208 protein-coding genes, 1 tRNA gene, 3 pseudogenes and 1 riboswitch (2 of these 213 cut by a window edge) are annotated in these 230,686 nt (G+C 70.5%); of the genes and pseudogenes, 111 read left to right on the top strand and 101 right to left on the bottom strand.

Annotated features, from left to right (window positions below; all coding sequences use genetic code 11):
- The 3 genes in view from ngcE to O3597_RS06815 are tightly spaced (at most 23 nt apart) and all read left to right on the top strand, a layout consistent with a single transcriptional unit that may run on beyond the window.
- Positions 1-443: the end of an N-acetylglucosamine/diacetylchitobiose ABC transporter substrate-binding protein gene (gene ngcE / locus O3597_RS06805; RefSeq protein ID WP_164448200.1), read on the top strand. 961 nt of this gene lie to the left of the window's left edge; 443 of the gene's 1,404 nt are visible here — the last part of the coding sequence; its start codon lies beyond the left edge, outside the window; it ends in the stop codon at positions 441-443.
- 23 nt (positions 444-466) lie between these two features.
- A complete protein-coding gene (locus tag O3597_RS06810) occupies positions 467-1,408 on the top strand; it encodes a sugar ABC transporter permease (protein WP_281603544.1) in 942 nt (313 codons plus the stop codon).
- Between the two features lie 13 nt (positions 1,409-1,421).
- The gene (locus O3597_RS06815) at positions 1,422-2,384 is read left to right on the top strand and encodes a carbohydrate ABC transporter permease (RefSeq protein WP_281603545.1); all 963 of its coding nucleotides are present in this window, start codon (positions 1,422-1,424) and stop codon (positions 2,382-2,384) included.
- 70 nt (positions 2,385-2,454) lie between these two features.
- Here O3597_RS06815 and O3597_RS06820 read toward each other — a convergent pair whose 3' ends face one another.
- Together O3597_RS06820 and O3597_RS06825 are read right to left on the bottom strand one after the other, a co-directional pair.
- Positions 2,455-3,252 (bottom strand): methyltransferase domain-containing protein, encoded by a 798-nt coding sequence (locus O3597_RS06820; RefSeq protein ID WP_281603546.1) that lies wholly within the window; start codon positions 3,250-3,252, stop codon positions 2,455-2,457.
- A complete protein-coding gene (locus tag O3597_RS06825) occupies positions 3,249-3,797 on the bottom strand; it encodes a TetR/AcrR family transcriptional regulator (RefSeq protein ID WP_216592201.1) in 549 nt (182 codons plus the stop codon). Before O3597_RS06825 ends, O3597_RS06820 begins: the two co-directional genes overlap by 4 nt.
- 137 nt (positions 3,798-3,934) lie before the next feature.
- Between O3597_RS06825 and O3597_RS06830 the strand changes: the two genes are divergently transcribed.
- Positions 3,935-4,987, top strand: a complete 1,053-nt coding sequence (locus tag O3597_RS06830) for a CPBP family intramembrane glutamic endopeptidase (RefSeq protein WP_281603547.1) — start codon at positions 3,935-3,937, stop codon at positions 4,985-4,987.
- Positions 4,988-5,045: 58 nt separating this feature from the next.
- On the top strand, positions 5,046-5,438 hold the full coding sequence (locus tag O3597_RS06835; RefSeq protein ID WP_164448194.1) for a nuclear transport factor 2 family protein: 393 nt from the start codon (positions 5,046-5,048) through the stop codon (positions 5,436-5,438).
- Between the two features lie 74 nt (positions 5,439-5,512).
- On the opposite strand, the gene O3597_RS06840 is transcribed toward O3597_RS06835, so the two are convergent.
- From O3597_RS06840 to O3597_RS06850, 3 genes are all read right to left on the bottom strand, one after another.
- Positions 5,513-5,878: a GntR family transcriptional regulator gene (locus O3597_RS06840; protein ID WP_164448193.1), complete on the bottom strand. Its 366-nt coding sequence runs from the start codon at positions 5,876-5,878 to the stop codon at positions 5,513-5,515.
- 215 nt (positions 5,879-6,093) lie between these two features.
- On the bottom strand, positions 6,094-7,062 hold the full coding sequence (locus O3597_RS06845) for a GNAT family N-acetyltransferase (protein WP_164448192.1): 969 nt from the start codon (positions 7,060-7,062) through the stop codon (positions 6,094-6,096).
- Between the two features lie 31 nt (positions 7,063-7,093).
- Positions 7,094-7,735: a GyrI-like domain-containing protein gene (locus O3597_RS06850; protein WP_281603548.1), complete on the bottom strand. Its 642-nt coding sequence runs from the start codon at positions 7,733-7,735 to the stop codon at positions 7,094-7,096.
- A 222-nt stretch (positions 7,736-7,957) separates the two neighbouring features.
- Here O3597_RS06850 and rox point away from each other — a divergent pair, with 222 nt between their 5' ends.
- The 5 genes from rox to O3597_RS06875 all read left to right on the top strand — a co-directional run bounded on the left by rox (position 7,958) and on the right by O3597_RS06875 (position 13,731).
- Positions 7,958-9,391: a rifampin monooxygenase gene (rox, locus tag O3597_RS06855; RefSeq protein ID WP_281603549.1), complete on the top strand. Its 1,434-nt coding sequence runs from the start codon at positions 7,958-7,960 to the stop codon at positions 9,389-9,391.
- A 27-nt stretch (positions 9,392-9,418) separates the two neighbouring features.
- Entirely contained in the window at positions 9,419-9,793 is a 375-nt protein-coding gene (locus O3597_RS06860; RefSeq protein WP_281603550.1) for a nitroreductase family deazaflavin-dependent oxidoreductase, read from the top strand.
- Positions 9,794-9,818: 25 nt separating this feature from the next.
- Positions 9,819-11,525 (top strand): bifunctional 3'-5' exonuclease/DNA polymerase, encoded by a 1,707-nt coding sequence (locus O3597_RS06865; protein ID WP_281604494.1) that lies wholly within the window; start codon positions 9,819-9,821, stop codon positions 11,523-11,525.
- A gap of 203 nt (positions 11,526-11,728) precedes the next feature.
- Positions 11,729-12,835 carry a hypothetical protein gene (locus O3597_RS06870; RefSeq protein ID WP_164448188.1) on the top strand — a complete coding sequence of 369 codons (1,107 nt, stop codon included), beginning with the start codon at positions 11,729-11,731 and terminating at the stop codon, positions 12,833-12,835.
- Between the two features lie 302 nt (positions 12,836-13,137).
- Positions 13,138-13,731, top strand: coding sequence for an NTP transferase domain-containing protein (locus O3597_RS06875; protein WP_164448187.1), 594 nt, complete (start codon positions 13,138-13,140; stop codon positions 13,729-13,731).
- Between the two features lie 102 nt (positions 13,732-13,833).
- On the opposite strand, the gene O3597_RS06880 is transcribed toward O3597_RS06875, so the two are convergent.
- Together O3597_RS06880 and O3597_RS06885 are read right to left on the bottom strand one after the other, a co-directional pair.
- A complete protein-coding gene (locus O3597_RS06880) occupies positions 13,834-14,727 on the bottom strand; it encodes an amidohydrolase family protein (RefSeq protein WP_281604495.1) in 894 nt (297 codons plus the stop codon).
- A 20-nt stretch (positions 14,728-14,747) separates the two neighbouring features.
- Positions 14,748-15,557, bottom strand: coding sequence for a metal-dependent hydrolase (locus tag O3597_RS06885; RefSeq protein WP_164448186.1), 810 nt, complete (start codon positions 15,555-15,557; stop codon positions 14,748-14,750).
- Between the two features lie 182 nt (positions 15,558-15,739).
- Between O3597_RS06885 and O3597_RS06890 the strand changes: the two genes are divergently transcribed.
- Positions 15,740-16,009 (top strand): hypothetical protein, encoded by a 270-nt coding sequence (locus O3597_RS06890; protein WP_281603551.1) that lies wholly within the window; start codon positions 15,740-15,742, stop codon positions 16,007-16,009.
- A gap of 77 nt (positions 16,010-16,086) precedes the next feature.
- Positions 16,087-16,464, top strand: a complete 378-nt coding sequence (locus O3597_RS06895; RefSeq protein WP_281603552.1) for a VOC family protein — start codon at positions 16,087-16,089, stop codon at positions 16,462-16,464.
- A gap of 20 nt (positions 16,465-16,484) precedes the next feature.
- Here O3597_RS06895 and O3597_RS06900 read toward each other — a convergent pair whose 3' ends face one another.
- The 3 genes from O3597_RS06900 to O3597_RS06910 form a co-directional block, all read right to left on the bottom strand.
- Positions 16,485-18,392: a serine/threonine-protein kinase gene (locus O3597_RS06900; RefSeq protein ID WP_281603553.1), complete on the bottom strand. Its 1,908-nt coding sequence runs from the start codon at positions 18,390-18,392 to the stop codon at positions 16,485-16,487.
- Between the two features lie 133 nt (positions 18,393-18,525).
- The gene (locus O3597_RS06905; RefSeq protein ID WP_164448184.1) at positions 18,526-19,857 is read right to left on the bottom strand and encodes a glycosyltransferase family 4 protein; all 1,332 of its coding nucleotides are present in this window, start codon (positions 19,855-19,857) and stop codon (positions 18,526-18,528) included.
- A gap of 140 nt (positions 19,858-19,997) precedes the next feature.
- On the bottom strand, positions 19,998-21,929 hold the full coding sequence (locus O3597_RS06910; protein WP_281603554.1) for an amylo-alpha-1,6-glucosidase: 1,932 nt from the start codon (positions 21,927-21,929) through the stop codon (positions 19,998-20,000).
- 41 nt (positions 21,930-21,970) lie between these two features.
- On the opposite strand from O3597_RS06910, the gene O3597_RS06915 reads away from it, so the two are divergent.
- The 4 genes from O3597_RS06915 to O3597_RS06930 all read left to right on the top strand — a co-directional run bounded on the left by O3597_RS06915 (position 21,971) and on the right by O3597_RS06930 (position 27,356).
- Positions 21,971-24,667 (top strand): glucosidase, encoded by a 2,697-nt coding sequence (locus O3597_RS06915; protein ID WP_281603555.1) that lies wholly within the window; start codon positions 21,971-21,973, stop codon positions 24,665-24,667.
- A 74-nt stretch (positions 24,668-24,741) separates the two neighbouring features.
- The gene (locus O3597_RS06920; RefSeq protein WP_164448181.1) at positions 24,742-25,314 is read left to right on the top strand and encodes a TetR/AcrR family transcriptional regulator; all 573 of its coding nucleotides are present in this window, start codon (positions 24,742-24,744) and stop codon (positions 25,312-25,314) included.
- 264 nt (positions 25,315-25,578) lie between these two features.
- Positions 25,579-26,520, top strand: coding sequence for an acetyltransferase (locus O3597_RS06925; RefSeq protein ID WP_164448180.1), 942 nt, complete (start codon positions 25,579-25,581; stop codon positions 26,518-26,520).
- Positions 26,521-26,681: 161 nt separating this feature from the next.
- Complete coding sequence (locus tag O3597_RS06930) at positions 26,682-27,356, top strand: HAD family hydrolase (protein WP_281604496.1); 675 nt, start codon at positions 26,682-26,684, stop codon at positions 27,354-27,356.
- Between the two features lie 396 nt (positions 27,357-27,752).
- Here O3597_RS06930 and O3597_RS06935 read toward each other — a convergent pair whose 3' ends face one another.
- The 3 genes from O3597_RS06935 to O3597_RS06945 form a co-directional block, all read right to left on the bottom strand.
- Positions 27,753-28,022, bottom strand: coding sequence for a hypothetical protein (locus tag O3597_RS06935; RefSeq protein ID WP_093407224.1), 270 nt, complete (start codon positions 28,020-28,022; stop codon positions 27,753-27,755).
- 47 nt (positions 28,023-28,069) lie between these two features.
- A complete protein-coding gene (locus O3597_RS06940) occupies positions 28,070-28,501 on the bottom strand; it encodes a hypothetical protein (RefSeq protein WP_164448380.1) in 432 nt (143 codons plus the stop codon).
- A gap of 190 nt (positions 28,502-28,691) precedes the next feature.
- On the bottom strand, positions 28,692-29,387 hold the full coding sequence (locus O3597_RS06945) for a VOC family protein (RefSeq protein ID WP_281603556.1): 696 nt from the start codon (positions 29,385-29,387) through the stop codon (positions 28,692-28,694).
- A gap of 294 nt (positions 29,388-29,681) precedes the next feature.
- Here O3597_RS06945 and O3597_RS06950 point away from each other — a divergent pair, with 294 nt between their 5' ends.
- From O3597_RS06950 to ugpC, 4 genes are all read left to right on the top strand, one after another.
- Complete coding sequence (locus tag O3597_RS06950; RefSeq protein WP_281603557.1) at positions 29,682-30,971, top strand: ABC transporter substrate-binding protein; 1,290 nt, start codon at positions 29,682-29,684, stop codon at positions 30,969-30,971.
- A 76-nt stretch (positions 30,972-31,047) separates the two neighbouring features.
- Entirely contained in the window at positions 31,048-32,046 is a 999-nt protein-coding gene (locus O3597_RS06955; RefSeq protein ID WP_164448177.1) for a sugar ABC transporter permease, read from the top strand.
- A 1-nt stretch (position 32,047) separates the two neighbouring features.
- On the top strand, positions 32,048-32,881 hold the full coding sequence (locus O3597_RS06960; protein WP_164448176.1) for a carbohydrate ABC transporter permease: 834 nt from the start codon (positions 32,048-32,050) through the stop codon (positions 32,879-32,881).
- Between the two features lie 11 nt (positions 32,882-32,892).
- On the top strand, positions 32,893-34,101 hold the full coding sequence (ugpC, locus tag O3597_RS06965; protein ID WP_164448175.1) for a sn-glycerol-3-phosphate ABC transporter ATP-binding protein UgpC: 1,209 nt from the start codon (positions 32,893-32,895) through the stop codon (positions 34,099-34,101).
- Between the two features lie 55 nt (positions 34,102-34,156).
- On the opposite strand, the gene O3597_RS06970 is transcribed toward ugpC, so the two are convergent.
- From O3597_RS06970 to O3597_RS06980, 3 genes are read right to left on the bottom strand one after another with little or no spacing between them, the layout of a single operon-like run.
- The gene (locus O3597_RS06970; RefSeq protein ID WP_164448174.1) at positions 34,157-35,878 is read right to left on the bottom strand and encodes an IlvD/Edd family dehydratase; all 1,722 of its coding nucleotides are present in this window, start codon (positions 35,876-35,878) and stop codon (positions 34,157-34,159) included.
- Positions 35,878-37,410, bottom strand: coding sequence for an aldehyde dehydrogenase (NADP(+)) (locus O3597_RS06975; RefSeq protein ID WP_281603558.1), 1,533 nt, complete (start codon positions 37,408-37,410; stop codon positions 35,878-35,880). The genes O3597_RS06970 and O3597_RS06975 overlap by 1 nt, the downstream gene beginning before the upstream one ends.
- Positions 37,407-38,591 (bottom strand): fumarylacetoacetate hydrolase family protein, encoded by a 1,185-nt coding sequence (locus tag O3597_RS06980; protein ID WP_281603559.1) that lies wholly within the window; start codon positions 38,589-38,591, stop codon positions 37,407-37,409. The genes O3597_RS06975 and O3597_RS06980 overlap by 4 nt, the downstream gene beginning before the upstream one ends.
- Before the next feature lie 161 nt (positions 38,592-38,752).
- Here O3597_RS06980 and O3597_RS06985 point away from each other — a divergent pair, with 161 nt between their 5' ends.
- On the top strand, positions 38,753-39,514 hold the full coding sequence (locus O3597_RS06985) for an IclR family transcriptional regulator (protein ID WP_164448171.1): 762 nt from the start codon (positions 38,753-38,755) through the stop codon (positions 39,512-39,514).
- Between the two features lie 109 nt (positions 39,515-39,623).
- Here the strand turns inward: O3597_RS06985 and O3597_RS06990 are convergent, their stop codons facing one another.
- Complete coding sequence (locus tag O3597_RS06990; RefSeq protein ID WP_281603560.1) at positions 39,624-40,616, bottom strand: reductase; 993 nt, start codon at positions 40,614-40,616, stop codon at positions 39,624-39,626.
- Between the two features lie 100 nt (positions 40,617-40,716).
- Between O3597_RS06990 and O3597_RS06995 the strand changes: the two genes are divergently transcribed.
- The 5 genes from O3597_RS06995 to O3597_RS07015 all read left to right on the top strand — a co-directional run bounded on the left by O3597_RS06995 (position 40,717) and on the right by O3597_RS07015 (position 45,784).
- Positions 40,717-41,586 carry an alpha/beta fold hydrolase gene (locus O3597_RS06995; RefSeq protein WP_281603561.1) on the top strand — a complete coding sequence of 290 codons (870 nt, stop codon included), beginning with the start codon at positions 40,717-40,719 and terminating at the stop codon, positions 41,584-41,586.
- A 111-nt stretch (positions 41,587-41,697) separates the two neighbouring features.
- The gene (locus O3597_RS07000; RefSeq protein WP_281603562.1) at positions 41,698-42,498 is read left to right on the top strand and encodes an alpha/beta hydrolase; all 801 of its coding nucleotides are present in this window, start codon (positions 41,698-41,700) and stop codon (positions 42,496-42,498) included.
- Between the two features lies 1 nt (position 42,499).
- Complete coding sequence (locus O3597_RS07005; RefSeq protein WP_281603563.1) at positions 42,500-44,953, top strand: SpoIIE family protein phosphatase; 2,454 nt, start codon at positions 42,500-42,502, stop codon at positions 44,951-44,953.
- A complete protein-coding gene (locus tag O3597_RS07010; RefSeq protein WP_164448165.1) occupies positions 44,950-45,297 on the top strand; it encodes an STAS domain-containing protein in 348 nt (115 codons plus the stop codon). The genes O3597_RS07005 and O3597_RS07010 overlap by 4 nt, the downstream gene beginning before the upstream one ends.
- 73 nt (positions 45,298-45,370) lie before the next feature.
- Complete coding sequence (locus O3597_RS07015) at positions 45,371-45,784, top strand: hypothetical protein (RefSeq protein ID WP_164448164.1); 414 nt, start codon at positions 45,371-45,373, stop codon at positions 45,782-45,784.
- Here O3597_RS07015 and O3597_RS07020 read toward each other — a convergent pair.
- The 3 genes from O3597_RS07020 to O3597_RS07030 form a co-directional block, all read right to left on the bottom strand.
- Positions 45,768-46,928: a winged helix DNA-binding domain-containing protein gene (locus O3597_RS07020; protein ID WP_281603564.1), complete on the bottom strand. Its 1,161-nt coding sequence runs from the start codon at positions 46,926-46,928 to the stop codon at positions 45,768-45,770. The two genes, O3597_RS07015 and O3597_RS07020, sit on opposite strands and share 17 nt — an antisense overlap.
- A gap of 221 nt (positions 46,929-47,149) precedes the next feature.
- Positions 47,150-47,740 carry an HAD-IA family hydrolase gene (locus O3597_RS07025; protein WP_164448162.1) on the bottom strand — a complete coding sequence of 197 codons (591 nt, stop codon included), beginning with the start codon at positions 47,738-47,740 and terminating at the stop codon, positions 47,150-47,152.
- A 42-nt stretch (positions 47,741-47,782) separates the two neighbouring features.
- Positions 47,783-48,271 carry a GNAT family N-acetyltransferase gene (locus O3597_RS07030; protein ID WP_164448161.1) on the bottom strand — a complete coding sequence of 163 codons (489 nt, stop codon included), beginning with the start codon at positions 48,269-48,271 and terminating at the stop codon, positions 47,783-47,785.
- Between the two features lie 138 nt (positions 48,272-48,409).
- On the opposite strand from O3597_RS07030, the gene wrbA reads away from it, so the two are divergent.
- Complete coding sequence (wrbA, locus tag O3597_RS07035; RefSeq protein WP_164448160.1) at positions 48,410-49,027, top strand: NAD(P)H:quinone oxidoreductase; 618 nt, start codon at positions 48,410-48,412, stop codon at positions 49,025-49,027.
- A 91-nt stretch (positions 49,028-49,118) separates the two neighbouring features.
- Here wrbA and O3597_RS07040 read toward each other — a convergent pair whose 3' ends face one another.
- On the bottom strand, positions 49,119-51,029 hold the full coding sequence (locus O3597_RS07040) for an anthranilate synthase family protein (RefSeq protein WP_281603565.1): 1,911 nt from the start codon (positions 51,027-51,029) through the stop codon (positions 49,119-49,121).
- A gap of 257 nt (positions 51,030-51,286) precedes the next feature.
- On the opposite strand from O3597_RS07040, the gene O3597_RS07045 reads away from it, so the two are divergent.
- The 3 genes from O3597_RS07045 to O3597_RS07055 all read left to right on the top strand — a co-directional run bounded on the left by O3597_RS07045 (position 51,287) and on the right by O3597_RS07055 (position 55,735).
- A complete protein-coding gene (locus O3597_RS07045) occupies positions 51,287-52,669 on the top strand; it encodes an FGGY family carbohydrate kinase (protein ID WP_281603566.1) in 1,383 nt (460 codons plus the stop codon).
- Between the two features lie 124 nt (positions 52,670-52,793).
- Positions 52,794-55,316, top strand: a complete 2,523-nt coding sequence (locus O3597_RS07050; protein ID WP_281603567.1) for a nitrate- and nitrite sensing domain-containing protein — start codon at positions 52,794-52,796, stop codon at positions 55,314-55,316.
- 5 nt (positions 55,317-55,321) lie between these two features.
- Positions 55,322-55,735 carry a roadblock/LC7 domain-containing protein gene (locus O3597_RS07055; RefSeq protein WP_155218583.1) on the top strand — a complete coding sequence of 138 codons (414 nt, stop codon included), beginning with the start codon at positions 55,322-55,324 and terminating at the stop codon, positions 55,733-55,735.
- A gap of 23 nt (positions 55,736-55,758) precedes the next feature.
- Here the strand turns inward: O3597_RS07055 and O3597_RS07060 are convergent, their stop codons facing one another.
- Complete coding sequence (locus tag O3597_RS07060; protein ID WP_281603568.1) at positions 55,759-56,757, bottom strand: MFS transporter; 999 nt, start codon at positions 56,755-56,757, stop codon at positions 55,759-55,761.
- A gap of 61 nt (positions 56,758-56,818) precedes the next feature.
- A complete protein-coding gene (locus tag O3597_RS07065) occupies positions 56,819-58,312 on the bottom strand; it encodes a GH1 family beta-glucosidase (protein WP_281603569.1) in 1,494 nt (497 codons plus the stop codon).
- A gap of 965 nt (positions 58,313-59,277) precedes the next feature.
- Between O3597_RS07065 and O3597_RS07070 the strand changes: the two genes are divergently transcribed.
- The gene (locus O3597_RS07070; RefSeq protein ID WP_281603570.1) at positions 59,278-62,178 is read left to right on the top strand and encodes a glycoside hydrolase family 48 protein; all 2,901 of its coding nucleotides are present in this window, start codon (positions 59,278-59,280) and stop codon (positions 62,176-62,178) included.
- A gap of 279 nt (positions 62,179-62,457) precedes the next feature.
- On the opposite strand, the gene O3597_RS07075 is transcribed toward O3597_RS07070, so the two are convergent.
- Positions 62,458-63,183 (bottom strand): DUF3159 domain-containing protein, encoded by a 726-nt coding sequence (locus tag O3597_RS07075; RefSeq protein WP_164448155.1) that lies wholly within the window; start codon positions 63,181-63,183, stop codon positions 62,458-62,460.
- A gap of 82 nt (positions 63,184-63,265) precedes the next feature.
- Here O3597_RS07075 and O3597_RS07080 point away from each other — a divergent pair, with 82 nt between their 5' ends.
- Together O3597_RS07080 and O3597_RS07085 are read left to right on the top strand one after the other, a co-directional pair.
- On the top strand, positions 63,266-64,153 hold the full coding sequence (locus tag O3597_RS07080; RefSeq protein WP_164448154.1) for a phosphatase PAP2 family protein: 888 nt from the start codon (positions 63,266-63,268) through the stop codon (positions 64,151-64,153).
- A 4-nt stretch (positions 64,154-64,157) separates the two neighbouring features.
- Positions 64,158-64,850: a maleylpyruvate isomerase N-terminal domain-containing protein gene (locus O3597_RS07085; RefSeq protein ID WP_281603571.1), complete on the top strand. Its 693-nt coding sequence runs from the start codon at positions 64,158-64,160 to the stop codon at positions 64,848-64,850.
- A 24-nt stretch (positions 64,851-64,874) separates the two neighbouring features.
- On the opposite strand, the gene O3597_RS07090 is transcribed toward O3597_RS07085, so the two are convergent.
- Positions 64,875-65,738 (bottom strand): DUF1028 domain-containing protein, encoded by an 864-nt coding sequence (locus O3597_RS07090; RefSeq protein WP_281603572.1) that lies wholly within the window; start codon positions 65,736-65,738, stop codon positions 64,875-64,877.
- A 101-nt stretch (positions 65,739-65,839) separates the two neighbouring features.
- On the opposite strand from O3597_RS07090, the gene O3597_RS07095 reads away from it, so the two are divergent.
- Together O3597_RS07095 and O3597_RS07100 are read left to right on the top strand one after the other, a co-directional pair.
- A complete protein-coding gene (locus tag O3597_RS07095) occupies positions 65,840-66,820 on the top strand; it encodes an LLM class F420-dependent oxidoreductase (protein ID WP_281604497.1) in 981 nt (326 codons plus the stop codon).
- Positions 66,817-67,611: an SDR family oxidoreductase gene (locus tag O3597_RS07100; protein WP_281603573.1), complete on the top strand. Its 795-nt coding sequence runs from the start codon at positions 66,817-66,819 to the stop codon at positions 67,609-67,611. Before O3597_RS07095 ends, O3597_RS07100 begins: the two co-directional genes overlap by 4 nt.
- A 122-nt stretch (positions 67,612-67,733) precedes the next feature.
- On the opposite strand, the gene O3597_RS07105 is transcribed toward O3597_RS07100, so the two are convergent.
- From O3597_RS07105 to O3597_RS07125, 5 genes are all read right to left on the bottom strand, one after another.
- Complete coding sequence (locus O3597_RS07105) at positions 67,734-70,016, bottom strand: transglutaminaseTgpA domain-containing protein (RefSeq protein WP_281603574.1); 2,283 nt, start codon at positions 70,014-70,016, stop codon at positions 67,734-67,736.
- Positions 70,010-71,221, bottom strand: a complete 1,212-nt coding sequence (locus O3597_RS07110) for a DUF58 domain-containing protein (protein ID WP_281603575.1) — start codon at positions 71,219-71,221, stop codon at positions 70,010-70,012. Before O3597_RS07110 ends, O3597_RS07105 begins: the two co-directional genes overlap by 7 nt.
- A gap of 14 nt (positions 71,222-71,235) precedes the next feature.
- Positions 71,236-72,231, bottom strand: a complete 996-nt coding sequence (locus O3597_RS07115) for a MoxR family ATPase (RefSeq protein WP_164448153.1) — start codon at positions 72,229-72,231, stop codon at positions 71,236-71,238.
- A 25-nt stretch (positions 72,232-72,256) separates the two neighbouring features.
- The gene (locus O3597_RS07120) at positions 72,257-74,875 is read right to left on the bottom strand and encodes a fibronectin type III domain-containing protein (protein ID WP_281603576.1); all 2,619 of its coding nucleotides are present in this window, start codon (positions 74,873-74,875) and stop codon (positions 72,257-72,259) included.
- 197 nt (positions 74,876-75,072) lie between these two features.
- Positions 75,073-75,504, bottom strand: a complete 432-nt coding sequence (locus O3597_RS07125; RefSeq protein ID WP_164448378.1) for a fibronectin type III domain-containing protein — start codon at positions 75,502-75,504, stop codon at positions 75,073-75,075.
- A 706-nt stretch (positions 75,505-76,210) separates the two neighbouring features.
- Here O3597_RS07125 and O3597_RS07130 point away from each other — a divergent pair.
- Positions 76,211-76,552, top strand: coding sequence for a hypothetical protein (locus tag O3597_RS07130; protein ID WP_164447949.1), 342 nt, complete (start codon positions 76,211-76,213; stop codon positions 76,550-76,552).
- A 716-nt stretch (positions 76,553-77,268) separates the two neighbouring features.
- On the opposite strand, the pseudogene O3597_RS07135 reads toward O3597_RS07130, so the two are convergent.
- Positions 77,269-77,706: pseudogene (locus O3597_RS07135) on the bottom strand (tetratricopeptide repeat protein); the annotation flags it as partial.
- Positions 77,707-77,909: 203 nt separating this feature from the next.
- Here O3597_RS07135 and O3597_RS07140 point away from each other — a divergent pair.
- The 5 genes from O3597_RS07140 (at position 77,910) to O3597_RS07160 (ending at position 82,393) form a co-directional block, all read left to right on the top strand.
- Positions 77,910-77,996, top strand: a tRNA-Leu gene (locus O3597_RS07140).
- Between the two features lie 225 nt (positions 77,997-78,221).
- Entirely contained in the window at positions 78,222-78,707 is a 486-nt protein-coding gene (locus tag O3597_RS07145) for a hypothetical protein (RefSeq protein WP_281603577.1), read from the top strand.
- Complete coding sequence (locus O3597_RS07150) at positions 78,697-79,743, top strand: site-specific integrase (protein ID WP_281603578.1); 1,047 nt, start codon at positions 78,697-78,699, stop codon at positions 79,741-79,743. Before O3597_RS07145 ends, O3597_RS07150 begins: the two co-directional genes overlap by 11 nt.
- A 320-nt stretch (positions 79,744-80,063) precedes the next feature.
- Entirely contained in the window at positions 80,064-80,981 is a 918-nt protein-coding gene (locus O3597_RS07155; protein WP_281603579.1) for a hypothetical protein, read from the top strand.
- A complete protein-coding gene (locus tag O3597_RS07160; protein ID WP_281603580.1) occupies positions 80,978-82,393 on the top strand; it encodes an AAA domain-containing protein in 1,416 nt (471 codons plus the stop codon). The genes O3597_RS07155 and O3597_RS07160 overlap by 4 nt, the downstream gene beginning before the upstream one ends.
- Here the strand turns inward: O3597_RS07160 and O3597_RS07165 are convergent.
- Positions 82,390-82,797 (bottom strand): hypothetical protein, encoded by a 408-nt coding sequence (locus O3597_RS07165; RefSeq protein ID WP_164446304.1) that lies wholly within the window; start codon positions 82,795-82,797, stop codon positions 82,390-82,392. The two genes, O3597_RS07160 and O3597_RS07165, sit on opposite strands and share 4 nt — an antisense overlap.
- Positions 82,794-83,630 (bottom strand): IS5 family transposase, encoded by an 837-nt coding sequence (locus O3597_RS07170; protein ID WP_281603581.1) that lies wholly within the window; start codon positions 83,628-83,630, stop codon positions 82,794-82,796. Before O3597_RS07170 ends, O3597_RS07165 begins: the two co-directional genes overlap by 4 nt.
- A 324-nt stretch (positions 83,631-83,954) precedes the next feature.
- Between O3597_RS07170 and O3597_RS07175 the strand changes: the two genes are divergently transcribed.
- Together O3597_RS07175 and O3597_RS07180 are read left to right on the top strand one after the other, a co-directional pair.
- Entirely contained in the window at positions 83,955-85,871 is a 1,917-nt protein-coding gene (locus O3597_RS07175) for an AAA domain-containing protein (protein WP_281603582.1), read from the top strand.
- 9 nt (positions 85,872-85,880) lie between these two features.
- The gene (locus O3597_RS07180; protein WP_281603583.1) at positions 85,881-86,699 is read left to right on the top strand and encodes a hypothetical protein; all 819 of its coding nucleotides are present in this window, start codon (positions 85,881-85,883) and stop codon (positions 86,697-86,699) included.
- 54 nt (positions 86,700-86,753) lie between these two features.
- Here the strand turns inward: O3597_RS07180 and O3597_RS07185 are convergent, their stop codons facing one another.
- The 5 genes from O3597_RS07185 to O3597_RS07205 form a co-directional block, all read right to left on the bottom strand.
- Complete coding sequence (locus tag O3597_RS07185) at positions 86,754-88,046, bottom strand: IS256 family transposase (protein ID WP_281603584.1); 1,293 nt, start codon at positions 88,044-88,046, stop codon at positions 86,754-86,756.
- Positions 88,047-88,169: 123 nt separating this feature from the next.
- Positions 88,170-89,678 (bottom strand): phospholipase D-like domain-containing protein, encoded by a 1,509-nt coding sequence (locus tag O3597_RS07190; protein WP_281603585.1) that lies wholly within the window; start codon positions 89,676-89,678, stop codon positions 88,170-88,172.
- The gene (locus O3597_RS07195) at positions 89,671-90,846 is read right to left on the bottom strand and encodes a hypothetical protein (RefSeq protein ID WP_281603586.1); all 1,176 of its coding nucleotides are present in this window, start codon (positions 90,844-90,846) and stop codon (positions 89,671-89,673) included. The genes O3597_RS07190 and O3597_RS07195 overlap by 8 nt, the downstream gene beginning before the upstream one ends.
- Complete coding sequence (locus O3597_RS07200) at positions 90,843-94,682, bottom strand: AAA domain-containing protein (RefSeq protein WP_281603587.1); 3,840 nt, start codon at positions 94,680-94,682, stop codon at positions 90,843-90,845. Before O3597_RS07200 ends, O3597_RS07195 begins: the two co-directional genes overlap by 4 nt.
- 53 nt (positions 94,683-94,735) lie before the next feature.
- A complete protein-coding gene (locus O3597_RS07205) occupies positions 94,736-96,169 on the bottom strand; it encodes a TIGR02710 family CRISPR-associated CARF protein (protein WP_281603588.1) in 1,434 nt (477 codons plus the stop codon).
- A gap of 717 nt (positions 96,170-96,886) precedes the next feature.
- Here O3597_RS07205 and O3597_RS07210 point away from each other — a divergent pair.
- From O3597_RS07210 to O3597_RS07225, 4 genes are all read left to right on the top strand, one after another.
- Positions 96,887-97,213, top strand: coding sequence for an AbrB/MazE/SpoVT family DNA-binding domain-containing protein (locus O3597_RS07210; RefSeq protein WP_281603589.1), 327 nt, complete (start codon positions 96,887-96,889; stop codon positions 97,211-97,213).
- Positions 97,210-98,229, top strand: a complete 1,020-nt coding sequence (locus tag O3597_RS07215) for a site-specific integrase (protein WP_281603590.1) — start codon at positions 97,210-97,212, stop codon at positions 98,227-98,229. Before O3597_RS07210 ends, O3597_RS07215 begins: the two co-directional genes overlap by 4 nt.
- A 215-nt stretch (positions 98,230-98,444) precedes the next feature.
- A complete protein-coding gene (locus O3597_RS07220) occupies positions 98,445-98,960 on the top strand; it encodes an SMI1/KNR4 family protein (RefSeq protein WP_281603591.1) in 516 nt (171 codons plus the stop codon).
- A 175-nt stretch (positions 98,961-99,135) separates the two neighbouring features.
- On the top strand, positions 99,136-99,825 hold the full coding sequence (locus O3597_RS07225) for an alpha/beta hydrolase (protein ID WP_164449698.1): 690 nt from the start codon (positions 99,136-99,138) through the stop codon (positions 99,823-99,825).
- A gap of 228 nt (positions 99,826-100,053) precedes the next feature.
- On the opposite strand, the gene O3597_RS07230 is transcribed toward O3597_RS07225, so the two are convergent.
- The 5 genes from O3597_RS07230 to O3597_RS07250 form a co-directional block, all read right to left on the bottom strand.
- Positions 100,054-101,241 carry an ISAs1 family transposase gene (locus O3597_RS07230; protein ID WP_281601448.1) on the bottom strand — a complete coding sequence of 396 codons (1,188 nt, stop codon included), beginning with the start codon at positions 101,239-101,241 and terminating at the stop codon, positions 100,054-100,056.
- An 87-nt stretch (positions 101,242-101,328) separates the two neighbouring features.
- Positions 101,329-102,162 (bottom strand): hypothetical protein, encoded by an 834-nt coding sequence (locus O3597_RS07235; RefSeq protein WP_281603592.1) that lies wholly within the window; start codon positions 102,160-102,162, stop codon positions 101,329-101,331.
- 36 nt (positions 102,163-102,198) lie between these two features.
- Complete coding sequence (locus O3597_RS07240) at positions 102,199-102,981, bottom strand: transposase family protein (protein WP_164446258.1); 783 nt, start codon at positions 102,979-102,981, stop codon at positions 102,199-102,201.
- A 275-nt stretch (positions 102,982-103,256) separates the two neighbouring features.
- Positions 103,257-103,592 carry a hypothetical protein gene (locus O3597_RS07245; RefSeq protein WP_164448059.1) on the bottom strand — a complete coding sequence of 112 codons (336 nt, stop codon included), beginning with the start codon at positions 103,590-103,592 and terminating at the stop codon, positions 103,257-103,259.
- 319 nt (positions 103,593-103,911) lie between these two features.
- On the bottom strand, positions 103,912-104,949 hold the full coding sequence (locus tag O3597_RS07250) for a DUF2332 domain-containing protein (protein WP_208020928.1): 1,038 nt from the start codon (positions 104,947-104,949) through the stop codon (positions 103,912-103,914).
- Between the two features lie 407 nt (positions 104,950-105,356).
- Between O3597_RS07250 and O3597_RS07255 the strand changes: the two genes are divergently transcribed.
- Together O3597_RS07255 and O3597_RS07260 are read left to right on the top strand one after the other, a co-directional pair.
- Positions 105,357-105,626: a transposase family protein gene (locus tag O3597_RS07255; protein WP_281603593.1), complete on the top strand. Its 270-nt coding sequence runs from the start codon at positions 105,357-105,359 to the stop codon at positions 105,624-105,626.
- A 336-nt stretch (positions 105,627-105,962) separates the two neighbouring features.
- Positions 105,963-106,592, top strand: coding sequence for a winged helix-turn-helix domain-containing protein (locus O3597_RS07260; protein ID WP_281603594.1), 630 nt, complete (start codon positions 105,963-105,965; stop codon positions 106,590-106,592).
- A 16-nt stretch (positions 106,593-106,608) separates the two neighbouring features.
- Here O3597_RS07260 and O3597_RS07265 read toward each other — a convergent pair whose 3' ends face one another.
- The 4 genes from O3597_RS07265 to O3597_RS07280 all read right to left on the bottom strand — a co-directional run bounded on the left by O3597_RS07265 (position 106,609) and on the right by O3597_RS07280 (position 110,075).
- The gene (locus O3597_RS07265; protein WP_281603595.1) at positions 106,609-107,136 is read right to left on the bottom strand and encodes an LmbU family transcriptional regulator; all 528 of its coding nucleotides are present in this window, start codon (positions 107,134-107,136) and stop codon (positions 106,609-106,611) included.
- Positions 107,133-107,915 (bottom strand): transposase family protein, encoded by a 783-nt coding sequence (locus tag O3597_RS07270; RefSeq protein WP_281601705.1) that lies wholly within the window; start codon positions 107,913-107,915, stop codon positions 107,133-107,135. The genes O3597_RS07265 and O3597_RS07270 overlap by 4 nt, the downstream gene beginning before the upstream one ends.
- Positions 107,916-108,339: 424 nt before the next feature.
- Positions 108,340-109,164, bottom strand: a complete 825-nt coding sequence (locus tag O3597_RS07275) for an ABC transporter permease (RefSeq protein ID WP_164448056.1) — start codon at positions 109,162-109,164, stop codon at positions 108,340-108,342.
- Positions 109,164-110,075, bottom strand: coding sequence for an ATP-binding cassette domain-containing protein (locus O3597_RS07280; protein ID WP_281603596.1), 912 nt, complete (start codon positions 110,073-110,075; stop codon positions 109,164-109,166). Before O3597_RS07280 ends, O3597_RS07275 begins: the two co-directional genes overlap by 1 nt.
- Between O3597_RS07280 and O3597_RS07285 the strand changes: the two genes are divergently transcribed.
- A complete protein-coding gene (locus O3597_RS07285) occupies positions 110,066-110,899 on the top strand; it encodes an IS5 family transposase (RefSeq protein ID WP_281601639.1) in 834 nt (277 codons plus the stop codon). The two genes, O3597_RS07280 and O3597_RS07285, sit on opposite strands and share 10 nt — an antisense overlap.
- Positions 110,900-110,972: 73 nt before the next feature.
- Here O3597_RS07285 and O3597_RS07290 read toward each other — a convergent pair whose 3' ends face one another.
- The 6 genes and pseudogenes from O3597_RS07290 to O3597_RS07315 all read right to left on the bottom strand — a co-directional run bounded on the left by O3597_RS07290 (position 110,973) and on the right by O3597_RS07315 (position 118,050).
- Complete coding sequence (locus O3597_RS07290; RefSeq protein WP_281603597.1) at positions 110,973-112,052, bottom strand: hypothetical protein; 1,080 nt, start codon at positions 112,050-112,052, stop codon at positions 110,973-110,975.
- 397 nt (positions 112,053-112,449) lie between these two features.
- Positions 112,450-112,712 (bottom strand): annotated as a pseudogene (locus O3597_RS07295) (transposase); the annotation flags it as partial.
- 74 nt (positions 112,713-112,786) lie between these two features.
- Positions 112,787-113,548: an ABC transporter permease gene (locus tag O3597_RS07300; protein WP_164448031.1), complete on the bottom strand. Its 762-nt coding sequence runs from the start codon at positions 113,546-113,548 to the stop codon at positions 112,787-112,789.
- On the bottom strand, positions 113,532-114,539 hold the full coding sequence (locus O3597_RS07305; protein ID WP_281604498.1) for an ATP-binding cassette domain-containing protein: 1,008 nt from the start codon (positions 114,537-114,539) through the stop codon (positions 113,532-113,534). Before O3597_RS07305 ends, O3597_RS07300 begins: the two co-directional genes overlap by 17 nt.
- A 2-nt stretch (positions 114,540-114,541) precedes the next feature.
- Positions 114,542-116,281, bottom strand: coding sequence for a condensation domain-containing protein (locus O3597_RS07310; protein ID WP_281603598.1), 1,740 nt, complete (start codon positions 116,279-116,281; stop codon positions 114,542-114,544).
- A complete protein-coding gene (locus O3597_RS07315; protein WP_281603599.1) occupies positions 116,278-118,050 on the bottom strand; it encodes a condensation domain-containing protein in 1,773 nt (590 codons plus the stop codon). Before O3597_RS07315 ends, O3597_RS07310 begins: the two co-directional genes overlap by 4 nt.
- A gap of 328 nt (positions 118,051-118,378) precedes the next feature.
- On the opposite strand from O3597_RS07315, the gene O3597_RS07320 reads away from it, so the two are divergent.
- From O3597_RS07320 to O3597_RS07365, 10 genes are all read left to right on the top strand, one after another.
- Entirely contained in the window at positions 118,379-119,338 is a 960-nt protein-coding gene (locus O3597_RS07320) for a 3-oxoacyl-[acyl-carrier-protein] synthase III C-terminal domain-containing protein (protein ID WP_281603600.1), read from the top strand.
- A gap of 11 nt (positions 119,339-119,349) precedes the next feature.
- Positions 119,350-120,741, top strand: coding sequence for an ATP-grasp domain-containing protein (locus O3597_RS07325; protein WP_281603601.1), 1,392 nt, complete (start codon positions 119,350-119,352; stop codon positions 120,739-120,741).
- Entirely contained in the window at positions 120,734-122,122 is a 1,389-nt protein-coding gene (locus O3597_RS07330; protein WP_281603602.1) for an alanine racemase, read from the top strand. The genes O3597_RS07325 and O3597_RS07330 overlap by 8 nt, the downstream gene beginning before the upstream one ends.
- 91 nt (positions 122,123-122,213) lie before the next feature.
- Positions 122,214-122,471 (top strand): phosphopantetheine-binding protein, encoded by a 258-nt coding sequence (locus O3597_RS07335; protein ID WP_281603603.1) that lies wholly within the window; start codon positions 122,214-122,216, stop codon positions 122,469-122,471.
- A 37-nt stretch (positions 122,472-122,508) separates the two neighbouring features.
- A complete protein-coding gene (locus O3597_RS07340) occupies positions 122,509-123,357 on the top strand; it encodes a hypothetical protein (RefSeq protein WP_164448025.1) in 849 nt (282 codons plus the stop codon).
- Positions 123,354-123,956, top strand: coding sequence for a hypothetical protein (locus O3597_RS07345; RefSeq protein ID WP_281603604.1), 603 nt, complete (start codon positions 123,354-123,356; stop codon positions 123,954-123,956). The genes O3597_RS07340 and O3597_RS07345 overlap by 4 nt, the downstream gene beginning before the upstream one ends.
- On the top strand, positions 123,949-125,181 hold the full coding sequence (locus O3597_RS07350; protein WP_164448023.1) for an acyl-CoA dehydrogenase family protein: 1,233 nt from the start codon (positions 123,949-123,951) through the stop codon (positions 125,179-125,181). Before O3597_RS07345 ends, O3597_RS07350 begins: the two co-directional genes overlap by 8 nt.
- Positions 125,165-125,533: a 4'-phosphopantetheinyl transferase superfamily protein gene (locus O3597_RS07355; RefSeq protein ID WP_164448022.1), complete on the top strand. Its 369-nt coding sequence runs from the start codon at positions 125,165-125,167 to the stop codon at positions 125,531-125,533. Before O3597_RS07350 ends, O3597_RS07355 begins: the two co-directional genes overlap by 17 nt.
- A gap of 56 nt (positions 125,534-125,589) precedes the next feature.
- Complete coding sequence (locus O3597_RS07360; protein WP_281603605.1) at positions 125,590-128,586, top strand: AAA family ATPase; 2,997 nt, start codon at positions 125,590-125,592, stop codon at positions 128,584-128,586.
- Positions 128,587-128,874: 288 nt separating this feature from the next.
- Positions 128,875-129,519, top strand: a complete 645-nt coding sequence (locus O3597_RS07365) for an alpha/beta hydrolase (protein WP_164448019.1) — start codon at positions 128,875-128,877, stop codon at positions 129,517-129,519.
- A 205-nt stretch (positions 129,520-129,724) separates the two neighbouring features.
- On the opposite strand, the gene O3597_RS07370 is transcribed toward O3597_RS07365, so the two are convergent.
- Positions 129,725-131,185 (bottom strand): SDR family oxidoreductase, encoded by a 1,461-nt coding sequence (locus O3597_RS07370; RefSeq protein WP_281603606.1) that lies wholly within the window; start codon positions 131,183-131,185, stop codon positions 129,725-129,727.
- 246 nt (positions 131,186-131,431) lie between these two features.
- Positions 131,432-132,445 carry a LacI family DNA-binding transcriptional regulator gene (locus tag O3597_RS07375; protein WP_166458730.1) on the bottom strand — a complete coding sequence of 338 codons (1,014 nt, stop codon included), beginning with the start codon at positions 132,443-132,445 and terminating at the stop codon, positions 131,432-131,434.
- Positions 132,446-132,719: 274 nt separating this feature from the next.
- On the opposite strand from O3597_RS07375, the gene O3597_RS07380 reads away from it, so the two are divergent.
- The gene (locus O3597_RS07380; RefSeq protein ID WP_281603607.1) at positions 132,720-133,688 is read left to right on the top strand and encodes a glycoside hydrolase family 6 protein; all 969 of its coding nucleotides are present in this window, start codon (positions 132,720-132,722) and stop codon (positions 133,686-133,688) included.
- A gap of 266 nt (positions 133,689-133,954) precedes the next feature.
- On the opposite strand, the gene O3597_RS07385 is transcribed toward O3597_RS07380, so the two are convergent.
- From O3597_RS07385 to O3597_RS07405, 5 genes are all read right to left on the bottom strand, one after another.
- Positions 133,955-135,292: a phytase gene (locus O3597_RS07385; RefSeq protein ID WP_281603608.1), complete on the bottom strand. Its 1,338-nt coding sequence runs from the start codon at positions 135,290-135,292 to the stop codon at positions 133,955-133,957.
- A gap of 96 nt (positions 135,293-135,388) precedes the next feature.
- A complete protein-coding gene (locus O3597_RS07390; RefSeq protein ID WP_281603609.1) occupies positions 135,389-136,834 on the bottom strand; it encodes an Nramp family divalent metal transporter in 1,446 nt (481 codons plus the stop codon).
- Positions 136,835-137,110: 276 nt separating this feature from the next.
- Positions 137,111-137,494, bottom strand: a complete 384-nt coding sequence (locus tag O3597_RS07395) for a dienelactone hydrolase family protein (RefSeq protein WP_281603610.1) — start codon at positions 137,492-137,494, stop codon at positions 137,111-137,113.
- 226 nt (positions 137,495-137,720) lie between these two features.
- On the bottom strand, positions 137,721-138,539 hold the full coding sequence (locus O3597_RS07400; protein WP_281603611.1) for a VOC family protein: 819 nt from the start codon (positions 138,537-138,539) through the stop codon (positions 137,721-137,723).
- A gap of 29 nt (positions 138,540-138,568) precedes the next feature.
- Positions 138,569-139,327, bottom strand: coding sequence for an alpha/beta hydrolase (locus O3597_RS07405; protein ID WP_281603612.1), 759 nt, complete (start codon positions 139,325-139,327; stop codon positions 138,569-138,571).
- Positions 139,328-139,550: 223 nt separating this feature from the next.
- Between O3597_RS07405 and O3597_RS07410 the strand changes: the two genes are divergently transcribed.
- Genes O3597_RS07410 through O3597_RS07430 form a run of 5 tightly spaced genes read left to right on the top strand, consistent with a single transcriptional unit; the run spans position 139,551 to position 143,623 of the window.
- Entirely contained in the window at positions 139,551-140,090 is a 540-nt protein-coding gene (locus tag O3597_RS07410; RefSeq protein ID WP_164448011.1) for a sigma-70 family RNA polymerase sigma factor, read from the top strand.
- On the top strand, positions 140,087-140,893 hold the full coding sequence (locus O3597_RS07415; RefSeq protein ID WP_164448010.1) for a zf-HC2 domain-containing protein: 807 nt from the start codon (positions 140,087-140,089) through the stop codon (positions 140,891-140,893). The genes O3597_RS07410 and O3597_RS07415 overlap by 4 nt, the downstream gene beginning before the upstream one ends.
- Positions 140,894-140,907: 14 nt before the next feature.
- The gene (locus O3597_RS07420; RefSeq protein WP_164448009.1) at positions 140,908-141,714 is read left to right on the top strand and encodes an ABC transporter ATP-binding protein; all 807 of its coding nucleotides are present in this window, start codon (positions 140,908-140,910) and stop codon (positions 141,712-141,714) included.
- Positions 141,711-143,051: a hypothetical protein gene (locus O3597_RS07425; protein ID WP_281603613.1), complete on the top strand. Its 1,341-nt coding sequence runs from the start codon at positions 141,711-141,713 to the stop codon at positions 143,049-143,051. Before O3597_RS07420 ends, O3597_RS07425 begins: the two co-directional genes overlap by 4 nt.
- Entirely contained in the window at positions 143,048-143,623 is a 576-nt protein-coding gene (locus tag O3597_RS07430; protein WP_216592239.1) for a hypothetical protein, read from the top strand. The genes O3597_RS07425 and O3597_RS07430 overlap by 4 nt, the downstream gene beginning before the upstream one ends.
- A 103-nt stretch (positions 143,624-143,726) precedes the next feature.
- Here the strand turns inward: O3597_RS07430 and O3597_RS07435 are convergent, their stop codons facing one another.
- On the bottom strand, positions 143,727-144,239 hold the full coding sequence (locus O3597_RS07435; RefSeq protein WP_281603614.1) for an SRPBCC domain-containing protein: 513 nt from the start codon (positions 144,237-144,239) through the stop codon (positions 143,727-143,729).
- Positions 144,240-144,382: 143 nt separating this feature from the next.
- Here O3597_RS07435 and O3597_RS07440 point away from each other — a divergent pair, with 143 nt between their 5' ends.
- A complete protein-coding gene (locus tag O3597_RS07440; protein WP_164448004.1) occupies positions 144,383-144,808 on the top strand; it encodes a helix-turn-helix domain-containing protein in 426 nt (141 codons plus the stop codon).
- Positions 144,809-144,820: 12 nt separating this feature from the next.
- Here the strand turns inward: O3597_RS07440 and O3597_RS07445 are convergent, their stop codons facing one another.
- From O3597_RS07445 to O3597_RS07460, 4 genes and pseudogenes are all read right to left on the bottom strand, one after another.
- Positions 144,821-145,663, bottom strand: coding sequence for a LysR family transcriptional regulator substrate-binding protein (locus O3597_RS07445; RefSeq protein ID WP_281603615.1), 843 nt, complete (start codon positions 145,661-145,663; stop codon positions 144,821-144,823).
- 138 nt (positions 145,664-145,801) lie between these two features.
- A pseudogene (locus O3597_RS07450) lies at positions 145,802-145,969 on the bottom strand (methionine adenosyltransferase domain-containing protein); the annotation flags it as partial.
- Positions 145,970-146,144: 175 nt separating this feature from the next.
- Positions 146,145-146,585, bottom strand: a complete 441-nt coding sequence (locus O3597_RS07455) for a hypothetical protein (RefSeq protein WP_281603616.1) — start codon at positions 146,583-146,585, stop codon at positions 146,145-146,147.
- A 64-nt stretch (positions 146,586-146,649) separates the two neighbouring features.
- Positions 146,650-146,952: a hypothetical protein gene (locus O3597_RS07460; RefSeq protein ID WP_281603617.1), complete on the bottom strand. Its 303-nt coding sequence runs from the start codon at positions 146,950-146,952 to the stop codon at positions 146,650-146,652.
- Positions 146,953-147,361: 409 nt separating this feature from the next.
- On the opposite strand from O3597_RS07460, the gene O3597_RS07465 reads away from it, so the two are divergent.
- From O3597_RS07465 to O3597_RS07475, 3 genes are all read left to right on the top strand, one after another.
- Positions 147,362-147,745 (top strand): VOC family protein, encoded by a 384-nt coding sequence (locus O3597_RS07465; RefSeq protein WP_281603618.1) that lies wholly within the window; start codon positions 147,362-147,364, stop codon positions 147,743-147,745.
- A gap of 28 nt (positions 147,746-147,773) precedes the next feature.
- On the top strand, positions 147,774-148,433 hold the full coding sequence (locus O3597_RS07470) for a class I SAM-dependent methyltransferase (protein ID WP_164448000.1): 660 nt from the start codon (positions 147,774-147,776) through the stop codon (positions 148,431-148,433).
- 114 nt (positions 148,434-148,547) lie between these two features.
- Positions 148,548-149,012, top strand: a complete 465-nt coding sequence (locus tag O3597_RS07475; RefSeq protein WP_281603619.1) for a hypothetical protein — start codon at positions 148,548-148,550, stop codon at positions 149,010-149,012.
- Positions 149,013-149,219: 207 nt separating this feature from the next.
- Here the strand turns inward: O3597_RS07475 and O3597_RS07480 are convergent, their stop codons facing one another.
- Positions 149,220-150,167, bottom strand: a complete 948-nt coding sequence (locus O3597_RS07480; protein ID WP_164447998.1) for a WYL domain-containing protein — start codon at positions 150,165-150,167, stop codon at positions 149,220-149,222.
- On the opposite strand from O3597_RS07480, the gene O3597_RS07485 reads away from it, so the two are divergent.
- Complete coding sequence (locus O3597_RS07485) at positions 150,142-151,170, top strand: alpha/beta hydrolase (protein ID WP_281603620.1); 1,029 nt, start codon at positions 150,142-150,144, stop codon at positions 151,168-151,170. The two genes, O3597_RS07480 and O3597_RS07485, sit on opposite strands and share 26 nt — an antisense overlap.
- Before the next feature lie 80 nt (positions 151,171-151,250).
- Here the strand turns inward: O3597_RS07485 and O3597_RS07490 are convergent, their stop codons facing one another.
- Complete coding sequence (locus O3597_RS07490) at positions 151,251-151,658, bottom strand: hypothetical protein (protein WP_281603621.1); 408 nt, start codon at positions 151,656-151,658, stop codon at positions 151,251-151,253.
- A gap of 146 nt (positions 151,659-151,804) precedes the next feature.
- Between O3597_RS07490 and O3597_RS07495 the strand changes: the two genes are divergently transcribed.
- Positions 151,805-152,092: a DUF2277 domain-containing protein gene (locus O3597_RS07495; RefSeq protein ID WP_281603622.1), complete on the top strand. Its 288-nt coding sequence runs from the start codon at positions 151,805-151,807 to the stop codon at positions 152,090-152,092.
- Between the two features lie 53 nt (positions 152,093-152,145).
- On the opposite strand, the gene O3597_RS07500 is transcribed toward O3597_RS07495, so the two are convergent.
- Positions 152,146-153,093, bottom strand: a complete 948-nt coding sequence (locus O3597_RS07500) for a hypothetical protein (RefSeq protein ID WP_281603623.1) — start codon at positions 153,091-153,093, stop codon at positions 152,146-152,148.
- Between the two features lie 178 nt (positions 153,094-153,271).
- Here O3597_RS07500 and O3597_RS07505 point away from each other — a divergent pair, with 178 nt between their 5' ends.
- Both O3597_RS07505 and O3597_RS07510 read left to right on the top strand, forming a co-directional pair.
- Positions 153,272-153,880: a histidine phosphatase family protein gene (locus O3597_RS07505; protein WP_281604499.1), complete on the top strand. Its 609-nt coding sequence runs from the start codon at positions 153,272-153,274 to the stop codon at positions 153,878-153,880.
- Between the two features lie 180 nt (positions 153,881-154,060).
- Positions 154,061-154,255, top strand: coding sequence for a helix-hairpin-helix domain-containing protein (locus O3597_RS07510; protein WP_164447992.1), 195 nt, complete (start codon positions 154,061-154,063; stop codon positions 154,253-154,255).
- 29 nt (positions 154,256-154,284) lie between these two features.
- Here the strand turns inward: O3597_RS07510 and O3597_RS07515 are convergent, their stop codons facing one another.
- Entirely contained in the window at positions 154,285-154,842 is a 558-nt protein-coding gene (locus tag O3597_RS07515) for a helix-turn-helix transcriptional regulator (RefSeq protein ID WP_281603624.1), read from the bottom strand.
- A gap of 75 nt (positions 154,843-154,917) precedes the next feature.
- Between O3597_RS07515 and O3597_RS07520 the strand changes: the two genes are divergently transcribed.
- The 3 genes from O3597_RS07520 (at position 154,918) to O3597_RS07530 (ending at position 158,779) form a co-directional block, all read left to right on the top strand.
- Positions 154,918-156,540: a bifunctional NAD(P)/FAD-dependent oxidoreductase/class I SAM-dependent methyltransferase gene (locus O3597_RS07520; RefSeq protein ID WP_281603625.1), complete on the top strand. Its 1,623-nt coding sequence runs from the start codon at positions 154,918-154,920 to the stop codon at positions 156,538-156,540.
- 170 nt (positions 156,541-156,710) lie between these two features.
- On the top strand, positions 156,711-157,562 hold the full coding sequence (locus O3597_RS07525; RefSeq protein ID WP_164447989.1) for a glycosyltransferase family 2 protein: 852 nt from the start codon (positions 156,711-156,713) through the stop codon (positions 157,560-157,562).
- Positions 157,559-158,779 carry a CorA family divalent cation transporter gene (locus tag O3597_RS07530; RefSeq protein WP_281603626.1) on the top strand — a complete coding sequence of 407 codons (1,221 nt, stop codon included), beginning with the start codon at positions 157,559-157,561 and terminating at the stop codon, positions 158,777-158,779. Before O3597_RS07525 ends, O3597_RS07530 begins: the two co-directional genes overlap by 4 nt.
- 70 nt (positions 158,780-158,849) lie before the next feature.
- On the opposite strand, the gene O3597_RS07535 is transcribed toward O3597_RS07530, so the two are convergent.
- Positions 158,850-159,617 (bottom strand): NAD(P)H-binding protein, encoded by a 768-nt coding sequence (locus O3597_RS07535; RefSeq protein ID WP_164447987.1) that lies wholly within the window; start codon positions 159,615-159,617, stop codon positions 158,850-158,852.
- A 69-nt stretch (positions 159,618-159,686) separates the two neighbouring features.
- Here O3597_RS07535 and O3597_RS07540 point away from each other — a divergent pair, with 69 nt between their 5' ends.
- Positions 159,687-160,568 (top strand): sigma-70 family RNA polymerase sigma factor, encoded by an 882-nt coding sequence (locus O3597_RS07540; protein WP_281603627.1) that lies wholly within the window; start codon positions 159,687-159,689, stop codon positions 160,566-160,568.
- 219 nt (positions 160,569-160,787) lie between these two features.
- Here O3597_RS07540 and O3597_RS07545 read toward each other — a convergent pair whose 3' ends face one another.
- Positions 160,788-161,642 (bottom strand): DUF6745 domain-containing protein, encoded by an 855-nt coding sequence (locus O3597_RS07545; RefSeq protein ID WP_164447985.1) that lies wholly within the window; start codon positions 161,640-161,642, stop codon positions 160,788-160,790.
- Between the two features lie 211 nt (positions 161,643-161,853).
- On the opposite strand from O3597_RS07545, the gene O3597_RS07550 reads away from it, so the two are divergent.
- The gene (locus O3597_RS07550) at positions 161,854-163,044 is read left to right on the top strand and encodes a hypothetical protein (protein WP_281603628.1); all 1,191 of its coding nucleotides are present in this window, start codon (positions 161,854-161,856) and stop codon (positions 163,042-163,044) included.
- A gap of 24 nt (positions 163,045-163,068) precedes the next feature.
- Here O3597_RS07550 and O3597_RS07555 read toward each other — a convergent pair whose 3' ends face one another.
- The 7 genes from O3597_RS07555 to O3597_RS07585 form a co-directional block, all read right to left on the bottom strand.
- Positions 163,069-164,295 carry an iron-containing alcohol dehydrogenase gene (locus O3597_RS07555; protein ID WP_281603629.1) on the bottom strand — a complete coding sequence of 409 codons (1,227 nt, stop codon included), beginning with the start codon at positions 164,293-164,295 and terminating at the stop codon, positions 163,069-163,071.
- Between the two features lie 138 nt (positions 164,296-164,433).
- Positions 164,434-165,894, bottom strand: coding sequence for an NAD-dependent succinate-semialdehyde dehydrogenase (locus tag O3597_RS07560; protein WP_281603630.1), 1,461 nt, complete (start codon positions 165,892-165,894; stop codon positions 164,434-164,436).
- Between the two features lie 274 nt (positions 165,895-166,168).
- Positions 166,169-167,245, bottom strand: a complete 1,077-nt coding sequence (locus tag O3597_RS07565; RefSeq protein ID WP_164447980.1) for an ABC transporter ATP-binding protein — start codon at positions 167,243-167,245, stop codon at positions 166,169-166,171.
- Positions 167,245-168,312 carry an ATP-binding cassette domain-containing protein gene (locus O3597_RS07570; RefSeq protein WP_281603631.1) on the bottom strand — a complete coding sequence of 356 codons (1,068 nt, stop codon included), beginning with the start codon at positions 168,310-168,312 and terminating at the stop codon, positions 167,245-167,247. The genes O3597_RS07565 and O3597_RS07570 overlap by 1 nt, the downstream gene beginning before the upstream one ends.
- The gene (locus O3597_RS07575) at positions 168,312-169,223 is read right to left on the bottom strand and encodes a carbohydrate ABC transporter permease (RefSeq protein ID WP_164447978.1); all 912 of its coding nucleotides are present in this window, start codon (positions 169,221-169,223) and stop codon (positions 168,312-168,314) included. Before O3597_RS07575 ends, O3597_RS07570 begins: the two co-directional genes overlap by 1 nt.
- The gene (locus O3597_RS07580) at positions 169,223-170,122 is read right to left on the bottom strand and encodes a sugar ABC transporter permease (RefSeq protein ID WP_281603632.1); all 900 of its coding nucleotides are present in this window, start codon (positions 170,120-170,122) and stop codon (positions 169,223-169,225) included. Before O3597_RS07580 ends, O3597_RS07575 begins: the two co-directional genes overlap by 1 nt.
- 47 nt (positions 170,123-170,169) lie before the next feature.
- On the bottom strand, positions 170,170-171,726 hold the full coding sequence (locus tag O3597_RS07585) for an extracellular solute-binding protein (protein WP_281603633.1): 1,557 nt from the start codon (positions 171,724-171,726) through the stop codon (positions 170,170-170,172).
- 269 nt (positions 171,727-171,995) lie between these two features.
- Between O3597_RS07585 and O3597_RS07590 the strand changes: the two genes are divergently transcribed.
- The 3 genes from O3597_RS07590 (at position 171,996) to O3597_RS07600 (ending at position 174,232) form a co-directional block, all read left to right on the top strand.
- Positions 171,996-172,739 (top strand): GntR family transcriptional regulator, encoded by a 744-nt coding sequence (locus tag O3597_RS07590; protein ID WP_281603634.1) that lies wholly within the window; start codon positions 171,996-171,998, stop codon positions 172,737-172,739.
- 82 nt (positions 172,740-172,821) lie between these two features.
- A complete protein-coding gene (locus tag O3597_RS07595; protein WP_281603635.1) occupies positions 172,822-173,391 on the top strand; it encodes a DJ-1/PfpI family protein in 570 nt (189 codons plus the stop codon).
- Between the two features lie 67 nt (positions 173,392-173,458).
- Entirely contained in the window at positions 173,459-174,232 is a 774-nt protein-coding gene (locus O3597_RS07600; RefSeq protein ID WP_281603636.1) for an alpha/beta hydrolase, read from the top strand.
- A gap of 264 nt (positions 174,233-174,496) precedes the next feature.
- On the opposite strand, the gene O3597_RS07605 is transcribed toward O3597_RS07600, so the two are convergent.
- Positions 174,497-175,015 carry a helix-turn-helix domain-containing protein gene (locus tag O3597_RS07605; protein ID WP_281603637.1) on the bottom strand — a complete coding sequence of 173 codons (519 nt, stop codon included), beginning with the start codon at positions 175,013-175,015 and terminating at the stop codon, positions 174,497-174,499.
- Between the two features lie 104 nt (positions 175,016-175,119).
- Here O3597_RS07605 and O3597_RS07610 point away from each other — a divergent pair, with 104 nt between their 5' ends.
- Positions 175,120-176,028: an alpha/beta fold hydrolase gene (locus tag O3597_RS07610; RefSeq protein WP_281603638.1), complete on the top strand. Its 909-nt coding sequence runs from the start codon at positions 175,120-175,122 to the stop codon at positions 176,026-176,028.
- Between the two features lie 155 nt (positions 176,029-176,183).
- Here the strand turns inward: O3597_RS07610 and O3597_RS07615 are convergent, their stop codons facing one another.
- Entirely contained in the window at positions 176,184-176,612 is a 429-nt protein-coding gene (locus tag O3597_RS07615) for a helix-turn-helix domain-containing protein (protein ID WP_281603639.1), read from the bottom strand.
- 104 nt (positions 176,613-176,716) lie between these two features.
- Here O3597_RS07615 and O3597_RS07620 point away from each other — a divergent pair, with 104 nt between their 5' ends.
- The gene (locus O3597_RS07620) at positions 176,717-177,604 is read left to right on the top strand and encodes an alpha/beta hydrolase (protein WP_281603640.1); all 888 of its coding nucleotides are present in this window, start codon (positions 176,717-176,719) and stop codon (positions 177,602-177,604) included.
- Between the two features lie 164 nt (positions 177,605-177,768).
- Positions 177,769-178,125, top strand: coding sequence for a VOC family protein (locus O3597_RS07625; protein ID WP_164447970.1), 357 nt, complete (start codon positions 177,769-177,771; stop codon positions 178,123-178,125).
- A gap of 29 nt (positions 178,126-178,154) precedes the next feature.
- Here O3597_RS07625 and O3597_RS07630 read toward each other — a convergent pair whose 3' ends face one another.
- Positions 178,155-178,922: a helix-turn-helix transcriptional regulator gene (locus tag O3597_RS07630; protein WP_281603641.1), complete on the bottom strand. Its 768-nt coding sequence runs from the start codon at positions 178,920-178,922 to the stop codon at positions 178,155-178,157.
- 80 nt (positions 178,923-179,002) lie between these two features.
- Here O3597_RS07630 and O3597_RS07635 point away from each other — a divergent pair, with 80 nt between their 5' ends.
- From O3597_RS07635 to O3597_RS07645, 3 genes are all read left to right on the top strand, one after another.
- Positions 179,003-179,392, top strand: a complete 390-nt coding sequence (locus O3597_RS07635; RefSeq protein ID WP_164447969.1) for a nuclear transport factor 2 family protein — start codon at positions 179,003-179,005, stop codon at positions 179,390-179,392.
- Positions 179,393-179,554: 162 nt separating this feature from the next.
- Entirely contained in the window at positions 179,555-180,652 is a 1,098-nt protein-coding gene (locus tag O3597_RS07640; protein WP_281603642.1) for a hypothetical protein, read from the top strand.
- 4 nt (positions 180,653-180,656) lie between these two features.
- Positions 180,657-184,286: a CHAT domain-containing protein gene (locus O3597_RS07645; RefSeq protein WP_281603643.1), complete on the top strand. Its 3,630-nt coding sequence runs from the start codon at positions 180,657-180,659 to the stop codon at positions 184,284-184,286.
- Between the two features lie 64 nt (positions 184,287-184,350).
- Here the strand turns inward: O3597_RS07645 and O3597_RS07650 are convergent, their stop codons facing one another.
- The 5 genes from O3597_RS07650 to O3597_RS07670 all read right to left on the bottom strand — a co-directional run bounded on the left by O3597_RS07650 (position 184,351) and on the right by O3597_RS07670 (position 189,198).
- The gene (locus O3597_RS07650; protein WP_281603644.1) at positions 184,351-185,178 is read right to left on the bottom strand and encodes an SAM-dependent methyltransferase; all 828 of its coding nucleotides are present in this window, start codon (positions 185,176-185,178) and stop codon (positions 184,351-184,353) included.
- Between the two features lie 272 nt (positions 185,179-185,450).
- The gene (locus O3597_RS07655) at positions 185,451-185,633 is read right to left on the bottom strand and encodes an antitoxin (protein WP_164447963.1); all 183 of its coding nucleotides are present in this window, start codon (positions 185,631-185,633) and stop codon (positions 185,451-185,453) included.
- Positions 185,634-185,798: 165 nt separating this feature from the next.
- The gene (locus tag O3597_RS07660; protein WP_281603645.1) at positions 185,799-187,190 is read right to left on the bottom strand and encodes an endo-1,4-beta-xylanase; all 1,392 of its coding nucleotides are present in this window, start codon (positions 187,188-187,190) and stop codon (positions 185,799-185,801) included.
- A 185-nt stretch (positions 187,191-187,375) separates the two neighbouring features.
- Entirely contained in the window at positions 187,376-188,044 is a 669-nt protein-coding gene (locus O3597_RS07665) for a response regulator transcription factor (RefSeq protein ID WP_164447961.1), read from the bottom strand.
- Positions 188,041-189,198, bottom strand: coding sequence for a sensor histidine kinase (locus O3597_RS07670; protein WP_281603646.1), 1,158 nt, complete (start codon positions 189,196-189,198; stop codon positions 188,041-188,043). The genes O3597_RS07665 and O3597_RS07670 overlap by 4 nt, the downstream gene beginning before the upstream one ends.
- 169 nt (positions 189,199-189,367) lie before the next feature.
- On the opposite strand from O3597_RS07670, the gene O3597_RS07675 reads away from it, so the two are divergent.
- From O3597_RS07675 to O3597_RS07695, 5 genes are all read left to right on the top strand, one after another.
- Entirely contained in the window at positions 189,368-190,132 is a 765-nt protein-coding gene (locus tag O3597_RS07675; protein ID WP_281603647.1) for an ABC transporter ATP-binding protein, read from the top strand.
- Positions 190,126-192,555 (top strand): ABC transporter permease, encoded by a 2,430-nt coding sequence (locus tag O3597_RS07680; protein WP_281603648.1) that lies wholly within the window; start codon positions 190,126-190,128, stop codon positions 192,553-192,555. Before O3597_RS07675 ends, O3597_RS07680 begins: the two co-directional genes overlap by 7 nt.
- 392 nt (positions 192,556-192,947) lie before the next feature.
- Positions 192,948-193,445 (top strand): hypothetical protein, encoded by a 498-nt coding sequence (locus O3597_RS07685; RefSeq protein ID WP_281603649.1) that lies wholly within the window; start codon positions 192,948-192,950, stop codon positions 193,443-193,445.
- Positions 193,446-193,496: 51 nt separating this feature from the next.
- Positions 193,497-194,159 (top strand): hypothetical protein, encoded by a 663-nt coding sequence (locus O3597_RS07690; RefSeq protein ID WP_281603650.1) that lies wholly within the window; start codon positions 193,497-193,499, stop codon positions 194,157-194,159.
- A gap of 109 nt (positions 194,160-194,268) precedes the next feature.
- Complete coding sequence (locus tag O3597_RS07695; RefSeq protein ID WP_281603651.1) at positions 194,269-194,652, top strand: hypothetical protein; 384 nt, start codon at positions 194,269-194,271, stop codon at positions 194,650-194,652.
- A 62-nt stretch (positions 194,653-194,714) separates the two neighbouring features.
- On the opposite strand, the gene O3597_RS07700 is transcribed toward O3597_RS07695, so the two are convergent.
- Positions 194,715-195,596: a helix-turn-helix transcriptional regulator gene (locus O3597_RS07700; protein WP_281603652.1), complete on the bottom strand. Its 882-nt coding sequence runs from the start codon at positions 195,594-195,596 to the stop codon at positions 194,715-194,717.
- A 132-nt stretch (positions 195,597-195,728) separates the two neighbouring features.
- On the opposite strand from O3597_RS07700, the gene O3597_RS07705 reads away from it, so the two are divergent.
- Positions 195,729-196,634 carry an oxidoreductase gene (locus O3597_RS07705; RefSeq protein WP_164447956.1) on the top strand — a complete coding sequence of 302 codons (906 nt, stop codon included), beginning with the start codon at positions 195,729-195,731 and terminating at the stop codon, positions 196,632-196,634.
- A gap of 32 nt (positions 196,635-196,666) precedes the next feature.
- Positions 196,667-197,224, top strand: coding sequence for a dihydrofolate reductase family protein (locus tag O3597_RS07710; protein ID WP_281603653.1), 558 nt, complete (start codon positions 196,667-196,669; stop codon positions 197,222-197,224).
- A gap of 84 nt (positions 197,225-197,308) precedes the next feature.
- Here the strand turns inward: O3597_RS07710 and O3597_RS07715 are convergent, their stop codons facing one another.
- The 10 genes from O3597_RS07715 to O3597_RS07755 all read right to left on the bottom strand — a co-directional run bounded on the left by O3597_RS07715 (position 197,309) and on the right by O3597_RS07755 (position 209,181).
- Entirely contained in the window at positions 197,309-197,584 is a 276-nt protein-coding gene (locus O3597_RS07715) for an antibiotic biosynthesis monooxygenase (RefSeq protein WP_166458696.1), read from the bottom strand.
- 174 nt (positions 197,585-197,758) lie between these two features.
- Entirely contained in the window at positions 197,759-198,826 is a 1,068-nt protein-coding gene (locus tag O3597_RS07720) for a hypothetical protein (protein WP_281603654.1), read from the bottom strand.
- Positions 198,823-199,377 carry an RNA polymerase sigma factor gene (locus O3597_RS07725; protein WP_164447952.1) on the bottom strand — a complete coding sequence of 185 codons (555 nt, stop codon included), beginning with the start codon at positions 199,375-199,377 and terminating at the stop codon, positions 198,823-198,825. Before O3597_RS07725 ends, O3597_RS07720 begins: the two co-directional genes overlap by 4 nt.
- Before the next feature lie 137 nt (positions 199,378-199,514).
- Positions 199,515-201,572, bottom strand: a complete 2,058-nt coding sequence (locus O3597_RS07730; protein WP_208020914.1) for a SpoIIE family protein phosphatase — start codon at positions 201,570-201,572, stop codon at positions 199,515-199,517.
- Positions 201,569-202,966: an FtsX-like permease family protein gene (locus O3597_RS07735; RefSeq protein ID WP_281603655.1), complete on the bottom strand. Its 1,398-nt coding sequence runs from the start codon at positions 202,964-202,966 to the stop codon at positions 201,569-201,571. Before O3597_RS07735 ends, O3597_RS07730 begins: the two co-directional genes overlap by 4 nt.
- Positions 202,884-204,365, bottom strand: a complete 1,482-nt coding sequence (locus tag O3597_RS07740; protein ID WP_281603656.1) for a hypothetical protein — start codon at positions 204,363-204,365, stop codon at positions 202,884-202,886. Before O3597_RS07740 ends, O3597_RS07735 begins: the two co-directional genes overlap by 83 nt.
- A complete protein-coding gene (locus O3597_RS28525; protein ID WP_348650357.1) occupies positions 204,362-205,204 on the bottom strand; it encodes an FtsX-like permease family protein in 843 nt (280 codons plus the stop codon). Before O3597_RS28525 ends, O3597_RS07740 begins: the two co-directional genes overlap by 4 nt.
- A 578-nt stretch (positions 205,205-205,782) precedes the next feature.
- On the bottom strand, positions 205,783-207,522 hold the full coding sequence (locus O3597_RS28530; RefSeq protein ID WP_348650334.1) for a hypothetical protein: 1,740 nt from the start codon (positions 207,520-207,522) through the stop codon (positions 205,783-205,785).
- Positions 207,523-207,529: 7 nt separating this feature from the next.
- Positions 207,530-208,252 carry an ABC transporter ATP-binding protein gene (locus O3597_RS07750; RefSeq protein WP_281603658.1) on the bottom strand — a complete coding sequence of 241 codons (723 nt, stop codon included), beginning with the start codon at positions 208,250-208,252 and terminating at the stop codon, positions 207,530-207,532.
- Positions 208,249-209,181, bottom strand: coding sequence for an ABC transporter ATP-binding protein (locus O3597_RS07755; RefSeq protein WP_281603659.1), 933 nt, complete (start codon positions 209,179-209,181; stop codon positions 208,249-208,251). Before O3597_RS07755 ends, O3597_RS07750 begins: the two co-directional genes overlap by 4 nt.
- A 347-nt stretch (positions 209,182-209,528) precedes the next feature.
- Here O3597_RS07755 and O3597_RS07760 point away from each other — a divergent pair, with 347 nt between their 5' ends.
- The 6 genes from O3597_RS07760 (at position 209,529) to O3597_RS07785 (ending at position 217,487) form a co-directional block, all read left to right on the top strand.
- On the top strand, positions 209,529-210,887 hold the full coding sequence (locus tag O3597_RS07760; RefSeq protein WP_281603660.1) for a ferredoxin reductase family protein: 1,359 nt from the start codon (positions 209,529-209,531) through the stop codon (positions 210,885-210,887).
- 214 nt (positions 210,888-211,101) lie between these two features.
- Positions 211,102-211,836 (top strand): alpha/beta hydrolase, encoded by a 735-nt coding sequence (locus O3597_RS07765; protein ID WP_164449110.1) that lies wholly within the window; start codon positions 211,102-211,104, stop codon positions 211,834-211,836.
- Between the two features lie 67 nt (positions 211,837-211,903).
- Positions 211,904-212,115, top strand: a riboswitch (cobalamin riboswitch).
- 110 nt (positions 212,116-212,225) lie between these two features.
- Positions 212,226-214,463 carry a 5-methyltetrahydropteroyltriglutamate--homocysteine S-methyltransferase gene (metE, locus tag O3597_RS07770; protein ID WP_281603661.1) on the top strand — a complete coding sequence of 746 codons (2,238 nt, stop codon included), beginning with the start codon at positions 212,226-212,228 and terminating at the stop codon, positions 214,461-214,463.
- A gap of 230 nt (positions 214,464-214,693) precedes the next feature.
- Positions 214,694-215,467 (top strand): (Fe-S)-binding protein, encoded by a 774-nt coding sequence (locus O3597_RS07775; RefSeq protein WP_281603662.1) that lies wholly within the window; start codon positions 214,694-214,696, stop codon positions 215,465-215,467.
- 17 nt (positions 215,468-215,484) lie between these two features.
- Complete coding sequence (locus O3597_RS07780; protein WP_281604500.1) at positions 215,485-216,894, top strand: LutB/LldF family L-lactate oxidation iron-sulfur protein; 1,410 nt, start codon at positions 215,485-215,487, stop codon at positions 216,892-216,894.
- Positions 216,879-217,487 carry an LUD domain-containing protein gene (locus O3597_RS07785; RefSeq protein ID WP_348650335.1) on the top strand — a complete coding sequence of 203 codons (609 nt, stop codon included), beginning with the start codon at positions 216,879-216,881 and terminating at the stop codon, positions 217,485-217,487. Before O3597_RS07780 ends, O3597_RS07785 begins: the two co-directional genes overlap by 16 nt.
- Positions 217,488-217,515: 28 nt before the next feature.
- On the opposite strand, the gene O3597_RS07790 is transcribed toward O3597_RS07785, so the two are convergent.
- Positions 217,516-218,319, bottom strand: a complete 804-nt coding sequence (locus O3597_RS07790; protein WP_281603663.1) for a hypothetical protein — start codon at positions 218,317-218,319, stop codon at positions 217,516-217,518.
- Between the two features lie 190 nt (positions 218,320-218,509).
- Here O3597_RS07790 and O3597_RS07795 point away from each other — a divergent pair, with 190 nt between their 5' ends.
- From O3597_RS07795 to O3597_RS07815, 5 genes are all read left to right on the top strand, one after another.
- On the top strand, positions 218,510-219,376 hold the full coding sequence (locus O3597_RS07795; RefSeq protein ID WP_164449105.1) for a hypothetical protein: 867 nt from the start codon (positions 218,510-218,512) through the stop codon (positions 219,374-219,376).
- 185 nt (positions 219,377-219,561) lie between these two features.
- Positions 219,562-220,626 (top strand): hypothetical protein, encoded by a 1,065-nt coding sequence (locus O3597_RS07800; RefSeq protein WP_281603664.1) that lies wholly within the window; start codon positions 219,562-219,564, stop codon positions 220,624-220,626.
- Between the two features lie 437 nt (positions 220,627-221,063).
- Complete coding sequence (locus O3597_RS07805; protein WP_281603665.1) at positions 221,064-222,059, top strand: saccharopine dehydrogenase NADP-binding domain-containing protein; 996 nt, start codon at positions 221,064-221,066, stop codon at positions 222,057-222,059.
- A gap of 251 nt (positions 222,060-222,310) precedes the next feature.
- The gene (locus tag O3597_RS07810; protein WP_164449099.1) at positions 222,311-223,021 is read left to right on the top strand and encodes a ThuA domain-containing protein; all 711 of its coding nucleotides are present in this window, start codon (positions 222,311-222,313) and stop codon (positions 223,019-223,021) included.
- Complete coding sequence (locus O3597_RS07815) at positions 222,991-224,109, top strand: Gfo/Idh/MocA family oxidoreductase (protein WP_281603666.1); 1,119 nt, start codon at positions 222,991-222,993, stop codon at positions 224,107-224,109. Before O3597_RS07810 ends, O3597_RS07815 begins: the two co-directional genes overlap by 31 nt.
- A 120-nt stretch (positions 224,110-224,229) precedes the next feature.
- On the opposite strand, the gene O3597_RS07820 is transcribed toward O3597_RS07815, so the two are convergent.
- Positions 224,230-225,846 (bottom strand): SGNH/GDSL hydrolase family protein, encoded by a 1,617-nt coding sequence (locus O3597_RS07820; RefSeq protein ID WP_164449098.1) that lies wholly within the window; start codon positions 225,844-225,846, stop codon positions 224,230-224,232.
- Between the two features lie 183 nt (positions 225,847-226,029).
- On the opposite strand from O3597_RS07820, the gene O3597_RS07825 reads away from it, so the two are divergent.
- Together O3597_RS07825 and O3597_RS07830 are read left to right on the top strand one after the other, a co-directional pair.
- Entirely contained in the window at positions 226,030-226,473 is a 444-nt protein-coding gene (locus O3597_RS07825; RefSeq protein ID WP_281603667.1) for a hypothetical protein, read from the top strand.
- 105 nt (positions 226,474-226,578) lie between these two features.
- Positions 226,579-227,181 carry a disulfide bond formation protein DsbA gene (locus O3597_RS07830; protein WP_281603668.1) on the top strand — a complete coding sequence of 201 codons (603 nt, stop codon included), beginning with the start codon at positions 226,579-226,581 and terminating at the stop codon, positions 227,179-227,181.
- Between the two features lie 10 nt (positions 227,182-227,191).
- Here the strand turns inward: O3597_RS07830 and O3597_RS07835 are convergent, their stop codons facing one another.
- Positions 227,192-227,656, bottom strand: coding sequence for a MarR family transcriptional regulator (locus O3597_RS07835; protein ID WP_235945006.1), 465 nt, complete (start codon positions 227,654-227,656; stop codon positions 227,192-227,194).
- An 8-nt stretch (positions 227,657-227,664) separates the two neighbouring features.
- Entirely contained in the window at positions 227,665-228,132 is a 468-nt protein-coding gene (locus O3597_RS07840) for an FAD-dependent monooxygenase (protein ID WP_281603669.1), read from the bottom strand.
- A gap of 41 nt (positions 228,133-228,173) precedes the next feature.
- Between O3597_RS07840 and O3597_RS07845 the strand changes: the two genes are divergently transcribed.
- The 3 genes in view from O3597_RS07845 to O3597_RS07855 are tightly spaced (at most 34 nt apart) and all read left to right on the top strand, a layout consistent with a single transcriptional unit that may run on beyond the window.
- Complete coding sequence (locus tag O3597_RS07845; RefSeq protein ID WP_281603670.1) at positions 228,174-228,431, top strand: hypothetical protein; 258 nt, start codon at positions 228,174-228,176, stop codon at positions 228,429-228,431.
- A 34-nt stretch (positions 228,432-228,465) separates the two neighbouring features.
- Entirely contained in the window at positions 228,466-230,046 is a 1,581-nt protein-coding gene (locus O3597_RS07850; RefSeq protein WP_281603671.1) for an FAD-dependent oxidoreductase, read from the top strand.
- Positions 230,047-230,057: 11 nt separating this feature from the next.
- Positions 230,058-230,686, top strand: partial view of an alpha-hydroxy acid oxidase gene (locus O3597_RS07855; protein WP_281603672.1) — the 5' portion only. The gene runs 475 nt beyond the window's last position; only the first 629 of its 1,104 coding nucleotides appear in the window; it begins with the start codon at positions 230,058-230,060; its stop codon lies off the right edge, out of view.

The raw sequence follows: 230,686 nt of genomic DNA on the forward strand, positions 1-230,686 counted from the left end.
AGATCTCCGACTACTGGGGCCTGGGCGCCACCGACAAGGCGCCCAACGACGTCTACGCCGGTGCCGGCGAGGGCATCGTCGTCCCGGCCAAGGCGCCGAACAAGGCCGCCGCCAAGGAGTTCCTGCGCGCGGTGCTCTCCAAGGCCGGTTCGGCGAAGTTCGCCGAGCTGACCAAGTCGCTGGCCTCCACCAAGGGCTCCGGCGACAACGTCCAGGACGCCGCCCTGGCCAGTGCCAACGAGCTGATGAAGAACGCCAGCTCGGACCTGATCTCGATCAAGCTCTGGAACTTCTACGCCGACCTGGACAAGGAGAGCCAGAACCTGTCCGCCGAGCTGATGGCCGGCCGGCTGACCGCCGCGCAGTTCGTCGACAAGATGCAGGCCGCCGCCGACAAGGTCGCCAAGGACTCGTCGATCACCAAGCAGACCCGCGACGCCTGATCCGAACGGAAAGAGTGAGTCCCATGCGGCACGGTGTTGCGCGTTTCGTCACGGGTTTCCTGGCCCTGCCGGTCGGGCTGTACCTCTTCTACGTGGTGTGGCCCTTCCTGCAGGCCGCCGGGTACTCGCTGACCGACTGGGGAGGTTACTCCGACAGGCAGCAGTTCGTCGGGCTGGACAACTACCTCCGGCTCTTCTCCGACGAGCTGATCAGGAAGGCGTTCTGGCACAACGTGTTCTTCCTGATCACCGTGCCGCTGTTCACCATCGCGCTGGCCCTGTTCCTCGCGTTCCTGCTCAACGTGGGCGGACGCGAGGACAAGGCCGGCATCCGGGGAGTGTTCGGCTCCGGGCTCTACAAGGTGATCTTCTTCTTCCCGCAGGTGCTGTCCCTGGTCGTCATCGCGGTGATGTGGCAGCAGATCTACCGCGCCGACGGCCAGGGCCTCATCAACGGCATGCTGATGAAGATCGGGCTGGTCAGCGAGGACGAGCCGATCACCTTCATGTACGACCCGGAGCCCTTCCTCGGCGTACCCGCGGTGCTGTGGTGGCTGCTGCTGATCGCGGTCTGGAGCGGCGCCGGCTTCTACATGGTGCTCTTCTCCGCGGCCATGCAGTCCATCCCGAAGGACGTCTACGAGGCGGCCATCCTCGACGGCGCCGGCCGGTTCCACACCTTCTTCCGGATCACCCTGCCGCTGCTGCGGGACACCGTCTCGGTGGCGTGGGTCTACCTGGGCTTCATCGCCCTGGACATGTACGCCCTGGTGTTCGTCATGACGCCCAGCCAGGGGGGCCCGAACCATGCCAGTGAGATCTTCGCGTCGGTGCTGAACTTCACCGCCTTCCAGAAGGGCCAGTTCGGCTACGCCTGTGCGATGGGCGTGACACTGGCGATCTTCACGATCCTGCTGGCCGCTCTCCAGCTGAGGATCACCCGTCGTGAGCGGATCGAGTACTGAGGAGACCTGGACGATGAGCACGGTGACCCACACCCCGGGTGGCCTGGCCGGCCCCGACCAGACTCCACCACCCGGCCGTACGCCGGAACCGCGCGCCGCCGTCGGCGGCGGCCGCGCCGGGGCCCGGTTCTTCAACGGCTTCTCGCACCTGTTCCTCGCCGTCTGGGCGATCATGGTGGTCTACCCGCTGCTGTGGGTGGTGATGTCGGCGCTCAAGACCGACCCGGAGGTCATCCGCAAGCCGCTGTCGCTGATCCCCGAGCGGTTGCAGTGGGGCAACTTCGCCCGGGCCTGGACCGAGGGGCACATCGGCTCGTTCTTCCTCAACACCGTCCTGGTGCTGACCGGCAGCGTCTTCCTCACCATGCTGCTCGGCTCGATGGCCGCCTACGTGCTCGCCCGCTACGAGTTCCGGGGCAACCGGCTGATCTACTACATGTTCCTGTCCGGGCTGACCCTGCCGATCTACCTGGCCGCGGTGCCGCTGTTCAAGGGCGTCTACAACACCGGCGTGGTGCTGCCGTTCCTCGGGCCGAACAGCCACTTCATGCTGATCCTGGTCTACGTGGCCTGGTCGCTGTCGTTCACCGTCTTCTTCATGCACTCGTTCTTCCGTACCCTGCCGAACGCGATCGCCGAGGCGGGCATGGTCGACGGTGCCTCGCACAGCCGGTTGTTCTTCAGCGTGATGCTGCCGATGGCCAAGCCGGGCCTGATCAGCATCGGCATCTTCAACGTCCTCGGCCAGTGGAATCAGTGGTACCTGCCGACCCTGCTCATGCAGTCGGTGGCCGGGGAGCCGAAGAACCAGGTCATCTCCCAGGGCCTGATCGAGCTGTCGGTCAACCAGGGCTACCGTTCCGACTGGTCCGGCCTGTTCGCCGGGGTCACCATGGCGATGCTGCCGGTGCTCATCGTCTACATCGTCTTCCAACGCCAGGTGCAGTCCGGCCTCACCGCCGGCGTCAGCAAGTAACCGCAGGAGGTGCTCGGTCCGGGACACGACGGCCTTCACGCGAGGCCGACCGATCCCGGACCGAGCGCGGTCATGGCAGAGCGCGTCGCGCGGGACGTCCCCTGACGGCGCCGGTCCGCCGTCCGGCCCGGCCCAGCACCAGGGTGGTACGCAGGTTGAGCGTCACGGCGCCACCGAACTCGTCGACCAGTCGGCCGAGCGCGGCCAGCCCGCGTTGCTGCTGCTCCGGCGACCGGGTCAGGAACGGTCCGAAGGTCCGTACCAGGTCGAGGTAGCGTTCCTTGGCCAGCGGCAGTTCGTGACCGAAGACCTCCTTGCGGACGTCGAGAAACTGCCCGTGGTCGACGACGTCCTGATGGAACCAGTCCGCCGGCCGTTCCCGTACGGTCGGGTCGATCCCGTGCAGCGCGGCCCGGACCGCCGCCCGTTGATCGGGTTCGGCGTAGTCGTAGCGGTGCCCGAAGATCGCCAAGGTGCCGCCGGGCGCGAGTGCCTGGCGAGCGCGCGTGTTGCGGGTGGCCGGGTCCAGCCAGTGCCAGGCCATGGCGCAGGCCAGCACGTCGACCCCGCCGGCGGGCGGCGTCCACTGTTCGAAGATGTCGCCGTGGATGCGAACGTGCGGATGCCGGGTGGCCAGCAGTGTCGCCATTCGTGGGTCGGGTTCGAGGCAGATCAGGGGTGCGCCGACGCGGGCGAGCACGTCGGTCCCTTTGCCGGTGCCGGCACCGATCTCGACAACCGACGTCGGCGTGCCGCCGTGGTAGGCGACGATCTGGTCGGCGATCTCGGGCGGATAGCCCGGCCGGACGCTCTGGTACAGCTCGGCTGTCGACCCGAACACGTCCACCACCTCACTCCCTCCGGTCATGACGTCGCCTCCGCCTCGCGTAGCGAGTCGACCGCGGCCTGGCTGCCCTCGCTCAGGTCCATGCCCAACGCCTGGAGCATCACCACCAACGCGCCGAGCGCGAGGGTGCCCCGCAGCTCCTGCGGCCCGGCGCTGGACAACCGCCCGGCGTGCTGCAGAACCCGGCCGACCAGGGCCCGGCAGTGCGCCGCGACCACCTCGTCGGAGCGGGCCGCAGCGCAGGCCTGCAACCATAGGCCGGTCACGACGCCGTCCGCGATGAGCGTCCGGAAGCCGGCGCGCATCGCCGGCAACGGCTCGGCCGGATGCACGCCGGCCTCCTGCTGGAGCACCTGCCCGATCCGGGCCTCCAACTCGTCCAGACAGGCCAGGAACAGGTTGCGCTTACTGCCGAAGAGCCGGAAGACGTACGGCTGTGACACGCCCATCCGGTCGGCCACCTTCTGTATCGACGCTGTTGTCAGCCCGTGGTCGGCGAAGACCCGCATGCCGATGTCGATCGCGTCCGCACGCCGTCGTCGGGCCGTGCTCCGTTGTTCCACCACAGCCGGAGCCTGACACTAGTAACCACTTACAAACAAGACCGCACCCTCCGCCCTCGGATCCGTGAGCTGGTCGGCCCGGACAGCAGCAGCCGTAGCGAACCGCGCACCACGTCGGCGGAGGCGGGGGCGGCGCTGGTGTGCCGGGCGATGGGTTGTGTCGCACTGTCGGTGTCGGCCTCGTGGGCGCCAGTGACATCGCGTCACCTGTCTGGCTGCGGGAATGTCATGGTCAGGTGGTGACATCGCGGCCCTGTCCGGTGCGAGCGGCGCGCGCTGCAATGGATGAAATGCCCAGTACCCGGCTGACCCCCGCGCGGTCCCGACCAGCGGTCGACAGCTCCCGACCCTTCGGCGCCCACCTGCGGATGAACTGGTGGAAGCCGCTCCTGGTCATCGTCGTGCCGCCGCTGGTGATGCTGGTCCTGCAGGTTCTGCTCTATCTGGTGGTCGGTGTCGTCGAGGGTAGCGACGATCCGATGGCACCCACCTTCACTCCGCTGAAGTTCCTGGCTGTCAACATCAGCGTGGGCGTGGCGGGCGTGCTGGCGATCCTGCTCCTGGCGTGGACCGCCAGGGTGCCATGGCGCAGCCTGATCAGCTTCCCGCGAACGTTCGACGCAGGCCGCCTGGTGCGGTACCTGCTCGGCGCGGCGCTGCTGGTGGGCGCCGGGATCGGTGTGGTGGCGCTTGTCGCACCCGACGCGCCGGGCTGGACCGGCTTCGGCGTCACGGGCACGACGATCGCCATGCTGGTGATCGTTCTGCTGAGCACCCCGATCCAGGCCACCGGCGAGGAGTTGATGTTCCGAAGCGCCGTGCTGCCCGCCGCCGCGTCCTGGGTGCGTAAGGTCCGGCCGGCCCTGGCCCTCGGGCTGGTGATCTCCAGCCTGGGCTTCGCCGTGGTTCACGGGTCGACCGACCCCTGGCTGTTCGGCTACTACGCCGCGTTCGGCGTCTCCACCGGGCTGATGGCGATCATCAGCCGCGGCATCGAGGCCCCGGTTGCGTTCCACGTCGCCAACAACGTCCTGTTCACGACCGTCAACACGGTGATGGCCGGCGGTGAGGGCTTCGCGATCGACAGGTCCACCGACACCGGCGACGCGTCCCTGCTGATCCTCGCCGTCGTCAACATCGCCATGGTGCTGCTCGTGTGGCTGCGCGAGCGGTGCACTCGGACCGGCGAATAGCGTCGGAGGTGTCCACGATCCCGCCGCCGGCCGCCCGTCGGATGGCAGGGTGTTGTCCATGGACAGGAAGCAGGTCGCCGACTGGATCGCCGTCTACGAGCGGCTCTGGCGGACGCCGGGCACGCAGGAACTGGACACGCTCTTCACCGAGGACGCGAGCTACCAGCAGGGACCGTACTGGACGCCCGTGGTCGGCCTGCCGGCCATCGCCCGGATGTGGGAGCAGCAGCGCAAGGGCCCCGACGAGGTGTTCGAGATGACCACGGACATCGTCGCGGTCGACGGCGACACCGCGGTGTCGCGCCAGGAGGTCCGCTATGGCGACCCGGTCGACCAGGAGTACCGCGACCTCTGGATCATCCGCTTCGCTGACGACGGACGTTGCCGGTCGTTCGAGGAGTGGCCGTTCTGGCCGGGACAGCAGCCGGCCGACCCGCCGGACGGATCGTGACCGAGAAAACTCTCGCCCTGCACGACCGCTGCGACGAAGCTCAACGGCCGTGCAGGGGTGTCTGGCGGCGGCCGTCACGGTGCCGGAGCGTGGCCCAGTGCCGCCTTGACGATCCGGATGGCCTCGGTGGGGTCGATGCCGACGCTGGTGACGACCTCCGCGTAGTCGCGAGCGGCGCGGCGGGCCCGCTCACGGGCCTGCTCACCGGCGGCCGAGACGAACGAGCCGGCCCGACCGCGGGTCTCGATCAGCCCGGCCTCCTCCAGCTCCCGATATGCCCGTGCGACGGTGTTGATGGCGAGACCGAGGTCGCCCGCGAGGCGGCGGATCGTCGGCAGTCTGGTGCCGACGGCGAGCGAGCGGTCCTGGATCTGCCTCGCTAGCTGAGCCCGGAGCTGCTCGTACGGCGGCGTCGGCGAGGCCGTGTCGATGACGATCATCGGGCGGCTTCCGTGAGATCTGTCTGTCGCATGTCACGACCCCCGAATGTCGCAAGTTCTGTTTTCTCATAATGAGTCAAAGAATGCGGCAGTATCAACCTCGACGCCGGGAGCCTGGTGGTCGTCGAGATCAGCGACACCGGCGCAGTCCTGCGGATCGAACCCGTCGGGTGATCCGGCCGGGTATGCCGTCCCACGGCGGCCGGATGCGGTGGTCAGTAGCGGATCAGCCGGTGCAGCCGCAGGAACGTCTCGGTGAAGCCCAGCTTCGGCCAGGCTCGCGAGGAGAGCAGGTTGGTGACTCGCCAGTCGGTGACCACGCTGTCGAAGCCGGCGGACACCGCCCAGTCGACGACCGCGGTGCCGAGGGCCCGTCCGGCGCCGACGCCCCGGGCGTGCGGCACGACCGCCGCGAACCCGAGGAACCCGGCGTGTTCGGGGCGGGCCAGGCTCAGGTGCGAGCTCGACCTCTCCAGTGCGCAGCCGATGGCGGAGCCGATGACCTGGCCGTCCGCTTCGGCCACGAAGGTGGCGTACGCGGGGTTGTCGATGTCCGCCGCCCATTCGGCGGCGGCTTCCTCGAGCGTGCCCATCGGGCCGGCCGAGAACGTCGGCGACCGTCCCTGGTGCCGCGGCAACTCGAGATCGAGCTGGGCGAGTGCCGGGATGTCGGCCCGGGTCGCCCGACGCACCGACAGCCCGGCCGGCGTGACCGCCGCCGGTGGGGCGGCGGGTCGGATGGCGTGCGCGTGCTGCTGGCCGAAGCCCAGCCGGAACCAGGCTTGCACCAGCTCCGGGTCGTGCGCCGGCACGACGACGTAGTGTGCCGTGCGGCCCTCGTCGACCCAGCGGGTCGCGGCGAGCGCGTACAGGTCGCGCAGCACCTCGGGATCGGTGGCCGCCAGCCCGGCGGCCTCCACCCAGATGTTCGGCCCCCACAGCTGGGACGGCTTCGGCGCACCGAGGACGAAACCCACCGGTACGCCGCCGCGGTAGGCGACCGCCCCCGAGGCGTCCGGCGTCTCGTACCCGGTGGTCAGCTCGGCCAGCGTCGCGGCGGCGTCCTCGAACCGGGCGGACAGCAGCGGCTGGGCGACGCGGTGCCGGCGGTGTCGTTCGGCGAGCAATGTGGCGCAGGCAGCCAGGTCGGCGGCCGTGAACGGCCGCAGCTCGGTGCGGGGCATGGCCGGACCCTACGCGCCGCCGGTGTCGCGGTCATCCTGGTTTCGACGGCGCGGCCTCGGCGGTGACCGGCTGCCGCAGGATGGTGCGCCGTCTGTCGGGTGCGACCCTGCGGAAGTCACTGAGATAGATCTCGTGATGCCGTCCGGTCATGCGCAGCCCCTGGGCCGGGATGAACTCGTCATGCAGGTCGGCGAGCACGGCGGCTTCGTCGTCGAAGGAGCCCACGTGCAGTGTCTGTACGCATCGCCCCTCGGACAACGGTTCCAGGCGGATGTCGTCGAGGCGTACCGGCTTGTTCTTCGCTCCCGCCTGCCCGATGGCGGCGTCGAACATGGCCCGGTCGATCCAGTCCGGAACCATGAGCAGCAGGGTCCAGTTCCACAGTGACTTGTCCCGTGACGTGGTGAAGGCGGCCATGTCGTCGGCCCACCACAGGCACTCCAGTGGCGGAACGACGTAGTCGCGGCCGAGGTCGCGCTTGCTGGCGAACTTCAGCTTGTACGCCACCGGATAGAGCGCCTCGACGGCGGTGGTGAACGCGGGTGAGGTGTTCGGATCGCCGTGGCCGTCGATCATGAGGTACCGCAGGTCGGGTACGTCGACGATCCGGAACCGTCCCGGTGGTGCCCGGTAGGCGTCGATGGTCTTCCTGAAGTCGATCTTGTCTGTCATCGCGTGCCTGGACCTGTGCGCCCGGCGAAGAGGTCGACCGTCACGCGCCCAGGCTAACGACCCGGGCGACGGATTGGCGTGCTGGACCCGAAAAGCACAGTGGCAAGGAGAAGAACTCCTTGCCACTGTCAACATATACCGCACCCCGGGGATTGCGGCAAGACCCCGGTCGTGGCGCAACATCGTCCGCCGAGCGAAGGAATTGGCATACCTGGGGGATTCATGTTCGATGTGATAATCGTCGGTGGTGGGCCGACCGGCATGATGCTGGCGAGCGAATTGCGGCTACGGCACGCCAGCGTGCTCGTGCTGGACAAGGAGGCCGAGCCGCCACCGTTCGTACGGTCGCTCGGGCTGCACGTGCGCAGTATCGAGGTGATGGATCAGCGCGGGCTGTTGGAGCGGTTCCTGGAGAACGGTAAGCAGTTTCCGATCCGGGGATTCTTCGCGGGGATCGACAAACCAGCCCCCGACGGGCTGGACACCGCCCACGGATATGTGCTCGGCATTCCGCAGCCGCTCACCGACCGGCTGCTCGCCGCGCATGCGGCCGAGATGGGAGCTGAGATTTGGCGGGGCTGCGCGGCGGTCGGGTTGGCGCAGGACGACGACGGGGTGACCGTCCAGCTCGGTGACGGCAGCGCGTCGTCGGTGCGCGCGCGGTTCGTGGTCGGCTGTGACGGCGGACGCAGCACCGTTCGCAAGCTGCTCGGGGTCGGGTTTCCCGGCGAGCCGTCGCGGGTGGACACGCTGCTGGGCGAGATGGCGGCCACGGCGTCTCCGGAGGAGATCACCGAGGTGGTGACCGAGGTGCGCAGGACCGAGAAGCGGTTCGGCGTCGGGCCGTCTGGCACGCCGGGGGTGTTCCGGGTGGTCGTGCCGGCGCAGGGCGTGGTCGAGGACCGGTCGACGCCGCCGACGCTTGCCGAGTTCACGCAACAGCTACGGGCGTACGCGGGCACCGACTTCGGGGTGCATTCGCCCCGCTGGCTGTCGCGCTTCGGCGACGCCACCCGCCAGGCCGAGCGTTACCGGGTTGGACGGGTGTTCCTGGCCGGCGACGCGGCGCACGTGCACCCGCCGCTCGGCGGGCAGGGGCTGAACCTCGGGATCCAGGACGCGTTCAACCTGGGCTGGAAGTTGGCGGCGGCGATCAACGGCTGGGCGCCGGACGACCTGTTGGACACCTACGAGTCCGAGCGGCATCCGGTGGCGGCGGACGTGCTCGACAACACGCGTGCCCAGATGGAGTTGACCACCAACGAACCGGGGCCGCAGGCCGTCCGACGGTTGCTGACGCGGCTGATGGACTTCGACGACGTCAATCGGTACCTGATCGAGAAGATCACGGCGATCAGCGTCCGGTACGACCTCGGCGAGGACCATGCCCTGCTCGGGCGGCGGCTGCGTGACGTCCAGCTCACCCGCGGGCGACTGTTCGAGCTGCTGCGCTCCGGCGCCGGGCTACTGCTCGACCAGACCGGGCGGCTCTCGGTGGACGCCTGGCGTGACAGGGTGGACCACGTCGTCGACGCCAGCGAGGAACTGGACGCGCCGGCGGTCCTGCTTCGGCCCGACGGACACGTCGCGTGGGTCGGCGAGGACCAGCAGACCCTTGAGGTGGCGCTGGCCAGGTGGTTCGGTGGTGCTCACTGACGCGCACCGAGGAACGAGGAGGTCTGCATGCCGTTACCGCGCTGGCTCGCCCGGTTCAACAAGCGGGTCGTCAACCCCCGGGAGATCCGTCGGGGGGTCCGACCGGTCCTGACCCATGTCGGCAGGTCGTCCGGCAGGACGTACCAGACTCCGCTCGACGCCCATCCGCTGCCCGACGGATACCTCTTCGTGCCCCTGTACGGGCCGCGTACCGACTGGGTGCGAAACGTCCTGGCGGCGGGCACGGCGCGGCTGTCCGTCGGCGGCGAGCAGGTGCAGTTGGATGATCCCCGGTTGGTGCGCAAGCAGGAGGTCTGGTCGCTGCTCCCGGCGGGCACCAAGGCGCCACCGGGTGTCTCCGACGAGTCCGAACTGCTGCGGATGAACGTCCGGCCGGGCTGACGAGCGGACGGAGGTCGGCACCGGTCTGTCGCACGGGCCGGGCAGAATCACGTCCGTGCTGGTGGCGGTGGTCTCTGACGAGCGGGGTGGAGGAGTGCTGCACCCTCTCGACCCGGCCGGAGCGCCGCTGGGCGCGCCCGAACCGGTCGTCGACCTCGCCGCCGCGGTGGCCGCCCGCGAGCGCACCGATCGGCCGCGCTGGGTGTGGGCGTCGGGGGCCGCGCTCTACCCGACGCTGCTACGCGCCGGGGTCGCGGTGCAACGGTGCCACGACGTGGAGCTGACCGAGGCGCTGCTGCTCGGGTACGCCGGCCGGTGGGGTGAGCCGCGCGCGCTGGCGGCGGCCTGGGCGCGGCTGACCGGTGCGCCGGTGCCGGCCGATCCGCCGCCGCGCGCCGCCATCCCGCCCGGCGCGGGTCAGACCGCGCTCTTCGACGCCGTCCCGGGTCCGCCGGGTCCCGGCATCACCGCGCTGACCCGGGTGTACGCCGACCAGCTCACCCGGGTCGCGGCGACCGGTGATCCGGGACGGTTCCGGCTGCTGGTGGCGGCCGAGTCCGCCGGTGCGCTGATCGCGTCCGAGATGGGTGCGGCCGGGCTGCCCTGGCGGGCCGACGTGCACGACGCGGTGCTCGCCGAGTTGCTGGGCGAGCCCTCTCCGATGGGTGGGCCGCCGCGCCGGCTGGCGGAGCTGGCCGCGCGGATCGCCGACGCGTTCGGGGTCCGGCAGGTGCACGCGGACAGCCCGGCCGAGCTGCTGAAGGCGTTCGCCCGGGTCGGAGTGGAGCTGCCGAACACCCGCGCCTGGGTGCTGCGCGGGGTCGATCACCCGGCGGTGCCGCTGGTCCTGGAGTACAAGGAGCTGTACCGGATCTGGACGGCACACGGCCGGGCCTGGCGGGACGCCTGGGTCCGTGACGGGCGGTTCCGACCGGAGTACGTTCCGGGCGGCGTGGTGTCCGGGCGGTGGGCCACCCGGGGTGGCGGCGCGTTGCAGATCCCGAAGGTGATCCGCCGGGCGGTGGTGGCCGACCCGGGCTGGCGGTTCGTGGTGGCCGACGCCGGGCAACTGGAGCCACGGGTCCTGGCGGCCGTCTCCGGTGACGTCCGGCTCGCCGCCGCCGGGGCAACCGGTGATCTCTACGCCGCGCTGGCCCGGGACGCGTTCGACGGCGACCGGGCCCGGGCCAAGCTGGCGCTGCTCGGCGCCATGTACGGGCAGACCGGCGGGGCGGCGGTCCCGGCCCTGGCGGTGCTGCGACACAGCTACCCGACCGCGTTCGACCACGTCGAGACGGCGGCACGGACCGGGGAGGCCGGCGGGTTGGTGCGCTCCTGGCTGGGGCGGACCTGCCCGCCGGGTACGGGGGGATTCGGTGCCGACGACGCCCCGGTGGACCCGGACGATGCCGGTGGCGTCCAGTCGCCGCGCGCCCGGGCGGCCCGGTCCCGGGGCCGGTTCACCCGCAACTTCGTCATCCAGGCGACCGCGGCCGAGTGGGCGTCCACCCTGCTCGCGGTGCTCCGCGGCGAGTTGGCCGGCAGCCCGGCCGAGCTGGTCTTCTTTCAACACGACGAGGTGATCGTGCACTGCCCGGCGGAGCAGGCCGCGCAGGTCGCCGAGGCGGTCGACCGGGCCGGTCGGCGCGCCACCACGCTGCTGTTCGGGGACACACCGGTCCGCTTTCCGTTGGATCTGTCCATCGTCGAGTGTTACGCCGACGCGGCGTGATCGCTCTCGACCAACCGCCGACCGCGTACGCCGGCAAGAAATGTTCACCTTGATTTCGTGGTCCGTGCATCTTCGAACAACCGGGAATTAGCCCACTCGAAAAGGCGTCGCCCGCTGTTTTGGCGTACGCCCGCGGTATGTCACCCTGGCTCCGCAAAACGTGACCACGTCGATCGACGTGATGTCGATGCCAGGGAGGCGGCATGGCCAGACGCGTCTATCTGCACATCGGTGCGCCGAAAACGGGAAGCACCTATGTGCAGAACGTGCTCTGGAACAACAGTGCCGCCCTGGCGGACGCCGGCATTCTGTTGCCGGCCAGTGCGGCGGCGCACGACCACGCGATGGCGGATCTGCGCGCGGCGCCCTGGCGGGACAGTGACGCCTACTGGACGTGGGACCGGCTGGCCGAGAAGGTACGCGATTGGCCCGGTGACGCGATCATCAGCAACGAAGGGCTGGGCGCGGCGACCGATGCCCAGGCCGCCCGGGCGGTGCAGAGCCTGGAGGCCGCCGAGGTCCACGTCATCGCGGCCGGCCGTGACCTGTGGCGGACGTTCCCGTCCTTCTGGCAGCAGAGCGTCCGGGCGCGCAGCGGCTGGCGGTTCGGGGCCTTCCTGCGCGCCGTCGAGGAGGGCAGGGCCAACGCCTTCTGGCACAACCACACCGCACCGGCCATGCTGCGCCGCTGGGGCGACCTGGTCCCCGCGCAGCACCGGTACCTGGTGACGGTTCCGCCGCCCGGCGCACCGAGGGACCTGTTGTGGCAACGGTTCGCCGGCATCCTGGGCATTCCCGACGGGCTGTGCGAGCTGGCCGAACCCACCTCGAACCCGTCGCTCGGCGCGGCCGAGATCGAACTGCTCCGCCGGGTCAACCTGGCGTTGGGCGACAGGTATCCGCTGCGGACGCCGTACCAGAAGGTGGTCCACCGGCACCTGGTCGACGCCGTGCTCAAGCGGCGCGAGGGGGTGTCGTTCGGCGTCGGTCTGGACCGGGCCGACTGGGTGCGGGAGCTGGCCGAGCAACAGATCAAGGAGCTTCAGGACTATCCGTGTCGGATCGTCGGTGACCTCGACGAGCTGCGGCCCATCGCGATGCGGGAGAGCCTCAGCCCCGACGAACTGAGCGAGGACCAGTTGCTCCAGGTCGCCGTCGAGACCATCGTCGGCATGCTGGACAACGCCGACACCCTCAGTCAGCGGCTGGAGGACCAGCCCGACAACGTGAACGTCCTCGCCCGGCTGCGGACCCGCGCGGCCGGTGGCGTCAAGCGCCGGCTGCGGCTGGCCACCCGTCGCGAGCCGTGACCCGGCGTGCTCTCGGCATCTGTCCGACCCGCGCCACGCGACGGGCGGTGTCACCCATTGTGTGTCCCAGCCAGGTAGAGCTGAGCGGACAGCCGAGGATCTCCGTGCTGGTCGCGTGTGCGGACGTGGGCCGAGAGATGTCCGTGCAGTCCGGATAGATACCCAATTTACACCAAATGCCCCGCCACTCTCCTCCGACCGCTGTCGTTGCAAACGGTGTGCGTAGGACGGGAGGGTCGGGGTCACGTGGCCCCGACCGCTCCCACGCTGGAGGGAGCGCAGCTCTGAACCGGATCGCAGGAATGATCATCGCTGCGGGGGGTGGCCGTCGGATCGGCGGGCCGGAGGCCCTGCTGCACCAGGGCGGCAAGCCGCTGGTCGACCAGATGATCGACACGCTGACGGAGGCGGGCTGCGGGCAGATCGTGGTCGTCCTCGGTGCCGCGGCCGACCAGGTCCGCGAGACCGCCGACCTGAGTCGCGCCACGGTGGTGGTCAACCGCGCCTGGGGTACCGGCGTGGGTTCGTCCATCCGGGCCGGCCTGGCCGGCATCGACGACGACCGGGTCGAGGCGGCGGTGGTGGTGCCGGTGGACATGCCGGGGCTCACCGCCGCGGCGGTCCGTCGGGTAGCCGCGTTGCCCTTCCCCGACGTGCTGGTCTGTGCCACCTACAACGGCCTACGCGGTTACCCGATGCTGTTCGGCCGCCGACACTGGCCGGGCATCGCCACCCTGGCCAGTGCCGATGTCGGCGCCCGCCCGTACCTGTTGGCGCACAAGGACCAGATCGTCGACATCGCCTGCGACGCGGTCGCCGACGGCAGCCGCGTCGACACCCCCGAGCTGATGGCCCTGTACGGCCTAACCGTCCCCGAACAACGCGTCGGCGTCTGACCACCCACCCTTTCCGGTGGTTGATCATGAGGTTGGCGGCAGGTTGAAGATCAGAGAGTGCCGCCAACCTCATGATCAACAGGGCTGGGTGGGGGCGACCGGTCAGGGTGTGGGCAGGTCGAACAGGTCGGCGGCGGCCTGCCAGCAGACCGTCCGCAGCCAGTCGTCGCCCAGGTCGAGCCGGGCCAGGCCGGTCAACTGGTCGGCGTACGGGTAGGGGATGTTGGGGAAGTCGCTGCCCAGTAGCACCTTGCCGGCCAGCCCCAGCGCACGCAGTCGGGGCAGTTCGTCGGCGGGGAAGGGCACGAACCGGTCGAAGAAGGGCGTGAACGCCATCGTGGTGTCCAGGCGTACCCGCTCGTGCCGGTCGGCGAGATCCAGGAAGGCGGAATAGTCCGGAGCACCCAGGTGGGCGACGATCGCGGGCAGCCGGGGGTGCCGGGCGAGCAGTGCGGCGAACGGCTCCGGCCCGGTGTGCGCGGTGCCCACCGGCGCGTGCCCGGCGTGCACGACCACCGGCACGCCGGCCTCGGTGAGCAGGTCCCACACCGGCGCCAACGCCGCGTCGGTGGGGGCGAAACCGCCGACCTGGACGTGCACCTTGAACACCCGGGCACCGGCGTCGATCGCCTCGGCGACGTAGCGCGGCGCCGTCGGCTCGGGGAAGAAGGTGGCCGAGGGCAGGCATCCAGGGGTGTCGCGGGCGAAGTCCAGCGTCCACCGGTTCAGTTGCTCCGCCATGCCGGGCCGGTGGGCGTACGCGAGCGCGCTGAACGCCCGTACCCCCAGCCGACGGAGGTGGTCGACCCGTTCGGCGTCGCTCCACCGGTAGCGGATCGGCCACTCCAGCCCCACCAGCGGGCCGGCCGAGTCGAAGTACTCCCACACCCGGCGGCGCAGCCTCGGCGGCAGGAAGTGCACGTGCACGTCGGCCAGACCGGGCAGGCCGAGCCGTTGCCAGAACCGTGGCACCACCTCGTCGGCGGCCACGATCACCGGGTCGACGGCTTCGACACTCACAGGTCGAGGTTGAACTTCTGCAGCACCGAGGGAGCGACCAGCCCGACCGCGGCCAGCACCGACACGACGGTCAGCGCGGTGCGGACCACGACGATCTCGGTCTTGCCGCCGGCCCGCAGCGCGATGCTGTCGGGCAGGCTGATCGGTGTCCACATCCGGCGTTTGATCGGAATCGGCCACAGGATCGGTACGCCGGCCCGGGTGATCATGTCACCGATGATATGCACGAAACAGCCCACGCCGACGGCCAACCCGATCATCGGATAACCCCGGTCGCCGGGCAGGTTCGCGGCGGTGAACGAGGCCGCGCCGGCCGAGACCAGGGTGACGATGACCCAGCCCGCGCGCTCGGCCCACTCGTCGAACAGGCCCCGCAGGGCGAGACCGATCATGAAGAACAGGATGCCGATGACCGCCCACTTGCCGTACCGCGCGCAAAGTGTGGTGGTGCCCCAACCCACCAGCACCGTGAACGGGATGGTGTGGGTGAGCGTCCGGTGACCGTTGCTGCGCTTGGGATCGCGGCTGAGCTTGGTGGCGTAGTAGACGCCGAGCGAGACCTTCTCCACCACCTCGGCGATGAACAGCGAGAAGACGCCGAACGTGCGGGCCACGGTGGCGCCACCCTGGTTGCGGGTGACCTTGCCGGACAGGTCGAGATCGGGCAGCAGCGCCCCACCGGCGCAGACGGCGGTGCCGACGGCCAACGCCAACGGCGACTGCTCGTAGTCGTAGAAGTGCTGTAGCGCCCAGGACCCGCTCAGCCATACCGCCGCGCCAGACAGCGCGTGCGACGGTCCCATCATCTCGGCTCGCCCTCCCCAGGGATCTTGAGCGCCAAAACTACGCCACTGTAGTTCGCGGCGGCGCCGCAGGGGGACCATCCTCGTCGTCCACTTCGGACAGTTATCGGAGTCGGTCGGTGGGCCGCGCCGACCACCAGGGAGTATGGCAGCGCGTAGCGGTCGGTCGGCACGATCTGTCGGCCATGGGACGCGGTGTCGCCCGAGGCCCGCGTGGGTGTCGGTGGGGCGGGTTACCGTCCTGGCCGACGCAGTCGTGGCGGGAGGCGACCGCCTACCTCTATGTCTCCGACGTCGACGCGCTGCACGCCGAGTGGGCCGCGTCAGGTGTCGAGGGTCGGCTGACCGGTCCCCGCAACACCCCGTACGACCTGCGCGAGTTCGCTTTCGTCGATCCCGACGGCACGCTGCACCGGGTGGGCTCGCCGATTGCCCCTGCGGTGTCAGGCGGTTGACGTTGGTGGCGGTGTTGCCGCCTGTCGCTACGCTGAGTTGACCCATGCCGTTCGGCTCTCCGGCGCCAGGAGGTCTCATGGTTCTCTACCGGGACATCGAGATCGGTCGGCGGTTCCTCGTCGACGTCCTCGGCTTCGAGGAGAAGGCGGTCGAGACCGACGAGACCGGTGTCGTCCATCGGGTCGACCTCTCGCTGGGCTACTACGACCGGATCACGATCGGTCAGGCCGGCGCCGGTCCGAACGGACCGGCTGCCTCCGGTGGGGCGCACCACAGATTCACGATCGGTAACAATTGCTGGGAGGTGGAGACCCTCCTGGAACGGGTGCGAGCGGCCGGTGCCCCGGTCATGGACGTTCTCACCGACGAAATCTTCGGCGACTGTGCGTTCACCACCGAAGACGCGGAGGGTAACCGCTGGACCATCAGCGGCGTCGTGGCGCTCACCGGCTGACACCGGTTGCCGTGCTCCAGCTAGCGGCTGGGCCGGAAGCCGAGCCGGACAGTGGCCAGCTGGCTCGCCGCAGTCGGCCAATCCCGCTCGTGCGTGATCCAGCCCAACGTCCAGGATCGATCCCGCGCCGAACCGTCCGGCACGATCTGCGTGGCGCGCAGCCGGTCACCGTGCGGTGTCAGCCAACTGAACTCCCACTCGATCGCGTCGCCGACCCGACCGAGCCGGAACTCCTGGTAGCCCGGCAGGGTGCCGCCGGCCAGCTCCCGATCCCGCACCGCCCGCAGTCGAGCCGTCGGCTCGGTGGTGGCGTCCGCGCTGTCCGCCACGGTGAACGCGCGACCGGTGGCCGGATCCTGGAAGCAGGCCACGTCGTCCTCGCGGGAGTGCCGCCAGTTGGCCGGCAACGCCACCCGGAAGCCGTCGGCGTCGGCATGCCACACCCACCCGGCGGGCGGCCGGAATCCGTCGACCGGCCGGGGTGGGGCGGAGCGTAGCGAGGCACCGTCCACCCATGGCCGGACGCAGGGTAGCGGTGGAGGGACGAAGCCGCCGGGTGGCGGGCCGGGCGGGCGTCGCCCGTCGCGCGGGAACGGGTTGTCGGGTCCGGGCGCGCCCACGTCGTACGACTGAGGGCTGCCCGGCTCCGAGGACTGGTCCGCGCCCGTGCCGACCACCGTGAGGGCGGTGCCGATCCCGGCCGCCATGGCGACCAGCACCGCGACCGCCGCCAGGGCCCAGGGCCGGGCCCCGGCATCCCGGCGCGGCATGCCCGTCGAGTTGCCGGCGGACGACGTGGGTGACGGGGAGCCGCCGATCCGGTCCGAGTCGTGCCCGCTGGTCTGGTCCGGCTCGTCCCGGTGACTCCGGTCCGCGTCGTGCCGGTGGGCCCGGTCCGGCTCCTCCCGGTGGGTCTGGTCCGGATCGTGCGGGGTCTGGTTCTTCTGCCCGACCGGCGGTCGGGTCGCCTCGTCGGCAGTCGGGTGCCCGGCCGGCTCACGACGGGGCGAGGTGGCTGCCGTCGCCGGAGCGGCTGCGGCCCCGAGCGACGCGGCGGTGCCGGCGGGCGACGAGCCGGCCGTGGGCAGCGAAGTGGTCTGCTCACCCGGCCGGGCGGGCTCGTGGGCGGGCCCGGCCGCGGCCAGCAGCCGGCGGCGCGTCTCGGCGTGGTCGGTGCGGTGCGCGGGGTCGCGACGCAGCAGCCCGGCCAGCGCCGCCGACAGCGGCCCGGCGTGCGGCGCCGGGTCCGGTGGTGCGGCGGCCAGCGCGCTCAGCGTCGCCATGGCCGTGCTGCGGGCGTACGGGGCGCGGCCCTCGACCGCGGCGTGCAGGGTGGCGCCGAGCGACCATAGGTCGGCGTGCTCGCTGGACACCCCCTCGGCGGCCCGTTCCGGCGCGACGTACTGCGGCGAGCCCAGGATGGTGCCGGGCCCGGTCATCGTCTGATCGCCGCCGTCGAACACGGCCAGCCCGAAATCGGTGAGCAGCACCCGGCCGTCGTCGGCGACGAGGACGTTCGCCGGCTTGACGTCGCGGTGCAGCACCCCGGCGTCGTGCGCCGCCCGCAACGCGTCCAGCAGCGCCAGACCGATCCGAGCGGCCCGCTGCGGCGGCAGCGGCCCGTCGGCGTCGAGGAGGTCCTGGAGGGTGCGCGACGGCACGTACTCCATCACGATCCACGGCACGTCGGCCTCGGAGACCACGTCGTAGACGCGGACCACGTTGGGGTGGTTGAGCCGCGCCGCGGTGCGCGCCTCACGCAGGGTGCGGGCCCGCAACTGGTCCAGCTCGTCCCCGCCGAGCCAGGCCGGCAGCACCACCTGCTTGATCGCCACCTGGCGGTGCAGCAGCTCGTCCTCGGCCCGCCACACCGTCCCCATCCCGCCGCGCCCGACCTGATCGAGCAGCCGGTACCGGCCGGCGATCACCGCTCGCACATCGCTCCCATCCGCCGCGATTCGGCGTACACCCCCAGGGTCTGGTCGACGCCTTCGGTCAAACCGTGGACGTCGACACCGACCCTAGCCAGCGGATCGGAATTCACCTATCCGGCCGGTCCATTCAGGAGGCGGCCCCGCCCACCGAGAGGAGGTTGCCGTCCGGAATGGCGATCGTCTGCCGGCGCGCGGGCAGCTCGGCGGCGACGCGCCGGGGCTGCGGCGCGACGTGCTCGCGGCGGGCCGCGGCGTACGTGTCGGCGGTGCGGGCGGCGATGGTGGCCCAGCCGTACCGTCGGCCGACCATGCTGCGTGCCTGGCGGGCGACCCGGCGGGCGAAGACCTCGTCGCCGAGCAGCTGCCCCACGGCACCGGCCAGCGCTGACGGGTCGCTGTGCGGGAAGGTGACGCCGGTGACGCCCGGCTCGACGATCTCGGCCAGCCCGCCGGTGCGGGCCACGGCCAGCGGTGCGCCGGCCGCCGCCGCCTCCAACGCCACCATGCCGAAGGGTTCGTAGAGGCTGGGCACCACCGTCGCGTCGGTGGCGCCGAGCACCGCCGGCAGTTGGGTGTTGTCGAGGAAACCGGTGAAGCGGACGGTGCCGCCGAGCCCGAGCTGACGGGTCCGGTCCTCCAACTCGCCCCGGTAGGGGCCGTCTCCGGCGATCAGCACCCGCAGCCCGGGATGCCGCGCGCGCAGCTTCGGCACCGCGTCGACCAGGTGCTGTACGCCCTTCTCGTAGACCAGCCGGCCGGCGTACCCGACCAGCGGACCGTCCCCGGCGAAGCGGGCGCGGGCCGAGGCGACCGCGCGGGGCCGGGCCCGCCAGGCCCGGTCGTCGACGCCGTTGGGCACCACGTCGACGCGGTGCCCGGGGGTGTCGAACAGCGTGGTGACCTGATCGCGCATGTAGCCGGAGCAGGCGATGACCCGGTTCGAGGCGTTGCTCAGCCAGTGCTCCACGCCGTGGATGGTGCGGTTCATCTCCTCGGGGAGCCAGCCTTGGTGTCGGCCGGCTTCGGTGGCGTGGATGGTCGTGACGAGGGGGAGGTCGAGGTGGTCGCGCAGGGTGATGGCGGTGTGGGCGACGAGCCAGTCGTGGGCGTGGATGACGTCGTAGGTTTCGGTGGCGACTGCTCGCAGGGCGGCGCGGGTGAGGGTGTGGTTGAAGGCCATGGTCCAGGCCAGGAGTGAGTTGGTGGCGAGGGGAAAGGTGACGGGGTCCTCGGCGGCGCGGATGACCCGGACGCCGTCGACGTATTCCTCCAGGGGGGCGCCGTCGGTGTGGCGGGTGACGACGGTGACCTGGTGACCGGCGGCGGCCAGGGCCACCGACAGGGCGTGCACGTGCCGACCCAGCCCACCCACGAGCACCGGCGGGTACTCCCACGACAGCATCAGCACCCGCTGCGAGCGTGCGGGGTTGATGTCGATCACGTCGGCGTTCGGTGACATGCGCGCCCCCTTTGAGTTGTCTCCGCGCACCCCTGGGAAGCCCTCTGACGGGTGGCGTTCGCGTTGCGGCCGGATCGGGACCAATCCTGGTCGTAGCTGGCTAACCAGCGGAGACGTAACCGTTGCGGGGGTGTAAAGCGCTACCGGCGGACGCGCAGCAACTCCGCGACCGACCACGCCTGGAAGGGGCACCCGGTGGCGGTGTGCGGGGCCGTGCCGTCGGCGGTCTCGCTGACCGAACCGAGGCCGTACTCGCTCAGGTGCGCCTCCAGACCGATGAACAGGTCGTCGACCGGTAGCCCGGCCCGCCGGACGGCGTCGGCGTACGGGCCGATCAGCCACGGCCAGACCGTGCCCTGGTGGTACGCGGTGTCCCGCTCGGCCGGTCCGCCCCGGTGCCGGCTGAGGAAGCCGGGACAGTCCGGGGACAGGCTGCGCGGGCCGAGCGGGGTGAGCAGGCCCGCGCCGAGGTGACCCAGCGCCTCGACGTCCGGCTCCATCGGCGCGAACGGCAGCGACCAGGCCAGCAGCTGGTTGGGACGGAGCAGGTCGTCGTCGTGGTGGGCCGCGCCACCGAGCGGGTACGCCGGTGCGGGCGCGTCGACCACGTCGTGCAGCCAGCCGGCCGGGGTGGGGAAGCGGTCCCGGAACGCCTTCACCGCCCGCTCGTGCAGCCGGTGCAGTCCGTCGGCGTCCTGTCCGGCCAGCTCGGCCAGTTCGGCGATCCCGGCCACCCCGTTGATCCACAGGGCGTTGACCTCGACCGGCTTGCCGTGCCGCGGCGTGACCGGCACTCCGTACACCCGGGCGTCCATCCAGGTGAGCGCGGCCCCGGGGGCACCGCAGGTGAGCAGTCCGTCGGCCGGGTCGACGGCGATGCCGTACCGGGTGCCGGCCACGTGCGCATCGACCACCGCGCGCAGCGCCGGCAACAGCTCGTCGCCGAGGTCGGTATCGCCGGTGACGGTGACGTGCCGGCTGACCGCGTGCAGGAACCACAACGTGCCGTCGACGGTGTTGTACTCGACCCGCCCGGTGTCGGCGGTGTTGGCGAGCATCCCCTCCGACAGCGTCGCCGCGTACGAGCGCAGCAGCTCGCGGCCGAGGTCGGCCCGGCCGGTACGCAGGAACAGCCCCTCGTACGAGATCATCGTGTCCCGGGACCAGGCGCCGAACCACGGGTAGCCGGCCACCACGTCCGGCCCGGCGGCGGTACGCACCACGAACGCGTCGGCGGCGAGCGCCAGGGTCGCCCCGACCGCGTCGGCCGGCCTGGCCGCCGCGACCACCTGCCGGTTGCGGTGCCGCGCCGCCGCCACCACCTGCGGCCCCGGCGGCGGTTCCTGCTCCAGGTTTGTCGCCCAGGCCAGCACCGACAGCGTGTCCCCGGGGCGGTGCAGGGTGTCGCGGAACTGGCCCGCGTACCACAGGTCCTCCTCCGGGTGCAGGCCCCGGGCCGCCTCCTCGCGGTGGTAGACGCCCCGCCACCAGTGGCCCTGCGGCGACCAGCCGGGCCCGGACAGCCGGTACGCCTCCTCGATCACGGCACCGCCGTCGACCGGGTCCATCCGCAGGGCTGGCCCGTCGCCGCGCCGCTCGCCGTGCGCGTCCCGCCAGGTGCAGGCGGCGGCCAGTTCCAGCTCGACCGGCCCACCGCTGACCAGCCGATGCACCACCGCGACACAGGAACGGCCGGGCAACATGGCCAGCTCACGCTCGATCACCACGTCACCGACCCGCCACCGCCAGCGCGGCAGCCCGTCGGCCAGGTCGAAGCGTTCCAGCAGTTCGAAGCCGCGCGGGTCCACGTCACCGGAGACCCACTCGTGCGCGCCGAGGCGCACCCGGGCACCGGACGGCAGCAGCACCGCCGGATCGAGGCTCACCAGTCCCACCCTGCGGGAGGCCGGCGTTTCCCCCGGGACCACCAGCAGCCCGTGGTAGCGGCGGGTGCGCAATCCACCGACGGTGCCCATCGCGAATCCGCCCAGGCCGTCCGGCACCAGCCATTCACGGCTGGCGGCGCTGGTCAGCTCGCCGCAGACCTGCGAACCGTAGCGAATCTCGATCAACTTTCCTCCGTGGCGGCGAGGTGTAACACGACACGACGACAATGGCCGCTGTGGTGAAGTACCCCGGCGGCGTCGAAGATGTTCAGGTGATCAATGACGGTTCGCCCTCCGCCCCCGACCTCGAGCGGATCCGGCTCGCCCAGGCCGATGCCGGGGAGCAGGACTGGCGCGCATGGGGTCCCTATCTGTCCGAGCGGGCGTGGGGGACGGTACGGGAGGACTACAGCGAGCACGGCACCGCCTGGGACTACTTTCCCCACGACCATGCGCGGTCCCGAGCCTACCGGTGGTCCGAGGACGGCATGGCGGGCGTGTGCGACGACCGGCAGACGTTCTGTTTCGCCCTCGCGCTGTGGAACGGACGGGATCCGATCATCAAGGAGCGGATGTTCGGCCTCGGTGGCGACGGCGGCAACCACGGCGAGGACGCCAAGGAGTACTGGTGGTACGAGGACTCCACCCCCACCCACTCCTGGATGCGGTGGCGCTACCACTATCCGCAGGCCGCCTTCCCGTACGACGAGCTGGTCGCGGTCAACGGCCTGCGCGGCCGGGACGACACCGAGTACGAGCTGGTCGACACCGGCATCTTCGACGAGGACCGGTACTGGGCGGTGACCGTCGACTACGCCAAGGCCGGCCCGACCGACATGTGCGTCGTGGTGACCGTGGCCAACCGGGGCGAGGAGGCCGACCGGCTGCACGTGCTGCCGCACCTGTGGTTCCGCAACACCTGGGCGTGGGGGCTGCCCGGCGGTGACCGGGTGCCCCGGATCGTCGGGACCGGGCGGCGGCTCGTCGGCGAGCACTGGGTGCTCGGTCAGATCATGCTCGAAGGCGACGGCGACCCGACGCCGCTGCTCTGCGACAACGACACGAACGCCGAGCGGCTGTGGGGGCTGCCGAGTCGTACCCCGTACCCGAAGGACGGCATCAACGACCACGTGGTCGACGGGGCGGAGACGGTGAACCCGCAGCTGGAGGGCACCAAGGGGGCGCTGCACTACGTGCTGGACGTGCCGGCCGGCGAGCAGCGGCGGATCCGGCTGCGGCTGACCCGTACCGCCCCACCGCCGGGCGGCGGCGAGCCGGCGCCGGCCGACCTCGGCGACGGCTTCGACGCGGTGGTGTGGGCCCGTCGCGCCGAGGCGAACCGGTTCTTCGACGCGGTCATCCCGGCCGCGGCCAGCGCCGACGAGGCACTGATCGCGCGGCAGGCCATCGCCGGGCTGATGTGGGGCAAGCAGTTCTACCACTTCGACGTCAAACGGTGGCTGGAGGGCGACCCCGGCTCGACCCCGCCGGCCGGTCGCCGGTACGGGCGCAACAGCCACTGGTGGCACATGACCAGCTTCGACGTGATCTCCATGCCGGACCCGTGGGAGTACCCGTGGTACGCCGCCTGGGATCTGGCCTTCCACTGCGTGAGCATCGCCCGGGTCGACCCCGGCTTCGCCAAGGAACAGCTGCTGCTCCTGCTGCGGGAGTGGTACCTGCACCCCAACGGGCAGATTCCGGCGTACGAGTGGGCCTTCGGCGACGTCAACCCGCCGGTGCACGCCTGGGCGGCGTTGAAGGTGTTCGAGATCGACGGCAGCCGGGACCACGACTTCCTGGCCCGGATGATGCACAAGTTGCTGATGAACTTCACCTGGTGGGTCAACCGCAAGGACACCGGCGGCAACAACGTCTTCGAGGGCGGGTTCCTCGGGCTGGACAACGTCGGCCCGTTCGACCGCTCGGCGGCGCTGCCGGTGGCCGGGGTGCTGGAGCAGTCCGACGGCACCGGCTGGATGGCGATGTACGCGCTCAACCTGCTGGACATCGCCATCGTGCTGGCCGAGCACGACCGCACCTGGGTGGACACCGCGACGAAGTTCTTCGAACACTTCGCGTACATCGCGGCGGCCGCGTACGACCAGGGGTTGTGGGACGACGAGGACGCGTTCTTCTACGACGTGCTGCGGCTGGCCGACGGCACGAAGGTGCCGTTGAAGGTGCGCTCGGTGGTGGGTCTGCTGCCGCTGGCCGCGGTGACCCGACTGACCGCGCGGACCCTGCACCGGCTGCCCGAACTGGGTGCCCGGCTGCGGTGGTTCCTCACCAACCGGCCCGAGTACGCCTCGGTGGTCGGCGCGCGGCGGCTCGGCCCGGACGGGCGGCAGCAGCGGCTGCTGTCCATGTGCGGCCCGGAGCAGGTGGTGCGGTTGCTCGCCCGGATGCTGGACACCGACGAGTTCCTCTCCGAGTACGGGCTGCGGACGCTGTCCCGCGCCCACCTGGACAAGCCGTTCGCGGTGACCCTGGGCGGGCAGGAGTTCTGCGTCGGCTACGAGCCCGCCGAGTCGACGAGCGGCCTGTTCGGCGGCAACTCCAACTGGCGCGGTCCGATCTGGATGCCGACCAACTTCCTGCTCATCAGCGCGTTGCGGGACTACGCCGCGTTCTTCGGCGACGACCTCCAGGTGGAGTACCCGACCCGCTCCGGGGTGAAGAAGACCCTCGACGAGATCGCCGACGACCTGTCGGCGCGACTGATCGCGTTGTTCACCCGCGACGGCTGGGGCCGCCGGCCGATCTACGGTGCGGCGCAGTTGTTCCAGACCCACCCGGACTGGCGTGACCTGATCGCGTTCCCGGAGTACTTCCACGGCGACAACGGCGCCGGCCTGGGCGCCTGGCACCAGACGGGCTGGACCGCCCTGGTCGCCGACCTCATCCTCACCCTGCGCCGCTGACCGGGTCGCCGCCTTCAGTCGCCAATCCGTCGTGACGCGATGACCCTGCGTGACGTGGGGCTAGCATCGGCGGCGTGTCCGGAGCAGACGAACCAGGCACCGGGCGGGACGGCGACGCCATCGTCACCACCGCCTGGCAGCTGGCCGAGGCCGAGGGCCTGGCCGCGGTGACCACCCGCCGGCTCGCCGAACGTGCCGACGTCGACCTCGGTGCCCTCTACCAGCGTTTCGCCGATCGGGACGCGGTGGTGGCCGCCGTCGCGGTGCGGGGCTTCGCCGACCTGGCCGCCGCGCTGACCGGCGCGCGCGAAGCGGTCGACCGCCCGACGGAGATCTGGCCGGCGGTGACGGCGGCCTACCTGGACTTCGCGTACGCCAATCCCGAGGTCTACGACGCGATGTTCGCCCATACCCCGGAGCTGACCCTCGGTGCGGAGCAGGTCCCCGAGACGGTCGCGGCCACCTTCGGTGAACTGCGCACCGCGCTGACGGCACTGGCCGCCGGCCGCGACCCCGACATCCTCGCCGAGCTGGGCTGGAGCCTGCTGCACGGCATGGTGATGCTCACCCGCGGCGGCCGCCTACGCCCCGAGACCCAGGACCACCGCGAACACCTCCTCAGCACCAACCTCTTCAACCCCCACTGACCACCCCACCCGCCCGGCCCCCCTCGGCCCGGTGATCAAGAAGTTTGGGTCGGATTTCGTCGGCGGGAACGACGCAAACCTCTTGATCAACCGGGAGAGGGTGGGTGGGGGTGGGTTGTGGGGGGTGGGGTGGGGGCGTAGGTTGGCGGGCACGCCGATCGAGTGGAGAGGAGGTCAGAACAATGTCCGATGTTCTGCGCCCCGTCCGCGGCCCGGCGTCCACGCGGATCTGACCCGGGGCGTCGCTGTCCCGGAGGATCTGCCATGACCGATCTGGTCGTCCGCCCGCTCGTCGCGGGCGAGGAAAAGCTGTTCGACTCGATGCCCGACCCGTTGCCGCAACTGCGACAGATCAGCTACGCCGACGGGATCGCCGGTGGCGGCTACCGGCCGGAGCACACCTTCGTCGCGCTGCGCGGCGACCGGGTGGTGGGGCGCGCCGCGTGGCTGCTGCTGCCCGGTTCCGTCGGTGAACCGTGGCTGGAACGCTTCGACCTGGATCTCAAGCCGTTCGCCGGTGCCGCGCGGCCGGCCGACGCAGCCGGGTCGGTCGACACGGCGTCGGAGATCGGTGCGGTGTTGCTGCGCGCCGCACACGACGCGCTGGGTGGCCCGAAGGTGTACCACGCGGCGCTGCCGGCGTACTGGCGTCGGCAGCCCGAGGCGCGGGCGGTCGCCGAGGCGACGATGGCTGCGGCCCGGCTCGCGGGACTGGTCGAGCGGGGAGAGCGGATCAGATTCAGTTGGGCGGGTGGGCCGTTGCCGGCTCCGTCCGGCCGGTTCTCCTTCCGCTCCGCCCAGGACGCTGCGGAGATCGGGGCGCTGGTGGCGCGGATCGGCGAGCCGGTCGTGCTGACCGGTGCCGAGACCGCCCGGGTGGTGGCCGGAGTGGACCTGGCCCGCGATCCGCTGGCCTGGTTGACCGGTACGCCGCTCGGCAACTGGCGTGTCGCACTGCACGGCGACGAGCCGGTGGGGCTGGCGGGGCCGACGGCCGACGCCTGTTTCCCGATGATCGCCTACCTCGGTCTGCTGGACGAGTCGGTGTTGGGTGAACTGCTGGCCGACGCGGTCGCGGCGTTGGCCGGCGGCGGGGCGTACGAGGTGGTCGCCGACGTGGACGCGCACCGGGTGGCGGTGGTGGCGGAGCTGGAGCGGACCGGCTTCCGGCGGATCCGCTCCCGGGTGGTCTTCACGCCGGCCTGAGCCGACGATCGTCTGCATTCCAGTGACTCGACACGACGGCACGACGGTCACTGGAATGCAGACGATCAAGGACGGGGCCGCCGTTATCGGGTCGTCGGGCGGGTGGGTGGTCGTCTAGTGTCCGCGAGGTGACGCATGGGGTAGCCATCGAGCCGGGACGGGTGCTGGTCTTCGACGCCGACGACACCCTCTGGGAGAACAACGTCGTGTTCGAGCGGGTGATCGACGACTTCCTGGAGTGGTTGGACCATCCCACGCTGGACCGGGTGCAGCTGCGGGCCGTGCTGGACGACATCGAGCGGGCCAACGCCGTCACCCACGGGTACGGCAGCAAGGTCTTCCTGCGCAGTCTGCGGGACTGCCTGGAACGGCTGCGCCAGCGTCCGGCCACCGAGGCGGAGCGCCGGGAGATCGACGAGCTGGCGGTGGCGCTGGTGACGCACCAGGTCGAGCTGATGCCGGGAGTGGCCGACGCCTTGGACGAGTTGGCCGGCCGGCACGAGCTGCTGTTGCTGACCAAGGGCGAGCGTGCGGAGCAGCAGCGCAAGCTGGATGCCTGCGGGCTGTTGCACCACTTCTCCGCCGCGCACATCGTGACGGAGAAGAACGTCGAGACGTACCGGTGGCTGGCCGGGCGGCATGCCCTGGATCCGGGCCGCGCCTGGATGATCGGCAACTCGCCACGCTCGGACATCCTGCCCGCCCGGGCCGCCGGCTGGAACGCGGTGTTCATCCCGAACGCGAACACCTGGGTGCTGGAGCACGACGAGTTGGATCCGGCGGACGCCGGTGTGCTGCACCTGGACGCCTTCCCGGACCTGCTGCGTCACTTCTGACCACCGCCAGCGGCGCAAGCAGCGACGCCACCAGCGCACGTCGCGGGTACGACGCCGATCAGCGTCGGAGATGGGTGCGGCGTTACGTCGAACTGCCGGGATTGTGCCCGGGTGGGAATAGTGCGGGCTGGGACTCGCCGGACCTTGTTCGCTGCCGGCGGCGGTGCCTAGCCTCGGCTGCGGCGTCGCGGTTCCCCCGGGGTGGGCCGGGCGCCGTTGTCCGGATGTGGGGCACCGTGGAGCTGAGTGCGGGCGGGTCGGTTGCCGTGCTGGGGCTGGCCGGTCCGCCGTACGGCGCTCAGCAGGCCCGCCGTCCACATCCGGGCGGGGTCAGGACCGGAGCCGGTGGGCCCGGTCCTGACCCGGACCAGGTCGGGGCGAACGGAGTCGCGTCCGTCAGGTGATCTCGCCGCGCACGATGGCGACCGCCACCCGGCACAACTCGTCCATGTCCGGTTCGAAGCCGGCCGCGATGTCGGGGTGCAGGCCGGCCCGGGTCTCGTCGAGCAGCCGCTGGCACACCTGCTCCACCGGCTCGCCGGCGTAGCTGTCGCGCACCCGGTCGGCGGCCACCTGCAGGGCAGAGGTCAGCTGCTCCTCCAGCGGCCCGCGCAGTTTCTCCTGCACCGGGTCGTGGGGATCCAGCGTGACGTGTGGCTCCGACATTGGTGCTCCCTTCGTCGGCGGCTGCGGTACCCCACCGCTGCCGTCGGTCAAACCCCGTCCGGCACGGCCGCGACGCGCACCTGGTACGAGAACTCCTCGGCTGGCTGTTCCAGGTAGGACAGCCGGCGGATCTGCTTGTCGTCGTCGTAGAGTGCGACGTCGACAAGCACGCCGAGGTGCGCCAGCCCGATGCTGGCGACCCGCTTCTTGTCCTGGAGCACCGCGCACACCCCACCCAGCAGGGTGCTGGCGTCGGAGGTGCGGTGCCCGGGAGGGCAGCGCAGGGTCAGGTCGATCTCGATCGGGCCGGACAGTGGCGTCCAGCCGGTCTCCTGCGCGGCCGCGCAGGCGGCCTGCAACAGGGCGCGTACCCTCGTCGCCTGCCGGTGCCCGGCGGCGAAGATGGAAAGCGCTTCGGTCTTGACCGGTGGCAGGCCGCTCACCTCGAACGTCAGGGTGAGAGCGCGGGTGTCCTGCACCACGGCGGCACCTCCTCGTTGGGGACGATCCTGCCCAACCGGTAACCGGTGAGGGGCTGTTCCCGCGAGAACCAACCGATCGGGCGGGTCGGGGTCGGCCGGTGGCGTATCGACGGCGACGGCGTACGCGCTGGCGGCGAAGCTTGTTAAACGCTAGTCCACCTGACGGTCGCCCGGTAGCACCGGCCGGTCAGTCCCCCGGTGGGAAAGCGCAGAATTCGTTGCCCTCCGGGTCGGCCAACACCCACCAGGACACCGCGTCGTCCGGCTCCCGCAGCAGGGTGGCTCCGGCCCGGATCAGTGCGGACGGCTCGGGGTCGGTCAGGTCGACGTCCCAGTGCATCCGGTTCTTGACGCTCTTGCGCTCCGGCACCGGGTCGAAGACCCAGTGGTCCCAGGGGAAGCCGGCCGCGCCGTTGACCGAGGCGTACCCCTGCTCGCTGACCTCGACCTCGCCGCCGACGATGCCGGCCCACCAGGTGGCCTGGGCGCTCGGGTCGGCGGAATCCACCACCAGCTCGAACGGCCCCGGGCGGGACTCGTCTCCGGGAGCGAACGCGCAGAACAGGTTGCCGTCGGGGTCGGCCAGCACCCACCAGCTGATCTCCGAGTCCGGCTCGCGGACCAGCCGCGCGCCGGCTTCCAGCAGCGCCGCCGGGCTCGCCTCGGCCAACCGCAGGTCGAGGTGTACGCGAGTCTTGGCGGTACGCGGTTCGGGCACCCGGTTGACCCAGATCGATTCCGCGCTGGCACCGGTGGGTGGGTCGACCCGGGTGTCGCCGTCACCGACGTCGACCAGCTCACCGTGCAGAATCCGGGCCCAGAACCCGCCGAGGGCGTGCGCGTCGGCGGCGTCGAGACAGAGGTCCTTGAAGCGTGCGATCATCCGCCGATCATGCCGGCCGGCACCGACATCCGCCTTCGAAAGGCCGCTGTCCCGGCCGCGAATCGACATGTGGTGGCGGCCGACGGCAGGGCGGTCCGGAAGCATGACGTGGGCCACACGCTTCGGTGTTTAGCGCGTCTCGGCTCGGGCAGGTTTCGCGGCTCCACCGGTCGGGCAGTGTTCCAGCCACGAAACGCAGGGGTGCGAATCCGCAGGTCACACGCCCTGGCCGTCTCGCCGTGCGCCGGGGCACGGAGTCCTCCCCGGCTGTTGGCGGAGATCGAGGGGAGGGTCATGAGCGAGCGGAGTGATCCGGTCGGCGTTCGACGCCGGCCCCGCGTGCGGATGGCGGCGGCGGCCGCGGCACTGACGTTTGTGGCACCGATGGCGGCGTGTGCCTCCGGCGGTGACGGCGGGGTGCCCACGATCAACCTGTACTACCCGCCGGAGCAGAACCTCCAGCAGGTGGTCGACCGGTGCAACACCGAGGCGGGTGGGCGGTACCGCATCGTCAACCGGGTTCTGCCGCGGGAGGCCGACGAGCAGCGGGTGCAGATGGTGCGCCGGCTCGCGGCCGAGGACGACGGCATGGACGTGCTCGGCCTCGACGTGACCTGGACCCAGGAGTTCGCCAGCGCCGACTGGATCCGGGAATGGACCGGGCAGGACCGCGCCGAGGTGGAGGAAGGCACCCTCGAAGGGCCGTTGGAGACCGCCCGGTACGAGGACAAGCTCTACGCCGCGCCGAAGAACACGAACGTCCAGTTGCTGTGGTACCGCAAGGACCTGGTGCCCGAGCCGCCGACCACCTGGGACGAGATGATCTCGATGGCGCAGCGGCTGCGGGATCAGGGTCGGCCGCATCAGGTGCTCACCATGGGCGCCCAGTACGAGGGACTGGTGGTGCTCTACAACACCCTGGTGGCCAGCGCGGGCGGCAACATCCTCAACGACGACGGCACCGAGGCCGTGGTGGACGACGGCGCCGTGCGGGCCCTTGAGGTGCTGCGCGACTTCGCCACCTCCGGGGTGACCTCGCCGTCGTTCAGCAACGCGACCGAGGATCCGGTGCGGCTGGAGTTCCAGAGCGGTAACGGCGCGTTCCAGGTGAACTGGCCGTTCGTCTATCCGGCGATGCAGGAAGCGAACCCGGAGCTGGCGGAGCAGGTCGCCTGGGCCCGGGTGCCCGGGGTCGAGGAGGGCACTCCGGGGCGGGTCACCATCGGCGGCATCAACCTGGCCGTCAGCCGGTACTCGGAGCACCCGCAGGAATCCTTCGAGGCGGCCAGGTGCCTGCGCAACGCGGAGAACCAGAAGTTCTCCGCGATCAACGACGGGGTGCCGCCGACGATCGAGAGCGTCTACGACGACCCCGAGATGGACGAGGCGTACCCGATGAAGGAGACCATCCTCGAACAGTTGCGGAACTCGGCGGTGCGACCGCTGACCCCCGCGTACCAGAGCATCTCCACCGTGACCTCGGCGATCCTGTCGCCGCCGTCGGCGATCGACCCGCAGGCGACCGCCGACGAGCTGCGTGAGGCGGTCACCGCCGCCCTGGAGTCGAGGGGAGTCCTGCCGTGAGCGAGCACCCCGAGCGAACCATCGGGCTCAGTGCGCCGGTGCCTCAGGCCGGGCCGGAGCGAAGCGGAGGCACGGCATGAGCATCAACTCCACCCCGGCCGGCGCGGACGTGGCCGCCGAAGGCACCGACACCCGCAGCGGGGGGCACGCCGCGGTGCCCGCCCAACGCGACAACCGACGCGGCCGGGCACCGCTGAGCGAGAACAAGCGGGCCGAGCGGCGGCTGGGCTGGCTGCTGTGCGCCCCGGCGGCATTCGTCATGCTGGCGGTGACCGCCTATCCGATCCTGTACTCGGTGTGGCTGTCGTTGCAGCGCTACGACCTGCGGTTCCCCGCTGAGCGGGAGTTCATCGGTCTGCAGAACTACGCCACCGTGCTCACCAACGAGTTCTGGTGGACGGCGTTCGGGGTGACCATGCTGATCACGGTGGTCACCGTGGCCGTGGAGCTGGTGCTCGGCATGGGCCTCGCGCTGATCATGCACCGTACGCTGGTCGGGCGGGGGATCGTCCGGACCTCGGCGCTGATCCCGTACGGCATCGTCACGGTCGTGGCCGCCTTCTCCTGGCGGTACGCGTGGACGCCGGGCACCGGGTACCTGGCCAACCTGTTCTCCGACGGTGCGCCGCTGACCGAGCGGGCCAGCTCGCTGGCGATCATCATGCTGGCGGAGATCTGGAAGACCACGCCGTTCATGGCGCTGCTGCTGATGGCCGGCCTGGCGCTGGTGCCGGAGGATCTGCTCAAGGCCGCCTCCACCGACGGCGCGACCGCCTGGCAGCGGTTCACCAAGGTGATGCTGCCGGTGATGAAGCCGGCGATCCTGGTGGCGCTGCTGTTCCGCACCCTGGACGCGTTCCGGGTCTTCGACAACATCTACGTGCTGACGTCGGGGGCCAACGAGACCTCGTCGGTGTCGATGATCGCCTACAACAACCTGATCCGAGGGCTGAACCTCGGCATCGGCTCGACCATGTCGGTGCTGATCTTCATCACCGTGGCGATCATCGCGTTCGTCTTCGTGAAGCTGTTCGGTACCGCTGCCCCGGGCAGCGACGACGGAGAGAGGCGCTGACATGGCTGACACCACCACCCGGGCCAAGGTGCGCTGGGGCCTGCTGGACGTCGCCGTGGTCGTGTTCGCGCTGACCCCGGTGCTGTGGATCATGTCGCTGTCGTTCAAGACGCCGGCGACGCTCACCGACGGGAAGTTCATTCCACGGGAGTGGACGCTGGAGAACTACCGGACGATCTTCGCCACCGACCAGTTCGTCCGAGCGTTGGTCAACTCCATCGGCATCGCGTTGATCGCCACCACGATCGCCGTGGTGCTCGGCGCGATGGCCGCGTACGCGATCTCGCGGTTGGACTTCCCCGGCAAGCGACTGCTGATCGGCGTCTCGTTGCTGATCGCGATGTTCCCGCAGGTGTCGCTGGTCTCGCCGCTGTTCGAGATCGAGCGGCAGCTGGGCCTGTTCGACACCTGGCCGGGCCTGATCCTGCCGTACATCACCTTCGCGCTGCCGTTGGCGATCTACACATTGTCGGCGTTCTTCAAGCAGATCCCGTGGGACCTGGAGAAGGCCGCCAAGATGGACGGCGCCACCCAGGGGCAGGCGTTCCGGCGGGTGATCGCCCCGCTGGCCGCGCCGGGACTGTTCACCACCGCCATCCTGGTCTTCATCTTCTGCTGGAACGACTTCCTGTTCGCCATCTCGCTGACCTCCACCGAGCGTTCGCGCACGGTGCCGGTGGCGCTGTCGTTCTTCACCGGTGCCTCGCAGTTCGAGGACCCGACCGGCGCGATCTGCGCCGCCGCCGTGGTGATCACGGTGCCGATCATCCTGTTCGTCCTCTTCTTCCAGCGCCGCATCGTCTCCGGCCTGACCTCCGGCGCCGTCAAGGGATAGGTGAGAAACTCGTGGCTGACATCGTGCTGGACAAGGTGAGCAAGAAGTTCCCGGACGGCACCACGGCGGTGCGCGACGTCGACCTGGAGATCGCCGACGGCGAGTTCGTCATCCTGGTCGGCCCCTCCGGCTGCGGCAAGTCCACCACTCTCAACATGATCGCCGGGCTGGAGGACATCAGCTCCGGTGAGCTGCGCATCGGCGGGCAGCGGGTCAACGACAAGGCCCCCCGCGACCGGGACATCGCCATGGTGTTCCAGTCGTACGCGCTCTACCCGAACATGACCGTCCGGGAGAACATGGCCTTCCCGCTGCGGCTGGCGAAGCTGGACAAGGAGACGATCGCGCAGAAGGTGGAGGAGGCGGCGAAGGTCCTGGAGCTGACCCCGCTGCTGGACCGCAAGCCGGCCAACCTCTCCGGCGGGCAGCGGCAGCGGGTGGCGATGGGCCGGGCGATCGTCCGGCAGCCCAAGGCGTTCCTGATGGACGAGCCGCTGTCCAACCTGGACGCAAAGCTGCGGGTACAGATGCGGACCGTGGTGTCCCGCCTGCAGAAGCAGCTCGGCACCACCACCGTGTACGTCACCCACGACCAAACCGAGGCGATGACCCTCGGCGACCGCGTGGTGATCATGCGCGGTGGCGCGGTGCAGCAGGTCGGCCCGCCGCAGGAGCTGTACGACCACCCGAACAACCTTTTCGTGGCCGGGTTCATCGGCTCACCGTCGATGAACTTCCTCACCGCCACGGTGGAGGAGGGCACGCTGCGTACCGCCCTGGGTGACGTGCCGATCGGCGACCGGATCCGCCGCGAGCTGGAAGGGGCCGACGCCCCTCGGGAGCTGATCCTCGGCATCCGTCCGGAACACTTCGAGGACGCCGAGCTGGTCGACGAGGAGACCCGCCGTCGGGGCATGGAGTTCACCGCCCCGGTGGACATCGTCGAGTCGATGGGCTCGGACAAGTACGTCTACCTGAGCGTCGAGGGGGAACGGGCCACCTCCGCCGAGCTGGAGGAGTTGGCCGCCGACGCGGGCGCGGCCGACTTCAGCGGTGCCGGGTCGAACCTGGTCACCCGGCTGTCGGCGGAGTCGACCGTCACCGAGGGGGAGGACCGGCGGGTCTGGTTCAACCTGGAGAAGATCCACCTGTTCGACCCCTCCGACGGCCGCAACCTGACCCTGCACGAGGGTCGCGCCGCCGGCACCCTCGCCGACTGACCGCCCCTGCCGGGTGCATCTGCCACACCGGATGCACCCGGCAGGAGGTGCGGGGTCAGTGTGAGTGGCGAGGCACCGCGCTGCCGCTGCCACCGACCAGGAAGTCCAGGTCGGCGCCCTGGTCGGCCTGCTGGACGTGCTCGCTGTACAGGCGTACCCAGCCGCGCTCGAACGCCGGCTTCGGCGGCTGCCAGGCGGCGCGGCGTTCGGCGAGCTCGGTCTCGTCGACCAGCAGGTCGAGGCGGCGCGTCGGGACGTCGAGGCGGACCAGGTCGCCGGTGCGGACCAGCGCCAGCGGGCCGCCCACCGACGCCTCCGGCGCCGTGTGCAGGACGCAGGTGCCGTAGCCGGTGCCGCTCATCCGTGCGTCGGAGATCCGCACCATGTCCGTGACACCGGCGGCGAGCAACCGGTGTGGCATCGGCACGTTGCCCACCTCGGGGAACCCCGGGTAGCCGCGTGGCCCGGCGTTGCGCACCACGATGACGGTGTCGGGCGTGACGTCGAGATCCGGGTCGTCGGCGGCGACGGCGTACTCCTCGATCCGGTCGAAGACCAGCGCCGGCCCGGTGTGGGTGAGCAGGTGCGCCGAGGCGGCCGAGACCTTCAGCACCGCCCCGGACGGCGCGAGCGACCCGCGCAGTACGACGGTGCCCGATCCGGCGGGCTGGAAGGGTTCGGCGAGGGTGCCGATGACCTGCCGGTTCCAGCACCGGACGCCGTCGATGTTGTCGGCCACGCTCTTCCCGCTGACCGTGATCTGATCCAGGTGCAGCAGCGGGGCGATTTCCTGCATCACCGCCGGGACGCCGCCCGCGTACGCGAAGTCCTCCATCAGGTACGTCCCGGACGGCATCAGGTTGACCAGCATGGGCACGTCGCCGGTGAGGGCGTCGAAGTCCTCAAGCGACAGGGGCACGCCGACGCGGCCGGCGATGGCCAGCAGATGCACCACGGCGTTGGTGGAGCCACCGATCGCGGCGTTGACCCGGATGGCGTTCTCGAACGCCTGACGGGTGAGCACCGTGGACAGGCGCTGGTCCTGCTCGACCATGGCCACGATCCGGCGTCCGGCGGCGTGCGCGAGCGCGTACCGTCGCGAGTCCACCGCCGGAACCGCGGCGGCGCCCGGCAGTTGGACGCCCAACGCCTCGGTCACGCAGGCCATCGTGGAGGCAGTGCCCATGGTCATGCAGTGGCCCCGGCTGCGGGACATGCAGACCTCCGCCTCGGCGCAGTCGGCCGCGGTCACCAGGCCGGCGCGCAGGTCCTCGGTGAAGCGCCAGACGGCGGTGCCGGACCCGATGTCCTGGCCACGGAACTTGCCGTTGAGCATCGGTCCGCCGGTGATCAACAGGGTCGGCAGGTCGACACTTGCCGCACCCATCAACAGGCCGGGAGTGGTCTTGTCGCAGCCGGAGAGCAGCACCACGCCGTCGAGCGGGTTGGCCCGGATCAGTTCCTCCGCCTCCATCGCCAGCAGGTTGCGGTAGAGCATGGTGGTGGGCCGCATGAGGGGTTCGCCGAGGCTCATCGCGGGAAACTCCAGCGGCAGACCGCCGCTCTCCCAGATGCCGCGCTTCACCGATTCGGCCAGCTCGCGCAGGTGGGCGTTGCACGGGGTCAGCTCCGACCAGGTGGTGGCGATGCCGATCACCGGGCGACCGTCGAAGACGTCGTCGGCGAACCCCTGGTTGCGCATCCAGGAGCGATGGATGAACCCGTTGCGGCCGTCGGCACCGAACCACTGGCCGCTGCGCAGCGGTCGACTCGACATCAGCACCCCTCCCGGCGCGATTCGACCCCTGGCACGAGTCGCCCATCGACTCGGCGGGGAATGGCGGTGTACTCGTCCCGCAGTTCTTCGGGGAGGATCCACTCCGGGGCGTTCTGCCAGGCCAGCGGGCGCAGGAAACGTCGGATCGAGGTGGCGCCCACCGAGGTGTGCACGGCGTTCGTCGACGGCCAGGGACCACCGTGGTGCTGGGCCCACGACACCCGGACACCGGTGGGGTAGCCGTCGAAGACGATCCGACCGGCGCGGGCGACGAAGACGTGGACCAGCCCGCGTACGGCGTCGGTGTCGTCGCCCTGACCGCGGTGCACGGAGCCGGTGAGCGACGGCGGCACGGTCACCAGCGCGGCGTCGAGGTCGGCGACGTCGTGGTAGCGGACCACGACCATCAGCGGGCCGAAGCACTCGTCGGCGATCTCGGCGGTCAGGCCCGGCAGGTCGACCTCCAGCAGCGTCGGTGCCACCGTGAACCCCGCCTCGGCGTCGATGCGGGGTTGGGCGACGAGGCGGGCGCCTGCCTTCTCCAACGCGGCGGCTCCGCTGTTGTACGCGTCCCGGATGCGCTGGTTCAGCAGGACCGATCCGCCGGCGGAGGCGACCTTTCCCCGGAGCGTGTCGACCAGGCGGTCACCAGCCGGGTCCGCCGGGAGGAACGCCAACCCCGGCTTGGTGCAGAGCTGACCACCCGAGGCGGTGAAGGAGGCGAACAGCCCGTCGGCGATCTGGTCCCCCCGGCTGGCCGCCGCGTCGGGCAGCACGACGATCGGGTTCACGCTGCTCAGTTCGGCGTACAGCGGAATGGGGTCGGCGCGCTCGTCGATGGCCGCCTGGATGGCGCGGGCCGCGCCGACGGAGCCGGTCAGGGCGGCGGCCCGGATCGCCGGCTGGCGCACCAGCCAACGGCCGGCCCGCTCCCCGTACACGGCCGTGAGCACACCGTCGGGTCCGCCCAGGTCCCGTACGGCCGACTCGATCGCGTCGGCGGAGGCACGCGACGTCAGCGGATGGGACGGGTGCGCCTTCGCCACCGTGGGACAGCCGGCGGCCAGCGCCGAGGCGGTGTCGCCGCCGGCGACGGAGAAGGCGAACGGGAAGTTGCTGGCGCCGAAGACGGCCACCGGCCCGAGGGGTACGAGCATCCGTCGCACGTCCGGGCCGGGCCCGAGGGGCGTGTCGGCGGCGTGGTCGATGGCCGCTTCCAGGTACCCGCCGTCGCGCAGCACCGCCGCGAACATCCGGAACTGGACCGCCGCCCGGGTCAGCTCCGAGTCGAGTCGCGCCTGGCCCAGAGCGGTCTCCGCCTCCGCCGTCGCGACCAGATCCGCCCGCCGGGACTCCAGGGCGGCCGCGACCGCGTCCAGCAGCCGCGCCCTGCCGGTCCTGCCCAGGTCGGACAGCCACTGTGCCGCCCGGGACGCCCGACCGACGACCGCCGCCACGCCGGACTCGTCCGTCTCGACGAGATCCGTCGGGTGCTGCCGGCCGCCGCGCGGATCGGTGGTGGTGACTTTCACAGCAGTCCTCTCCTTGCCAGGTTGCTCATGAGATCGCGGACGCCGAACCGCCACGGCTCGCACCGCTCCGCGTGCCACACCCGGTTGACCAGGGTTCCGAGCGCCGGGCAGTCGATCCGCACCACGTCGTCGACCTTGTGGGTGAAGCCCTCGCCGGGGCGTTCGCGGTCCTGGGTGGGGGCGAACATGGTGCCCAGCATCAGGACGGCGCCGTCGGGATACTGGTGGTGCGGGCCGATCAACTGCCGTACCAGCGACTCCGGGTCGCGTGCCATCCGCGCCATCTCCGAGGTCGCCGTCAGGTGGAAGTCGTCCAACCCGTGGACCTGGAGACCCACCCTCAGCTCGCGTACCCGACCGAGTGGAAACCGCTCGTCGAACAGCCGGATCAACGGTCCGAGGGCGCACGAGGCGTTGTTGTCCTTGGCCCGGGGGAGCAGCAGCGCCGAGCGTCCCTCGACGTCCCGCAGGTTCACGTCGTTGCCCAGGGTGGCGCCGACGATCCGACCGCTGGACTGGACGACGAGCGTGACCTCGGGCTCCGGGTTGTTCCAGGTCGAGGCCGCGAGCACGCCGACCGGGACGGCGGTGCCGACGGCGGAGAGGGGCTGACCCTTGGTGAAGATCTCGGCGTCCGGCCCGATCCCCACCTCGAGGTACTGACTCCAGACGCCCTCGGCGACCAGCGCGGCCTTGAGCCGCTCCGCCTCGACCGAGCCGGGGACCAGGCTGTCCAGGTCGGCACCGATGTCGGCGAACATCCGGCCACGGATGTCCGCCGCGCGGGTCAGGTCTCCCCGGGCCCGCTCCTCGATGACGCGTTCGATCATCGAGACGGGAAAGGTCACGCCGGCGGCCTTGAGCGCTTGCAGGTCGACCGGGGCAAGCAGCCAGGGCCGGCTCCGGTCCCGGTCCGTGGCAGCGGTGTTGGCCAGCAGTTCGTCGAAGCCGCCGACCCGTGGCCCGTCCGACCCGGCCACGGTCTTGGCGGGTTCGGGCAGCTCGCAGATGTCCCGCACGGTCGGAAACCGGTGACTGAGGTCGATGACGTCGCCGTCGCGGACGGTCACCGGGGAGGGGCCGTCGACGGACGGGTCCCAGATCCGACCGACGAGGACGCTGTCCTCGGCATCGTCCGGCAACGCCTCGGCGGCACTGCCGAACCAGGGCTCCTCGCTCATCGTCACTCCCCTGGTACAGGTCCGGTGTCGCCGAGCTGGAATCTGCAACGATCGTAGCGCTATATGCAACGGTGTCAACGGCCGATTGCGAGTAGAGCGCAACCCGTTGCGTATGATGCAACGGGCGGTCGTTCGGGTCGCCACGTGGAGGGAGCGCCACCGTGTCGCAGTCGGTTCGCCGTGCGGTCGACCTGATCCGTCGCGCCGCGGAACATCCGCTGTCCCTCACCGAGGCGGCGGAGGTCCTGGGGGTCCACAAGTCCACCGCCCTGCGGATCCTCCAGACGCTCGAATCGGCGCGCTTCGTCCGCCGGACCGGTGCCGGGACCTACGTGCTCGGCAGCGGCATCATCGAACTGTCGGAACTCGCGCTGGGCTCGATGGACCTGCGCCAGTTCGCCGCCGCGCCCCTGCGTACGCTCCAGCGCAAGACCGGCCACACCGTGCACCTGGCGCAGTTGACCGGCGACGAGATCATCTATATCGACAAGGTCGACAGCCCGGCCTTCGACGCGGTCAAGCTACCGTCGCGGATCGGGCGCGCAGTCTCGATCTACGCGAGCGCCGTCGGCAAGACCATTCTGGCGTACCTGCCGACGGCGGAACGCGACCGCCTCCTGTCCCACGTCGTCTTCGAACGGTTCACGCCCACCACGTGCGCCGACCGCGAATCGCTCGACGCCGAACTCGTCCGCATCCGCGAACAGGGCTGGGCCGTCGACAACGGCGAACACGACACGTACGTCATGTGTGTGGCCGCGCCGATCAGGGACTCCCGTGGGCGGGTCATCGCCGCCGCCTCGATGACCGCGATCGAGGTCATCGCCAGCCTCGACCAGCTCAAGGAGAGCCTTCCCCTGCTGCTCGACACCGCGATCCAGATCTCCGGAGAACTCGGCTACGACACCTCCGAGGGCGATTGACGTGACGCGGGCGGCGCCCGCCCCGCCTACAACTTCGGGGATGTTGCTGCCTCAGGCTGCGGCGAGGCAGCAACATCCCCGAAGTTGTCGCCTCCTGGAGACGGGGCACTTAGCCCCGGACCAGGGCGTCGAGCAGCTCGGCTTCTCGGCCGGCGCTCAGGCCGGCGCGCCGGTCGCGGTGCAGTCCGGTCGCCCGTTCCCAGGCCAGGGTGTCCGCCAGCAGGTCCGGGCGCGGCCGGTGGCGCAGCCCGGCGGCGGCCGCCGCCGCACCGCTGTGCGCCGACCAGCCGGAGTGACCCGGCTCGACCAGCCACATCGGCAGCGACTCCGGGCCCATGTACTGGGCCACGCCGCGGGCCACCAGCCAGTCGGCGTCGACGTCGACCACCGGTCCGGTGTGCCCGCCGACGGCGCGGCACCGGGCGATCCAGTCACCGAAGGGCACCACCGGCCCGACCGCGTTGAACGTGCCGACCGTGCGGGCTGCGGCGCTGTCCAGCAGCCAGGCGGCCAGATCGCGCACGTCCACCACCTGCGTGGGCAGATCGGGGGTACGGGGTACCAGCATCGGCGCATCGGGGTCGCGGGCGGCCCGCGCCACCCAGTAGCCGGAGCGATCGGTGTGGTCGCCGGGGCCGCCGATCAGACCGGCGCGGGCCACCAGCAACCGGTCTCCCACCTCGGTCGTGGAGAACTGCTCGCAGGCCACCTTCGCCTCGCCGTACTCGGCACGGTCGACCACCTCCCGAACCGTCGCCGGGAGGGTGGCCGCCGACTCGTCGGCACCGGGTGTGTCGTGGCTGGCGTAGGCGCTGACCGACGAGACGTAGCACCAGTGCCGGGCCCGGTCGCCCAGCGCGCGCAGGGCCTGCCGGACGAAGCCGGGCTGCCACGACACCTCGATGACGGCGTCCCAGTCACGGTCGCGCAGCACGTCGTACGCTGTCGGGTCGCTGCGGTCCGCGCGGACGAGAACCGCGCCGTCCGGCACCGCTCCACTGTCTCCACGGGCCAGGCAGGTGACGGCATGTCCCCGGTCGACGGCCTGCCGGGCCACCTCCCGCCCCAGCCACGCCGTCCCGCCCAGCACCAGTGTCTGCATGGTGCCCAGCCAAGCAGCGGTGGCGCGACGCAGCCAACGGACTCTGCCGTAGGCAGAACACGGGGCCGACGGCGCGGCCCGGCAGTTCTACCCTCGGCTGATGACCTCCATGAGGGAGCCGCCGACGAACACGATGACCCTGTCCGCCGGCCCGGTGGAGTATCGGCTGGACCAGCGCGGGGACGCGGTCGTCGTGGTGTTTCACGGTGGTCACATGCGCGCCGGTCTGGCCTTGGACGAGCGGGTCTACGCCGAGGCGGACATCTCAGTGCTGGCGCCGTCGCGACCGGGGTACGGCCGCACTCGTGTCACCACCGGGACAACCGTGCCCGGCTTCGCCGACGTGACCGCCGACCTGTGCCGGCACCTGGGCTTCCAGCGGGTCACGGCGGCGGTCGGCATCTCCGCGGGCGGGCCGACCGCGGTGGCCTTCGCGGCCCGTCATCCGGACCTGGTGGAGCGGCTGATTCTGCAGGGCGCGTTGGGTCCGTTGCCCTGTCCGGACCGCCGTACCCGCCTGTTGGCGGGGCTGATGTTCTCGCCTCGCACCGAGGGCGTGACGTGGGGCGGCATGCGGTCACTGCTGCGCCGCGCGCCGGGCCGGGGTTTGCGGCAACTGCTCGCCGGCCTGGCCACCCTCCCGGCGGACCAGGTGCTGGCCGGGCTGACCCCGGCGCAGCGTACGCAACTGGTCTGGCTCTTCTCCCCGATGCGCTCCGGCGCCGGCTTCCGCAACGACCTGCGCCCCCGGGATGACCTCACCGCGCAGGTCACCCAACCGGCCCTGGTGATCGCCAGCCGGCGCGACGGTGCGGTGCCGTTCGCGCACGCCGAGGCCCTGGTCGCCGGGATACCCCGAGCCGAGCTGATCGAGAGCCAGGCCGATCACCATTTCTACGAGTTCGCCCCCGACTGGCCGACCATCACAGACACGCTGCGCACCTTCCTGACCACTGATCCGAGGCCCTGAACGCCGTCGCGGTCGCTCGCCGGACGCGGTACGCCGGGATCCCGCCATCGCGAGCCAGGCGAGTTCTGCTCGCATGGCCGCAACTGCGTCCCGCAGGTAATGTCACCGATCGTGAACGCCTTGACCCGGAACAACGTCACGGTGACCGGGGCCCGCGGGGGCCGTACGCTGGTCTTCGCCCACGGTTTCGGCTGTGATCAGAACATGTGGCGGTTCGTCGCGCCGCAGTTCGCCGCCGAACACCGGGTGGTGCTCTTCGACCACGTCGGTGCCGGCGGCTCCGACCTGTCGGCCTACCGACCGCAGCGGTACGCGTCGCTGCACGGCTACGCCGACGACGTCCTGGAGATCCTGACCGAGCTGGAAGTGTCCGACGTCGTTTTCGTCGGCCATTCGGTGAGCGCGATGATCGGGGTGCTCGCCGTGGCGGCCGAGCCCGACCGCTTCTCCGGTCTGGTGCTGGTCGGCCCGTCGCCCCGCTACGTCGACGACGACGGCTACCGGGGCGGCTTCAGCCGGGCCGACATCGACGAGTTGCTGGAGTCGCTGGACAGCAACTACCTCGGCTGGTCGGCCGCGATGGCCCCGGTCATCATGGGCAACCCGGAGCGCCCGCAGCTCGGCGCGGAGCTGACCAACAGTTTCTGCCGGACCGACCCGGCGATCGCCCGGCAGTTCGCCCGGGCCACCTTCCTGTCCGACAACCGCGCGGATCTGTCGAGGGTCCCGGTGCCCAGCCTGGTGTTGCAGTGCAGCGAGGACGTCATCGCGCCGTACGAGGTCGGCGAGTACGTCCACCGTCAGCTTCCGAACAGCACGTTCATGCTGCTGAAGGCCACCGGGCACTGCCCCAACCTGAGCGCGCCTGAGGAGACGGTCCAGGCAATTCAGGCGTTCCTGGACAAGGGTTAGCGTGGATCAACCGGCCGAGCCGTTCGGCCCACTGCTCGCGGAGAGCGCCGAGGACCTCTACGAGAACGCGCCCTGCGGCTACCTCTCCGTACTGCCCGACGGGGCGTTGGCCCGGGTGAACCAGACCTTCCTCGACTGGACCGGCCACCGTCGTGAGGAGCTGCTCGGTCGCCGCATCCAGGAGCTGTACGCCGTCGGTAGCCGAATCTTCCACGAGACCCACCTGCGACCACTGCTGCACATGCAGGGTGAGGTGCGCGAGCTGGCCATGGAGTTCCGGCGGGCCGACGGCACCCGGTTCGACACGCTCGTCAACGCCGTGCTGCGGCGCAACCCGGAGACCGGCTCCACGGTGCTGATCATGACCGTTCTCAACGCCACCGATCGGCGTGCCTACGAGCGGGAACTGCTCGCCGAACGTCGACGTGCCGAGCGCACCACCGCGCGGATCAGGGTGCTCCAGGAGATGATCGCCCGGTACGCCACCATCGAGCGGGCCGACGAACTCGTCGCCCCGATCGTCGCGGCGGGTACGGCGGCGTTCGAGGCCGTCACGACCACCGTCTGGCTGGTGGACGCGGAAAGCTCCGCGCTGATCGTCACCGGGGCCGACCACCACGACGCGTCGCTCGCCCTCGACGGTTCGGCGCCCCAGGCCCGGGCTGCCCGCACCGGCGACGTGGTCGTGCCCCCGGCGGACGAGGCCGCCGAGCAGGTGTCCACCCCGCTGATCGCCGACGACCAGGTGCTCGGCGTGGTGTCCTTCGACTTCGCTGTGGCCCGCCGGTTCGATGCCGACGAGGTCGAGCTGATGCGGACGCTCGGCCGGCAGGCCGGGCAGGCGCTGGAACGGGCGCGGTTGTACGAGGAGAGCGCCCGGCGGGCCTGGCAGTCGGCGTTCCTTGCCCGCCTCGGCCGGGACCTCGACGAGCCGGTGGGCGCCGCCGACCGGGCCCGCCGCCTGGTCACGCTGCTGGTGCCCGAGCTGGCGGAGTACGCCCAGGTCGACCTGACCCACGACGAGGAGTCAGGTTGGCGGGCCGGTGCCGCGCCGGACGCCGCCGCCGTCGATCCGGTCAGCGCCGCCGGGCCCGGCGGACCCTGGCCTCTGACCGACCTGGTCCGGGAAACCCTGCGGACGGTACGCGGCTCGGGTGAGGCCCGTCCGGTGCCGCTGGCCGCGCCGGACGGCCGTCCGGCCGTCGGACTGCCATTGCGGGCCCGTGGCGCGGTGATCGGCACACTGTTGCTCGCCGGCGATCCGGCGGTGCCGGGCCGGACCGATCCGGAGTTCCTGCTCGACCTCGCCGACCGGGCCGGGCTCGCGCTGGACAACGCCCGTCTCGCCGAGCAGGACCGGGAGGTGGCGCGCACGCTGCAACGCAGCCTGCTGGCCAGCGAGCGGCCCATCGACGCCCGTTTCCACGTCGCCACCGTCTACCGCCCGGCGGTGAAGACGCTGGAGGTCGGTGGCGACTGGTACGACACCTTCCTCACCGCCTCCGGCAGCGTCGGGTTGGTCGTCGGCGACGTGGTCGGCCGCGGCATCCGGGCAGCCAGCGCGATGGGTCAGCTCCGCAGCGCCGTACGGGCGCTGGCCAAGGCGCAGTGCGGCCCGGCCACGGTGTTGCAGTTAATGGACGATTTCGTCGCGACCCTGGAGGCCGGTCAGATGACCACCCTCGCCTACGCTGAGTTGGCGCTGGACACCGGCCGGCTCCGCTACGCCTGCGCCGGGCATCCACCACCGCTGCTGCTGCCGCCGGACACCTCGCCGCGCTACCTGTGGGAGGGCCGCTCCGGTCCGCTCGGTACCCGAGCGGCCAGCCGGGGGCGGCGGGAGGCCGAGCTGACCCTGCCGCGCGGCTCCCGACTGCTGCTCTACACCGACGGCCTTGTCGAGCGGCGCGGTGAGCGGATCGACCAGGGGTTCAACCGCCTGGCGGAGGTGGTGACCAGCCGGCGGGAGACGCCGCTGGCGTCGCTTGTCGAACAGGTCAGCGACGCGATGTTGGCAGGCGAGGGCGGGCACGACGACACGTGCCTGCTGGCCCTGGCCTTTGACGGTGCACCCCGGTACCACTGCGAGGTGCCGGCCGAGGTCGCCGCGCTGCGGCCGCTGCGCGGCGAGCTCGATGACTGGCTGATGAGATACAAGGTGCCGGAGACCGAGCGGTACGCCATCGTGCTGGCCTGTTCCGAGGCGGTGGCCAACGCGATCGAGCATGGTTACCTGGGGAATCCCGTCGGCCGCGTCCGGGTGGGCGTGACGATTGACGGCAACATCGTGGAGCTGCGGGTGAGCGACTCGGGCCAGTGGCGGGCGCCGCGGCCCAGCGCTGACCGGGGACGGGGGATGGCCCTGATGGGACGGCTGATGGACGACCTCGTGGTGGACTGCGGCGAGGGGACCACGGTCTTGATGCGCCGCAGACTGGGGAGGTCGGCGAGGTGACCGCGGCGAACCGGATTACCGTGACCGTGGAACGCGGCAGCGAGGTCGTGCGGCTCCACGGCGACGTCGATCATGTGAATGCCGATCAGGTCGAGCGGGAGGTTCTCACCGCCACCCGCGCGGCCGCCAGCGTGGTGGTCGACCTGTCCGCGGTGACCTTCCTCGACAGCGCCGGGCTGCGTTGCCTGGACCGGCTGGTGGCCGCCTTCACCAAGCGGCAGGCGCAGGTGCGGGTGGTCGCCCCGGAGGACGGGGTGGTCCGCTTCACCCTTGATCTGATCGGTTTCCTGCCCGAGACGCTGGCCTCGACCTTGGACGAGGCGTTGCGCGGGTTGGGTCACTGAGCCCGTCCGCGCGGGTCGCCGACCCGGGCCGGCGCCGCGCCCGTGGCATGGTCCGCAACTGGTGGGAGGCGCGATGTCCGTGGTTCTCGTTCGGGTAACCGCCGTCGGCGGTGCGGTCGGCACCGTTGTCGCGGCGTTCGGTCTGCCGTGGGTCTGGTACGGCGACATGGCCGTACGGCTGACCGAGTTCCCGGGATGGGCCGGGTACGCCGGCGCGGCCGTGCTGTTCCACGTGCTCACCGGATGGGCGGTCGCCGAGCCGCGCCGTCGAGGATGGCTGCCGCTGGTGGCCGGCGGAGTTGGTGTCGTCACGGTCGTGGCCGCCGTCGTCGTCATGGCCGACTACGCCGAGGTGTTCCTCGGCCCGCTCGTCCCCGCGGTCCGTCCGTCGCTCGGGCCGGGCGGGCCGGTCGCGGTGCTGGCCGCGCTCGTCAGCCTGGCCGCTGTCGCCGCAGCGCGATCCCTGCGGTTCAGTCGTTCCAGGTGACCCGGGGCGGCAGAGCGAGGAAGTCGGCGTACCGGTGCAGCGCCTGCTCGACCTGCTCGCGGCGGGCCGGGGCGAGGTCGACCAGCGGGTGCACGGTCAGGGTGACGCGGGTCTTGGCCAGGCTGCGCTTCCAGGTGCCGACCACCCGGCCGCCGACCACGACGGTGGCCTGGAAGACCCCGTTGCCGCCGGGAATGATGGCCTGCTTGTGCTCCGGGTCGAGCATCAGCGCGCGGTCCTTGTAGCCGAGCAGGTACTCGTCGAAGCCGGGCAGGGTCAGCACGTCGTCCACCGTGGTGCGGGGCGCGTCGAGCAGCGGCGTGTGCAGCACTGCCTCGACGCCGTCGACAAGCACGGTGGTCAGGTCGGCACCGGCGGCGGCGATGCCGCGTCTGGCGTCGGCGGCGGTCAGGCCGGTCCAGCCGGCGAAGTCCTGCCGGGTGGTGGGGCCGTGGCCGCGGAAGTAGCGCAGCGCCAGAGTGGCCAGCGCCTCGTCGCGGTCGAGCTGGCGCTGGCCGGGCGCCCACTCGTCGAGCAGCGCGAAGGTCTGCTCGGTGCCGATGTTGGGGGCGATGCAGGTGACCCCGCGCTGGGCCGCGTGCCACAGCAGGTGGTAGCCGCGCTGGCCAGCACCGTCGATGCCGGCCGCGACAAGCGCGGCCACGCACTCGGCGCGGGTCAGCCGGCCGCCGCCGGCTAGGGTCTCGCCCAGCACGTCGGCCGCGCGGTCCGCCTCCGCCTCCGACAGGCCGAGGAACTCACGCCGCTTCGCCGCACCGGCGAGCGCGCGTACGCCGGTCAGCTCCAACTGCCAGCGGGCGTCGCGGGCCGGCACCAGGTGGATGGTGCCGCGCATCGGCCAGGTCCGCAGGGCCTCGCGGCGCTCCAACGCGGCGTGCACCTCGGCCTGGGTGAACCCGGGCAGCCGTACGCCGAGCGACCACATGCCGCTGGCCAGGTCCTGTGCCTGCATGGCGCCGAACCACTCCACCACGTCGGCCACCGTCGTCGGCGCGGCGGTGGGATGGGGACGCAGCAGCAGGCTGGTCATCCGCAGCGCGAGGGCCTCTGAGCCGCTCAGCGCGATCGTGCCGGGAGGTGCCACGACGTCGGCCGCCTTCCATTCGGTGGTCGACGGCAGCATAGGTGTGGGCACCGACAACACGACCTGCCCGGTTGCCGAGCGGCTCCCCTGATCGCGCTACGCCAACACCGTTGGTGGCGGAGCGCGATCCCCCGTTCAGGTCGACCGGTGCGGGGCGGCGACGAGGATCGCCGGCACCGGTGTCATCAGGATGACGTTTTCCTACCTGTCCGAGAACTGTGAACCACGCAACTTGCGGATATCTTGAGCAAGCCGCCCGGTCAGCCCCGGCGCGGCGGCGGCACCCGGACGGCGGCCATGCCCGCCGCGGTCGCCGCCTCGATGCCCAGGTCCGCGTCCTCGAAGACCAGGCAGGACCTCGGCGGTACGCCGAGCAGTTCGGCGGCGCGCAGGAACGGCTCCGGGTCGGGCTTGGGACGGGCGTAGTCGCCCGCGCAGACCAGCACGTCGAATCGGTCGAGAATGCCCAGCGCGTCGAGCGAGGCGGTGACCGCCTCCCGGGTGCTGCCGGAGACCACGGCGAACGGGATGCGGCCGTGCGCGTCGTCGATGTGCCGCAGCACCCCGGGGATACCGGTGGCGGTGGGCAGCAGCTGCTGGAACCGCGTCTCCCGGTGGGCGACGACCGTCTCCACCGGCATGTCCAGGCCGTGCTGCTCGTTCAGGGCGACGACGATGTCCGCGGTCGGTCGCCCGGCCCAGGCGTAGAAGAGGTCCTCGGGGAAGGCGCAGCCCCACCGGTCGAGGGTGTCCCGCCACGCGGTGTAGTGCTGGGGCATCGAGTCGACGATCGTGCCGTCGCAGTCGAACAGGTACGCCTGGAACTCGCCGGTCGGCAGGGGCAGCATCACCGGGCCAGGCTATCCGGCGGCACCCGACGGCCGGCGCGCCGGTCAGAGCCGCCGATACATCACCAGCAGGTCGACGTAGCCCTCGACGGAGTGTCGGAAGCCCTCCGGGATCCGCCCCACCACCTCGAAGCCGAGCGACCGCCACAGCGCCACCGCGCGGGTGTTGACCGCCACCACCGCGTTGAACTGCATCGCCCGGTAGCCGTCGGCGCGAGCCAGGTCCAGCACGTACTCGCCGAGGGCCCGCCCGACGCCGCGCCCGGCCGCCGCCGGGGCGACCATGAAACTGGCGTTGGCGACGTGCGCCCCGGGACCGAGCTGGTTGGGGGTCAGCTTCGCCGAGCCGAGCACCGTGCCGTCGGGGCCGACGGCGACCACGGTGCGTCCGGGCGTAGGGACCAGCCACATCTGTCGGGCCCGCGCCTCGTCGACGTCCCGGGGCCAGGTGTACGTCTCACCCGCGGCGACGATCTCGCGCAGGAAGGGCCAGATGCCGGGCCAGTCGTCGGCGGTCGCGATCCTGATCTCCATCGCCGGACAGCCTGCCACCGCGCCACCCGTGCCGGCCACCGGAAATCCGCCCGCCGGGACCGGTCGACGCCGTCCGATGTTTGTCGCCGCAAGCATCGGGTAGTCGCCGGAGCTGATCCCGATGAGGAAGGACGAGCGATGGCGGCACAGGTCAAGGTGGCGGTGATCTACTACAGCGCGACCGGCATCACCTACCAGATGGCGCAGGCGGCGGCGGAGGCGGCCGGTGAGGCGGGTGCGGAGGTGCGGCTGCGCAAGGTACGCGAGCTGGCACCGGACGAGGCGATCCGCTCCAACTCGGGATGGCAGGCACACCGGATGGAGACCCAGGACGTGGAGGAGGCACAGCCGGACGACCTCAGCTGGGCGGACGTGGTGATCTTCGGTTCGCCGACCCGCTACGGCCTGGTCGCCGCTCAGCTCAAGCAGTTCATCGACACCACCGGCCCGCTGTGGGCCCAGGGGGCGTTGGCCGACAAGGTCTATTCGGCCTTCACCTCCACCGCCACCGAGCACGGCGGGCAGGAGTCGACGCTGCTGTCGCTGTTCCACGTCTTCTACCACTGGGGCGGGATCGTGGTCACCCCCGGGTACACCGAGCCGAGCCAGTTCACCGCCGGCAACCCGTACGGTGCCTCGCACACCAGCAACAACGGCGAGACCGCGCCCGACCACATCGCGCTGGGGGCGACCGCGCTGACCGCGAAGCGGGCGGTGCGCATCGGTGCCGCGCTCAAGCAGGGCCTCGCCGGCTAGGTCCCCACAGCAGGACCGGCGGTCCGGGCGGGGGCTCTCAGACCCGCCCGGACCGTCGGCCGTCCACAAGCGCTACCCCCGATCCGGCCGGCTATGCCTGCGCCGCGGGGGACAACTCACCGGCCGGCGCCGGCAGCAGATCGCGCAGCAGGTCGGTCAGGACCGCCAGCCCGTCCGGACTGAGCACCGACTCGGGATGGAACTGCACCCCGGCGAAGCCGCGCCCGCGCAGGGCGTGCACCGCACCGTCGCCCTCGTCACGGGCCAGTTCCACCGGTCCGTACGGGCCGTCGTGGTGGTCGGTGGCGGCGCGGGCGGTGAAGGTGGCGTAGAAGCCGACCCGGCGGGGCGTGCCGAAGAGGGTGACCGTGCGTTGCAGCCCCTGGTAGGGCGCGTCGCGGCGGTGCACCGGCAGCCCGAGCAGACCGGCGAGGAGCTGGTGACCGAGACAGACCGCGAGCGTCGGGTGCCCGGTCTCCAGCAGCTCGGTGAGCAGGGCGCGCAGCCTGGTCATCTTCTCCGTGTCACCGCTCGGGTCACCCGGGCCCGGACCGACCACCACCAGGTCGTACGCGCGGACCGGCTGCTCGTCGTGCCACGGCCGGACGGTCATCGACAGACCGAGCGCGCCGAGCTGATGGGCCAGCATCCCGGTGAAGGTGTCCTCCCCGTCGACGATCAGGGCGCGGCGGCCGGCCAGGGCGGGCAGGGCCAGCGCTCCCGGTGGCCGCTGGTCCAGCCAGAACCGGGCCAGCGGGGCGTTGCGGGCGGCGAGGGCGGCGCGTACCTGCGGGTCGTCGGCGAGCCGGAGCGTGGGGTGCGGCCCGGCCGGCGCCTGCGGGCCGAGACCGAGGGCGGCCAGCACGCCGGCGGCCTTGGCGTGGGTCTCCGCGACCTCGGCGGCAGCGGTGGAGTGGCGCACCAGCGTCGCACCGACCGGTACCCGCAGCTCACCGGTGGGGGAGATCTCGGCGGTACGGATCAGGATGGGCGCGTCGAGGCTCTGCCGGCCCGACTCGTCGTGGCCGAGCAGGGCCAGCACCCCGGAGTAGTAGCGGCGCCCGGTGCGTTCATGCCGGGCGATCACCCGGCAGGCGTTCTCCATCGGGCTGCCGGTCACCGTCGGCGCGAACATCGTCTCCCGCAGCACCTCACGGACGTCCTTCGTGCCCCGTCCGGCCAGCAGGTACTCGGTGTGCGCCAGGTGCGACATCTCCTTCAGGTACGGCCCGACGACCTGCCCGCCCCGCTCGGCGACGGTGGCCATCATCTTCAACTCCTCGTCGAGGACCATGTACAGCTCCTCGGTCTCCTTGGTGTCGGCGAGGAAGCGCAGCAGCGCGGCCCGGTCGGCGGCAGCGCCGGTGTGCCGGAAGGTGCCGCTGATCGGGTTCATCAGGACCAGACCGTCGTCGACGCTGACGTGCCGTTCCGGGCTGGCGCCGACCAGGGTGCGCGCCCCGGTGTGCACCACGAACGTCCAGTACGCCCCGCGCTCGCGGGTCAGCAGCGAACGCAGCGCGGCCAGCGCGGCGGTCAGCGGGGCGCCCTGCACCTGGGCGCGCAGGGTGCGGTGGATGACGAAGTTGGCGCCCTCGCCGTGGCCGATCTCGTCGGCCAGCACCCGGGCCACGGTGGCGGCGTACTCGTCGTCACTGGTGTCGAACGCGGCGCCGGTGGTGCGGACGGGCTCGGTCGGCAGGGCGTCCAGCACACCGGCCAACGGCAGCCGGTGGTGCTGGTCGATGCGGAGGCATTCCAGCGGCACCCCGTCGTCGACACAGGCGAAGCCCCGCTCGGCGACCTGCCGGTACGGCACCAGGGCCAGTGTCGCCGGGCCGGCGCTGGCGGCGGGCAGGGGGATGTCGGCGAGCCGGTCGACGGTCGTCACGGTGCCGGTGAACAGGTCGAGATGCTCGGCGCCGTCGCGGTGTAACAGGGCGAACGGGCCGGGGTCGAGGCCGGCGGCGAGCGTGGTGAGCAGGTCGGTCAGCTGGTGCATTGGTCTCCTCGGGCCGGGCGACCGCTCTCGGGGGGCGGCCCCGGGGACCGGGACATGACCGGCGGCCGCCTCGTCGGGCGGCCGCGTGGGATGAAGCTACGCGCGGGGGAGGGCCGCCGGGTCGGCGGGCCACCAGCAGGTCAGTCGCGCGAGCATGCGAACACCCTACGCGTCGGACGGCCGGCGCGGAAGCCGATCGGCGGACCCGGTGCCGGGCAGCGTTGTCGCGTCACGATCACCGGGTACGTTGACCCGCGATGAAGATTCTCGCGCTGGACCTGGGCACCTCGTCGGTGCGTGGGCTCGTGCTGGACGACGCGCAACCGTTGCCGGGGGCGCTGGCCCGTCGCCGCATGGTGCTCACCGTCGACGACGAAGGTGCCGGCACCCTGGACGTCCGTGCGTACCTGGCCGGCCTGATCGAGTGCCTCGACGAGTTGCACGGCCAGGGTTGGTTGGACGGGGTGCAGTTGGTGGCGGTCAGCGGCCAGTGGCACTCGGTGGTGCCGCTGAGCGCCACCGAGGAGCCGCTCGGGCCGGTGCTGACCTGGCTGGACACCCGGCCCGAGCCGCCGGCGACGGCGGTCGGTCCGGCCGACCCGGATGCCTTCCACCAGCGCACCGGCACCTGGTGGCACCGCTGCTACTGGTCGGTGCGGCTGCCCTGGCTGCGCGCCCGCACCGGGACGCGGATCGCCCGCTTCACCGGCCTGGTCGAGTACGTGCTCGGCCGGCTGCTCGCCGAGGCGCCGATGTCGATGTCACAGGCGTCCGGCACCGGCCTGCTGAACCTGCACACCCTGGACTGGGACCCGGAGGCCCGCGCCCTGGCCGGCAGCGACGGCGCCGATCTGCCCGAACTGGCCCCCCGCGACTGGCACGGCGGGCTGCGCGCGGAGTACGGCCGGCGGTGGCCGGCACTGGCCCGGGCCCGCTGGGCGCCGCCGCTCGGTGACGGTGCCGCCTCCAACGTCGGCTCCGGTTGCGTGGATCCCACCCGGGCGGCGGTGACAGTGGGTACTTCCTCCGCGGTCCGGCTGTTGCAGCGGATGCCGACGTCCGCCGGGTCGACCGTCCTGCCGCACCGGCTGTGGCGCTACCGCGTCGACCACGACCATGTGGTGACCGGGGTCGCGTACTCCTCGGGTGGAAACCTGTTCGCCTGGGCGGACCGGGAGTTGCGGCTGCCGACCGGTCGGGCGCTGGAGGAGGCGCTGGCGCTGCTGCCGCCCGACGGTGGTCGGCCGGCCAACGTGCGGTTCGGCGGCGACCGTCCGCCGGGCATCCGCCCGGCCGGGTTGGGTGAGCTGCGGGGACTGGGCTTCGGCACCACCGCGGTGGAGATGCTGGCCGGGCTCATGTACGGGGTGTGCGAGCAGGTCGTCGAGGACCTGGTGGTGCTGGAGTCCACGGTGGGCCGGCCGGTGGAGGTGGTCCTCGGTGGCGGCGCGATAGCCGCCTCGACGTGGTGGCGGGAGGCATTCGCCGCGGTGCTGGCTCCCCGGCCGGTCCGTTTCGCCCGGCACCCGGAGATCGGGGCCACCGGCGCGGCGCTGGTGGCCACCGGCCGGATCGCCGATGCCGTGGTGGTGGCCGACATCGGCCGGACGGATGATCAAGACTCGGCGACCTCGGCATAGGGTGGCGACCGGCAGTACCCTTCCTTAACCCTTCATAAGGGCAGGGCGTTGACACTGCTCTCGGGCCTGGTTGGATGGACCGCGCTCCCCGGACCGCGGCGGACGCGTGGGGGAGGAGGAGCGGGTGGGTGTAGGACCGGAGCAGGCGCCCGGGGTGTCGCAGCACCGCCGGCGTCGGTTCGACGTCCGGGTGGTACCCCACCGGCGTCGCTCCGCCCTGCGCCTGCAGGACTGGCGGATGCGCACCAAGCTGGCCACGGTGCTGGTCATCCCGTCGGTCGCCTTCCTGGTGCTGGCGGGCGTACAGACCCAGAGCCTGGTCAGCCGGGCCAACGTGCTGGGTGACTTCGCCGCGCAGGTCGGCATCGGACGCGAGATCACCGTGCTGACCCACCGGTTGCAGCTGGAGCGTGACCGCACGGCCGGGGAACTGCCCGCCCTGCGTGACGCCGCCGACGAGGAGGCCGGCGAGGAGCGGCTGGCCGTGTTGGAGCCCTACCGTGACGCCGCCGACCAGGCGGCCGCGGAGCTGCGCGCGGCGGCCGAGCCGTTGGCCGAGGCGGACGCCTCGTGGCGGGACGTCTACGTGGTGGCCTCCCAGGCGTACCAGCAGGTCGACTACATCCGGAACACGATGACCACGGTGGTGCTCAGCGACGACACCATCATCGGTAACTACCACCGGGCGATCGACGCGTTGCTGAACCTGCTCGCCCAGCCGACACCCGGCGCGGACCGGCCGGAACTGGCCGACGCGGTGCTGCGCTACGTGCAGTTCGCCCGGGCGAAGGAACTCTCCTCGCGGGTTCGGGCGGAGCTGTACTCGGCGGCCCGGGCCGGCAGCTACGACACCGAGGACGCGGCCCAACTGCCGGAGCTGCGGGCGCGCCAGCTGACCGCGCTCGGCGCGTTCCGGATCGCGGCGACGAACGCACAGGTGACCCGCTACGACGAGATGAGCCTGGATCCGGCCTTCGTCGCCGCCTCCCGGATGGAGGAGCAGGCGCTGGCGCAGGGCGTGTCGGGGTCGGCGGTGCTGGACGCGGAGCAGTGGTGGACGGCCAGCGAGGCCCGCCACGAGCTGTTGCAGCGCTTCGAGGCAAGCGTGCTGGCGGCCTCGGCTCGGCAGGCCGACGACGCGAGCGACACCCAGCTGCGGGAGACGCTGCTGGTCGTCGGCGTGATCATCACGGTCCTGCTGGTGGCGGTGCTGATCTCGGTGCTGATCGGTCGGTCGTTGGCGCGGTCGATCCGGCTACTGCGCTCCCAGGCGCTGCGGATCGCGCAGATCGAGCTGCCCGAGGCACTGGCCCGGTTGCGGTCGGTCTCCGGTGGCGTACCGCCGATCGACGTCTCACCGGCGGTCGTGCGGTCCCTCGACGAGATCGGTGAGCTGGCCGAGGCGTTCGTCGCGGTGCACCGCAGCGCCGTCGGGGTGGCGGTCGACCAGGCGAACATGCGTCGAAACGTCAACGCGATGTTCGTCAACCTCGCCCGACGCAGTCAGGTGCTGGTGGAGCGGCAGTTGGAGCTGCTCGACGACCTGGAGCGGGAGGAGGGCGACCCCGAGCAGCTGGAGAACCTGTTCAAGCTCGATCACCTGGCCGCCCGGATGCGCCGTAACGACGAGAGCCTGCTCGTGCTGGCCGGCACCGAGTCGACCCGCCGGTGGAACCGGCCGATCGGGCTGAGCGCGGTGCTGCTGGCGGCCAGCGCCGAGATCGAGCAGTACCAGCGGGTGCGGCACGAGGCGGTGGCGGACCTGCACGTGGTCGGGCACGCGGTCGGTGAGCTGGTGCACCTGCTGGCCGAGTTGCTGGAGAACGCCACCGCCTTCTCCCGGCCGGACACCATCGTGCAGGTGATGGCCCGGGTGGAGGGGCCCGGTGCGGTGATCGAGATCGCCGACCAGGGCCTCGGAATGAGCGCGACGGCGCTGGCCGAAGCGAACGCGGTGCTGGCCGCCCCGCCGGCGGCGGACGTGGCCACGGTCGAGCGGATGGGTCTGTTCGTGGTCAGTCACCTCGCCGCCCGGCACGGCATCGAGGTGCGGCTGCACGGCGGCGCCGGTGGGCTGGTGGCCCGGGTACGGCTGCCGCGTCCGCTGCTCGCGGCGGCACCACCGCCGAGCCTGGACCCGGTGCCGTCGCCGCGCGGGCTGCCCGTCGCGACACCTCGCCCGGTCGCGGTCGCCCCCGCCGACCCGGGGCCGGCGGATCTGCCGGTGGCCGGACGCCGTCCGACCACGGTGCCCCGCCAGGCCCATCCGGTGCCGGTACGCGCGGAGGACGTACTCGCCCCGGCGGTGGCACCGGCGAGCGGCGGTGGCGGCTGGTGGTCGCGGGAGGGACCGTCGTCGGCGGTCTCCACGGCCGGTGCCGGCGCGCCGGCACCGCCGACCGTGCCGGTGACCGCCGGGACGAACGAACGGGGCCTGCCGATGCGGGTGCCGATGGCGCAGCTCAGTGCGGTGACCCAGCCGGCCCGCCCGGAGCAGCAGCAGCCGACCCGCGACGATCCGGATCCGGAAGCCGTCGGCGGGATGTTGTCCAGGCTGTACAGCGGTGTGCGGCGGGCCGAGGCCGAGGAGACCACCGAGATACCCGTGCCACCGCTCGGGGCGTGGAGCGAAGGAGGACGGAAGTGATGACGTTGTCGCAGGAGGCTCGCGACCTGAGCTGGCTGGTCAGCGCGTTCGCGGAGCGGGTGCCCGGGGTGGCGCACGCGGTGGTGGTCTCCTCCGACGGGCTGCTGGTCGCGATATCCGACCACCTGCCACGGGACCACGCCGACAAGCTCGCCGCGGTGACCTCTGGGCTGATGAGCATCACCGCCGGCGCCGCCCAGATGTTCGACGGGGACGTGGTCAAGCAGACCGTGGTGGAGATGGGGCGGGGCTACTTCCTGGTCATGCAGGTACGCGACGGCTCGATCCTGGCCACCCTGGCGGCGGCGGACGCGGACATCGGCGTGGTGGGCTACGAGATGGCCCGGCTGGCCAAGCAGGCCGGCGAGATGCTGACCCCGGCCCTGCGCGCCGAACTTCAGCAGGCGCTGCCTCGCTGAGCCGGCGGGGCGGCTGCCGGCCGTTACCGTAGGCCGAGCCCGGCACCGGGAGTGGTGGGGCGGGAGGCGAGCCACCAGGCGACCGTCGCGGCCACGGCGACGACGCCGCTGAACAGGAACGGCGCCTCGATGCCGGCCCGGGCGGCCAGCGCACCACCGGCCAGCGCCCCCAGCGCGGTGCAGCTGTAGGTGACCAGGCGGGAGGCGGCGATGACCCGCCCGAGCAGCCCGCCCGGCACCAGCCGTTGGCGTACCGACAGCGCGGCGACGTTGAGCACGGCGAACGCGGCGCTGGTGGTGACCACCACGACCACCGCGACGGCGCGGTGCCCGACGACGGCCAGCAGGACCGGCACGCCGGCGGTGACGGCCATCGACCAGGTCAGCACGGACCGGTGGTGGAAGCCGGCGAGGATCCGGTCGGCGGCGAACGAGCCGACCAGGCCACCGGCCGCGCCGGTGGCCAGCAGCAGACCGAAACCGAGCGCGCCGAGGTCGAGGGCGTCGCGGGCGTAGAGAACGAAGATCGCGAACCAGGCGGTGTCCGCGGCGGCCACGGCGGCGGTGACGAGTACCAGAGTGCGCATCATCGGCTGGCGGAGGAGCCAGCGCAGGCCGGCCAGGACGCCGTCACCGTCGGCGGCCGGCGGGGCGTCGGCGGTGTCCCGGATGGTCTCGCCGACGCCGAGCAGGAACGCGGCGGCGACGACGTGGGCGATGGTGGCCCAGCCCAGGGCGACCGTCGTGGCCAGCGCGGCCAGCACGACGACGCGGCCGGTGTCGGCGGCGGCCAGCAGCGTGCGGGCCCCTCGGCGGTCGGCGAGGGCGCCGGCGAGCAGACCGGAGACGAGCCACGGCAGGAACTGGGCCGCGGCGACGGCACCGACGGCCAGTGGGTCGTCGGTGAGGGCGGCGGCCAGCAGCGGGAAGGCGGCGACCCGGATGCCGTCGCCGAGGTTGGCCAGCGCGGCGGCGCTCCAGAAGGTCCAGAACGGCCGGCCCAACCGGCTTCGGTCACGCATGCGGGGATCGTACGTGCCTCGGCGGCGGCCCGGAGCCGGGCCGCCGCCGAGGCTGACGGGGTCAGACCGCGTTGTCCGCGATGACCTGGCGGTACCAGTGGGCGCTGCGCTTGAACACCCGACGCTGGGTGGGGTAGTCGACGTAGATCAGTCCCCAACGCTGCTCGTAGCCCTCGGCCCACTCGAAGTTGTCGAGCAGGGACCAGACGTGGAAGCTCTCCAGCGGCACGCCCTCGGCGACGGCCCGGTGGGCGGCGGTCAGGTGGTCGCGGAGGAACGTGACGCGGCCGTCGTCCTCGACGGTGCCGTCGGCACCGAGTTCGTCGGCGGTGGGCAGGCCGTTCTCGGTTACGGTGAGGGGGATCGGCCCGTAGTCGCGGGTGACCCGGGTCAGGATGTCGTACATCCCGTCCGGGTAGATCTGCTGCCACTCCGCCTCCGAGGTGGGCCAGCGGCGTGCCGTGCCGCCGGACGCGGTGACGTAGATCGGGGTGTAGTACTGGACCGCGAGCAGGTCGATCGGGGTGGAGATGATGTCCAGGTCGCCGTCGCGGATGCCGCGGACCATCCGGCTGTCGGGTCCGAGGTCGGCCAGCACGTCGGCCGGGTAGCTGCCGGTCAACGCGGAGTCGAGGTACAGGCGGTTCTCGTAGCCGTCGAAGAGGCGGGTGGCCTCCGCGGCGGCGGCCGAGTCGTCGGCGGGGTAGCAGGGGTGCAGGTTGAAGGCGGGGCCGATGCGGTTCTTTCCCCCGGTGGCGCGCAGGGCACGGACGGCGAGGCCGTGGGCGAGTTGGAGGTGGTGAGCGACCAGGTACGCCGCGTCGGGGTCCTGCCGACCGGGGGCGTGGTGGCCGAAGAGGTAGCCGTTCTGCACCACGGTCTTCGGCTCGTTGATGGTCAGCCAGACCGGTACCCGGTCGCCGAGGGCGTCGAAGACGATCGTGGCGTAGTCGGCGAAGCGTTGGGCGACGTCGCGGTTCTCCCAGCCGCCGGTGTCCTGCAGACCCTGCGGCAGATCCCAGTGGAACAGCGTGGCCATCGGGGCGATCCCGCGCTCGTGCAGGCCATCGACGAGGCGACGGTAGAAGTCGAGGCCGCGTTGGTTGGCGGCGCCGGTTCCGTCGGGCTGGATGCGCGGCCAGGAGATGGAGAACCGGTAGCTGCGCAGCCCCAGGTCGCGCATCAGATCGAGGTCTTCGGCATATCGGTGGTAGTGGTCGGCCGCCACGTCGCCGGTGTCACCGTTGCGGGTACGTCCGGGGGTGCGGCTGAACGTGTCCCAGATCGATTCGCCGCGGCCGTCCTCCTTGGCGGCGCCCTCGATCTGGTACGCGGAGGTCGCGGCGCCCCAGCCGAAGTCGGGCGGGAAGGAACGCCGGGTGGCCGGGGACGACGCGGTGGCCGTGTCGTCGGCCGGGTCGCTGGTCTGGCAGCCGGCGAGACCGGTGGCGGTGGTGGCTGCGGCGGTGGCGCCGAGCACGGCGCTGACCGGGGTGGCGGCGGTGGCCGAGAGCGCCGCGCGGCGCAGCAGGTGCCGCCTGGTGAGTATCGACATGGGTTCTCCTCGTGGATGGGGACGACCGCCTACGACCGGGAGCGCTCCCAAGAAGGGTAGAGGGTAGGCGGTCCCCGCTGGGCCGAGTCGTCACGAGGGGTGGGGCGGACGGCTTCGGTGGCGGGATGACGTGGGTGGGGAAGGGCGCGGTGCCGGTCGGGTAGCTGGTGCGGCGGGACCGGGTTGCGCCGAGTACCGCGGGCGGACCGGTGGTGCGCGCCCGGGCGGTCGGCGGGGCGTCGCGGCTGGCGGTCGGCGGGCGGGTCGACTGCCGTGCGGGGCGCGCGGGTGGTGCGCGTCTGACCCGTCGGCCTCTTTTCCCATCGTGAACGGGGGTTTAGTGTGGGGACGGGGGAGGGCAACCCCCGTCCCCACCGTGTTGCGGTACACGCACGTTCGGATTGGCGTCCCAGTTGTGCGTGTCGCGCGGGAGCCGGGCCACGCGAGTGGCTGAGGATCCACCTCCCTCCACTGTGGTGGGGTGACGGCTGACGGCGGTGTCCGGGCTGGCCCGCCGTCGGCCTGTGGTCTGTTCCCCGGAGCCGTGGGCACGACCCCGGGCGATATTCCGGGTGGAACTCTGTCGATGGAAGCGCTCCCATCGACGTTGCTGCGACTGTAACGCCCGTCACGGCTTTGTGAAAGCCCCAAAACGAGATCGAAACAACTCGGTGTTTCCGGAAGTTCTCTTGCTGGTGTTGGGAGCGCTTCCATGGCACACTGTCGATCGACCGCGCGGAGCCAAGGTACGCGTGAGCGCGGGTCGCCGAGGGCTTCCGGCTCGTCCGGTACGGCGTCCTGCCAGCAGCGGGAGCAGCTGCCGTCCCGTACGGCGCCCCGCCGCGCCGGCCCCACCCGGGCCGCAGCGACCACCATCCACTGGCACCTCGGCGGACCTGTCGTTCCCGAGGTGTCACCGCCGGGGCGTCATCGCCACCGGCCTGGTCCGAGGAGACACCGCGCAGATGAGAAACCTGGCTAGACGTCGGCGCCTGGCGTGGCTCGCCGCCGCGGCGCTGGCGATCGGTGGGGCGACGGTTCCCGCCGCCGCCGCACAGGCCGCACCGGCCTGCGACGTGGTTTATACGACGAACGACTGGAGCAACGGCTTCACCGCCAACGTCACCATCAGGAACACCGGTGACGCGATCAACGGCTGGACCCTGAAGTTCGCCTTCCCCGGCAACCAGCGGGTCACCCAGGGCTGGTCGGCCCGGTGGAGCCAGAGCGGCAACGAGGTCACCGCCGTCAACGAGTCCTGGAACGGCAACATCCCGGCCGGCGGCAGCACCAGCATCGGCTTCAACGGCTCGTACTCCGGCACCAACGCGAAGCCGACCTCGTTCTCGGTCAACGGGGTCACCTGTGGCGGTACGGCGCAGCAGCCCCCGACGGTCAGCCTGTCGGTGCCCGCCGGCCCGTTCACCGCCCCGGCCACCGTGCCGCTGACCGCCACCGCCAGCGACCCGGACGGCACCGTCGCCCGGGTCGAGTTCTACCGCAACGGCCTGCTGGTCAACACCGACACCAGCGCGCCGTACGCGTACACCCTGGAGAGCCTGCCGGCCGGTGACTACACGGTGCAGGCCCGGGCGTACGACAACAGCGGTCTGTCCGCGATCGCCGAGCGGTCGTTCACCGTCGCCGGCGCCACCTCGCCGGCCCTGGTCGCCACGCCGACCGCGGTGACCGTCCCCGAGGGCGGCAGCTCGACGTTCAACCTCAAGCTGAACCGGGCACCCACCGCGAACGTCGCGGTGAGCCTGGCGCGGACCGGCGACACGGACGTCACCGTCACGCCGACCTCGGCGACGCTGACCACGTCGAACTGGAACACCGGCGTCACCGTGACCGTCCGGGCCGCGGAGGACACCGACACCGTCGGAGGCACCGCCACCGTCACCGCCTCGGCCACCGGCCACACGCCGGCCACGGTCACCGTCACCGAGATCGACAATGACGTGCCCGGCGGGGACGGCGAGTACGTGCAGCGCTTCCTCACCCAGTACAACAAGATCAAGAACTCGGGCTACTTCAGCCCGGAGGGCGTGCCGTACCACTCCATCGAGACGCTGATCGTCGAGGCGCCGGACCACGGCCACGAGACCACCTCCGAGGCGTTCAGCTTCTGGCTGTGGCTGGAGGCCTACTACGGTCGGGTGACCCAGAACTGGGCGCCGTTCAACAGCGCCTGGACGGTGATGGAGAAGTACATCATCCCGTCCGACGCCGACCAGCCGACCGCCGGCTCCGCCGGTGACGCCACCTACGCCGCCGAGCACGACCTGCCCAGCCAGTACCCGTCCCAGCTGGACTCGAGCGTGCCGGTCGGTCAGGACCCGCTGCGCGCGGAACTGCGGTCGACCTACAACACCGGCTCCGTCTACGGCATGCACTGGCTGCTGGACGTCGACAACGTCTACGGCTACGGCCGCTGCGGCGACGGCACCACCCGCCCCGCCTACATCAACACCTTCCAGCGGGGCACCCAGGAATCGGTGTGGGAGACCGTGCCGCAGCCGTCCTGCGACACCTTCGCCCACGGTGGCCAGTACGGCTACCTGGACCTGTTCATCAAGGAGTCGCAGGCTCCCGCCAAGCAGTGGAAGTACACCAACGCCCCGGACGCCGACGCCCGCGCCGTGCAGGCCGCGTACTGGGCACTGACCTGGGCCAAGGAGCAGAACAAGGCGGCCGACGTGTCGGCCACCGTGGCCAAGGCCGCCAAGATGGGTGACTACCTGCGGTACGCCCTGTTCGACAAGTACTTCAAGCGGGTCGGCAACTGCGTCGGGGCCAGCACCTGCCCGGCCGGCTCCGGCCGCACCTCCGCCCACTACCTGCTCTCCTGGTACTACGCCTGGGGCGGGGCGTACGAGACCAGCCAGAACTGGTCCTGGCGGATCGGCTCCAGCCACAGCCACTTCGGCTACCAAAACCCGTTCGCGGCCTGGGCGTTGACCAACGTCGACGAGCTCAAGCCGCGCTCGCCGACCGCGGCGGCGGACTGGACCAACAGCCTCAACCGGCAGCTGGAGTTCTACACCTGGCTCCAGTCGGCCGAGGGCGGCATCGCCGGTGGCGCGACCAACAGCTGGGGCGGGCACTACGGCACGCCGCCGGCCGGCACGGCCACCTTCTACGGCATGTTCTACGACGAGGACCCGGTCTACAACGACCCGCCGTCGAACCAGTGGTTCGGCATGCAGGCGTGGTCCATGCAGCGCATCGCCGAGCTGTACCTGGTCAGCGGCAACGCCAAGGCCAAGGCGCTGCTGGACAAGTGGGTGCCGTGGGCGATCGCCAACACCACGCTGGGCGCCAACTGGTCCATCCCGTCGGACATGAAGTGGACCGGCCAGCCCAACAACTGGAACCCGAGCAACCCGCAGCCGAACACCAACCTGCACGTCGAGGTGACGGTCAAGGGCCAGGACGTCGGCGTCGCCGCCGCCTACGCCCGCACCCTCATCGCCTACGCGGCGAAGTCGGGCAACACGGCGGCGAAGACCACCGCCAAGGGCCTGCTGGACGCGCTGCACGCGCACAGCGACGCCCAGGGTGTCTCGACGGTGGAGAAGCGTGGCGACTACCGGCGCTTCGACGACGTCTACAACGCCTCCACCGGGCAGGGCCTGTACATCCCGCCGGGCTGGACCGGTGAGATGCCGAACGGTGACCAGATCGCCCCGGGCAAGAGCTTCGTCGACATCCGGTCGTTCTACAAGAACGACCCGGCGTGGCCGAAGGTGCAGGCGTACCTCGACGGTGGTCCGGAGCCCGAGTTCCGTTACCACCGCTTCTGGGCCCAGGCGGACGTCGCCATGGCCTACGCCGACTACGGGAAGTTGTTCCCCAACGGCTGAACGAACTCCTCCGGGTGGGCGATGACCCACCCGGAGGCGCCGGCCGGGCCTCGGGGGTAGAGGCAGGTCCGGTTGACGGCCTGACACCCACGGTCAGGCCGGGGTGGGTCGGCCCTCTGGCCGACGCAGCGGAGCGGTCGGCCCACCCCACCGTCGGAGAGCCGCCGGGCACGGCGCGCACATAGCGAAAAAAAGTGACCGCCCCGGGATCACAACCCGGCCCGGGACGGAGTAACGTACATCACCGGAGAGGCCGCTCCCCCCGTGGCGGCCTCTCCCTTATTGTCCCAGCCCCGGCGCGTCGGGCTCGCCGGTGTCCGGCCCGCCCGCGGCCGGCCCGGCCGGCGGCAGCACCGGATGCCGCAGCCCCGGATGACCGGCCGGCAGCGACCGGCGCAGCACGGCCCAACTCACCGCCAACGCCGCCGCGACCAGCGGCCAGGTCAGCCCCACCCGGGCGGCGGTCAGGGCGAGCACGTGGCCGCCGAGATACAGCGGCACGAAGACCGCCACCCGCAGCAGGTAGGTGCCCGTCCACACCCAGCTGGCCCGCCCGTACGCCCGCAGCAGCGCCGGGTCACGCCGCCAGCGTCCGCGCTGGCCCAACGTGGTGCCGACGACGACCCCCAGCAGCGGCCACCGGACCATGATGCTCACCGCCCAGGCCAGCGCGCTGGCGGCATTGGCCAACACCTGCACGAGGAAGAAGTCCTCGGCCCGACCGGTGCGCACCGCCACCAGCGCGGCCACACAGACCGCCAGCAGCCCGACCAGCACCGACCGGGGCCGGTCACCGCGACGCAACCGCCAGCCGGCCACCACTGCTCCGGCGACCAGGGCCGCCACCACCCCGACCAGGACCGACCGACCGGCCACCAGCCAACCCACCGTGAACGCTACCGGCGGCACGGTGGCGTCCACGGCTCCCCGACGCCCACCGAGCAGATCGGCCAGTGACTCGCCCCGCCCGACAGTGGTGGCGTCCCGCTCCGAGGTACCGGTCACGTGCCCTCCTTCACCTGCGGCCAACCTATCGCCACGCCACGGGCGGGCCACCGGCCGGACGTCGCGGGCGTGCCGCTAAGTTGTGCGGGTGCGCGTGACGCCCCGGGGGGGTACAGCGGTCTGGCTGGTCGTGCTGGCCCTCATCCAGACGGCGGCCTTCATCGCCGTGTGGCGATTCGCCCTGCACACGGAGATCGGCCAGTGGATCGACACGGTGGCCCTCACCGGTAACCGCATCGGCCGCGACCACATCGAGGAACCGGTCGACCGGATCCTCAACGCCATGTCCGTGGTGTCGCTGCTGGCGGTCACCGTGATGATCGGATTCATCGCGCTGATCCGAGGTCGGGTCGCCCTCGCCGTCGCCGCGACCCTGCTGATCGCGGGCGCCAACGTCACCACCCAACTGCTCAAGTACGGGCTGAGCCGCCCCGACTACGGCATCGACCTGGAACGGGTCTACGTCGGCAACAGCCTGCCCAGCGGGCACACCACGGTCGCCGGGTCGGTGGCGGTGGCCCTGGTCCTCGTACTGCCGCCGAAGGTGCGGGCCGTCGGCGCCGTGATCGGTGCCGGCTACGCCGCGACCGCCGGGGTGGCCACCCTGTCGGCGGGTTGGCACCGGCCCAGCGACGCGGTCGCCGCGTTCCTGGTGGTCGGCGTCTGGGCGGCCCTGGCCGGTCTGCTGCTGCTGATCACCCAACGGGAACGGGCGGAGGTCGCGGCCGGTGACGCGCACCGGCTCACCGCCCTGCTGCTGGGCGTGGGCGGGTTGCTGGCCATCGCCGGCTGTGCGTTGGCTCTGTGGTGGCTGATTGGGCTGCGGTCCACCCCGGCGGCGGAGCTGTCCCGCCGTCCGCTGTTCGTCGGCTACGCGGGCGGCGCCGCCGGCATCGCCGGCTCCATGGCGGTGGTGATGGCGCTGGTACTCACCGCCGTGCACCGTCTGGTCCCCCGCTACAAGGGCTGAGCGGATGGGCGTCGTACGGTCGGCCTTCCACGACGAGTGCGACCGGCTCGGCGCGGTACTACGCACCCTCGACCGGTCGGACCTCGACCGCCCGACCCGCTGTGTGCCGTGGACGGTGGCCGACCTGCTGGCCCACGTGCGCACCGGAGCCGGCCGGCTGGCCGACATGCTGGCCGCCCCGGCGCCCGGTCCCGCCCAGGTCGACGCCGCCGGCTACTTCGGTGCGGCGAAGTTCCTCCCGGCGGTGAACGCCGCCCGGATCGCCGCCGCCCAGGGCCAGGCCGCCGCGGACGACGCCGGACCGGCGCCGGGCCGGGCCGGCGAGGTGCTCGCCACGGACTTCGACCGGGCCTGGCGGGCCACCCTCACCGCCGTCGACGCCCACCCCGCCGACCGGGTGGTCCGCACCCGGCACGGCGACGCGATGACGGTCACCGAGTTCCTGCGTACCCGGGTGGTGGAGGTCGGCGTGCACGGCCTCGACCTGGCCGAGGCGCTGGACCGGCCACCGTGGCTGACCCCGACCGCCGCCCGGGTGATCGCCGACCTGCTCACCGGCGGGCACGCCCTACCGCCGGACCTCGGCTGGGACCGGCTGACTCTGATCGGCAAGGCCACCGGCCGCAGCCCGCGCAGCCGCGCCGAGCAGCAGGCCCTCGACGCCGCCGGCATCCAGCTGCTCGCCTTCGGCGGCTGACCGGAGCCGACCACGGCCTCACTGTCAGGCGGCGGTGCGCGGCGCCGGCACGTGCGGAACGGCGGCCCGCAGGTGGGCCAGGACCACCGGGTCGATCCGACCGGGCGCCAGCCGCTCCTCCAGGTTCTCCAACCCGGCCCAGGCGACCAACGCGTCCTCGGGCTCCGCCGGGTCGGCCGGATACCCGAGCGCGGTCAGCAGGCCGGCGACCTCGGTGGCCAACGCACCGGTCAGCTCCAGCAGGGTCGCCGGATCGGGCCGGCTGAACAGCAGGGTGTGCACCGCGAGCAGCCGGTCGAGTTCGGTGATCGGGTCGGGATGGTCGTCGACCCGCAGGTCGATCATGGTGTCGCCGGTACCGCCGTATCCGCCGCCACGGCGCACCACCAGCAGCCCCGCGCTCTGCCGGCCACGCCGGTCACCTCCGGCGGCCTCGCCGGCCCGCAGCGCCGCGAGCAGCCGCTGCGCGAACGGCAGGTCGGTACCGGTCAGCCAGGCGTCGCGCAGCCCGTCGACGACCTGCGGGCCGGTGAGGATGTTGCCCTGCGCCGCCCAGCCGTCGCCGGCCTGCCCACCGGCCCACCCACGGCAGTGGACCCCGGTCCAGGTGGCACCCGGCCCGGTGGCGGCGACCACACCGACCTGCCGGTGATCGCGTTCCGGGTCGGCGGCGACCAGGCCGGCGACCACCCCGGCGGCGGCCACGCCGGTCCGCAGCAGCGCCAACCCCTGCGGCCGGTAGGCGAGGTTCACGTGCGCCTGGGTGGCGATCGCGCCGACCTCGGCCGCGGCACCCGGCACCAGGGCGCCGGCGGCCAGGAACCGGCTCGCCACGACGACGCCGTGCAGTCGGCCGTCGTCGGAACGGGCCACCAGGGAGAAGGTCACGCTGGACAGGTTAGCGCTGGTGACGGTCCTGCGACCGTCGCCATGACCTTGCCCGACGAGGCCGGGCCGGGCACCATCGACCGATGACGACGCGATGGGCAATGACGGTGCCGATGGGCGGGATCCCGCTCGCTGACCACGCCGCGGTGTACGCGGCCCTCGCCGACGCCGGCTTCACCGACGTCTGGTCCTCCGAGGTCAACGGGGCCGACGCGTTCACCCCGCTGACGCTGGCCGCCGCCTGGCAACCCGGGCTGCGGCTGGGCACCGCGATCACCCCGGCGTTCACCCGCGGACCCGGCCTGCTGGCGATGAGCGCCGCCGCGCTCGCCGACGCCGCCCCCGGCCGGTTCGCCCTCGGCATCGGCGCGTCGTCACCGGTGGTGGTCTCCGACTGGAACGCCGTGGAGTTCACCGAACCGTTCCGGCGCACCCGGGACGTGCTGCGTTTTCTGCGGGCGGCGCTGCGCGGGGAGACCGTCGACGGTGCCTTCGACACCTTCGCCGTCCGCCGGTTCACCCTGGAACGGCCGCCGGCGGTGCCGCCGCCGCTGCTGCTGGCCGCGCTGCGTCCCGGCATGCTGCGGCTGGCCGCCGCCGAGGCCGACGGAGTGATCCTCAACTGGCTCGCCGCCACCGACGTGCCCCGGGCGGTGGCCGAGCTGGGGCGACGACGGACGCAGTTCGAGGTGGTCGCCCGGATCTTCGTCTGTCCCACGGAGGACGCCGGGTACGCCCGCACCCTCGGCCGGCGGATGATCACCAGCTACCTGACCGTACCCGCGTACGCGGAGTTCCACCGCTGGCTCGGCCGGCAGGAGGCCCTCGCCGGCATGTGGGCGGCGTGGGCGGCCGGCGACCGCCGCGTCGCCCTGGCCGCGATCCCGGACGAGGTGGTCGACGCGTTGATCCTGCACGGCTCACCCGAGCAGTGCCGGGCACAGGTGAACCGGTACGTCGACGCCGGGGTGGACGTACCGGTGCTGGCGTTGCTGCCCACCCCGGAGGCCACCGCCGCCGACCCGGCGGCCCTGACCACGCTGTTCGCCCGGCTCGGCCGCGACGCGAAGGAGGCGGCGTGAACCTCACCGACCGGGTAGCGGTGATCACCGGCGGGGCCGGGGGGATCGGTGCGGCACTGGCCCGGCGGTTCGCCGCCGAAGGTGCCGCCGCGCTGGTCCTGGCCGACCTGGACGGTGCCGCCGCCGAGGCGGTCGCCGCCGCCGTGGGCCCGCTGGCCCGTGGGGTCGCGGTCGACGTCACCGACGAGGAACAGGTACGCGCCCTGGTCGCCGACACCGAACGTCGCCACGGCCGGATCGACGTGTTCTGCGCCAACGCCGGAGTCAGCACCGGCGGGGGAGTGGAGGTCGACGACACCGGCTGGGAACGGTCCTGGCGGGTCAACGTGCTCGCCCACGTGTACGCCGCCCGGGCGGTGCTGCCGGCGATGCTCGCCCGGGGTAGTGGTTACCTGCTGCACACCTGCTCGGCGGCGGGCGTGCTGACCGCCGTCGGCGACGCCGCGTACACCACCACCAAGCACGCCGCCGTGGGATTCGCCGAATGGCTGTCGGTGACCTACCGCGACCGGGGCATCCGGGTCAGCGCGTTGTGCCCGCAGGGAGTCGACACCCCGATGCTGGCCGACGGACTGGCCGCCGGGCACCTGGGTGCCCGAGTCATCGCGTCCTCCGGCGCGGTGCTCAGCCCGGACGCCGTGGCCGCGGCAGCGGTCGCGGGAATGGCGGAGGAACGCTTCCTGATCCTGCCGCACCCGGAGGTGGCCGACTACGCCCGCCGCCGCGCCGAGGACCCCGACGGCTGGCAGTCCGGCCTCCGCAAACTCGTCCGCCGCCTAACCACCCCCTAACACCCCCACCCCCACTCGCGTCGATCATGCAGTTGGGTCACCGGAAAGGTCCCCAACAGGCCGAATTGTCAGGTGCCACAACTGCATGATCGCGGCGGGGTAGGTCGGTGGCGGGTGGTGGGTCAGCGGGGCCAACGGAGTGGGCCGGGGTGCACGGACCAGAGCAAGCGACGCCAGCGGGGGAGAGTGGCGCGCAGCGCGCGGCTGTAGGTGGTGGCCGCCTCGGCTGCCGTCCCGGCCTGCTCCGATGAGGCCGCGCCGGGTGCGAAACCGACCTGGTTGATCAACCTGGCCAGGTCGTCGACAGCGGCAGTGGCACCGGGATCGGGCGCACCCGAGGTGGTGGCGTCCCGACGGATCGCTTCGGTCAAGGTGGCGCGGGCCACGGTGGCGACCTCGGTGGCGGACAGGTCCGCGGCGACCGGCCGACCGGCCAGTCGCAGCGTGTCGGTCAGCTCCCGCCAGGCGCCGGCGATGCGGTGGCCGGGGTCGCCCCGGCGCAGTCGGGCCCGGGTCTGTGCCCGGCGCAGCCCGGCCAGCGTCACCAGCAACGCCACCACGACGAGCAGCAGACCACCGCCGGTGCCACCGACAAGCACCGGCGTCGGCACGCCGCTGTCGTCGGCGGGTCCGCCGGGCGCGGCCTGCGCCGGTGGCGACGCGGTCGGCTCCAGGGTGGGCTCCGGCTGCTCCGACGGTGGCGGGTCCTCCGGCTGCGGGCGGAAGTCCTCCTCCACCGGCCGGGGCTCCTCATCCGGCCGGGGCAGCGGGTCGAACGACACCCAGCCGAGACCGTCGAAGAGCACCTCCGGCCAGGCGTACGCGTCGGCGGCCCGCACCGGACCCGACCCGGGGGCGGCGAACCCGACCACCACCCGGGTCGGTAGCCCGGCCAGCCGACCCAGCACCGCGAACGACGCCGCGAACTGTTCGGACGTGCCGCGCTGCCCGCCGCCGTTGCGCGGCCCGAACAGGAAGAACGCCAGATTCGGGTAGGCGTGGCCGCTCGGCGCGTCGGCGACCAGCCGGTAATGCTCGGCCAGCCACTGCTCGATCGCCGCCGCCCGCGCGTACGGAGCGCCGTTCTCCTCAGCCAACTGGGTGGCCAGCCGCCGCAACTGCTCGGGTGCCCCGTCGGGGACGTGCAGCACCCGGGCCACCGCGTCACCGGCCGGGGTGTTCGCGGTGGCCAGCAGATTGTTGTCCGGGCGCTCCCGGGCCGAGGTGACCGTGTAACGCAGACCCGGGGTGAGACCGTTGGGGCGGATCAGCGTGCCGGTGCCCAGGTCGTAGGCGACCCGGGCACCACTGACCTCCCGCGGGGTGGGCACCGCGGGCAGCAGCCGTCCACTGAGGTCACTGACGGTGATCTCCTGCCGTACGGTCTCGACCGTGGCGTACGGCGCCGGTTCGGTGGTGGGCAGGATCCGGCCGGCGTTGCGGTAGGTCGCGCCCACCCGCCAGGTGACCCCGTCGTAGTCGCTGAGCACGGCCAGCTGGATCCGCACCCCGACGCTGTCCGTCGCGGCACCCTCGGCCGGGTCCGTCGGGCCGGTGCCGCCGGGAAGGTCGGTCGCCACCTGGAACAGTTCCTGCTCCGGATTCAACGCCCAACCGGAGATCCGGATCAGCGGGTTCTCGTCGAGCGTCTCCACCTGCGGCGGCTGCACGTAGCGCCGTGGATCCACCGGTCGGGTCTCCACCAGGGCGGCCACCGCCGGGCCGAGCAGCGCGGCAAGCGCCACCACCACCGCCGTACCGGCGGCCGAGGCCACCGCCAGCCGGGCCCGTAGCCCGGACCGGACCACCGGGGAAAGCCCGTCGACCGGGTCGCCGTCCGGGGGCCGGGACGACACGGCCAACCCGAGCGCCGCCGTCACCACCACCGCCACCGTCGCGCCGATCGCCGGCTCCGCGTTGGGTCCGACCACGTACACCGCACCGGCGTGCAGCAGCACCGGCGGCAGGTAACCCAGCAGCACCCGCCCGGCCCGCAGCGCCACCTCCGCGCCGGCCAACCCGGCCAGCCAGGCGGCGACCACCGGCAGCAGGACCGTGTCCGGCGTGGCCTGCACCGGGATCATCGCGGTCAACAGCCGGGGAATCGCGTTACCGGCGGCGTCGCCGGCCACCTCGACGAACCCGCCCGGCAGCTGCGCGTCGGTCGCGGCCACCCGCAGGCAGACCGCCGTCCACCCGAGCATGGCCAGCACCGACACCGGCGCGACCAGCCAGGACGGCAGCCGCCGGGTCACGACGCTGACCAGCACCGACCCGACCGCCGCGCCGGCCACCAGCATCGTCAGCAGCGACCCCGCGTACACCCGGCCGAGCACCACCCCGGCCAGCGTGACCAGCACGACGAGCGTCGCCGGCACCGCCACCGCCCGCAGCAGCCTCACCACCGGCGTACCCCGTCCCACTCGGCGGCGAAGGCCGCCCCGTCGGCCGCGTCGACGACGACCAGCCCGGCCGCACCCGGCGGCGTCGGCTCCGCCGCCCCGAAGATCCCGACCACCACCGACGGGTACGCGCCGCGCAGCGCGCCCACATGCCCCAGATCGTCGGTCGCGCCCGGTCCGGTGAGCACGACCAGAGTGTCGCCGAGCCGGTCGCGCCGCAGCCGCGCCGCCGCCGCCTCCAACGTGCCCTCGCCGGTGAGCGTCACCGCCGCCAACCGGTCCAACGGTCCCGTAGGACCGGAACCCGACCCGTCGCCGGCCACGACGTCACCGGACCCGCCGCCCGTACCGCCGTCGCCCGGTCCGGCGGACGTGTCCTCGGCGGCGACGAACAGCAGCACCACCGGCAGATCCTCGCGGACCGCGGCGGTGACCACCGACGCCGCCGCCTCGCAGGCCGACTCGAACGACTCCGCCACCCCGCCGACCCGGTCCGGATGCGCGAGCGCCCGGTTGTCCAGCAGCACCACGATCCGGGGCAGGCTGGTGTCCACGTTCTCCCGCACCATCAGCTCACCCACCCGGGCGCTGGTACGCCAGTGCACCCGACGCAACTCGTCACCGACGACGTACTCCCGCAGCGAGTCGAAGGTGATCGAACCGTGCGGCACCGCGTCGACCCGCCCGTCGAGACTGCGTCCCGCACCGGTCGGCACCGCCCGCAGCGGATGGACACGCGGGTGCACCCACACCAGCACGACGTCGCCGTAGGAGCGGGCCAGCACCACCAGGCCGAGCGGGTCGCGGCGGACCACCCGCAGCGGCCCGACCGGCACCACCCCACGCCGGCTCGTCGGCACCGGGTAGCTGACCGTGGTGTCCGCGCCGGGCCGCAACCGCAGCACCGGCACCGGCACCACCCGGTCACCGCAGCGGTCGGTGGCCAGCATGCTCGCCGCCGGCACCCTCCCCGCGTTCCGGACGGTCAACGTCATCGCCGCCGGCTCGCCCCGGGCCACCCGGTCCGGGTCGGCCTGTCGGGACACCAACAGCCGGGGCCGCCGGGCCGCCGCGACCACAGCGACCGCCAGGGCGACGCCGGCTGCCGCGCCGAGCAGCGTCAACTCCGGGTACCCGAACCGAAAACCCGCCCCCAGCAGCAGCACGGCCGCCACGAGCAGACCGATGCCCCGGGCGGTGATCCCCACGACAGGCTCGCCGGTCAGGGGTGCGCCGGGGCCGGCTGGCCCGACGGCAGCGGCACCGGCACCGAGGCGACCGCCTGCCGCAACACGTCCGCGGCGGTCACCCCGCGCACCTGGGCGTCCGGAGTGAGCAGCAGCCGGTGCGCGAAGACCGGCTCGGTGAGGGTCTTCAAGTCCTCCGGCATGATCCAGCCCCGCCCGTCGATCAACGCGTACGCGCACGCCGCCCGGGTCAACGCGATTACCCCACGTGGACTGACCCCGACGCGGACCTGCGGATGGGTGCGGGTCGCCGCCGCCAGCCGCACCGCGTACGCGTACAGCGGCTCGGCGATGTGCACCCGCCGGGCCATCCGGACCATCTCGCCGACGGTGGCGGTGTCGGTCACCGCCGCGAGCGCCTCGGGGGAGCGGACCGTCGCCCCGCGCAGCACCTCCACCTCCACCGACTCGTCCGGATACCCCACCGACAACTTCACCAGGAACCGGTCCAGTTGCGCCTCGGGCAGCCGGTACGTGCCGTCCATCTCCACCGGGTTCTGGGTGGCCACCACCAGGAACGGCTGCGGCACCGGATGCCGCACCCCGTCGACGGTGACCGTCCGCTCCTCCATCACCTCCAGCAGCGCCGACTGCGTCTTCGGCGACGCCCGGTTGATCTCGTCGGCGATGACGATGTTGGCGAAGACCGGGCCAGGGTGGAACTCGAAGCCCCGGGTGGCCTGGTTGAAGATGGTCACCCCGGACACGTCGGAGGGCAGCAGGTCCGGCGTGAACTGGATCCGCCGCCATTGCCCCTTCACCGTCGCCGCGATCGCCCGGGCCAGCGTCGTCTTGCCCACCCCGGGCACGTCCTCCAGCAGCACGTGCCCCTGGGCGAACAACGCGGTGAACGCCAGCCGCACCACCTGCGGTTTGCCGAGCACCACCGTGTTCACGTTCTCGGCCAGCCGGGCGGCCAGGGCGGCGAAGCCCTGCACCTCCTGCTGGGTGAGCGGTTCCTGGCTGTTCACGGTGGTGCTCCTCGCCTGGGGTGAATCAGCAGGTGGGCAGGACGTTGATGTCGTCCCCGCCCTCCAGGTTGAGCCAGGCCCACGGGATGTAGTTCCGTCCGCCGTACTCGACCTGCACCCACCAGGTGCTCTGCTTGTTGTCGTTGTAGATCCAGGAGTCGATGTTCGTGCCCCGCACCTTGCAGTACGCCTTCAGCCGGGTGCCCGGCTTCGCCCAGCCCTCCTGGCGGTCGTTGTCCTGCCGGGGTACCGAGAAGATCTCGTTGCCGTTGCGGCCGTCGCGGTCCCGGTCACAGTAGGTGCGCTGGTCGCCGTCGGGACCGTTCTCGCAGCTGGCGACACCGAATAGGGCGTCGGTCTGCTGCCCTCTGGTGGCGGTGCCGCTGCCGGCGGCGTTGGTCGCCGTCACCGTGAACGTGTAGCTGGTGCCGGGGGCCAACCCGCTCATCGTGATGCTCGAACATGGGCCACTCTTCGCCGGCTGACCCGACCGGGACAGCGTACAACTGGCCTGACCGCCGCCAGCGTCCACGGTGAACGTCACCGTCGCCGCCGTCGCGGTCGCCGACGAACCGGTCACCGTCACCCGGGGCGCCGCCACCGTACGCGCCGTCGTCGTCGCCTGCGCGCCCTCGCCGGCCTCGTTGACCGCCCGGACCCGCACCGTCACGTTCTGCCCGTCGCCGAGCCCGCCCACGGTAGCCCGGGTGTCGGTGACCTCGCTGCGCTTGTCACCCACCTCGACCACGTACCCGGTCACCGGCCGGCCGTTGGCCACCGCCGGCGACCACTGCACCGCCACCGTCCCCGGCTGGTCGGCCACCGTGCCCGCCCGCAACTCCAACGGCTCACCGGGAACCGTGAACGGCACCACCGTGTTGCTCACCGGCGACGCCTGCGACGCCGCGCCCTTGTCGTTGACCGAGACGACGGTGAACGCGTACTGCGTGCCGTACTCCAGCTCACCGGCCTTCACCACCAGCTCGGTGCCGGTCGCCTCACCCACCGGCGCGTTCGTGCCCGCCGAGGTCGCCGACACCGCGTACCGGGCGATCGTGTTGCCCTGACCGTTCGCCTCCGGCCAGCTCACCACCACCGTGCCGTCCGCCCGCGCCTGGGCGGTCACCTCGGTCGGTGCGTCCGGCACCTCCGCGGTCGGCGTCACCGGGTTGCTGCTCCGGGCCGGACCCGCGCCCTTCGCGTTCACCGCGTGCACCGAGAAGCGGTACGTCTCACCGTTCGTCAGCTCGGTGACCTCCACCGACCGCTGGTTCGCGCCCACCTCCAACCGCTGCCCGGCGCCCTCCACCACGTACCGGATGATCTCGGCACCGTTGGCCGCCGCCGGCCGCCAACTCACCCTGGCCCGCGCGTCGCCGGCCGCCGCCGTGACGTTACGCGGCGCTCCCGGCTTGCTCACCTGAGGCTTCTTCGGCGGCGGCGGCGGCGGCGGGGGCTCCGGCGGCGGATCACCACCGAGCACGTCGTTGGCGTACTTGTCGACCTCCCGCACCTGGTGCGAGTCGTCGACCACCCGCGCGGTCGCCGCCTCCGGCGCGTTGATGAACAGGTAGTTCTCCCGCACCTCCAACTCCAGCGGGCCGCCCCAGCGGCCCCGGATCGTGTCGGTCAGCTGGCCCGTCGCGTCGAACGCGTACACCGTGCCCGCCGCCTCGTCCGCGCAGTAGAACCGCCCAGCCCAGGCCACCGCCGGACCGAGCCGGTCACCGTCGCCCGGCACCGTGAACGACCGCACCTCGCCACCGTCGCCGATCGCGTGCACCTGCCGCTGCCCCGGCACCGTCACCGGCACCACCGGCCCGCTGGTACGCACCGGCAGGATGCCGGGCCCGGTCAACGTCGACGCCAACGCCGTCCGCCGGGTCGTACCGGCCACGACCGTCACCAACGCCCCGGCCGTACGGTCCAGCACCGCCACCCCGTCGTCCAACGTGGAGACCACCAACTCATGGCTCGCCTCCGCCACGTCGTACGTCTGCACCCGCGGCGAACCCACCGGCGAGTCCGCCGCCTCGGACGGCAGCACCGCCGGGGTGATCGCCGAGACCGTGCCCTCCGCCGGCACCGCCACCCACAGCCGGCCCTCGCCGTCGAACGCGCCACCGGTGATCCCCGGCGGATAGCGCACCGGCTCGCCCACCGGGGCCAGCGAACGCGGATCCAACTGCCGCACCACACCCTGGACCGCGTCCACCACGAACGCCGCGTCCTCGTGCAACGCCACACTCACCCCGAGCCCCGGGGTGGTCGGCGTGGTCGCGGTGATCTGCAACGTCGCCAGGTCCAACGCGCTGATCTGACCGGTGTTCAGATCCCGCAGCACCAGCAGCCGGTCGGTCTGCGTCACCTGCATCGGATGCCGCCGCGCCGCCGGCACCTCCATCCGGGTGTCCACCCGCGCGGTGACCCCGTTGACCCGCGCCAACTCGCCGCGCGCGGCGCTCCACAACCACGAACTCGCGTCGTAGTTGGCCACCGCGTTGTCCGCCGAACCCAGACCGAGCACGGTCAGCCCCATCGCCGCCAGCAACGCCAGCACCGTACCCACGGTGACCAGACCACCGCGTACCCGGGACCGGGATCGTGGGGTCCGGGGCGCAACGGCCTCGTCGATGCTCGCCACAGCCGGCAGCCTCCCGTGTCGTCTCGGCAGGTGGCGCCCCCGTCCGGCGACCCCTCCCCTGAGCCGGGAGCCATCATATGGTCACGCTACGGACGCCGGGAACCCGCACCGTCCGCCTGTGGACACCCAGCGTGGCGTGTCGTCGGCGTGTCCCGCCACGATCGTCCGAACGGGACCGGCCAGCCGGTCGGAACGGTCTACCGTGACGTGCACACCTGGTCGGAGGTGGCGAACTGGTCGGTGTCGTAGACGGCGAGCACCGCGAAGCAGTAGTTCACCCGGGTGCTCAACCCGTTGACCGTGTAGCTGGTTCGACCCGGGTCCACCGTGGCCATCATCCCCAGCGACTGCCCGGTCCGCCCGCCGGCCACCATGAACGGCACCAGCCCGTCCGACGGATCCGTCCAGGTCAACGTGATCGTCGTGGTGTCGTCGCGCATCGTCAGGTTCCCCGGCGGCGGGCCGACCGCGCCGAGCGACGGCGTCGCCGGTTCCGTCGACGGTGCGGCCCGCCGGTCCAGGACCAGCAGACCCACCCCGATCACGGCGGCCAGGGCCACCAGGACCGCCACCACCGCCACCACGATCGCCACCCGGTTGCGACCCGGCGTCGGCTCCCCGCTCGGCATCGCCAACGGTCCCTGGTACGGCGCGGCGACCCCCGGAAACTGCGAACCGGACCGACTCCAGGCCGGCGCGGCCGGCCCCGGATAGGGCGGCGGCGCACCGTGACCGCCGGGCTGCGGATAGGCCGCTGGGCCGTGCGGCTGGGCCCCAGGACCGTGCTGCGGCGCGCCAACCCCCGGCCCGTGCGGGCCGGGTCCGCCGGTCTGGCCGTACGACGCACCGCTGACCGGCTGGTACGGCGCAGGTGCAGGGTGGGAAGCTCCGCTTGTCGGCGGGTGGCCGGCCGATCCGCTGACCGCTGCTCCGCTGGTCGGTGGGTAGTCAGCCGGTCCGTCGGTGGGTGCTCCGCTGGTCGGCGGTGCATACCCGGACGGTCCGCTGGTAGGCGATGGGTAGCCGGCCGCCCCGGTGGTCGCCGGGTAACCCGGCGGTCCGCTGGTCGGGCCGGGTTGCGGCAGTGGTGCGGTCATCTCGTGCGGGCCGGCCGTCGGGCTGACCGGTGAGGCGCCGTGCGCGGGCACGGACGGACCCAGCGGCGCGCTGACGGGTGGTCCGCTGACGGGTGGTGCGCTCGTCGGTGGTGGTGCCCAGCTCGGTGGTCCGCTGACGGGTGGTGCCCAGCCTGGTGGCCCGCTCGTCGGTCCGCTGACGGGTGGTGCGCTGACCGGTGGTGCGCTGACCGGATGAATCTGGCTCCGGGGTGCCTCGGTGGGCTGGCCCAGCACCGGTGGCGCGCTGACCGACCAGGCCGAGGCGGGTGGAGCACTGACCGGCTGCCCGTCGGCCGACGGTCCAGTGACCACCGACGACCAGGCCGGCGACGCGCTGACCGGCGAGGGCACACCAGCTGCCGGTTCCGGCGGTACGGGCGGATCGCCGGCCCGGGCCGCTTCCTCGTCCAGCAGTGGCCCGATCTGCTGGACGCGGATCGTGGGCCGGGCCCACTCGGGATGCCCGGTCGAGGCGGCCCCGCTCCGCGCCGACGTCGACCCGTCGGCGGCTGGCCAGGAACGCAGCACGCCCGTCTGCTCGTCGTCCTCCACCCGCTGACGAGGAGCCGCGCCACTTGACGGCGGGCCCGGCGTCGTGAGCGCCGTCCCGGTGGGCGGCGCAGCGGGCGACGACGGGGCCGGCACCGTGCCGTCGGGCCCGGCCACGGCGACAGACGGGACTGGGGGCACCATCGGCGCGGGTGGCACCGCAGCCGACCGGACCTGGTCGACCGGGCGGGCTGACTGATCTTCAAAGGAGGTCCGCGCCTGCGGGACCACTGGCGGCGGAGGCACCGCGGGCGGGGACGCAACCCGCGGTGGAATGGACGGCGGCGGTATCCGAGGGTCAGGCGACGTGGCTGTGGGATTCTGACGCGGGAGCTGCGGTACCACTGCCGGTGGTACCGCGGCCGGTGGCGGGATCTGTGGCACCGCAGTTGGTGGCACCGTGGGCGGTGGCGGGATCTGTGGTGGGATCGGCTCGGCCGAGGTCGGCGATGCCAACGGAATGACCGGTGGCGGCGGTACGACGGAACCCTCTGGTGAGCCGGGGGAGTGAGAGGCGGCCGCCACTCCAGGGCCGCCGGAAACAGAATGATCGATGGCCGGCGCGGACACCGAAGCTGAGGCCGAACGCGGCGGTGCCGCAGCCGAGGCGTCGTGCGGCTGCCACAGCGTGGAGAGTGCGGCCAGGGACACCGTAGGTTGATCCAGAGCCCCCCGAGCCGACCGGCCAGCCGGGCCAGGATGGGGAGCAGGAAGGACCACGGGCTGCGGGGCGGGAGCGGCATCGCCGAGATACTCCCGTGCGATGCGTACCGCCGGGTGGTCGGCGCCGAGCACGGCGGGGCCGGCGGCGGCCACCCGGGTGTAGTTCCGGCGCGCCTCGTGGCGGTTGCCCAACTCGTCCGCGACGGACCCCAGCTCGAAGGCCAACGCCAGCATCAGTGGATCGGCATGCGGCCAGCGACGCTCCCCGGCGGCGAACGCCTCCTCCAACACCCGCCGGGCCGCGCTCGGATCGTCCGCCTCCCGATACAACCTGGCCAGCAGGTGAGCGGTGCTGAGCACGTCCGGATGATCCTTGCTGAACGGCGGCCGAGTGGACTCGACCGCCTCGATCAGCAGGTCACGGGCGGCGGCGAGGTTACCCGCACCACGCAGCGCGAGGGCCCGTTGCTGAGCGACGGCCAGGGGAGAAGCATGGGGCACGGGGCCCATGCTGCCGGGTACGGGCACCTCGACGCTACCCGGGCGACGGCCTGCCGCGACCCCCGTGCCATGACAGCCCAGATACGCCCGATGCCGATGTGCATGATCCATCTGGGGCGTGTACAGTAACTCCCCGTGCAGCCCACCGGGCGGCCTCTCGGTGATGGGATCACCGAGGCCGACACGGTAGGCTGGACAGGTAGGTCCGGGTGGCGGAATGGCAGACGCGCTAGCTTGAGGTGCTAGTGCCCGTATAGGGCGTGGGGGTTCAAGTCCCCCCTCGGACACCAGTTTTGGCGGAGTTCCACCAGGCGTGAGCCAGAATCGAATCCGCACTGGTATCTGACTGGGCCCTGCTCGGCGAGATGCTCGGTCGGGTCGACCTGCGCGAGCTGCTCGACGCGGAGATGCTCGGCGAGACTGCCCCGCATACCTGCGATACCGCGTGATCGTGGGCATCGGCGGGTCGTACATCGGCGTCGGCGCGTTGCGGCGCTTCTGCGGTTGGGCCGGTCATGACACCAACCCGCCGCCGCGACTGCGAGCGACTCATCGGCGTGCTCATTCCGATCCCGCTTCCCGATAGACCGCGCCCCGGTTCGGCGCCGATTCCGGCGCTGCCCGCACCGCGTTCACCAGCGGCCGCCTTGCCGGACGAGGTCTTGATCGGTATGGCGCGTCCGGACCGGTCCGGTCGGGTGACCGAACGCGGCCTTATGGGGGCGTTGCGCTGGTCGCCGGGCCACCGTATCGACATCTACCCACAGCGGGGAATGCTGGTGATCGCGTCAGCGCCATCCGGACAACACGCGGTGGGCAGCCGAGGGGAGCTACCGTTACCGGCCAGCGTTCGGCAGATGTGCGCGATCGTGCCGAGGCAGCCGCTGCTGCTCGCCGCCCTCGTCTCCCATGATCTGCTGGTGATCCATTCGGCCAGGAGCGTCGCGCGGCTGCTGGCCGACCTTCACACCCAGGTGATCGGTGGTCGTCGTGTCGGCTGATCCCGCTCGTGTCGCTGCTGCGCGGCAGTTGCTGGCCCATCTGGGTGTCACCCTCGCCGATCTGCAGGCCGAGCCCGGTCCGGGCCCGCCGACGCTGGCCGAGTACCTGCCCCAGGTCGTCGCCGCAGCCGGGCCGGGCACCCGCCGTACGTATGGCACCTACTGGAACCGGATGGCCGCTGTGTGGGGCGACCGTCCCTTGGATGCGGTCGCGGCCAGCGACATCGAGGCCCTGCAGCGACAGGCCGCAGCGACCGCCCGGTCACGGCGTAACAGCCGCAGCGGTCGTCACGCCGGCGAGCTCGTGATCGCCGCCGCCCGCGCCATCTACAACAGGGCTATCGCCGACGGGCTCATCGACGCCGCTGCCAGCCCCGCCCATCGGGTGGTCAAGCCCCGCCGACTCCCGAGCACCCGCCGCGCCCTGACCCCCGACGAACTGGAGGAGATCAACCTCGCCGCTCGTACCAGCGGCAACGATGTCATCCTTGACGCCCTGCTGCTGCGTCTGCACACCGAGACCGCCTGCCGCCGTGGTGGCGCCCTCGGGCTGCGACTGGCCGATCTGGACACCGGCCGCGGGCTGGTGCGGTTGACCGAGAAGGGCGCTACCCTGCGTTGGCAGCCGATCACGCTCGACCTGGCCGCTCACCTCGACGACCATGCCCGCATCCGTGGCGCGGTGTTGCCCAGTGACCGGCTGTTGCGTTACCGCAATGGTCGGCCGATCACCAGCCGCCGCTACGATCACCTGTGGAAACGCATCGGCGAACAGTTGCCGTGGGTGGCCGCCCAGGGCATTTCCACCCACTGGCTACGCCACACCACCCTGACCTGGGTCGAGCGCCACTACGGCTACGGCATCGCCCGCGCCTACGCCGGACACACCGACTCCACCGGCCCAGCCACCACCACCTACATCAAAGCCGACCTACAAGCCGTCGCCACCGCACTGGCCGCCATGACCGGCCACCCACACCCACTCGCTACGACGAAAGCAACTTTCGACGCATGGCCGGCGACCGCCCGTCATTGAACGACCACCATCTCGATGGCGGCGGTGTGGCAGGTGGGGGAGCGGTCCGCAGGCATCCCGCCGTACCAGGCGACAGGCTTCGGTCGAGGTGCTGAAGCGGAGGGGCAGCAGCGGCCTCATCGGACTCTCACGTCCTCCTAGGATGCTCAGAGGATGGGCTCTATACCTCATGGTGGCCGTAGGTGTCGTTCTTCCGGCAGACAGTTGCGCTCTGTAGTTGCCTACACGCATCCTGTTGGGCTGGGCGAGCCCGAGGAGGCGTAGTGCCGGACCCCGTGTCCCCGACAAGTCCTACCGTCAGACGACTGACCCAAGGCCTCGTGGCACACCTGCTCGCGCAGGTCAGAAACAGCGAGCGGCCGGAGCGCGATGCCATCGATGACTCCAACACCTACTGGTTCCGTAGGCCGCCTGAAGAGAAGGCAACTTCTCGCGGACCAGTCGTCATGCAGGTCGCGTACCCTCCACCACCTGAACCACCCCTACCCTCGACAGAGCTGCGGGACCTGCTCGACACCACGGAATACGGCAACGCTGACGGACCGCCACCCCAGCTCACGGGACCTGACCAGCAGTCTTCGGCCACCACCCCAGCACTATCCGATTCTGAGCAACGGGCATACGAGGCATGGCTCACCGTGTGGACGAAGTGGGCCGAACGCGAGCGCAACATGAGGGAGGAGCGTGCGACCTACACCCACTTGGAGCGACTTCGGCGACAGTCACAGCAACGCGGCGATGCCGAGGAGCTTGTGCTTGGTGTCGGTCTATTAACCTCCAGCAACGAAGGCCGTTGGGCTATTCGCAGGCACCTCCTGATTTGGAATGCGACGATCATTGAGGATCCGGCCACGGACAGCTTGCAGGTCGCCTTGTCCCTCGACCAGCGGATGAAGATTGAGGACCAGGACTTCCTGACGTCTCACGAGGGGTACCGCGCCAAACGTTTCGAAGCGCCCTGGTTCGACACCGAAGCCCAGTTGCACCCCTTTTCTCCGGAGGTGGTGCGCCTTCTGCAGCTCTGGCGGCGCCGTTGCTGGGACCAAGCCCTCCTGCTTGGCGACGATCAGTGGGAGCCACCGCTCCTCGATGAGGCAGACACGACCCGGCTGACCCTCGCCCCAGCTCTATTCCTGCGCCGCCGGGACCGCAAAGGGCTGGAGCGGGTCTACCGCACCATCGCCGACAGCCTTGAGGGTGCAGACGCTCCCACCCCATCGGATTGGCACAACTGGTGACCCCGATCGAGACATCACAACGCCAGAACTGGCTCGGGGGCACAGACCGTGAGCGCCCGGTCAACATCGACGACCCGCTGTTCCCTCTTGCCAGTAATCGAGAGCAGCGCAGGGTGCTGGCCAAGCTCAGCGACGACACCACCGTCGTCGTGCAGGGCCCACCAGGAACGGGCAAAACGCACACGATCGCCAACCTCATCTGCGCGCTGCTCGCCGACGGCCAGAGGCTGCTCATCACCAGCCAGAAGGATCAAGCGCTGCGCGTACTCCGCGAAAAGCTACCCGAGTCGGTCAGACAGCTGTGCGTCCTGATGACCGGCATGCAACGGACCGGCACAGACGAACTCGACCGGAGCATCACCGCCCTTTCGGAGATGTCCTCCACGTTCACCGCCGACGAGCTTCGCAAGGACATCACCCAACTTCGAAAACAGCGCGCAGATCTCAAAACTCGGCTCGATCAGGCCATCGCAGATCTGAGCGTGATCCGCGAACAGGAGTACACGACGCACCCGCGGATCGCCGATGGCTACGGCGGCACGCTGGCGCAGATCGTCGAAAAACTCAACGCCGGCCGGGACCAGTACGACTGGATTGAGCCCCTACCCGCCGGCACTTCCGGCGACCCGCCCCTGTCGAACGACCAGGCCCAGCAGCTATGGCAGCTTCTCACCTCTGCCACACCACAACGTGCCGCACGAGCCCAGCAACTCATCCCCGACTCCGGCCAGGTCCCGCGCGGCCACGACGTCGCCGACACGCTCGCCACTATCGCTCACGCCGAACAGATCCTCGGCGCCGACCACATCACCACTGCGTGGTCACTCGCCACCCTCGACGATCCCGCCCTCACCGAGATCCAACGGCACGTCGGGGTTGCCACCGATGCTCTAGCGGCCTGCGGCCTGCCCGACACCGTCACCGACTGGGACCCCGCAGACTGGCGTCGCCGTGCCGCCGAAGCACTCCTGGCCCGACAAAGCCCCGCCTACTGGGAGGCGCTATTCGCCGAACTGCGGGATGTGGAGCCCCACGTACGCGCCCTGACAGCGCTCAACGAGTGCGACATCGACCTGGGTGCCACACCCCTGACCGCAGCCCACCTCAGCCGACTCGCCGGCCAAGCCAAGCGTCTGCGCAAACACCTGGCCGGTGGCCGGCGTCTACGCCGTTACCTGCCCGCACGTGCGCAACTCAACGCCACCGATCTGCTGCAACAATGCACAGTTGACGGCGCCCCGCCCGCCACCGTCTCAGAATTGACCGCGCTGTCCACCTTCCTCCAGGCAGAAGCAGCCGTCACCACCGCATTGGAAGCCTGGGCTCAAGTCGGAGTCCCGACCCTTTACGGGCCGCTCCGCCGTCGAGTGGCGCATCTCCACGACATCTCAGAGGGCGGTTCGGAGTGTTAGGTCCGTTTCTGGCTGAGGGTGAATACTCCGGGTTCGTCTTCGGTGAGGACGTGGCGGTTGACCATGCGTTTCAGCTTGGCGCGGGTGCCTTCGACGTTCTTCGGTGAGGGTTCGACGCCGAGGGCGAGGCAGATGCCTTTGGCGCGCATGCCGGCGGGCGCGGTGCCAAGGATGTGCAGGATCTGCTGGTAGGGCCCGCTGGCGATCGTCGGGTCGTCGGCGGTGAACTCGTCGGCGGCGAGAGTGCGCAGGGTGGTGCGGGTGGTCGCGAGGTCGGCCAGTTCGCCGTCGAGGCGGGCGAGTTCGCCGGTCAGTGCGGTGATCTGCTCGCGGAGCCGGTCGGCGCGTTGGCGTGCGGTGGTCTCCCGGTCGGTGATCAGGTCGAGGACGGTGGGAAGGTTCACCGGTGCCGCCAGGAGGGTGTGCTGGTCCCGGTCAGCCGCCGCACGATGTTCGCCGTCGACGCCCACAGGGTTCGTGACACCGAGGACTCTGGGCGGCTCTCGTACTCGCGCACGAGGCGGCGGTGCAGCATCAGCGTGCCGTTGACCTGCTCGACGATCCACCGCTTACGGATCGGCACGAACCCGGGCCGGGTGTCGGAGCGTTTGACGACCTCGACGTCGACCCCGAGGACGGCGCCGTGCAGGGCGAGGTCCTGTTTGAACCCGGCGTCGACGAAGGCGCGGCTCACCGTCGGGGTGTGTGCGACGACTTTGTCGAGCAGCCGGATGCCGATGGTGTTGTCGGTGACCGACGCTGCGGTGACCACGACCGCGATGACCAGCCCCAACGCGTCCACTGCCAGGCCCCGCTTACGCCCGGACACCTTCTTGGCCGCGTCCTTGCCGGTCGTCGCGGCCGGAATGTGGTTCGCCGCCCTGATCGACTGGGTGTCCAACACGACCGCGCTCGGATCCTCCTGACGACCGGCCTTCTCCCTGGCCTGGCAGCGCAGCAGATCGTGGATCACCTGGTCAGTGCCGTCGTCACGCCACAGGGCGAAGTAGTAGTAGGTGGCCGACTTCGGCGGCAGGTCGTGCGGCAGGTACGCCCACTGACAGCCCGTCCGGTTCTGGTAGAAGATCGCGTTCACGATCTCCCGCAGGTCGTAGTCGCCTGGCTGGCCCGACACCGAGACCGCGACGCGCTTGGTCTTCCACGCCTGTAGGAACGGCCCGATCAGCTCCCACTGCTCGTCGCTGACATCGCTCGGGTACGGCTTTCGATCACCCATGATCGGGCTAACGCCGCAGCCGCCTCACAGTCACGACCAAGACTCACATCCCATAGATCGACCTGGTGCTGTAACAACAGCGAACCCGCCGGAAGGCCGCCAACCGGACGCAATGCATTAGACCAGATCAAGTTACTGCGGACCGCCCTCTCACACAACGCCTCAGCCCTACGTACGCTCGCCGCAGCCCGGGACACTGTCGAGCGCCTGCTACGCAGTCACGGTATCCGCTTTGCAGTCCGCAACCCAGAAGACTGGGACCTCCTCGTCCGCGTCGGCCATAACCGCACCACCATCACCAGAGCACGACAAGCATCTGAAGCCATGACTGCGCTCACCAACACGCTGCAGACATGGTGCCGGAACCCAGACATCGCCCCTGAAGTCGCCGACCTCAGCGCCGCCCTCGACCGCGGCGACATCGACCGATACGCCGCAGCACGCCAACAGCTTGATCTCGCGAGGAACGACAAGGACTCCTTCCAACGCTGCGAACAACTGTTCCAAAGGCTTTCTGCCGCCCACCCGACCCTCGCCAGCCACATCAGCGAGAACTGTGACGATCCAACTTGGGGACAGCGCCTCAACGACATCGAAGCGGCATGGGCCTGGGGCACCGCAGCCGCCTACCACCAGATCATCCGCCCGACAGAGACCGAGCAAATCCACGAGCAGCAAGTCGACGACGTTGAAATGGAGCTCAACAGCGTCACGACGGAGCTGGCCGGCAAACAGGCTCTGCAGCACTGCCTGGAACGTATGACCGAGCGGCAGCGCCAGGCCCTACAGTCCTACAAGACCAACATGGGTGCCTACGGCCGTGGGCAGGGCAGGAACAAGGACCGGTACCTCACCGCAGCGTTCGAGGCGATGAAGCACGCCCAGCAGGCCGTGCCCGCCTGGGTCATGCCACTGTCGGCCGTGACCGACACCATCCCGCCACAACCGAACGCCTTCGACGTCGTCATCGTCGATGAAGCGAGCCAAGCCAGCGTCGACAACCTCTTCCTCCTGTGGCTGGCACCACGAGTCATCGTTGTCGGCGACGAAAAGCAATGCGCACCCGGCGTCAACTATCGCAACAACGATTCTGAGGCCGTCCAAGAGAGCCTGGATCGGCACCTCGCCGACATGCCACTCAACCTCCGCAACGGGTTCCTCCCAAGCTCCAACCTCTACGAACTTCTCGCCTCCCGTTTTTCCGACGTCGTTCGGCTATCCGAACACTTCCGATGCATGCCCGAGATCATCGGATGGTCCTCCGCGCAGTTCTACGACAACAGACTCATCCCTCTCCGCCAGTTCGGGGCCGACCGCCTTGACCCCCTCAGAGTCGTGCACGTCGACGAGGCCGTGGAGGAGGGGCGCAGGGCAACCCTGCGCAATCTCGACGAAGCCAACGCTATCATCGACCACGTTCAGAAGATCATCGGCGACCCGGCGTATCGCAACAAGACCATCGGCATCATCGCGCTGCAGAGCGGCAAACAGGCACAAGTCCTTGAAAAGCTGCTCTACGAGCTCATCGACCCGGCGGACATACGCCAACGAGAGATTCGAGTTGGTCAACCGCCCGACTTCCAAGGCGACGAACGCGACATCATCCTGCTGTCCATGGTCGTCACCGAGGCCAAGAAGGCCCTCACCGGCCGCACCGAGCAGCGCCGGTACAACGTTGCTGCCAGTCGCGCCCGCGATCAACTCTGGCTGTTCACGTCGGTATCCCCGGCCAGTCTCAACCCCACCGACCTCCGCCACTCGCTGCTGACCTACATGCTCCACCCGCCAGCGACCCTCACGGTCGATCCCGAACTCGACGACGTCACCCCAGACACCCGTAATGAGTCGTTCTCCTGCCTGCTACAGCAACGCGTCTTCCTGGAGCTGCGCCGCCGCGGCTACGCCGTAGTCCCGCACTACCCCGTCGACCACCGTGCCATCGACCTTGTTGTCGTCGGCGACAACGGCCGGCTTGCCGTCGAGTGCGACACACCGTCGCGGAGCCGAAAACCTGAGCAGACCCAGCAGGATCTACACCGCGAGCGGGAACTACGCCGAGCCGGCTGGCAGTTCATCCGCATCCGAGACAGCGAGTACCTGCGAGACCCGCCCGCCGCCCTCGAACCACTCTGGCAGCAACTACAGCAACGAGGCATCGAACCTCGTTCACTGCCCGCAGCACCCCGCCAGCAGCCACATTGGAGACCCACACCGCTATCCGACGACGAAGACGACCTCTAGGAGACCCGCATGCTCGAAGGAATCGACGACAACACCCTCGACGAGATCGCCCGAATCGCCTGCGGCGGCGACGACTACCCCGTGTACCGCCGTGGGGCTGAACTGCCCAAGCTTCTCCAACAAGCCGGCTGGGAAAACGTTCCGCCATACAACAGCGACCAGCGCCGAAGCTGGCTCACCAACCAGCTCCTTCAACGTCGAAACATACCCGGAGCCGTCGACGCGCTCGTCTGCCGCCTCGCGGACCGACGTGAGTATGTTCATCGCAACGAGCCCCTCGCCGCCGCCGAGGTCACCAACCTGCTCAACAGCATCCTCGTCATCGAAGGCTTCGAAATCGCGCACAGCCAGGGGCGACCCGTCATTCGCCCCTACAAGCAGCCAGAGGACCAGGAGCAACAGTCACCAGACGTCATGCTCCACGTGGCCATGGCAGACATCGTCCGCGACGCCGACCTCGCCGTCGTCCTTGAAAGCCGACTCAACGAGGCACGCATCTGCGACCGCAACGGTGCCTACGCAAGTGCGATCATCATGCTCGGCAGCCTCCTGGAAGGCGTTCTTCTGGACGCCGTCAAGGCCCGCATGCCCAATGCTGAAAAACCCCTCGACAAGTGGACCCTGCATGAGCTGATCGAGACCGCCCACCGAGAAAAGTGGATACAAGCCGACGTCCGCGGCTTCGCTGGAAAACTCCGCGAGTACCGTAACCTCGTGCATCCCAACGCCCAAGTAAGAATCGGCCACGCCCCGGACCGCGACACGGTCAGCATGTGCTGGCCTGTGATCAACGCAGCCCTTAACGACCTGGCGGCCACCGCAAGGTGACAGCGGGGGTGTAGATTGGGCCTGTCTCGCCAACGGTGTTTCCGGCGATCTTGGTTAGTAGGTTTCAGCGGCGGGGAAACGGTCGCTGAAGGTGATGGCGAAGGCGTTCAGGGCGGGTTTCCAGCGCATCGTCCATCGGGTTCTGCCTGCTCCGGTGGGGTCCAGGGATCGGGTCACCAGGTACAGACACTTCAACGCGGCCTGCTCGTTGGGGAAGTGGCCGCGGGCCTTCACGGCCCGCCGGTAGCGGGCGTTCAACGACTCGATCGCGTTCGTGGAGCAAATCACCCGCCGAATCTCGACGTCGTAGTCGAGGAACGGGATGAACTCCGGCCAGGCGTTGTCCCACAGGCGGATCACCGCCGGATACCGGCCGCCCCACTTCTGGGCGAGGTCGTCGAAGGCGGCCCTGGCCGCGTCAGCGTTGACGGCGGTGTAGATCGGTTTGATGTCCCGCTTGATCTCGTCCCAGTACTTGCGGGCGGTGAGCCGGAACGTGTTACGGATCAGATGGATGATGCAGGTCTGCACGATCGTGGCCGGCCACACGTTCGTCACGACCTCGGGCATGCCTTTCAGGCCGTCGCAGACGCAGAAGAACACGTCCTTGACGCCGCGGTTGCGTAGATCGGTCAGCACGCTCATCCAGAACTTCGCGCCCTCACCACCCGTGCCGGCCCACAGCCCGAGGATGTCCTTGTCCCCGTCGAGAGTGACGCCGATCGCGGCGTAGAACGGCCGGTTCGCGACCTGCCCGTCCCTGACCTTGACCACGATCGCGTCGATGAACACCGCCGCGTAGATCTCATCCAGGGGCCGGTGCGACCAGTCGGTCATCTCCTCGATCACCTTGTCGGTGATCCGGGAGATCGTCTCCCTGCTGACCGAGGCGCCATAGATCTCGGCGAAGTGCGCCGAGATCTCACCGGTCGTCAAGCCCTTGGCATACAACGACAACACGACCTCGTCGACCCCGGACAGGCGCCGCTGCCGCTTGCGCACGATCTGCGGGGTGAACGTGCCGGCCCGGTCCCGTGGCACGTCGATCTGCACCGGCCCGTTGGCGTCGGTCAGCACCGTCTTCGGCCGGGTCCCGTTACGGACGTTGCCCGCGCCGACGCCGGCGTCGGCCTGGTCGTGTTTGGCGTAGCCGAGGTGTTCGGTCATCTCCTCGTTCAACGCGGTCTCCAAGACCGTCTTGGTCAACTGCTTCAACAGCCCGTCCGGGCCGGTCAACGACAGGCCCTGCTCCTTTGCCGCCCGGACCAGCTCGGCGGCTGCCTTCGCCTCCGCCGACGGCTCGGGCCGCTTCTTACATCCGGTCTGGTCGTTCAGTGTCGCGGTCATCACGGCACCCTCCTCACCAGGCACAACGCCCGGCAGGTCAGGCCGGAAACACCGTTAGATCCACAGACCCTGTAGATTGCCTACCGCACCTGTTTAGGGGAGGGCCGGGTCAAACCGCGTTCTTTACCGGCTGATGACAGGTGCGAAGATGCCGCAGACTTCCGTACTCGTCGGGGAGTCGCCGCGGCGCGGAGAGATCCAGCGTTCGAGTAAGTGCCTGCTGGCTCTAGACCCCGGAGGACCCGAAGCCGGCTCAATCAGCCACTGTGCCTGATCGCCGGACAGTCGGTATTGACGCGATCCGCTGAAGATCAGGAACTCTTCGCCGACTTGCTGGAACAGTGCAGGTCCGTCGTGCGAGCTCAGCTGCATCCAGGTTTGGTCACTGCAGGCAACGGCGCCTTGCGGAGCGAGTGGCCAGCGGTGCAACGAATCCGCCAGCAGTCGGTCGGCTGCGGCGCGGGCTGTTGGCTCAACGCTGAACTCCAGGTCTGACTCGGTCATACAGTGTTGGAAGTAGTGCCACGCGTTCCCGACAGCACCCGTCCCGTCCAGCTGAATTCCAAGTTCCATGCCGCCGGTGAGGCCCATCGCCGTCATCAAATTGGCAGAGAACACGGAACCGGTTCGTCCGTCCGCAATGCATCCCTTGGCGTGAGTCAGGCGATCGGCGTAGATCTCTACCCCTGCCCTCTGGAACGCTGAAGCCTCCGCCCGTGATGCATCGGAGTTGTTCCGGCCACGCATCAACATCCTGACCCGGACTCCGCGGTTCAGTGCACGGCACACCGGCTCGTACAGCAATTCCGGCCGTGCCGGTTGCTTGGGCAGGCCGAAGGTCATGTTGCCGATGCTGAACGTCGCGAGGATCAGTTCTTCTGCGGCCTGGTCAATGGTGCGCCTCATTGCGTCGAGAATTCGGTGCTGCTCCTGCCAAGTCCAGAGGATCCGACTGTCGTGATAGCTGTCGGGTAGGGCGTCATCGTCGGGGATCCGGTCATGCACAGAGTGATGTGTGGGTGCCGGAGGCATGTCCCAGGCACTGTGTCGCCACAGCCGTCGGAACACCCACGCCAGTACGGCAACCTCCTCCACCTCCTCGAAGACGAGGCCATTCTCGGCCACGGTGTCGAATGAGCGGGTGACTAGGTTCGCGCTGGACACCAGTGCGCGGGCATCGTCTACAACGACGAACTTCGCGTGCAGGCCCGGGTAGCCACGGACGTAGATGCCGCTGGTCGTGAGACGTGTGAAGTTGCGGTATTCGATCTGCGTGTCGATGTCCATCGTATCCGATGCATCGTTGATGGCCCGGTTCAGTCCACGGTCATCGAGCGCGGAAACGACATAGACACCGCCCTGGAGGCGGTCGGCAGCTCGCTCGAGGGCGTGCCGGACATCCTCATCACCCAGGAACAGCGTTGCGACGAAGACCCGCTTTTCTGCCGAGTCGATCAGTTGGATGAGCTCTTCCCGGATGGTCGAACCACCGCCCGCATAGGTCAGGCAGTGGCGGTAACCCTTCCCCTGTCCCGGGTGCTGTGACACGAAGGGGGTTCGTTGGGGCGCATTCTCGCGTTTGAGGAAGTAGCCGCCCTTGACCGTCCGCAGCCCCAGGTCGATGTCACTCAAGGGGAAAGTCCTCCTCACGCCGCAACGCGTAGACGTGCTGGTAATGCCGGGCGGTCCAGAGCGCGCTGCGGACATGGGCCGGGGTCAACTCTCCTGGGGCCAGTCCGTAGCGAGTCGCGCTGGCTTCCACGATCGATGTCAGCCTTTGGTAGGTGGCTTCCGCAGCGGGTTTCATCGCGGCCTCCGCCATTGCGTGCTGGAGCGCGAAGGTGCGTGCGGCGCTGCTGTCACCTGGTGTGAATTCGACGTCGACGTAGACGACATCCCTGTCTCCTTGTATTAGCAGGCCACCGGGATGGCCGAGACGGATCCCGTCGGTCGCTGCGGCGACGGCCGCCTCATGGCCCAGCTCGTATCGCCAAGCCCGGCCGGTGTACTCCGCTGCGGCCGGCCCCCAGCCGTCGGCGGCGTACGCCGCCTGCTCAGCCAGCTCCGCCCAACGCCTCGCCAGGTTGTCTACGTGGGGGACGAGGAGGTTCACAGTCTTCGTGGCGCCTACGTCGACCTTTAGGCGCGCCCGCTGCGATCCGTCGCCGCCTGTCTCTACGCACCCACTGGAGCGATACTGCGGGCTGTAGTCTGGGACGAGATCATCTGTGGGAACCGCTGCCACGATGTCTTTCGGCAGGCCCAGGATTGTCTGCCGCCTGATGCGGTCGGCGATGATCTCGTGTCGGGGGGTCAGGCCGGCACCGCGGTCGACGTCGACGTATCCGGCCGGTTCTGCCCGGTCCAGTCTCGGTGCCCGCCGGCCCGAGTTCTGGGGGAGGGCGATGAGCTCGTCGGTGTCTGCGAGGTACAGCAGCGTCATCTGGGTGGGGCGGAGCCGTGCCACCGCTTTCTGCTTGACTGCCACCTGGCCCGATTCGGTCGCGATCGCCTCGGCCTCGCGCGCCTCAAGCAGATTGAGGCGTACCAGTCTGCCGAAGATCGTGACGATCGCCGACTGCGGAATGCCGGTGATTTCCTCGATGTCGATCGGGTAGGCAGGGTCGAGCGCGATCGCCGCCTCGATGATCAGGCGATCGAGGACGGTAAGGCTCTCCTCGATCTTGCGTGTCATCGGTACGTCAGGCCAAATTTCGACGGCGAGGAGGGTCTCCTGTACGACTACGATGGCCTTGGAATCGGTCTCTCGTGCCGGTTGAAAGGTGAACCGAACCGTCATAGTCGGCGGATCCGCATGAAGTCGGCGTCTTGGTCGACGAGGTGGAACAGGTTTTCGTAGAAGATCCGCGCCTGGCCGGGCACGCCGCCCTCGCCAGGATCGCCAAGCGCCCGCAGGGTGCGGCCATGACCGACGATCACGAGCGCGCGACGCGCCCGAGTGAATGCGACGTTGAGGCGACGGATGTCTTGCAGCCACTGCCCGTAGTTGGGGCCGATTCGTCCCCGGGTGCGAGCCCTGGTAAAGCTGATGATGACGAGGTCACTCTGCTGGCCCTGAATGCGGTCGACGACGTCGATGACCTCCCAGTTCAAGCGCGGCAGGTCGGACGCGCGCAACTGGGCTGCCAGTTGCTGGGCTTGGGCGCGGTAGAAGGCGAGAACACTGACGGTGATTGGGGCGGCACCCGCCCGTGCGAGCCCTTCGTCGTAAAGTCGGCAGAGGCGCTCAACGAGGACCTGCTCCAATTTGTTGACGAAACCGTGATCTAGAGGCTCATCGCCGGCGTCCTTGTAGTGGCTCGTGTCGACGAAGATCACCGGCTTGGTGAGCGTTTCAGTGAGCACCAACGGCGTGACGCCAATACGTTCGAGGTCGGTTGCTGGTGGCGTCTGGTATCGCCCCTGATACACAGGTTGATCAACGATCCGGGCGAGCGGCTCGATCATGCGACGTTGCCAGACAAGTTCCTGGCGGAGTAGTTCGGGACATCGGACGACCGCTCTTTGGAAGAGGCTCTGCACCAGGTGACGCAGCATGGCCTCCAGTACCCGACGGTCCGCGTCATCGCTGGAGGCCGAGCTCACGATCTGACCATACGCCGCCGAGAATTGGTCGCGGAAAGTGTTTTCCCAAGAACCGTCGGCGACCAGCTCCTCGGCGACCTCTAGCACGCTCTGGGTCCGGAACTTGTGCAGTTCCTCGTCCTCGGCCCAGACCTGCGCCAGGTGCCGCACCGCGGCCTCGACCGTCTTGTCTCCGCCACGGCCAAAGCGGTGCAGGGCGGTCAACGCATGGAGGAAGTACTCGTCACGCTGGTCGACGTGCGGGGGTAGCTGATGCTCGTCGCCGACCAGGACCCACCGCCGCGCCCGAGTAGCTCCGATGAGGAATTCGCTCTCGGTGACCCGGCTGGCCTCATCGACGATGAGTGTGTCGTAGTCCGCGTAGCGCACCACCTCGCTGCCTCGCCCGACGATTCCCTTCGTGGTCGCGCAGACGAGGTTTGCGGCCCGTACCAGCGACTGTCGGATGTCGACAGCGAGATGCTCGTCTGACTGCTCAGCGGCCAACTCGCACCATCGCCGGTGCAACTCCGGCAGCCGCTGCAGAACTCTCCGGCGGCGCGCGTGTTGCTGGATGGCCGCGTCGTGATCGGCCGGATTCTCGGATTGTCCAGTCAGCGCCTCATCAATTTCCTTAAGACGCCGCAGGGCGACGCCGAGTCGTGCTTCCGCGGCGGTGCGTTCGTCGTCGGTGTCGGTAAGCGTCCGCTCGATGCGGTCCCGGCCGATTTCCCACTCACGTGCACTCCACGTCTGATCGTGCTCGGCCTCCCGGTGTTCCTCGCGAGCCCTCCTGATCTCGTTCAGCGCCCGAGACAGCTGACCGGCGAGGTCGGCTATCGGACCTAGCGGCGCGGGGCGGTTGGGGTTCGGGAAGACCGGAGCTTCCGTTACCAGCAGTGGCGGGATCATTTCGGCCAAGTAGACCGCGATCCGGCGGCGTTCCTCAGGGTCGGTGATTTCCGCTGTTTGTGCGCCACTGCGGTCGGCGATCTCCGCGAGACGGGCCCACTGCAGTTCGGCCTGCCGATCTGCCGTCGCCCTTTGCCGGCGCGCGTTGCTGACCCGCTCCCGTGCCTGCTTAACACCGGCGGCGTGAGCGGCCCTGGCAGCTGCTAGATCTCGTTCTGCCTCGCCATGTCGGGCAGAGGTGCGGAACAATCGCACTCTTAGCCGAGCTGTTTGGTCCTTACTCTCAGCGAGCTGACGTCGCGCCGCGCTGATACCGCCCAAGTGCATAGCGGTGAGTATCCGCCCGAGCCCTGTTTGGTGGGTGACGGCGTCGTTGAGGTGCTGGCGAGCCTGCTCAAGAGCTGCCTCTTCTCTAGTCAGCATCGCCCGCGTGGTGCGCAACTCCGCGGCCGTTTGGGAGACGACTTGCTCTGCTCGTCGCACCTCTGAGCTCAGCTCACTTACCCTCCGCCGCATCCCCTCTTCGGCTAAGGCGAGGGCCGTGTCGGCCCTCGCCAGAATATCCATCGCGGAGATACACCGCCTGGCCAGCGGCGGCAGCGGCGAGAGCACAGGTTGAGCCTGCTGGAGGAGACCGGCGTACCGCTTGATCGCGCGGGCGATTGACTCCTCGGCCGCAGCGAGCCTAGCAACCGCCCGCTCTGCGGCGGCCTGCAGCAATCCCGACTCCTGTTCACCCTGCGCCCGAGCCCGGTTGTAATGGTCGATGCTAGCCGCTAGCGCAACACGTGCTTGTGCCATGGCATTCATCTGACGGCGCTTTTGGCTGATGGCGGACTTTGCGCGCCCGGCGGCGCGGATGCGCTCTTCGACCTCCTGCAGCTCGCGGGCCCACCGTTCGTCTTGGCCGCCGTTCTCAGGTTTGAGAACTCGGCCAGCGAGCTCACCGCCAACGTTGGGTTCGAGAAAGTCGTGCACGGCCTCTTGGACGCGGTCGTCGCTCCACGTGATCCGAAGCGGCCTGATGCCGGGTTTGCGGCCGATCCGGCTCAGCACCTCATCAACGGCGACGTGGCTTGGCGCCAGCAACAGCACTCGCTCACCCCGGGCGGTCAGCTGTCTCGCGATCTCGCAAATGACCTCGGTCTTCCCCGTTCCCGGTGGGCCCTGCACCAGGAACGTGTGCGGCGATGAGACCGCGCCGGCGACGGCGCGGCGTTGCTCTTCATTCAACGGCACACCGGCCGGATCGTCGTCGCAAAAGAAATGCTCAGGAGGCACGAACGAGCCGGGTATGGCAGCAAGGCCGTCGGGTCGGCACAGAAGGCGGGCGAGGTCATCCCAGGACCCTTCCACCTCGCCGTTGAGGAAGCCCTGCAAGGCAGAAGCGTTCTGCCGCATCCCGAACGGCTTCACGAGGTTGATGGTGACCGTCGTGCCGATATTCGGCGTCCAGTGCGATGGTTGACGGACGGCGAGGCGTCCGATCCTTACCCGCTGCACGGTGGTGTTTACGGTCAGGCCGCCGGGACCGGTCACCATGACCCGTCGGCGGTCGAAGTCGGTCAGGTCCGAGCCTGGCGCTGCCTCGACGACCACCGCGCCCCGGCCATCCTCATTGTCCTCGATGCTGATCACGGTGCCCGCTATGGATCGCTCAGCGGCTTCCGGGCGCTGTTCGACGATACCTAGGAGGCGTCTCAGGCGGTCGTACTCCTTGTGCACTGAGCGTTGTAGACGAACGGACGCCTGCGCGGGACCTCGGGCCTGGTACGCGCTTCGCCACTGCTTAGTCTGAGCCAGCAGATCTTCCATGTCGAATGGAAGTTCACGGTAGTTGGGCTCGATTGACACCGTTTTTGGGACGATGCGATCCACGCGCCGCTCCATCGAGGATGTCTCATCGATGGAGGTGAGCTCTGCCAGCCAAGCATGGGTATGTCGGGCCCTACGTCGCCGTACCCTTGCTTCAAAACGGGCGCCGCCGAGGCGGTATGCCTGATATCTGGACTGTCCCAACGAGCGGTATCGGGCGATCCACACGCCGCCGGTCAGGTCATCGGCAAATTCTTGCAGCGTAACCCCAGGTGGCAGCGACAGGCGCTGCGGCGCCGACAGCACCAGCTCGCCGATCTTCATTGGCGGCGGGCCATCGGAGCGTGGGTGTTCCGGTTTGAGTAGATGTGACTTCATCAGGCCTCGCGGATGAACTGCAGGGCCTCGATGTGCTGACCAATGTTTTGGCCGGGGGAGTGCTCGCTCCAGAACGCCCGCAACAGTGCGAGCGCCCTGCCGCGAAGGTCCGTGCACTGCCCGTGCGACACGGATTCCGTGCCGTGCGCTAGAACCGACCGGTTTCGTGCGTCGACGACTCCGCGCATGCTCTGCACAGCGGCAAGCTTGTTCCACTTGAGTGCGCTAAGCGTGGTGTCGTCCATAAGATGGAGCAGGATCATGGCATCCATCAAGGCGACCTTGCGGGGTAGCGCCGGTGTGCGCGTGCCGTATAGAGCTTCGGTAATCGTCCCATACCTGTCAGCCAGGTCGGTTGGGTCGCCGAGCTTCGAGTAGTCCGGGTTCTCGAGGTTGAGGCCGAACGTGTCGGACAGCCGCTCCTCGAAGGCCTTCTCGATGCTGCGATAGTACAGCAGGGCGGCAAAGTCATAGCGCCCCAGGTCCTGGTAGTGATTGCCGAGCAGGAAGAAGTTGAGCAGCATCTCCGGACCGGCCCGTCTGGCGAGCGACTCCGCGAACTCCAACTGCTTGCCGATCCGCTGGACGATCGCGGCGTCGAGACCTGGCCGGTTGCCGCGGAGGTGATCCCGGACGCGGTCGACGTGCTCGGGGAGCCCGTCGACATTGAGGTCACACCAGGCTTCGTACAGTGCGGCGAGGTCGCGAAGGAACCGAACGCGGACCGGCTCCGACACCGACCTGCTCAACTCCTCGAAACGCTGGTGCGCACCTGTGTATGCCCCGCTGCGGAACATCGCCTCCGCGGCAGTCATGTCCTTGTCGCCGAAGAGGGCTGTCGGATTCGGTAGCACGCACAGCTTCTCGCTGCCCGGCAGCGCCTGCCGGATCTCCGGATCGAATGTGCTGTCGATGTAACACATGGGAAGGTCGAGCTGTGACGCAGCGAGTGCCGCGCCCGCGCTCATCACCTTCTTGCCACCGGTGATGTCGATGATCGCTCGAAGCGGCCGGTCGCCGCTAAGCAGCGCGCTGACCTCCTTCCGAACGATCTCGTAGATGCTCGTCGGATCCACCGGGTCACAGGACACGTGCCGAATGTCGGCGAACGCGATCCTCCCCGCGAGCTTCTGCCAGATGGCGTTAATCGTCTCCTGGGTGTTCGCCGACGAGATGATCAAAAGTTTGGCTGGGCGGGTGAGGGCGAAGGCTAGGAGAGTCGTCTCAGGCGAAAATCCCGATAGGCTGATCAACAGATCTACGGGTGGGCACTCGACGTCCCTGGAGTTGTCCCGAGCCACCTCAACGGCCTCGTCGTAGATCTCCGCGAGTCGGAACCTTTGCGCCTGCTCGGCCGCGGTGCCGTCCCCGTAGGTTTCCTCGCCGCGGAAGATCCGCCGCATACGAGCGTGCTTCTCGTACAGGGTCGTCATAGAACGAGCATCTTACGGTGCCGGACAACGTACAAGCGGCCTCTATCGAGTGGCTGGGGGAGCACCAGGTGAGACTGGCGGCCGGACGCCCCGAGCTCACAGGAGCCAATCTGCATCGGTCGACCGGCGAGGCGCTCGGCACCTTGATCGCGTAGCACGGCCAGATCGGCGACTCGTTTCGCCGCCGCCGGTCAGCATCACCGGCCACATCCACCGCAATCCGCCCCGGATTGTGTGCCCCGCCGCTGCCGCAACCCCACCGGCGTCGAACGCTTTGGGTGGCCCGCGCCTCGGTAATCCTTCGGGCCGTGTCTATGTAAACGCGAACGTCGGAGCCTTGCCGTCTACGGTCGTTGACCGGCTGGCCACCGCCGCCTACGCTGCCACGCATGCATACCTGTTTCCGGCAGGTGTGCGGGACGTGGGTGTCCGAGTCCCCCCTCGGACACCAGTTTGCAGCATCCATGCTGTGTTTCGCGTACCGGTGGTCAAGCGCGCTTGACCACGCAAATCTCAGCGCAGCGACACCCTCGACCGACCCTGTCTCGATCGGGGGTGGTAGTCGTGGTTGATCGCTCTGTGGCCCCTGTCATCCCGCCGGTGATGTTGGCTGACCAGGAGAAAAACCACCGCCAACAGCCCGGGGGAGCGCGTCGCCGCCCGCCGTTGCCGCTGCCGGTCCTACCAACTCCACGGGCCGGCACGATGGTGTACGGCGTGGCGGCAATCGACGTCAGCGGTCGCATCGCCGACCGGACGATCATCTGTACCCTCGGCTGGGCACCCGGCACCCGCCTGCACATCCGCGAGTGCTCCGGAGTGATCGTGGTCCGGGTGGATCGGCAGGGCGTCTTCACCGTTACCGGCCAAGGTCGTCTGCATCTGCCGGTGGCTGTCCGACACTGGTGCGGGCTCAGCGCCGGTGACCGAATGCTACTGGCCGCGAGCCCTGCTGACGGCCTGCTCGTGGTGCACCCGCCGGCGGCTCTGGACGCGATGGTCATGGCGGTACACGCCGACGCGCTGGGCGGTGGTCAGGCATGAGTGACACCACCGCCGGCCGGGCCGAGCTGGACGCCGCGCGGCTGTTGCTGGCGCGGATGGGGATCTCCCCGGCTGACCTTGTCGAGGCGGCCTCGGATCGTCCGCCCGCGCCGACGTTCGCCGAGTACGTGCCGGTGGTAGCGGCGGCGGTCAGCGACGGTACCCGGCGGGCTTACGGGTCGTACTGGAAGCGGGTCCTGGAGCACTGGGGGCGGCGCCGGCTCGATGAGCCGAGCCCGTCGGAGATCGAGCAGCTCGCCGAGTACGCCAAGACACACGTGGTGGCCCGGCGCAACGCCCGAGGTGGACGCAGCGCGGCGGAGCATCTGATCGCGGCGTTGCGGTGCCTGTACAAGCGGGCCGTCGCCGACGGGTACATCAACGCGGCGGACAACCCGGCGCTGAAGGTGGCCAAGCCGCGGCGGCTGCCGAGCACCAGGCGGGCGGTGGCCGACAGCAGGGTGGCGGAGATCAATGCCGTCGCTGCGAGCACGGGTGACGATCCGGCATTGGACAGTCTGCTGCTGCGGTTGCACACCGAGACAGCGTGCCGTCGAGGTGGTGCGTTGGCGTTGCAGCCCGTCGACCTGGACTCGGACCAGTGCCTGATCCTGCTGCGGGAGAAGGGCGATACGGTGCGGTGGCAGCCGGTGTCACCGACGCTGATGAGGCATCTTCAGCAGCACGCCGCGGAACGCCACGCCCCGGCAACGGGCCAGTTGCTGCGTTACCGCAACGAGCAACCGATCACCTACCGGCGCTACGACCACCTGTGGGCGCGTGTCGGTCAGCATCTGCCGTGGGTGTACGTGCAGCAGACCAGCACCCACTGGCTGCGGCACACGACGCTGACGTGGGTCGAGCGGAACTTCGGCTACGCCGTAGCCCGCGCGTACGCAGGGCACTCGGACAGCGGCAGCGATACCGGCACCACCAGCACATACGTCCGAGCGAGTCTCCAGGAGGTCGCTGCCGCGCTGGCGGCCCTGACCAACGAGTCCCATCCCCTCGCTTGAGCTGAAGCCATTGCAGGGTGGGCCTGGAGGTTGCGTCCAGGCCCACTCGCGGGAGCTCATTTGCAACAAGGCCGTAGCCAATGCGGACTACGTAGCGTCGGCGTCCGGATCTGCCGATGAGCGCGCACCTGATCTTGGATGAGGGTTCTGGGCCGCGTGGTCGCAGCGGACGTGCCGAGTGAGGCGGCAGGCGTCCGTCTACGTACCATTCGGCTGTGATCGAGGAAGATCGAGCACTTCCGGTAGCGCTGGAAGAGGCACACGCGTGCCGGTTCTTTGAAGATCATGACGGCCATGACTTCCAGCCAGACGACGAGCTCGCATGGTCTGGTGAGATCACCGAGTGGTGGCGGTACTGGACCGGCGATCCGGCCGCTGGTGTCCCGCCGTTTCGCGTTTTCGGACGGGACGGGTCGGGCGGCCTGGCTGCCTTCTGGATCCGTGACGCGGCCGCTGCGGTCGAAACCCAGCCTGTCGTGTTCCTCGGCTCCGAGGGCGAGCTGAAGGTCATCGCCCGAGATCTCGGCGATTACCTTTGGCTGCTGGCGAACGGCGTTGGGCCGCTGGAGACCGTCGATGGCATCCACCGGGTCCCTGCGCCGATCCCTGAACTCGTCGCCATTGCTCGGCGGTACACCGGCGGAGCGCCCCGGTCTGTTGAAACACTAATCGCCGCCGCAGACGCCGAGCTGCCCGCATTGACATTGCTAGTTGGATCTTCCATCAGGTAAGCACTACGCCACCCTTCGCGCCTTTGCCCGATGCGCGGATCTGCCGCGATCTGGGCGCTACGCCGAGTACCAGCAAGCGGGGTGGCCGGTGGCCGTACCCACCACCTGCAGCGTGTGGGTCTGCCTACGGCGGAACGTCTTGAACACGTAGGCGACGGTAGGAAATGCTCAGGGCATGCCTGCGCTGATGGACATCGTGGTCGGGGATTTGCACTTCGCGCTGCGGGTATGGCAAGCCGTTGACGAGTACAAGACGCCCGCCGTGTTGCTCCATGCCACCGGAAAGACTGCACGCGACTGGGACGTGATCGCCTCGGGCCTGTGTGCTGAGCGGACGGTGTACGCCGTCGACCTGCGGGGCCACGGCGCCAGTGATTGGCCCGGCACCTACAGCCTGCAACTGTTCGCACAAGACGTCATCGGCATCCTGGACCAACTGGACATCGGCACGGTGGACTTGGGCGGCCATTCCCTCGGCGGTCTGGTGGCTTGTCGAGTTGCCGCCGAACCGCAGGGACACGTCCGCAAACTCGTACTTGAGGACATCGGTTTCCCGCACCCTCGGCCGCCGGGACTTCCCGACCGTCCTGCGGGGGACCTGCCCTTCGACTGGCACATGGTGGAACAGGTCCGGCCGGAGATCGACGATCCAGATCCAGGATGGGCCGACATCGTCGACCGGATCACGGCACCCACGCTGCTCATCGGTGGCGGAGCAGCGAGCCCGGTCCCACAGGAGCACGTCGCCGAACTCGCCGACCGGTTGGCCGACGCCCAGCTGACGACGATCGCTGCCGGCCATCTAGTTCACGAGACCGTTCCAGACGAGTACCTCAGGACCCTGATCGCATTCCTAAGCGAGTGATCGACCATCCGCTCATGCCGCCGACCGGGCGCTACCCGGTGTGACGAAGATCGTGGATGCCCTGCGTCCGATCGTGCCGATGTGAGTAAGCTCAACCGCGTCGCATCAGCGGTCGTTGGTCCGTGTATTCAACTTGATAACAGATCGAAGAGGAATCCCACCGCTACCAGGAATACTCCAACGATTTGGACGGGGTTTCCTGGATATTCTCTGTCCATGACCCCAGGGTCATTGCGTAGTCGAGTAGCTGCTGGTCACGGTGGTGATGAGGTCGTGGGGGCGGCGGTTGGCGCGTCGGGTGGCTCGGGCGATGTTGGTTTCGCCGTTGCCGCGGTGGAATCCGATGGCGGTGTTGCGGAGGACGGCTGCGACGGCGGGGCCGTTGCCGGTGCGGGCTCGGTGGCCGTCCTCGCGGAAGGTCACGTCGCGGACCCAGTGCAGCCGGTTCTCGATATGCCATTCCAGCCGGGCCCATTGCTGCAGGTCAGCAGGCTGGGCGTGCGCGGCGGGCAGTGACGCCACCAGATAGACCGTCTCCCGGGTGCGCTTGCCGGTGATCATGCGGGTGCGGGTGATCCGGACGGCCTGCTGGGCATGAGGAAAGCCGATGCCGCCGGGAGTCTGGAGGGTCAACGCCTTGACGGTCCGGGTCTCGCAGCGGCCGTGGCCGGTGTCGCGGTGCTGGTCCCCGATCGGCACCTGCGCCCACGGCAGCCGTTTGAGCTGGGCGTACAAGGTCGGCTGGTTGGCCTTGACCGACACGTACAGGTCCCCGCCGGCAGCGGCCACGGCTCGGGCGTGAGCGACTTGCGTGTGCAGGGCGTCCGCGACGATCACCACCCCGGCCAGGCCGCCCAGCCGGACCTTGACCTGCTCCAGCAGCGGGGCGAACGCCGGGATTTCGTTCGACTTCGCCGCGACCTGGACCTGCGCCAGGACCACACCGGTTGACGTGTCGTAGGCCGACAGCAGATGAACCCGTCCCTCGGTCAGGACCGCACCGCGCACCACCTTGCCGTCAACGGCGATGACCCGCCGCACCGACGGCGCCGACACCCGGGAGCACAGCCAGTCGGCCAGGACCGCCGTCAACGTCTCGGCGTCGACGCGGACCAGCAGCCGCCACACCGTGCTCAGCACCGGCACCCGACCAGTGAACCCGAGCCGGCCCCACGCCGGCGCATCGAGATCATCGACCCAGTCGACGATCGCGGCGAAAGTGCAAGCCCCGGCCATCACCGCGCACACCGCGACCGCGAGCACGCTGGCTAGGGGGTACCGGACACCACGCGGGTCACGCGGATCGGGCACCCTCTCCAGGGCCTCCAACAGGCCAAACGCCTCACCGCCAACAGTCGAGGAGCCGGGCGGGGCGGGGGCATGGTGACGGATCACGTCGATCAGCGATGATGACATGCGCGGGTGTGGTCCTTCTCGGTGTCATGTTGTCTCAGCAACTCCATGATCACCGACGGACCGCACCCGTCCTACGCCACCCTCCAATCAGGCCAATGACCCGGCGAAAGCCCAGGTCGGAAGCACCCTCAGGCGACTACGCAAAGCCCCTGCCATGACCCAGATCAACGGCCGTTGTAGTACCAGGTCGATCAGATAGAGGGCCGTGCGTACCGCTGTCATCGCGAGTGATACCAGCAAGAACGCGAGGTAAATCCCTGCCATAGCCAACATCAGGGGCAGCATCAAGGGCAGCATCAAGGGCAGCATCAAGATCAGAAAAAACAGGAGGAGGCCTCCTCTCATCAAGATTTCCGACACTGCTTTGACCGCAGTTGCACTCGTCTTGTGGCCGCTTTTCTTCAGCTCGTCCGCCAGCACAAGGAGGAGCGAAAGGAGGAATGCTGTTATGAGCATCGCCGGGCACAGCAGATAGCTGTTGAAAGCCCAATCCACGGCGTCATATAGTCTCGTCCGCTCCATCCAGTCGAACAGCCATGCGGACGGCATGAGCGGCATGGCGAGCAGGCGCGGCCACCAAGCCACGGCCGCAACAATGACAGCAATGCCGACTGCGGTTTTGAATCTCGTGCTCGGCAGCCAGTTTGATGGCCACGTCAGCTCAGGGAGAGACGGCCGAGATGTGAGCAGTCTCGTAACAGCGCTCGGTAATGGGTTGCTGCGGAAACGCAAACTCCAGGTGCGGAGCCTGTCCGGCCCGGCAATATCCAACACCACGGTGAGCGCCCCTACAAACTGGGACATTTTGCCGATTCTTCCCCACCAGATCATGTTGATCGACCACAGTTCCATGCTGGTGGTCGACTGTCCTGCCATCCAGGCACGCATGACATCAAGAAGATCGTTCAGAGGCTCTCCCACTCAAACCCCTCCCCGTGGGCCTTTATAGAGCCCTTTTCATCCTGCGTAGCGGTTGGCGTCGACGTGGTGGAGAACGAGGATGGCCTGCACGATCGTGGTCGCTCGTCGTGGGCAGCAACGCAGCTTGGCCAGGACCTTCCAGGTCTTAAGCGTGGCGATCGCCCGTTCGCCGCGGGCGCGGATCTTCGCGTGGGCGCGGTTCACGGCCTTCTGCCGGCGTGACAGCTTGGGCCGGAAGCGGCGCCGCTTGAACGGCGTGTGCACGCTCCCGCCGGCTCCCTGATAGCCCTTGTCCGCGAAGGTCATCACATCAGAGCTGGTCAGCGCCTCGATGATGCCGTGGGTCCGGGCTGCGGTCAGGTCGTGGAACGAGCCGGGTAGTGCCGGCGAAGCCCAGACGAGGCGGCCAGCCGCGTCGGTGATGACCTGCACGTTCACGCCGTGGCGCTTATGTTTTCCGGAGTAGTACGGCCTCTGGTCGGCAACCCGGTCGATCGGAATCAGGGTGCCGTCCAGGATCGCGTACGCCAGCCGGCGGATCCGGTCCATGGCGGTGGCCAGGTCATCGGCGGTCGACGCGAGCAGGGCTACAGCTTCCTGCACGTACCGCCATGCGGTACTCACGCCGACGGCGAACCCGGCAGCCAGGCGGGTGTAGGTATCACCGTTGCGCAGGTGAGCCAGAGCGAGCAGTGCTTGCCGTCCCGCGTCGAGGCGTCGCCACCTGGATCGACGCTGGTTGCGGTGGCTGCGGATACGGTCAGCGAGGTGGTTCAGCGTCCGGCTGGACAACGAGATCGTGGACGGGTAAGACAGCACAGGCGAGGCTCCCGTGTTGGGGCATCGGGTTTTGGTCGATTTGCTGTCTTACCTGGAGCCTCGCCCTCATCGATCACCGGGCTACGCACACCGTCCCTGACCTGCAAGATCAGGTTGGAAAACGCTCAGTAGTACGAGGAGGCCCGCACTCATCTGGCCGCAGGGAGTTTCCCCAGCCCACCAAGCGGTGAGGATCCTCTTCTCTGCCGTAGTGGCGAGTAGCAGGTGCTGCCACCCGTCGATGCAGCGTTCTGGCACGTAGCAGCCCGTAGCGATCAGGGCGGCGGCAGCGGCTGGAGGTCCGCGCCTGGATCCCACCAGCGCGAGTCGGGGCCGTAGTAGATGGACGCGGCCCAGTAGTCCGCATCCTCGTGGTAGACGATGTCGAGGCCGACGATCCAGACACGTGGGACACGGCCCGCGCCACCAGCTTGTGACCACTGGCGGTTGACGCGTGCCACAGCCTCGCTGTGGGAGATGTCGAAACGGCGGGCCATCGCGTCAGCGATCTCTTCGCAGAAGGTCAGGGCCTCCGAGTCACCGGCGCAGGGGAAACTGCCGTGCGAGCGCAGCACCGACTCGTGCACCAGATACTCCTGCGGAGAGACCATCCCTGACGTACCCCGCACCGGCATGCGTACCCTGATTCGATCCCCGAGTTCATCCTCACGGAGGCCGTACTCCGCCAGGAGCCGATCGAGGTACTCCCGTGGTCCAACAGCCTCATAGGTGTCGTCGGACTGTCCTGCCGTGTCCACCACAACATCTTGCCGGCCGTCGCCACGAGTACGGCAACCGAGGATCCCACGATCCGCTCATCCCGCTGAGGCGAGTGCTTGTGTGCGGTGGTCAGCTGGCCGAGCGTTCCCACGGGCACTCAATCCACGGATTGTTGTCGAGGTAGGCAGCGAGCCTGGGAAAACGCTGCCTCTAGGAGTCGGCCAGCCAGGTCAGTACGCGGCCCCGTGACCAGCAACGGCCAATGGTCTGGGGGCCGGGCAACGACCGGCCGAACAGCGCCACGCCGATGAGGCTGTGGCCTGAGGCACGACGATCGCCAAGGGTTGGAATCGTGGGCGCGACTCCAACCCCTTCCACCGACACCCACGCCACCGGGCGGCCGGCTGCAGCTTCCTCAATACGGTGCAGGAAGCGCAGGCGACGCTCGGGCGGGAAGCGCGACAGCGCCCACGTCGTGATGACGACCGGCAGGGCGGCTGCGGGCACCCGGGAGACGGCTTCGGGCAGCACGTCGACCGGGTCACCCCGGAGCAGCAGGGGAGGGGCGGTTGCCGCCAACCGCAGCTCAGCTTCGAGCCTCGCCATCGGCTCCCGCTGGTCCGGCCCGAGGCAGGCGCGCAACCACCGGACGTCCTCCGCGTCGGTCACGTCGATGGGATCGAGGTGGACGGCGACCCGGGTGCGGACCTCGGGTATCGCCCGCGACGGGACGGGCCGGTCTCCCACAAGAGAACATGACCGTTGCACCGGTGAGGACGGGTCGCCCAGCGATTGTCCGTTGCTATATGTAATGCCGACGCGATCGACATTGAGGTTGAGTCCGGCCGGACGGCCCACGTCGATCAGGCCGACCGCGTCCACACCTACCTGGCGCGCCGCCTCGGCGATGCCCGGATACAACACGGCGTAGCGCCCAACCTCGTCGATCTGCGTCTTTCGGCGGGCGGCGATGGCCACGACCGCGTCGGTCATCCGCAACAGGGTGTCGATGGCGGCGTCAGCGGCAGCGTCGCCGTCCGCAGCGGCATAGGCCCCGGCAAGCGCCGGTGCGCGTCCGGCGAGGGCGAGGTCGTGCAAGGCGGCGAGGATCATCGTAGGTTGCCGCTTGCGCGCCGGTGCCGTCTCGATGGCGCGTAGTGCCTCTTCGGACTCACTGAGGGCGACGGCGACGCGCTGGTACAGCGGAGATGTCTCGGCGGCGTCGACCTCACCGAAGTGCCGGTACACCTGTGCGAGGCTCCGGCTTCGACCTGCGGATACGCCGCTTGCTGCGGTCAATTCTCGCATTCCGCAGATTCTAGCCATTGAGCCGATAATTCAGCGCACGACTTGCCGGAATCGGTAGGGATGGTGTGGCGACCATGGCCGCGATCGATGCCTGGGCGCGTCGGCCCGGTCGACGCCGGGTCGGGCGACGCGCCGGCGGGTGAAGGTCGCCGCCCGTCGAACTTTACGACTTCGGTGAAGAAGCCGAGGACCGATATCCGCCATTCCGTACCGATCCTGTTGCCCGGAACCGGAGTTGCTGAGACAACATGAGACGGAGAAGGACCGCATCCTCGCGTGTCATCGTCGCTGATCGACGTAATCCGTCAGCATGGCCCCCGCCCCGCCCGACTCACCGACTGCTGGCCGTGAGGCGCTTGGAGGCCCTGGCGCGGGTTCCCGATCCGCGTGACCCGCGAGGGGTCCGGTATCAGCTGGCGAGCGTGCTCGCGGTCGCGGTCTGCGCGGTCACGGCCGGGGCCAGCACGTTCGCCGCGATCGGCGACTGGGCCAACGATCTCGATGCGCCGGCGTGGCGGCAACGGCGAGACGAACATCGCCTGGCCACCCGACGCGCCAACCGCCGCCCACACGACCTCATCACCACCGTGAACAGCAGCTACCCCACTATGCAATGACCCTGCCCTGTCCCGTCGACGGGACAGAGCGCCCGCCGCCGGAGGAAGAAACCTGTTGCCGCCGCGGGATGCTGATTATATTCAGCCCCATGACCCTGCTCATGAAGCGGCGGGCTTTGGTCGCGATGCGTTTGTTCCGCCGATATCTCACCCAACGTCGGGACTGGGCAGTGTGAATATCATTGCACTTTTAGCTGGTTGACAACGTATCCACGGTCGTCATGGTTAATTGTGGTTGCGGCGCGTCTCCCGACTGCGGAGCTCCATGTCGTCGAATCTCGGCCAGCCGTCGCCGTGACATTTGTCAACCAGCTCCGATGAATTCTGTGCACTCTGGTGGAGTTGCTGATGTCGGTTTCCGGAAGCCGCCGGAGCGAAGGCTCCTACCGTCGTTCGGGTGGTTGTGCCCAGGGTCGCTCGCCCCGGCCAGCCAGGGAAGACGTCAAGTTCGTCCGTTGGCCGGCCGAGCGACACCTACGCGACCTGTGCCGTCAGGAGCGGATCCCGTGCCTCCTGGTGGTCGAGGGCGGAGCAGAGCCGCCGGTCTGCAGTGATCCGCGTGAGGACTGGGTTCGTACGCCGATCTCGCCATCCGACCTTGACGCTCGGGTGGCCGCTCTCCGGCAACGTTCTCATGACCGGCGTACGCCTGTTCTCGACCCGGCCGGGACGTTGTCGTTCAGGACTGCGTCCGTCGTCATGTCCAGTACGCACCTCGAACTCATGGATTTGTTCGTCGAACGCTTCGGCCAGGTGGTCTACCGCTGGGAGTTGATGGCCATCCTCACGAAGCGCGACTCGACATCAACGCGAAACGCCCTCGATCTGCACATCATGAGAATGAGGAAGCGGATCGCGCCGCTCGATCTGGACATAGTTACGGCCTGGGGCCGTGGCTACGCGCTGGAAGAAAAGTCCCCATGGGCCGCGGTGGCCAGCAAGCCCTCGGCTGTCGATCATTGCTGACATCGCCGGCCGATGGCTACTCAGTTTCGTCATGGGTGGTCTTGTCGAGGGTCTCTGCTGCGGCCCGGTCGAGGGTGGAGACGATCCACTGATCGAGTTCGACGCTAGATTGGTGGGCGGCCTGGCGCCATCGGGTAAGGCGTCGGTCGGGTATGGGAATGCGGGGCATCAGTGCGGTCCTGATGGTTTCTGTTGTGCGGTCGGAGCGGGTCGCTTTGATGGCCGCGCGAAGTTGTTTGACCGACCAGATCTGGGTTTCGGCCTCGTCGAGCCAACGGTCCTGCTCGTCGGGAGACATTGCGGCTACTTCGGCGTGGTGTTGGAAACTGAGGCCGCTTCGACGGCGGGCCAGTGGGAAGCGGCCGGCGACCCAGGCGTAGTTGCGTAGGGTCTGGTAGTCCAGTCCTACAGCCTGGACGACGTGCCGATAGCGGTCGGCGTATTGTTCCTTGCCGTACACCAGCCAGTCGCCCAGGCACCAGGACGAGGAGTCGACGATACCGGAGAGTTGGGCGCCGGTTCGTTCCCAGTGAGCGTTTTTCATCCTCGGTAGGTCGGGTTCTCGACGTGGTGCAGGACGAGGATGGCCTGCACGATCGCGGTCGTTCGGGATGGGCTGCAGCGCAGCTTGGTCAGGACTTTCCAGGTTTTGAGGGTGGCGACGGCTCGTTCGCCGCGGGCGCGGATGCGGGCGTGGGCCTTGTTCACGGCCTTCTGCCGACGTGACAGCGTTGGGCGGTAGCGATGGCGCTTGAAGGGGGTGCGGACTGAACCGCCGGCGCCTTGGTACGCCTTGTCCGCGAAGGTCATCACGTTCGCGCTGGTCAACACGGCGATGATGTCGTGGGTGCGGGCGGCGGTCAGGTCGTGTGCCGAGCCGGGCAGCGCCGCCGATGTCCAGACGAGGCGTCCGGCCGGGTCGGCGATGACCTGCACGTTCATCCCGTGCCGTCGGTGTTTCCCGGAGTAGTACGGCTTCTGGTCGTACACGCGGTCGATCGGGATCAGGGTGCCGTCGAGGATCGCGTAGGCCAGCCGTCGGATCCTGCTCATCGCCTGGTGCAGGTCGTCGGTGGTCGCGGCGAGCAGCGTGATCGCCTCGTGGACATAGCGCCAGGCGGTGGCGAGACCGATCTCGAATCCGGCGGCCAGACGGGCAAAGGTGTCGCCGTTACGGAGATGGGCCAGCACGAGCAGGGCTTGGCGGCCGGGGTCGAGGCGCCGCCACCGGGATCGTCGCCGGTGGCGATGGGTGCGGATCAGGGCGGCGACGTGGTTCAGGGATCGAGTGGACAACGGGATCGAGGCAGGGTAGGACAGCAACGAGGCTCCCGGGAGGGGCATCTTTCTTGGTCGATTGCTTGTCTTACCGGGAGCCTCACCTCACCTGGCTACAGGCCTCCTCCACGCCGCTGACCTGCACCATCAGGTTGGAAATGGCTCAGTGTTCGAAGCTCATTCGTTCGGGCAACCGTAGACCGACCCTGGTCAGCATCACCTGGGCCGGCTCTGCTGGGCGTTGCTTCGGAACGCCAGCCGTTGCTGCAGGGACCACCCGGAGCGCTGCTACGGCATTGCGTGACGATCGGCTACCCGCGCTCATCCCACTCAACCTCCCCGACAGTCGGGTAATTCGCTATCTCTGCTTTCTTTTTCCGTCTCGCGCCGTGCATGTGTGATCGGCGCGCGCGGGATGCCACCCGCAAGGCCGCCCTTCCGACAAAGGCGGCCTTGCGGGTGTTTCCGGTTACCTCGACCGCAGGCTGTACTTACGGGTCGCCAGCGGAGCGAAGATGGTGATCAGCAGGACCGACCAGGCAACCGTCAGCAGCACATCCAGCCCCGGCGGATTGCCGTTGAACAGGTCGCGCAGCGCGTTGACGGTCGCGGTCATGGGACTGGCATCGGCGTACACCCGCAGCCAGGTCGGCATCGACTCGGTCGGTACGAACGCCGACGAGATCAAGCTGAACGGGAAGATCCAGATCAGGCCGGCCGACTGCGCCGCCTCCGGGTTGGGCACCGAGAGGCCGATCATGGCGCCGACCCAGGTGAGCGCGTAGCCGAACAGCAACAGCAGCGCGAGTCCGCCGAGGGCAGACAGGACCCCGCCCTGGAAGCGGAAGCCGATCAGCAGGCCCATGAGCACCACGACCAGCATCGACACGACGTTGCGAAGGATCTCCGACAGCGTACGCCCGACGAGGACCGCGGACCGGCTCATTGGCATCGAGCGGAACCGGTCCATCAGGCCGCGGTCCATGTCGGTGGAGATGCCGATCGTGGTGCCGGCGACCGAACCGAACAACACCATCTGCACCAGGATGCCGGGCAGCAGGAACTGGGGGTAGTTCCCGCCCTCAACATTGATCGCCCCGCCGAAGACGTAGGCGAACAGCAGGATGAACATGACGGGCTGAACCAGCGAGAACATCACCAGTTCAGGGCTGCGCGTCAGGTGCCGCAGATTGCGCAGCGCCATCTGCCAGGCGTCGGACAGCCACCAGGACAGGCCGGTCTGCTGCCGTGCGGCGGCGGCATCGAGCCGCGGTTTCAGGGACGTGGAGACCATCACCGCTTACCACCCTTCTTCTTGCTCTTCACGTCTTCGGATGCCCGGGCCGTGGCGGTGTGCCCGGTGAGGGCGAGGAACACGTCATCGAGCGTGGGCCGGCGGAGGGCCACGTCGGCGATTGCGATGCCGGAATCGCGCAGCGGATTGAGTAGCTCGTTGAGCGTCATGCCCTCGGGGAGGGGCGCGTGCACCTGCATGGCCTCCGGATCGCCGACCGGCTCGGTACCCAACCTCTCGCGCAGGATCTGGGTGGTCTTCTCGACCGCGGCGGCGTCGATGAGAGTCACGTCAGCCCACGCCTGGCCGACCTCCGCCTTGAGTTCGTCCGGCGCCCCGCTGGCGATCACCTTGCCGCTGTCGATCACGGACAGCGAGTCGGCGAGGTGGTCGGCCTCCTCGAGGTACTGGGTCGTGAGCAGAACGGTGGTGCCCTCCTCGACCAACTCGTTGACGATGCGCCACACGTCCATGCGACTGCGCGGATCGAGGGCGGCGGTAGGTTCGTCGAGGAAGATGAGCTGGGGCCGGCTCATCAGGGTGGCGGCGATGTCCAGCCGGCGGCGCATACCGCCCGAGTACGTCTTCGCCTGCCGGCCGGCCGCCTCGGTCAGGTCGAAGCGCTCCAGCAGTTCGGTCGCCCGCACCTTGATGTCCGGCGTGGACATCCGGAACAGCTTGCCGACCATGTGCAGGTTCTCCCGCCCGGTCAGCATGTCGTCGACGGTGGTGTACTGACCGGTCAGGCCGATGATGGAGCGCACCTGTAGCGCGTTGCGCCGCACGTCGAAGCCGAATATCTCGGCCTTCCCCTCATCCGGCCTGAGAGCGTGTTTGAGAAGGTCTGTTGTGGACGGTGTGGCGGCGTGACATCTGTTGCCGGGGCGGGCAGGGTGGCGCGGTGGTTGCACGTCGTGGTTACCCCTCGGACCTGACTGACGCCCAGTGGGCGCTGATCGAGCCGTTGTTGCCCGAGCCGAGCACGGACGGCCGCAGGGAGAAGCATCCGCGTCGGGAGATCGTGAACGCGATCTTGTACGTGGTGCGGTCGGGGTGTCCGTGGCGCTATCTGCCGGCGGATCTGCCGCCGTGGCAGACGGTGTACTGGTACTTCACCCGGTGGGAAGAAGCCGGCGTCACCGAGAAGCTCCTGACCACGCTGCGGGTCAAGGCGCGGGTGCAGCAAGGCCGTCAGCCGGACCCGTCGGCGGGGATCATCGACTCGCAGACGGTGAAGGGCGCGGATACCGTGGGTCGGGACAGTCGGGGCTACGACGCCGGGAAGAAGGTCAACGGCCGCAAGCGGTTCATCGTCACCGACACCCTGGGACTGCTGGTCGCCGTCACCGTCCTCGCCGCGAGTTGGCAGGACCGCGACGGTGCCAAGACCGCCCTGCTGGGCGCCTACATGATCAGCCCGATCCGGCATGTCTACGCCGACCAGGGCTTCGCCGGCCGCCTGGTCGACTGGACTCGCGACACCTTGCGCACCACCCTGGAGATCGTCCGTAAACCCGCTGAGCAGCGCGGTTTCGCCGTCCACCCACGTCGGTGGGTGGTCGAGCGGACTCTGGCCTGGCTCACCGCCTGCCGCCGCCTGGCCCGCGACTACGAGCGCCACCCGGCCATCTCCGCAGCCCTCATCCGCTGGGCCGCCATCGCCGGCATCACCCGCCGCATCACCCGCGGCCAACCCGCCCGCCGGCAACCCCGCCGCACCTTCACCAGGACCTGATCAACTCCATCTCAAACACGCTCTCAGGTCAAGGGCGCACTACCGGGACGAGATATCTGTCACCGGACGTCGGTCAGTGGGTGGCGGTGAAGTTGTACAACTCCGACGCGGTGTCGTCGAAATAGGGTGACCACCACAAGGTCGGTGCCGTGTACGAGTTGAGCGTGCTGTTGACGCCGTTGAGGTAGCCCCAGTTCCCGTCCCAGTTGATCAGCCATGGGCCGCCGCTGGCGCCTGCGGTCAGGTCGCAGTTGATGCGGATCCGCGCCCCGGACTGGGTCGAGTTGCCGCTGCACCTCAACAGGTTGCCGCCGTCGAAGGGCGCGCCGCTCGGGTAGCCGAAGTTGTTGATGCCGACCGTGAAGCCCTGGTGCGTACGGAAGCCGTGGCCCCCGAACTGGTTCACGATTCGGACGCCGTTCCGGGTGTTCATGATGGCCACGGCCATGTCGGCCTCCCAGTTGGAGCTGTCGATCCAACTGCTCCAGGTCCACAGCTCTCGGGCCGTCCAGGTGCCGTGCGGCCGCGGGTTGGCAAGGTCATCGTCGTAACCCGGGACGAACGACCAGTTGGTGGCGAGACTGCTGCCGGGGCCGCCGTGGATGCAGTGGCCAGCTGTCCACACGGTGTTGAAGCCGACCGAGTTGATGACCGCGCCGGAGCAGACCCACGATCCGCCGTCCATGTTGAAGAAGACCTTGCCGTTGGACCGGGCGGTGGGGTGGTTGGAGCCGAGGTTCGGGTTGATGGCTTGCGTGGACATGCCCGGGGTACCCATCAGGCCCGCCACCGGAGGCACATCCACCGGCTTGGACCGGTTGGTCGGCGCGGCGGACGAGGTCCCTCCACTCTCGGCGAAACGCCGTGCCGCGGCCTTGTACGAGGGAGACTCCTCGACCGGCTTGGCATTGCGCATCCGCTCGGGCGTCCAGTACGCCTCGATCGCCGCGTCGGCAGTCACCCGCGCGCCGTACCGCTGCCTGCCGGCCGCCCACGCCTCGGCGCTGACTGCCGTGCCCACCTGACGGATGCTGTCACCGTCGGCGTGCGGAGCCGCCTGTGCCGGCTGGCCGACGGTCAGCAGCGGCAGGGCCAAGGCCAGGGCCAGGATGGGGTACGTTAGCCGCCGACCGTCGATCGTTCTTGCTCTCATCGAACATCCCTCTTCTCGGGTCGTGTGAGATACCGGGGATTGCCCCGGTCAATATCGAGTTTCGGTTCTCTACGACTGGTCATGCGGCCATCTTCGACCAGGTTTGACACCGCTGGACGGCCGCTGTCGAAAAGCAGACAGACGTTCGTCAATTTATCGCTGATCCAAAGCCGCCGCTTATCCGTCGATGTCGTGGGCCCACCCGGCGGGCCCGATGCCGACAAGCACATCGATGAGGAAAGACGTGACTGTGCTACCTGCGCTATGCATCATCCATAGAGGCCGGTCGCCCCGACCACCCAGCTCAAGCGGCTGCCCGTCGAACACGCAATGGCCCTGGGAGGGACTTTACAAAAAACGGCACTGTCTCATATTCGGTGGCGACGGAGGGTGCTGGTTAGCCGAGCAGGATGCGCTGTCGTAGGAGGGTGAAGTCGGCGCGTCCGTACATTTGTCGCTTGATCAGTTTGGTTCTGGTGTTAACGCCTTTGGCGCCGCCGATGTGGGAGGGTGGGTCAGGGCGGCGTCGACAGCGGCGCGGTCCAGGCCGAGACCGCGAATGACAGTGTGCAGGTGGGGCAGGTCGGTCGCCTTGGCCTCGGCGATCCACGAGGCGAGACGGTCGTTGTAGCCGATTGCGCGGGTCAGAAGCGCGGCGAACGGCAACCCATCGCCGGTCAGCGTCGGTGATCTCGGCGTCGCGCCAGTCGAACAGACGAGCTGTCGCCCATCGGTCAGGCGCTCTGCCGCAGGTAGGTACGTACGCCGAGCAGCACCGACAGCACGCTGATCGACAGGGCGACCAGGACTGTCGACAGTACGGTCGCGCTGAACACCTCACCCTGGAACGCGCTGCGCATGCCATCCACGATGTACCGGAAAGGGGTGAGCCGGGAGACCAGGTCCAGCCAGCGCGGAGCGAAGGACATCGGTAGCAGCACCCCGGACAGCAGCAGCAGCGGCATCAGGCCGGTATTGAGGGTGGGGCCCAACGTGTCCTCGCTCTTGACGGTCAGCGCGAGAGCGCAGGACAGACTCGCCAGGCCGAGCGAGAGAAGCGTGACCACGCCGAGTGCCACCAGCACACCCGGCACCGACGCGCGCAGGCCCAGCGGCAACGCCACCACGACCAGCAGCACCGCCTGCACCACCAGCAGCGCGACGTCACGCAGCACCCGGCCGAGCAGCAACGCCACCCGGCTCACCGGAGTGACCCGCAGCCGCTCGATCACCCCTCCGCGCCACTCGGCGATCACTCCGAACCCGACGAAGGCGGAGCCGAAGAGACAGAGTTGCACGAGCACCCCCGGCACGTAGGTCTGCCAGGCGCGCTCCGGTGCGACGCCGGTGATCGACAGGGTGCTCGTCATCAGCGGGCCGTAGAGCACCAGGAAGGCCACCGGCTGGGAGATCCCGATGACGATCCACAGCGGGTTGCGCAGGGAGATGCGTAGGTGGCGCTGAAAAACCAGCAGGATGTCAACGAGCAGGGACATGGTCCGCCCCCTCGGTGGTCGGGATGGGGGACTGTTGGTCTTGCGGGTCGTCGCGCAGTTCGCGGCCGGTGAGGCTGAGGAAGACGTCGTCCAGACTGGCCCGCGCCAGTTGCAGGGCACGGACGCCGATGCCCGCGCCGGACAGGGCGGTGATCACGTCGGTGATCCCCTGTTCGGCGTCGGCCAGGGTGACCTGGATACCGCCCGTGCTCGTCACCGCGGCCTGCCGGACGCCCGGCAGCCCGGCCAGCAGCCGTTGGCTAGCGGCCGGATCGCCGACCACCTCCATGGTCAGCACGTCTGCGGCCAGCTGGCGCTTCAGGTTCACGGGAGTGTCTTCGGCGACGATCCGCCCGTGGTCGATCACGAGGATCCGGTCGCAGAGCGCGTCGGCCTCGTCGAGGTAGTGGGTGGTCAGGAAGACGGTGGTGCCGTGGTCCTCGCGGAGCCGGCGGGTGTGCTCCCACAGGTTGTTGCGGCTGTGCGGGTCCAGGCCGGCGGTGGGTTCGTCGAGGAAGATGACCTGCGGATCGTGGACCAGGCCGAGCGCGATGTCGAGGCGGCGGCGCTGGCCGCCGGAGAGCGAGCCGACCGGCCGCTTACCCAGCCCGCCGAGGTCCAGCTGTTCGAGTAGTTCGACCACCCGGCGCCGGGCGGGTGCGACCGGGATCCGGTAGAGGCGCGCCTGCAGGAACAGTTCCTCGTCGACCAGGGCGTTGGGGTCGGTACCGCCGTACTGGGCGACGTACCCGATTCGGCGGCGTACCTCGCGGGGAGCGGTGGCCAGGTCCGCGCCGGCGATCCGGGCCGTGCCACTGGTCGGGCGGAGCAGCGTGGTCAGCATCCGCAGGGTGGTGGTCTTGCCGGCGCCGTTGGGTCCGAGGAAGCCGACGATCTCGCCGGCCTCGACCCGCAGGTTGACGCCTCGGACCGCCGCGACGCTCTGCCGGCCGGACCGGAATGTGCGGGTCAACTCGTTCGCTTCGATGATGCTCATGTCCCTGCCTCGCTTCCCGCATCCGCGGCCCGGCCGTCGCCCTCGGCCAGCACCGTCAGCTCCCGCCACGCCTGCGGATCAGCCGGATCGGCGGGTGCGCCCCGGTGCAGGACGTATCGGTGTGGGGTGATCGCCGTGGGTGAGTCGACGAGCCGTCGTAGGCAGGCCAGGTGTGCCCGCGCGGGGTCGGTGATCTCGGCTATGGCGGCCAGGTGGGCGACGACGGTCGCCCCCTGGGGTCCTTCGTCGGTCACGAAGGCTCGGGCCGGCCCGGGCAGGGCTGCTTGCAGTACCCGGTTGACCTCGCTGAGCTGGATCCAGCTGTGGTCGACGAAGTGCCAGTCGCCGTCGCGGGGGATCGGGTCGATGCCGGCGAGGGCGCCGAGGTCGTCCAGGGCGACGTTGCCGGTGGCCGCCACGGCGAGCACCCGTTCGGTGCCGAGCAGCAGCGCCTCCATCTCCGCGTCGGGAAGGTACCGGTTGTCCCCGGTGATCAGTTCCAGGATCAGCGCCTGCTCGGTCCGGACCAGGTGGAACAGCAGCAGGTTGGTGAAGCCGGTCGGCGTCCACCAGTCGATGAAGGTCTCCGTGGTGGCTACCGTCGGCAGATCCGGCGGGGCGTTGCCGGAGATGTTGTTGAAGACGCCGTCACGGACCATCGGCATGCCGCGCTCGTGCGCGATGCGGTCGTGCGCGCGCTGCAGCGCCTCGGCGTCGAAGACACTGTTCCGGTTGGCCCGCAGCAACGCGGTCCCGGCGTGCCGCACCAGCGAGTCGTAGTCGGGCTGGTCGACGTCGAGGCTGATCAGGCCGTCCTGGGACACGGTGCCGACATAGTCGCGCAGCGGCACGCCGAGCCGGTTGGCGGCGGGGGAGTAGAGCACCACGTTCCGCTGGCCGGTGCGGAGGGCGAGCACGGCGGCGAGCGCGGCGAGCACCGCCATGGCCCGGCTCGCGCCGGTGCGGGCGGTGATCCGGTCCAGCGCGGCGGCTGCCCGTGACGAGTGCAGGTCCGCGCTGCGCGGCGTGGGCGTCGTCGAGGGCTCGACACCTGTGGTAGGTCGGGGCAGTACGCAGCGGGGGCGCCGCCGCAGTATTGCGGACCAGTACCGCAGCGCCGCGTCCGCCTGCCGCAGGCCCTTCGGTGAACGTTCCCGATCGGCCCGGTCCAGCGGCTGGTGCGGTGGTGCGTCCCCGTCGGTCACGGTCCCGGTGAGCAGCCCGGTGAAGCGTTCGCCCAGCACTGTCATGCTCACGTAGTCGGCGGCCATGTGTGAGTAGACGGCGACCACCGCGTGCACCAGGTCGCCCTCGACCGCCACGGCGAGGCGCAGCGGCAGATCTTCGGAGAGGTCGAATGGGCGCGCACGCAGCTGGGCGATCAGCTCCCGGGACAGCGTCGTGCCGTCCGGCTGGGCCGGTCGTTGGTGTATCTCGATCGGCAGGTCGACGGTACGCGCCACGCGCTGCACCGGACCGTCCGGCCCGTCGTGGTAGGTGGTGCGCAGCGACTCGTACCGGCGGACCAGCGCGCTCAGGGCGGCGCAGGCGCGCTCGAGTGTGGTCCCCGCCGGCACCTTGAAAATCCACTGCACCAGGCCGAGGAAGTGGTCGTCGGTGAGCGCAGAGATCCATTGCAGCGCGTTCGCCTGACCGAGGGTCAGTGGGCCCTGCGCGTCGCGGTCGCCGTCGACGCGCAGGCGGATGGTACGGACGGTCTCGCTCGGGGCGGTCATCGGTGGTCCTCCGTGGATGCGCGGCCGTCACCGCGGGCCAGCACTGGCCGGGAACGCCAGGCCGCCAGGTCGGTGAGGTCGGTCGGAGCCGAGTCGTGCAGGACGTAGTGGTGCGGGGCGGCCACGGCGTACCGGCCACCGAGGTGGGCCATGCACGCCGTGTGCGCCTGGCGCGGGGTCCGGACGCCGTCGGAGGCGAGCAGGTGCGCGGTCAGCCGGTGCCCGTCACCGTCTGGTTCGGCCGTCGCGTACGCCGGGGTGCCGAGTGCCTCGCGCAGCAGAGTTTGAACCTCACTGAGCTGCACCCAGCTGACCCCCACCCGCACCCAGTTGCTGTCGCGGGGCACCGGGATCAGTCCGGTGAGGTCAGGCACGTCCGCCAGGTGCAGCGGCCCGGCACCGGCGGCGACGAGGACGCCTTCCATCCCTCGCAGCAGTCCGGCGATCTCGGGCTGGGGCACGTGTCGGGTGTCACCGGTACTCAGGCCGACCACCAGAGCCGGCTGGGCGGCGATCAGCTGGAGCACCAGGCGGTTGGGAAAGGGTGGCGCCGGCATCCAGGTGAGAGTGCTGTGCTCGGCGGCCCCCGCCGTGGGCGACCAGCGCAGATCGGGGGGATCCAACGGGGGCAACTGGACATTGGTCGTTTCGTCGGTACCTGAGGGCAGGTGGGCGCTGATGTTGTTGAAGACGCAGTCGCGGCTGAAGTCCATGCCCTGCTCGTCGTTGATCTGGACGGCCTGGGTGACCAGTTCGGTCACGTCGAAGATGCTGCTGCGGTTGGCTCGCAGCATGGCCGCGCTGGTCCGCCGTACCAGGTCATCGAAGGTCGGTCCGGTCACGTCGACCACCACGAGGCCGTCCTGGGCCAGTGTGCCGACGTAGTCGCGCAGCCGGGAGGTGAACCGGTTGCTCGACAGTGAGGCGAACACGCAGCGGGACTGGCCGACTCGCACCGACACCACGGCGGAGAACGCGGCCAGCACGGCGGCCGCCGGACTGGCCTGTGTCCGGGCGGCGATCCGGTCGAGGGCGGCGGTGGCGGACGAGGAGCGCAGGGCGGCGCTGGCCGGGCCGTCGCCGTCGCCGACCGGCGGCAACGCCATCAGGCACTGGGGTATCTGGCGCAGGTGTTGGGTCCAGTACCGCAAAGCCGCCGCGGTTCGCCGCCGCCCGCGCGGCGAGGCCTCCTCCGCCGCCTGGTCGAGCGGCTGGTGCCGAGCGGCCCCGACGGACCGGTTGCCGACGGTGCCGATCAGCTCGGCGAACTCCCGACCAAGAATGGCCATACTTCCATAGTCAACCGCCATGTGTGAATAGACGGTAACCGCTGCTAGTGCCTTATCCTCGACCAGCGCGATCGCCAGGCGTACCGGTAATTCATTGACCAGGTCGAACGGTTTCTGACGGAGCTGGTCGATCATCCGCTGGGAGGTCAGTTCCGTGTCGGCGGATGCGTCTACCTGGTGAATTTCGGCCGCGAGGACCCCACTACGCAGGACACGTTGACGCATCTCCCCGTCGTGCTCGTGAAAGGTGGTGCGCAGCGACTCGTGCCGGGCGAGCAGGATGGCGAAGGCCTCCACCACGTCCGCGACGGGGGTGTCGGCCGGCAGTGGCAGCTTCCACTGCAAAGTGGCCATCGGATTGGACACGTCTGTTCGCATCCACTGCCAGGTGTTGGTCTGGCCGCAGGTGAGGGCTCCTTCGCCAGCCCGGAGACCCTCGAATGCGATCTTCATCCGGTCGGCCAGCGTGGGACTGGACATCGGGTCTCCCGTTCGTCGGCGATCGGCGTGACTGTCGCCCACCCTCGCCCGCGCGGCTCCGTCGTAGGTAGTCGGGAAAACCCCATTGTTGGCCAGGCCTGGGGCGCGAACGTGGTCCGTACGTCCTGTTCGGTACGAATTGCCAGGGGTTTGGCGATGAATGGTCGGCAAAGCGAGTGAATTGTCTGCTCTGGATTACAATCTGCAACGTCTCTTTATCCGGTCTTCTTGGTCCTCGGGATACTGGGGATTACCCCATTGCCCGCCCTGTGACCGGCTCCTAACGTAGTGGCGTCTGACGATCAATAAATGACCGGAGGATTGCCCCATGACCACGCTGGCACCGACCCGGTCCGATGTCGTGCTGCGCCAGATGGAGGCGTACGCACCGGAACGCTCGGTCACCGTGGAGGAGATCGCGGCAGGGCTGGGCCTGAACCGCTACCAGACCCGGCTGTTCCGCCGCATCCGCGGGCTGGACCGGTTGCGCATCGACCCCGACCTCGGGCTCTTCGACCTGGTCTGCCCGCCGGCCCAGGCCCTGCTGTCCACCGTCGAGGAGCGCGACCGCATCCGTTACCTGATCTTCGCGCACACCGCGCAGGACCTCACCCCGACCACCCTGGTCGCGGCCGACACGCTGCGTGAGCGCCTCGGCCTCACCAACGCCGAGGCGTTCGCGGTGACCCAACACGCCTGCGCCAGCGGCCTGCTCGCCGTCGAGATCGCCGGCGAGCTGTTGCGCGCCGACGGGGATCCCGCCGCCCTCGCGCTGGTGCTCACCGGCGAACAGCCGTTCACCAGGGCGATCCAGGTGCTCTGGAACACCTCGATCATCGGCGAGGCGTCCTCCGCCTGCCTGATCGGACTTGGCGGTGCGGGCACCCGGGTGCTGTCGTACGCCTCCCGCACGGTGGGCGAGTTCTTCGACGGGTACCAACTCGCCGGGGAGGCCCTGCACCGCTTCGGCAGCACGTACCACACCCACCTGGCCGAGGTGATCCGGGAGGCGCTGGACGACGCCGCGCTGGACCTGGACGACATCACCATGGTCATCCCGCACAACGTCAACGTCTCCTCCTGGATCACCATCTGCGCCACCCTGGGGCTGGACCGGGACCGGGTCTTCCTGGACAACGTCGGCGAGTACTCGCACTGCTCCTGCGCGGACCCCTTCCTCAACCTCGCGACGCTCGCCGGCCGTGGCGCGCTGGTCACGGGAGGCCGTTACCTGGTGACCGCCGTCGGCCTGGGCGCCACCTATTCCGCCATGGTCGTCGAGTGCTGAGGGAGCCGAGCATGTCCACCGGATACCTACGCAAGCTGAAGCGCGCCCTGACGGGTGCGGCCGACACGCCGCTGGTGCTGCTGTGCAACTTCGAGGCCGAGGCCCAATGGGCCCGCAACCACGTGGGACTGCCCGTACCATCGGGTGCCACCCGCCCGGTGGTCGCCGCGTTGGAGGAGCTGGGCGTGCTGCTCGCCGGCGCCGGCGACGCGATTCTGCTCAGCCGCCCACTCGACCCGGACTACCGGGACTACCTGGCGCGGCAGGGCCTGGCGTTGCCCACCATGCTGGTGCCCGAGAACTGCCGGCCCGAGCGATCCACCACCGCGAACGCGCTGGACTCACCGGTCCTGCTCGATCGGCTGCGCCAGCTCGGTGCGGCCGGTGCCCACCTGCTGCCGATGGGTACCACCTCCGACGAGGAGGAGCTGGCCTGGCGCAGCGGCCTCACACTGGCCACGCCGGCCGCTGCGGTGGTCGAGCGGGTCAACAGCAAGATCTACGGTCGGCGGCTGGCCGGGGCGGCCGGCCTGCGACCTGTACCCGGAGTCTGCTGCGAGACCCGGCAGGAACTGGCCGAGGTGCTGACCCACCACCGGCTCCGGCTGGAGTCGGGCGAACCACTCGTCGTCAAGGACGCCTACGGCGTCTCTGGCAAGGGACTGCTGGTGCTGGAAAACCCCGGGCGGGCGGCGCAGTTGCTGCGCATGGTGGACCGTCGGGCCGCGCGCACCGGCGACGACCGGATCCACGTGGTGGTCGAGGAATGGCTGCCCAAGCGGTGCGACCTCAACTACCAGATCACCATCGCCCGCGACGGGCGGGCCGAACTCGACTTCGTCAAGCAGGCGCTGACCGCGCAGGGTGTGCACCAGGGCCATCTCATGCCGGCAGAGCTGAGTGACGGGCAGTACCGGCAGATCGAGTACGCCGCCGGTGCGGTCGCGGACCGGCTGTACGCCGACGGCTACCACGGCGTGGTGGGTGTCGACGCGATCGTCGGCGCCGACGAGACGGTCTACCCGGTGCTGGAGATCAATGCCCGGCTGAACATGTCGACGTACCAGGGCGGGGTCACCGAGCTGTGCCAGCCGCCCGGGACCGTCGCGCTGGCCCGGCACTACCCCCTGCGGCTCGCCGCGTCCCTGGAGTTCGACGCCGTACGTCGGGCACTGGCCACGGTGGCCACCGCGCCGGACACCGAGCGGGTGCTGGTCACCTGCTTCGCCACCGTCACCGCCAACGCGCTGCTGCCCGTCGGCGCCGGTGGCCCACCGGAGCCGTTCGACGGCCGGCTGTACGCCCTGCTGGTCGCCGCTGACCGGGACCGGCTCGATGACCTTGACCGCGCGGTCCAGGCCGCCGTCACCACCTTGTCCGTTGCGGAGGAGAGCCATGCCTGAAGCGGCCGTCGAAGGCCACACCGTCCAGGGCCTGCCCGTCGCCGAACTGGCCGAGCGGTACGGCACGCCGCTGTACCTCTACGACGGTGAGGTCATCCGCGAGACGTACCGACAGCTGCGGGATCTGCTCGACCCGTCGGTCGAGATCTACTACTCGCTGAAGGCCAACCCCAACATCAGCGTTTGTGCGTTGCTGCACTCCCTGGGCGCCGGCGCCGAGGTGTCGTCCCTGGCCGAACTGGTGACCGCCCGCCGGGCCGGGGTGCCGGCGCGGGACATCATCTTCCTCGGCCCCGGCAAGTCGGTGGCGGAGTTGGCCGCCTGCATCGAGCAGCGTATCGGGGCGATCGTGTGCGAGTCGCTCGAGGAGGTCAGCACCGTCGACGCGATGGCGTCGGCGCTGCCCGACACCCCCGGCGAGCCGGTGCGGGTCATGTTGCGGGTCAACCCGTCGTTCGCCACCAAGGGCTCCCGGCTGGCGATGGGAGGCAAGCCCCGGCAGTTCGGCATCGACCAGGAACGTGTCGCCGCGGCCGGCTCGACCCTGCGCGCGCTGCGCCACGTACGGGTGATCGGTCTGCACGCCTACATGGGTACCCGCATCCTCGACGCCGCTGACATCGCGCACAACACCCGCAGTGTGCTCACCGCGGCGGCGGAGCTTGCCACCGCGCTGGACCTGCCGCTGGACGTCGTCAACGTCGGTGGCGGTTTCGGCGTCCCCTACTTCGACAACGAGTCTCCCCTCGACATCGAGGCGGTGGCCGAGGGCGTCAACGGCGCCGTGGCGCGATTCCGCGACGAACACCCCGACACCCGGGTCATCACCGAACTGGGCCGCTATCTGGTCGGCTGGGCGGGGACCTACGTGCTCCGGGCACGCTACGTCAAGGAGTCGCGCGGCGAGTGGTTCGTCGTCGCCGACGGCGGCACCAACCACCACATGGCGGCGGTCGGCATCGGCAGCTTCGTCAAGCGGAACTTCCCCATCCGGTCGCTGAGCCGTCCCGCCGACCCGCCGACCCGCGACTACACCGTCACCGGTCCGCTCTGCACCCCCAACGACGTCATCGGCAAGAAGGTGCCGCTGCCCGAGGTCCGCCCGGGCGACCTGATCGGTGTCGAGCGCTCCGGCGCCTACGGGCCGAGCGCGTCTCCGGTGCTCTTTCTCAGCCACGGTCACCCGTCGGAGGTGCTCGTCCTCGACGGCGTGGCGCACCTGGTCCGCCGCGCGGACACCGTCGAGGACCTGCTCCGGCCGCAGCACCTCGTCGTGCCGGCCGCACCGCTCGCGAGCGCGTCGCCGCCGGGCCCGCCGTCAGCCGCTGCCCCGCCGCAGCCGTCGTCCGCACCGGTGCCCGTCGGACGGGCAGCGACCTGAGCCCGTCCCACCGCCGTCGGGTGACCGCCGCCGACCCCAGCAGTCCCGCGTCACCCGGTCCCGCGGACCGGGTATCCCGAGAGGAAGAAACATGGAACGCCACGAGATCGTCGAGAACATCCGGGCCGCGCTGGCCGAGGTGCTGATGCGCGACTTCGGTCCGCTCGCCGAGGGAACCCGGCTCTTCGAGGACATGCACCTGGACTCCACCGCCATTCTCGAACTGCTCATGGCGCTGGAGGACAACATCGGCATCGAGGTGGATCCCGAGAACCTGGACATGGACGATTTCCGCACGGTGGGCACCCTGACGGACTTCCTGGAGCGTGCGCGGAAGGTGAGTTCCTGACCGTCGCGCCCACCGCCCCATCACCGAGGACGTGGTCATGTCCCTGACCCTGCGCGGCGCGGCAGCGCTCGTACGCCCCGACGGCCTTCCCTACGAACCCGACGAGGCTCTGCTGGCCTACCACCGGGATCTGCTCGCGCCGTACGGCATCGAGGTCGACGAGGACCTGATGAAGCAGTCCCGGAACATCGGGTTCCGCGAACTGGCCGAGGAACTGATGGACCGGCGCCCGAGTCCGTTCGGGCCGCCGGACCTGTTGATCCTGGCCTACGGCCTGCCCGACCGATATCCCCTCAAGACCGTCACCACGCGGCTCAACGCCCTGTTCGGCGGGCGCAGCCACAGCTTCGCCGTCTCCGAGCAGGGCCTGCAGGCGCCGTTCACCGCGTTGCGCGTCGCCGAGGCGTACACCCGGTCCGGCAAGAAGGCCAGCCTGGCCCTGTTCGTCTGCGAACAGACCACGCTGCCGTACCGGGATCCGCTGGTGCACGACACCCCCCTGCTGGACAGCGGCGTCCTGCTCTACTTCGACACCGACTCCCGATCCGGTTTTCGCTTCACCGCGAGCCGGGTGGCCGGCGCGGACGTACCGCTGGGTGACCTGCTGGCCGGTCACCGCACGGCGCTGCCGCCGGGGCCGACGCTGCTGGTCGCCGGCCCGTGGCCAGCGGACGATCAGCTCAGCGGCGTCGATCTGCCGGTGCACCGCTGCCAGCCCGGCGGCTACTGCACCAGCGTCTGGCTGGACCTGGCCCGACACCACGAGGAATGGGCCACCCGCTACGCCAACCTCGTCCTCTGTGACACCGATCCGCGGACCGGACGCAGCCAACTCGCCGTACTGTCCAACGCCGGCGCGCCCGAGCGCAGGGAGGCCCGACCATGAAACCCGCACCCCCCGCGTCGCCGCAGGCGGCGGGGACGCCCTACCCCCTCGTCTTGGACGCGCTGCACGGTCGGGTGGCACCCGGCCGGCTGGTGGCGTCACCCACCGGCCATGTTCTCGCCTCCACGGTAGCGCTGCCCGACGCGCCGGCCGGGCCGCTGACCCGCTTCGGCCTCGCCGTCGCCGAGGCCACCCCCGAGTCCGCCTTCGGCGAAGGGCCGACCGCCGACCGCTTCGCGGTGGCCCTGTTGGCGGCGCACCGCGAACTGCTCGACACCACCCTCACCCACACGTTGCGTCACCTGGAAGGACGCACCTCCGGGAACACCACGCTGCTGGCCAAGCAACTCGTGGCCGGGCAACTGGCCGACATCGCGCTGCGGCTGGCCGAGGACACGGCCGTTCCCGAGGCGCGTCGGCACGCCGACCGGGACGCCCGGTGGCGCTGTCACCTGCGGCTGGTCGACATCGGCCGGGACCTGCTGCGGTTGCTCGGCGCCAGCGGTTTCCTCGCCGACGGACCCGCCGGCGATCTGCACCTCGCCGAGGTGGTCGGCAACGTCTACCTGCATGCCGACACGGAGGACGCCGATGAATGAGCTTCGCGAGGCCGCCGCGTCCGCCGGGACGGACCTGCTCGATGAACGGACCCGGGAGCTGGCCGACTACTGCGCGGCGGCGGCCGGCCGGTTACGCGCGATCGGAATGCGGCTGGACCAGGATCCGGACGTCATCACCGAGTTCCTGCACGAGCCCGAGGTGCGCTTTCCCGTCCAGGGGATGCTGCCGCCGGAGTACCGGTCGGTGGGAGAGTTCCCGGCGCGGCTGGTGGAGGTGAGCAGCACCGTCCTCGGTCAGGTGGTCGCCACCGAGCAGGTGTCCTACGGCGATCCCAACGTGCTCCTGGCCAGCCCGGGGCCGTCGCTGTCCGGCGGGGCCGTCCAGGCGCTGGCCGACGAGCAGCAGCGGAAGCGGTACTTCGGTCGGCTGGCGTCCAGCCCCACCCACACGTTCTTCGCCCTGACCGAGCCGGGCAAGGGCTCGGCCGCGACGGAACTGGAGACGACGCTGACCCCGGCGCCGGGCGGCGGCTGGCTGCTCAACGGGGTGAAGTGCTACATCGGCAACGGTGCACGCGCTCAACTCGGTGTGGTCTTCTGCCGGCGAGCACCCGGGCCGTGGGGCATCGAGGCAGTGCTGCTGGACACCAGCGCGCCGGGGTTCAGCGGCGAACTGCTGCCCACCGTCGGCCTGCGCGGCGCGCGGATCAGCCGGTTGCGCTTCCAGGACGTCACGGTGGCCGACGAGGACGTGCTCGGGGCACAACGGTCACCCAGCCGCCGAGGGCTCTACGGTGCCACCTACATCCTCTACCGGTTCCGCCCGGGCATCGCGGCGATGGCGATCGGCTGCGCGCAGGCCGCCTGCGACTACCTGGTCACGCACCGCCCGACGTTGCCCAGGCGCGACCGGCACCGACTCGACAGCATCCTGGACCGCATCGCCGCGGTCCGGCACCGGACGTACGCGGTGGCCAGCGACATCGACGCCGGTGTCGTCGACGTGGCCGGCATCGGTGCGGTCAAGGCGCGGGCGGCGCGGGTCGCCGAGGACGCCACCCGGCTCGTGGCCGAGCTGCTGGGTCCGGCCTGCCTGATCGAGCATCCCTGGGTCGAGAAGACCTACCGCGACGTGCGGGCGTTCGAACTGATGGAGGGAACGACGAACCTGCACGCCATGTCGGTCTTCCAACGACTGCTGCGGGACCGGGCCGCCCCGCAGCCGGTAACGGAGCGGGCGGTCGACGGTGCGGCTCGGCATTGATCTTGTCGCCCTGGACGAACTGGACCGTCTCCTGCGCCGGGGCTGGTTCCTGCGGTACTTCTTCGCAGCCGAGGAACTGGCCCAGGCCGAGGCGCTGGGTGACAGCCGACGTCGGGAGTACCTGGTGGGGCGGTTCGCCGCGAAGGAAGCCGTGCTCAAGGTTCTGGGCACGGGCCTGTTCGAGGGGGTCGCCCCCCGGGACATCGCGTTGCCGCGTCAGCCCGGCGGGTCGCCCAACGTCACGTTGCGGGGCAGTGCCGCTCAGGCAGCGCGGTCGGCCTCGATCACCCACGTGACCGTCTCCGTCACCCACAAGCGGGACCTGGTCGCCGTGGTCGCCGCCGGATGGTGACGCCCGTTCGTCGACCAGCACCGGAATCCCGCCGCACCGTCCCTGAGGAGCACACATTGACCCGGTCCTCGATTCGTTCCGGCCATCGGCACCAGCGGAGCTCGGAGCTGTCCCGACCGGCAGGCTGGGCGTTGTCGTCCCTGCCGCCCGGCCCGCCGGCGGTGGCCGACGAGCACCGCCGGCCGTTGGTGGGCCGGGAGCGGGAGAGCGCGGCGCTGGCCGCGGCCGTGGCCGCCCTACTCGACGGCACGGGACGAATCGTCGAGGTGACGGGGGAGCCGGGGATCGGCAAGAGCCGGCTGTTGGACCAGGTGGCCGCAGTGGCGCGAGAAGACGGAGTACACGTGCTCGCCGGCCGGGCACCGGTACCCGGTTCGGACGTGCCGATGGCGGCGATCGTCGACGCGCTGGACCCGTACCTGCCCCAGGTCTCCCAGGCCCGGTTGGCGGAACTCCGCTCCGATCACGCGCAACTGCTCAACGACACCTTTCCGTCGCTGCGCCTGCCGGGCGCCCGTTCACTGGCGCCGGCCGGGGTGCCGGCGGGCGCCCGGCAGTTGCGCGCCGTACGGCTGTTGCTGGAGACGCTGGCCGCCGAACGGCCGCTGCTGATCGCGATCGACGACCTGCACAACGGCGACCGGGCCACCGTCGATCTGGTCTGCCACCTGCTCGACGCGCCCCTGCGTACGCCGTTGCTGCTGGTCATCGCACATCGCCGCCGCCAGTCGCCGGCCAGGCTGCGGCTGGCGTTGGACACCGCCGCACAGGTGACCCGCATCGAGGTGACGCCGCTGGAGCGGGCGCACCTCGACGAGTTGACCGAGTTACCGCTGTCGGCTGGTCAGCGCGCCGTGTTACACGAACTGTCGGAGGGCAACCCGCAGTACCTGTCGGCGTTGCTGGCCGGCGCGCTGCCTCATGGCCCGGCGAGTGAACACGTGGAGCTGGGAGCGCTCCCGGCTGAGGTGGAGGCCGCGTTGGCCGCCGAACTCGAACTGCTGTCCCGCGCGGCCCACCTGGTGGCCTCGGCCGCAGCGGTGCTCGGGCCCGAACCGGTCGACACCGGCCTGCTGGCCGAGGTAGCCGGGATCGCCACCGAACAGGTGCCGGCCGCCATCGACGAACTCGTCGCCGCCGACCTGCTGCGCCCGGTGACCGGCAGCGGGTGCTTCGCCTTCCGACATCCCGTGGTCCAACACGCGGCGTACCTCACCACCGACGCCGGCTGGCGGTTGACCGCGCACGCCCGCGCGCTGGCGGAGCTGCGTCGCCGCCGGAGCAGCGCCGCCGCCCAGGCACCGCACCTGCTGCGGTTGGCGGTGCCGGGCGACATGGTCGCCGTCGAGGTACTCAGCGAGGCGGCCACCGCCGTGCTCGACCGGGCCCCGCACACCGCCGTCCGGTGGCTGGGTGCCGCGATCCGGCTCTCGCCGAGCAGCGCGAACCCTGGCGAGTCCCGCGTGATGCTCACGGTGCGACTCGGCCAGGCGCTGGCCGCAGCCGGCCACCCGAGAGCCGCCCGAGCGGTACTGCACGACGCCCTGCGGCTGCTCGACAAGCGCCCGTCCGCGTACCGCACCACGGCGACCCTGCTCTGCGCCCGGGTCGAACGCCAGCTCGGCCGGCACGGGGCAGCGGCGGCGCTGCTACGCACCGGTCTGACGCGACCCGACGAGGCCCAGCCGGTGGACTGGGCGGCGCTGGCACTCGCGCTCGGTGCGGTGGAACTGACCAGCGGCCGGGCCGGGCAGGCACGCCGGTGGGCGGCAGCCGCGTTGGGCGCCGCCCGCCGGGCCACGACCATCCCGGGGGCGGTACGGGCGCACGCGTTGGGTCTGCTCGCGGCGGCGAGCCATCTGCGGGGCAACCGCGCCGCCGGCGGCGAGACCAACCAGGCCGCGTTGCAGCTCAACACCACGCTGGACGCCGAACTCGGTGACGAGCCGGAGAGCGCCCTGTGGGTCGGCTGGAGCGAGATCCTGCTGGACCGCTCCGACGCCGCGGTGCATCACCTCAGCCGGGCCATCGATGTCGCGCCCGGAGCCCGGAGCTACTTCTCCCTGCTGCACCTGTTGTGCACCCGGAGCCTGGCCCACCGGTGCGCCGGGCGGCTGGCGGAGGCGTCCGCAGACTGCGCCGAGGTGCTACGACTGGCGTCCGGCACACAGTTCCGGGAACTGCACGTCGCGGCCGAGGCGATGGGTCGACTGCTGACCGTCTGGAGCGGAACCGAAGAGGTCGAGCCGGCCGTGGTTCCGTACACCCCGGACCTGCCCGCCTCCGGCTGGCCGGGCAGGCTGGCGCTGAGCGCGAACGCCGAGACGCTGCTCGCGTTGGGGGATGCCGCCGGGTGCGTGGCCGTGGCCGCGACCGCCGGACTGCCCGAACTCGAACCCTGGGCGCAGGTCGGCTGGTACGAACTGTTGACCCGGGCCACCCTGGCCGAGGGGGATCCGGACGCAGCGGCGGAGTGGGCGCAGCGCGCGTACCAGGTGGCCGAGCGACTCGGCCGGCCGGGCCGCAGTGCGCTGGCCGCGTCCGCGAGGGCCCGGGTGCTGGCGCTGCGGAACCCCGCCGCCGCCGCCGAGGCGGCTGCCGCCGCCGCAGAGACGCTCACGCGGGTCCGGATGCCGCTGGACGCCGCGCAGGCCCACATCGTGGCCGCGAGAGCGCTGGTGGCCGACGGCGACCCGGACCGGGCCGTCGCGACGCTGCGGCTGGCCGAGGAGATCTTCGACCGCTGCGGCGCCGGTCTCTTCACCCGCCAGGTGAACACCGAGCGACGGCGGCTGCTGGCGGGCCGCTCGGGCGGCGCCCGGCGGGCCCGCCGCCAAGGCGGCTCGCCGACCCTGACTCGGCGGGAGACCCAGGTGGCGGCCTTGGTCAGCGAAGGGCTGACCAACCGGCAGGTGGCGGCCCGCCTGTTCGTCACCCAGAAGACCGTGGAGATGCACCTGTCCCACGTGTACGCCAAGATGGGCGTCACCAACCGGGCCGCCCTGGTGCGCCATTTCCACCTCGGCGGGCTCGCGTCGGCACAGTCCTCCTGACGCGCTCCCGGAACACTCGAACGGTGGACCTGGCTGAGGTTCCAGGCCGTGTTTCCAGGGCTCGGAGCCATTGGTGGCGGGCGGACGTCCGCCTCGGGATCCTCTGGCTTCGTGAGCTGACCGAGTCGAACGCCCGGCCGCCGGCCACCACACTCGGAGATCCGGTCGTCGCGGGACGATGCTTCCAGCCCGGTGCGTGATTCTGCTGGCAGGTCGCCGGTGGTTGGCCGGCTGTGGCGTATCGGGCGGCGCTACTGACTGTCGTACCCCGGTGCGAGGCTTTGGCGCATGGCGACTTTCGTTCTGATCCACGGCGGTGGCGGCAGTTCCTGGGACTGGCATCTGCTCGCCCCTGAGCTGGCCGGACGGGGCCACGACGTGGTGGTGCCGGAGTTGCCGATCGAGGATAGGGCGGCAGGCTTCGCCGAGTTCTGTGACACGGTCGTCAATGCCGTCGGCGATCGCAGCAACCTCGTGGTCGTCGGACACTCGTATGGTGCGTTCACGGCACCGCTGGTCGCTGACAAGCTGCCTGTGCGGCTCATTGTCCTGCTCACTCCCATGATCCCGAAGCCGGGTGAGAGCCCCGACGACTGGTGGGGCAACACCGGTCACCGCAGCGCAGAGGGGCTCAGTGAGGAGGAACAGTTCTACAACGGCGTGCCGGCCGAGATTGTCGCGGAGGCTTCGGCGCACGGCCGCGACCAGGTCAGCGCAGAATGGAGCGAGCCGTGGCCCCTGGATGCGTGGCCGGACGTGCCGACGAGGGTGCTCATCGCCCGTGAAGACCGGTTCTTCCCACCCGACTTCCAGCGCCGCGTCGCGGCCGACCGCCTCGATGCCGTACCGGATGAGATCGACGGTGGTCACGCGGTGGCGCTCAGCCATCCGAAGCAACTCGCCGACCAGCTGACCGCGTACCTGCCGCGCTGAAGGCGCTACGCCCGGTGCCGGCCGCAGCTGGTGCTGTCATCAGCGGGCCACCAGATGCAGCTCACCGTTGACGACAATCATTGATTGTCTGGTCGATGTCGGGCCTCCGACACGAACTTCATGGCTTGACCATCGGTGTCGTCGGGTCCTTGCGGCCAGTGCTTCCGGTCCCTGCGTGGATGAGGTTTTCGGCAGGGGGCATCGATCACCAGGCGCAGGGTGTGTAGTCCTTGAGGAAGCAGCCGTACAGGTCTTCGCCCTGTTCGCCGCGGATGATCGGGTCGTAGACCCGGGCCGCGCCGTCGACGAGGTCCAGCGGGGCGTGGAAGCCGGCGTCCGCCAGCCGCATCTTCGTCGGGTGTGGCCGCTCGTCGGTGATCCAGCCGGTGTCGACGCTGGTCATGAGGATGCCGTCGGACAGCATCTCCTGGGCGCTGGTGCGGGTCAGCATGTTCAGGGCGGCCTTGGCCATGTTGGTGTGTGGGTGCCCTGGTCCCTTGTAGCCGCGGGCGAACTGGCCCTCCATCGCCGACACGTTCACCACGTACTTGCGGCGGGCGGTCGCTGCGGCCATCGCCGGTCGTAGTCGGCTGATCAGTACGAACGGCGCGGTCACGTTGCACAGCTGCACTTCGAGCAACTCGACCGGGTTCACCTCGTGCACCCGCTGCACCCAGCTGTTGACCGGGTCGAGGTCCGGCACCAGACCGCCGGCGTCGATGGCGCTGGCTGTCGCGATCCGTTGCGGTGAGGCGGAGCCGCTGGTCAGCGCCAGCGCGGTGAGCGCGTGCGGGGTGATGGTGGGCGAGTTCAGTGGGGCTGTCAGGCTGCCCGCCGGGTCGCCCCGGCCGGCCGATTTGGCGAATGTGATCATCTCCGGCAGCGGGCCGTCCGGCAGGGCCGCCGCCTCCGCGGCGACGAGTTGCGCGTACGCCGCAGGCGTGCGGCGGACGGTCTGCGCCGCGTTGTTGATCAGGATGTCGAGTGGTCCCTGGCCGCTGACCGAGTCCGCGAGGGCGATGACCTGGGCGGGGTCGCGCAGGTCGATCCCGACGATCCGCAGGCGGTGGAGCCACTGCCCGCTGTCGGGCATCGCGGCGAATCGGCGGACCGCGTCGTGGGGAAATCGGGTGGTCACCGTGGTGTGCGCCCCGTCGCGCAGCAGCCGCAGCGCGATGTACATGCCGATCTTCGCTCGGCCGCCGGTGAGCAGCGCACGTCGGCCGGTCAGGTCGGTGCGGGCGTTGCGGCGCTCCCGGTTCAGCGCGGCGCAGGGCGGGCAGAGCTGATGGTAGAAGGCGTCCACATCGCGGTAGCGCTGCTTGCAGATGTAGCAGCCGCGCGGTTTGTGCAGGACGCCGGCCGTGGGACCTACGGTGGGGGAGGCGAGCGGGTTGCCCTGGGTCTCGTCGTCGATCCGGCCGGGGGCGCCGGTGGCGGTGGCCGCCGTGACTGCGCGGTCGGCCGCCGCGATGGCATCCCGCCGTTCCTCGCGTCGCCGCTGCTTGATCATTTTGTAGAGCTTCGCGGTGGCCCGCTGCACCCGCACCACGTCTGGGTGATCAGGAGGCAGGTCCTCCAACGCCTCGAAGACGCTGAGACAGGTCTCCAGCCGGGCCGGGTCAATGCGGTCTTGACCGGTTTCCGTAGTTTTGTCCGCCGTCATGGTGTCGCTGTCTCGTCCCGTTCCCTGCGCCGGAATACGTCCGGCCCACCCCAAGTCCGACCCGGAACTGTACGCACCGCGCGGCCTCCGACGCATCCCGCGCCTGTTCACCAGCCCGAAGACCGTAGAGGTCACACCTCGACCAGGTCTATGTGTTCAGGTCCGGTCCGTTTGTGGCGGATAGTGGGTGACCGGCCAGCACGTGTACCAGTGTCGATGCGCAGTGTCAGCCGGACGGCGTCGCCCTCATGCCGAGTCGCGTAGCACCAACTTCGTGGGCAGGATGACGGACGAGGGTTCGTGTCCCGCGATGAGTTCGACGAGCATGCGGGTCATTCCTTTGCCCAGGGCTTGGACCGACTGGTGAACGGTGGTCAACGGCGGATCGGTTCGTTCGGCTGTGCCGAGGTCGTCGAAGCCCACCACTGCCACGTCGGCTGGCACGGACCGGCCGGCGTCGATGAGGACGCGTAGGGCGCCCGCCGCCGTGTCGTCGCTGGCGGCGAAGATGGCGTCGAGGTCGGGGTGGCTGTCCAGCAGTGTTTTCATCGCTGCGGCACCGCCGGTCTCGGTGAAGTCGCCTTCTGCCGTCGCGTACGGGGTCAGCCCAGCCATGATCATCGCCTCGCGGTAGCCGCGGTAACGAGCACGGCCGACGTCGGTGGACATGGGGCCGGTGATGCTGACGATCCGGGTTCGGCCGAGGCCGATGAGGTGTTCGGTGGCGAGCCGCGCGCCGCCGAGGTTGTCGGAGTCGACGTAGAACTGTGGCTCGAAATTCAGTGGCCGCCCGCCGTACACCGCGGGCAGGCCGGCCCGACGCACGATGTGAGTCAGCGGATCGTCGCCGTGCAGGGCCATCAGCATGATGCCGTCGACGCCGCGCGTGTGCAGCAGGTTGGTCAGCCGGGACCGGCCCCGGCCGGAACTGGCCAGGCACAGCAGCAGGTGAAGATCGGTCTCCTCGAGCGCTGCGGACACGCCGACGATGACCTGGGCAAAGAACGGGTCGGCGAACAGCTCGGGATCGTCATGGGAGACCGCGAGCGCGACGATCCCCGTCTGCTGGGTGGCCAACGCACGGGCGGTGCGGTTGGGTAGATAGCCCATCTCCTTGATGGCGCGCTCCACGGCGTCGCGCGTGGCGCGGCTGACATGCGGTGCCTTGTTGATCACACGGGACGCGGCGGAGCGTGATACGCCGGCGCGTTCGGCCACCTCGTCGAGGGTCGGTTGCCGCCGGGGCCGCTGCGCTGCCATCGGGATGCCGAGTCCTTCCTGTCCGACGTCGGGGCAGCCGCTAACGCCGGCCGGTGCCGTTACCGCTGATCGATCGTATCGGTCGGCATCGACGGCGTCGAGATGGCTCACTGTCGTCGTCAGGCTGGAAGCGGTCCCAGAAATGTCTGATCTTGATCTTGTCATGAGGATGGTCTCTCTTGACATCTGCCTGAAACTTACCGACCATCGGACGGAAATGCATGGATGAACATCGCTGGAAGCGCTTCCAGTTTTACCCAGAGGAGAGCTATCCATGAAACGCTTTACCCGCCCCTGGGGACTTGCCGCCGCTCTGGCGTTGGCGGTTCCCGCGATCCTGCTCGGGGCACCAGCTGCGCACGCGGACCCGATCAGCCAGACCAGCGGCTTCTACGTCGACCCCAACTCGAGCCCCGCGAGGTGGGCGGCCGCAAACCCGGGCGACGGACGCGCCGCCGCCATCCGCACCGAGATCGCGCAGAAGCCGATGGCCAGATGGTTCGGCAACTGGAGCGGCGACATCGGGAGCGCGGTCAGGGGCTATGTGGGAGCCGCAGACGCTGTAGACAAGCTTCCGCTGCTGGTGGCCTACAACCTCCCCGGCCGGGACGCGTGCGGCGGCCACTCCGGTGGCGGCGCCGGCAGCGTCGCCGCGTACGACTCATGGATCGCCTCCTTCGCCTCCGCCATCGGCAGCCGTCCTGCCGTAGTGGTCCTCGAACCGGACTCCCTGGGCGACTTCAACTGCATGAGCCAGGCGCAGATCAATGACCGAGTGGGCATGCTCTCCCGCGCCGTCGGCCAATTCCGGTCCAAGGCGCCCAACACCTGGGCCTACATCGACGCCGGCAATCCCCGCTGGGTCGACGCCCAGACGATGGCGCAGCGGCTCAACATGGCCGGCGTGGGCAACGCACGCGGCTTCGCGCTGAACGTCTCGAACTACTTCACCACCGGCGAGAACACCAACTACGGCAATCAGGTCGCTTCCGCGCTGCAGAGATTCGGATACAGCAAGCCGTACGTGATCGACACCAGTCGCAACGGCAACGGCTCCAACGGTCAATGGTGCAACCCCGGCGGCCGCCGGATCGGCACACCCAGTCGGATGGGCGGCGGCGCGGAAATGCTGCTGTGGCTCAAGACGCCGGGGGAGTCCGACGGCAACTGCGGAGTCGGCGGCGGATCCAGCGCCGGGCAGTTCCTGCCCGAGGTGGCCTACAAGATGATCTACGGTTACTAGCGCAGCGCACGGAGAGCTTGACGTCCCCCGCGGCCGGTGCCTGCGTGGCCTGCCACACCAACGGCGCCTCTCTGTGTCCAGTCATTGGGCCCAGAGAGGCGCCGCGCACGCCCTACCCGCGCGAAGCGTTGCGCAAGGTCGGCAAGGACGAGGCGCCGCCGCGGCCGGCGACGACCACGAGCGTCGTCCGGGCGGTATCCAACCCGGATCGACGTTGGTGCCGCTTGCCGGAGCAGCCGGACTGGTATCCCGGCGGTCGGGGTGAGTCAGCGCAGGCGGGGGTCGTTGCCGGGGCGGGTGTCCACGGTCAGCTTCATGGTGCGGGCGATGTCGCCGAAGGAGATGTACGAGAAGTTGGTGGCGTCGCGTTGCCGGTCCACGTCGGGTCCGGTGTCGGGTTCGTCGTGAGTGACGAGCAGACCCTGCCGGTACATGCCGACGGGGCGGTTGGTCACGGCCAGGCCGTCGGAGCCGTTGATGTCGTCGACACCACCGACGCCGGCGACCCGGAAGCTTCCGACCGCCCGGTTCGTGCCGTGGCGCTGGTAGACAGCGAAGGTGTCGTCACCCTGGCTCGACACGAGCACGTACCCGGTGGAGCCCCGCCCGTAGTAGATGTCGACACCCTCGGCATCCGCGGTGAGCAGGTTGCCGCCGTAGCCCTTGGCGTTCGGGTCGACCGGCTCGCATTCCTCGGTCTCGGTGTCGTAGACGTCGTGGATGCCGAAGTCGGTGACCCGGTCGATGAGCGTGGGCCGGCTCCGCGGTCCGAGCGGTAGGTGCAGACGCCACAGGCCGACGTCCTCCTGCGCGGCGTAGAGCACGCCCGATGCCTGGTCCACCGCGACGCCTTCGAGCTGTGGCAGCACGCCCGGTTCTTCGCAGGGCACCCAGGTCGTGCCGTCGGGCAGCCGGAAGTGGCTCGGCATGGCGAGGTGCCGGATGTCGGTGTAGCCGAGCTTGCCGTCGATGTCCACGATGCGGACGGTGGCGATGGTGGTCGTGCCCTCCTGGGTGACGACGCCGTACGTCTCGCCCGGGCGCGGCTGCCAGACGGCGAGGCCGTAGGCGGTCTGCTCCTGCTCGACCGCCTGCCGGTCGGGGTTGAACAGGAAGGTCTGGTCCGCCGCGGTGACCTCGGTCAGGGGGGTACGTGCCGACGCGCCGGCCGGGTCGATGACGAAGAACCGGAGTTGGTCGTTGTAGCGGTCGGAGACGACGGCTACGTCGACCCGGCGACCGGCCAGGCGCAGGCCGTAGGCGATGTCGACGTTGTTGTAACGACCTGCGACCGCGTCGCCGCGCGGCGCCTCGGTGGCCGGCAGCGACTGGACCTGGCGGGAGCCCATGTCGTAGACGCGGAGGCCACCCTCCTTGGCCGTCACGATCACCACGGACTTGCGGGAGTCCGCCGGGTGGACCCAGATCGCCGGATCGTCACCGGAGGCGTTCCCGCCGGCCCTGTCGTCGTACAGCACCGGGGTTTCGTTGTCGGTGGTCACGACCGCCGGCCGGGCGATGGCGGCGGCGTTCACCTGCACCGGGGCGAGCAGCGCAGCGGCGACGGCGGCCACCGTCGCGACGGCGCCCAAGGTGTGCGTCATGCACCGACTCTTCGGTACGGAGATTGCCGTCGGCCCGTCCGGCGGGTTGCCGGGAGTGGAACTCGCGGGGTACTGCGGCTTCACCGCACGGCACAGTCAGGCGAGTTGCACGCCGGCGAGGTTGAGCAGATAGACAGCAGCGAACGCTCCATACCAGACGGCTGCGAACCCGGCTGCGGTGGTGGTGAATGCGTTGGGCCGCAGCTCGGGCGGCAGATGGCGCCGGTTCAGCAGCAGTGTCAGCACCACCAGCACCGGGGTGTGCACCGCCGCGACGACTCCTGCCACGGACAGGATGTCGACCGGCTGGCGTACCAGGAGAAACACCAGGATGAGCAGTGCCGTGACGACCACCACCGCGTACGCGTTCTTGAGTGTCTCTCGGTCGGTCAGGTTGAGGCGCAGCCGCCGGCCGACCTGGGCCAGCAGGCGCCCGGCCGCGGCGGGCTGGTCCTTGTCCAAGCGGGTGATCATGATGGTGGCGTCGGCGAAGGTGCGCCCCCAGCCGTCCTGGTTCGCCAGGACCGTGCCCCACAGGGCGATCACGATGCCCACGAGCAGCAGCCATCGGCCCCAGTCACCCCACACGTCGCCGAGCAGGCCGGTGAGGTCACGAGCGACATCGATGCCCTCGGGGACGATGCCCTGCGGTCGCAGCAGCTCGGCGCCCAGCACCAGGAAGGACAGGATGATCAAGGCGCCGCCGACGACGCCGAGAGCCGCCGCCCGCCCCATCACGCCGAGCCAGCGGTGCACCCGCCGTTCGCGCTCCGCGGGATCGACGCGCTTCTCGCTGCGGTTTCGGGCGTCGGGGCCGTCTCCGGTGACCGCACCACCGTAGCCCCGGGAGGCGACCCAGTACGAGTACCACATGATGCCCGCCGCGCCAGCCAGGATGAAACCGATCCAGGGCAGTACGAAGTAGAGGTCGAAGTCGCTGGGCAGCTGAGGCACCAGCCCGCCCGCCATCGTGCCGGGGGAGGGGAGCACCCTGACGGCGGTCGCGACGATGGCGAGGACCAGGACGGCCGAGAGCGCTGCCGTGACCTTCTCCATCCCGCTGTAGCGTCCGCTCACCACGAGCAGACAGGAGAGCACGATCAGGCCGATGGCGTAGACCGCCTGACCACCCGGGAGTTCGATCATGAGGGCGCTGCCCGCCAGCGCGGCGATACCCGCGATGGTGACCACGGCGGCGACCAGCTGCGGCACGAAGATGAGCCACAGCGCCCAGTCGCGCGGGCCGGGAAGGTCGCGGTAGCCGTCGAGAATGGTGCGGCCGGTCGCGACGGTGTAGCGCCCCACCTCCCGGATCATCACCCACATGAGGACCGCGGTGAGCAGGGCCAGCCATGCCAGGGCGTAGCCGTACCGGGAGCCGATTCGTGGGGTGAACAGTACGGATCCGGAGCCGACTGACGACAGCATCCACACCAGACCCGGGCCGTACCACCGTAGCCGCTGCCGCCCCTGCGGTGGAGGCGCCGCCTGGCTGCGCAGTCGCTGATCGGAGGTCGTCGCACGGGTTGCTGCCCTGTACATGCCATCCTTTCCGAGTTGAACCATCGGGGACGGGTCTGCCCTTGCCGGTCCGCCTTGTTCATCGTGTGCCGGTGTGGCGACGTGGAGCGGTCCGACCGGACGGGCGACCTCTTTCTTCCACCGTAGGAGCTCGCACGTCCGCTTGCAGGGCGATGAGGTGTAGGTAGCGATCGTGATCACGGAGAGCCGGGTTCATTCCGGGCGCTCCCCCACGCACGCTGACGACAGCGCAAGCGGCGATGCCGGAGCCCGGTGTTGTGCTGACAGCCGATCGTCTCACCGAGGCGAGACTGGCAGATGTTCAAGGAAGTCGAGGACTCGGTGCCAGGCATCGCCGCATGCCTGCTGGTGTTCGTCGAAGGAGATGTCGAAGAACGAGTGCGGGGCGTTCGGGTAGGTGATCAGCTGGTGGCGCACTCCCGCTTGGCGCAGAGCCATAGCGAACTGCGTAATGTCGTCAGCGGGGATCGAGGGATCATCCCCGCCGAACAGACCGAGCAGTGGGACGCCGATGCTACCTGCCCGTTCAGCGGGCCTGGGCAGCCGGCCGGGGCTGAGCTTGGCGTAGAAGCCGACCACCGCGTCAAGGTCAAGCCCACGGTTCGTCGCGGCCCGCGACTGCCCGGACACGCTCTTGAGGTAGTTCCGGCGGACTGGCATCAGCCGCAAAACACATGATCGACTCCCTGACACGAGGGACAGCCCGCGAACCCGAAGGCGCGACAACAGTGGAAGAGGCACGACGCGAGCCGCCAGGGTCCCGCGATTTCCGCCCTGAGGGTTACGTGCCTTCGCAACCCACGCGTGCTGGCCGGCTGGCGGTGGGGCTTCGAGCGGTGGTGCAGTGAGGATCCGGGTCCGTCCGGACGGCGCTGGTCCCGGTGCGCTAACGGATGAGGCAGAACGGGTGGCCAGCCGGGTCTGTGAAGACCCTGAAGCGTTCGCCGCCGGCTCGGAGCCGGCGGGCGCCCAGCTCCAGTGCCTGGGTCTCGCCTGCGTCGAGGTCGTCGACGAGGAGGTCGAGATGGGCTTGCTGTGGATACGCCGGATCTGGCCAGCGGGGCGGGTTGTAGGCGCTGATCTGCTGGAACATCAGGTTCTTACCGCCACCGGCGACAAGCGCGCCCTCGGGGCCGTCGTAGGTGACCTCCATGCCGGTGAGGCTGGCGTAGAAGCGGGCCAGTGCAGACGCGTCGGGTGCGTCGATCGTCACCGCGAACAGCCTCATCACCGGCCCGACGCCGTCTGCCTGGCAGAGATCGAAAGGATGACCGGCCGGGTCGGCCAGGGTGATCCAGGTAGGGCCGTCGGCCAGCCGGACCGCACCGAGGGCGACGGCCCGCTCGGCCTGCGCCTGGGGATCGTCGGTCTGCAGGTCCAGGTGGAACTGCTGCGGGTGCTCCTGCCCGGGCCACCGCGGCCCGACATGGTCGGGAGCGCGCTGAAATTCGATCTCCTGACCGTCCGGAGTCCGAACGCCGAACCGGTCGGGATCCTGACGGACGCTGTCCCAGCCGGCCAACTCGGCATAGAACGAGCCGACCTTGTCAATGTCAACGGCGTCGAAGATGGCCAGGTCCAGGCGAGCTGTCACGGTCATGGCCACATCCTGCCCCAGCCCACCGACACGAACTCCCGGCCACCTCCACGACACGACCAGCGTAAAAGCGCCACCGCGATTGGCGCGGCCGATGGGCGGCGGCACCGGGACCGGCGGGCACCCGTCGGGATCGGTTACCGCTGCCCCCCGAGCCGCTCGGTGATCCAGGTTGCCGCTTTCTCGACCGCCTGCCGGGATTCGTCGGTGTGGTCGAGCATGTCGAACCCGTGCTGCCCGTTCGGTACGTCGAGCACGTCGACCGGTACACCGTTGTCATCCGCCGCCTTCAGGAACACAGCGACCGGCTCGGACAACGAGGGGCGCTCCAGGCCCACCCGGGTGAGCAGAAGCGGCGGTACGGGCCGTCCCGCCTCGCCGATCGCCGCAGCGGGTGCGAACCGCGGATCGATGCCCCACTCCGGCAACGGCGCCAGCAGCGGGTACGTCAGGGCGACTGCGCGCAGCCACTCCGGCCGATCGCGGAGCCAGTCGGTGCTCAGCAGCCCGCCGCCGGAGAAGAACCAGAGCGCGATCCGCTCCGGGTCGACGCGCGGGTCCGCACGTACCCGCTCTACCGCATCGGCGACGTCCTGGGCCGCCGTGGCGTAGTCCGCGAAGGGACCGTCCGGGCCGACAACCACCTGGAGCCGATGCTCGGCGGTCACCGCGACCGGGCCGAGGGAGGCGAGCAGAGAGCCGTAGCCGCGGTAGACCGGCCAGTCACGCGGGGTCGGGTTCATGTCGGGCGGTATCGGGCCCCCATGAACGAGGATCACCGCGGGGCGTGGCACGTCGCCATCCGGCACGTACCAGTCGAGGTTCGCCTCCCGCTCCGCGTGGTGATCGGGTGGGTTCAGCACGAAGGGGCGGAGGAAGCTCGGCGTCTCTTCCATGATCGCAGTCTGTCACGCAAGATTCGATCTCGCAGACCAGCCGCTGTCCATCCTGAATGGTTGATCGCCGCGGACCGTTCTCCGCCAGGAGGTCGAGCTTGCGAGCAGTAGGGTAAATGGATATAACGCCAGTTTTGCGTGCTTCTCGCCACCTCGACAGCCGAGATCGGCGGCTACGCATGGTGCCCATGACGAGAACCTGATCTTGGTGATTGGCGTCTGTATGGACGTGAGGGAAGACGAAGGGGAGTTGCTGCGGCGGATCGCGCGTGGCGACGGCGCGGCGTTCGACGAACTGTACCGCCGGACATCTCCGTGGTTGCTCGTCCGTCTCCGCCGTCGCTGCGCGGACGACGACCTGATCGCCGAGGTCATTCAGGAGACCTATCTCGCGGTGTGGCGAGCCGCCGACTCCTACGCGGGCATGAGGGCCGGTAGCGCGGTCGGCTGGCTGTGGTCGATCGCCGCGCGGCGGCTCGTCGACGGGTTTCGGCGACGCGCGAGGGATTCCCAGGCGGTGCCGCTGCCGCTGGCGCTGGAGGACTCGCCGGCGGCGGAGGATGTGGTGCTGGCGGGCGCGATCGACGACGACATGGGTGATGCTCTGCGCCGGCTGGCACCGGAGCTGCGCCAGGTGCTGCACGCCCTGGTGTTGGACGGACTTTCGGTCCGGGAGACCGCGCTCATGCTCGGCCTTCCCGAGGGGACCGTGAAGACTCGCGCCCGTCGTGCGCGACTGGCACTGCGGGAGGCGTTGTCGTGAGCGCACACATCCCGGTCCGGGCACTGGGCCGCTATGCCGCCGGTGATCAGGGCATCGCACCGGATGTCCTGTGGGCGATGGAGACGCACCTGGAGCAGTGTGCCGACTGCCGGGCTCGGCTGGCGGACGCCAGCGACGGTGACACGATGGCGCTGTTGGCCGCCGTCTGGGTGAAGGTGGACGCTGCGCTGTCCGCCGCGGAGCCGGCGACTGTTCGGCGCCGGTGGATGCCTGCGCGGTCCGTCCGGTGGGTGACGCCGGTGCTCGTTCCCTGGCTCGTGACGACGGTGCTGGTGGTGCTGGTCGCGCTCGGGTTCGACCTGGCGGTCGCCGGCCGGGGCGTGGCACCGCCGTCGCTGGTGGTGCTCCTGGCTCCGGTCGCGCCGCTGCTCGGGGTCGCCACCGCCTGGACCGGGCGGCTCGATCCGGCCCACGAACTGGTCGTCGCGACCGCCCGGGCCGGCCTCGGGATGGTGCTGCGACGAACCCTGGTCGTGCTCGTGGTGGTGATCCCGGTGCTGGCGGTGGCCGGCTGGATGGTGGGCGCATCCCCGGCGCGCTGGTTGATGCCCTGCCTGGCGTTCACCGCAGGTGCGCTGGCGCTCGGCAAGGTGGTCGGCCTGCCGAGGGCGGCGTGGGGCCTGGCGTTGCTCTGGGCCACGGTGGTCGTCGGACCGAGCATCGTCACCGCCCGGCTACCGGTACTGCTGACCGAGGCCGCCCTGCCGGGCTGGGCGGCGCTGACCGTGGTGGTGGCTCTCGTCCTCGTGCCTCGTCGCAGTGGTTACGCGGAGCTCCGATGAGAAGAAGGTACGGAATGAGGAAAGGGATCAGTGCCGCCCTCCTGGCGCCGACGACGTACGCGTGGGCGATCCGGGCGGTGGAGCTTCGGGTGCGAGCGGGCAGGCGCCTTGCCGTCGACGGCCTCGACCTGTCGATGGGCAACGGCGTGCACGGGCTGCTCGGGCCCAACGGTGCCGGTAAGACGACGCTGATGCGGGCACTCGCGACCGTGTCGCGCCCGGCCGGCGGCGTGCTCGAACTACTCGGTCACCCCGTGCACGCACGACCCGACCTGCGGACGTTGCGCCGGTCGATCGGCTACCTTCCGCAGGAATTCGGCTTCTACGGCCGGTTCACCGTGCGGGAGTTCGTCGAATACCTCGCCTGGCTGAAGGAGGTGCCGGCGCACGACATCCCGGACGCGGTCCAGCGTGCGTTGGAACGCGTGGGCCTGGCCGAGCGTGGCGACTCACGCATGAAGACGCTGTCCGGTGGGATGGTAAGGCGCGCCGGCATCGCGCAGGCGATCGTCAACGATCCGGAGATCCTGCTGCTGGACGAGCCCACGGTCGGTCTCGATCCCGAGCAGCGGATGGCCTTCCGCTCGCTGCTGCGCGAGCTGGGCGAGCACACCTGTGTCGTCGTCTCCACCCACCTGGTGGAGGACGTGGTCGCTGCCTGCACGAACGTGGTGCTGATGGATGCCGGTCGGCTGGTGTTCGATGGTGGTCCGGCGGATCTGGTGGAACTGGGCCGCGAAGGGGTGGGCGACAGTTCGGCCGAACGCGGGTACACCGAGCTGCTGCGCCGGCACCGCGCGGCGGGGGAGCGCACCGCATGACCGGCCGGATCCTGCGTATCGAGATCCATCGGTCGGTGGCGCCGTGGACGGCCCTGGGCGCCGCGCTGGTCGGCACCGCCCTGCTCTATGTCGCCCTGGACGGTTGGGGAGGCCGCTGGATGCTGCTGGCGCTCTGGCAGCGGGAGTACCTGTTCATCCTCTGGCCCATGGCACTCGGCCTGGGCGCATGGCAGGCCGGCCGCGACCGCCGCTGCCGCACCGAGGAACTGGTCGCGGCGACCGCCCGTCCGCGGTGGCAGCGGGTGCTACCGGCAGCCACGGCGATGGCGCTCGCCGGGGCCGCCGGCTACGTGCTGATGTACGTCGGCGGCGCGGTCCAGGTCGCGGCGTACGCGAGCTACCTGCCGGGGCAGTCCATCGTGATAGCCGGGGTCGGTGTGCTCTGGATGGTGTCCGGCGTCTGGCTGGGCATGACCGTCGGGGCGCTCGCCCCGTTCCGCCTGACCCCACCCGCCACCGCCGTCGTCGGTGCCACCGTGGCGCTCGTCGCTATCACCGACCGGGGGTACGCCCACGTGCCGAAGATCGTTCATCTGCTGACTCCGTCACCGTTCGGGTTCTGGGGCGACTTCGTGACGGTGCTGGGCAGAGTCAGCGTCGCCCACACTGTCTGGCTGGTCGGACTGGCGGTGAGCGCGCTCGCCAGTTTCCTCTGCGCCACCCGGACCGCCCGGATGGCGGCGGCCCTGCCCGCCGTGGTGGCGGCCGTGGTGGCCCTGGCGATACTTCCCGACGGCCGGCAGCGGCTGCCGGTACCCGATGCGGCGGCCGCCGCGCTGGTCTGCAGCGTCGGACCGGGGCCCGAGGTGTGTGTCACCCGGGTCCACGCCAGCGCGCTGGCGGAGCTGCGCGATCCGGCGCGGCAGGCGCTCGCGACGATGTCGGCGAAGCTCCCGCAGGCACCGACCTCGGTCCACGAAACACCCGAATCCTGGTACGAGACCCAGCCGACACCACGACCGAGGAATGTGCTGCTCGTGGAACTCGAGCTCGCGCCCTGGGGTGGTGCGAAGGCAAGCCCCGACGAGTTGCGGTGGCGTCTCCTGGACGGAGCGGGTACCCGGCCGTGTGCGTACACCATCGGAAATCCCGACGTGGCCCGGGCGAACCGCGTCGCCCGGCTGGCCGCGGCCGCCTGGCTGGCCGACAGTGCGCCACCGGACGGCCCGGACGGCGAGGCGGCGCGTCAGACGTGGCAGGTCCTTCGCGCGTTCCCGGCGGCCGAGCAGCGGGACCGCGTCGCCGCGCTACGCAGGGCGGCGCTGGCCTGCACCGAGGTGAACCTGCTCGACCTGCTGGTCGGTGACCACTCATGAGGTGGCTCACGTTGTACCTGCGGTGCCGGGGTGTCCCGGCCGCCGCCGGGGCGGCGGCGGCCGGCGTACTCGTGTTGTGGGGGCTGGGCCAGACGGCCGAGGAGTCGCGCCTCAGGCTCGCGGTCGCGTTGTTGTCGACGCTCGTCGCCACCGTCGCGTTCGGGCCCGGGCTCGCCGGCGCCGATCCCGCGTTGGAGCGGACGGCGTCCCTGCCGTGGCCGCCGCGCCGCGCCGCGCACATCCTGGCGGTGATGGCCAGCGCGACGCTCATCGCCGCGGCGCCGGCGCTGACCGGCGCACCGCTGGCGACGGCGGCGCTGATGATCCGGAACACCGCCGGGCTCGGTGGACTCCTCGCCGTCGGAGCGGTCTGGGGTGCGCAGTGGGCCTGGCTTCTCCCGGTCGGGTGGACGCTCGTGGTGATCCTGTCCGGGCCGGCGAGCGGGCACCTGTACCAGGAGATCCTGACCTGGATGCTGCAGCCGGCCGCCACCACCTCGGCCGCTGCCTGCGCCGCGACCATCGCCGTCGTCGGCGTGGTCACCCACGCCGTGCTCGGGGCTCGCCGGTGAGCACCCGTCCCGGCGGATCGCCGAGTCGCCCCCGGCCTGACCCGGAGCACGGCCGTCACTGGTCCGACCGACGAGGCGTGCCCGAGAACGTTGTGCTGCACGATCAATCACGAGATCCAGTACGCATGTCCACCGCCGGCCGACGCGGAGGTCCGGGTCGCAGGACCGCGTCGAGGCCGTTCAGTCGCAGCACGCTTGCGCCGCGCAGGTGCGCCAGGTCCGTACTACCGTCCCCCGTGTACGCGACAAAGGCCGCCTGTTCGGTCCAGTGCAGGCGGGTTCCGTCCGTCTCGGCGTCGAGTTGGACGGTGACCAGCGAGGTCCAACGCAGTTCGTCGTCGACGATGGCCTCGTAGCCGTAGACGATCCGGTGGATACGGGCGATGTCGATGTATCGCGACCGGTACTCCAGCCGTTCCGGCGCGGTGTCCAGCCCGGTGTAGGTACTGCGGGCCGTCTCGCCTCCGCCCACGCGGAAGTCGTGCTCGTACGAGGCTGCGTGGCCGGGGAGCCGGAACCACCGCCGCCTGACCGTGGTGTCGGCGAAGGCCGTGAAGACCTCGTCCGGCGACGCGTCGAGGTGCCGCGAGATCGTGAACGTGTCGTGTCGGACCATGCCGTTCCTTCCGCTGTCACGGCCACAGAGAGGGTGGCCGCACACCCAGTTACGATCAGAAGAAACGTGCGTCCACCGGTTTTAGTCCGGCTTTCCGATACGCACTTTGAAGTCAGTTACTGACGGACGAGGAACAACGAGCCATGACAAGCTCCCTCGGCGCCGAACTCGCACAGCGCGGGGTCGCGCCGGACTGCGTGCGGACGATCGAGCTCGTCCGTGACGTACTGGCGCGGGTCGGCGACAAGTGGACGCTGCTGACCCTCACGGTCCTGGCGCCCGGCCCGCTGCGCTTCACCGCGCTGCACGATCAGGTCGCCGGCATCTCGCAACGGATGCTCAGCCAGACGCTGCGCGGGCTCACCCGCGACGGGTTGGTGACCAGGACCGCGTACCCGCACGTGCCCCCGAGGGTGGAGTATGCCCTGACGCCACTCGGCCGTTCACTGTGTGAAGCGGTGGACGGACTCGTGGGCTGGGTCCGAGACCATCAGAGCGACATCGCCCGAAACCGCGACGAGTTCGACCAGGCGCCCGCCGCGAGCACCGCCACCCGGCCATACCCATAGCCGGGATGTCCGTCAGACCGGGTCATCCCATCGGGATGCGTCTCCGACGGCGTGCGGGTGACCGCCGTCAGCAGCGAGAACGGTGCCTGCCGGCTCGGCCGGGGACGCGAGTGGGGCGGGTCGGCGCGGGCCGAATGCCACCACGAGTTGGTCGCCCAGCGCCGTCGCGGATGGGTGTGGGTCGCGACGTGGTGTGATCATGTAGATGCCACGGGTTGGGGGATCGACGAGTGTCACCGTAGTGACGTCGGTTCGCAGCGCGCACGTCAGTATCCCGGGTATCAGGGCGATAGCGTGGCCGGTGGCGACCAGGGCTATCTTGCCGGGTAGGTCGGCTGCGGTCAGGTCGATACGGGTGGCGACTCCGGCGCGGGCGGCGTGCTGGCGCAGCAGCGCGGCCGAGCCGTCGTTGTCCTCGACCCAGGCCTGGCCGGCAAGGGTTCGGATGTGGACCGGACCGCGCCCGGCCTGCGGATGGTCGACGGGCAGCACGACCACCATTTCGTCCAGCCCCAGGAAGCGTCGTTCGACACGCGGATCGTTGGGTAGACCGGGTGGCGCGTCGGTGATGACGGCGACGTCAAGGTCGCCAGCGATCACCTGGTCGTGCAGTTGTGCGCTCAGTCCGGGTGACAGGCTCCACCGGAGGGGGCCGGCCTCGTCGAGCAGGCGGCGGATCGCTTTGGGCACGATCCCGGCCGCCAGTGCGGGAGTCGCGCCGATGGCCAGCGGCCGGCGGAGCGTTCCGTCACGGATGTCCCGGACGGCGTTCAGCGCCCGGTCGCTCTCCATCAGTGTGATCCGGGCGTGGTGCTGGAACACTTCACCGGCAGGCGTCGGCGCGGACGTCTTCACCGACGTCTTCCTACTGATCTACGTGGATCACAGTTGGCGCATCGCGAACAAGGCCTACCACCGGAGCACCCGACGGACGAGGACCGTGCACGAGCGTCACCCCGCACATCCCCATCGACGCGGCCAGTTTCCGGCCGGCGGATCCTTGCCGGAGAACGCTCCGCCACCGTGGCGCGCGTAGCCACCGTACGTGTCAACGATGACCTTGCGGCCGGTGAGACCGGCGTCGCCCATCGGGCCACGGATCTCGAGACGGCCGGCCGGGTTGAGCAAGAGACGGTGCCTCTCGGCGTCGATGCCAATTCCTGCCTACGGCCGCTCGCTCACCGGATGGCGGCGGCGTAGGCACCGCGTGACAGCCAAGAACACCAAGGTCAAGAGCAGGAGGCGATACGCGGTGCCTCGTCGGAGAGTGTGGACCCGGCAACGAGATCCGGTCCGCCGGGTCCTGTACCGAGCGTCGGTCCCCGGGACGCGGCCCTCACGCCAGGGTGCTCCGGTTGCCGTCGGGTTCGAACCGGTCGGTTCGCGTGAGCACCCGGCGACGGGTCCAGCAGGCGAGCAGGTTCAACCCCAGGGCGTACGCGGCGGCGCTCACCAGCAGGGCAGTACTGGCGCCGCGTCCCCAGTCGCCCACCGTCACGGGCGGTACGGCCCAGACATCCGTCGACAGGCCGGCCAGTGCGATCGCCGTGCCGGCCGCGATCGGTGGGACGGTCCACAGCAGCGCGTCCGGCCCCGCGAACTGGTCGTCCTGTAGGAGTCCCGTCATGGTGGTGACGAACCAGCCGAACAGGAGCAGGAGCATGAGCGGCCAGCGCGTCGCGGGTCGCCGCAGGCGCCCCCCGAGCAGCGCGCCGAGGCCGACGCCGGCAGCGGCGTAGAGCGGGTAGGCGGCCACCTCGCACAGGAGGACCCGCACCAGGATCGGGTCGTCGAGTGCCGAGGTCGTGAAGGAGACGCCCTCGCGAGCCCGGGCGAGCGGGCTACGCGGCCGCGACGGCCACCCCGGCCAGGAGCACCGAGAGCGGTACGGCCACCGCCAGCGCCCTCGCCTGTGCGTTCCGACCGGCGAGGGCGGCGCCGGCCAGCAACGCCAACACCTGCCCGCAAAGGACGCCGGAGGTGTACCGGAAGATGCGCGTGGTGTGCAGCAGCTCGTGCTGCTGCGCCTCACCCTGCGCGTCGTAGTTGACGAAGAAGCCGTAGAACGCGTCGTTGAACGGCATGGCCACGAGCACGAGCAGCGCCATCACCGGCACCGGCCAGACCGCCGGGTGCGTCACCATACGCTGAAGCGCCGGCAGACGACGGCTTGCCATCCCCGGACGCATCTGCCAAGCCTGCCCGTCCCGGCCGCGGTCGGGCAAGGCGATCGCCCCCGGACGGGACCGACTCTCGCTGAGGAGGTGGTGGTGGCCGGATGGAACGGAATGTGCCCGACGCGGTCAGCGGGGCCATCGTGGCGGTCAGGCCCAACCTCTGGTGTGCACGTCGAGGCCGGCGAGCAGCCCTCGCCGAGATGCACGCTCGCTCATGGCTCATCGAGTTGAGTGCGTTGCCCGACGCTAGAGTGCGGCAAGTTCAGTCGAGCTGGAACCGCTCCAGTCCGCAGGCCATCGTTTGCCAGCGAGCCGTGCAGATGGACGCTCGGTGGTAGGCGATGACAGCGTGTCATAGCTCGCGTACGTTGACGCCGTGGCGACTTTCTGGACCTTGGGCTGCGACGCCGACGATCCCCAGCGGATCGCCGTCTTCTGGGCGCTGGCCCTCGGCTATGTCAAGGAACCCGGTTTCGACGAGCCCGGCAACGCCTCGATCGTCGACCCGGATGGCCAGGGCCCTGCCATCGGCTTCCTCAAGGTACCCGAGGGCAAGTCTGCCAAGAACCGCATGCACATCGATATCCGGGTGGCCGGTCCAGGCCCCTGGGACATGGCCGAGCGCACCCGACTGATCCAGCAGAAAGTGCCCGAGCTGGTTGCCGCCGGCGCGACGGTGGTCAGTGAGCAGTGGTACGGCGACGACCTCGGACACGTCGTCATGCACGACCCGGAGGGCAACGAGTTCTGTGTCGCTTGACGCTGAGGACGGGGAGGATCAGCGGGGGATGGACGCCAGTACGGAGGAACTGCGGGACGCGCACGACGTGCTGTCGCAGTGGTATGCGGAGAACCTGGTCGGGGCGCTGGAGAGCATGCCGGTCGAGCGGACGATGCTCGACCTGTTCGCCGAGCTGACCTTGACCGTGGGTGTGGAGGTCGCGGACGTGGGCTGCGGCACCGGGAGACTCCTTCCGTACCTCGCGGGCCGGGGCCTGTCGCCGTGCGGGGTGGATCTGTCGCCAGGCATGGTGGAGGTGGCGCGGCGGGAGCATCCGGGTTTCGAGTACGAGGTCGCCGATCTGCGGGAATTGCCGTTCGGGGACGCGTCGCTGGCCGGGGTGGTGTGCTGGTACTCGTTGATCTTCCTGGCGCCGGACGCCCGGGTACGGGCGTTCGCCGAGTTGGCTCGGGTCGTGCGGCCGGGCGGCTACCTCGTGGCGGCGTTCAAGCACGGCGACGGCACCGGGCATCGTAACGGTCCCGGTAGCCGCGTCGGCAGCCTCGGCGTCGACTTCGATCGGTACTGGCTCTCGGCCCGCGAGATGGCGGACCGGTTCACCGCGGCCGGGTTCGCCCTGGTCTTCCAGGGCAGCACCCCGCCCGAAGAGCCAGAGCCCGCGTACGGGTACATGCTGGTCCGCAAGACCGGCTCCACGAACGCGTAGTGCGCGGATCTGACACCGTCCGCTCTGCGCCGTCGCGGTCGGCAGCCCAGTGCGATCCTGTTTCCGGACGGCCCACGTGGACGAGGAGTTCTCGTCTACTGTGCACGCGTGCCCATGTCGGTGGACCTGTCGAGTCCGGCTTCGCGCCGGGAAGCACTCCGGATGGTGGACGTCGGTGACCCGCGTCCCCACCACGGGATGCTACGGGAGCTCTTCGACCTCGAGAGGGACTGGCGCGAGGGTCCGGACGGTGGCGAGAGTGACGAGTACGAGCAGATCTACGTAGCTGCCTTCCTGCTGTTCCTGATCGGTGACCCCGCCGATTCGTGCCGTCTGTACGCCGCGAAGTTCCGCACCGGTGATATGGACCTGGGCACCGGCTTCGACGCCCAGGCCATCTTCGGAGCCGGGCGGCACGAGACGCTTCGGTGGCTCTCGGAGAACGGGTACACCGACGAGCACGCGCAGCTCTCCGAATGGTTGTTGCACGCGGAGGATCCGAAGATCGAAGACTGGGCGCGGCACATGCGCACCTACTTCTACTCACCACAGGGCGCTCTGCTTCTGGATGAGCTCTGAGAAGGAATCCCTGGCAGGCTACAGCCGTTCATGCCGGGCGGCGGACGCATGCTCTTCTGTTGCAGCCGTACGCTGCGGTGCGCCGCCCAGGGCGCCGTACTCTCACCGTTTCGGTGGGGGTGGCGGGCGTCGTCGCCGCCCTCATGGTCGGCATGGCGATCGAGTCAACCCGGGTCGGCGTCCTGCCGTACGGCGGCGCTGCCGGTCTCAGCTGTATCGCTCGACGAGTGCGTTGCCGATCGAGGCCAGGTGGCCTCGCACAGCCGGAGGGCTGGTGACTTCGATCCATTCGACGAGCCCGGCAAGCTCGCCAGCGAGTGTGTGTTCGTCGTTGCCGCGGATCACGACCTCGATGCGGCCGTCGGTCGTGGCGCCCCCGACTTCGAGCCGACCGCCGAATCCCATCCGGAGTATGCCTATCGCCTCGGGCGCGCACACCGCCCGGGCTTCGAGAGGTGTTCGTTTTCGGTCGACGTCGTCGGCGATCGCGCGCCAGCTTGCGGCGAGGTCGAAGTCCTCCGGCCGGCGCACGGGGTCACAGGTCGGGTCGGCGGACGACACGCGGTCGATCCGGAAGGTCCGCCGACCGGCCTCGGTGTCGGCGACGAGGTACCACGACGGGCCCTTGGCGACGATGCCCAGCGGGTGCACGGTGCGCTCGGTTTCGGTGCCTTCGCGGTCGACGTAGCCGAGCCGGACCTGGACGCCGCGGATCACCGCGTCCTGGAGCGCGTCGAGGAAGCGGGGTGGTCGGGGCTCGATCCGGCTCGCTCCCCATCGTCGCGGGTCCAGGACGAGCGACGAGGCTGCCGCCTCGGCCTGTACCCGGAAGGGTTCCGGTAGGGCCCGGACGAGCTTGCGCAGCGCCGCTTTCACGGCCGGCGTCGCCGCCGAGGCCGGGCCGGCGACCAGGAACAGGGCGCGGGCCTCCCTCGCGGTCAACCCGGACAGGTCGGTACGGGCGCCGCCCACGAGGCGCCAGCCGCCACCTCGGCCCTGGATGGAGTACACCGGGACGCCGGCCATGCCCAGGGCGTCGAGGTCGCGGCGGGCGGTGCGCTCGGAGATCTCCAACTCCCGGGCGACCTCCGCTGCGGTCACCTGCTCGCGATGTTGCAGCAGCAGGAGGATGGCCATCAAGCGGTCGGCGCGCACTCGGACAACTCTGGCAGGAAAAACCGGTCAGGAGGTGACCGGTTTCGGTGGGCAGGATGCCGGCATGACAACCGACTTTCCCGAGCCCACCCGTGTTTCGGTCAACGGTGTGGAACTGGAGGTGTTCGAAGCCGGTCGGCAGAACGCGGGGAACCCCGTCGTGCTGTGTCACGGCTGGCCGGAGCACGCCTTCTCCTGGCGCCATCAGATGCCCGCCCTCGCGGCTGCGGGCTTTCACGTCATCGTTCCGAACCAGCGGGGTTACGGCGGCTCGTCCCGCCCGACCGAGGTGACCGACTACGACATCGCACACCTGTCGGGCGACCTCGTCGCACTGCTCGATTACTACGGATACGACGATGCCACCTTCGTCGGCCATGACTGGGGCGCGGCCGTCGTCTGGGGCCTGACCCTGTTGCATCCGCATCGGGTCGACAAGGTGATCAACCTGAGCCTGCCGTACCTAGAGCGCGGCGACAGACCCTGGATCGAGGTCATGGAGGATGTGCTCGGTAGCGACTTCTATTTCGTCCACTTCAACCGGCAGCCGGGCGTCGCGGACGCCGTGTTCGAGGAGAACACGTTCCAGTTCCTGCGGAACCTGTACCGGAAGGACGTGCCCCCCGCGGGGCCGCAGCCGGGCAACGCATTGATCAACCTCGCCAGAATGGAAACCCCACTCGGTGAACCCATCATGAGCGACAGCGAACTGGCCGTCTTCGTCGCCGCCTTCGAGTCAACAGGGTTCACGGGCGGAATCAACTGGTACCGCAACCTGGACCGCAACTGGCGGTTGCTGGCGGACGTGGACCCCATCATCCGGCAGCCCACCCTCATGATCTACGGCGACCGCGACCCGGTCGCGAGGTCTGAAAGACTGCCACAATTCGTGCCGAATGTGGACGTGGTCAGTCTGGACTGCGGTCATTGGATCCAGCAGGAAAAGCCGGAAGAAACGAACCAAATTATCCTCAAGTGGCTGGACCAGCGGGGTGTCGTCTAGCGCAGCAGGAGATCTGAAGCGCCCCGGGTTCTGTGGAGTCTATACAAGATCCGGGGCGGTTCAGGGGCCCGCGCTTCGGCTCAATCTCGCGTGAAGCGGGCACCTAGAAGGTGCCCCAGTGTGGTGTCGAGGATCTCGTGTGCCGGATCAACCTTCAGCCACAGCAACTTGTGGCGGCTGCCGTCACCCATCTTCAGCGCCAGCCGATCCGTCAGGATCCCGCGGTGAAGCCGGGCCTCAGCTACCTCATCGAGTGGGATCACCTTGTTGGTCCGGTGCGCGGACGTGATGTCTCGCAGAGCCAAGGACGACGCCGGCACCTCGGGCAGCGGAACGGGGACGGTACGGCCGTTCTTGTTGGCTCGTGACTCACGAAGGGTCAGCCGGCGTCGCACCAGATGACGTGGCAGCAACCACAGCTCACCATGGATCCAATCGCCCCATCCAGTCGTGCAACTCCTACTGATCAGCCGTGCTGTGTCGTTCACGGCGACACGCTAGCGAACCGCGATGGGGAGCCTCCCTCGCGTACCCACGTCGTGCCCGGGTCCGACACCAGACCGCGGCCGACAGTGGTCATCGGCGGGCCGAGCGACGAGGCCAGCCAGGTGGAGCTGCGTGGCATGGTAGGGGCATGTGCAGAAACATACGCGTGCTTCACAACTTCGAACCGCCGGTGACCGACGATGAGATCGAAGCCGCCGCCCTCCAGTACGTGCGCAAGGTCAGCGGCACGACCCGGCCCTCAGCGGCCAACGAGGAGGCGTTCGGTGAGGCGGTCCGCGCCGTCACGGCGGCCACCCGGACACTAATGGACAGCTTGGTCACGAAGGCGCCTCCACGGGACCGCGAGGTGGAGGCGGCCAAGGCCAAGGCGCGCGCGGCCGAACGGTACGGGTCTCAATCGACCGCCTCGCGCTGACCGGCGCCGAAGGTAGCTGCCGGTCAGGAAAGCCGTCGGGTGCGCCGAGCCGCCTACTGTCGGGTGAGAAGATTGCGGCGTTCGGTGTCGATCGTGGCGAGTCTGGCGCGTACCTGGGTTGCCCGTTGCTCCAGCCGGGCTTGCACGTCGCGCACCAGTTGCATGGACCGGGCGACGTTCTGCTCGGCCTGCTTGATCCGATCTCGTACCGCGAGGTCGGTGAAGATGTTGTCGAACCAGACGTCGACGAACCGGGTCAGGCCGTCTACTGCCAGCTGCGGAGCCGTCAGCGTCACCCCTGGGACGTCGGCGAGTTCGGTGCGCAGCACGGCGAGGCAACGATCGGCATGGGCTGCGGCCTGTGCCGCCTCATCCAGCCGGGAGTGTTTGATCGCGCTGCTGATCGCACCGCCGCCGAAGAACGTGTCGTAGGTCGACCATCCGGACGCGTTACCGAGCTTGTCCCGTACCCGGGACAGGGCGCGCGAAGCGGTGTGCGCGGCCTGCATGGCCTCGGTCACCTCCTGCGTCTCACTGGTGAGCCGGCCCCGCTCGGCAGCCAGTTCCAACAGTGGGGCACGGCGCGGATCCCCGGAGTCGGCCAGGTGTCGCTCCTTGTCGTCGAGTACGGCGGCATAGGTGTTCGGCGCCCCGGCGAGCTGACGCAGCCGCGCCTCCGCCGCGCTGTGCTCCCGCCGTATCGCCTCAAGCCGGCCCTCGGCCTCAGCCACCCGATAGCGTGCGGCCTCGGCTTCCGCACGTTCACGCGCCAGCGTGTCGCCACGGGCACCGCGCAACGAGACCAGCACCCGGGTCAGGGACAGACCCTCCAACCGCTCGACGTCCTCCCGCTCGCGGGCGTGCCGTGCGCGCAACGCGGCGAGCTGCGCGGTCACCTCCTCCATGCGCCGGCGCAGCTCCGCACTACGCCGGGTGGTCATCTCGTACTCACAGAGTGCTTCGGCGGCCGAAGCCAGCCGTTGTTCGATGTCGTCAGCCACACCACCCATCTGACGACAGCGGTGCAAGGGCACAGTTGGCGGTTCATCCGGCCGGCGCAGTCGCGGGGGACCGGTCGGCGGCTACCGGAGGGGTGGGATTCTGAATAGCGCCGGACGTCGGGATGGGGCAGAAATCCCCTGATGCCGAGCAGGAGGCCGAGTGAGGGACCTGTACGTCGTGACGCACCCAGAGGCGACACACCACGTCGATGGACTGGTCGGTGGGTGGTTCGACTCTGACCTGACTGCCCGGGGCCGCGCGCACGCTGACCTGATCGCGCAGGTGCCCGCCGACCGGTTGTCGTCTGCTGCCGGCGTCGAGGTGTTCTCGTCCGACTTGCTACGTGCCCGGCGGACAGCGGAGACGATCGGTGAACGGCTCGGATCGAGCGTGGTGCTGGACGCCGACCTCCGTGAGAAATCGTACGGTGAAGCCGGAGGACGCCCGCAGGCGTGGCTGGACGGACGGTTCGTGCCGCCGCCCGCCACCGGTGAGCGGATGCGTCATGACGAGGGCATATCCGGCGCGGAGACGAAATGGGAGCTGGCCGTACGGGCCTACGCCGCGCTGGAGGGGATCCTACGGTCGAAGGTGGAGCATCAGGTTGTGGTGACCCACGGGGGAACGGCCACGTTCCTGCTCGCGGCCTGGATCGGCATGCCCATCGGCGCGGCGGGTCTGGTGGGCATCCGCTTCTCTGCTGGCGGCATCACCCACCTGCGCGAGGACGATTACTTTCACAACCGCTGGATCGTCCAACTCAACGACACCCAGCACCTGGCGTGAGGCCCGGAATCGACCGCATTCCGGCCTGGGCGACGCCGGCCAGGTTGGCGTTCCGACCGGCACCTTCGCCATGGTCGTCGATGCGGGGTTCCGGTTCGGGGCGCACGGCTGCCGCAGAACCGTGTCCGGATTGCCGCGACGGGTCGATCCCGAGTGGGATCGGCGGTCTAGCATCGAGCGGTGGAATCGTCCCTTGACGCCCTGCCGAAGATCGGCGCACCCGCGACGCGGGCGCTGAACGCCGCCGGCTACACGGCCCTACGCCAGCTCGCCGGTGCGCCCCGTGCGGAGCTCGCCAGGTTGCACGGCGTGGGGCCGAAGGCACTGGACATCATCGAGGCCGCCCTCGAACAGCACAATCTGGGGCTTAGCTGACGCGAGGCACCCCCCTGCCCGGTTCGCGCTCACTGGTGCAGATGTGCGCGCTGGCCCTCGCGGTCGAAGATCACGATCAGCTCGGCCGGCTCGTCGAGCGCTGTCATCGAGTGGGGCGTCATCGTCGAGAACTCGGCCGCTTCGCCCTTTCCGACCTCGATCCGCCGCTCGCCGAGCCACAGCAGCACCCTGCCGTCGAGGACCAGGAACCAGTCGTACCCCGGATGGACCCGCTGGGCCGGCATCGTCGCCTCGGGCTCCAACCGGACCTTCATCGCCATGGTGCGCCCGTCGACGCGGCTCAGCGGCCAGGTGGTGCGCGAACCCGAACGGTGCTGCACGGGACGGATCACCACGTCCTCGTCGCTGGTCGCCTCGAACAGGACGTCGAGGCTGATCTGTAGCGCGTTGGCCAGCGGCACCAGCACGTCGAGGCTGAGTGTGCGCTTGCCCGTTTCGACCCGGCTGATCGTCGACGGGCTGAGGTTGGTGCGTTCGGCGAGTTCGTCGAGGGAGTAGCCGAGCGTGGTGCGGATGCTTCGCAGCCGGGTGCGCGCCAGATGCTCCACGTCACTGCGGTCGGTCATACCCCCAGCATGCCACGCCTTGCGAATTCCGCAAACCGTCTTTCAGTCTTCGCCAGGTGTTCCTACGCTTGACGCATGACGAACCACGCTCACGAAGCCTCCGACCACCCACCCCACCAGCGCGTCGTCCGCCGGTGCGACGTTGCCGTCATCGGCGGCTCGGCGGCCGGTCTGGCGGCTGCGCTGCAACTCGCCCGTCAGCGACGCTCGGTCATCGTCGTCGACGACGCCACCCCGCGGAACGCGCCGGCCGCGCACATGCACGGCTACCTCGGACGCGAGGGCACCCCGCCCGAGGCGATGCGGGCCATCGGGCGCGAAGAGGTCCGTAGCTATGGTGGCAACGTCCTCACCGGCCGTGTCCTGGCGGTGCGCAAGGAGGACGACGGGTTCCACCTCGCCCTCTCGGGCGGCCACGGTCTCGTCGCCCGCCGGATACTGGCCGCGACCGGCATCGCCGACGAGCTTCCCGACATCGAGTGCCTCGCCGAGCGTTGGGGCCGCCAGGTGATCAACTGTCCGTTCTGCCATGGCTGGGAGGTCCGCGACCTGCGGGTCGTGCAGATCGTCACGACGCCGATGGGACTGCACCCGACCCAGCTGATGCGGCACCTGACCGACCGGTTGACCGTGGTGCTGCATGACGCGACGGGGATCGACCCGGCCGTGGTGCGGACCCTCGTCGCCTCCGGGGTTGCGGTGGTCGAGGGCGCGGTGCGCCGGGTGGCCGACGCCGACCCGGACGGGTCACTCGTCGTCGAGCTTGCCGACGGCCGCAGCCTGCCAGCCGACGCGGTCCTAGCCGGTGCCCGGTTCCGCCCCCGGGTCGAGATGCTTGCCGGGCTGGGCATCGACATCACGGCTCACCCCAGCGGACTCGGTGACCTCGTCGCGGTCGACTCCACCGGACGTACCAGCGTGCCGGGCGTGTTCGCCGCCGGGAACCTGACGGACCCGAGCGCCCAGGTCCTGCCGGCCGCCGCGAACGGCAGCTGGGTCGGTGCCCAGATCGCCTTCAGCCTCGCTGCCGAGGACACCACGGCGGGCCTCCGCCCCTCCGGCGTCGAGATCGAGTGGGACAGCCGGTACGGGGATCAGGAACGCATGTGGAGCGCCAACCCGAACGGCACGCTCGTGGCGGAGGCGACGGACCTGCCCCCCGGCCGGGCGCTCGACGTCGGCGCCGGTGAGGGTGCCGACGCGATCTGGCTGGCCGAACGAGGCTGGCAGGTGACCGCCTCCGACGTCTCCGGCAGGGCACTGGACCGCATCCGGGCCGAAGCGGAGCGTCGCGGGCTCGACGTGCGTACGCTGCACCGCGACGCCAACGACCGGGCCGCCTTCGCGGACGAGACCTACGACCTGGTCTCCCTGCAGTACGGTTCGTTCCAGCGCACCCCCGAGCAGCGTGGACTGCGCAACCTGCTCGACGCCGTGGCGGTCGGTGGGACGCTGCTCGTCGTCGGTCACGATCTGACCTGGCTCGAGCAGCCGGCGGACCCCGCCGAGCAGACCCGCATGTACGACCCGCAGGCGTACGTCGGCATCGACGAGATCGCCGCCGCGCTCACGGCCTCGGGCGACTGGCGCGTCGCCGTGAACGAGAGCCGGCCGCGTCCGCCGGGAGCGATCAGCACCCACCACGTCAACGACGTCGTGCTGCGCGCCGTCCGGCTCGACCATCGCAAGGAGCGGTGAGGCCACGCCGCAGGGGTCAGCCGGCGGCCAGTCGTAGTCCGAGCACGACGAATGCGACGGCGCAGATCCGGTTGACGCGCCGTGACCAGCCGCGTCAATCTACCTCGCACAAGATCAGCGGCGCTCACGTGGGCCGGACCGTTCGTGGACACCGCACCTAGGATCAAGGAATGATCAGCGTCATCACGCCTGTTCTGCCGGCTCACGTTGACCTGCTCGCCCAGGCCCACGAGTCCCTGCTCCGGCAGGACGGCGGCCCGGACTGGGAGTGGCTGATCCAGATCGACGGCACCCTCGAGCGGCCGGTCGAGGTGGACTTCCCGGCGGCGGCCGGCGACGGCCGGATCCGGGTTGCCGCCAACGGGGACCGACTCGGCGTCAGCGCGGCGCGGAACCGGGCCCTGCTGCGCTCGACCGGGCGCTGGGTGGCGCCGCTCGACGCCGACGACGAGTTCTTCCCGGACACGCTCGCGCTGCTCTCCGAGCCGTTGCGGACCCGCCCGGAGGTGAGGTTCGTCTTCGGTGAGAGCGTCGACGTCTTCCCGGACGGCAAGCGGCTGACCCGCTTCACCCGCCGGCCGTACCAGCCGGGTCCGGTGCCACCCGGGCGCCTGGAGGAGATCTGGCGGCACCACAAGAACCTGTTCTTCCATCCGGGCGCGGTGATGTTCGACCGCACCTGGTTGCTCGCCGCCGGTGGGTGGCCGGCTGGTACCCAGATGGAGGACCAGGACGTCCTGCTGGCCATCTCGACGTTCGCGCCGGGGTGGTACGTGCCGCACCCGGTCCATCTCTACCGGCAGCACCGGGACCAGACCGTGCGGACCGCCCGGTTCGAGGCCAACCGGGAGAGCTACCGGCGGTGGACTCATGCCCGGCTGGTCGCGCTGCGGACGCTGCGCGGCGACGATCCCGACGAGTTGCGGAAGCTGGAGACGCCCTTGCCCTCGCCCGAGGAGATCAGCACGTTCACGACGCCGGAATGGCAGGCCGAGATCGCCGGTCAGGTCACCGCCGGATGAGCGCACCGGCCAGCTGCGAACTGCGGGTCAGCCGAAACGACCAGGATCTGAGGCTGGTCACCGGCGCCCGAGCCGAGATCGAACGACGCAACCGTACGATCCCCGACGCGGACACCTTCCAGCACGAGATGCTCGGGGCCGGCTGGATCAGTGACGGCGTCGACCTGGCCGCGATGGTCGCCGCTGGCGCGGACGGCTGGGACCTGGAGGTCGGCGAGTCCGGGGCCGGGGCCAGCGCCGGGTTGCGGCTGCTCCTCGCCGACCTGCTTCCGGCCGGGGCGGTGGACGAACTGGCCGCGCTCGCCGACGGGCTGCGCGACGACCCGATGCCCTGGCATGCCGAGTGGGTCCCGCCCGTCCCGCCGGCCCTGGCCGGCGAGGGCGCCGCCTGGTTCGACGTGCTGGTGCCGTCGGTGAACTGGCGGCAGGACGACGCCGCTGCCGATCCGGTGGCCCATCACCGGCACGCCCGGATCATCTGGGCGCCGCGCTGGTGCGTGGTCGTCTGGACCGGACGGACCGGTGGCGAGGGCTCGAAGTACCGGACGTGGGGGCTGCCCGACCGGCGGTTCGAGGGTCGGCCGTCGGACGGCGGCGGCGCGGAGCGGATGGCCCGCATCCTGCGCGCGGTGGTGCGGCACATCGAGTGGTCCGTCGACATGGTCGACCTGGAGTTGGAGACCTGGGAAAACTACTTCCTGGCGCAGGCGGCCGGCGACGGCGGCCTGTTCGTCGGGCCGGACTTCCACCGCCTGCAGCGCCATCTCGCCCTGCTCGGTCACGGCACCGCGCTCAACCGGGACGCCATGCGTACCCTGGTCCGCCGGATCGAGATCCAGCCTGGCATTCCCGCCGACGTCCGCGACCTGGTCAGGGAGAAGTGTGAGCGGTTCCTGTCCCAGTCGCAGGCGCAGCGCCGGGCGGTCCGGCAGTCGTTCGACCTCGTCGCCAACGCCACCTCGGGCCAGCAGTTCCGGTTGGCCCAGGAGCGGGCCGACCGGGACGGCGCCTTCCAGGCCATCGTGGGAATCCTGGCGGCCGTTTTCGTGGCACCCGGCCTGATCGCCGCGTTCTACGGGGCGAACGTGAAGGGCCTGCCGGGCGCCGACGCGCGGGAGGGTCTCTGGTTCATGCTGCTCGGTTCGGTCCTCGCCGGACTGATCAGCGTCTGCCTGACCCTGGTGGTGCGGGCCCGATCCCGCCGTCCCCGGAGCTGAGCGGCGCGGTACGGGTCGCCGGGCCAGGTGGCGGCCCGCAACGGGCCGCCACCTGCTCCGACGCGAGCATTCACCTCGGGGTGGTCCGGGCGGCGAGGAACTGTTCCCAGGTTTCGATGCCGGCCGATGCTTCCGCCGCGAGGTTGGCGCCGGATCGGTAGGCCCTTCCCAGCTTGCCGGGGACATGGATCGGAAGGCGGATTCGGCGCTTGCCGACGGTGGCCAGATAGCTACGTTGGAGTTCCTCCAGGGTGTACGTGTGTGGTCCGGCCAGGTCGGTCACCCGGCCAGTTGGGTTCCCCAGAGTCAACTCAGCGAGCCGCGATGCCACTTCGGCGGAGGCGACCGGCTGCCAGCGGACTCCGGTGGGCGCGAGCAGGACCGGCAACCTTGCCATGGCTCGGACTGTTCGCAGCGCCAGGTCGTGAAACTGCGCGGCGCGCAGGATCGTGTGCGAGATGCCGGAGGTGGCCACGATCCGCTCCGCCTGCGCCTTGCGGGCGAAGTAGCCGATCGGGACGGCGTCCGCGCCGATGACCGAGATGAGTATCAGGTGTTCCACGGTGCCCGCCCGCCGGGCGGCCCGGACCAGGTTACCGGTGCTGACGTCGTCACCCTTGGGTCCTCCGGCGAGGTGGAGCACGATGCGTACCCGGTCGAGAGCGTGGTCGACATCGTGCGTGGCCAACAGATCGACGGCCGCGTGCTGCACGCCCTCGACCGGCTGCCGGTGGTGACGGCTGAGGGTTCGGACCGTCTGCCCGGCATCCCGAAGCAGCGGTACGACCTGCGAACCCAGCAGACCGGTACCGCCGGTGACCAGAGTTGTGGAGGACATCTGTCGATCTCCCTCTTGTAGGTTTGGAATGTGACACGGCTACGACCCGAACCGGCCAGCAGACGTGACATGACGGTCCAGGGCGCCTCGCTGCTCGACCGGTTCGAGGCGGAGCGGCCCCGGCTACGGGCGCAGGCCTGTCGGATGCTCGGCTCCAGTGCCGAGGCGGACGACGCGGTCCAGGAAGTGTGGCTGCGCTACGACCGCACCGACATGTCCGAGGTGAAGAACGTGGCGGCCTGGCTGACGACCGTGCTCAGCCGCGTATGCCTCAACCTGCTGCGGGCCCGGCAGGCCCGGCGTGAGCAGCCGCTGGACGGTCACACCGCCGACTGGTTGACAGCGGTCGACGAGAACCGGATCCCGCAGGAAGAGGTCGAGTGGGCCGAATCGGTCGGTCTGGCGATGCTGGTGGTGCTCGACCGTCTCACCCCCGCGGAGCGGATCGCGTTTGTCCTGCACGACATGTTCGATGTGGCCTTCAGCGATATCGCGCACACGATGCAGCGCAGCGTCACCGCCGTCAGACAGCTCGCCAGCCGAGCTCGTGTCAAGGTGCGCGGCAGGCAGGTGCGGACGGCGGATCGGGACCGTCGACGTGCGGCGGTCGAGGCGTACCTCGCGGCGACGCGGGTGGGGGACTTCGCGGCGCTGCTGACCCTGCTGGACCCCGAGATCGAACTCCGCGCGGACGCGACGGTCACCGGGACCGGGAAGCCCCTGACTCTCCACGGCGCCCTGGCCGTGGCGAAGAGCGCCGTGGCGGCGACGCCCCGGGCACGCCACACCGCCCTGGCCCTGGTCGATGGAAGCCCGGCTCTGGTCATGGCCCCACTCGGCCAACTGTCGCTGGTGATCCAGTTCGGCTTCCTGGGCCCGGCCATCACCACCGTTCAGATCACCGCCGACCGCGATCGTCTCCGCACGTTCACCATCGCCCTGGCCGGATGACTCGACGCTGCCGCAGCGAAGCGCGCCTGGACCGGACGGCTGGCGGTCTGCACGCGGATGGCCGACGTGTGCCGGCCATGCCGGCAATGGCGGACGTGAGCGGCTTGGCGGGCGACGACCGGCTCGTGTTCCCGGCCCTCCCGCGTTGCGGCGTCGTTGGCTGCCGCAACGGCCGCCCGCCAAGCCTGCCCCGTCCTCGTGGCGGTGTTCAGCCGTCGGTCAGCACGGCGGTGGTCGCCAGCCGTCGCGGTACTCGACACCGTCCGGCCGGAGCCGGACCTCGTCGTACCACGAGCCGGGCACCGGTTCGGTGTGGATCACTGCCGGCCGCTCCACCACGACGCAGACGGTCGAGCCGGGCCACCACCAGCCGCCGGATCGCGCCAGCTCGGTCCAGGTCCGCAGCTGGTCGCTCACCTCGGCGGGGTACGCGGCCAGCCCGAGCCGGTGCAGCGTGTCGTAGTAGCCGACCCAGAATGCGTCCTGCTGGCCGTACCAGCAGACCGGGGTCTGTCGGTCGCCACCGGGCAGCCCCGCGCGGACCGGTTGCGTGAAGCCGGGTACCAGGCTGCGGTGCAGGGCGTTGCGGACGCCTCGGTGCAGCACGACGCCGAGTGGTACCTGCCGGTCGAGGGCATCCTGCGGCGGCAGGTCCGGCCAGGGTTCGCGCGCTCTGCCCCGGCGGACGGGCGACAGTTCAGGGTCGGTGTGCCGGACGCCGTCGCTGAGCGCTGCCCTCAGCCGGGACGCCACGGTCGCGACGTCGCTGGCCGGAGTCGGTGGGCCGGCCGGGACGGGGTCGCGGACCCACTGGAGGAGTTGGTCGAGAGTGGGCAGCCGCTGGATCAGCGGCACGGCCGCGGCGGGGGAGTCCACCCAGGCGAACCGGGGCTCGCGGCGACCGGCCCGGGCGTAGATCGCCGTGAGGCACTGTTGCGTGGTGGGTCGGTCGGCGGGTTCGGTGGAGAGGGCGTACCCCAGCCACTCCTGCCGGATCACTTCGGCCTGCCGCCACAGTTCGCGGGAGGTCGGGGAGAGGGTCGCGGCCTCGTCGTGCCGCGTGGGCGCGGTCAACGCGCCAGGGCGTGTCCGCCCTTCCGGTTGGAGATCATCGCTAGATGATGGCCGATCGGGTCGCTATGCGCAACCGGTCTGGCTGACCGGGGAGACGTGTGAGACCGTCGACGCAAGCTGTTCCGAAGTGGACTGACGCGGGGCGGGTGGGAGTCGGATGGTCATGGCTCGGCGTTCGGAATCGCGGTGGATGGCAGGGTGTGTCACCGGCGTGCTGCTGACGGCTCTGGCGCTGTCCGGCGCGGTGGCGCCGGCCCGGGCGGCCCAGACTGACTGGCAGATCCTGGAACTCGGCAACCCGGTCCCGGGCGCCCCTGCCGGGGTCGCCGTCGGGGCCGTCGCCGTCCAGACCGACCAGGCAGATACCCGGGTGCCGTACCTGTTCAGCATCCTCGCCGGCGAGATATTCATGACCTACCGGTACGACGGGCGGTGGCAGTGGGCGAAGACGGGCCCGCCGTCGGGTCGGGTCGCCGCCGAGTTGCCCATCGGCGTGGTCGTCGGGCAGCCACTGAACGGGCAGGCGGAGCGGCCGTACGTCTTCGTCCGGGGCACCGACGGGCACCTGTGGGTGTGTTCGCTGGTCGGCGTCGACTGGGTGTGGACCGACCTGGGCACCCCACCCGGCGGTGACATCGTGGCCGCCGTCGGAGCGGTCGCCGTCCACGACGGTCAGGGCCTCGCCGGCCGGCCGTACGTCTTCGTCACCGGTGCGGACGGGAAACTGTGGCTCACCTGGTGGACCGGCCGCGACTGGCACTGGGACGACCGGGGCACGCCGCCCGGTGCGGTGGTCAACCCGTACTACGCACGCGTCGGTGTGACGGTGCGCCAGCCTTCGCCGGGCGGACCGGAGCATCCGCAGGCGTTCCTGCTGGACGTCCGTGGCGACCTGTGGCGGCACGGCTGGGACGGTAGCGCCTGGCGGTGGACCAACCACGGCCGGCCGGTGCCGACGGTGGCCTGGCCGCACGGTCTCGGGGTGGTCGACCTCCCGGACCCCAGGACCCGCACCAGCCACGTCGCCGCCTACACCGCCTACGGTGCCCAGGTGTTCGCCTTCGACCTGTACGGCGACACCGGCGGATGGACGCCGCAGGGGGTGGTGACCGGCACCCAGTGGGTGGACCCGGTCGGGGTGGTCGCCGTCCGGGAAAATCGGGTCGGACCGGCGGTACCCCGAGTTCACGTGGCCCAACTCGACGCGGTCGGCCCGATCTGGCAGGGCGGCACCGGGCAGACCTGGACGCCGATCCGTGGGACCAGCGTCCAGTCCGCCGGAGGACGGGACACCGGCGACAGCGTGGTGATCGACAGCCCTTCGACCGCCGACCAGACCACGTACGTCTTCTTCTGGGCTGGCAAGCGGAACAACCTCACTGTCGCCTGGTCGGCGGGTTGACCGCAGTCCGGCATCCGGGGTGAGTCACTGTTTCAGGACGTGTCGGGTCCGATCCCCGGTCCAGGCCGCTTCGAGGATCGCGGTCAGGCTGGCGGTGTCGGTCGGGCCCGGGTGGTTCTGGATCAGGCGGGTGACGCCACTGGCCATCTCCGCGAAGCGGGGGAGGTCGGCGCGGGCCACGCCGATGTCCGCCAAGGTGGGTGGGATGCCGATGTCGGCGAGGAGCCCGTCGAGCCAGGTGAGGAACGCATCCGCGGCCTCGGCGTCCGAGGCGTCGGCCACGTCAAGCCCGCACACTCCGGCGAGGATGGCCAATCGGTCGGCGATGGCGTCCCTGGCCGCGTCCAGCGCGTAGGGCAGCAGCAGCCCGACGCCCAGGCCGTGCGGCGTGTGCGTGGCCGCGCCGATGGGGTACTGAAGGGCGTGCGGGGCCGCGTTGCCGGCGTGGGAGAAGGCGAGCCCGGCGAGCATGGACCCGTAGGACATGTCGGCGCGCGCGTCCGTGTCGCCGCCGTCGCGGACAGCCCGAGGCAGGCTACGGGCGATCCGTTCCGCCGCCAGGAGGGCGTAGTGGTCGGTGATCGGGTTGCGGCCGAGGAACACCTGCTCCACCGGGTCGCGCGGTCCGTGCGGCCGGGGTCGCGCGGTGTAGCTCTCCACGGCGTGACAGAGCGCGTCGATGCCGGAGTGGGCGGTTACGGTCGGCGGGCAGGTGTACGTGAGTTCGGGGTCGACGATGGCGAAGTCGGGCACGATGTGGACGCTGGAGATACCCACCTTCAGCTCGCGGTCCGGGTCGGTCAGCACCGAGACCGGGGTGAGTTCGGAGCCGGTGCCTGACGTCGTCGGGACCGCGACGAGCGGAATCGTCCGCCCCGGCACCTTCGACTCGCCGTAGAAGTCGCGCGGGGTCCCACCGTGGCGTCGGATGACGCCGACGACCTTGGCGAGATCGATCACCGTGCCACCGCCGACGGCGAGGATCACGTCGGCGTCCACCTCGGCGGCGACCGCGACGGCCAGGGCGACATCGGCCAGTGGCACGTCCGGAGTCGCGTCGGAGAACACCTCGACGACCTCGACCTTCTTCCGCACGGCGGCGACGATCTCGGCCACACCCGGCTGCCCCAGCAGCACCCGGTCGGTCACGACGAGGACGCGCGAGCCGGTCTCGGCCACCACCCGTGGGATGTTCTGTGCGACCCCTTCGCCCACTATCAGCTGGCGTGGTCCGCGGACGGTCTCAAGCATGTCGGTGCCTCTCCGGAACGTCGGCGGTGATGTGCTGTGCGGACGTCCAGGTCACCTGCGAGACCGGGACGGCGTCGGCGAGGTCGGACGTGCGCAGGGCGTGGGGATGCCCGGCGTACGTCCACGGCGGCAGGCCGGTCACGGTAGGTCGATCGCCGCGTAGGTGACGTCGAGGTACTCGAGGATGCCCTCGTGTGACCCCTCCTTGCCGATCCCGGACTGCTTCACGCCGCCGAACGGAGCTGACGGGTCCGATATCAGACCACGGTTGATGCCGATCATCCCCGTCTCCAGCCCTTCGGCGAACCGGAGCGCCCGCGCAAGGTCGCGGGTGAAGACGTATCCGACCAGGCCGTGCTCGGTGTCGTTGGCCTTCGCCAGCACGTCGTCGTCGGAGGTGAACGAGATGATCGGCGCGACCGGGCCGAAGATCTCCGCGCTGAGCATCCGCGCGTCCTCGGGCACGTCGACCAGGACGGTGGGCGGGTAGAAGTGACCGGGCCCGTCCGGACGCTTGCCACCGACCAGGACCCGGGCGCCGCGATCGACCGCGTCGGCGACCAGCCCGTCGATGGTGGCGACCGACGCCTCGTCGATCAGTGCGCCGACGTCCACGCCGTCGTCGAGACCGTGACCCACCGAGAGCGCGCCCATCCGCTCGGCGAAACGCGCCGTGAACTCCTCGCGCACCGGTTCCTCGACGTAGATCCGGTTGGCCGCGATGCAGGACTCCCCGATGTTGCGCATCTTGGCCACCATGGCGCCGTCGACCGCGACATCCAGGTCCGCGTCGGCACACACGATCAGGGCCGCGTTGCCGCCCAGCTCCATGGAGGTGCGCAGCACGTTGTCCGCAGCCTGTCGGAGCAGCACTCGCCCGACCTCGGTCGACCCGGTGAACGACAGCTTTCGGGTGCGGCTGTCGGCCAGCAGTGCGGAGACCACGGCACCGGAACGCTTGGTGGTCACCACGTTGACGACGCCCGGGGGAACGCCCACCTCCTCCATGATTCGGGCCAGGAGCAGCATGGTGAGTGGCGTCTGACCTGCTGGTTTGGTGATCGTCGTGCAGCCGGCGGCCAACGCGGGGGCGATCTTGCGGGCGCCCATGGCCAGTGGGAAGTTCCAGGGCGTCACGAAGACGCACGGGCCGACCGGCTTCGGCACGGTGAGGATGCGGTACCCGCCTCCGGGAGCGGTGCTGTAGCGCCCTTCGACGCGTACCGCCTCCTCGGCGAACCAGCGGAAGAACTCGGCGCCGTACGCCACCTCCGCCCGAGCCTCGGCGAGCGGCTTGCCCATCTCGAGCGTTATCAACCGGGCTATCTCCTCGGTCCGCTCGGTCAGGGCCCGGTGCGTCGCCGTCAACAACTCCGACCGTCTCCGCGGCGGAGTCGCCGCCCACCGCCCCATCGCCGCGCTCGCCGCGTCCAGAGCCGCGAGCCCGTCCACGACGTCGGCATCCGCCACCTCGGCGATGGTCGTGCCGGTGGCGGGGTCCTCGACGGCGAAGGTGGCTCCACTCGCGGCGTCTCGCCAGACGTCGCCGATCCGGAGCCGTCGATGTTCGGGAGCCAGGACGTCCATCGGGTCACTCATTGCGCCGCCTCCTCTGATCTTCCTGGTGATGTCCGGCTGCCTCGACGACCGCGCGGTGCGGGTAGCCGGACGGGTCACCCGCCCGCGCCGGGGGCGAGGTCGCCGAGCGGGTCGGATGTGGCGGTGGTCTGGTCTGCCGGTCGACGCCGCGCGTCACCGGTCGCCTTTCCGGGCCACGGCGGTCTGCGCGCCGTCGGGCCGCGCGCAGTGGTGACGGTCCGCCGGGGTCCGATCGCCGGGTACGGGCGCATGGTGCCGTCGCTGCCCGGGGCGGTTACCGCCCGGCCTCGGACAGCGACAGCCCGGTGTCCGCGTCGAACAGGTGCGCACGGTCCAGGTCGACGGTGACCTGCACCCGTTCGCCCGGCGTTCCGGTGACGGTGGGTCGAGCCTTGACCTTGAGGATCTCCGATCCCACCTGGACGTCGACCACCGTTCGGTCACCGAGCGGCTCGAGGCCGTAGAGCTGCCCGGACAACGACGCGTTCCCACGCTGCTCGACGGACAGGTCCTCCGCGCGCACACCGAGCAGCAGCGCACGACCGTCCTCGGCGGTGGTCCAGCGCGGCCGCGGCAGCGTCCAGCCCTGCGCACCGACCAGACGATCTCCCTCCGCGTGGCAGGCGAGCAGGCTGATCGGCGGGCTCCCGACGAAGCCGGCGACCCACTGGTTGGCGGGACGCTCGTACACCTCGGTCGGCGTGCCGACCTGTTGCACCTTCCCCTCCTTGAGGACCGCCACCTGGTCGGCCATGGACAGCGCCTCCACCTGGTCGTTCGTCACGTAGACGAAGGTCGCTCCGAGGCTGCGGTGGATGCGGGTGAGCTCGGTGCGCATCTCGACGCGGAGCTTGAGATCGAGGTTTGTCAGCGGCTCGTCCATGAGAAACGCGCGCGGGCTACGGACCAGTGCCCGAGCCAGGGCGACCCGCTGCATCTCACCGCCCGACAACTGCGCGGGACGACGTTGCAGCAGTCGGTCGATGTGCAGCAGCCTCGACATCCGCTCGACGGCGGCGGCAATCTCACTCGACGAACAGCGGCGCGCCCGCAGCGGCGACGCGATGTTCTCGTACGCCGTGTGTCGCGGGTAGAGGGCGTAGTTCTGGAAGACCATGGCCAGGTCGCGGTCGGCCGGGGCGTCACCGGTCGCATCCCGGCCGTCCAGATGCACCGACCCGGCGTCGAGCTTCTCAAGGCCGGCGATCGCCCGCAGGGTCGTCGTCTTGCCCGCCCCGGAGGGCCCGAGCACGACGAAGAACGAGCCGTCCGGGACGTCCAGCGTCACCCCGTCCAGGGCCTGGACCTTGCCGAAGGACTTGCACAGCCCGTGCGCTGCCACGGTTCCCATCAGGCCACCAGTTCTTCCGTGTGCACGTCGTAGACCGTCGGGGTGCCGCCGGTGTGCCGCAGCCCGACCGGCGCGTCAGCGGCGAACCGGACCGTCGGTGGCATCCGTACCCGTACGTCGCGTTGGCCGCTGTGGTCGATCGCGTAGATGATTTCGTCGCCCAGCCACTCCGCCGAGACCACCCGGGCCGGGACGGAACGTTGCGCCCCCGGTTCGGTGACCTCCAACGCCTCCGGCCGGACGCCGGCGACCAGGCGACGGTCGCGTGGCAGCCCGGGCGGTGGCGTGAGGACCAGTCCGCCCTGGCTGCGCAGCTTCCCGTCGGCCACCTCCACCTCGATCAGGTTCATCGGCGGGGAGCCGATGAACGCGGCGCAGAACAGACTCGCCGGACGGTTGTAGACCTCCAGCGGCGTCCCGATCTGCTCGACGCGGCCCTTGTTGAGGATCGCGATCCGGTGCCCGAGCGACATCGCCTCGACCTGGTCGTGGGTGACGTAGACCATCGTCGTCCCCAGTTCCCCCTGCAGGTGCTTGATCTCCGTACGCATGTCCGCCCGCAGCTCCGCGTCCAGATTGGTGAGCGGCTCGTCCATGAGGAACGCGCGCGGTCGTCGCACCAGGGCGCGAGCCAATGCGACGCGTTGCTGCTCCCCGCCGGACAACTGGCGTGGTCGCCGGTCGAGCAGCGAATCGAGCCGCATCAACCGGGCGGCCTCGGCGACCCGCTCGCGTACCTCCGCCTTCGGCAGCCCCTCGGCCCGCAGTGGGAACGCCAGGTTGTCGCGGGTCCTCAGATGCGGGTAGAGGGCGTAGAACTGGAACACCATGGCGATGTCGCGCTCGGCGGGCAGCAGGTCGTTGACCAGGGTGTCGCCGACGCGGATGTCGCCCGTCGTCTGCCGCTCCAGGCCGGCGATGGCCCGCAGGGTGGTCGTCTTGCCGCAACCCGACGGGCCGAGCATCACGAACAGCTCACCGTCGTCGATGGACAGGTCCACGTGATCAACCGCGACCGTCCCGTCCGGGTAGCGCTTGTGCAGGGCGGTCACCTCGATGCCCGCCATCAGCGTCGCACCGCCCCGAGCGTCACACCGGCGACGAGGTGCTTGCGTACCAGGTAGGCGAAGACGAGCACCGGCAGGGCGAACACCACGGACGCGGCGGCCACGAGACCCCAGTCCGTGGTGGTGCCACCGATGAGGCCGGCGATGGCTGGTGGCGCTGTCCGCACGCTGTCGCTGGAGGTGAGGAAGATGGCGAACACGAACTCGTTCCACGAGAAGATGAGCGCGAAGACCGCCGTCGCGGCGATGCCGGGTACGAGCAGGGGGAGGGTGAATCGCCAGAACGCCTGTAGACGGGTGTAGCCGTCGAGCATGGCGGCGTCCTCGTACTCCGCGGGCACCTCGTCGACGAACCCCTTCATCATCCAGATCGTGAACGGGACGTTGAACGCGGTGTAGATGAGGATCAAGCCGAGCTTGCTGTCGATGAGTCCGACCTGGCGGTACATGAGGAAGATCGGGATCACGACCACGACGGGCGGCATGAAGCGGGTGGACAGGATGAAGAACAGCTGGTCCTTCCTGGCCTTCACGGCGAGGCGGGAGTAGGCCCAGGCCGCCGGGACTCCCAGCACGGTGGCCAGCACCGTGGAGACTCCGGCGACCACGGCGGAGTTGAGGAACGCGACGGACAGGGCCGAGCGACCCCCGTCTGGGCCGACGAACACGTCCTTGAAGTGATCCATGGTGACCGTGAAGCCGAAGAACTGAGCCGGTACGGCGTAGACGTCCCGGTTCTCCTTGATGGACGTCTCGATCATCCACAGCACGGGGAAGAGCATCACGACGGCCAGGACGGTCAGCAGCGCGACCTCCAGCGCGGAGCGGCCCCGGCCGCCGAGGCGGCGCGCGGGAGGCGTGCGGTCCCGGGCGGGACCTGTGGACACGGCCTCGTCGACGGAGACGGCCATCAGCCCTCCTTGAGCTTGTTCAGGTAGCGCAGGTAGAGCTGCGTGAGAACGATGACGACGAGGACCATGAGGATCCCGTACGCCGAGGCGGTCCCGGTGTTGAAGCCCAGGAACGCCACCTTGTAGACGTGGAACGACAACGTCTCGGTGGAGACCCCCGGGCCGCCGTTGGTGAGGATGTAGACGAGGTCGAACAGGCGGAAGGCCTCGATGGCCCGGAACAGCACGGCGATGAGCAGCAGCGGCCACACCAGCGGAAGAGTGATGGTGCGGAACCGGAACCATTCGGACGCCCGGTCGATCGAGGCGGCCTCGTACAGGTACTTGGGCACGGCGGTGAGGCCGGCGAGCGCGATGAGCATGATGAACGGTGTCCATTGCCAGGTGTCGACCACGATCAGGGAGATCAACGCGGTCCGCTGTCGGGTGAGCCACTCCACCGGTCCCAGGCCGAGCGAGCCGAGCATGCTGTTGATCACGCCGAACTGCGCGTCGAGCATGAATCGCCAGAACAGCCCGACCACCACCGGCGACAGCATCATCGGTACCAGGAACAGAGTGGTCAGCACCCCTCGCCCGTGCGTGCGCCGTGAGATCAGGTAGGCGATGCCGAAACCGAGCACGGTCTGCAGGGTGACCGCGCCGACCACGTAGACCAACGTCGTCAGGGCCCGCTGGTGGACCTGCGCCGATGTCAGGATGGCGGTGTAGTTCCCGAACCCGACGGAACGGGCGGGCCCGCCCCGGGTGGCCGAGTAGTCGGTGAAGGACAGGTACAACGCCCACAGCAGCGGGAACACCGACATCGCGAGCAACAGCAGCAGCGCCGGGGAGATGAAGGCCACGGCGAGCCAGCGGTCGCTCAGCCGGCGGGACCGACCCGGTGCAGGTGGCGTCACGGACGCCACCTGCCCGGGCTGGTCGGTCGTCACAGGTACGGCGTCACTCACAGTCCGCCGCCGCCCCTGCGGCTGCTGGAGTCGAGCACGGCCTGCTGCTCCTTGGCGATGTCGTCGAGCGCGTCCTTCGGCGCCTTCGCGCCGTTGAGCGCCGCGTTCACGTTGGTGTTCTCGATGTCGACGAGGCGGGCGTACTCCGGCACGTTCCACATGTCCCGCATCCGCGGCACCGAGTCGGCGTACACCTGGTTGAACGGACCGGCATTGAGGAACTCGGGCGACTGCAGGGCGTCCGTACGCGACGGCACACCACCGGCCGCGGCCCACTTCTTCTGGATGTCGGCCCGCTGGAACCACTTCATGAAGTTCAGGGCCTCAACCTGGTTCGCCTCGGGGGAGTAGGCCGACACGTGCATCCCCATGCCGCCGAGCGGGACCAGGTTGGCCTTCTGGCTCGGCAGGGTGGCAAAACCCAGCTTGTCGAGAATCTGCTCCCGGGTGGAGCCGAGCGTCGACTGCTTCGGATCGAGCAGGCCGCCGCTCGCCGCGATCCAGTTGAACGCGATGCACGCCTTGCCCTGGGCGACCGCCGCGTTCACCTCGTCGATGAACCAGTTGCCGGATCCCGTGGCGGTCAGTGGCTTCATCCGGTTGACCAGGACGTCCATCGCCTCCTGGCCGGCGGCGTCGTTGAGGACACCCTCGATCTTGCGTGTCTTGGGGTCCCAGAGGTTGCCGCCGTAGACGCCGTTCACCGTGTTGTAGGTGACGGCCGCGGCGTCGGAGCCGTTGGCCTGGTGGAAAGCCAGCCCGCTGACGCCGGGGTGGTCCGCCTGGCACTTCTCGGCGACTGAGATCATCTCATCCCAGGTCTGCGGTGGCTGGTCGCCGATCAGGTCCTTGCGATAGATCATCGTCCAGGTGTCGCCGAGCAGCGGCAGCCCGTACAGGCTGGCGTTCTCGTCGCGCTTGCCGGTCTCCGCCTGGGGGAACTGGCCGTACGCCGCCAGGAGGTACGGGTTGTAGGCCGCGACGTCGATGTTGCTCTTGACGAAGTCGGTGATGTCGAGGATGTTGCCGTTCGTCACGGCCTCGCCGATGTGCTGCGAGTCCAGGATCGCGATGTCGAAGTCGGTCTTGCGGGCGGCGAACTGGGTGAACATCGCGTCGTGCCAGTTCGCGTTCGGCACGGTGTTGACCTTGATCGTCGCGTTCGGCCGTTCCTTCTTGTACTCCGCGTTCGCGAAGGCCTCCAGTGCCTGGGCGGGCGGCCAGTCGAACCAGATGAAGCTGAGGGTCAGCGGGTCGTTGGTGAGCTCCGGGATGGTCGCCGGTGCCTTGGGGGCGCTCGCCTGGCCGCCGTCGTCCTGGCCATCGCCGCAGGCCACCATGGTCGTGGCCACCAGCAGCATGGCCGCCGTCGCCAGCTGCACCTTCCGACCGGGAACGGATAGTCGTCCTATTCGCTGTTGATAGCGCATCTTCTCGCCTGCTTTCCGGATGAGAGCTTCTGGAACCTCGCCCTGTGTTTCGCCGAGCAGTTGCTGGGTTCTTTCCGGCGGGTTGGCGGGCTGTCGCGGGACCGACCCGCGAACCGGCGTCACGAGTACGTCGTGATGTACTGGATCTTCGTGCCGTCGAGCGGCCCTCCGGTCCAGCAGCGGCCCGGAGGCGGACCGAGCAGGACGTCGAGCACGCTCATGGGAGCTCCAGGTGATCGGGGTAGCGCGATCGCGGGGTGGCTCCGCGACGGTGGGGGATGGCGGTGGTTCGCCACTTTTCCTATACGATCCGGCTGGGGCGTCAGCATGTCGCAGAGTTGTGACTGATGTCAACAGGTTCCGGAAGACGCAAAGAAGGGCCTCACGTCACGATGGACGACAAAGGAATGATCGCGCGGGGCCGTCGGACGGTGGCGGGCGGAACGTCGTCGGGAAGATCTGGCGGCCGGCTCGCCGACGAGGTGTACGACACGCTGCTCGGACAGCTGATGTCGCTCCGGATCGAGCCTGGCTCCCGCGTCACGATCGACGTTCTGGCGCGCGAGCTGGGGGTCTCGCAGACGCCGATCCGGGACGCCCTGAACCGCATGGAGGCCGAGGGCCTGGTCGTGCGGGTGCCCCACGCCGGCTACCGCATACCTCCGCAGATCACCCGTCGCCGCTTCGAGGACATGCTGGAGGTCCGCCTGCTCCTGGAGCCGGCAGCGGCGCGCCGGTCGGCCGAACGCGCGTCCCTGGCCCAGGTGGCCGGTCTGCGGGCGATGCTGGAGGAGATGGCGGAGCTGGAGGGGGGCAGCGGGCCCACGGCCTACGGCGCCTTCGGCCTACGTGACGCCGCCTTTCACGATCTCGTCGCCCTGAGCGCGGAGAACCAGGTCATCCGGGAGGCGCTGGCGCGCCTGCACAGCCATGTGCACCTCTTCCGGCTGCACCACGACACCCAGGTCACCCACCTGGCCATGGCCGAGCACGAGGACATCGTGGCAGCGATCGCCGCGCGTGACCCCGACGCCGCCGCGTACGCGATGCGCCGGCACATCCTGCGGTCCGGCGAGCGTTTCCGGCGATTGTTCGACGAGGCCAAGGACGCCGACGCGGTGGCGCTGGAGGCTTGACGGGCGGGCCGGGCCGGGGAATGCTAACTGAATCGGATCGGATTGGATCTACTCACCCGCCCCCGGACGTGAGGAGAAGCAGGTGCCCAGAGCGCTGCTCCTGACCGGCGACGCCGCCGAGGAACTCGACACCATGTATCCCTACTACCGCGTGCAGGAGGGCGGCTGGGACGTCGACGTCTCGTCACGGACGAGGCGTGACGTGCAACTGGTCATCCACGAGTTCGACCCGAACTCCGACGCCTACGTGGAGAAGAACGGCCGGAAGTTGCCGGTCGACGTGCCCTGGGCCGAGGTCGACGTCGAGCGCTACGACGCCCTCATCATCCCCGGGGGACGTGCCCCCGAGTGGATCCGGGTCGACGCCGACGTCCGGCGCATCACCGAGCACTTCTTCGCGCGCAACCTCCCCATCGCGCTGGTATGCCACGGCGCGCAGGTGCCGGCGGTGTACGGGCTGCTGAAGGGCCGGAAGACGGCGTGCTTCCCACCCATCACCGGAGACATGGAGAACGCGGGCGGGACGGTCATCGACGCTCCCGACGTGGTGGACGGCAACCTCGTCTCCTGCCGAGGCTGGCCGGACATGCCGCAGTTCGGCAGGGCCATGATGGAGCTCTTCTCGAAGTCCGTCAGCTCCGGGTCGGCATGAGCACACCTGGCCCGCCCCGGTGACGACGCTTCGCACCGTCACAGTGGACGGCTCGCCCGTCCACGTCATGGAAGGCGGCACCGGGCCCGCGGTACTGATGCTGCACGGCTCCGGACCCGGCACGACCGGGACCGGAGCCTGGGCACCGACGGCCGAGGCGCTCGGCACGTCCTGGCACTCGGTGGCTCCTGACCAGGCGGGGTTCGGTCGGACGCCGGTCCCGACGGGTTCCCGCGGTGGGCTGCGGTTGTGGTCGGAGCAGGCTGCGGGCCTGATGGATGCCCTCGGTATCGACCGCTACGCCGTGGTGGGTCACTCCATGGGCGGTGCCGTAGCGCTGGCGTTGGCGGCCGCGAGACCCCAGCAGGTCACCCGGGTCGTGGCGGTCTCGACGATGGGCGCCCCCGGGGCGCCGCTGTCGGCCGGGCTCGATGCGATCTGGGCCGCCCCCGCCACCGCCCTCGGAGCACGGGACATGCTGAGTCGCCTCGTCCACGACCAGGCGCTGGTGACCGACTCGGCCGTCGATGCCCGCGCAGCCGCGATGCGAGCCGGGGCGACCGCGTACGCGTCGTTGTTCCCTCCACCGAGGGCACGATGGGTCGACGAACTCACCCTCTCGACGCAGGCGCTGGCAGCGGTCCGCGCGCCCGTGCTGCTCGTGCACGGCGCCGAGGACCGGATCACCCCCCTCGAGACGGCAGCCCGGCCCCTCCTGGGGCACCTGGCCGATGTCCGGCTGCACGTGTTCGGCCGGTGCGGGCACGTGCCGGCGATCGAGCATCCGCACGAGTTCAGGGACCTGCTGTCGGGCTTCCTGCGCCAGGACCGCCGGCACTGAACAGCTACGGCAGGTCAGATGGCGGTGCCTTGCCACCGCGCGCATCGGTGCGATGAGTCCTCGGTCCTTCCGGTCGTGGTGCTGTGGCGACCCGACCTCCTCCGGGGGATCGGCGACCCGTGGCTGAGCAGGTCACCTCGTCCCAGGGGCCCGGCCGGTAGACCGGGTCACCGCAGTAGAGCGCTCGGCGGCAATCGGGCCATCGCCCTCACGCGGCGGTCAGCGCGGCGGCAGGATCGCCGCCCGGCCATGAGCGGGTATCCGCTACGTGGCCGGGTCGGGGTGCAGGACCATTGCGAAGGTTGCCCGGCGGCGTCGCCGTCCGTGTGTCCGCATCCGCAGAGGTTGCACAAGATCGGTGATCGCGGCGGCGAGCTGGCGCGATTCGGCAGGAGTGATCCAGACCGGAATCTGCTGGTACGCCACGCCGTCGCGGGTGGGGTCGGCGTCGGTGGTTCGCAGGTACTGCTCGAACCCGGCGACCAGGGCGCCGACGAACGCGGCGAAGTAGCGCTGATGGTCGGCGGAAGATGCGGCGTCGAGGTCGCGGGGGCCGAGGGTGACCGCGGACTCCACCACCGTGTAGGTGCGTTGCGTGCCGCCGCGGACCCGCTCCTCGCGGGTAACCCGTAGCACCCCCGCGTCCACCAGACGCCCGACGTGTCGGTAGAGCGATGCTTGCGGGATGTCGCTGAGTTCGGCGCTCAGCTGGCGTGCGGTCAGCTCGCGGTCCATGAGCGCGTGCACGATGCGCAGCCGGCCCGGATGCAGCACGGTCTCCACGATTCGGGCGTTGGATCTCGCGGGCTGGGCGTTGATTATCACAATCAAGAATGTTAGCTTGAGCCCTCTGATTCTCAGATATGAGAATGTTAGAGGGTGGATCGGTGCGGAAGCAGACCGTCGAGATCGAAGCTGCGGGGGCGCTGCTGGCCGGCACACTCACTCGGCCCGACGTGGACGGCCGACGTCCCGCCGCGTTACTTGTCAACGGTTCCGGGCCGATCGACCGCGACTCCGCCATGCCCGGGCTGGCGCTGGGGCTGGGCCCGGCACTCGCGGTGGCGCTGGCTGACGAGGACTGCGTCGTTCTGCGCTACGACAAACGGGGCGTGGGTTCCTCGCAGGGTGACTATCTCGGTGCTGGCTTCCACGACGAGTGCCGCGACGCCGCAGCCGCCCTCGCCGCGCTGCGCGCCCATCCCGCGGTGGACTCGGAGCGCGTCTTCGTCGTCGGGCACTCGACCGGAGCGGTGGTGGCGGCCAACCTCGTACGGGCAGTTCGACCGCCCGCCGGCTATGTGCTACTCGCCGGTGCCGCACAGCCCGGTGACCAGGTGATGGCCTGGCAGAGCGAGCGGATCGCGGCCACGCTGCCACGGCTGCTACGCCCGCTGGGCCCGGTACTGGTACGGCGCCAGGCCCGCGAGCGCGACCGGATCCGCCGGTCCACCGCCGACCGACATGACCGGATGCCCCGCTCGCGCCTCACCGACCGATGGCTACGCGAGTACCTGGCCCACGACCCACGGCCGGACCTGGCCGCCATCGACCGGCCGGTGCTGGCGATCACCGGCGGCAAGGACGTCCAGGTCGACCCGGCAGACGTCCCACGAATCGGCCGGCTGGTGACCGGCCAGTTCGATGGTGAACTGCCGACCGACCTCACCCACCTGCTACGTCGCGACTGCGGACCGCCAGGACTGTGGCGGTACCGAGGTCAGCTCCGCAGGCCGATAGACGACTGGGTCATCCGACGCGTCGTGGCGTGGGCCCGGATCCGTCTCGCGAACTGAGCGCCCGGTGAGCCGCCATGCCGGCGACCGTCACAGTAACGCCCAGCCGATGGAACCGGGACCAGAGGCGCCGGGCGGCTGTTACCGGACGTGGTCTTCGAGTCAGGCCAGCGAGGGCCGGCCCGTTCGCACCGTCCCGACTTCCCCGACCGATGTCACTGCCCAGACGGCGGCACGGCAGCTGATCGGACGGGATTGTTCTCCGTCGCCCAGGCGCAGATGGCGGCGAGTGGTTCCTGAAGGGTCTTGCCGAGGGCGGTCAACGTGTACTCGACGTGCTGTGGCGGTGTCTCCCTGAGCACCCGTCGCTGCACCAGCCCGTCGCGCTCCATCTCGCGCAGCGTTTCGGTCAGGACCTTCTGGGTGATCCCCGCGACGCGGCGACGCAACTCGGCGTGCCGTTGAGGACCGGCGAGCAGCGCGTAGATGATCAGGATCCGCCATTTCGAGGCGAGCCGCTCGATCGCCTGCCGCGTCGTGCAGCCCTCGTCGAGCACGTCCGGAACCACCAGCGACATGAGCACCCCCGGGTATCGGACCGTGCGGCGAAGGGCACCGGGAAGTGCCTTCTGTTCGACGAGCATCGTGCGACCTAGCGTCGAGTCAACAGTAGACGCCCGAAGGGAACACCGCCGCCATGTCCGACCGCACGTCCGAGTACCGCACCCACACGTATCCCGCTGGCGGCATGACCACCGAGCGTGTCACATTCACCGCCGACGGTCTCACGCTGGTCGGCAGCCTCGCCGTGGCCGCCGACGGCGCACCTGCCGTCGTACTGACCGGGCCGTTCACCGGCGTCAAGGAGCAGGTCGTCGGCACGTACGCCGCTCGGCTGCGCGAACACGGTCTCACCACACTCGCCTTCGACCACCGCGGCTTCGGCGAGAGCGGCGGGCGCCGTGCCCACGAGGACAGCCAGGGCAAGCTCGCCGACCTGCGCGCAGCGGTGAGCCTGCTCGCCGCGCATCCGGCCGTGGACGCCGCTCGGGTGGCCGCAGTCGGGATCTGTCTCGGCGGCGGCTACGCGGTCCGCGCGGCCGCCACCGACCCGAGGATCCGCGCGGTCGTGGGCATTGCCGGCGGGTACAACAGCCCGGTCCGCTTCAGTGCCGGCGACCTCGACGGATACCGTCGGGCGCTGCGCTCCTTCGTGGAGCGCTACGACGACGAGTTGCCGGCGGTGGCGGCCGACGGCGCACTCGCGGCGATGGGCGGCGACGAGCCGTTCGCCTACTACGGCACCGAGCGGTCGGCGGCGGCGCACTGGGAGAATCGGGTCACCTACGGCTCGCTGCACGCTCTGATGACCTTCGACGCACTTGGCGCGGCGCCGTTGCTCGCCGCCACCCCGCTGCTGGTCGTGCATGGCCGGACCGACGCCTACTGCGCACCGGAACTCGCCGAGGCGCTCTACACCGACGCGACCGGACCGAAGGAGATTCGCTGGCTCGACGCCAAGCAGCACATCGACCTCTACGACGTGGAGCCGTACGTCAGTCAGGCTGCCGAAGCGGCCGCGACCTTCCTGCACCACCACCTCGGCGGCGCTGCCGCGACGCCCGCGAATCCATGATCGCGGCGCAAGCCGGAACCTCCGGAGCCACGGTGCCTGCCCGCCACGACCGCCGTGACGCGGAGCGACGACCGTACGGCGGCCAGAGGCGGCCGCCGAAGAACCCCGGCAGCATGGGCGACGCTCTCGCGTCCTCGATGGACGTGCTCTGTCAGGATCGGCGCATGGCGAACGTCTGGTCCGGTGTGACGATCGACTGCCTCGACCCCGAGCGGGTCGCCGGATTCTGGAGCGCCCTCCTCGGTCGCGAGCCCGGCTCGTCGCAGGAGGGCTGGGTCTACCTGGGCGAACGAGGTGACCCGCAGCCACGGCTGGTGTTCCAGCCAGTGCCTGAGCTTCAAGCCGGCAAGGTGCGGATCCACCTCGACATCTCGGTGGACGATATCGACGAGGCCATGACGGAGGTCGTCAAGCTCGGTGGCCGGTCCACCGGTGAGCGGCACGACTACGAGGAGGGTGTCGTCGTCGTCATGGCCGACCCGGAGGGCCACGAGTTCTGCCTGGTCGAGTACTACGGCTGACGGGTAGCGTGCCCGGTGTGCGGCATGCGCTACCTCCTGAAGTAGGCGGCGCTCTCCGCGTCCGCCGGGTAGTAGGACTCGACCGCGACCTCGTCGATGGTGATGTCCATCGGGGTGCCGAACGTCGTGATGGTGGAGAACAGCCGCAGTTCTCGTCCGGCCACGTTGAGGATCATCGGGATCACCACGTCGGCGTCGATCCGTTGATCGGACGTGTCGTCGGCCTCGGGTGCCAGTAGTTCTTCGTAGAGTGCGGTGAGTTCGGGGTCGGGAGCCGTGGCGAGCTGGCGTGAGATCCGTGCGCGGAACACCGCGCGCACGTCGGCCAGGTTGACGACCAGGCGGGCGAGCCCGCGCGGGTGCAGTCCCAGCCGTACCAGGTTGACCGGTGGCCGCAGCAGGTCGGGAGCCACCTGTGCGAAGAACGGTTCGACGGCGCGATTGGTCATCACGATGTTCCACCGGCGGTCGAACACCACCGCTGGATACGGCTCGTGTGCGCGGAGCACCCGGCTGATCGCGTCGTGGACGGCCGACAGTGCGTCGTCGTGGAGTGGACGCTCGGTGTAGCGGGGTGCGAAGCCGCCGGCGAGCAGGAGCCGGTTGCGGTCGCGCAGTGGCACGTGAAGTTGATCCGCGAGCCGGAGGATCATGTCGGCGCTCGGCCTGGATCTGCCGGTCTCGACCAGGCTGACGTGACGGGCCGAGACGTCCGCGACGATGGCGAGATCGAGTTGGCTGAGTCCCCGGCGTTTCCGCCACTGTCGTAGGAGTTCCCCGACCGTGTGCACGATCATGGAGCGTACCCATCGTGGGGCCGGTCGCCATGACATCCGATGTCATCGACAGGCGACGCGGATGCGGAAACACTGCGTCCATGACCACGGAGAACAAGAACATCGTCCAACGGGCGCTGGCCGGGTTGATCGAGACGGGTGACGTCGACACGCTCGCCCAGTCGCTGCGTGACGACTTCGTCCACCACCGGCCGGGTTCGACCACCTCGACCAAGGGGGAGTGGCTCGCCGCCGTCCGGGCCGCGCTGGTGCCGCTCGCCGGCATGCGGGTGGAGATTCATCAGGTGCTGGCCGATGGCGATCACGTCGTGGTGTACTCGCGGCGCTGGCTTGCGGACACCGGGCCGGAGATCGCGGTCGTCGACATCTGGCGGATCGACGACGGGCTGATCGCCGAGGGGTGGGAGATCATCGAGCCGGTCGCCCAGGTCGCCGCAAATCTGGTGTGGTGGGAGCCTGCTCAGCGCTGACCCTGGGTGAGCCGCTACGAGGGCCATCTCTCGAACGCCCGGGAACGTACGCGTTCCCGGGCCGTCCGCAACGGCTACGACGACCTGCTCGGTCGCGCGGCACTTCGCGCTTTGCGATCACGCGCTAACGTGACGGAGTCGAGCTGGAGTGGGGAGCAGTGCATGGCGTTGCGTGACCTTGTGCGCCGGGTGCTCGCGCGGCAGTCGGAGGGCATCATCGCTCGACCGGTGCCCACACTGGACGGGCCGACCGACGCTACGCCGTTCGTGACCGACGAGGTCTATCTGGTGATCAGGGTCAGCCAGTTGTGGCTGGCCAACGAGCGCGAGTTGTGGCGGGAGTTCCTGCCCTTCGGTGCCGTGGTGACGGAGTTCCTGCGCGATGGCAACCGGGTCGCGGTGCCGTACCTGATCGGTGCGAGCGAGCTGAGTCGGCGGCTGCAGGTCACCGGTGAACGCGACGCGGTGGAGATCTCGAACCTGCGGGTGGCCGGACCGGTGCCCTACGAGGGCGACGACGTGAGTCTGTTGTTGGCCCTGTTTCGAGCGAAGACGTCGGACACGTTGCAGCGATCGCTCAACCTGTTCGAGAACGTGAGCAGCGCCATCGGCTTCGCCGGGCTACTGGGCTCCGCCAGGGTCGCCACGGCGCTCATCGACGGCATCGAGTCCTTCATGGACTCGGCGGCGCTGGAGCTGCGCGTGGGCGTACACCAGTCCTGGTCCGCTCCGACCGGTGCGGGTGGGGTGGCCCGTGGCCCGACGGAGCTGGCGCCCACCCACTTCGTGATCATCCGCCGGCCGGCGGGGAAGACGACCCAGGCGGAGTTGGCGTCGCTCGGGGTGGCCGGTGGTCGGCTCTGCCGGGTGGCCGCGGACGGCACGATCGCGCCCTATACGGAGCACGACTTCATCCTGGTCCGCGTCGAGGCGACCCGCCACCGCGACGACTACCGCCAGCTGGCCTTCTTCCAGCTCTGGCAGCGGACCCGCCAACACCTCGCGGACGGCGACCTGGGAGCGGCCCAGGTGCTGTGGCGGCAGACCGCCGGGGCGCTCTGCACCGACGAGTTGATCCGCCCGCAACAGGAGGCCCTGTTCGAGGAATACCAACGCCAGTACGTCGCGCTGGTGGAGCGTGCCTGCGCCCCGGCTGGCACGGTACGTGGCGGCGAACATGGCGACGACGGGCCTGAGCGCAACGGTGCGACGGAGTTCGAAGACGACCCGGAGATCCTGCTGCGACGATTGGGGCGTTGAGGCCATGCCGTTCTTCCGTCGACGCCGATCCGGCTCCGGTGCCCCGGCCGACAAGGGCCGGTCGACAGGGCCGAGCGAAGGCGGCGAGGTCACCGAGGAGATGTTGCTGGGCGCCGCCAACTGGGCGCACGAACTCGTCAACACCGGTCAGCTGGCGGAGGCGGACCGGGTGTTGCGGGGACTGGTCGGCCACGCCCAGGCCCTTTCGCCCAGCCCCGGCAGCTTCCTGGTCTTCCGGCTGCTCGGCCAGTGCGCGCGGATCGTCGGTCGGCTCGACGACGCCCGTAGGGCGTACGCGATGGCCTTCGAGGTGGCCGCCGCCATGCCGGAGAGCGACGGGGAGCGGGCGGTGGACCTGCGGGTCGCGGCGATCATCGGGATGGCCACCGTCGAGATCGCCGATGATCGTCTGGAGCAGGCGGCCAAGTTGTTCGGCATGGCGACCCAGCTCGCGGAGCTGGTTACCGACAAGACCGGCCTGGCCTCGGCCCTCTCCGGGCACGCGGAGGTGTTGCACCAGCAGGGCAGGGACGGTGCCGAGGAGCTCTACCGGCGGGCGCTGGCCCAGCCTGGCGTGGCGGGGCCCCGGCGGGGGATCCTGCTGGACAACCTGGCCCGGGAGTTGTTCCGGCAGGGCCGGCACGACGAGGCGATCGAGGCAGCGGCTGGGGCCGTACGATTGCTGGCCGACTCGCCGGCCCGGTACGACGCCTACAAGGCGATGATCAATCTGGCGACGATGCGCCGGGAGGCAGACGGCGGCTCCGCCGGTGACGCGTTCACCGCCGCCCACGACCTCATTCACGACCTGCACTCCGAGGTGGACGCCGCGCACTACACGACCGGCTTCCGGGCGCGGGTCGAGCGCATCGAGGCGGCGACCCGGGAGCGGATGGGCGATGACCCGATGGCCCTGGCCCACCCGGCCTTCCGGGAGATGGTCGCGAAGCTGGACCCACGGATACGTCGGGATCTGACGATCGGTGCGCCGGCCTATTTCGCCCAGCGAGCGAGTGAGGATGGTCAGCGGCATCTGTTGGAGCACCGCTACGGCGAGGCGGAGCGCTCCCTGCGCACGGCCGGGGAACTGTGGAACCAGCTCGGCGCCGTACACGCGCTGCCGGCGGTCTGGTCGTCCCTCGGCCTGCTCTACACCACGGTCGGTCGCCACGACGAGGCGCTGGCACTGCTGGAGCAGGCCCGACGGACGGCACACGAGATCGGCGACGCCCGCGCCGAGTTCACCGCGTTGATCAACCTGTGTACGCTGCTGTCCCGCGACCCGACCCGTACCGGGATGACCCTGTTGGAGCTGGCAGCGCAGGCTCGGGCGCTCATCGCCTTCCTGAACTCGCAGATCCCCGTCGAGAACACCGGCGACCTGGGCATCCTGGACTCCATCATGGCGGGGGTGGCCCGCGGCTACGGCGCGACGGCGCTCGCCGACCGCTACCTGCTGGCCTCGATCGACACGATGCAGCGCGCACACGACCGGCACGGTGCGGAGCTACCCTTCGCCGGCCTGGACCGGTTGGCGCTCCGACTCGGCACACTGGTGCTGAACTGGTCGCGCTCGGGCCGGGCGGAGCAGGCCGCGCCCTTCCGGGCCCGACTTGTCGCGTTGCGCGACGAGGCGACAGCGGCGGCCGTGCGCTATCCGGCGGACGCGGCGCTGGGCCTCGCCGCGCTGGCCGCGGGCGAGCGCACCGAAGAGACGCTGCGGGTGCTCCGCGACGCCTGCGACGGTTACGACGAGTTGCGCCAGGGGATCGCCGACCTGAGCGAGGCGGCAGGCTACGGTGCGATCTTCACGCCGCCGTTCGTCGAGGCCGCGGACCTGGCGGTGGAGTTGGGCCGGGTCGAGGAGGCGTTCGCGCTGCTGGAGCGGGCGAAGTCGCGGGCGCTGCTGGAGGCGATGCGGGACCGGGAGACCGGCGTCGACCCGGCCGACCCGCTGGTGGCCCGGGAGGCCGCGCTCTGGGCCGAGCTGCGGCGGCTGCGTGCCTCGGGCATGGACGTCGGCGGCTCCGTCGAGGTCGAGGAGCGACGACGGCTGTTGGTGCGTCGGATGTCGGCCTCCGAGGAGCAGTCGCGGGTACGCGGTGAGCTGCATGACCTGTGGCAGCAGATGGCCGCGACCCATCCGACGATGCGCGCCCACCGGATGGCCGAGCCGATCACTGCCGACGAGGTGGCTCCGTTACTGGCCGACGCGGGAGACGCCGTCCTGGTGGAGTACCTGACCGGCCCGTTCGGCGTGTGGGCGTTCACGTTGAGCGGCACCGACCTCACCGCCCGACGTCTGCTGGGGCCGCACGATCCCGGCGCGGTGGCCGCCACCGACGTCGACGGCTGGGCGGACCTGCTCGCCTCGGCGGACGACGACGGGCTCCGCGAGCTGGTCGAGCATCCGGTGCACGCCGCGCTCACCGCGCCCATCGCCGACGTGCCGCCCAGCCGGCCCGTGTACGTGGTACCGCACGGCACCCTGCATCTGGTTCCCCTGCATGTGCTTCCACCGGCCAGGACCGTCGACGATGCCGGTGCAGCCGGGCCGTCCGATACCGCAGACATCAGGGTTCGGCCCAGGACGTACCTGCTGCCGAGCGCCTCGCTGCTGCGAGCACACCGGTCAGTCCCCGCACGCACCAACCCGCGCGGCGGCGAACCCGACAGGCACACCGCGTCGGTGGGCCGCGTCCTCGTGTGCGGCGATACCCTCGGTGACCTGCCGTATGCGCGTGCCGAGTGCGCCTACGTGGCTGCCCGGCTCGGCGGCTCGGGGCGGACCGGCGCGGCGGTCACCTCGACCTGGCTCGCCGACACCCTCGCCGGGCCCGAACGCCCCCGGTTGGTGCATCTGGCCTGCCACGCAGTCTTCGATCGGCGGCGCCCCGAGCGCAGCGGACTGGTGCTTGCCGCGCCGACACCCGGTGCGTCGAGGAACCTGGACGAGGGTATGCGGGGACGGCATCTCGACGGGGACCGGCGACGCGGCGAACCGCTGGATCCGCGCGCCGCCGCCGAGCCGGATTCGGGCGCCGATCTGGTGAGCCTGGCACGACTGGCGCAGTGGAACTGGAGCGGGGCGCTCGTCGTCCTGAGCGCCTGCGACAGCGGTCGGCATGAGGTGCGCGACGGAGACGAACTCGTCGGGCTGGGCCGGACCCTGCTGGCGGCTGGCGCCAGCGGCCTGGTGACGGCGATCCGGCCGGTCCCCGACCTGGCGACGGCGCTGCTGATGGGTTGGTTCTACGACGGGCTGGACCCGGCGGGTCAGCTTGGTTTGGCACAGGTCGGCACGGTCCTCGGCCAGGCGCAGCGGCAGTTGCGCGGGGCGAGTGCGGCCGACCTGGTGGAGCGAGGCGTCCACCTGGTGGCGGCGGGGGGCGACCAGGCCGTGCTGGGGTGCCGCACCATCGCCGTGGCGCACCGGACGGCGGGCGAGATGGAGGCGTTCGTGACCTGGCAGCGCCATCTGAGCAGGCTCGTGGAGGGTCAGCCACTACCGGCGGGGGCGACGTCCCGACACGTGTCCACGAGCGCGCCGGCGTACCGGACGGTCCGTCCGTTCGCCGGACTTGCCGACTGGGTCTCGTTCACCGTGTACGGCGCGGCGCCGGCCGGAACGTAGGCTTTACCAGCACAGCGGACGGTCCGGCGCGGGCGACGATGATCGGCGGCTCCGTCGCGACCGCCTACGGCTTGCGGGCAAGCAGCCCGACGAAGGTGTGGTAGGTGTCGGTCTGCTTCGGCGCGGGCGTGTCCGGATCCGGACGCCACTCGGCGAGCGGCACCAGCCCCGGCTCCAGCAGGGTCAGCCCGTCGGCGAAGGAGAGGATCTCCTCGTCAGTACGCCAGCGACCGGTACCCAGCGACTCGTTGAAGACCCGCTCGACCTCACGGGCCTTACGTGAGCCTTCCGGATCCCGCTCACCCGGGTCACGGAAGTGTGAGATGGCCACGTAGCTGCCCGACGGCAGCACCTCGATCAACTCGGCCGACACCGCTCGCGGCTCCTCGTCGTCGCCGAGGTGGTGCAGGATCGCGAAGAGCAACAACCCGATCGGCCGGTCCAGGTCGAGGAACTGACGGACGTCCGGATGACCGAGGATCTCCTGCGGTCGACGGACGTCGGCCTGGATCACCGTTGCCCGGCCCTCCGCGGCGAGCAGCGCCCGCCCGTGCGCCAGGACGATCGGGTCGTTGTCCACGTAGACCACCCGGGCGCTCGGGTTGTGCTCGGCGGCGACCTCGTGCACGTTGCCCTGAGTGGGCAGCCCCGACCCGATGTCGAGGAACTGGTCGATGCCGGCCTCGGTGACGAGGAAACGGATCACCCGACGCAGGAAGGCCCGGTTCGCCTGGCCGGCGGCCGGGCCGTCGGGAGTGATCCGCAGGGCGTGCTCGGCGACCTTCCGGTCGACCTCGAAGTTGTCCTTACCGCCCAGAAAGTAGTCGTAGACCCGGGCCACGCTGGGGACGGTGAGGTCGATTCCGGGGGGTGCGGCCTCGTCGCGGGTCACAATGGCATCTCCATCCGAATCTGACCGACGCACCGGGGGTCTGTTGGGCGGCGCCGGACCTTGGTGCGAAGTGTAGCGATCGGACGGTGCGGATTGTCGCCCCGCTGGTATCGCTCCCAGCAGAGGCGACGTTCGCGGCTGCTCGAGAATACGGCTGACCCGTGGCGCTCGCGAAGGTCGTGGTGGCCCACGGTCGACGTCGACCTGGCCCGACCGTCGGAAATCCGGATCCCGGGTCACCCTTTGCGGGCGACCCGGGATCGGCGTTGCCGTCAGCGCACCTGGTCACCCTCGCCGGTACGCGCCTGGGCCTGGTCCACGCCCTTGTCGATGTGCTGGTCGTACTTGCCGCCGGTGCGCTTGTCGGCCATGTCACCGGCCCGCTCCAGCCCTTGGTCAACCTGCTTGTCGTGCTTGTCCGCGAAGTCCTTGGCCTTGTTCATGAAGTCACCCACGATGGTCCTCCTGTTCCGGGGATACCTTCGTCGGGTTCCCTCGGCGCGGCGCCGCAAACGCCGGCAGATCGGACGCAACGGCCCGGCCGCGCCAGCAACGGAGTGTCACCACCGCGTTGCCTGTGCTGGACGGCCGGCGCGCCGGCCGTCCAGCACAGGTGGTGCTCAGGCGGCGCTGCACACCGGGGTCAGGCCGGTGGCGGTCCCGACGCCCTGGAAGCCGAACTCGGTGGACTGGCCGGCGTTCACCGAGCCGTTGTAGCTGACGTTGCTGAACTGCACGGTGCCGCTGCTGCCGGAGCGGTTGGCGTTCCAGGCGTTGGTGACGGTGGCCCCGGAGGGCAGGGTGAGTTGGACGCTCCAACCGCTGATCGGCGCGGTACCGGCGGTGACCCGCACGGTGGCGACGAAGCCACCGGTCCACGAGTTCAGCGACACCGTCGCGGAGCACCCGGTGGCCGGCGGCGTGGTCGGCGGGACGGACGGCGTCACCGGCGGTGTGGTCGGCGGCGTGGTGGGGTTGCGGCCCTTGTTCAGCTCGTCGAGAACCGCGTGGTAGGCGGCCTTCTTCTGGTAGCTGCCGTTGCCGCCGGTGAACAGCAGGCCCCGCTCCGAAGAGCGCCACGACTCGCTGTCGGAGATGCCCCAGACGGTGATGCCGGTGCACTGTGCGACGTTCAGGCAGGCCCGGACGACCTTGCGGTAGTTCTCCGCCTGGCCCGCTCCGATGTCGTTGTTGCTCAGGTCGTCGTCGATGTCCAGCTCGGTGATGTGCACCTCGACGCCGAGGTCGGCGAAGCGCTGGATGTTGGCCTGCAGGTCGTCGGTGATGATGCTGTTCGGGTTGTCGTTGAAGTGCGCCTGGAACCCGACGCAGTCGATGTACTGCCGGTAGTTGCGGACGATGTCGTAGAGCGCGTTGGCCTTGCGGTTCGGGGTGCCGCCCTGGACCGTCAGGCCGTCGACGTCGTAGTCGTTGATGCAGAGCTTGGTGGTCAGCCCACCGGCCTGCACGACCTGCTTGGCCCGGATGAACGAGTCCCGGATGACGTCGGTGTCGCCGGCGTCGAAGAAGTCACCGTCGCCGTTGGCGTCCCGGTTCATGGTGTGTGGCCACTGGTTGCGCCGCCGGCCGGTGTTGTTGTCCTCCAACGCCTCGTTGACGACGTCCCAGTAGGCGATCCTGCTGCCCCAGCGGTTGATGGCGTTGCCGATGAAGGTGTTCAGCGTCGCCTGGCTGGCACCCTGCAACGCGCCGGCCTGCGAGTGCCAGACCAGCGTGTGGCCGCGGACCAGCATGTTGTTGCTCTGGGCATGGTTGACCAAGGTGTCCGCGCCGCTGGTGTTCTGCAACCCGCCGCTGGAGGTGGCGATCCTGTCCGGCTTCATGTCGTTCTCGGGCGTCAGTTGGCTGAACTCCTGCCCGACGATCGGGTAGAGCCGGTTGGGTGAGGCGGCGACGCCGAAGAACAGCCCGGCCTTGGCGGCTGCGGCCCGCAGCGTGGTCTCGGCGGCCGCGGCGGGGGCGCTGGACTGAACCACCACAGCGCTGCCCATCAGCAACAACACCGCCGCCGGCAAAGCTGTTCGAGCAACCTTTCTACGGTGCCGCAGGTCGCTGTGCACGGGTCCTCCTTGGTGCCGGACGTCATCTATCTACGCGGATGCATGTCCCGGACGGTCAGTCTCGATATCGGCCGGCCGCGATGTCAACAACTTCCGGAAACATTCCGGAAATCGTCTCAACGTGGGTTGCTCGGCTGCACCAGGCCCGTTTCGTAGGCGACGATGACCAGTTGCGCCCGATCACGTACCGCCAGCTTGGTCAACAACCGTCCGACGTGCGTCTTGACGGTGGTCGGGCTGAGATTGAGGTACGCGGCCAGTTCCGCGTTGGACAGGCCACGGGCGATGAGCGTGAGCACCTCCCGTTCCCGCTCGGTCACCGCCTCCAGCCGTCGCGGCAGCGGCCGGGCCGGCTCGGGTCGACGCGCGAACTCGTCGATCAGCCGCCGGGTCACCGTCGGCGCGAGCAGTCCCTCCCCGGCGGCCACCACCCGGATGCCGGCCAGCAGATCCGCCGGCGGGGTGTCCTTGAGCAGGAACCCGCTGGCTCCGGCGCGCAGTGCCCCGTAGACGTACTCGTCCAGGTCGAAGGTCGTGAGGATGATGACCCGGGTGCCGGTGCCCGTCGGGTCGCCGCAGATCCGTCGGGTCGCCTCGATGCCGTCCATCTCCGGCATCCGCACGTCCATCAGCACCACGTCCGGCCGGTACTCGGCCGACAGCGCCACGGCCGCCGCACCGGTGCCCGCCTCAGCGACGGTGACGAGGTCCGGGGTCGAATCGACCAACAGCCGAAAACTGCCACGCAGCAGCGCCTGGTCGTCGGCGATCAGCACCCGGATCACGCGTTCACCCGGTAGGGCAGGCCGGCCGTCACCACGAAGCCGCCGCCGGAGCGTGGGCCGGCGTGGAACTCGCCGCCGTGCAGCGCCACCCGTTCCCGCATACCGATGATCCCGTGCCCCTCACCGACCGTCGAGACCGGCCGGCGGCCGTCATCGGTCACCTCGACCCTGACCTCGCCAGGGGCGACGATCACCGTCACCCGGCAGGTGGCCGGCGCCGCGTGCTTCACCACGTTCGTCACCGCCTCCTGCACGATCCGGTACACCGCCAGACCCACCGACTCCGGCACCGCTTCGGCCGATTCGTCCCGTCGCACGTCGAGACGTACGTCGACACCGCCGATCGCGGCCTGCCGGGCGAGCGCGGGCAACTCGTCCAGTCCGGGTTGCGGGGCGTACGGGGTGTCCTCGCGCAGGACACCGAGCACCCGGCGGACGTCGGTCAACGCGTTGCGACCGGTCTCCTCGATCACCCGCAGGGCGGCTCCCGCCTCGCGAGGGTCGGCCTCGGCGACGTGGTTGGCGACGGCCGCCTTCACCACGATGAGGCTGAGCGTGTGCGCGACCACGTCGTGCAGTTCCCTGGCCACCCGTAACCGCTCCTCGGCCGCGGCCTGACGGACCAGGTGCTCGCCCTGACGGACGGCGACGGCACGACGCTCCCGGACCAGCCAGCCGATCATCCCAGCCGGCACGATCATGACGGCGGCGTAGCCGACCGCGCCGGTCCGCGACCAGAGATCACTCTCGGTGAACATCAGGGCGATGCTCACCAGAGCGAGACAACCGGCGGCGCAGAGCACCGACCGGTGCGGGCTCGTCGACACGGCCACCGTGTAGACGGACAGACCGACGGCGAGCCCGGGCGCGGCGGCGGCGTAGTTGGGAACCACGCCGCTGATCAGGGCGACGGCGGCGACACAGCTGATCAGGACGGCGACCGTGATCGGCCACTGTCGCCGGACGCCCAGCGGCAGCCCGAGGGCCATCCCGACGAGCACCGACACCCACAGCGGTTCGTGCACTCCACCCCGCAGCGGCGATTCCAACGCCGCGTACGGGCCGAGCAACCCGCCGACCGCCACGGCGAGTACGACGTCCACGGTGGCCAGTTCCGCCGGCCGGAGCCGCCGGGTCAGCAGGAAGGCGGTCACCTGCCCGAGCGTATCGGCCACCCGGACCGGGCGCGTCCACCCGCGGGTGGTCATCCTCAGGCAGGACGTCTGGTGCGTTCCAGGATCCCGGATCCGCTCCGGGGCGGACCGGAAAGTGTCCGCTCCGGCACGACGCCCGGCACCCGCCGGAGCCGGCACCCTGGCGGACATGACCACACAGACGGTGACCCTGACCGGGTTACGCGCCGTGTACGGCACCGGGGCGCGCCGGGTGACGGCGCTCGACGACGTGACGACCAGCTTCGCCAGCGGCACGTTCACCGCGGTGATGGGCCCGTCGGGCTCGGGCAAGTCCACCCTGCTGCACTGCGCGGCCGGGTTGGACAGGCCCGCCGAGGGGACCGTCGTCATCGACGGCAGACGCCTCGACGACCTGGGCGAGGACGAGGTGACTCGGCTGCGCCGCGAGCGGATCGGCTTCGTGTTCCAGGCGTTCAACCTGGTATCGACGCTGACCGCGGCGCAGAACGTCGAGTTGCCGTTGCGCCTGGCCGGGCGCCGTCCGCCGGCCCGGGACGTCACTGCCGCGCTCGCCGCCGTCGGACTGGCCGGTCGGGCCGGGCACCGGCCGAGCGAACTGTCCGGCGGCGAGCAGCAACGCGTCGCCGTGGCCCGGGCGTTGATCACCCGTCCGGCGGTGGTCTTCGCCGACGAACCGACCGGGGCACTGGACAGCGCGGCGTCCCGGCAGATCCTGCGGCTGCTGCGCGCACTCGTCGACGACCACCGGCAGACCGTGGTGATGGTGACCCACGATCCGATCGCCGCCGCGTACGCCGATCGGGTCCTGCTGCTCGCCGATGGCCGCATCGTCGACGACATGACCGGCGGGATCACCGCCGCGGTCGTCGCCGCGCGGATCGCCGAGCAGGAGACGGCTCCGGCGGGAACCACCGGGGAGCGGTCGTGCTGAGTGTCCGACGGTCGGTGAGCGCGTTCGTGCTCGTCGCCGTCGGTGTGGCACTTGTCGCGGCGGCCACCCTGCTGCTCGCCTCCGGACGCCCGCGAGTGCCCGACCGGCTGGCATACGCGGCAGTCGTCGTTCAGAGCCCCGAGGCCGGTGCGCCGGCTGACTCGTTCGCGCCGACCCGGCCCTGGTCGGCCGCCAGGGCAGCGGAACTCACCAGCAGGCTGACCGAGGTGCCGGGTGTCACGGCCGTGGTGCCGGACCGGACCTTCTACGCCCAGGCGCTTGTCGACGGCCGGCCCGCTCCCACCGATGGCCAGCGCGAGGACGCCCACCAGGGGCACGGGTGGTCCAGCACCCGGCTGGGCGGGTTCCGTCTCACCGCCGGGCAGCCACCCCGGCAGGCCGGCGAGGTGGTCGTCGACCGTGCGCTCGGGCTGCCTCCCGGCGGGCCGGTCACCCTGCTCACGGCGGCAGGGCCGCAGTCGTACACCGTCACCGGTCTGGTCGATGCACCCGGCGTCTACGTCGCGGACGAGGTCGCCGCCGCGCTCGCGCCCGGTGTCCGGGCCATCGGTCTGCTCATCGCGCCGGACGCCGATGCCGAGGACGTCGCCGCGGCGGCTCGCGGTGTCGTCGGCGGCGACGGCCGGGCGCTGACCGCCGACGGACGCGGCGCGTTGGAACCTCGGGGCGACGCCCGCACCCGCTGGATCGGCATGCAGGTGCTCACCGCCACGGCGGCTCTCGCCGGCTTCGTCACGGTCTTCGTGGTCGCCTCCGCCTTCGCCTTCACGGTCGCGCAACGCCGCCGTGAGCTGGGTCTGTTACGCGCCGTCGGCGCCACGGGTCGTCAGGTCCGCCGCATGGTGTACGTCGAGGCGCTCGTCGTCGGTGTCACGGCCGGCCTCGCCGGGCTGCTGGTCGGCGCGGGGCTCGCTCCGGTGCTGGGTCGACTGCTTGTCGACGCCGGATTCCAGCCGGCGACCTTCCGGGTCCGCTACGAGCCCTGGCCGGTCGCGGTGTCGCTCGCCGCCGGGCCGGTGATCGCGCTGCTGGCCGTCTGGTCGGCGTCGCGCCGCGCGGCACGCGTTCGCCCGCTGGAGGCGCTGCGTGCGGCGGCCGTGGAGCAGCGGCCGATCGGACGGCTACGGGTCGCCACCGGGGCACTGCTCGTCGCGGTGGGGGCCGCCCTCAGCCTCGGTACCGCGACCTCCGACGACGCCCGCAGCGCCGCCACGTTCGCCCTCTACGCGGTGATGGCCCTGGTGGCTGGCGCCGCGGTGCTCGCCCCGGCGGTCGTCGGCCCGGTGGTGCGGATGCTGCGTGTGCCGGTGCGTCGACGAGGCGGTGCGATCGGCATGCTGATCCGGGCCGGGGCGTTGACCGCGACCCGACGAACCGCCTCGATCGCCGCCCCGGTGCTGCTCACGGTGGCGTTCGCGGTGCTGGTCTCCGGCATGGTGCGCACCACCACGGCCGCCTACGCGGCGGGTCGGGCCGGCGACGTGAACGCCGGTTGGATCGTCGTGCCCGACCGCACACCCGGCCTGTCGGACCAGGCCGTCACGGCGACCGGGGGGACCGCCCTGCTACCGACGACGGTCTTCGTGAGCGACCCGAGCACGCCGCCGGAGAACCGGCCACTGACCGCACTCGGCGTGGACCCGGCGGGCTTCGCCGCCGCGAACCGCGCGCTCACCGTCGTCGCCGGTTCCCTCGGCGACCTCAGCGGCGACGACACGGTGGTGCTCACCGCTACGGCGAACCGGCAGCCGACCGATCCGTTCGCGCTGATCTTCGCCGACGGGGAGCTGGTGTCGCTGCGCGTGGTGGCGGTCGTCACCGACGACTCGATCCCGGGCGACCTGCTGCTGCCCCGGTCGGTGGTGCGGAAGCACGACCCCTCGGCACTCTCCTCCGCGGTGTACGTCCGGGAGCGGATCGATCCTCCGCCCGGAGCGCGGATTCTCGACGTTGCCGCATGGGCGGCCGAGGCGGACCGTGCGGAGGATCGTCTCGTCTGGCTCGCCACGCTGCTGCTGATCGCTGTCTCGGCCGCCTACGGAGCCGTCGCGGTGGCGAACACGCTGCTGATGGCCGCTGCCGGTCGGGTGCCGGACCTGCGGCTGATCCGGCTGGCCGGCGCGACCCGCAGGCAGGTCATCTGGCTGGTCACGGCCGAGTCCGCCCTGGTGGTGCTGATCGGCGCGCTGCTCGGAGGCGCTGTCGCGTTCGTCGGTCTACTGAGCATCCGTGCCGGGCTCGCCGAGCAGGCCGGTGTACCGGTCGACCTGGTGGTGCCGTGGTCGGTGGTCGGCGGGGTGGTGGGCCTCTGCCTGCTGCTGGCGGCGCTGGCGAGCGCGCTGCCGACCTGGCGGTCACTACGCCATCCGGCCGCGCGGCCCCCCGTCGACGTCGTGGGGTGAAAGTGTGCCTAGTCGTACGATCGGATCCTCGGACGAGGATGAACGGGGGCGTCGATGCGTGTGGGAAGGATCAGCCGGGCGGCGACACGAACTCTCCGAAGCGGACCAGCGCACCGGAAAGAGACTCGCCGAGCGGATCCGGCCCAAGCTCGAGGCGCTTCGCGAGGCGGGGGACTTCGCGCCGGGCTCCACCCGGCGAGCGCTGCTCGACCTGGCATCGCGGCGGACGCCATCGAGGTCACCGGCTCGGCTGTCGAATTCGGCTGCCTGGAGCCGTTCTCGCATTGACGACGACGAACCGCCCTATGTCGCTCTGGTGACTGCATCAGCCCGGCGCTGTGGCCCATCGTGATCCCGGCGGCTCTTGTGAGGGCCCGCGGAGGAGGGACAACGTGACGGTACAGGTCGGCTCGCTCGTCTACCGGGACAAGAATCTGCCCCAGCACGCCGCTGCGGTGGGGGCTGTGTCAGCCGGGATACCTGCTCTGCTGTTCGGCAGCTCGACGAAGCTGTGGAAGTTCGTCGACGTCGACGCGCTGGCCAAGGCGCTGGCAGTGCTGCTGCAAGCGAAGTGGGCCGGCGGGTCGGCCGCGCCGCCTCCCGCAGTCGCGCTGAGCTACGTCGCTCCGTCCGGTGCGGAGAAGCCTGGCACGGTGCGTATCGGCCGGGGTCAGGCGGTTGTCGAGTACTCCACCCTGCTCGACCTGCAGCAGGCCGAGGTGTACCAGGCGCTGGTTCAGGGTGCGGCGTGGCTGGGCAGCCCCGGATTCGCCGCGCTGGCCGCGGACACGGTGGCCGATCGCTGGCGGTTTGGCGACTGGAGTGACGTGGCCACGTCGTTGCAGGGGTGGGTGCCGGGCACCGGATATCCGCAGCAGTTGATGGCCTAGCGCGTGGTCCGGCATCCGGCGAGTGTGCTGACCTGGTATGACCCGGTGAACATGACGTTCAGCCGCTTCCAGTTCGACAACTTCTTCGGCGCCTGTGGCCCCACCGCCAAGTACCTCGTCGGCCGTATCCAGGACCTCGGCGGCCACGTGGAGCTGTTGGCCGAGGAGAAGGGACTGTACGGCGCCAACGGCGCTGCCAAGCTGACCCAGCTGGTCCAGGCCACCTATCCGAACCCGGTTCTGATCAACGTGGTGAACGACGCCATCCACGAGTTCGTTCTGGAGCGAGCCACCGATGGAACGGCTGCGCTGTTTCAGGGATATCTCGGCGCGTACGACGCGTTCTGGTGGGCCGAGTTCGATCGGAGCCATGTCAGCCTCAGTGGCAACGAGCTGAGCACCTTGCGGGACCTGCGTACCACCTACGGCGGTGGTCGGGCAGTGCCGTTGCCTACCCTGCTGGCCAACCTGGGCACCTTCATGCAGGTCGACCAGCTGCGCAACGCTGGTATCGCCTGGCGGGCGCTGCCGTTCCTGCCCCGAGAACGCTTCAATGACGACGGGTTGCCCAGCTTCGACGTCAAGGTATGGCAGATCACCCAACCGCAGGCAGTGCTGAGCGCGTTGCGGGCTCGCCAGATCATCGACCAGCAGTTCGCCTCGTGGCTGTGTCTGGCCGTGCTCAAGGAGGCCGAGAACGCCGCCCCGCAGTAGCGGGCAAGGCCAGCCGTCCTCGCCCCGACAAACCAGGCGGCATTCTGGAGTGTTCGCCGGGCGCCTTGGCGGGTGGCGTTGGTGCGTCAACTCGGGGATGATCATCGCCATGTCCGAGCATGATCTGGCCGGGACCTGGCGTGGAATCATCCGAGGGGACGGCAAGTCCTGGGTCGTATTCGCCCACGGCACGTGCGTCGTACTCCCAGACCCCGGACCCAGCGCCGACCTCGCCGCCCAGGCCGTCGACATCCTCCGCGAGTACGGCCCCGTCTACGCCGGCTCACCTGCTGGAGACTTCGGTACCGTCACCCTCGATCCTGGTCCCGGATGGGTGGTCTACGGCCACCACAACGACGTGCTGACCTACGTGGGGCCTGACGAGGTCTCGGACATCAGCGATCTGGCCGTTGGTCTGTACGGACGCGGAAAGCGAGACCGGGACGGCCATGAGCTGAACGTCGTACACGTCGAGGACAAACGGTCGCGGTGAATCGGAGCGGAGCGTCCGTCGTCGGACTTTGAAGCGGAGCCTGGAGCCCCGAGCGCACTCGATCATGAAGTCGCGTTGCGGGTGGGTGCAGAGCGGGTCGCGTACAGCGATGCCAGGAGTTGTAACCGGTCCGAGTCGGCGCTGCCCGGCTCGGCGGTGAAGACCAGCATGACGGGGCCGGGGTTTCCCGGTAGGGGGTAGGTGTCCCAGTCCAGGACGATGTCGCCTACCTCGGGAAACCGGAAGGTCTTGGTGCCGCTCACCGACTCGCGTACGTCGTGCTGCGCCCACAGCCGCCGGAACTCGGCGCTGCGGATGCTCAGTTCGCCGACGATCGCGGTGGCGCGTGGGTGGCTGGGGTCGGTGGCGACGGCGGCGCGCATCATGCCGATGTAGTCCAGCGCCTGCTGCTCCCAGTCCGGGCAGCTGCGCTCGCCGGTCAGCGTGTCGTCGAACAGCAGCAGGAGCATGTTGAGCCGGTCGGCCGGGTAGGCGTCCGGGTCGCCGAGGAGCGCCTGCGCCATCGGGTTCCAGTCGAGCAGGTCGAGATGCCGGCCGAGGATGACCGCAGGGGTGTCCAGCACCCGCAGCAGGCGTCGGGCGCCCTCCGGTACCCGCTCCGGATCGCGGTCCACGCGGGCGGGCGCGGGCCGGCGGGCGGCGTGGGCCAGGGTGAACAGGTGCCGACGTTCCTTGTGGTCGAGACTGAGCGCGCCGGCGAGGGCGTCCAGGACGTCGTCGGACGGGCGTACCTCCCGGCCTTGCTCGATCCGCTGGTAGTAGTCGGTGCTCAGCCCGGCCAGCAGGGCCAGCTCCTCGCGCCGCAGCCCGGTGACCTTGCGTCGGCCGCCCGGCTCCAGGCCGACGTCGTGTGGACGCAGCCGGCCACGCCGAGCGCGTAGGAAGTCGCCGAGTTCCCGAGCGTACGGATGGGGACCGTTCATGCCGCAAGTGTGCCGTGGCGCGAACCGCCGAAGGTAGGCCCGGCAGACCTAGGCAACCGAGAACGATCGAACCGCCCCGGATCGCTCCTAACGTCGATGGCCCCAGCGCACCGACACCTTCAGGAGCAGCAGATGACCGGATGGAGCACCGACCGTATCCCCGACCAGCACGGCCGGGTCGCCGTCGTGACCGGCGCGAACTCGGGCCTCGGCCTGGTCACCGCCACCGAACTGGCCCGCCACGGCGCCCACGTCGTGCTCGCCGTACGCAACACCCTCGCCGGTGCGGAGGCCGCCCGCCGGATCGGCGGCGACGTCGAGGTCCGCGAGCTGGACCTGGCCTGCCTGGCCTCCGTGCGGGCCTTCGCGGCGAAGCTGGCCGGCGACCACCCGGCGATCGACCTGCTCGTCAACAACGCCGGTGTGGTGCTGCTCGGCCCGCGCCGCACCTGCGCCGACGGATTCGAGCTGCACCTCGCCACCAACATGCTTGGCCACTTCGCGCTGACCGGGCTGCTGCTCGGGAACCTGGCCGCGGCGCGGGAAGCCCGCGTGGTCAGCCTCAGCTCGATCACTCACCGGAGCGCGCACCTGGACTTCGCTGACCTGATGTTCGAACGGGACTATCGGGCAGCCGCCGCCTACGGCCGGTCCAAGCTCGCCACCACGATCTTCGGCGTCGAACTGGACCGCCGCCTGCGCGCCGCCGGAGCGCCGATCGTCAGCGCGCTGGCCCACCCCGGTCTCACCCGCACCAACCTGACTCCGCGTGCCTGGGAGCACCGTGGCCGGTTCGGGCGGATGATCGCCTGGGGCGGGTTGTTGGCAACCCAGCCGGTGGAGCGCGGCGCGCTGCCGCAGTTGCGCGCCGCGACCGAGCCCGGGGTACGCGGCGGCCAATTCTTCGGCCCGTCCGGGCTCTGGGAGACGCGGGGCCGGGTCACCGAGGCCCGGCTCAGCCGGGAGGCCGCCGACCCGGCCGTCGGCACGCGGCTGTGGGCGGCAGCCGAGGACCTGACCGGGGTCACCTACCTCTGATGACGCGGTGGTGGGCGTTAGAGTCGCCGGTCATGGGACTTCTCACCTTCAGCTTCAACGTCACCCTGGATGGTTGCGTCGACCATCAGGAGGGAGTCGCCGACGACGAGACGCACGCCTTCTTCACCCGTCTCATGGACGAGGGCGGAGCGATGCTGTGGGGTCGCGTCACCTACGAGATGATGGAGAGCTACTGGCCGGCCGTCGCCCGCGGCGACGTGGAGGCGCCGCCGGCCATCCGAGAGTGGGCGGTCAAGCTGGAGGCCAAGCCGAAGTACGTGGTGTCGTTGACGCGTCAGGACTTCCCGTGGGCGAACAGCCACCACATCGCCGGTGATCTGCGTGAGGGCGTGCGGAAGCTCAAGGACGCGACCCCGGCCGGGGTCCTGCTCGCAAGCGGCAAGCTCGCGACCGAGCTCGACCGGCTGGACCTGATCGACGAGTACAAACTGCTCGTCCATCCCCGGATCGCCGGTCACGGCCCGACGCTGTACCAGGACGGACTGCCCGGTACGCGCCGGCTGGAACTGCTCTCCGCGGAGCCGCTGCGCAACGGTGCGGTGGCGATGCACTACCGCCGAGCGGGCTGAACCACAGCAGTCCGTCGCCGGCCGGCTCACCCGGCAACCCGGGGTCCTCCTCGGACTTCCCGCGCAGCGCCGACCGACCCGGGTTCACAGGCCGAGACCGCCCACGACGGTGACCTCCTGCCCGGTGAACTCGCCCGTGAGCATGGGCATCGCCTTGTTGATCGCAGCCCTGGTCTCGGGAAGTTGGAGGGACGCGTCGTGCTGCTCCTTGCTCTCCCACACCTCGCTCACCCAGATCGTGACGTCATCGGTGTCCGAGACGCTGACGACGTACAGCTGGCATCCGATCAGCCGCAGCCCCTCGACGCCGCGAAGCAGGATGTCCACCACCTCGTCGCGGTGGCCCGGTGTGCTCTTCATCGATCCGATGTATCCGTACGGCACAACCGCTCCCTGATGGTCGAGGGGCCGCGTTCACGGGTGAGCGCGATCCGAACCTCGGAGGTTACGTGTTCGTGGTCGTCGTGTGGTGCCGTGGTGTGAGGTGGAGCGCCGGCCGGAAGCCGCGCCACCCGCCGGTGCCGGCCGGCTGGGTCAGCAGCCCAGGCTCTCCTGGTACGACCTGGGGACATCGCCGTCGGCGACCTGGTCGGCGATCTCCCAGACGACCTCCGGGTAGTCACCCTCGTCGTTCATGTCGTGCAGCACCTTCCACCGGTGGCTGCTGCGCAACGCGGCCGCCGCCTGCTCGACCGCCTGTGTGTCACCGGCCGAGTCGGCCCGGATCCACTCGGCGATCCAGTCGCAGGTGACCCTGCCGGCCACTGCGGCGCCGAACTGGTACGGGTCGTTGGCCCCGGCGTTGTCCAGTACCGACACGTCGAAGCCCGGCGGGGACGGCAGGTCGGCGAGAATCCTGGCGGCTTCCTCCCGGACGTCGCCGGGCGTGACGATCTCCGGCGGCAGCGCATCGAGGAACGACTCGGCATCCACCTTGATCACGTGGGTGAGGATCCCGTCGAAGGTGGCCCGCGTCCAGTTGCCCCCGGTGCGCACCTCGACGAACGTGCCGTCCTGCGGTTCGCGCATGGCCGACATGTCGTTCTCGCTGTAGGTGAAGACGCTGGCCGGTCGGTCCGCCACGGTGGTCGCCTCCGGTCTGCTCACGTGCAGCCGGTCGTCGTAGTAGTCCTGGTACTGCTCGTCCGGGTACCAGTTCATCTCCAGGCTGCGGTCGCCGTTGCGGAATTCGATGGTGCCGCTCTCCTCGGCGAACCCGTAGACGCTCGTCGCGTTCCAGCCCGGCTCGTCGATCAGCAGGCGCGGGTGCTGCTGCGCGGCCTTCAGGTCGAGTTCCCGCCCGCTGATCGCGGCCGTGCCCACGCCGGGCAGGCCGGTCGGTCCGGCGTACCGGTCGTCGGGCGGCGTGGACCAGACCGACGAGGCGACGACGATGCCGGCCACGGCGGCCGCGGCGGCTGCAGGGCCGGCGAGTCGACGGACGAGGGTACGGCGTAGCGGTCTCGCCGGCACCGAGTCGGGTTTCGGGGTGGACATGATCTCCTCCAGGAGCTGCTCATCCGCCCCGGCGAGGCGCTTGATGATCTCAGGCCGATAGGGGTCGACGTCGCGGATCAGGCGGTCGAGGTGGTCGTCGGTCATCTGCCCTCCTTCGGAACGGGTACGGCCAGGACATCGAGTACATGTCCGGGCGCTTCTGGATCGTCACCGACGAGTTCGCGCAGCCGGGCCCGCGCCCGCGACAGGCGGGTCCGGGCTGCGGTCGCGCTCACCCCGACCACCCTCGCCGCCTCCCGGGGCCGCAGGCCCTCCCACGCGACGAGCAGCAACATCTCCCGGTCCGTGTCGTTCAGTCGACTCAGCGCGGCCTGCACCGCGAGTCGCTGCGGCACCTCGTTGCCGGGATCGGGTGTGGCGAACGCGGTCAGGCACTGCCGGAGCCGCTCACCCAACCGCTCCCGGCGGATCCCGCTGCGGTGGTGGTTCGCCAACACCCGGCGGGCAACTCCGTACAGCCACAGCCGGACCTCATCGTCGCGCGGCAGGTCGGCGCTGCGCCGCCACGCCACCAGGAAGGTCTCCGCGACCACGTCGGCGGCGTCCTCCGGCTGCTGGACACGACGTGAGGCGTACGCGAGAAGCGCTTCGAAGTTGCCGGCGTAGACGCGCCGGAACCGATCCTCAGAGCTCACGTTCTTTGTATGTCCGGCACCAGGCGCATCGTGACACCACGATATCGTCGGCCGACCGGGTCAGCTGTCACCAACGTACCGCCGAACTCACCGTGCACCTGCTCGTCGTGGGGCCGCCGCCGGCCTGGATCGCCTCGTCAGCGCTCGACCGGGTCCCGGGTGAGACAGAGCAGGGCGATGTCGTCGCGCCGCGGCGACGGACCGACGCCGCCGGCCAGAATGTGATCCAGGATCTCGGCCGGGTCGAGGCGGGGTGCGCTGTGCACTGCCGCGCACAGCTCCGCCAAGCCCCGGTCGAGGGGATGGCTGCGGTCCTCGACGAGTCCGTCGGTGTACAGCACCAAGGTGGCGGCGGGTGGGAGGTCGAAGCGGTCCTCACGGTAGAGAACCGAGTCCGAGACACCCAGGGCCGGGTGCGTGGCGAGGCGGACCAGGCCGGTGGTGTGTGCGTCGCGCAGGATCGGGGCCGGATGTCCGGCAAGCACTGCGGTGACGGCACCCTCGGCGACGTCCAGTTGCAGGTAGCAGCAGGTGGCCATGGTGTTCAGCCGCAGCGTCCGGATGAGGTGGTTGACGTTGTTCATGACCGTGGCCGGCCGCTGCCCGGTGATGGCGTACGCGCGCAGGGCGTCCCGGACCTGACCCATCGTCGCTGCGGCCGCGGTGTTGTGGCCGGCGACATCGCCGATCGCGACGGCGACGACGCCGTCACTGATGGGAATGATGTCGTACCAGTCGCCGCCTACTTCGGCGCCGCGGGTCCACGGCAGGTACCGGGCCGCGTGTCGCAGCCCCGCCGTCTGCGGCAGCGTCGCCGGCAGCAGCGCGTGCTGCAGTTCGGAGGCGATCGACACGCTGGTTTCGAACAGCATCGCCCGCTGAAGTGCCTGGGCGCCCAGCCCCGCCAGGGCGGTCAGCGTCGATCTGGTGTCGGGATCGAAGTCGCGTGGTTCCCGATAGCCGACGACGAGCGCACCCAGCACCTCGCCGGCCACGGTCAGCGGGAGGAAAGCCCACGCCTGGCGGGACCCGGGCGGAACGGCCGTCTCCGGGTCGGGCTGAGCGGCGTGGAACTGTGCCAGTGAGGTCAGGTAACAGGGCTGTCCGGTGTGGGCGACGGCCGCCGCCGGGTAGCAGTGCTCGATCGGCAGGTCGTGCAGCCGCGCGATGACCTCTGGTTCGTACCCGGCGTGGTAGGCAAGGCGCAGGGACTGCTCCTGGCGCAGGAGCAACGCCAGGGACTGCCCGCCGGCCGAGGGCCGCAGCACCGATCCGATGGCGGCATACACCTGCGCTGTCGTGCTCGCCGCCACCAACGCCACGGTGACGCTTTCCAGGCTGCGGGCGCGGGCGACGGCCTTCTCGGCGCGGGCCACGCTGTCGGCCAGCTGTCGCTGTTTGTCGACCTGCTCAGTGATCTCCCGGAACGACACCGCGACATGACCGCCGCTGGTACGCCCCACCTTGATCTCCCACACCTGACTGATCTCGGGATAGGTCAACTCCTGCCGCCACGGCTCCCCGGTCTCGGCCACCGTGCGATAGCGATCGAACAGCCCGCTGTCCCAGCTGTGGGCAGAGACATCGCTGAGCCGCTGACCGATCACGTCCTCCACGCTGCGGCCGGTCATCTTGGCCCCGACCTGGTTGACGTACTCGCAGACGAAGTCGACGATCGCTGCACCGGCATCCCGCACCGGACGCAGCACCGTGAACCCGTCGAACGCGGTGTCGAGCATGTCGTACAGCCGTACCGCACCGGCCGACTGCGGAGACACCGTCACCTGACGCAGATCCACGCACCGCACCATGATCCCGTCGCGGTACGGACCCACCCGGAACTCGAAATGTCCGGTGATGGACTGCCGCTCGTAGTAGACCGTGCGTAGGGCCGGCTTCCCCGTCTCCACGACCGACCGGTAGAACGGGAGCGTCCCGTCGTGCACGGTCTCCGGCCACAGGTGCCGGTAGCGGCGACCGATCAACTCGGCGCGCGACCGTCCGACCAGGCCGCACCCCGCGTCGTTGATGTAGGCCAGTTCGAAATCAACGATCAGGCGACCCTCGTGCACCGCCCGGGCCAGTATCCAGCCCTGCGGTTCCAGGTCCAGCATGGCGAGCACCTGAGCGTCAGGCAGCCAGTCGTCCACCTCGCCACCTCCCTCACGCGCCATCGCCGCGCGCAGAGGCATCATCGCCTGCCGACGTCACCTTCACCTAATGTCGTGGTCCCTCCGACGCGGAGCACCTCGCTCAGCCGGTCGCGTCGCCGCAGCGCCGACTCGACAGGTACGACCACGGCGGCCGTCGCCAGCAGCGCCACGCCCACCAGGCCGAGCAGACACCACGGCAGGACCGCCGCCGGGTCGGCGGCCTGCCCGGTGAGCAGCCGTAGCTCGAGCGGGCCGAGGGTCAGGTGGGCGAGCAGGGCCCCGAGTAGCGGGCCGCAGCAGGCGGCGACCACGACCGGCGGCAGCAGTTCGCCCGCGGCGACCCAGCGGATGTCGCGTGGCCGCAGGCCGAGGGTCCGCAGTCGGGTCAGGGTCTGCCACCGCTCCGACGCACCGGCGGCGGCGGCGAGCGTGAGGCCGAGCAGGCCCAGCGCCACCAACACCGCGGCGACCGTCCACGCCAGCCGGGAGATCCCCGCGGTCAGCGGAGCCACCCGCTGTGCCCGCAGGACGTCCGTGCGTAGCACCACGTCGGCGGAGACGCCGCTGTTCGACACGGCCCGCGCCGCGCCGGGACCGGTCGCCCAGACGGTGTTGGGAACGGCGGGCAGCCCCGCGTCGTCGAGAGCAGAGGCGTCCACGATGACGACGTCGGCGGCGCCGCCGACGGCGGGAGCGGTGCCGACCGCGGCGAGACCGATCGCCGGGGCGTCGTCCCGGGCCAGCCGCAGCCGCATGCCGGTCCGCAGGTCGCCGCTGCTCGAACGGACCAGAGCCGGGACGTCCAGGGGGTCGGGACCGGGTGCGGCGAGCCGGGCCAACGCCGGCGCGTCGGGTAGCGGGGTGGTGGCCAGCAGGCGCTGGAACGCGACGGCGTCCACGACGACCAGGCGTGGGGTGAGCAGTGCCGATTCGGTGAACACACGTGCCGAGTCGGTCACCTGCGCGACGACGACCTGCTCCACCCCGGGTGCGGCGGCGATGCGCTCGGCGAGCGCGGGCGTCGCGGCGTCGGCGTCGGCGTCGACGTCGAGGCGGGCGTCGGCGCCGACGGCGCTCCACGCGCCGTCGGTCAGACCACGGGCGACGGTGGTGCCGAAGACAAGGGCGAACGACGCGAGCGCCGTGGCGCTGACAAGTGCCAGCAACGGCAGCGCGCGTCCGGCCGTGGTGGCCGCCTGGGCGGCACCGAACACGGCCAGCGGGCGGCGCGAGCGCAGGGCCTGCCGGAGCGCGAGCCGCACTCCGACGGGTAGCAGCCGCAGCAGGACGAGCGTGCCGGCGAGCACGCCCAGCGCCACGGCGCTGACCGGTAGGACCAGGTCGCCGGTCAGCTCACCGGTGTCGCCGTCGGCGGCGACGGGTAGCAGCCCGCGCTGGTGCAGGGTCACGACGGCGGCGACCGCGGCGATCAGCACAGCGACCTCCACGGCGGCGCGGCGCAACCGACCGGTGGCCAGGATCCGGCGGCGCGCGGCCGGGTTGGCGGGTTGGCGCCGGTCGCGGCTGGCGCGGGCGGCGGCGAGGATGCCGAACGTCGACCCGCCGACAGCACCGGCCAGGACCACGGGAACGGTCCAGGTCCAGGAGACGCCGGGAGTGACCCGCGCGGGCGAGCGCGAGCCCCACGGCGGCGGCCGACAGGGACACCAGGCTGGACTCGATGAGCAGTTCCGCACCGAGGTCGGGTAGCGCAGCCCCACGCTGCCGGGCGGCGCTCAGCACAGCGGTACGCCGGCGGACCAGCAGATCGGCGGCGAGTAGCAGGACCAGCACCGTACCGGTCAGGAGCCCGGCGAGCAGGACGGCGGCCTGTGCCGAGGCGGCACTGATCTGGGTACGGGCGTCGCGCACCACGGTGTCGAGCTGTGATTCCCATTTCAGGGACTGGTCGCGGGCGCCTGACGAGCCGGAGGTCGCCTTGAGCGTGACCACCTGCCTGACGAGCGGCGCGGTGGCGTCCCAGGCGAGCGCGTCGGGTTCGGGAGCGAAGTGGACGGTGCGCCGCAGCTGGTCCTCGTCGAAGGCGAGCCGGGCGTCCGGCAGCGACTCGCGCGACAGCAGTCCGGCGATCCGGGTGGTGCCCACGCCGTCGGCGCCGGGCACGGGTCGCAGCAGGGCCGGGGCGAGTCGCCAGGCGGGGTCGGCGCTGTCCACGGGTCGGTAGATCCCGCTGATCCGGACGTCCTTGTCGTGGCCCTGACCGTCCCGGACCGGAATTCGATCGCCGGGGCCGAGGTGCAGCGCGGCGGCGTCCGCCTCGGACAGGCCGACCTGTATCGGCCAGGGCGGTCCGTTGTGGGGGATCTCGGCGGACCGCCCGGGTGTGGCGGGGCCGGGTGCGTCGCCGGCGATCCAGGTCACGTCCGGGCCGCCGAGGTCATCGGCCAGGTAGGTGACCTGGAGGGTACGCGGTCGGTCGCCGTCGGTGACGGTGAGGCTCGGGCTGGTGACAACGGCGATGGGCGGCAGCAGCGCCGCGTCCAGGTCGGTCCCGAGCGCGTACGTCGCCCGGGCGCGGAAGTCGTCGACGTCCTCGGCGAGGCGGGGCATCCGGATCCGCCCGCCGGTGGGACCGTCGTCGCGTGCCCAGTTGGCGTGGACGAGGACGTTCGAGTCGTGGCCGGCGCGGCGCACCGTGTCCTGGACGGCGTCGTCGGCGGCGACCCGGAGCAGCGCCGGCACCGCCCCGGCGAGCAGCGCGACGGCCGCGATGACGGCGGCGGTGAGCAGCAGCGGCCCGGCGTCGGTGCGGCCCCGGCCGCGGACGCTGGGCCAGTGCGGCGTCGGCCACCGGCGGGTCAGCCACCGGTTCACGGCGCCACCCGCAGGTGCGCGGCGTCGGCCCGACGGACCTGGACGACCACCACCACGGCGACCGCCAGCAGGGATCCGGCCAGCAGTACGGCCAGCAGCGCGGCCTCGGCCGGCCAGGGCCAGTGTGGCTGGGCGGCCGGCACGGGCGCGGCACCGGAGTCGGAGCGTACGAGCAGGGGAGCGACGACGCGGGTGGCGAGCGCGCCGACGGCCGCGCCCGCCGCGAGCAGGGGCAGCAGAACGCCGGCGTGCTGGCCGAGCAGCACGGCCCGGATGTCTCGTCGGGACATCCCCAGGCCGCGTAGCCGCGCCACCTCCACGGCGCGGGCCTGCAGGTCGCAGGTGACGTGCAGGACGACGCCGGCGAGCAGCAGCAGGGCCGCGGCCGGCACGACGAGCCGCAGCGCGGCCGGCAGCCCGGCGTGCAGCGGGCCGCTGGTGAGCCGGGCGGTCTCCGCCTCGCGGGTCGTTACGGTGCCCAGGTGCAGGGCGGTGGCCCGGTCGGCGGCACCGGGTCTGGCCGGGTCGCCGACCCACCAGGCGTCGACCGGGAACGTCAGGTCGCCGGTGACGGCGCGGGCGCGGGACAGCAGGTCCAGGTCGGCCAGGACGGCCACGGCCCCGGGGGCGGACGGCCCGGTAGGCACGACGTCGGTGACGACGATCGGGACGGGCGTGATGCCGACCGTGACGCTGAGCTGGCTGCCGATGTCGGTACCGACCTCGTCGGCGAAGCGGGCGGAGACGGCGACGGGCACCGGGCCGGGGGCCGGGAAGGCGGTGGCGACGAGGTTGGGGGCGGCGTACGCGACGCTGCCGAGGTCGACGGTCGCCGCCATCCGCAGCGCGGTCCCCGCCGGCGTGGCCGAGAGCCCGACGGTCGGGTCGCGCAGCGTGCTCGGCACCTGCGACACCGACGTGGCGGTCCAGTCCGTTTCCTCCGCCGATCCGGCGGGCGGCACGGTGAGAGTGACGGCGATGGCGACGCGGCCACCGACCCCGTACCCGGCATCCGGCCCGGCCTCGACCGGCAGGGACACCGCGACGAGGCTCAGTCCGTCGGCGGTCGCGCACGCGGGCAACCGGTGCGCCCGGCCGTCGAGTGGCACGGCGGGACCGGTGCAGGGTATGCGCAGGCCGGTGGCATCCTGCAGGAGCAGCCGGGGCGTCACGGCGAGAGTGGTGTCGCCGGTCGCGGCTCCGGTCAGCACAAGCGGGGCACCAGCCGGAACGGGGACGCCGGTGACGCGGGTCGGTGGGGCCAGCAGCGCTGCCACGTCGGTCCACGTGCGGTCCCGGTCGAGCCGCCCGCGCAGCAGCGCGTCGGCGCGGCTGGTGTCGACGGCGACCAGGCGCGGCGCGTCGCCGGCGGTGCCGAGCCACTGACCGACCGCCGTACCTCGGTCGAGGGCCGGACTCACCGTCCCCTCGGTGACCGCGCCGACGACCGCGCCCTCTCCGGGCGCCGGCGCCGTGCTGAGGGCGAGTGCCAGGTCGGTGCCGACGGAGAGCGCGGCCTGGTCGCGCTGCGACTGCTGCCACGTGGTGTCGAGGGCGACGCCGAAGGTGCCGGCCGCGCAGGCCAGCCCGACGAGCAGCCCGGCGGCGACCGCCTGGGGCCGGCGGGCGGCCTCGGCGACAGCCAGCGGGAGCGCCAGCCCACGGGCTCGGTACGCCAACCGGTCGACGCCGCGCAGGGCGGGCAGCACCACCCGCAGCGCCAGGGCGGCGCCCGCGGTGAGCAGCAGCGCCGGCGCGAGGACCCGGACCACGTCGGCGCGCGGGCTGGCGGCGGTGGGCTGCGCGTACAGCTGCCACCAGCCGGCGGCGGCGAACACCGCGAGCAGCAGGTCGGTGCCGGACCGGGCCAGCAGGTCGCGGCGGGTGCGCCGGGCGCCGGCCCGGGCCGGATCGCCAGGACGGTGAGGACGGCGGCGAGCACCAGCGCACCGCCGGTCACCGCGAGGACCTGGACACCGGTGATGGCCGGCCGGGCGGTCAGGCCGGCGCCGTCCAGCGGCGGCAGGTGGGTCAGGCCGGCATGCACGGCCGACGAGGCCGGTATCGAGAGCGCGGCGGCGACGGCGGCGACGACGGCATCGAGCGTCGCGGTGGCGGCGAGTTGGCGGCGACTGGTGCCGAGGGCGGACCGCAGCGCGGTCTCGTCGGCGCGTACGCCGGCGGTCAGCCGGCCGGCGAGGACGAGTGCCGTCGCGGTCAGGACACCGCCGAGGACGGCGACGGCGAGTACGACGGCGGCGGTGACGTGCCGCTGGTCGTCGCTGGAGCGCAGGGTCATTGGCAGGTCGGAGGCGACCCGGGCGAGCCGGACGCGGTCACCGAGGACGGCCGCCAACCGACGGTCGGCGCCGCGGACGGCCCCGGCCACGGTCTCCAGGTCGCGGCGGTTGGCCTGGGACAGGTCCGGGTGGGCGGTGACCTCCATCCGGTCGACGGTGGCACCCGTGGTCACCAGGTCGGCGAGGTCGACGAGGAACGGGCCGTAGGCGTTCACCGGCTGCCGGAAGCGGCCGTCCTGGTGGCCGGCGGCGGAACCGGCCGCGCCCAGCGGGTCGCGGTCCCAGCCGCGCCCCGGCAGCGGGCGGACCACGCCGACGACCGTCACGTCGATGGCCGGGACGGGCGCGTGCGCCAACTCGGCGCCGAGGCGCACCCGGCGACCGGGGGCGAGGCCGAGCAACTGGGCGGTGGACTCCAGCAGCACGGTGTCACCAGGGTCGCGCGGCCAGCGTCCGGTGACCAACTCGGCTCGGGTCGGCAGATCGTCCAGCCCCGACAGGTACGCCTGCGCCGGGACGGTGGTGCCCGGGGCGAGCGCGGGCGGCAGCGCCCGCAGCACCGTCGACGCCCGCGCGCTGGTGGTCACCGGGAACGGGTCGAGCGCGGCCGTCACCGCGACCCGGGTGTCGGCGGCGACGGACCGGGTGTCCCGGCCCTCGACGGTGCCGGTGTAGACGGTCACGTCGACGGCGGCGGGAGCGGCGTGGGCCATGGCGACCTCCAGCGCCCGCTCGGTGGTGCGGGTACTCAGCAGGGTGCAGGTGCCCAGCAGGGTCGCGCCGACCGTGACGATTCCGACGAGAGCCGCGAGCAACGGCCACTGCGCGCGGGCGCGCCGGCGGACCAGCCTCAGCATCGGCGCGTCACCGGCCGTCCGGCACTGGCTCGGACGGTTGCCCGGCCGTCTCGTCGGTGAGCTGCCCGTCGTCGATGCGGATCACCCGGTCGGCAAGTGCCATCATCACCGGGTCGTGGGTGGACACGAGTGCGGTGACGCCTTCGGATTCGACCACTCCGCGCAGCAGGGCCATCACCGACAGGCCGGTCTCGGCGTCCAGTTGCCCGGTGGGCTCGTCGGCGACCAGGAGCCGGGGCGAGGCGGCCAGCGCGCGGGCGATCGCCACCCGCTGCTGCTGGCCGCCGGACAGCTCGGCCGGCCGCTGCCGGGCGTGGTCGGCCAGGCCGACCAGGTCCAGCAGCAACTCGACCCGGCGGTCGCGCTCGGCCGGGGCGACACGGGCCAGGCGCAGCGGGGCGGCGACGTTCTCCGCGGCCGACAGCACCGGGATCAACCCGAAGCTCTGGAAGACGTAGGACACCTTCTCGCGTCGTAACCGGGACAGGCCGTCCTCGTCGAGGGCGGTGACGTCGGTGCCGTCGACGTGCACGGTGCCGGCGTCCGGGCGATCGAGGCCGCCGACGGTGTTGAGCAGGGTGGTCTTGCCCGAGCCGGAGCGGCCGACGAGCGCCACCATGGAGCCGGCGGCCACGTCGAACGACACGCCGCGCAGGGCGTGTACGACGGTCGGCCCGGTGCGGAAGCGCCGGTGCACGTCGCGCACGCGCAGCAGCGGCTCGCTGCTCATTCGTCGCCTTCCGAGTCGGGGCGGATCGTGATGTGGTCGGGTTCCAGGGCCAGCCGGACCCGCCGGGTCAGCGCCAGCGCCTGACGGAAGTCGCGGGGCACCTGCACACGCCCGGCCCGGTCCATCACGGCGTACTCCTCGGCGATCACCTGCGTGTCGCCCTGCGCGTTGGTGGTGGTGCGGCGCAGCACCTCGCTGCTGGTGCGTCCGTCCCGGATCGCGACGGTCCGTTCGACCTGGCCGCTGACCGCCGGATCGTGCGTCACCACCACGATGGTGACGCCGTACCGGCGGTTGACCTCCCGGAGTACGCCGAAGACCTCCGCGGACGTGGCACCGTCCAACTCGCCGGTCGGCTCGTCGGCGAGCAGGATCCGCGGCCGGTTGGCCAGCGCCACCGCGATCGCGACCCGCATCTGCTGCCCGCCGGAGAGTTGCCCGGGGCGCCGATCGGCGCAGTCGGCGACACCGAGGCTGTCCAGCAGCTCGGCGGCGCGCTCCCGGCGCTCCCGCTTCGCGGTACGGGCCGCCGTCATCGGCAGGTCCACCATCTCCCGCGCGGTCAGGTACGGGATCAGGTTGCTCGCCGTCTGCTGCCGTACGAACCCGACGGTGTGCCGCCGGTACTCCACCCGATCCGCGCGGGACATCGTCAGCAGGTTCCACCGGTCGACCCGGACCCGCCCGGTGGTGGGGGCGTCGATGCCGGCCAGGATGGAGAGCAGTGTCGACTTGCCCGATCCGGAGGCACCGACGACGGCGACCAGCTCACCGCTGGCCACGGCCAGGTCCAGTCCCTGCAGTGCCTGCACCTCGACCGAACCGGTCTGGTAGATCCGCACCAGGTTCTCGCAGACGATGAGCGCGTCCCGGCCGAACTCGGGGGCGCGCGCGGACGACTGCGGCAGGGACAGCGGTGTGCTGACCATTTCTTGCCTCCGTCCCCCGCCGACTCAGATTGAAGCGGTTTCGCAACCGGCGGCTTCGTTGACCATGCCCCTGGGTGGCTTTCCTGCGTTCCTGGAAGTCGCACGTCGCGGCGCGGGCGGCGGGGTAGGGCGTGGTGGCACCCCGCGACCTCGCCGCCCGCGGGCTCGGCATCGGGCAGGTTGCGATCGTGCTTCGCGAGCTTCCAGGCGCACGCCGACGCTGGCACGCTGAGGCGGACGGAGAGGTTCACCGGCCGGAGACGGCGTGCCGGCGACCACGCCGTGTTGCCGGGCAATCGATGAAATCTCACGCCGTCCCGACCGGGACCGCTTCAGGAAGGCTCACGATGTCCACGACCACATTCACCGCCGCCGCGGCGGGCCCGGTGCGCCGCACCGGCCAGGCTCGGGCCGCGTACCTGCTGCTCTGGACGTTTGTCCTGGTCAACCTGGTGATCCTTCAGGTCATGTTCGCTCATCCGAGCCGGCCGACGCCCAACACCCTGACCGCGATCGGCCGTTTCCTCGGCCTGCATCTGGCTTTCGTGATGGCACTGCAACTGCTGCTGATCGGCCGGGTGCCGTTCCTGGAACGGCGGATCGGCATGGACAAGCTCACCAACTGGCACCGCTGGACCGGGTTCGCGATCTTCTGGCTGGTCGTGCTGCACCCGACGTTCGTGCTGCTCGGCTACGCACAGATCGACCGGATCTCGTTCTTCGCCGAGATCCCGAACCTGGCCAGGCAGATGCCGGTGCTACTCGGCATGATCGCCGCAGTCCTGATCGGCGTGCTGGCGTCCACCTCGGTACGGATCGCCCGCCGCCGCATGTCGTACGAGACGTGGCACGCCATCCACCTGGTGGTCTACGTGGTGATCGTGCTGTCGGTGATCCACCAGATCTACGAGGGCGCCTCGTTCGCCGGCAGCGCCGTCGCGAAGGCGTACTGGTGGGGGTTGTGGGCCTTCGCGGTCGGCTCGTTGCTGACCAACCGCCTGGTCGTGCCGCTGGTGCGCAACGTCCGACACCGGCTGCGGGTCGTCGCGGTGGTGCCGGAGACCGACAACGCCGTGTCCGTCCACGTTGCCGGCCACCGCCTCGACCGGCTGCGCGCCCGTCCCGGCCAGTTCTTCTGGTGGCGCTTCCCGGGACACAACTCCTGGTGGCAGGTCAACCCGTGGTCGCTGTCGGCGGCCCCCGACGGTCGCACGCTGCGGCTGACGGCGAAGGCGATCGGCACCACCAGCGCCGGGCTGCGGCAGTTGCCGGTCGGCACCCGGGTCTACGCCGAGGGACCGTACGGTGCCCTCACCACCGCCGCCCGTACCCGGGAGAACACCCTGCTGATCGCCGGTGGTATCGGCATCACTCCGATCCGGGCGCTGCTGGAGGACCCGGAACTGACCGGAGACGTCGTGGTGCTCTACCGGGCCCGCACGACCGCCGACGCGGTACTGATCGGTGAGCTGCGCGATCTGGCCGAGGCCAGGGGCGCCCGCCTGCATCTGCTGACCGGTCGCACCGCCGACGGCAGCCAGCCGTTCAGCCCGGAGAGCCTGAGCGACCTGGTTCCCGACATCGCCGAGCGCGACGTCTACCTGTGCGGTCCCGCGGCGATGGCCAGCACCGTGCAGCGCAGCCTCCGCGCCCTGCGGGTTCCAGCCCGCCAACGGCATGTCGAGGCGTTCCGGTTGGGGGTGTGAACCTCACCGGCCGACAGTGCGCGGGCGAGCGGAAGGGGCCCGGGAAACCCGTCGCGGACCGTGACGGCCTGCTGCTAGTTTGTCCAAGGCCGTGCGAGAGACCGAGGAGGTGGTACCCGTGAACGTTTCGACATGGGTGCTCCCCCGCGGGGTCACGGTCGGGCGGTAGGTCGTCCGGGAGCGCCTTTCATGCGTACTCCCGAAAGGCACGACCATGCGATTCACCTCCGAACGACACCTCGACGACGGCGTTCTCGAGCGCGCGTTCACGCTCGGCGACATCCCGGGTTTCCTGTGGACACCCGCGTTCGCGACAGCACAGGTCCCGCTGATCCTGCTCGGTCACCCGCCACTCGGGCTGGGCCGGATGTACCCACGTTTGGTGGCGCGGGCCCGGCGCGCCGCAGCGGATGGTTTCGCCGCCGCCGCGATCGAGCTGCCCGGCAGCGGTGACCGGCCGCGTTGGGCCGCTGCCGAGCGGGCCCGCGCCGAACTGCACCGGGTGCTGGCGGCGGGCGAGGCGGTGAGCGACGAGATCGTGGACGCTCTCGTCCTCCCGCTCGTCGACCGGGCCGTGCCGGAATCGCAGGCTGCCCTGGACGCCTTCCTGTCGCTGCCCGAGGTCGGCGGCCCTGTCGGGTACTCGGGGGGAGTGATCTCGATCGGCATTCGGCTCGCGGTGGTCGAGCCCCGGATCGTGGCCGCCGGGCTTTTCGCCGGAAGTTTCGTGCCGCGCCTCATCGTCGAACAGGCCCGGCAGGTCACCATTCCGCTGCACGTGCTGTTGCAGTGGGATGACGAGGGCAACGACCGGCAGGCGGCGCTGGAGCTGTTCGACGCCTTCGGCTCCACGGAGAAGACGCTGCACGCCAACATGGGCGGACACACGGGTGTGCCCTGGTACGCGGGGGAGGACGCGGGCCGGTTCTTCGCCCGGCACCTACGCTAGCCGGGCCTCGGCCGGCTCGCCGTCCCGCAGGCCGGGCACCCCGGGCCCAGCCGCCGGTGTGGCCCGTACGATGGCCGGTGGTGCTGGTTCGTCCCGCCCGTGTGGGTGGGGCGTCGCAAGAGGGAACCCGGTGCGAATCCGGGACTGCCCCGCAGCGGTGAGTGGGAACGACCGCCGTCAACAAAGCACTGGACCGTGAGGTCTGGGAAGCGACGGCCAGTAGGCGACCTGGTGTCATGCCCGCGAGTCCGAAGACCTGCCAGTGCTGCGCACGCCGCCGGCGTGCGTCGCCGGCGGTCCCGTGGGAGGACCAGGGCGGAAGCCGGTACCCGAGGTGTACCCGTCTTCCCTCCCGTGTCCGCCGGACACTTCGAGGGAAGGAACCCTTGGTGAGTACCGCATTCGGGCAGAGCACCGTGCTCGGCTACCCACGCATCGGCGCGAACCGTGAACTGAAGAAGGCCGTCGAGGCGTACTGGGCCGGCACCGTCGACGCCGAGGCTCTGGCCAGCACCGCCGCTGGGCTGCGGGCGCAGGTGTGGCGGACGCTGCGCGACGCCCGTCTCGACGCGATCCCGTCGAACACCTTCTCCTACTACGACCAGATGCTCGACACGGCGGTCGCTGTGGGCGCGGTCCCGACCCGGTTCAGCCGGCTGGGCCTGTCCGCGCTGGACACCTACTTCGCCATGGCACGTGGTGTCGACGCCGAGCCGGCGTTGGAACTGACGAAGTGGTTCGACACCAACTACCACTACCTGGTGCCGGAGATCGCCCCGGACACCGTCTTCACCGCCAACCCGGCGAAGGCGCTGGACGAGTACGCCGAAGCCCGCGGCCTGGGCATCACCACCCGGCCGGTGTTCGTCGGACCGGCCACGTTCCTGCTGCTGGCCAAGGGCGTCGATCCGTTCGCCCGGCTCGACGACCTGGTCCAGGCCTACGCCCGGATTCTCGCCGAGCTGGCGCACGCGGGCGTCGGCTGGGTGCAACTGGACGAGCCCGCCTACGCCGCCGACCGCAGCCCAGCCGAGATCGACGCCCTGGGCCGCGCCTACACCCGGCTCGGTGAGCTCACGCACCGACCGCGGATCTTCGTGGCGACATACTTCGGCGACCTCGGCGACGCGCTGCCGGCCCTGCTGGACACCCCGGTCGACGCCGTCGGCCTGGACCTGGTCGCCGGCGCGGGCAACCTGCACCGTCTCGCCGCCGCCGGACCACTTGGTGGCAAGACCATCGTCGCCGGCCTGGTCGACGGTCGGAACGTCTGGCGTACCGACCTGCGGGCCGCCGTAGCGGCCGGCGCGACGGTCGCCGGACTGGCCGACCACGTCGCCGTCTCCTCGTCCTGCTCGCTGCTGCACGTGCCGGTCGACCTGTCCGCCGAGACACACCTCGACCCCCGGCTGTCCGAGCGGCTGGCGTTCGCCCGGCAGAAGGTCGACGAGATCGTCCTGCTCGGCCGGGCGCTGCGCGACGGCACCACGGCGCTGCCCGCGCCCCTGCCGGCCACCCCGGCCGACTGGCGTCACGACGACGTACGCGGCCGCCTCGCCGCGCTGCGCCCGGCCGACCGGCAGCGCGGCGACTATCCCACCCGGGCCGCCCGGCAGCAGCAACGGCTGGGCCTGCCGGAGTTGCCGACCACCACGATCGGGTCGTTTCCGCAGACCGCCGAGCTGCGCCGGGCCCGCGCCGCACACCGGGCCGGCAGCCTCGACGACGCCGGCTACGCGTCGCGGATCCGCGCGGAGGTGGCGCAGGTCATCCGGTTGCAGGAACGACTGGGCCTGGACGTGCTCGTGCACGGGGAACCGGAGCGCAACGACATGGTGCAGTACTTCGGCGAGCAACTCGACGGCTTCGCCGCCACGCGTCACGGCTGGGTGCAGTCCTACGGCTCCCGCTGCGTACGCCCGCCGATCATCTACGGCGACGTGTCGCGCAGGGCCCCGATGACCGTCGAGTGGTCGACCTACGCGCAGTCGCTGACCAGCAAACCGGTCAAGGGCATGCTCACCGGCCCGGTAACCATCCTGGCCTGGTCGTTCGTCCGCACCGACCAGCCCCTCGCGGACACCGCCGACCAGGTCGCGCTGGCCCTGCGCGACGAGTGCCGCGACCTGGAGTCCGCCGGGATCCGGGTCATCCAGGTCGACGAACCAGCGCTACGGGAGACGCTGCCGCTGCGCAGGGCCGACCAGCAGGCGTACCTGGACTGGGCGGTGGCGGCGTTCCGCCTGGCCACCAGCGGCGTCGCCGACGACACCCAGATTCACACCCACCTGTGCTACTCCGAGTTCGGCGAGGTGATCGGCGCCATCGACGCCCTCGACGCGGACGTCACCAGCATCGAGGCGTCCCGGTCCAAGATGGAGGTGCTCGACGACCTGGCCGCGATCGGCTACGGCCGGGGCGTCGGCCCGGGCGTCTGGGACATCCACTCGCCCCGGGTGCCGTCGCGCGACGAGGTGATCGAGGCGCTGCGTCGGGCCGTCGCGGCCGTGCCGGCCCGCCGGTTGTGGGTGAATCCGGACTGCGGCCTGAAGACGCGCGGCTATCCGGAGGTCGAGGCGTCCCTGCGGCACCTGGTCGCCGCCGCCGAAGAGGTACGCGGGAGCTGACCGCACCGGGCCGGGCGGTACCGACGACACGCGACCGCCCGGCTCGTGGTCGGTGAGCCCGTCGCCGACCGCGCCCGGACCGGGGCACCCGCACCCCGCCCGGGACCGCGACGTGGCAGGTGGTGACCTTGCTGCGCAGCGGCCGCTCGTACGGCAGACTCGGCGGATCATGCGTTACGGGCCCGGTGGTGCTTCCGTGGCGGCGCGGGCCGGCGAGTGGGAGGTGTGACGTGCGGATCGCGTTGTTCGTGACGTGTCTGGCGGACACCCTGTTTCCCGAGGCGGCGAAGGCGACGGTGCGGTTGTTGGAGCGGTTGGGGCATGAGGTGGTGTTCCCCGACGGGCAGACGTGTTGTGGGCAGATGCACGTCAACACCGGTTACCAGGCGCAGGCGGTGCCATTGGTGCGGCGGCATGTGCGGACCTTCGATCCGTTCGACGTGATCGTGGCGCCGTCGGGGTCGTGTGTGGGGTCGGTGCGGCATCAGCACGCGGTGGCGGCGCGGCGGGCCGGTGATGTCCGGTTGGCGTCGCGGGCGGAGTCGGTGGCGGGGCGGACGTTCGAGTTGTCGGAGCTGCTGGTGGACGTGCTCGGCGTGACCGATGTGGGGGCGTTCTTTCCGCATCGGGTGACGTATCACCCGACGTGTCATTCGTTGCGGATGCTCGGGGTGGCTGATCGGCCGGTGCGGTTGCTGCGTGAGGTGCGGGGGCTGGACCTGGTGGAGCTGCCGGCGGCCGATCAGTGTTGCGGGTTCGGTGGCACGTTCGCGGTGAAGAACGCGGACACCTCGACGGCGATGTTGGCGGACAAGCTGCGGCACGTGGTCTCCACGGGTGCCGAGGTCTGCACGGCCGGGGACGCGTCGTGTCTGATGCACATCGGTGGCGGGTTGTCCCGGTCGGGTTCTGCGGTGCGTACGGTGCACCTGGCCGAGATCCTGGCCTCGACCGAACACGACACCGTTGCCGACGAGCGGGGTGAACAGGTGGTGCGATCGTGACCCGGGCCTTCCTCGGCATGCCGACGACCGCGCCGAGGGGCGTCGGGCACCTGCGCGGCGAGCAGACCTTTCCGGCGGCGGCGCGGCAGGCTCTGGCCGACCCGCAACTACGCCGCAATCTCGGGCATGCCACGGCGACGATCCGGGCGAAGTCGGCTGGTGTGATCGCCGAGGTGCCGGACTGGGAGCAGCTACGGGCGGCCGGTAGCGCGATCAAGGCCGATGTGCTGGCCCGGTTGCCGGAGCTGCTGGAGCAGCTTGAGGATCGGGTGAGCGCGGCCGGGGGAGTGGTGCACTGGGCCGCCGACGCGAACGAGGCGAACGCGATCGTCGTCGACCTGGTGCGGGCCACCGGCAGCGACCGGGTGATCAAGGTCAAGTCGATGGTGACGCAGGAGATCGGTCTCAACGAGGCCCTCGAGGCGGCCGGGATCGCGCCGGTGGAGACCGACCTGGCGGAGCTGATCGTGCAGCTCGGTGAGGATCGGCCGAGTCACATCCTGGTGCCGGCGATCCACCGGAACCGGGCCGAGATCCGCGAGATCTTCCTGCGGGCGATGCCGGGGGTGGATCCGGGGTTGACCGACGAGCCGGCGGTGCTGGCGGCGGCGGCGCGTCGGTTTCTGCGGCAGACGTTCCTGTCCACGCCGGTGGCGGTGTCCGGGGCGAACTTCGCGGTCGCGGAGACCGGCACGTTGGCGGTGGTGGAGTCCGAGGGCAACGGGCGGATGTGTCTGACTCTGCCGCGCACGTTGATCACCGTGATGGGTGTGGAGAAGGTGGTGCCGACCTGGCGGGACCTGGAGGTGTTCCTGCAACTGCTGCCCCGGGCCTCGACCGGGGAGCGGATGAACCCGTACACGTCGATGTGGACCGGGGTGAGCCCGGGTGACGGGCCGCAGGAGTTTCATCTGGTGCTGCTGGACAACGGTCGCAGCGCGGTGCTCGCCGACGAGGTGGGCCGGCAGGCGTTGCACTGCATCCGCTGCTCGGCCTGCCTGAACGTGTGTCCGGTGTACGAGCGCACCGGTGGGCACGCGTACGGGTCGGTGTATCCGGGGCCGATCGGTGCGGTGCTGTCCCCGCAGCTGACCGGGGTGGCCGACAACGCGTCGCTGCCGTACGCGTCGTCGCTCTGCGGGGCCTGCTACGACGCCTGCCCCGTTAAGATCAACATTCCGGAGCTGCTGGTGCACCTGCGCGACCAGGCGCCGCATCCGCGCGGTGAGTCGGCCGCGATGGCCGCCGCCGCGTACGCCATGGACCACCCGGCGCTGTACGCGGCGGCGCAGCGCGCGACCCGGCTGAGCCGGCTGACCGGCCAGCGTGGTCGGGGCCTGCCACCGCCGCTGTCCGGCTGGACCGCCAGCCGTGACCTGCCCGAGCCCCCGGCGCAGACGTTCCGGCAGTGGTGGGCGAGCCGGTGACCGCCCGGGAGGTCATCCTCGCCCGGCTCCGCGCCGCCCTCGACCCCGCACCGGCGCCGGTCGAGGTGCCGCGCGAGTACCGGCGCGACGCCCCGGTCGACCTCGACCGGCTGGTCGACCGACTCACCGACTACCGCGCCCACGTGCACCGGGTCGCCGAAACGGCCGTCGCCGACACCGTCGCCGCCATCCTGCCGACCGGCGCGACCGTCGTCGTGCCACCGGCACTGCCACCGGCCTGGCTGCCGGCGACGGTGACCGCCCGGCCCGACGACGACCTCGACAACAGGCAGATCGCCGCCGCCGACGCCGTGATCACCGCCGCTGCCGTCGCCATCGCCGACACCGGCACCGTCATCCTCGACGGTTCACCCGACCAGGGCCGCCGCGTGCTCAGCCTCCTACCCGATCTGCACATCTGCGTGATCCGCGCCGCCCAGGTCGTCGCGGGCGTGCCGCAGGCGCTGGCCCGGCTCACTTCACACCGGCCGCTGACCTGGATCAGCGGCCCGTCCGCCACCAGCGACATCGAACTCAACCGGGTCGAAGGCGTCCACGGCCCCCGCACCCTGCACCTCATCCTGTTGCCTTGAGGTGGCCAGCAGGTCGACAGCAGGAGTCTCAGATGCCGAAGCCGCCGGTGCCCGCGAGGCCCGTGCCGCCGGCCCGCCGTGGTTGCTCCTGCTGTTCGAGCCGGTACTGCCAGTGCCCGGCGAACCGGCTCCACCACAGTTCGAACCCTTCCTCGCCGAGGAGTTCCACGGCCCTCGCCACGGCGTCGGGCTCCCACCGGAACGCGGTGATCCCCTTCTGTCGCGTCATCGCCGAGATGAGCTCGTCGGCGGTCGACCCGCGCGACCCGGCCACGTGCACATGAGCGGTCTTGCCCTTGCGCACGTACCGCCAGATCGGTTTGCCGTCGATCGCCGCGATGGCCTTCTCCCGGGCGGCGATCGGGGCGTACCTCTCGTCGAGCAACCGCGAGGCCGCCTCCCGCACCGGAGCGTAGACGTTGTCGGCGGCATCGAGTGCCGCGCGGTGCCGGGCCCGGGCACGCTCGGCCGCGGCCCTGCGCCGGAACCACGGTGGATGATCGCGGGCCGCGTGCCGGTCGCGCTCGGCGGCCTGGATCGCGGTCAGGTAGCTCTCCGCCGCGGTCCGCCACTGCGCGGCCGTGGCCGGGTCGAGGTCCACCGACAGGAACAGCCAGTCCCGCTCGGCGGGGCGTAGGCCGAACCGGTCGGCCAGATCACGGTCGATGAAGTAGCGGTGCCGGGAAGCGTCGTCGACCCACACCACGGTGAGCACCGCGACGGGCTCGTCGTCCCATCTGATGGTTGTCGTCCTGCCCTCCCGGCGGGCGATCATGCCGCCGCGTGGCAGCGGAATCTGGACGCGGTAGAGGATGGTCCAGGTCGTCTCCACCGAGTCATTCTGCGCCGGGTCAGCCACGAACGAGCGCGACGCGGAGCGCGCCCCCGTCGCCGGTGTGCCGGTTGGTCCGCCGTGACGCGGCACTGAGGCGGCCGTGAGGCCACCACGGATCGTGGGATACCTGCCGCGTCGTCCCGTCGGGGCGTAAACGTCTCGCGGCAGGTACGAAGTGGAGTGCACGATGCGAACTCGATCCAGGCTCGCCCGGCTCTCGGGCGCAACGGCCCTGCTGCTGGCCGGCACCGCCGTGGCCGTGGCCACCGGTGCGGGGCCGGCGCAGGCGACGGTGGTGAACGTCAGCGTGGCGGGCGCCTTCCCCAACCAGTCCGCGGTGGCGACCTGTCCGGCCGGTGAGTTCCTCGCCGGTGGCGGTGGTTCCGTCGACGGTGGTGGCGGCGACGTCACGTTGACCGACATCATTCCGAACCTGGCTACCCAGTCGGTGACCGTCTGGGCGCACACGAACCCGGGCGGGGTGGCCGGGGCGTACACCCTTGTGGCGCAGGCGATCTGCGTGCCGGGCCCGCCCCCGGCCAACTACCAGCGGGTCACCTCGGCCAGCGGCAGCAACGGCGACCCGATCAAGAACCAGGTGGCAGCCTGCCCGGCCGGCACCGACCTGCTCGGGCTCGGCGCGGAGCTGCGCACCGCCAACGGGGAGGCGTTCTACCAGCGGATCGAACCGAACGCCGCGCTCACCGCCGGGGCGGTGACCGCCGGCGCGGCCGGCGGCTTCGCCGGGCCGTGGGAACTCGTCGGGTACGCCATCTGCGCCACCCTGCCCGCCAACCTCACCGGCACGCTCGTCAGCCTGACCGGGGCGGCCAACAGCGTCAGCCCCAAGGGTCAGGTGTCCGCTGGTTGTCCGGCCGGGGCGCTCGCCACCGGCGTCGGCGCCACGGTCGACGCCACCGCCACCGGCAACGTCCTGCTCACCCGGGTGACGGCGACCGTCGCCCAGAACAACGCCCAGGCGATCGCCGCCGAGGACGGGATCTACCTGCCGCCGTGGGACCTGGAGAGCCACGCCATCTGCTGGGGTCCGTAACGGTTCGCGTCCCGCGCCGTCAGCGGGCGCGGCGCCTGGTCACGCCGGTCGGCGTGACCAGGCGTGGGCGCTTTCGGGAGCCCGCCGTGCGCCACCATGACGCCACCGTGACGGGCCCCGCCGATGATTCCGGCCAGCGCCACGCGAAACGTTCGCGGCAGCGTCAGCAGGAAAGGACTGTCGTCATGAGCAGGGATACGACACTCGGCACAGGCACCCGGTCGCGGTGCAGTGTCGCGGCGGCCGCAGCGGTCGTCGCGGTCGCGGCGATGCTCGTCCTACCCGGGACGGCCCACGCCGCGTACCGGCACCGGGCGGAGAGCGGCTACGACACCACGTCGTCCAAGAGCGTGACCGCGACGTGCGGGCCCGGCGAGGAGCTGATCGGCGCCGGAGGCCGGATCAGAAACGGCAACGGGGGAGTCCGGCTGGCCGCGATCGTGCCGGGCACGACCTCGGTCGTGGTACGCGGCGAGGCGTACCCGGGCCACGCGGAACCCTGGTCGGTGATCGCCGCCGCCATCTGCGCGCCGGACGACGGCACGCCGCGGGTCGTCGAGGTCTCCCCGGCCGGGTCGCGGACCGCCAGTTGCCCGACGGACCTGGTGCTCAGCGGCACCGGGTTCGACCTGCCCGCCGGGGTGCCGCTGGCCGGACTGGTCCCCGACGCCGACGGCGCGAGCGTGACCGTTCGCACGGCCTTCCACCAACTCGGCACCGGCCCGGTCGCCTACGCGATCTGTGTGGAAGGCATCCGTGCCTCGTCGGCGATCGACGAAGCGCGCTACAAGCGGTTCGCCACGACCAGCCCGGGCGGTACGTCGTCGCCGAGGATGGTGACCGTACAGCGTGAGTGGGAGGACGAATTCCCGTCGATGTCCGGCGTCGGCGGCGAGATCACCGCTCTGCCCGACCCCGCAGACCTGTTCCCGGCGCCCGTCTCCGACATCTTCATCGACGCGATGGCTCAGCTCGGCTGGGCGGAGCTGCGCGGGCGCCATCCGGGTCAACCACGACGACGCGGCACAGCCCACCGGCCAGCGCGACGACAGTGCCAGGCGTACGCCATCGGGCAGGCCGGCAACCGCGTGCAGCAACGCCTGCTCGGTCCGCTCCGACATGGCGGGCAACCCGTCGAGAACGAGCTGCGTCGTCCCGGTGGCCAGCTCCGCCAGCCCGCCGCCGAGCAGCGCGTCGACGTCGCAGTCCCGCTGCCACCGAACGGTGGGACCGGGGAACAGCCGGCGTAGCGCGCTGGTCTTGCCGTAGCCGGCGGCGGCCACCACCAGCCACAGCCTGCCGCGCTGCTGTTCCAGCATGGCGGCAGCGTGTCCCGCCGGGCGCGGCTGAGCAAGGCGATTCCCGCAATCCCGACAGCGACACCGTCCGAAGGGACAGGGAGGTGCCCGCCGACGGCACGCTGCGGCGGCTCGACCCCGACCGCACCTCGTCCTGGCGGAGGAGCACACCGCTGCCCGATCCGCTGGCGAGGCGAAGAATCGCCATGCGCCGGAGTCATGGCTTTCCCTACCAGGTCGCAGTGGTGCTCATGGCTTGGCCCGCCCAGACTCATCCCCATGGGCAGTGTCCGAAGAGGTGATCAGATGCGGGTGGCAAACGCTGAGCAGGCAGCGGCCTGGAATGGCCCGGTGGGGGCGCACTGGGCGGTGGTCACGGCGAGGTGGCAATGACCGACCATGGGATGGCCGTCGTGATCGGCGGTTACGGCGCAGTGGGTCGGGTGGTGGCCACCACGCTGGCCCGAGATTCGGCGTACGAGGTCGTTGTCGCTGGTCGTGATCTGGCGCGTGCCGAGGCCCTGGCCCGGAGCGGCCCGGGCCGGCTGACCCCGCGCCGGTTGGACCTCGACGACCCGCGGGGTCTCGACGGGTTGTTGGCCGACGCCGCCGTGGTGGTCATGTGTGTGGAGCATCGTAACGAGGCGGTGGCGCGCGCGTGCCTGGACCGTGGCGTTCCTGTCGTCGACATCAGCGCGTCAGCCGACGTGCTGGCCGGCATCGAACGGCTCGATGCCACCGCGAAGCGGACCGGGACGGCCGCCGTGCTCAGCGTCGGGCTGGCACCCGGGCTGACCAACGTGCTGGCCCGACGCTGCACCGAACGCCTGCCATCCGCGACCTCCGTCGACGTGACGATCCTGCTGGGTACGGCCGGTGACCACGGGCCCGACTCGGTCCGCTGGACGGTGGCGGGACTGACGGCTCCGCCCGACCGGGCCCGACGGCCGGGACGGGCCCGGGTGGACCTGCCCGGGTTCGGCGTACGCACCGCGTACCCGTTTCCCTTCTCGGATCAGTACACGTTGACCCGTACGCTCGGCGTCCCGGTGACCACTCGTCTCTGTTTCGACTCCGGCGCGGTGACGGCGGCGTTGTTCGGGCTGCGTGCTGCCGGTGCCTTCCGGCTGGCGGATCGGCTGGGCGGGGCTCGCCTGCTGACCGGCGCGTCGAGCCGACTGCGGCTCGGCGGGGACCGGTTCGTGATGCACGCTTCGGCCACCGATGGGGGCGGGAGGCAGGTGTGGTCGGCGGTGACGGGCCGTCGAGAGGGTCACGCGACCGGCGTGGTGGCAGCGGAGATCGCCATCCGCCTGATGGGTCCCGTCGCCGTTGCCGACCGAGCTGACGACGGGCCGGATCCCGGCCACGTCCAAAGGATGTGAGCAGTGCTGCGACGAGTGTCAGCCGGCCGGGGCGCCTGCCGGTTGTCCGGGCGGTCGGTCATCACGCGTCGGCGACCAGTGCCTGGCTGAACCATTACTCCGGTGCATGGTGGGTAGGTTCCGATCCCGGTGCCTCGGGCGAGGGACTGAGTCAGGGTGTCGGCCCGGGTACGGTTAGCGGCGGTCGGATGTGCGGGCGTCGACCCGGGCGGCAGTGGTGGCCCGGTGCGGCGGACCGGGGAGGAGTGGGTGTGACGCGGCGCAAAGCCCTTGTGGTCCGAGGGGGGTGGGAGGGACACCGGCCGGTCGAGGCGACGGAGTTGTTCATCCCGTTCCTCGAACGCAGCGGATACGCGGTACGGGTGGAGGGGTCGACGGAGATCTACGCCGACGCCGCCGAACTGGCCGACACCGACCTCATCGTGCAGTGCATGACGATGTCGCAGATCACCGCGGAGCAGGTGGCGGGGCTGGCCGCGGCGGTCGTCGCGGGTACGGGTTTCACCGGCTGGCACGGCGGTGTCGTCGACTCGTTCCGCGCCTGTTCGGACTACCTGCACCTGGTGGGCGGGCAGTTCGCCACCCATCCGGGCGTCGAGCCGTGCGACCGTGGCGGCGGCGAGGCGGACAACTTCCTGCCGCACTCGATCACGGTCACCGAGCTGGGCCGGGAGCATCCGATCACCGCCGGGATCGAGGACTTCGATCTGGTCACCGAGCAGTACTGGGTACTGCACGACGACCTGATCGACGTCCTGGCCACCACCACCCACCCGACCCGGGAGTGGCACCCGTGGCACCGGCCGGTCACCTCACCGGCGATCTGGACCCGCCACTGGGGCGCCGGGCGGATCGTGGTGACGACTCCGGGCCACAGCCTCGACGTGCTGGAGCACGCGAGCGTCCGTACCGTCATCGAGAGGGGGATGGTGTGGGCGACCCGCACGGCGTCGGCGTCGTAGGTCTCGGGTTCATCTCCCGCGCGTACCTGCACACGCTCGCCAACCATCCCACCGTGCGCGTCGTCGCGGTGGCCGACCTGGACCCGGCCCGAGCCGACGCCGCCGCCGCCACGATTCCCGGCGCCGAGGCGGTCGCTGTCGAGCGCCTGCTCCACCACCCCGACGTGGCGACGGTGCTCAACCTCACCATCCCGGCCGCGCACGCCGAGATCTCCGGCGCGGCGATCGACGCCGGCCGCAACGTCTACGTCGAGAAGCCGCTCACCGTCGCGTTCCCGCAGGCCCGGTCGCTCATCGACCGGGCGACGGCGGCCGGCGTCCGGGTCGGCTGCGCGCCGGACACCGTCCTTGGCACCGGTACGCAGACCGCCCGAGCGGCGATCGACGGTGGCCTGATCGGCCGACCGTTCTCCGCGTCGGCCGTCATGGTCACCCCGGGACACGAGCGCTGGCATCCCAACCCCGACTTCTACTACGTCCCGGGCGGCGGCCCGCTCATGGACATGGGGCCGTACTACATCTCCGCCCTGGTCCACCTGCTCGGGCCGGTCCGTGCGGTGGTCGGGGCGGCCAGTCGGCTGCGGGACTCCCGGGTCATCGGCTCGGGCCCCCGCTCCGGGCAGCGGATCCCGGTCGAGGTGCCGACCCACGTGAGCGGTGTACTGGAACACGCGGGAGGTGCCCTGAGCACCCTCACGACCACCTTCGACGGTGTCGCGACGACGGCCGCGCCGATCGAGGTACAGGGGGAGGAGGGCACCCTCGCCGTACCCGATCCGAACACCTTCGACGGGGAGGTCCGCCACCTGGCGCTCGACGGCCCCGGGTGGCGCACCCTGCAACCGCGGGCCGGCTACGTCGCCGCGTCCCGGGGGGTCGGCCTGATCGACCTGGTCCACGCCGACGAGCTGCGTCCGCCACGGGCCAGCGGTGCGGTCGCGCTGCACGTGCTCGACATCATGACCGCCCTGCTCCGGTCGGCCGAGGAGGGCCGGCGGGTCGAGCTGACCACCACGGTCGACCGCCCCGCACCCGTCCCGCTCACCCCGACCGAGGACTGGCTCTCCGCTCCCGCGCCCGAGCACTGACGGCGCCGGCACCCTGGTGGGCGCTGCCGCGGCCCGCTCGGCGCCTGCCCGCCGGTGCCCGGGGGCGGCACCGGATGGGCGCCCCGGCGGACCAGGGCGCCCCGACGGCTCGGTGGAGGGTCAGAGTGGGGGAAGGACCTGGGCCACCCGGGTCGCCATCGCCTGGTAGCCCGAGGCATTGGGGTGGAACGAGTCGCTCAGCGGCGAGGTGAGGCCGTTGGCCCATACGCCGTTGGTGCTGCAGAGCCGGTGACCGCGGAACAGGTCCAGTCCGTTGACGTAGACGACGCGGGAGTCGCCGGTGGCCAACACGGCGTCCCGGATCATTCTGTCGGTCTGTACGGTCGCCTCGTAGATCGCTCTCCGCTCGCTCTCGACGAGGTTGCTTCCCAGATCGGGGCAACGGTCCTGGGTCGGCTGCGGGTCCGCGGGGTCGTCCGGGTTGGGTACGACGGCCGGGTAGCTCAGCACCATGAGCTTCCCGCCGGGGTGCATCTCTGCTCGGATCTGCCGGTACAGAGTCGTGAGTTGGGCCTGTACCTGGTACAGCTCCTGCGGGGTGACCAACGGTCCGGACGCGGAGCAGTCGGCGCCCAGGTAGCAGCCGGTGAGTTTGGCCGAGAAGCCGAGGTCGTTGCCGCCGATGGTCAGCGTGACGAGCCGGGTGTGCGGTTGTATCGCGTCCAGTTGGGGCGGTAGGCCGGACTGCTGGCTCGCGTACAGGTCGGGAATCCTCGCGCCGTGACACGCCGCCAGAGTCGGCCGGTCCACCGGCAGTCCTGACAGGACCGTCCCCGTGATGAGGTTGGCGTAGGTCGCGGGCGACCGCCGGCAGGACGCGTCGGAGTACGGTGGCGCGCCGGTGCCCGAGGAGTAGGAGTCACCGAGGGCGACGTGGCGGATCACCGGGGACTGCAGCCCGGTCCCGAACGGCCCGGTGCCCAGCACGATGTGCAACAGGTTGGTGCCGAGGCCCTCACACAGCAGGTAGCGCAGCCCCGGTATGGGGAAGCAGCCGCCCCAGTAGACCCCGGCCGGAGCCAACAGGTAGAGCTCGAAGGCGATCTCCACGGTGCGACCACCGTCGAAGAGTTCGCCCGGAATGCTGACGCCGCCCGAGGTCGCGCCGTAGTAGGTCTGCCCGTAGGTCAGGGGTGCCGTGGTGTAGAGGAACTGGCCGTCGAAGCGGCCGCGGTCGATCACGCCCGTGGCGATGTAGGCCGCGTTGAGCCAGAAGTTGCAGCCGAACTCCGCCAGGTAGGAGATGTTCGCCGCGTAGTTGGTCTGGTTGGGCGTACCGCTGACGGAGCTGTTCCGTGTGATCGCCTCGGTGCAGTACAGCCCGGTCGGCGGGTCGTCGGGGTCGGCCTGCGGCGACGTCCCCCGGAACGTCGGCATGTCGACCGTACGGATCGCCGCACGGGCCGAGCTGTCCGCCTTGAGTGTGGCGCCGGGACCCTTCGAGGCGCCCGGCAGCGCCTTGGGCTGTTGCGGGGTCAGCGGCGTCGCGAACGGCGTTACCTTCTTGGTGGTGCCGGGAAGGGTCACCGGGTCGGGTGCCTGGATATCGGGCTGCCAACCTGCGCCCCGCGCTGCCGGTAGGGCCGCAGCGCCGTCATCGACAGGTGGCGTCGCGGCCAGCGCGGGTTGTGCGCTGACGAGCAGCCCACCGATGACCGCAACCATGGCGAGTAGTCGCCGCTGCCGTCCCGGTGACACGGCTCCGCGTGATGTCACGGCCTACCTCCCAGCGTCATGTGATCGACTTGTGACGATCAGTTACATGGATGCTAGGCAATGCATAGGGTGGCGCGGATCCGTGAAACTACGCAAAGTAGCGCGTGAGAAGGCATCCTCGCCGCCGTGCGGTGCGGACCGCGAGACACTTGTCGCGGAGCTGATGGAAGCGGAGGGAACGTCATGACTGTCGCTGGGGTTCTCGGCGTGCTGCTGGCGCTGTTCGTCGCGGCGGCAGCGTTCGCCCGTCTGGGCCGTCGGCGCGCCACGCCGGACGCGCTGGGTCGGTCGTTGCGACTGCTCGCGCTCGGGGTGACGCTGGGGATCGCCGTCGCCGTACTGCCCGACACGGTGTCGGACAGTGGCGTCGCAGCCAGCTATCTGCTGGGCGTGCCGACGATCGCGGCTCTGCTGCCCCTCGCCGCGGACCTGTTGGGCCGCGCGGTCGGTGTCACGACGACGCTGGCAGCGATTGTCGTCCTGGCCTGGGGGCTGCTCCTCGGCCTCGGCGACGGTGTCTACTTCGTGATTCCGGCACTGGTGCTCGGCGCGGCCGCCGTCGTGTCGGTCACGCCACGGCGCGGGACGTCCGTCCCCGAGCGTCAGGACCGGGCCGCGGACGCGTGAGGCGTTCCCGGGCGGACCTGCGGACCGGCCAGGAAACTGGCGCGACGGATTCGCACCAGCCAGGCAGATCCGGGCCTTCGTGATCGGCGGGATAGGTTTGGAGTCATGCCTCAGCTGACCGTGAGGTTCTGGTTCGACCCGAGTTGCCCGTACACCTGGCTCGTCTCTCGGTGGATGCGCGAGGTCGAGCAGGTCCGTCCGGTACGCGTCGTATGGCAGATCATGAGCCTGTCCATACTCAACGAGGACCGCGACGACGACCCGGAGGACGACCCGGACGGCTTCCTGTGGGGACCTGCTCGTCTGTTCGCCGCTGTCCAGCACCAGTACGGCGCTGAGGCCGTCGGTCGGCTGTACGACCGGTACGGCGCGATGGCCCATGGCGGTGCCTGGGGTCCGGTCGAGACGGTGCTGACTGCGGCCGGACTGCCCACCGACCTCGCGACCGCCTGGCACTCGTCCGAGCACGACGAGGTGCTGCGGGCGTCACACACGGCCGGGGTCAGTCGGATAGGAGATCACGTCGGAACCCCGATCACCCTGGTGGAGCCCGAGGCCGGTCGACCGATCGTCTGGTTCGGGCCGGTGCTGTCCCGAGTGCCACAGGGTGAGGCGGCGGGCCGACTGTGGGACGGCACGCTCCTGGTCACCGAGGCCGATGGATTTCACGAACTCAAGGGTCGCCACCACGAGCCGCCGGTGTGGTGACTCGCTGACGTCAGCTGCCGAGGCGGTCCAACTCGGCGAGGTACATCGCCTGCATGCGCTCGTTGTGCCGGACCAGCAGCTCGATCTCCTCGACGGTGTAGCCCTCGACGAGTCGTGCCGCCCGCGCGGCGAACCGCTCGTACGGTCGCGCCAACTCGGCGGTCCGCTCCGGCCGCAGGGTGACGACCACCCGCCGCCGGTCGGCCGGATCGCGTTCGGCCGTGACGTAGCCGGCCTGCTGGAGCCGCCGGAGCATGCTGGTCACGGCTCCGGTGGTGAGGTTGGTCCGCTCGGCGACCTGCCCGGCGGTGGCGGATCCGACGTCGGCCAGGTAGTCCAGGCACTCCAGGTCGCTCACGGTGAGGCCGAGCCGCTCCGCGATGGCGTACCGGAACACCATGGACAGCCGCGCGGTCTCCCGTCCGGCGCGCATGAGGTCGGCGATCGCGCAGGCGCGGGCCGGCTCGGTGGACATGCCCGCCATCATGCCTCCGGTACGGTGACCGGGTGCAGCCGAGGTAGCAGGCGGGTCAGCACCCAGTGAGGTGCGGCCGCGCCGCCCGTGAAGCGGCGCATCAGCCGGGCGGCGGTGTCGACGGCGCGGAAGGCGTAGGGCACCATCTCGTTCTGGTAGCTGGCGATCGCCTTCTCCACCGGGGTGCCGCTCGTCCGGACCTCGACCAGCCTGCGGCCGAGCAGGGCGGCGTCGCGCAGCGCGGTGTTGCCGCCGTGGGCGCCGAACGGCGGCATGGCGTGCACGGCGTCGCCCATCATCGTCGCCCGGGGCACCGCCCATCGGCGTGGGCGCTGGCCGGTGGCGAAATGGTTGAGCACCGTGGCGTCGACCTCGGCCGTGTCGACCAGCCGCCGGACGAGCGGGTGGAAGTCCCTGCTCCGCTGGGCGGCCAGTTTCCACTGCGCCAGCAGGTGCCCCCGTACGTCGACGGGCACCTCCTCCTGCGACGTTCGGCACCCAGGCCGCGCTGCGCGCCGTGGACCAGGCACGGTTGCTGCGGCTGATCTGCGGAACCCTCGCGGTGGGGCTGCGTCAGGCGATCCACGTCGGTGCGCGTACCCCGACCGCGCCGGCATGCGTCGCGGCGCTGCAGCGGCTCGCGGAGACCGTGCCGGCGATCGATCCGGACCGGCCGCTCGACGACGACGTCCGTCGCGCCGCCGACCTGCTCGACCTGCTGACCGGGGCACCGCACTGGCCGGCGCCGACGGCGGCGGCCGGGATCGACGGCTGATTTTTCTCTGAGTTCGCCTTCGTACGGTCGCCTGGTGACCGGAGAGATGCTCGACTATCTGATCATCGGGGCGGGACCGGCCGGGCTTCAGCTCGGTGCGCTGCTCGAACGGGACGGCCGCCGGGACTACCTGGTACTGGAGTCCGCCGACGTCCCCGGCGCCTTCTTCACCCGGTTTCCCCGGCACCGCCAACTCATCTCGATCAACAAGCCGCACACCGGAACTGACGATCCGGAGCTGAACCTGCGGCTGGACTGGAACTCCCTGCTCAGCGACGACCCGGCGCTGCGCTTCACCCGCTACACCGAACGCTACTTTCCCGACGCCGAGGTGATGGTCCGCTACCTGGCGGACTTCGCGGCGGCCACCGGAGTCCGGATCCGCTACCGCAGCCGGGTGGTCCGGGTCGCCCGGCCCGACGACGCCGGCTTCCTGGTCACCGACGAGGAGGGTACGACGTACCGGGCTCGCCGGGTCGTCGTGGCGACCGGTGTCTCGCAGCCCTACGTCGCGCCGATCCCCGGCATCGAGCTGGCGGAGCGGTACGACGCGATGTCGGTCGACCCGCGCGACTTCCTCGACCAACGGGTGCTGATCATCGGCAAGGGCAACTCCGCCTTCGAGACCGCCGACGCGCTGATGGAGACGACCACGCTGGTGCATGTGGCGGGGCCGAGTCCGGTTCGGATGGCGTGGCGGACCCACTACGTCGGGCACCTGCGGGCGGTGAACAACAACTTCCTGGACACCTACCAGCTCAAGTCGGCCAACGCGATCCTGGACGGACACGTGCGCGGCATCGAGCGTGACGACGACGGATACCGGGTCGCCTTCGGCTTCTCCCGGGCCGACGAGGTCGTCAAGGAGCTGCGGTACGACCGGGTGCTGGCCTGCACCGGTTTCCGCTTCGACGCGTCGATCTTCGCCGACGACTGTCGTCCGGAGCTGGTGATAAACGATCGCTTCCCGGCCCAGACCCCGGCATTCGAGTCGGTGAACGTCCCGGACCTGTTCTTCGCCGGCACGCTGACCCAGGAACGCGACTTCAAGCGGTCCACCAACGGCTTCGTCCACGGTTTCCGGTACGGCGTGCGGGCACTGCACCGCATCCTCGAACACCGCTACCACGACAATCCGTGGCCGGCGGAGAAACTGGACGCGACGGCCGAGGCGGTGGCCGACGCGATCATCGAGCGGGTCAACCGGTCCTCCGGTCTCTGGCAGCAGTTCGCGGTGCTCGCCGACGTGGTCACCGTGGCCGGGTCGGATGCCCGGTACCACGAGGAGGTGCCGGTCGACCACCTCGGGCAGGCCGGGCTGGCGACCGCCGATCATCCGGTCGAGCACGCGTTCGTCGTCACCCTCGAGTACGGTCCCGACCACGACCAGGTCGACCCCTTCGACATCTCGGTGCGCCGGATCGCCCAGGACGTCGCCGGCCAGGCCCACGACGCGGCGTATCTGCATCCGGTGGTGCGCCACCGGCGCGGCGGCCGGGTGGTGGCCGAGCACCATCTGGCGGAGAACCTGGAGAACCAGTGGAACAAGCCGCAGGTGCACCGGGCGCCGCTGGTCGCCTTCCTGCACCGCTGCCTGTCCGGCACCGTGGGCTGACCGTGTCGTCGGTGCCCGCACAGGCGACGCCGGGACGCGCCGCCACCGCCGATCCTCCTCCGCTGCACCGGGTCGACGACCTGGAAGCGGAGGCGCGGCTGCGGCTCGATCCGGTGCACCGGGACTTCTTCGCCGGAGGTGCCGGGGACGAGCGCACGCTACGGGCCAACGAGACGGCCTTCGACGGATATCGGATCCTGCCCCGGGTGCTTCGCGGCGGCGGCGAGCGCGACCTGCGGATCGAGCTGTTCGGTGAGACGCTGCCGATGCCGGTGCTGGTGTCGCCGACGGCCTTCCACCGGCTGGCACATCCACAGGGGGAGGTGGCGACGGCCCGGGCGGTCGGGGCGGCCGGCACCGTGATGGTGGTGAGCATGGCCGCCACCGCGCCGATCGAGGCGGTCGCCGGGGCGGCGGGCCCAGCGGCGCGGCTGTGGTTCCAGCTCTATCCACAGCCGGATCTGGGTTTCACCGCCTCGGTGATCCGGCGGGCGGAGGCGGCCGGTTGCCGCGCCCTGGTGGTCACGGTCGACTCTCCGGTCTTCGGCCGCCGCGACCGCGACCTGCGCAACGGTTTCCTCGACCTGCCGCCCGGCTGCTGCTGCGAGAACATGCGGGATCCGCAGAGCGGCCGGGTCCG

The sequence above is a fragment of the Verrucosispora sp. WMMA2044 genome, assembly GCF_027497155.1.
GTDB lineage: Bacteria > Actinomycetota > Actinomycetes > Mycobacteriales > Micromonosporaceae > Micromonospora > Micromonospora palythoicola.

What these genes read in the sequence shown, in the direction of transcription:
- O3597_RS06835 (WP_164448194.1), top strand. Translation starts at nt 5,046, where the DNA reads ATGGACAGGAAGCAGGTCGCCGACTGGATCGCCGTCTACGAGCGGCTC.
- O3597_RS07805 (WP_281603665.1), top strand. Translation starts at nt 221,064, where the DNA reads ATGACCGACCATGGGATGGCCGTCGTGATCGGCGGTTACGGCGCAGTG.
- O3597_RS07320 (WP_281603600.1), top strand. Translation starts at nt 118,379, where the DNA reads ATGACCACGCTGGCACCGACCCGGTCCGATGTCGTGCTGCGCCAGATG.
- O3597_RS07365 (WP_164448019.1), top strand. Translation starts at nt 128,875, where the DNA reads ATGGCGACTTTCGTTCTGATCCACGGCGGTGGCGGCAGTTCCTGGGAC.
- O3597_RS06815 (WP_281603545.1), top strand. Translation starts at nt 1,422, where the DNA reads ATGAGCACGGTGACCCACACCCCGGGTGGCCTGGCCGGCCCCGACCAG.
- O3597_RS07310 (WP_281603598.1), bottom strand. Translation starts at nt 116,281, where the DNA reads ATGACCGCCCCGAGCGAGACCGTCCGTACCATCCGCCTGCGCGTCGAC.
- O3597_RS07405 (WP_281603612.1), bottom strand. Translation starts at nt 139,327, where the DNA reads ATGGAAGAGACGCCGAGCTTCCTCCGCCCCTTCGTGCTGAACCCACCC.
- O3597_RS06850 (WP_281603548.1), bottom strand. Translation starts at nt 7,735, where the DNA reads ATGACAGACAAGATCGACTTCAGGAAGACCATCGACGCCTACCGGGCA.
- O3597_RS07645 (WP_281603643.1), top strand. Translation starts at nt 180,657, where the DNA reads ATGCCGTTCTTCCGTCGACGCCGATCCGGCTCCGGTGCCCCGGCCGAC.
- O3597_RS07245 (WP_164448059.1), bottom strand. Translation starts at nt 103,592, where the DNA reads ATGGTCTCTCCGCAGGAGTATCTGGTGCACGAGTCGGTGCTGCGCTCG.
- O3597_RS07600 (WP_281603636.1), top strand. Translation starts at nt 173,459, where the DNA reads ATGGAAGGCGGCACCGGGCCCGCGGTACTGATGCTGCACGGCTCCGGA.
- O3597_RS07045 (WP_281603566.1), top strand. Translation starts at nt 51,287, where the DNA reads ATGAAGATTCTCGCGCTGGACCTGGGCACCTCGTCGGTGCGTGGGCTC.
- O3597_RS06970 (WP_164448174.1), bottom strand. Translation starts at nt 35,878, where the DNA reads ATGTCGAGTCGACCGCTGCGCAGCGGCCAGTGGTTCGGTGCCGACGGC.
- O3597_RS07720 (WP_281603654.1), bottom strand. Translation starts at nt 198,826, where the DNA reads ATGACCGACGACCACCTCGACCGCCTGATCCGCGACGTCGACCCCTAT.
- O3597_RS07200 (WP_281603587.1), bottom strand. Translation starts at nt 94,682, where the DNA reads ATGAAGATCGGCGAGCTGGTGCTGTCGGCGCCGCAGCGCCTGTCGCTG.
- O3597_RS07015 (WP_164448164.1), top strand. Translation starts at nt 45,371, where the DNA reads ATGTCCGTGGTTCTCGTTCGGGTAACCGCCGTCGGCGGTGCGGTCGGC.
- O3597_RS07195 (WP_281603586.1), bottom strand. Translation starts at nt 90,846, where the DNA reads ATGACGGTTCGGTTCACCTTTCAACCGGCACGAGAGACCGATTCCAAG.
- O3597_RS07030 (WP_164448161.1), bottom strand. Translation starts at nt 48,271, where the DNA reads ATGGAGATCAGGATCGCGACCGCCGACGACTGGCCCGGCATCTGGCCC.
- O3597_RS07370 (WP_281603606.1), bottom strand. Translation starts at nt 131,185, where the DNA reads ATGACGGCGGACAAAACTACGGAAACCGGTCAAGACCGCATTGACCCG.
- O3597_RS07125 (WP_164448378.1), bottom strand. Translation starts at nt 75,504, where the DNA reads ATGCCGAGCGGGGAGCCGACGCCGGGTCGCAACCGGGTGGCGATCGTG.
- O3597_RS07345 (WP_281603604.1), top strand. Translation starts at nt 123,354, where the DNA reads ATGAAACCCGCACCCCCCGCGTCGCCGCAGGCGGCGGGGACGCCCTAC.
- O3597_RS06845 (WP_164448192.1), bottom strand. Translation starts at nt 7,062, where the DNA reads ATGCCCCGCACCGAGCTGCGGCCGTTCACGGCCGCCGACCTGGCTGCC.
- O3597_RS07710 (WP_281603653.1), top strand. Translation starts at nt 196,667, where the DNA reads ATGGGACTTCTCACCTTCAGCTTCAACGTCACCCTGGATGGTTGCGTC.
- O3597_RS06895 (WP_281603552.1), top strand. Translation starts at nt 16,087, where the DNA reads ATGGTTCTCTACCGGGACATCGAGATCGGTCGGCGGTTCCTCGTCGAC.
- O3597_RS06995 (WP_281603561.1), top strand. Translation starts at nt 40,717, where the DNA reads ATGACCTCCATGAGGGAGCCGCCGACGAACACGATGACCCTGTCCGCC.
- O3597_RS07760 (WP_281603660.1), top strand. Translation starts at nt 209,529, where the DNA reads ATGTCCACGACCACATTCACCGCCGCCGCGGCGGGCCCGGTGCGCCGC.
- O3597_RS28525 (WP_348650357.1), bottom strand. Translation starts at nt 205,204, where the DNA reads ATGGCGGCGACCGTCGACCTCGGCAGCGTCGCGTACGCCGCCCCCAAC.
- O3597_RS07180 (WP_281603583.1), top strand. Translation starts at nt 85,881, where the DNA reads ATGCTCGAAGGAATCGACGACAACACCCTCGACGAGATCGCCCGAATC.
- O3597_RS07675 (WP_281603647.1), top strand. Translation starts at nt 189,368, where the DNA reads ATGACCACACAGACGGTGACCCTGACCGGGTTACGCGCCGTGTACGGC.
- O3597_RS07440 (WP_164448004.1), top strand. Translation starts at nt 144,383, where the DNA reads ATGACAAGCTCCCTCGGCGCCGAACTCGCACAGCGCGGGGTCGCGCCG.
- O3597_RS07230 (WP_281601448.1), bottom strand. Translation starts at nt 101,241, where the DNA reads ATGTCATCATCGCTGATCGACGTGATCCGTCACCATGCCCCCGCCCCG.
- O3597_RS07225 (WP_164449698.1), top strand. Translation starts at nt 99,136, where the DNA reads ATGCCTGCGCTGATGGACATCGTGGTCGGGGATTTGCACTTCGCGCTG.
- O3597_RS07755 (WP_281603659.1), bottom strand. Translation starts at nt 209,181, where the DNA reads ATGGTCAGCACACCGCTGTCCCTGCCGCAGTCGTCCGCGCGCGCCCCC.
- O3597_RS06885 (WP_164448186.1), bottom strand. Translation starts at nt 15,557, where the DNA reads ATGATGGGACCGTCGCACGCGCTGTCTGGCGCGGCGGTATGGCTGAGC.
- O3597_RS07435 (WP_281603614.1), bottom strand. Translation starts at nt 144,239, where the DNA reads ATGGTCCGACACGACACGTTCACGATCTCGCGGCACCTCGACGCGTCG.
- O3597_RS07640 (WP_281603642.1), top strand. Translation starts at nt 179,555, where the DNA reads ATGGCGTTGCGTGACCTTGTGCGCCGGGTGCTCGCGCGGCAGTCGGAG.
- O3597_RS06840 (WP_164448193.1), bottom strand. Translation starts at nt 5,878, where the DNA reads ATGATCGTCATCGACACGGCCTCGCCGACGCCGCCGTACGAGCAGCTC.
- O3597_RS07065 (WP_281603569.1), bottom strand. Translation starts at nt 58,312, where the DNA reads ATGTCGATACTCACCAGGCGGCACCTGCTGCGCCGCGCGGCGCTCTCG.
- O3597_RS07425 (WP_281603613.1), top strand. Translation starts at nt 141,711, where the DNA reads ATGACCGGCCGGATCCTGCGTATCGAGATCCATCGGTCGGTGGCGCCG.
- wrbA (WP_164448160.1), top strand. Translation starts at nt 48,410, where the DNA reads ATGGCGGCACAGGTCAAGGTGGCGGTGATCTACTACAGCGCGACCGGC.
- O3597_RS06980 (WP_281603559.1), bottom strand. Translation starts at nt 38,591, where the DNA reads ATGAGCGAGGAGCCCTGGTTCGGCAGTGCCGCCGAGGCGTTGCCGGAC.
- O3597_RS07530 (WP_281603626.1), top strand. Translation starts at nt 157,559, where the DNA reads ATGAGCGCACCGGCCAGCTGCGAACTGCGGGTCAGCCGAAACGACCAG.
- O3597_RS07290 (WP_281603597.1), bottom strand. Translation starts at nt 112,052, where the DNA reads ATGAGAGCAAGAACGATCGACGGTCGGCGGCTAACGTACCCCATCCTG.
- O3597_RS07730 (WP_208020914.1), bottom strand. Translation starts at nt 201,572, where the DNA reads ATGATGCCTCTGCGCGCGGCGATGGCGCGTGAGGGAGGTGGCGAGGTG.
- O3597_RS06905 (WP_164448184.1), bottom strand. Translation starts at nt 19,857, where the DNA reads ATGTCACCGAACGCCGACGTGATCGACATCAACCCCGCACGCTCGCAG.
- O3597_RS07170 (WP_281603581.1), bottom strand. Translation starts at nt 83,630, where the DNA reads ATGGGTGATCGAAAGCCGTACCCGAGCGATGTCAGCGACGAGCAGTGG.
- O3597_RS07300 (WP_164448031.1), bottom strand. Translation starts at nt 113,548, where the DNA reads ATGTCCCTGCTCGTTGACATCCTGCTGGTTTTTCAGCGCCACCTACGC.
- O3597_RS07385 (WP_281603608.1), bottom strand. Translation starts at nt 135,292, where the DNA reads ATGACGCACACCTTGGGCGCCGTCGCGACGGTGGCCGCCGTCGCCGCT.
- O3597_RS07535 (WP_164447987.1), bottom strand. Translation starts at nt 159,617, where the DNA reads ATGTCCTCCACAACTCTGGTCACCGGCGGTACCGGTCTGCTGGGTTCG.
- O3597_RS06860 (WP_281603550.1), top strand. Translation starts at nt 9,419, where the DNA reads ATGCCGTTACCGCGCTGGCTCGCCCGGTTCAACAAGCGGGTCGTCAAC.
- O3597_RS07460 (WP_281603617.1), bottom strand. Translation starts at nt 146,952, where the DNA reads ATGGTGACGCACCCGGCGGTCTGGCCGGTGCCGGTGATGGCGCTGCTC.
- O3597_RS07765 (WP_164449110.1), top strand. Translation starts at nt 211,102, where the DNA reads ATGCGATTCACCTCCGAACGACACCTCGACGACGGCGTTCTCGAGCGC.
- O3597_RS07570 (WP_281603631.1), bottom strand. Translation starts at nt 168,312, where the DNA reads ATGGCGGGCATCGAGGTGACCGCCCTGCACAAGCGCTACCCGGACGGG.
- O3597_RS06820 (WP_281603546.1), bottom strand. Translation starts at nt 3,252, where the DNA reads ATGACCGGAGGGAGTGAGGTGGTGGACGTGTTCGGGTCGACAGCCGAG.
- O3597_RS07555 (WP_281603629.1), bottom strand. Translation starts at nt 164,295, where the DNA reads ATGCTTGAGACCGTCCGCGGACCACGCCAGCTGATAGTGGGCGAAGGG.
- O3597_RS06890 (WP_281603551.1), top strand. Translation starts at nt 15,740, where the DNA reads ATGGGACGCGGTGTCGCCCGAGGCCCGCGTGGGTGTCGGTGGGGCGGG.
- O3597_RS07420 (WP_164448009.1), top strand. Translation starts at nt 140,908, where the DNA reads ATGAGGAAAGGGATCAGTGCCGCCCTCCTGGCGCCGACGACGTACGCG.
- O3597_RS07085 (WP_281603571.1), top strand. Translation starts at nt 64,158, where the DNA reads ATGGGCGTCGTACGGTCGGCCTTCCACGACGAGTGCGACCGGCTCGGC.
- O3597_RS07185 (WP_281603584.1), bottom strand. Translation starts at nt 88,046, where the DNA reads ATGACCGCGACACTGAACGACCAGACCGGATGTAAGAAGCGGCCCGAG.
- O3597_RS07795 (WP_164449105.1), top strand. Translation starts at nt 218,510, where the DNA reads ATGCGAACTCGATCCAGGCTCGCCCGGCTCTCGGGCGCAACGGCCCTG.
- O3597_RS07205 (WP_281603588.1), bottom strand. Translation starts at nt 96,169, where the DNA reads ATGACGACCCTGTACGAGAAGCACGCTCGTATGCGGCGGATCTTCCGC.
- O3597_RS06925 (WP_164448180.1), top strand. Translation starts at nt 25,579, where the DNA reads ATGACCGATCTGGTCGTCCGCCCGCTCGTCGCGGGCGAGGAAAAGCTG.
- O3597_RS06945 (WP_281603556.1), bottom strand. Translation starts at nt 29,387, where the DNA reads ATGATCGCACGCTTCAAGGACCTCTGTCTCGACGCCGCCGACGCGCAC.
- O3597_RS07615 (WP_281603639.1), bottom strand. Translation starts at nt 176,612, where the DNA reads ATGCTCGTCGAACAGAAGGCACTTCCCGGTGCCCTTCGCCGCACGGTC.
- O3597_RS07630 (WP_281603641.1), bottom strand. Translation starts at nt 178,922, where the DNA reads ATGATCGTGCACACGGTCGGGGAACTCCTACGACAGTGGCGGAAACGC.
- O3597_RS06990 (WP_281603560.1), bottom strand. Translation starts at nt 40,616, where the DNA reads ATGCAGACACTGGTGCTGGGCGGGACGGCGTGGCTGGGGCGGGAGGTG.
- O3597_RS07540 (WP_281603627.1), top strand. Translation starts at nt 159,687, where the DNA reads ATGACGGTCCAGGGCGCCTCGCTGCTCGACCGGTTCGAGGCGGAGCGG.
- O3597_RS07690 (WP_281603650.1), top strand. Translation starts at nt 193,497, where the DNA reads ATGACGTTCAGCCGCTTCCAGTTCGACAACTTCTTCGGCGCCTGTGGC.
- O3597_RS06870 (WP_164448188.1), top strand. Translation starts at nt 11,729, where the DNA reads ATGGCCAGACGCGTCTATCTGCACATCGGTGCGCCGAAAACGGGAAGC.
- O3597_RS06955 (WP_164448177.1), top strand. Translation starts at nt 31,048, where the DNA reads ATGAGCATCAACTCCACCCCGGCCGGCGCGGACGTGGCCGCCGAAGGC.
- rox (WP_281603549.1), top strand. Translation starts at nt 7,958, where the DNA reads ATGTTCGATGTGATAATCGTCGGTGGTGGGCCGACCGGCATGATGCTG.
- O3597_RS07335 (WP_281603603.1), top strand. Translation starts at nt 122,214, where the DNA reads ATGGAACGCCACGAGATCGTCGAGAACATCCGGGCCGCGCTGGCCGAG.
- O3597_RS07145 (WP_281603577.1), top strand. Translation starts at nt 78,222, where the DNA reads ATGACACCAACCCGCCGCCGCGACTGCGAGCGACTCATCGGCGTGCTC.
- O3597_RS07695 (WP_281603651.1), top strand. Translation starts at nt 194,269, where the DNA reads ATGTCCGAGCATGATCTGGCCGGGACCTGGCGTGGAATCATCCGAGGG.
- O3597_RS07715 (WP_166458696.1), bottom strand. Translation starts at nt 197,584, where the DNA reads ATGAAGAGCACACCGGGCCACCGCGACGAGGTGGTGGACATCCTGCTT.
- O3597_RS07060 (WP_281603568.1), bottom strand. Translation starts at nt 56,757, where the DNA reads ATGCGTGACCGAAGCCGGTTGGGCCGGCCGTTCTGGACCTTCTGGAGC.
- O3597_RS07750 (WP_281603658.1), bottom strand. Translation starts at nt 208,252, where the DNA reads ATGAGCAGCGAGCCGCTGCTGCGCGTGCGCGACGTGCACCGGCGCTTC.
- O3597_RS07575 (WP_164447978.1), bottom strand. Translation starts at nt 169,223, where the DNA reads ATGGCCGTCTCCGTCGACGAGGCCGTGTCCACAGGTCCCGCCCGGGAC.
- O3597_RS07430 (WP_216592239.1), top strand. Translation starts at nt 143,048, where the DNA reads ATGAGGTGGCTCACGTTGTACCTGCGGTGCCGGGGTGTCCCGGCCGCC.
- O3597_RS07800 (WP_281603664.1), top strand. Translation starts at nt 219,562, where the DNA reads ATGAGCAGGGATACGACACTCGGCACAGGCACCCGGTCGCGGTGCAGT.
- O3597_RS07635 (WP_164447969.1), top strand. Translation starts at nt 179,003, where the DNA reads ATGACCACGGAGAACAAGAACATCGTCCAACGGGCGCTGGCCGGGTTG.
- O3597_RS06950 (WP_281603557.1), top strand. Translation starts at nt 29,682, where the DNA reads ATGAGCGAGCGGAGTGATCCGGTCGGCGTTCGACGCCGGCCCCGCGTG.
- O3597_RS07275 (WP_164448056.1), bottom strand. Translation starts at nt 109,164, where the DNA reads ATGGTCTCCACGTCCCTGAAACCGCGGCTCGATGCCGCCGCCGCACGG.
- O3597_RS07395 (WP_281603610.1), bottom strand. Translation starts at nt 137,494, where the DNA reads ATGCCAGTCCGCCGGAACTACCTCAAGAGCGTGTCCGGGCAGTCGCGG.
- O3597_RS07485 (WP_281603620.1), top strand. Translation starts at nt 150,142, where the DNA reads ATGGCCATCAAGCGGTCGGCGCGCACTCGGACAACTCTGGCAGGAAAA.
- O3597_RS06810 (WP_281603544.1), top strand. Translation starts at nt 467, where the DNA reads ATGCGGCACGGTGTTGCGCGTTTCGTCACGGGTTTCCTGGCCCTGCCG.
- O3597_RS07315 (WP_281603599.1), bottom strand. Translation starts at nt 118,050, where the DNA reads ATGTCCAGTCCCACGCTGGCCGACCGGATGAAGATCGCATTCGAGGGT.
- O3597_RS07560 (WP_281603630.1), bottom strand. Translation starts at nt 165,894, where the DNA reads ATGAGTGACCCGATGGACGTCCTGGCTCCCGAACATCGACGGCTCCGG.
- O3597_RS07835 (WP_235945006.1), bottom strand. Translation starts at nt 227,656, where the DNA reads ATGTCCACCGAGCCGGCCCGCGCCTGCGCGATCGCCGACCTCATGCGC.
- O3597_RS07565 (WP_164447980.1), bottom strand. Translation starts at nt 167,245, where the DNA reads ATGGGAACCGTGGCAGCGCACGGGCTGTGCAAGTCCTTCGGCAAGGTC.
- O3597_RS07525 (WP_164447989.1), top strand. Translation starts at nt 156,711, where the DNA reads ATGATCAGCGTCATCACGCCTGTTCTGCCGGCTCACGTTGACCTGCTC.
- O3597_RS07340 (WP_164448025.1), top strand. Translation starts at nt 122,509, where the DNA reads ATGTCCCTGACCCTGCGCGGCGCGGCAGCGCTCGTACGCCCCGACGGC.
- O3597_RS07390 (WP_281603609.1), bottom strand. Translation starts at nt 136,834, where the DNA reads ATGTACAGGGCAGCAACCCGTGCGACGACCTCCGATCAGCGACTGCGC.
- O3597_RS07265 (WP_281603595.1), bottom strand. Translation starts at nt 107,136, where the DNA reads ATGAAAAACGCTCACTGGGAACGAACCGGCGCCCAACTCTCCGGTATC.
- O3597_RS28530 (WP_348650334.1), bottom strand. Translation starts at nt 207,522, where the DNA reads ATGCTGAGGCTGGTCCGCCGGCGCGCCCGCGCGCAGTGGCCGTTGCTC.
- O3597_RS07625 (WP_164447970.1), top strand. Translation starts at nt 177,769, where the DNA reads ATGGCGAACGTCTGGTCCGGTGTGACGATCGACTGCCTCGACCCCGAG.
- O3597_RS06960 (WP_164448176.1), top strand. Translation starts at nt 32,048, where the DNA reads ATGGCTGACACCACCACCCGGGCCAAGGTGCGCTGGGGCCTGCTGGAC.
- O3597_RS07325 (WP_281603601.1), top strand. Translation starts at nt 119,350, where the DNA reads ATGTCCACCGGATACCTACGCAAGCTGAAGCGCGCCCTGACGGGTGCG.
- O3597_RS07410 (WP_164448011.1), top strand. Translation starts at nt 139,551, where the DNA reads ATGGACGTGAGGGAAGACGAAGGGGAGTTGCTGCGGCGGATCGCGCGT.
- O3597_RS07070 (WP_281603570.1), top strand. Translation starts at nt 59,278, where the DNA reads ATGAGAAACCTGGCTAGACGTCGGCGCCTGGCGTGGCTCGCCGCCGCG.
- O3597_RS07495 (WP_281603622.1), top strand. Translation starts at nt 151,805, where the DNA reads ATGTGCAGAAACATACGCGTGCTTCACAACTTCGAACCGCCGGTGACC.
- O3597_RS07660 (WP_281603645.1), bottom strand. Translation starts at nt 187,190, where the DNA reads ATGGGCAGCGCTGTGGTGGTTCAGTCCAGCGCCCCCGCCGCGGCCGCC.
- O3597_RS07040 (WP_281603565.1), bottom strand. Translation starts at nt 51,029, where the DNA reads ATGCACCAGCTGACCGACCTGCTCACCACGCTCGCCGCCGGCCTCGAC.
- O3597_RS07215 (WP_281603590.1), top strand. Translation starts at nt 97,210, where the DNA reads ATGAGTGACACCACCGCCGGCCGGGCCGAGCTGGACGCCGCGCGGCTG.
- O3597_RS07830 (WP_281603668.1), top strand. Translation starts at nt 226,579, where the DNA reads ATGCCTCAGCTGACCGTGAGGTTCTGGTTCGACCCGAGTTGCCCGTAC.
- O3597_RS07380 (WP_281603607.1), top strand. Translation starts at nt 132,720, where the DNA reads ATGAAACGCTTTACCCGCCCCTGGGGACTTGCCGCCGCTCTGGCGTTG.
- O3597_RS07705 (WP_164447956.1), top strand. Translation starts at nt 195,729, where the DNA reads ATGACCGGATGGAGCACCGACCGTATCCCCGACCAGCACGGCCGGGTC.
- O3597_RS07780 (WP_281604500.1), top strand. Translation starts at nt 215,485, where the DNA reads ATGCCGACGACCGCGCCGAGGGGCGTCGGGCACCTGCGCGGCGAGCAG.
- O3597_RS07515 (WP_281603624.1), bottom strand. Translation starts at nt 154,842, where the DNA reads ATGACCGACCGCAGTGACGTGGAGCATCTGGCGCGCACCCGGCTGCGA.
- O3597_RS07825 (WP_281603667.1), top strand. Translation starts at nt 226,030, where the DNA reads ATGACTGTCGCTGGGGTTCTCGGCGTGCTGCTGGCGCTGTTCGTCGCG.
- O3597_RS07475 (WP_281603619.1), top strand. Translation starts at nt 148,548, where the DNA reads ATGTCGGTGGACCTGTCGAGTCCGGCTTCGCGCCGGGAAGCACTCCGG.
- O3597_RS07095 (WP_281604497.1), top strand. Translation starts at nt 65,840, where the DNA reads ATGACGGTGCCGATGGGCGGGATCCCGCTCGCTGACCACGCCGCGGTG.
- O3597_RS07620 (WP_281603640.1), top strand. Translation starts at nt 176,717, where the DNA reads ATGACCACCGAGCGTGTCACATTCACCGCCGACGGTCTCACGCTGGTC.
- O3597_RS06935 (WP_093407224.1), bottom strand. Translation starts at nt 28,022, where the DNA reads ATGTCGGAGCCACACGTCACGCTGGATCCCCACGACCCGGTGCAGGAG.
- O3597_RS06875 (WP_164448187.1), top strand. Translation starts at nt 13,138, where the DNA reads ATGATCATCGCTGCGGGGGGTGGCCGTCGGATCGGCGGGCCGGAGGCC.
- O3597_RS06915 (WP_281603555.1), top strand. Translation starts at nt 21,971, where the DNA reads ATGGCCGCTGTGGTGAAGTACCCCGGCGGCGTCGAAGATGTTCAGGTG.
- O3597_RS07350 (WP_164448023.1), top strand. Translation starts at nt 123,949, where the DNA reads ATGAATGAGCTTCGCGAGGCCGCCGCGTCCGCCGGGACGGACCTGCTC.
- O3597_RS07470 (WP_164448000.1), top strand. Translation starts at nt 147,774, where the DNA reads ATGGACGCCAGTACGGAGGAACTGCGGGACGCGCACGACGTGCTGTCG.
- O3597_RS07175 (WP_281603582.1), top strand. Translation starts at nt 83,955, where the DNA reads ATGACTGCGCTCACCAACACGCTGCAGACATGGTGCCGGAACCCAGAC.
- O3597_RS07520 (WP_281603625.1), top strand. Translation starts at nt 154,918, where the DNA reads ATGACGAACCACGCTCACGAAGCCTCCGACCACCCACCCCACCAGCGC.
- O3597_RS07590 (WP_281603634.1), top strand. Translation starts at nt 171,996, where the DNA reads ATGGACGACAAAGGAATGATCGCGCGGGGCCGTCGGACGGTGGCGGGC.
- O3597_RS07700 (WP_281603652.1), bottom strand. Translation starts at nt 195,596, where the DNA reads ATGAACGGTCCCCATCCGTACGCTCGGGAACTCGGCGACTTCCTACGC.
- O3597_RS07330 (WP_281603602.1), top strand. Translation starts at nt 120,734, where the DNA reads ATGCCTGAAGCGGCCGTCGAAGGCCACACCGTCCAGGGCCTGCCCGTC.
- O3597_RS07375 (WP_166458730.1), bottom strand. Translation starts at nt 132,445, where the DNA reads ATGGCAGCGCAGCGGCCCCGGCGGCAACCGACCCTCGACGAGGTGGCC.
- O3597_RS07020 (WP_281603564.1), bottom strand. Translation starts at nt 46,928, where the DNA reads ATGCTGCCGTCGACCACCGAATGGAAGGCGGCCGACGTCGTGGCACCT.